Here is a 230,686-nt window from a genome sequence, read left to right on the forward strand (position 1 = left end):
ATCTCTCCCGGCTGATAGTGCCATCCCGGATTCCAGGAGATTACTTTTTTGCCTTTTGACCGTACGAAAGCAACCATTTCGGGAACGAATTGCGGGTTGGTGAATTTCACTTCGTCGGTTCCGATATGCAGGTACGGCACATCGAATGTCTCGCACACTTCTTCAATCAGCAGTTTCAGTATTTTCATGCCTTCCGGACTTTGCATGTCGTGGCGGAAGGTGCTGATGAAAGCGGCACTGTGTCCCGGCATATCAAATTCGGGAATGAGTAATACCTGATGTTGCTTACAGAACTCGACCAGTTCTTTGGCTTCTTCCAATGTGTAGTATTTGCCCGGCATACGAGTCGTATGGATACTGTCGTTGAGCATCGGGAAGATTTTACTTTCCAGGCGCCAGGACTGATTCTCCGTGAGGTGCCAGTGGAATACGTTGATCTTATATTGTGATAGTTTGGCTATTTCGCGTTTCAGTTCTTCCATCGAGATATACGAACGGCCTACGTCCTGCATAAATCCGCGGATACGGAAAGCGGGCCAGTCTGTAATGGTGCATCCTGTGATATAGGATTTGTCACCCTTTTTCTCCGTCAGCTGGCGGAGCGTTTGGATAGCCCAATACACTCCCTGTTCGGTGGTTGCTTCGATGGAGATTCCCTGCGATGAAACCTGTAGTTTGTAGGCTTCCTCCGGATTTATTTTTGCTTCCGGAAAGTTGTCGGTAAGAGTTACCCGAAACACTTTCCTGCTGGCAGGATTTATGCCGATATTGCTTTCCTGCAGCCAGTCGGTAACCATTTGTTCGGTGTTGCCGTCCAGCGAGAGGGAAATCTCCTTACCGGAGAAGGTCTGTTTCATCCAATCCACCTGCTGCGGCCGGGGAAGTAAGTTCAGGCTACCGTCAGCATAGACCGCCGGTAGCCATAAACATAGTATAAATGTTATGAACAGTTTTTGCTTCATCCTTCTTTATTTAATCAGGTCGGTTATCTTGATGGCCTGGAAAGTCATATGTGCAACACTTGACTCGTAGAAGATTCCTACCGTTTCCTTGTCGATCATAGACAAGCAACTGTAACCCCAGTTATCTGCTTCATCCAGCAATACCTGATGTTCGGCAGGCCATGTCAGACCGCCGTCCAGGCTGGCTTTGATCGTAATATGATTACGCCCCTTGGTTGTGTTCGGGTTGGAGAACAACAGCAGTTTCTTTCCGGTGATATTGTCTTTGGCATCCACTTTGATAAGGCTGGCCATACATACCGGCTCGGGAAGCGCACTGCGGCTGGAAGGATGTTCCGTCCATGTTTTTCCGAGGTCTTTGGTGGTTGCCACGGCACGGCTGCCTCCCCGGTTGTCACGCATATTCAGCATGAGTACACCCGGTTCGACTTCTGCCACCTGGGCTTCGGTCGTATTGGTACGTGCCAGGTTATGCAGATGCCAGGTTGCTCCGCGGTCTTTACTGTACATGATTCCGGCGTTCGGGACACGGGTAGCGTCGATGAACTGGATCGGGAAAACCAATGTACCGTCCTGCATGGTGATACCTCGACCGGGACCCTGCAACAGGAAGTACCAGGAAGGATCTTTTACCTGTGAGGTGATGTTGATCGGTTCGCTCCAGGTCTTGCCGTCGTCTTCACTCTTTACCAGCATTAATTGGGCGGTTTCATCGGGAGTCATGCCCGGCATGGAGTTCCACCAGGCGCGTCCGTTACCCATGCCATGCGTCCAGGCGGCAACGATCCAGACCGTGTTTGTCTTCTCATCGACCAGAATGGAAGGATCGCCCACACCGTTCTGTGCATGAGGCAAACCGCCGGTTTCACCGAAGGTCATGGCAACACGCATCGGTTCCCAGGTCTGTCCTTTGTCGGTACTGCGGCTTACACCTATGTCGACCATTTCCTGCAAGTCTACGCTGCTGTTGTAGCGGATATCATAAACACCCAGAAGAGTGCCGTTGTTTGTTGTCACCAACCCTGGGATACGGAATGCTGCAGAACCGTCATCACCTGCCTGGCGTACGCCTACACCTACGCGACGGGGAGCTTCTGCTTTGCCGCTCCAGGTGATTTCCATCGGTTTGTTGTTGATGATTGCTTCCGGCAGGGTGAAAGAAACTCTCGACAGCAGAGATGTTTCCGGTTTCATTTCAATACTTACCCAGTAATAGTTCGTACCTTTTACCATCGGTTGTTTGGATGCCAATGTGATGGTGTTTCCCGGAGTTGTTATTTCATCCTGTTTGACGGAATAGGAAAGATTGGCTGCCCGTGTTTTTCCGGGGGTGAAACTCGTAACGTAAGTCACCGGATTGAAATGGGTTCCTTCCCTGGCGGGTGCTTCCGTTCCGCTATAGAACAACCGGACTGCTTTTATGTCGGATGTATTTGTTTCATTACCGAATTGAAGAGTCAGTTTATTTAAGACATCCCCTTTCTGTGCAGGAATACGCATTTCCAACAGCACATTGTCTGTACGATCGATCAGAATCGGGATTTGCTGCTCCCTGACATACAGGCTGTCTGCAGCAATGGCGGTTTGCACGATGAATAGAAGACAGAGATAAAAGATGCTTTTTTTCATGATATTTGTTCTGTAAATTAGTTAATGCTGATTCCAAAGGTAATAAATTCAGGGCATGAATACGATTACCTTTGGAGCTTTTTATTGATATTCTTATTGTTAATCCGTCATATTTGCCACTTTCGGACGAAGGAAACATATCTGGATCAGCAAAGCAATGGCTACAAGACCTGCCAGCATGGCAAAATCATGTCCCAGATTTCCGGCATCCGTCGATCTGCCCAGTAGATCCGTGATGGCAGCTCCGGCAAATACTCCCGTCATGTTCATGATACCGTAAGCTGTGGCACGATAGCGGGGAGAAATGAACTGGCAGAGGATCGGCATGTTGTTTGCATCAAAGATACCGAAACCGACGCCGAAGCAAAGTCCGCCTCCTACAATCATTGGGAAGTTATGTCCGAAACCGAGCAATAATAGCGATGGAATGGTCAAAGCCAGTCCGATTGCTCCGGTATAGACACGACCACGTACATTCGTCTGTATCCATTTGTCTGACAGGATGCCACCGACGATAACACCGATAAACGATGACAAAGCGATCGTGATGGTCGACAGTGGTCCGGCTTCCGACATATCTATGGATAAGTTTTCCGAGAACAGGGTCGGCAGCCAGTTTTTCGTTGCCCAACCCGGCAAGCTGGGAGTTGCAAAATAAAGCAGGATGATCCAGAATGATATATTGGTAAACAGCATCCCCATCCCTTTGAGGGCTCCTTTGACCGGATTCTCGACGGCTGCACCGACTTCTTTGATCTTATGAACGATATGGTCTTTCTTGTCTTTCAGAAACAGGATCAGGATGACACTGTAGGCGATTCCGACAATACCGAACCAGTGGAAAGTCGTTTCCCAGGTGAAAGCGCTTGCTACCGTGGCTCCGAAGCCTCCGAGAGCCTGGCCGGTGTAAAGACCGGTCATGTGGATACCCACTGCCAGTGAACGGGTTTTTCCCTGGTGATAGTCGGTAATCAAAGATAATCCGGCAGGGATATACAAAGCTTCACTTACTCCCATCAAGGCACGCAGGAAATAAATCTGGTTGAATGTGGTACAGTAGCCCATCATCAGTGTAACAAACGACCAGACGAATAAACTACCAACGATCAGCCATTTGCGGTTTACCCTGTCGGCAATCATACCTGCTACAGGGCTCATGAATCCGTAAATCCAGAGGAATACGGCCATCAGACGACCGAAGTTGGCTGCCGATTCCAGTTCGGTGATGTCGATCATCATCGCATCTTTCATGGTGGAGAGCATCTGCCGGTCCATATAGTTCAGTAGAGCTACTCCCCATAACAGACCGACAACGACCCAGGGATATATCTTTTTATTATTCATTTCGTTCTATTTTATAAGGTGAAAACAAAGTTTGGTTAGGCTGTTCATATTATTTTGAAAGAATTTCTTGGCAAAGCAAGTTACATTTCAGAAGCATCCGGGGGATGTGGAACGGGCCTTTGTACATATTGCCTTTGGCTGGCTGGGAGAGAGTTCCGTCGTAGTGGAAATAGCCATACCATTCGCCATACTCCCTGTCCGGAAAGCGGGCATAGGTATATTCGTTGATCATCCGGTGCATTTCCAGATATTTACTGTCGCCGGTGGCTTCATAGGCATACAATGTGGCGATAATGGCTTCGCATTGGGGCCACCAGAATTTCATATCGTGCCAGTATTCCTGCTGAGGCAGGTTCTTGCAATCTTTGAAATAAGAGATTCCGCCATATGTTTTATCCCAGCCCCATTCCCACGCCCAGTTGAGGATGGTCAGTCCCATCTCTTTCAGTTCGGGATCCCAGTTCCGGTATTTGGCTTCTTCCAGAATGAACCAGGCTGTTTCGATGGAATGGCCCGGATTGATTGTACGGCCGGGGATCGAATCGATAAATTCACCGTTCGGCCCTACTGTTTCGAGGATGGTCTTGAACTCCGGTTTCATGAAATCCCGGCGTAGCTCGGCGATGGATTCGTCTATCTGTTTGGTGAGGATCTCATCATCGGTCGCCTCGCGGATACGGGCAGCCGTATCGATCAGGATCATGCAAATGGAATGTCCTTTGGCAACAAAGCCTTCACGGAACTTGGGTTCCAGTAATCCCGGTGTATTTTTATAATAAAGAACCTGCTTGAACAGTTTAACAGCTTTCTCTGCATAACTCTTATCACCCGAAGCGATCGCGTATTGAGCCATGGCAATGGCTGCAAATGTTTCGGAGAATACATATCTTCTTTTACGTACCGGGACACCGGTTGCCGTTACTTCATAAAACATACGTCCGTCTGTGTCAAAACAGTATTTCTCAATGAAGTCAATACCGTTTTTACAGGCCTGTAACCATTCTTCCCGTTTTTCAATGTTGTTGTAAGCGTATGCCAGTATAAAGGCGAATCGTCCCTGGAACCAAACCGATTTGTTTGAATCCATCAAGGAGCCGTCCCTGTCCAGACAGGTGAAATATCCGCCGTTTTCCTTATCGATGCCATATTTCAACCAGAAAGGTATGATATCGTTCAGGAAATCGTTTTTGTAGACGTTGCCCCAATAGCCGAGATAGTCGGTTGGCTGGGATATATTTGTCTTTGCGTCCATATTACATTAGAATTTGTTACATCTTTCGAAGAAGTTGATTGCTTCCAGTTCTGCTTTCATTGTAGCTTCTTCCGCATCTGTCATATTCTGGAACGGAGTACGGTTTTTACCAAGATCCAGACCGATCAGTTTCATGATGCGTTTACCCCCTACGATATTTCCACGGAAATGGCAGATCACGTTGATGACTTCCTGTGAGAAGTTTTGTTTTTCGCGGGCTGTTTCCAGGTCTCCGGCTTTCCATGCTTCGATAATGCCTACCAATTCTTTTCCATTGTAGTTGGTAGTTCCTCCGATACCGCCCTGGGCTCCCCCCATAGCCAGGCATGGCAGAATTGTTTCGTCCTGTCCGTGTAGCATGTCGAATTTACCGTCTTTATATAACCGGCACTGATTGTATTCGTACAAGCTTTCATACGTATATTTAATACCGGCGAAATTAGGAATCCGTCCGTCTACTGTTTTCAGGAAATCGACCATAGAAAGGAATGCACCGTTGAATGCCGGGATATGATAATAATAGAAAGGTAGTTCCGGTGCACCGCAGGCAATTTCTTCGCAATACTTTACCAGTTCTTCCACGCGATTCACTTTAGGGAAAGGAGAAGCCATTGCTCCGATACCCCACGCTCCAATCTTTTGGGCATGAGCAGCCAGGTTTCGGCTTGTCTTTACACAGGTGCTTCCGACATGTACGATTACTTTGAATCCTTCCGGGGCAACTTCCACCCATCTTTCGGCCAGCTTCATGCGTTCTTCTTCATTCAGCATATAGCCTTCGCCAGATGATCCGTTAATAAAAACTCCTTTTAATCCGTTATTAACAAGAAGTTTTGCATAAGCTTCGATGGGTTCGTAGTTCACTTCTCCATTTTCATAAAACGGAGTAAAAGGGGCATCGATCAGACCTTTAATTCTTTCCATGGGATGTAGTATTTTAGTAGTTATTATGTGTGATATTTTAAATATGCAGCAAATATAAATAAAATAATTTAATAATTGTGGTTTTCTTAAGGTTATTATTTATTAATATCTCAATGATAATATAAACAGCTTTATTGGTGTCTTTATCTGGAATTTAAGACTTTGTAAGTAGGATGTAATGAATAGTAAGGTTTTGGTCTCTCTTTTGACCGATAGTTAATATCGTATCATTCCTAAAATTTTACTTCTCGATAATAAACAGGCACCCAGTACACCGGCACGTTCACCCAGTTTGGAAATTTTAATTTCCGTATCCTGGCTTACCAGATTGAGTGAGTATTTGCGTATGGCGCTTTTTATAGGAAGGCTGAGATATTCGCCGGTTAAGGAGAGAGTTCCTCCTAATACGACCAGTTCCGGATTGAATATATTCATAAGACCTGCAATGCCTTGTCCCAGATTTACCCCCATTTCTTCAAGTATCTCGATACAGAGGACATCTTCTTTCTGGATAGCCTCAATCATATCTTCCATCGTGATATCTTCGTTCTTGTCTATTTTCTTGGCAAGAATGGTGCTGCTGCCCTCCCTGTATTTTTCCAGTAGCTTGCGATATAAGGCCGAACCGGATGCTTCGGTTTCGATACATCCTTTCTTCCCGCAATGGCACAATATCTCATTATTGAAGAAACAGAAATGACCGAATTCGCCTGAAAAACCGGATTTGCCGTAATATAGTTCACCATTAATAAATATGGCTAATCCCAATCCCCAGCTCATATTTATATAAAGGATGTTCTTTTCACCTTTTACAATCCCCTGCATATACTCACCATATAACATGGCACGGGTGTCGTTCTCGATATAGATTTTGATTTTTATGCGCTCTTCCAATATCAGGGAAAGCGGTTTTTCATCAAAATAGAATATACTGTAACTGTAACCGGATACTGGTTTTACCCGTCCCGATATATTGACACCGACAGCCAGTATCTTTTCTCTTTCTACCGGTAATGAATTGATAAAAACATTGATTTTCTCGCATAATGCTTCAAGTGCTGCCGGCGTATTCTCGAGTGAATAGGGAATATTCTCTTCTATCCTCAGTTTTTCACCTTTGAAATCTACGGCTGCCAGGTTGATTTTGTTTTTGTAGATGTCAACTCCTACGAAATAGCCGGAAGCCGGATTTAAACCGTAAATATTCGGTTTACGGCCACCGCTGGTATCCTGTTTACCGAAATCCAGAATATAGCCATCGTCTTGTAATTCGCCGATCAGTTTGGTGACAGTCGGAATACTTAAGTCCATTTCTTTACATAGTTCCGCAATTGTAGCATCCCCATTGGCAATATAGAAATGTATGATTTTCTTTTTAAGAAGTTCACTACGAGTACAATCATTTGTGATAAGAAATTTTGTATTCATGGCTGTATTATTATTGTATATGCTATTCTTCAACAAAAGTAAATAAATATATTTCAAATATGCCTATTTAACTGAAACAAATTGTCGTTGTTTGCACCGATTAAACATTAGTGTTTGTATATTTGCCGTCATGCTAACAAATCTGATCGACGAGGAACTATTAGTGAAGGAACTGACCCTGGGAAGCCAGAAAGCTTTTCAGGTACTATTCATGCGCTATTATCCCAAGATCCGTGGTTTTGTATACGGTTTGGTTAAATCTGAGCAGGATGCAGAGGATATTGCCCAGGAAGTTTTCTCTAAAGTATGGGGAAACCGGGATAAGTTTGCCGATGTGAAGAACTTTGGCGCTTATCTGTTCATCTTGTCCAAGAATACCACTTTCAATTTTTTGGAAGCTCAACAAATACGTATCGAAAGATTAAAAGAAAAACCATTTGAAGAAGAGACCAATGACTCTCCGGATGAAGATTTAATTGCCAAGGATTTGCAACTTTTGATCGATATGGTGGTAGAAAGCATGCCTCCACAACGTAAATTGATCTATCAGTTGAGCCGTGAGATCGGATTGTCCAACCAGGAGATTGCCGAAAAATTACAATTAAGTAAGAAAACAGTTGAAAATCACCTGAATTTGGCGTTAAAAGAATTGAGAAAAGTTTTATTATATCTATTGATACTTTATTTGTGTTAAAATATTGGGGGCGAAATGCCCAAAAGGAGTCTTTATAATATAATGTTAAGGACAGAATGAGTTATATAAAAAAAATAGTTGATTATTTCTTTCATCATGACTTCTCGGAAGAGACGATAAGGAAAGTACATCAACGGCTGACAAAGGGAGATGATAGGCCGGAGGTAGACGATGCGCTACTGTCGGTCTGGGATACTATTGGGTTTCCGGAGATGAACGAAAATCATTCAGAACAGGCTTTTTCTCAATTAAGCAGACAATTAGGTTTCTCAGAACAAAAGGAACCTGTGCGGAAATCTTTACGGCCGACGTCATTTGTGATGAAACTGGCGGCTATATGGCTCTTACCGTTGATCATGCTTTCTTCTTCCGTTTATTTTTATTGGCAGGCAAATATAGTTAAAGATGCCGTGGCGGATGTTTCGCTGATCGAGCATTTCGTTCCGGCAGGCAAACGTGAGCAGATCATTCTTCCGGACAGTAGTCGGGTTTGGTTGAATTCCGGTAGCGTATTGATTTATCCTTCTACCTTTATAGGACAGACACGTGATGTTTATCTGTCTGGTGAAGGTTATTTCGAGGTAGAGAAAAATGTGGAACAACCATTTATCGTGAAAGCCCGCACACTGAATGTGGAAGTATTGGGTACGCGCTTTAATATTCTTGCTTATCCGGAGGTAAAACAGATTGCCACGACACTTGAAGAAGGCTCCGTACGGGTATGTCTTCAGGATAACGATAAACAAGTATATCATCTGGTGCCCGATGAACAGTTGGTATATAATATCGACTCCGGAATAGCGGATATAAAACAGGTCGTCTCTGCCGATTATTCCGATTGGCGCGAAGGTGGTTTATTCTTTGACAACTACTCTTTTTCGGATATCATCCGTATTTTGCAACGTACATACGGAGTAAATGTGCATTTGCAAACATCTATTTATAATAATAATAAAATAACGGTACATTTTAATAAGGATGAATCGTTGGAAAATATATTCATGCTTTTGAAGGAGTTAATTCCCGGACTTGAATATCAGATTGACAATAAAGATATCTTCCTGAAATAGGCAAAAAGTATTTTTTTACGATGTAATTAAAAAAAGTTTTAGTTTCGATTGGGTGCAACGTTTTTTCCATCTGTCATTATAGATGAGTACGCACTTAAAATCGTGTTATTGTTTAACTTTTTTAATTACATATGAAGAATAAACACAAATCCAGACGAATTGGAACCTATTGTCTGTGTTTCCTGATCGCAGGTTGTCTGCAGATCAATGCACAAAAGGTCTCCTTTAATGAAGGAACAGTTTCGCTAAAGGAAGCGTTCCAGAAGATCGAAGCTTCATCCAAGTACAAAATTGCTTATAATGGTACGCAGTTGGATGTCAGCAAAAGGGTACAACTGAATCAAAAGAACGTAGAAGTATTGGATGTATTAAAGCAGATCTTGGCTGATACAGGTTATACTTATTCGATTAAAGGAGATTATGTTGTCATTTCCGCACCTGCTAAAAATGCAGTCGATCAGAAAGAAAAAACCGTAAAAGGTGTTATTATCGATGAAACGGGCCTGCCTGTTATCGGTGCCAATGTAGTTGTTTCAGGAACTACAAGCGGAACCGTGACCGACTTTGACGGAAACTTTACCTTGCAAGTTCCTGAAAACGGAACACTGGAAATCTCTTATATAGGTTTCCTGACACAGCAAATCTCTTTAAAAGGAAAGAACGATTTCCGCATTACCCTGAAAGAAGATAGCCAGAAGCTGGACGAAGTGGTGGTTGTCGGTTATGGAACCCGTTCACGTAAAAGTATCACCGGTTCGGTAGACCAGGTGAACAGTGAGATTTTTGAAAATCGTCCTGTAACCAATGCTACTCAGGCATTGCAGGGAGCGTCAGCCAACCTGGTTATTCAGAGCAAGAACATGAATCCGAATGACAACAGTATGAATATCAACATACGTGGTGTCAGTACAATGGGTAATAACGATCCGTTGATCGTTATCGACGGTTTGATCTCCAGCTCTTCTACACTGAATAATCTGAATCCGAACGATATCGAGAATGTCTCTATTCTGAAAGATGCCGGTAGTGCGGCTATCTACGGTTCACGTTCAGCGAATGGCGTTATCCTTGTCACAACCAAGAAAGGATCTAAGGGAGGTAAACCTCAAGTCACATTTAACGGACAGGTCGGTATGCAGGACCCGCGTATTTTGTTCTCTCCGGTAGAAGGTTGGCAGAATGCTATGTTGAGAAACCAGGCAAATGTGAATGTTGGGAATGCCCCTCAATTCACTCCGACCGCTATTCGCGACTTATATGACCACCGCGACGAAGAAGAATGGCTGTATGATCAGATCATCCTGACAGGCCTTCAGCAGAACTACAACATTAATGTATCGGGCGGTAGCGAGAATACAACTTATATGGTATCGGCCAGTTACTTTAATCAGGAAAGTAACTTCAAGGGTAATTTCGGCATGGAACGTTATAACTTCCGTACGAACTTAAGTACGGAATACGGACGCTTCAAACTTACTTCACTGATGGCATACAACCGCCGTAAGGACCGCACCGTAGCCGGCGGTACTGGTAATGCGATCATCAACTCTTCCCGTGTACCTTCTTATTACTATTATAAATTCATGGAAGGCGACAAATATCTGGTAAACGATATTGTAGGTGATGACAACCCGCTGGCATTGTTGCAGGATGGCGGTTATGAAAAGAAAGACGAGGATAACTTCATCGGTAGTATGAATCTCGACTTCAAGATTATGGAAGGATTAAAAGCCACCGGTTTGATCGGTTTGGACCTCACGCAACATCATCGTTACCGCCGTGATAAGAAAGTGCCTTTATATTCGTCTGCCGATCTGACAAATCCGGTATTGTATATGCATTCTAATACAATGACGGAAGACTATAATGAAAAACGGTATACGCTCAGTTCTCAGTTCCTGTTGAATTATGACCGTACATTTAAGGAAGCTCACCATGTAACAGCCTTGTTCGGTGCTTCTAACGAATCATATACGAAGCAGGCCAGCCGTATCGCCTGGGAATATACGGACGAAGATCTGGGTTTACCGACAACAGACGACTCCGTACAGAATAAAGAAAATAAGAACTCGAATAATGATACAGACCAAACGAGTATCACATCCGTATTCGGCCGTGTAGGTTATAGCTATATGGATAAATACTACGGAGATGTCTCTTTCCGTTATGACGGTTCTTCCAAGTTCGCTAAAGATCAGCGTTGGGGGTTCTTCCCTTCATTCTCTGCCGGCTGGCGTTTGTCGGAAGAAGCTTTTATGGATACTTATAAGAGCAATATCGGCGATTTGAAACTGCGTGCTTCTTATGGTGTATTGGGTAACCAGAATGTAGATAATTATTCCTACCAGACAGTTTATTTGATAGAGAACAATCAGTTCGTATTTAATAACACATCGATTGCCGGTACGAAGATTACGGATGGTAACGCCTTATTAACCTGGGAAAAGTCAGCCAACTTTAATATCGGTGTGGATGCTACCTTCCTGAATGGTAATTTGTATGTATCTGCCGATTATTTCAATAAAAAAACGACCAATATCCTGTTGACTCCCGAAGTATCCACCATTTATGGAGGAACTACTGCTAAGGAAAATGCGGGCGAAATGAAAAACCAAGGTTGGGAGTTGACAGTCAACTATAAGCTAAATCATGGTGATTTTCACCATAATTTTAACTTCAATATTTCAGACTCTAAGAATAAGGTCACTGATTTTGGCGGTCAGGAACGTATCGACGGACTCGATGAGTTATACAAGCTGATCCGTGAAGGCGAATCGTTGGGATCTTATTATGGTTATAAAACCGACGGTTTGTTCCAGAGCTATGAAGAAATTGCTAACAGCGCACTGCCTGTTGGTAGTTCCGTTCAGCCGGGAGATGTGAAATATGTCGATCAGAATGGCGATAAGGTTATTAATGAGAAAGACCGTGTCGTATTAGGAAATGCATTTCCTCGTTACACATTCGGTTTTACTTACAGTTTAGCCTGGAAAGGATTTGACTTGAACCTGATGTTGCAGGGTGTTGGAAAACGTTCTCAGTTCCTTCGCGGAGAGTTAATGGAGCCATTCCATAGCAACTATTCATATTGTATTTATGAACATCAATTGGACTTCTGGACGCCGACTAACCCGGACGCCCGCTGGCCGCGCCTGACAGCTCCTGGCTCTGCATCTGCTACTAACAATTGGAGCCTGGCTGGTGATAATCATATATTAAATGCGGCTTATCTGCGTGTAAAGAATATTCAGGTCGGATATACTTTGCCCAAATCGTTGACTCAGAAATTTGGTGTTCAGAAACTGCGTGTCAGTGTGAATACGGAAAACCCGTTGACTTTCTGTAAAAACTCATTTATCGATCCGGAATCTTCTGAATTTGGTAGTGATATGGGAGGTATCGGTGGTATCGGCGGTAATAGCGGTCGTAACTATCCGACGCTTACTTATTATGGGTTCGGTTTAGATATAGAATTTTAATACATCTGTTTATTATGAAAATGAATTTCTTAAAATATAGTACAGGTATTGCTTGTTTGGTACTTGCAACCTTTACATCATGTAATGATCTGGATTTGGCTCCAACCAATAAATTTACAGACTTGAACTATTGGACCTCCGAAGCAAAAGCCTCTGCCGTGTTGAGCAAGGCTTATGGACAAATGATGACGTCCGAATATTTCTTCAAAGATGAAAAGCTATCCGACAACTTATATGAAGGTCGTGGCAGCTCGGATGAAAAACTGATTACTTCGGGTCAGGCCAATGCCGCATTAGGTCGTTTCTCGGAAGACTGGAAAAAATGTTATGAAGGCATTAAAACCTGCCATACTTTCCTTGAAAATGTAGATCGCGTTCCGAATATGGATGAGACATTGAAGAACAGGATGAAATCAGAAGCCCGCTTTATCCGTGCTTACCTGTTCTTCCGTTTGACCAACCATTACGGTGATGTTCCTTTGTTCGATTATGGATTGTCAATTGAAGAGGCGAACACAATAGCCCGTTCACCGAGAAGCGAAGTGCTCGATTTTGTTCGTACGGAACTGAACGATATTGTAAAGATGTTGCCAACCAAACAGCAATATACAGCAGCCGATAATGGCCGTATAACCCAGGGAGCTGCCATGACGTTATTGGCTCGTACCTATCTGTATGAAAGCGACTGGGAGAATGTAGCCTCTGTTTGTGAGAAAATTATCAACGGAGAATACGGCGAATATACTTTGTTCCCCAGCTATGAAGGACTATTCCTGCCGGAAAATGAATACAACAGTGAAGTGATCCTGGATATGGGATATTTGCTGAACCTGAGAACATGGGCTGAAATGTACGATGCAATCCCGCTTTCCGTAGGCGGACGTATCAATGCATTTGCACCTACCCAGGAGCTGGTGGACGATTACCTGATGAAGAACGGTAAAGCGATCAATGAAGCCGGTTCAGGCTATAAGGAAGATGATCCTTATATAAACAGAGACCCTCGTTTTAAAGCTACAATCGTTTATCATGGTTATCAGTGGACAGACGGTAAAGGCGTAACCTCTACTATCTACATCAAACCGGGTTCTTCTGCGGATGCAGGTGTCGCTAACCTGGATGAATATGCAGGCCCCGGCCAGAACTCGACAGGAACCGGATACTATATCCGCAAATATTTCGACCCGACCGCTCCGGAAGGAATGGCAGCAGGCCTGAATATTATGCTGATGCGTTATGCAGATGTTTTATTGATGTATGCTGAGGCTAAAACAGAGTTAGGCCAGATGAACGAAGCTGTCTGGAACAAGACGATCAAACCTCTTCGTGAACGTGCCGGATTTACCGATGCATCTGCCCTGAATTATCCAGCTTCAGGTAATATGCAGTCGATCGTTCGCCGTGAACGTCGTTGCGAACTTGCCATCGAAGGCTTGCGGATATATGATATCCGTCGTTGGAAAACCATCGAAACCGTATTGAACGGCCGTCCTCATGGGGCTAAATTCGCAGCTGATAACACACAGTATATCGAGCTGGATGCCCGTAAGTTCAGTAAAGACAGAGATTACTTGTTCGCTATTCCGCAGTCGCAACGGGATATTAACAAGAACCTGACTCAGAATCCGGGATATTAATCTAATTATAAATCTAATTACTCAGAAAAAGATATGAAAGCAATATCTATAACATATGCGACGCTTTTTTCTTTCATCCTGGCTTTTACTGCCTGTAGCAGTGATGGTGAAGTGAGAGATCTGGGCGTGACCGCAGTAAAAACATTATACGAACCGGATAATGGTAAGGCAGTTGTTCTGCAACCATCAGCATCCGCTTCTTTATATTTCGAATGGGAACCCTCTTTAGCTGAAGACGGTGGAGTCGTGTTGTATGAAGTAGTATTCGATAAGGCAGACGGCGATTTCTCGGACCCTGTTTATATTTCTACGGCAGACAATAATGGTGGTAGTAACCATGCTACAATTACGCATAAACAATTAAACCAGATCGCCGCTTTGGCCGGTATCGAGTCTGCTGCCCAGGGAACATTGAAATGGACGGTATATGCCTCTAAAGGTATTAATCCCATAAGGGCAGAAGAGGAACGTACGCTGACCCTTACCCGCCTGGCTGGATTTGCCGAAGTGCCGAGTCAGTTGTATATCACCGGTGAAGCTACGGAAGTGGGAGCCGATCTGGATAAAGCTATGGTTATGAAGAAGGTTGCCGACGGTGAATTCGAAGTATTCATTAAACTTACAGAAGGCAAATCATTCAAGTTCGTCAGTGCCAATACAGGTACTCCGACCGAATATTCATTGAATGGTGAGAAATTGGTTGAAGGCGGTAGCATTACGGCTGCTAAGACAGGTATTTATAAATACTACATCGATTTCAATGCCGGTTCGTTTACTTCCAAAGAAGTAACCAAAGTAAAATGGTTCCTGAACTGGTCGCAGAAAGAGATCGAACTCGATTACCAGGGGCTTGGGGTCTGGGCTTTGAACGGTTACACGGTTACTGGTTTGACGGGCAGTGATAATACAGACGACCGGTATAAGTTCAGAATGGAAAGTTCCGACGGAGAAACCGAATGGAGAGCTGCCATCAATAACGACAGCAAGCCGACCGGAAACGATGAGTATTATTATATGGCGGAAAAGACGAATGTAGAACAGTGGACAAACAATGAAGTTTGGAAAACCCCGGCTACCGATGGTTGGAGCGATAAAACATACGATATTACATTCTCTTTGAATACGCAAGGTGAATATACTCATAATTTAGTAATCAAATAAAAAGGAAGAATTATGAAAGCGATATTAAAAAAACTGATGCTTGTTAGCTCTGTTGCGCTGGTATTCATGGGATGTAATGATAATATGGGAGACACTGACGGTCGTCTGGCAAGTGTGAATACATTGCTCGAACCTGCGGATGGCAAATCGGTTGTATTGGAAGCTTCTGCATCGGCAAGTGTCTATTTTGAATGGAAAGCAGCCAGTGTGGAAGAAGCCGGCACGGCTCTTTATCAGATTGCTTTTGATAAAGAGGACGGTGACTTTTCAAAACCTGTTTATGTGGTGTCTGCTAATAACAACGGGTACAATAATTTTGCAACCGTTACTCATAAACTGTTGAACCAGATTGCCGGTAAAGTAGGTATTAAACCTGCCGATACAGGTACTTTCAAATGGACTGTATTCTCTACCAAGGGAATGCAAAGCATGAAATCGAGTGTGGAAAACAAGATCACAGTTACCCGCCTGGCCGGATTTGAAGATGTTCCTATTGATGTATATGTAACCGGTGAGGCTTCCGAAGGCGGTGCCGACCTGGCAAAGGCACATAAAATGAAAGCGGTAGCAGGTGGTGAATTTGAAGTATATACAAAGTTGGCAGCCGGTAAATCATTCAACTTTACTGACGGCAAATCAGGAACGACAAGAGTATTCTATACAGCCGACGGCGTCATTAAGGAAAATGGAACGACAACAGTACCTAAGGACGGTGTCTACCGGATTACATTAGACTTTAACACCGGTGCTTGTACCTATACATTGGTAAATAAGATCGGTTTCTATTTCTGTCCGAATGATGAAATTCTGTTTGAACTGCCCTACGTCGGTTATGGTGTATTCCAGGCAAAGGCAACCGTGAACTTTAAGGAAGAAAGTTGGGGTAAAGACGAACGTTATAAGTTCAGAATGTTTATCCAGGAAAACAATGGTGCCGATGCAGAGAAAGAGGTCGACTGGGGAACATTGAACCAGACCGATTCACGTCCGACGGCATCCAGCCCGGAAACGTATTACTACCTGCAAATGTTTAACGAGACTTCTCAGTGGGAAAATAAATGGAAGCTGATGGGAGACTTTGATGGTGTTCCGGCAACTTATACTATTTATCTGACGGCTGATCAGCCTTATACACATACGATAGTTAAATAATCCAGAGTAAAAGACAAGAAGAACCGGGAATTTCTGGTACAATAAAAGAGGTTTACCTCATTTCCGGTTCTTCTTTTTTACTTGAGTAAAGATAACAACATGAAGAATATTCTCCTTTTCTTATTTTTCCCCCTTTTGTTTTGGGCATGTGGCGACGATGACAATAATCCGGTGAATCCGGATGGAAGTGAAGGCATCGACTGGTATGCCGCTGCCGATAGCAGTACCACAGCATTGGTCAACTCTTTCTGGAATACCGGAGGGAAGTATTTTAATTATGACAGTAACGGGAATGAGACTTTCCATTACTGGCCTCAGGCCCATGCATTGGATGTGTTGGTAGATGCCAGCCTGCGTACTGGGGATACGAAGTACAAGACCTATTTCGATCAATGGTTTGAAGGTGTAAAGGTAAAGAACGGTAACACTTTCAGGAATGACTTTTATGATGACATGGAGTGGAATGCACTGGCTATCCTTCGTGCCTATCAGGTCACTAAAGACCAGAAGTACAAAGAAGCAGCCTTGCAGATCTGGGAGTATATCAAAGTAGGCTGGAATACAAATGCCGGCGGAGGCATAACCTGGGTGAAAGGGCAGGAGTACAGTAAAAACGCCTGTTCGAACGGCCCGGCCTGTATCCTGGCAGCCCGGCTGTTTCAGGAATTCGGAAATGAAGCCGACAAGGAGTGGGCACTCAAGATCTATAACTGGGAGAAAAGTACCTTGTTCAACAGCAATAACGGAATGGTGTATGATAATATAAACAGCAATACCGGAGAGACACAGAAAAATTGGATATTTACCTATAACGAAGGTACATTTATTGGTTCGGCTGTAGAATTATATAAGATATTGGGAGAGAAGAGCTATCTGAACGATGCCGTCTTAGCAGCCGATTATACAATCAGTACATTAGTAAATAATTCTCTTCTGAAAGACGAAGGAAATGGAGACGGAGGATTGTTTAAAGGAATTTTTATTCGTTATTTTACGGAGTTGATCCAACAGGATCGTCTGGATGTTGGGGCTAAACGGCGTTATACGCAATTTCTGAACGTAAATGCAGAAGCGCTTTGGACGCGGGGGACAAATAAATCGAATGTTTTATTCGGCACCTATTGGGGGACGGCCCCAGGAGCGTCTACCGGGTTGACCGAGCAGTTAAGCGGTTGTATGCTGATCGAAGCAGCAGCATTATTAGAAGATTTGGATCTGTTATAAGTGTTTTTAATTTGATATAGATATATAGTTTTTAATTCTCGATTATTATTCATAAGTCTCTAATAATAAATAACATGAAAAACTATTTTTTAGCGGGTTTCCTGTCATTAGCCTTTATGGTAAGTTGCCAGCCCGATAAACGACTGACAAATTATGTGAATCCTTTCCTGGGGACGGCAACCCTTTGGGAAACGAAAGATTTAGGGTACGAACGTCACCTGAAGACGAGAACCTGGGGAGCGGAAGTCTTTCCTGGCTCTTCCGTCCCGAATGCGATGGTTCAGTTGAGTCCCGTCACCCAGTTTCGTAGCGGAGCCGGTTACCAGTATGAAGATACTGTTATCTATGGCTTCTCACATACCAACAAGGGGCATTGGAACCTGCTGCATCTTCCGATTTTGCCGGTGACGGGCGATATATCTTCCGACGACTATGCTTCAAAATACAGTCATGCCAACGAATCGGCCCGCCCCGGATATTATCAGGTATTCCTTGAAAGATACGGAGTCAATGCAGAGCTGACCTCTACGCTCCGTTGTGCTTATCATAAATATACTTTCCGTCCGGAAGACGATAAGAAAGTATTGGTCGATATCACACGTACGAACAACGGTGTGAGAGACTGGAGCATTCAGAAAGTGGACGATTATACCTTCTCCGGTAATCAGGATGCGGAAGGAAATATCCGTTTCTATGCCGTTTCTAACTATAAGATCGATGATATCGAACAGGTAAAGGACGGTGAACACGAGGTTTCGGTTGTCAACTTTGCCGACAGCAAAGGGAACAAGCCCCTGGAACTAAAGATCGGTTTCTCTTTCGTTAGCGTCGATAATGCAAAGATGAACCTGGAGAAGGAGATGATGGATAAAAGCTTTGCACAGGTTAGCGGAGAGGCTGATAAGACTTGGGAAGAGCTGTTGTCTAATATAGAAGTGACAGGCGGTACGGAACGCGAGAAGGGTATTTTTTATTCCTGCCTCTATCGTTCCTTCCTCTGGCCGGTGTTGCGTAGCGACGTGAACGGGGAATATACGGATGTGAAGGGCGATGTGGTAAATAATGGTTTCCGTTATTATACTGACCCGTCTTTCTGGGACGATTACCGCAATAAGCTGATCTTACTGGGGATGATCTCTCCGGATGTAACGGTAGACGTGATCAAATCGATTACCGATAAAGGGGAAAAGCGTGGTGGCTATATGCCGACCTTCTTCCACGGCGACCATGCTTCTGCTTTCGTAGCCGGTAACTATCTGCGCGGATTGAAAGACTTCGATCTGAACCGTGCCTATAAATTGTTGGTGAATAATGCAACTATTCCGGGAAAAGGCGGCCGGCCGTATCTAGACGAATATATCGCACAAGGCTGGATTGCAGAAAAAGATACCACCAATGTCCCTACCTGGGATGAATACAAAGCTGCGGTAACGAAAACCGTCGAGTATGCATACGACGATTATGCAACCGCGTTGTTAGCCAAAGAACTGGGCGACGAAAGTACTTATAATACTTTGATGGAGCGTACCGGTAACTATAAGAACCTGTTTGATCCGAGTACCGGTTTCTGGCGTGGAAAGATAGCCGATGGTAGCTGGATCAAAGATTTCGATCCTTACTATCCTTATTATGCCTATATGTATCGGGAAGCGAATGCCTGGCAGTCTTTGTTCTTCGCTCCCCATGATCCGGAAGGAATGATTGCTCTTTATCCCAGTAAAAAGGCTGTTGAGCAGAAGCTCGACTCACTCTTTACCGAGCCTTGGAGAAACTATGAAGCCCACAATTTGACCGGTTTCATCGGTAATTATTGCCAGGGTAACCAGCCCGGACATAGTATTCCTTATACTTATTACTTTATCGATAAGCAAGAAAAGGCACAGTGTATGCTGGATAGTATCATGAATCATTATTATGATATGGGTAAGGACAAACTGGCCTATTCAGGAATGGATGACGCCGGTGAGATGTCTTCCTGGTATGTCTTCAACGCAATCGGTTTATACACTTATTCGCCGGCAGATCCAGAATATATCGTAACCGTTCCTTTGTTTGACCAGGTGAAATTTACGCTGGGTGATAAAACCCAGTTCACAATCGTTAAAAAGGGCAACGGTCAAAAGATAACGGACATCTCTTACGACGGCCGGAAGATCGATGGTTGGTTTATCTCACACGATTTATTGAAGCAGGGAAAACAGTTAACGATCACTACCGAATAAAACCTGCTTCCCTATTATAGAAAAGCTACCGTCCTTTTTACGAAAAGCCCGGCAGCTTTTTTATTAAAAGCCCGGTGTTTTAAAAGCCCCATTATACTGTTTTACCTTTATTAGATTTTACTCTTCATTCCCTGTGAAACCTCAGGCTTCACAGCAACTTGTTGTTTATTAATAAGTTCACCTTCCTGTGAAAGGTGAAGCCTATCCCTGCGAATATTATATAGAACCTACGGCACAAGGCAAAGCCTTGTTGAAGAGAATGACACGAATAGGATCAAATTTGATAATAATTGAAACATCTAAACATGATAAGTAATGAATCAGGTTCAATGTCTTTTGATATTTAATTTTTTAGGCATATAAATATCTTTATATTTTTTACTTTTGTACAAAGTATCTAGAAGAAAATGGTCATGGGAAAAGGTATTTGGGAAGAAATAGAAGAATTGAGCCGGGAGTTTGTAAATCTCGGTATCGATCAATCGGTAGACTATGAAAAGTACTATCTCTACTCTCTTATAACTCATTCTACGGCTATTGAAGGTTCTACCCTTACCGAAATGGAAACACAACTTCTGTTTGATGAAGGTGTGACTGCGAAAGGGAAACCTTTAGTTTATCATTTGATGAATGAAGATCTGAAAAAAGCTTATGAGTTTGTAAAAGAAGCGGCTAAACAGAAAGTCGCTGTGACTCCTGCTTTTTTACAAAAACTGAATGGGTTATTAATGCGGACTACCGGAAGCGAACATAATATGATGGGAGGCTCTTTCGACTCCTCGAAAGGTGAATATCGTTTATGTGGTGTAACTGCGGGAGTAAGTGGACGTTCATATATGAATTATCAGAAGATACCTACAAAAGTGGAAGAACTTAGCGCAATATTGCAAACGAAGCAGCAATCGGTAGAAACAACCCGGGAGCAATACGAATTGAGTTTTAATGTACATCTAAATTTAGTTACCATCCATCCCTGGGTAGACGGTAACGGTAGAACAGCCCGTTTATTGATGAACTATTTGCAATTTTACTATGGGCTTTTCCCGACCAAAATCTTTGTGGAAGATAGAGCTGATTATATTCTCTCTTTACAGCATTCCCAAGAAGACAATACAAATCAGCCTTTTCTTGATTTCATGTCGCAGCAATTGAAAAAATCTCTTTTCCTTGAGATCGAAAAATATAATGCTTCGCGGAAGAACAGTTTTAGCTTTATGTTTTAAGATTGTTGTAAAGTATTTTCCGTATCAAATAAGTCCTTTTATCTGGTCGGCAGTCTGGTGCTCTATGGTGGAGTAGAGTAGTTGCTGGAGCATTCCGAATTGATCCTGGGAATAGCTGCGAGCTATTGTTCCGTTGTTGATGTGGTGGATATAGTCGCAACCGGATGTCAATGTCTCGAAAACATGTGAAGTAACCAGGACTGTTTTTCCTTTTTCCCGTAGCTGTTGCAGAATGAGTGTTAGTATATGGGCACTTTCCAGGTCCAATCCGTTGAAAGGCTCGTCCAGGATCAGGATAGGCTTATCCGGTTTGAGGACACCCAGCAAAGCCAGTTTCTTCTTCATTCCTGTGGAATAGTTCTCCGTGATATCATCCAATGGAATACAGAATAGTTTCTGCCAACTGTCCAGCTGAAAACCATTTTTCCCGGCCGGGAAAAGGTTGAGGTATTCGCGGCCTGTCATATAAGGGTAGAAATAGTTTTCTGCCTCCAGATAAGCAATATCCCGTCTTTGCAAAGGACTGTCATCGTAAAGGATATCACCTTTCACCGGACGGATGAAGCCATACAGCGTATTCAGCAAGGTGGTTTTACCCGCACCGTTCAGGCCGACCAGACCGTGTATTTTACCCGGTTCCATCGAAAGGTTGATCCCTTTCAGTATCAATGACTCCTTTTTATATTCAACTTCCAGGTTCCGGATTGTAAGCATATAAGTAAGTATTTAAATTCCGGCAGGCTGCCAGATAGTTTCTGATCAGAAAAAACAGGATAACAGGAGTGAGTATCGGCATAAATATGCTGAATATCGCTATGGCAATAGGTATCTGGCCTGCCGTTATCCTGCTATCCGGCCAGTAGTAAGCATATTTCGTTGTGACAAATAACAGGATATTCAGTGTAATCCCTATCAGGAAAGTAAGTATAAGCCACCAATGTGCCGGATATAAGCAGATATATACTACGCAGACCGGAACTATTGCATACAGCGGCAACCTTAGGTTTAAGAGCAGTTTCCGGTGCAGGAAACGCCTGGCTGGCTTTTCCATCGTAAATAGTATCTGTTGAGACTCCGAATAACGGAACATTTCAGAGATAAAGACCGTGAGAAACCAGAGCGAAGCCAACGAAGCAAAAGGTAATAACAATCCGATCCAGGCACTGATATAAAGAACCAATAATAAGCCACCGTATTGTCGTATCCCCGAACGTATTTCGAAGGCCTCTGCGGGGAGCCATCCGGGTACGGATATACCCTGTTTTGTACGATGAAACGGCTGTTTTATGAAACTGATACCTATACAACCTATCGGAATAATAAACGCGATATACCAATAAAAATGTAGTAGTAAAATGAAGATAACCGGCAGGGATAACAGTAAATAATCCATGCCGAACACCTTCCATGCTTTCTCTTCCGCATGTAAAATGAAATGATAATCTTTCCTCCGCAGCTGTAGCAACGACAAAAGAGCCAATAGGACTGCCGTTATGATCAAGGCTCCTTTCGGTTCTTTCGAAAGTTCAAACAATGCAATCCCGGCTATCAGTAAAATACCTGTTAATATAATCAGATAGATAACAGGTATTTCGCGGATAAACTTTTCGAACTGGCGAAGTCGGAAACGAAGGAATGCGCTGTTCATATATGGGTCTTTAAAATGTACCGGAACAAATGTAGGGAATTTTTATCTATTACCGTTTAGAAGTAAAAACGAATTCCCACATCGAACGTCAGGCGGAATATACCCGTTCGTTCGTCCTTCGACTTGTTGTAATTCGTATCCTGTTCGGGTAATGAACTTTCTTTTTGTTGTATCAGAAGGATATTATCCCTATATTTCATCCACTAAATCATACCTTTCATTATCAGGGATTATCCCATCCTTGCCTTACAAACAAACGGTACATTTTGGTTGCCGATAATTGTCGACAAGCCTGTTGATAATTATCGACAAGCTTGTTGACAATTGTGAGCAAGCCTGTCGACAATTATCGGCAGCCAATTACTTCGGCATGTCCTGTCCTGAAATAAGCAGGTAAATAACCAAAGTAAGCTTCTTTCAGAACAGGACAGTCGATGAAAATATTATTCTTGTTTAACCAGCTTGTAACCGATTTTGGGAATTGTGACAAGCTCCAACTGATTATCTTCTGATAAATACTTACGTAGCTTAGCTATATAGTTATTCAGGCTTTGTTCGCTACTATATCCATCTTCCCATAATTCCCGTTCTATTTGTTCGCGTGTAACTGGCTGATTCATGTTTAATGCCAGCAATTTTAGTAGTTTACATTCGAAGAGGCTCAACTTCTTGACGACTTCATCCTTTTTCATCAATAAGTTTTCTTCTGTATTCAGCGTAAAACATCATGCTTCAATTCCTTTCGAATGGAAAGATGCGGAATGCCTTTGGATGTAAGCCAGCAACTCCTCGATTTCAAAAGGTTTTTTCAGATAGGCAATTCCTCCGGCATTCAAGGCTTTCACAACTTTCTCACTGTCGATGTGTGAAGATACGAAAAGGATTGGTATTTCAGGTGCTATAGCTTTTATTTCAGGAGTGGCGTCGATGCCGTTTTTCTTTCCTATTTCAACGTCAAGTATAATAATATCCGGTTTCAGTTCTTGTATAACAGACCTGATTGCTGTCAAAGAAGTTTGGTAATACGCTTCATAACCAGAGGCGTTTAAGGCCATCATAACAATATTACCCAGTGTAATATCGTCATCAACAAATAACACTTTAATTTTATTCATAATTCATTGATTTAAGAAAGAGGTAGAGTAAATGTAAATACACAGCCTTTACTATTTTCGCCGCTTGTCATTTTTATTTCTCCACCGTGTTCGGTTATTATATATCTTGCCTGTGCTAGCCCTATGCCGTGCCCCTTTTGAGTTTGCTCTTCATTCCTGGGGACCTGATAGAATTGCGTAAATAGTTTTTTTCTATGTTGGGGTTCAATGCCCCAGCCGTTGTCCTTTACAGAGACTTGGAGCTTATTATTGGTTGCTGACATTACAACTTTCACAATTACGTTGTCATCCGAATATTTCAATGAATTCTCGATCAGGTTCCGAATAACGTTCTCTATATACATTGAGTCGGCAAATACAGTATTATCTGCTGATAATTCATTAATCATCTCGATGGTATGGGACTTACCCTGATAAAGAAGGTCAAGCTCTTCTTTTATTGTTTCTACTATAGCGGGAATATTTACTTTCGTTTTATTCAATATTATTTTTTGTCTGTCTTCTCTTGCCGAAATGAGTAAAGATTCTATGTTGTATACCAGATGTTTAACCCCCATTTGGCTATTTTCTATCACTTTCTTTTTATCAGGATTCATTTCGCTCATTTTAAACCAACTCAACATCGTAATAATGCTGTTTAGTGGAGCTTTAAGGTCATGTATCGTACCGTTTACACTTGCTTCACGTTTAAGAAGCAGGTCTGTTCTTTTTTTAATACCAACTAATTGAATGTATAAGCATAACAGGACGATCAACATCAAAGAAGCTGATAAAGATAATGTCAGGATTTGCTGCTTAATGAAATCAGACATTGGAATGTCAGCCTTTATTTGCAAATACTGTAAGCTTTGACTTCCTAAAGGGTAGAGTTCCGAACTATACACAGGATTATTATTATCCAGATTTCCTATAGAGTCGGTTAAAACCTTGTTTTGGTCATAAGTTAGGAACCGGTGATTAAAATCTGGTTTGGAAGACTCTATAAAGAGGCTATCCAATATCGTTAGATTTATAGGTTTACCTTTTTTTAAAGCAGCATCCTGTTGAAATAAGTCAAAGACATCGCCTGTTGTTTGTGCCAGACCTTCTTTTCTCATCTTTGTAATATCCAGAGTATCACCATCACTAATAGGTGATATTTTTAGAAGGCTATCTCTCTCTTCTGGAGTCATATCTGAAGCCATCTTTAGATAAAGATGTTCTTCTCCTTTTTGAAAGATTTTAAATGTCAATTTCAAATAACATTAGATGGGGATGAGAAACGACATAATAAGATTCGATTCTTTAAACACAGTGAGAAAGGTACCTATAAATTGGTTGTAAATAATATATATAGAATAGAAAAGCTTATTCCCCACTGTAAAACTTGGATTAGAATCAATTTTGATGATAAAACTCTTATGGGATTTCAGAAAATACTCGACGATTTATCTTTGCTTGATAGAACTAGAAATCATTTGATTTTAAGAAAAGTGTGGCAATTTCCTATGCGAAATATAAATAAGGATCTTATTCTTAATGCATTACAAATGGCTATGGATAGATGTTTTGCAATTGATTACTATACATTACCTATATATAATCTTTGTTTTGCTGATAGAGAGAATGAAGTTTTATTTAATTATGATGGAAAGGTTTTTAAGTGTTCTACTTTGGAGTCATTTGATGAAGAACACGTGGAGGGTAAGGTTAATGAGGAAACAGGAAAGGTCGAGTGGAATATAAATAAGATTTCAAAAAAGATGCTACAACGTTCCCCTGACAGATGTTTGAAATGCAAAATATTCCCTGTTTGTTTAGGGCCATGCAGTAAAAATTCGACTCAAGGAGATAATTTCAGTTGCATGGTTGATGAGATTGGATTATCAATGGATGAATTTATTTTCTTTTGTTTTAAACAAGAACAAAATCAAAAGAAAATATTTAAAGAAATAGAAGTATGACCATCTGTTAATATGCAACCTGACTCATTTTGTCTCGTCTTGTAAAGTAAAGGTTCTAAAAATAGAATATATATGAAAAAGATTATTTGCCTACTTTTTGGTCTGCTCTTTAGCTTTGCCTCTTATTGCCAACATGTGATTAATGGCTATGTATGCGATACAGAGGGAAATCCGTTGCCGGGTGTCAATGTTTTACTTTATGCGGAAAAAGACACGATGAAATATGAGAGAGGAGGAGCGACCACTGCGGAAGGTTTTTATCAATTATCAGATGTAAAAGACGGCAAATACCATTTGCAGGCTTCTATGCTGGGATTTGAACCAATGAAAAAAGCATTGGAAATATCCGGTAGTTCTGTTTTTTTAGACACCTTGAAAATGGAGGCTACCGTAGAGTCTTTGGAGGAAATTGTCGTTACTTCCAGTACGATTCATGTATTAGGTGATAAAAATGTAAAAATATTTACTATTGATGAGCGGAAAAGAGCTTCCTCTGCTTTAGATTTAATGAAAAATATTCCTCAAATATCTTTTGATAATGCTAATAATATGCTTGTAAATATCAAAGGAAAGCAAATTCTGATACTCTGTGATGGCGCAAAGGCCAACGAAGTGGATTTGATGGGATTACGTCCTGAAAATATACAGAAAGCGGAATATTATGCAAATCCGCCTCAAAAATATATGGATTCGGGATATGATGCGGTTCTGTTTGTGATCACCAAACCTTCTAGAGAAAAAGGTGGATATATTTCCGCTGATTTAAAGAACAGTTTTACAACCGGATTTGGAACGAATATCATACAAGGAAACTATAGTTCTGGTGATAACGATTATATGCTTCGTTACTTTATAGATTACCGCGATTTGAATAAAAATAAATATTCTCAATCGTACAGTTATCGTTTAAATACGGATGATGTATATGATCTGGAGAAGAAAGGGGAAAATGGAGACTATGTCGGGCAGTATCACATTGTCAGTGCATCCTATTCCAGAAGTAAAGCAGATAATTTTCTATTTAGGGCAATGACAAATTTATCTGTGAATCCAGGTAAAGAAGACTATCCCCAGCTTTTGTCAGGTATCCGTAACAATCAACCGATTGTGGACGAACTTTCTAATTTATATGTCAAAACAAACTATTTGTCGCCCAATTTGGATTTATACTTCTCAAAGAAAATGCGTTCTGATCAGGAGGTATCATTGAATGTGGTGAATACATATTACAACTCCAGTTCTGATCGTTTACTTGGCTTTGAGAAGGAAGGTATCTATACGAACCTGAGAAGTAAATCTTATTCATTGATTGCTGAAGGTGAATATCGAAAAAAATTCTCAGAAAATGAACTGAGTGCAGGGGCTAAATACTTTTATAAAACACTTGATGAGCGGTATCAGCAAGATGGCAACGGTTATTCGAAAGATAATTACTCGTATCATAATCTCTATATGTATGCAGACTTTACCGCACAACTAAATAAATTCTCCTATACGATAGGTTTCGGTGGTGAGCAGGATTGGCTGAGAACGAATACTTTTTTTGTTTGTAAACCCAATTTAAGAGTGTCTTATAAATTCGATGATTATTCATCCTTAAAGCTTCGATCCTCGATGCATTCATATATTCCTGATATATCCTTGTTAACCAATAATCCGGTCTATATTGATTCTTCATTTATCAGTATAGGAAATCCGGATTTGAAGCCCTATTATAAGTTGGAAAACAGTTTGCTTTACGCCTATAACAGATCTAATGTTTATGCTGAGGCAACAATAGGTTACAGTTATCTGCACAAGCCTTATTTCCCTGTTTTTGAAGTCGATCACGAAGTGGCTCAAAAAGTGTATAAAAACATCGATCATATGGATGTATATACTGCTGAGCTTTATTTGAGCTGGAAGTTGACGAGCTTTTTGAAAGCTTCTGCTTACTACCGGTTAGCTTATCGGAAGTCACAAATTGAGGGTAAAAAGTATGATCACTTGGATCATTTAATAAATCTGGATGTATCAGCCTATTATAAGGATTTTACGCTAAACGGATTGGTTATACTGAGAAATAAGGAATTAAATGGTATGGTTTTGGAAAAAACGCATAACTATTATTCTGTGGATTTGACATGGAAAAGGAATGATTTGGGTCTGTCGTTAGTGTGTTTATTTATGCATGATCCGTACATCATGCAAACGGCTAACGGTTCGCCTGTATTTTACAAGGAGACAAAAGCGTGGAATAATTATAAAGGCATGACATATATAAAGCTAACTTACACGCTTCCTTTCGGAAAGAAGGTGAAACGTTCGATGAAGCAACGTTTATATAACTCAGACAACGATTCCGGTATTTATATTGATAACAAAACGAAATTATGAAATTTACTCATATTCGACAACCTGACTCCATGGAATGCGGTGCTACTTGCCTTCGTATGATAGCTCAGTATTATGGCAAGAAGTACTCTGCTGAAACTATGCAACAGCTTTGCTTAGTAACACGAGAAGGGGTTTCGTTGTTGAGTATGAGTGATGCGGCTGAATATTTAGGGTTTCGTACAGCATGTGGACGTATGACATTAGAGAAAGTAGTGGAACAACGTCCTTTCCCTTGTATTCTTCATTGGAATCAAGAGCACTTTGTGGTGTTATACGACGTGAAGACAAAGCGCAACAATAATCGTATTTTCTATATTTCCAATCCGGGCAATAATCTGTTAAAGCTTACTGAAGAAACTGTTCGAAACGCTTGGATCAGCACTTGTACACGGGGTGAAGAAAAGGGTGTATTGATGGCTTTACAGCCTACGCCGGCTTTTTATAAAAAGGCAGACGAACAACAAAATATTGAAAGTCCATTCCGGTTTCTCTGGAATTATGTGAAGCCGTATAAACAGTTTTTTATACAATTGTTGCTGGGCTTGATTTTGGGTAGCGTGTTGCAACTTCTCTTTCCTTTCTTGACGCAGGCAATTGTCGATAAGGGTATTGCCGGAAAGAACCTAAATTTGATTTATCTGATCCTTGTAGGACAATTGATGCTTGTGTTGAGTCGGGCATCTGTCGATTTTATTCGTCGTTGGATTTTATTGCATATCAGTGCGCGAGTGAATATTTCGCTTCTTTCGGATTTTCTAATTAAATTGATGAAACTTCCAATGGTCTTCTTTGATACCAAAATGGTTGGTGATTTGTTGCAGCGAATTAGCGATCATGAACGGGTAGAACGATTTTTGACAGCGCAGACATTATCAGTACTCTTTTCTGTTTTCAGTTTTATTGTTTTTGGAGGAGTCCTATTGTATTATAATGGCATTATTTTTCTGATATTTTTGTTTGGAAGTATTTTATATGCAGCTTGGGTATTTCTTTTTTTGAAGAAACGACGGATATTGGATTATACTTATTTTGAACAACGGACACGAAATCAGAGTAAAACAATGCAGATGCTGAATGGAATGCAGGAAATTAAGTTGCAGAATTGTGAACGTCGCCGCCGGTGGGAGTGGGAGGATATTCAAGCTGATCTGTTTCAAACAAATATTGAAACAATGAAATTGCAACAGAGTCAGGAGGCAGGTAGTATTCTGATAAATGAAGTGAAGAATATTGTTATAACAATTGTAGCAGCAACATCTGTAATCAGTGGAAACCTATCGCTAGGTATGATGTTGGCTATCCAATATATTATCGGACAACTAAATGCACCAGTGGAACAGTTTGTTCAATTTATCTATGGTTGGCAGGATGTACAGATTAGTTTGGAGCGTATGAGCGAGATTCGACAGCGTGAAGAAGAGGAAACGTCGGAACGGATGATCACAGGATTTAGCGGAACTAAGCAGGATGTCGAATTTAAGCATGTTACGTTTCAATATGAAGGCGTACATTCTCCCAAAGTATTAGATGATGTGTGCTTGAAAATTCCGCAGGGAAAGATTACAGCAATTGTTGGGACGAGCGGTAGTGGAAAAACTACTTTGATAAAGCTTTTATTGGGTTATTACAAGCCAGTCAAGGGGACGATTACAGTTGGATGCAATGATTTACAGGAATTTAGTTTGCGATGGTGGCGTAATCAGTGCGGTGCGGTGATGCAGGATGGCTATATCTTTTCTGAATCAATTGCTCGCAATATCGCTGTTGATGATGAGGAAATAGATAAGGCGCGTTTATTACTAGCAGCTAGGATTGCGAATATTGAAGAATTTGTAGAGCGTTTGCCTTTAAAATATAATACGGTGATTGGTTCTGATGGTCAAGGTGTAAGTCAGGGACAACGACAACGTATTTTGATTGCCCGTGCTGTTTACAAAAATCCTTCGTTTTTATACTTTGATGAAGCGACTAATTCTCTGGATGCCAATAATGAACGGGCTATTGTGGAGAATCTGACAGAATTTTATCGGGGTAAGACGGTAATTATTGTAGCACATCGCTTGAGTACAGTTCGTAATGCAGATCAGATTGTTGTGCTTGAAAAAGGACGTATTCAGGAAGTGGGTACACATGAATTGCTGATTGCCCGGAAGGGTGCTTATTATAATTTAGTGCGTAATCAATTGGAACTTGGTTCTTAGTGTACGATTTAAATGTACTTTTTGTATGGATATTGTGAAATTAATGAAAGAGCAAAATGGAGTATGAGAGGATGAGACAACAAGCGACTGAAGAACAAGGACAGATCGAACTTCGCAGTGAGAAAGTGCGTAACTTGATTGGACAGATTCCTCCATTTTTAATTCGGTGGGGGAATTCGATATTGATTGTAATATTTATTATGTTACTGATCATCTACTGGTGGTTCTTATATTAGGGTTATGGTTGGTATGGAACATTTGTTATGGGCTAATTTATATAGGTTTGGATATCCCTGATAGTAATTTGTACTATCAGGGATAATTTTTATATACTGTCTATGGAATTGGGGAAATCATATTTGAATGACTTTTGCGGATAAAATCTATATGGTAGATAGTACTCTTTTCTGGTTATATCAAAAATCAAAAAATTATAGTCACTTTTGAAAATAGCCTGTTTAGAGTTAGCTTCTATTTTTGCATTATCAATTTTGGCTCCGTAAGAGTCCTATAAAAACAACCTAAATTCGTAATAGAGATGAAAGACCTGCTTAAAATAGTACTTATCTTATTTGCCTTTACCGGGGCAACACGAGCACAGATCTCTCCGGAGGCTTTTGCCGATCCGGAAAAACAGTACAGGCCCATTCCTCTTTGGTTCTGGAATAATACAACAGTAAATGAGACTGAACTGTTAGACCAGTTCCGCCAGATGGTAGAAAAGGATGGTTACGGAGGTTGTGCTATTCTTCCTTTCGGTAAAAATTTTACGCCGGAGTATTTATCTAAAGAATACTTTTCCCTTTACGGGGCGATCATCAAAGAGGCCCGGAAACTGGATGCCCATATGTCTTTATACGATGAATACGGCTTTCCGAGTGGAAGCATGGGAGCGATCAATGCAGACGGAACCCCACGTTTCATGAATAAATATCCGGATGCAACGGTTAAGAGACTGGATAAGATAGAATATAATGTACCTGCCGGTACACAGTTCAGGAAGCCGGTTCCCACCGGTAAATTGATGGCCGCTGTTGCGATGGATACCTTGTCGGGTAAACGTCTTTCTCTCACCTCTTATATCCGTTCGGGGGAACTGGACTGGCGTGCTCCGGCTGGTGCGTGGAAAGTATTTTTCTTTGTCTGTGTGAAAGATGGCGATCCCAATGTCGATTATCTCGATCCGGAAGCTGTAAAACTGTTTGTTAAAGAAACGCATCAGGCCTATTACGACCGTTTTTCCGGCGATTTCGGTCATGTGATTATCGAGACTTTCTTTGACGAACCGACCATGTACCGTGCAAAAGGACGTATGTGGACGGATAAGTTTAATGAGAAATTTACAGCCCGTTATGGATACTCTCCGGAGTTACTCTATCCTGCTTTATGGTATAATATCGGGGAAGAAACACAATCTGCCAGAAACCGGTTATTCGGATTGCGTGCCTCCCTGTATGCCGAAGGTTTTATGAAAACGATACAGGAATGGGCTTCTGCACATGGCATTTATTCTACCGGCCATCAAGATCAGGAGGAGATACTGAACCCGGTAAGTGTCGCTGGCGATCTGATGCTTTGCGGTAAATACATGGATATTCCGGGTATAGATAAGATTGGCGGAAACCGTCCGGCTGAGTTATTCTATAAGATTATCTCTTCTTCGGCTTATAACTGGGACAAGCGGCAGGTGATGTCTGAAACGTTCGGTGCAATGGGAAATCTGACGGTCAAAGAACTTTATCATATTGCGATGGAACAGTATGCAAAAGGGATAAATACATTGATCCCTCATGCTGTTTGGTATAACGACAAAGACGTTACTTTCCTGCCGGAACTATCCTGGCGAAACGAATTGTACAGAGACTCTTTGCCTGCATTCAATAAATTCCTAACCCGCCTGAATTATATTCTTCAGCAGGAGGGAAGGCATGTGGCCGATATAGCGATGCTCTATCCGATAGAGTCTTTACAAGGTGAACATGTATTGGATGGTTCGTTGGGATTTTATGAGGGTGGTATCCGTATCCCGAATACAGACTACGTACATGTTTCCGCTTTATTGACCGATACGCTCGGTCGGGATTTCACCTATCTTCATCCGGAAGTGCTGTCGACAAAATGTGACGTAAAAGACGGATTGCTACACCTGGATAATAAGATTAACAAAGAGGCATTCCGCTTAATTATTCTCCCGGGCATGAAGACGATCTCGTTAGCCAACTTACAGAAAATAGCGTCGTTTCATCAGGCCGGCGGTAGTGTTATATTCACCACACAGCTACCGGAAAAGTCGGTGGAACCGGGAAAAGATGGTGAAGTCAAGAAAATAATTAACCGTATGCTTTCGGAGAGTAAAAGGCAATCGTCTTCCGGCAAAGTCTTTTTCATCGAGAAACCGGCACCGGAGATACTGAAAGAAAAGCTGGCAGTATGTTATGAAGTACCCGATGTCGCTTTTCCTGACGGGCAGGAACTGAATTATATTCATAAAATGAACGGTGGCCAGGCGGTTTATTATTTTGCTAATCTGAAAGATTGCCCTTATCATGCAGAAGTTGTGTTACGGGGAAAAATAACTCCGGTATTACTGGATCCGCATACCGGACGGCAAACTGATGTCGTGTACAAACATCAGCTCTCTCACGGGACAGAAATAACCTCTGTCATACTATCCATTGAAAAGAATTCTTCTGTGTTCATCGTCGATGGAAGGTAAAACTTTCGGGGAATTCCGGTAAACGAAATCAGGAAGAATAGTATTTGTACTTCTCTCATTTTGAGGGAAGAAGGGATTTGTTTGTCTTAAAAACAGACTGTTTAAACGAATTAAAATGATATCAATATGTTAGTTATCAGTTTATTAAACTCGTCGTGAAGTACTATTTCACTTATGGATTTGTAATTGTCCGCAACGGGCATCGAATCCGGCTTTCAGAAGTTTCGACTGTTGACAAACAAGTGGTGGCCAACGAACGCCGTCATGAACTGGCCTTCGAAAACCACAGATGGTTCGACCTGGTGAGGACAGGAATGGCTGTCTCTGTCATGAACGAGTACGGAAAGAAAGCCAAGAAGCTTTATCCTTATTTGCAGGAACGAACCTATAATGTCACTCAGGAGCGTTTGATATTCCCAATTCCGTTTAAGGAGAGACAGGTGAATACACAGCTTACTCAAAACCCAGGATATTAATTCCCGGATATACTTTTATTTAGTATTTGTTTGTTGAGGGTTCCCTCTTTTCCTGAATTGGAAAGGAGGGATTCCTTCTTTTTTACGGAAGAAGGTGGAGAATTGTGCCACGCTTTCGAAATTCAAGGCATAAGCGATCTCCGATACAGTCATCTGGGTTGTGTTTAATAGCTCTTTGGCTCTGAGGTAGCGGAGTTGCAGTTGGTATTGGGCAGGTGAGACACCTGTATATTTCTTAAACATGCTTCTGAACCAGGAATAACCGACATTCAGGTTCTGAGCGATGGTTTCAATAGGAATAGGAGAGTCTATGGTCTTTTTCATGATGGCCCGGGCTTCATCGATCTTTTCTAGGGCGATGGATTGTCCGAGGGTGCTGTTTTTCTCTTTATAATAGACATTTCCCATAATATAGAGGACCATGCTCGATATTAATTGCTGGTACCCGACACGTTCTTCAGTAGCATAAGTGACAATGTCTTCATAAAGGCTGATGATCGTTGTATTCACGCCGATCTCATAAACCGGCTTTTCCTTGGAGAAGAATTTATTTTGGATCAGGCTTTCGATATAGTGTCCTTTAAAACCGACCCAGTGCTCATACCAGCCTTCTTCCTCTGGATAATAACTGTGCCATTCGTCGGGATAGAGTAAGATCATGGTTCCTGCTTTGATCTTTTGCTTCTTGCATGACGCGGATTGAAAATATCCCTTTCCTTCAGAAATATAGATCAATTGATATTCATTTAAGATACGACCATTCTGAGGGTTGAAGGCATAGGCTTTCGGATGCTGGGATAAAGGATAAGAACTATGGGGTGGAATGCACTGGTGTCCTGCGGTGGTAACAGTGATTCCCCATTTTTCATCGGTCACGCTTACATTCAGGTATCTTATGTTATTGTTTTTTTGTGTAGCCATATAACATTATCTTTTGTCCGGAAACGTTGAAATATTCTTTTGACAAAGATACTATTATCTATCATTTTACGAAAGATTAAAATCAAATACACAAAAAGTCGGGAGAGCGAACGAACTATATTTGTAATATATTTATATGCATTCGAATAAGATGGAAATCAAGTATATGTTATGGAAAATAAAAAGGTAAAAATCGGTTTTGTAGGACTGGGACTGGATACATACTGGGCACAGTTTGAAGGTCTTTATAAACGTTTGTGTGGATATCAGGAAGAGATTGGTAAAAAGATGTCTCATCCGGATGTAGAAGTTATCAATGCCGGAATAATCGATGATCCGGCGAAGGCAAAAGCAACGGCGGAGATGCTGCAAAAACAGGATATAAGTATTCTTTTTATCTATATATCGACCTATGCTTTATCTTCGACAGTGTTGCCTCTTGCCCAACAGCTGAAGGTCCCGGTTATTCTGTTGAATATTCAACCGGCGCCTCGGATAGACTACGATTATATCAATAATCTGGGGGACAGGGGAAAGATGACGGGGGAATGGCTGGCTCATTGCCAGGCTTGTTCCGTGCCGGAATTTGCGAATGTGTTCAATAAAGCGGGTATACCTTATGATATTGTTACCGGCTATCTGCAGGAAGACTTTGTGTGGGAGCAGATCAGAGGATGGGTTGATGCATCTCGAGTGGTAAAAGGCATGAAAAATAACCGGATGGGAGTATTGGGGCATTATTATTGCGGTATGCTGGATGTATACACGGATATGGCCCGGCAGGCTACGACATTCGGTACGCATGTCGAGATCGTGGAAATGTGCGAACTGAAAGCTTATAGGGATAGCGTTACTTCGGAGGAACTGGAAAGGAAGTTGCAGGAGTTTGGTTTATATTTTGAAATTGTGCCGCAATGTGATCCGGACGAACTGGAAAGGGCTGCCCGTACTTCCGTTGCACTGGATAAATTGGTTACGGCTCACCGCCTGGGTTCTATGGCCTATTATTATGAGGGCTATGCAGGAAATGAATATGAAAATATCGTTACATCTGTTATTGCTGGAAATACCCTTCTCACCGGAAGAAATATTCCTATTGCCGGAGAATGTGAAGTGAAGAATGTACAAGCAATGAAGATACTGTCGCTGTTGGAAGCCGGTGGTTCTTTTGCTGAGTTCTATGCGATGGATTTTGAGGATGATATTATTTTGTTAGGCCATGATGGACCGGCCCATTTTGCTATGGCAGAGGGTGCGGTTAAACTGGTTCCGCTCCCAGTTTATCACGGTAAACCGGGTAAAGGACTCTCTATTCAAATGACGGTCAGACATGGCCCTGTTACTTTGTTGTCGGTGTGTGAAGGCAAAGAAGGTGTCTTTCTGTTAGTGGCGGAAGGAGAGTCGGTTGACGGTCCGGTTTTGCAAATAGGTAATACCAATAGCCGTTATCGTTTTAACTGTGGTGCCCGCGATTTTATAAATGCATGGAGTAAGGCGGGGCCTTCGCATCATTGTGCCATCGGTATTGGTCACCAGGCCGATAAATTGGAAAAGTTCGCTTTCCTGTTGAATATTCCTATAGTAAAAATTGGATAATACTCTTTTCTTGTCTCAGTGACTGCCGGGGATAAAGTAAATATATTTATTATCTTTGCCAGTCAATGAGCAAGAATATGGAAGACGATTTTGATATAAGGGATACGCGTATGCCGGAGAATGAACGGGAGTATGAAAATGCACTCCGCCCGCTCTCTTTTCGCGATTTCAGCGGACAGGCCAAGGTGGTTGAGAACCTGAAGATTTTCGTGATGGCTGCCCGTATGCGTAAGGAAGCATTGGATCATGTGTTACTGCATGGTCCTCCCGGATTAGGTAAAACAACGTTGTCGAATATCATAGCTAATGAGTTGGGGGTAGGGTTTAAGGTGACTTCTGGCCCAGTATTGGATAAACCTGGCGATTTGGCGGGAGTGTTGACTTCGCTTGAAAAAGATGATGTGCTTTTTATCGATGAGATCCATCGTTTGAGTCCCATTGTGGAGGAGTATCTTTATTCGGCCATGGAAGATTACCGGATTGACATTATGATCGATAAAGGGCCTAGCGCCCGTTCTATCCAGATTGATCTGGCTCCGTTTACACTGGTTGGTGCAACTACCCGTAGTGGGTTATTGACCAGTCCGTTGCGTGCCCGTTTTGGGATCAATATGCACCTGGAATATTACGAGATGGAAACATTGACGAAGATCGTTCTTCGTAGTGCGGATATCCTGAATGTAAAATGTGAACTGAGTGCCGCCAAGGAAATAGCTTCCCGTAGCCGTGGAACGCCTCGTATTGCCAATGCATTACTGCGTCGTGTACGTGACTTCGCACAGGTAAAAGGCTCCGGTGAAATAGACAAGGCGATTGCCTGTTATGCACTGGAAGCATTAAATATCGACCGTTACGGTCTGGATCAGATTGATAATAAATTACTGACAACAATTATTGACAAATTCAGCGGTGGGCCAGTCGGTTTGACAACGATCGCTACGGCTTTGGGTGAAGATCCCGGGACACTGGAAGAAGTATACGAGCCTTTCCTGATCAAAGAGGGGTTTATCAAACGCACGCCGCGGGGACGTGAGGTTACAGAGCTTGCTTATACCCACCTGGGACGAACAAGAGGAAGCGAACAAGGGTTTTTATTTGACTGAAGAAAGTTATGGCTGGAGGAATGAAACGGCTCGCAGGAGAGACTGCGATTTATGGCGTTAGTAGTATTGTCGGAAAGTTCCTGAACTGGATGCTGGTTCCCATGTACACACGTGTACTGGCTACAGAAAGTGATTTCGGGATCGTTACGAATTTATATGCCTGGACGGCATTGTTGATGGTTATACTTACCTATGGGATGGAAACGGGATTTTTCCGTTTTATGAATAAGAAGGAAATAACGCTTCCGATGCGGGTATATGCTACTACTTTGTTTAGTATAGCTTCTACTTCTGTCCTGTTCTTGGTGATTATTTTTAATGCCCTGCATCCGATCAGCAGTTCTTTGGGATATGCTTCGAATCCGGAATTTGTCGGAATGATGGCGGCTATTGTTGCGATAGATGCCTTTTGCTGTATCCCGTTTGCTTTTCTGAGATATCAGGGAAAAGCGGTTCGTTTTGCCTCTATAAAACTGTTCAATATCTTTTTAAATATTATCCTGGTTCTTTTCTTTTTAATAGCTTGTCCGTGGTTATCCGATCATGTCCCGGCTTTGGTTAATTGGTTTTATATGCCCGATTATCAGGTCGGCTATATCTTTATTGCTAATGTGATAACTTCGGTGGTTACCTTTGTTTTGCTTATTCCGGATATGGTTCCGGGGTTGCGTGAGAAAGCGAGTTTCGTTTTGCTCCGGCAAATGCTCAAATACTCTTTCCCTATATTGATCTTGGGAATAGCCGGTATTTTTAACCAGACGGCGGATAAGATATTATTCCCTTTCCTGTTTGAAGATAAGGAGCTGGCAAATACACAGCTGGGAATATATGGTGCCTGCTTTAAAATTGCTGTTGTACTGGTGATGTTTACCCAGGCTTTCCGGTATGCTTATGAGCCATTCATTTTTGCGAAGAACAAAGATGATGACAGTAAAAAATCCTATTCGGAGGCAATGAAGTATTTTATTATTTTCGCATTGATCATATTCCTGGGGGTCATGTTCTATATCGATATATTGAAACATTTTGTGGCTGCTGCTTATTATCCAGGCCTACGTGTTGTTCCTATCGTTATGTTAGGTGAACTATTCTTCGGGATTTATTTTAACCTGTCATTCTGGTATAAATTGATCGATCAGACGCAGTGGGGGGCTTATTTCTCAACGATTGGATGTGCCGCTACCATCCTGATCATAATATTGTTCGCCCCGACATACGGATATATGGCTTGTGCATGGGCTTCTTTTGCAAGTAATTTGATAATGATGCTCCTTTCTTATATCATCGGTCAGAAGAAATTCCCTATTCAATACGATATCAAATCGGCTGCGATCTATTCGGTTCTGGCTACCGTGTTCTATCTGGCAGGTATGTTGCCGACGATAGAATCGGAGATTTTGCGTTTAGGCTATCGTACATTATTACTTTGCCTCTTCTTAGGTATCGTAATCAAACGCGATCTTCCGTTGCAGGAACTGCCTTATGTAGGACGTTACTTCGCTAAAAGGAAATAATTTATTCCGGCTTGATCGGGAGTGTAAGAATAATGCGTAGACCGGTTGTATAATCCGGATCTACGCAGATCTTTCCTTTCATGCGCAGGGCGATCTGGCGACAAAGATATAATCCCAAGCCTGAACCCGGAACAAAGTCGTCCGCTTTGGTAAACCGTTCGAATATCCATTCGCGTTTATCGTCCGAAATACCGCAGCCGGTATCCGTGATATTTATGATCATCCGGTTATTCTCATTATCCGCTTTGTATGAAAGAGTGATATTTCCTTTTTCCGTAAATTTGTTGGCATTGTTCAATAAATGCGCCAGGATAAGACTGAAATGGCTTGAGTTGGTATAAACCATATCCTCTTCGTTATTACCTTCTATCCGGTATTCTATTCCCGGTTTCATATGAAGCCGTTTGATCTGCTCCATTTCACAACAGCAAAGAAGGTGGATATTTACAGGAGATAACGACAGGTCGTCTTTATTACTGTCCAGTTGGGCGATTTCCAGTACACTATTCATCATAGAAGTGATATGATGGCAGTTTTCAAAGATGATTTTGCTGAATTCCTGTTTCTCTTCCTGCGTGATATCTTCTGTTGTAATAAGGTCGGAGAATCCGTTGATAGCATTCAATGGGGTACGGACTTCGTGGCACATATTTTTAATGAATGCATTTTTCATGCGTTCACTTTCCTGGGCTTTCTCGCTGGCAAAGATAACCTGGCGGTTCGACTCCTGTAATTTCTTATATAAGAGATTGATTTTCCATAAACGGAAAGCTACAAAAATAGCAAAACTAATAGCTAAAATAAATAACGCCAGAAACAGGTATAATTGGCTACGGCTCTTTTGTAAATTGACTTCCAAAGTCTTTTTCTCGATAACCAGTTCGTCCACTTGTTTCTTTATTTCAAGATCCTCCAGCTTTTCCTTCATATTTTTGAGTCGCGTGGAATCCAGTAAGACGACATATTCTTTGTGGGCCTCATAAGCTTCTTTATATAAATGAAGGCTATCCAGCAGGTCTATTTTCTCTTTTAACGTTGAAATCACATTGTCCGACAAATCCATCTTAAAGTCTCCATGGCGGAAATAGTGGATAACAGAGTCACAATAGAGGGTTGCTTTATGAAAATCACCGATTGACCTGAAGTAATTGAGAGAGGTATAATAGCGGTCATATTCGGCTGAAAAAGCGGCATCTTCGGGGTACATACTGTTTAACTCCATGAAATACTGGTAAAAATGAGTTGCCATATCTTTTCCCAGGGTAAGTGCAGAAAAAGCTAACATTGAATAAGCATTCAGTAAATGCCGCTTGGTTACATAGGGGCGTTTTTGCATTTCTTTTGTTGCGGCATATTCTTTTTGCATATCCAGGTAGCGGAGTGCATATTTTGCCTGCTCTGCAGGATTGGGAGTATAAAGTGTCAGGAGATTGAATGTATTCAGGCGGAACAGATAAGAATATTGCAATGGGATATTTTCAGACAGGTCGATCACAGCCTTAAACCGTTTCCCGAGGTTTCTCTGCATATCTTCCTCTTTTCCCGGTTCGATGCGGTTGCTGTAAGCCATTCCAAGGAGATAATTGATCGACATTTTTTCAAGCGTTGAAAGTTTCTTGTCTGTTTCCAGTTTGAGCTGGTATTGTTCTATTAATTTCTTCCTGTCTTCGCCTTCTGTGTAATAAACGATGCGTACATCGATGATCGTTTGCATATATGTCAGCAGGAAATCGCGTGCTTTGCCTTTCATGTCTTGCCTGGCTTTATCCATGTAGACGTTGGTGCTGTCCTTAATATCGTTGTTGATATAGAAACGGAGTATTTCGGTGAGGGCGATCTCTTTATAGTAATCGTCATTTTCGGCAAGTGCTTCCTTGTAGAGTTCTTTCGCATATTCAACCTGTTCTTGCTGCCGTGAAATATCCATCAGGTTGGTTAGTATTTCCAGTTTTTGCTGTGGGGAGGATGCAGACTTTAAACTTGTATTTAAAGCCTCTTTGACAGTAGCGTCATTAGCCATGGCAAAGAGTATATTTAGCAACATGTATGTCAGAATTAAGCAGCGTTTCATTTTTATATAAATATTTAGAAAAGCACCTTTTGGGGACCCTTTTGTCGATTGTTTGCAAAGTTAATGAAAATCAAGTGGTCTTTCGAATTTATTCAACTTATTCTTGTTCACACTTCTTATTTTTTATTTCGATATACAATTTCTATCTTTGCACGGTTAAGGTGAGGCTATTAGTCGGAGTATTTATCAATACAAGAGAGTGGGATGGAAAAAGGAGTGTTACACAAGCAAATAAGAGACTTCTTTGTTCGTAATTTTGATGTCCGTCAGGAAAAAGAAGATGAACTTGAAACGGTAGAATCCATAAAAAAAGGTATTGACTTTAAAGGTACCAATCTTTGGGTTTTAATATTTGCAACTTTCGTTGCGTCTTTGGGTTTGAACACGAACTCTACGGCGGTGATTATCGGTGCGATGTTAATCTCTCCACTGATGGGACCAATTATGGGATTCGGTCTTGGTTTGGGTATCTACGATTATGAACTGATCAAACGCTCTTTCCGTAATTTTGCTACGGCTACGGTGTTTAGTGTGATTACTTCCACTTTGTTTTTTCTTATCTCTCCGATAAGTGAGGCACAAAGCGAATTGTTGGCGCGTACGCAACCGACCGTGTATGATGTGTTGATCGCTTTTTTTGGAGGATTAGCCGGAATTGTAGCCAGCTCGACAAAAAGTAAGGGGAATGTTATTCCGGGTGTGGCTATTGCTACGGCTTTGATGCCACCGCTTTGTACGGCCGGTTTCGGATTGGCAAGCGGTAATCTGTATTATTTTTTCGGGGCTTTTTATCTCTATTTCATCAATACGGTATTTATTAGTCTGGCTACTTTCATGGTTGTCCGGCTTTTGAAATATCCTAAAAAGGTATTCCTAGATAAGCAACGGGAAAAAGTGGTGACACGGTATGTCGGTGTAATCGTCTTTTTTACCATTGTTCCCAGTCTTTTTCTGAGTTATAACCTGATCCGCTCCAGTTACTTCAATGACCGGGTCACCAATTTTGTGTCGGAAGAGTTAGCTTTCCCGAATACGCAGATATTGAGCAAAACGGTAACGGATACGAGTGAGAAGAAAGAGGTAAAGGTCGTATTGATCGGGGAAAATGTACCGGACCCGATGATTGAAATAGCCCGGAGCCGACTTCGTAAATATGGATTGAAAGACGTTTCGTTAGTCGTCCAGCAAGGTTTTGGCCAGGAGGCTACAGACATCAACGAATTGAAGAGTATGTTGATGCGGGATCTTTATAAAAATAGTGAAGAAGTGCTTCGCGTACAATCCATACAGATCGATTCGTTGAAACGGACAGTAGATAATTATAAAAGTGCTTCACGTATTACTTCTGAGTTAATTCCAGAAATGAAAGTGCTGTTCCCGACAGTTCTTGAAGCTTCCTGTTCGAATACCTATATTGTAACTACCGACAGCATGAGGCAGGATACGGTTATGTTGGTTTACCTGAAAAGTAAAGAGCGTATCAATGAAAAAGAACAACAAAAAATACGAGAATGGTTGGAGGCTCGTGTAAATGCAAAGAATATCAAATTACTAATAGAATAAATAAAAGAATGAATTTTATGAAGAAGGTGTGGGCAGTTTTACTGCTTCTGATTGCTGCAGGCCAGGTATATGCCGATGAGGGTATGTGGGTTCTGAAGGAATTGAACAAACAGAATCTGGCGAGAATGCAGGAACTGGGATTTGTCCCATCCTACAAGCAGCTTTACAGTGAAACTGACCCGTGTGTGGCCAACGCTGTTGTTATTTTTGGTGGTGGATGTACTGGTATTACCGTATCGGAAGAAGGGTTGGTCTTTACCAATCACCATTGTGGTTTCGGTTCGATCCAGCAGTTGAGTAGTGTTGAGCACGACTATTTGAAAGATGGTTTTGTTTCTCAGACTAAAGAAGAAGAATTGCCAGTCCCGGGCTTAAGTGTACGTTACCTGCGTGAAACAGTGGATGTAAGTGATCGTATCAACAGTGAAATCAATAATATCGAAGAAGAATATCTTCGTTTGGCCGCTGCCGACTCTATCGGACAAGTTATTTGCGATTCTATCGGAAACACTGAGTTTCAGGCTGCCGATGTAGTACCTTTCTATAATAATAATAAGTATTTTTTGGTTGTATACGATGTGTTTAACGACGTTCGTATGGTCTTTGCTCCGCCCAGCTCCGTAGGAAAGTTCGGTGGTGACACCGATAACTGGATGTGGCCGCGTCATACAGGCGATTTCTCTGTATTCCGCGTATATGCTGATGCTAATAATAAGCCGGCATCATATAACAAGGATAACAAACCTTATAGTCCTAAATATGTAGCTGAAGTTTCCCTGCAGGGATACCAGGATAAGGATTACGCCATGACGATCGGTTTTCCGGGAAGTACGGACCGTTATCTGTCATCTTGGGGTGTGAAACAACGTATTGAAGACAGTAACAAGCCCCGTATCGATGTACGTGGTGTTAAGCAGGCTATCTGGAAAGAAGCTATGTTGGCCAGTGACGAAGTACGTATCAAATATGCTTCGAAATATGCCGGTAGTTCCAATTACTGGAAGAATTCGATCGGAATGAACCGTGGTTTAGCAAACCTGAATGTATTGGAGCGTAAGAAGGAAGAAGAAGCTGCTTTTGCAAACTGGGTGAGTCAGACTCCGGAGCGTCAGGCTAAATATGGTGAAGTATTAGGTTTGTTGGAAAAAGGGTATACTTCAACCGACGAATATAAGAATGTATCGACTTACCTGATGGAAGCGTTTGTCAGCGGAACTGAAATTGTGCGTCTGGCACGTATGGTGCAGGGTGTAGATGTCAGCGGTTCTACTCCGGAGGAAATAGACGTTGTCCTGGAAGACAAGATCAAACCGTTCTTTAAGGATTACGATGCTACTCTCGACCAGAAAGTACTGGCCGCTATGATGAAGGTGGTGAAAGAGCGTGTTCCTGCCCAGTACCTTCCGGATATCTATCAGAAAGTCGATAAAAAGTATAAAGGTGACTATGCTAAATATGCGGCAGATGTCTTTAAAAAGACTTCACTTTTATCTTACGATAATATCGAAAAGATGCTGAAGAATCCGAAACTGTATGCAAAACTGAAGAAAGATCCGGCAGCGGAACTGAGCCTATCTACTTTGATTTCCCTGTTCGAATTACAGCAATTTATGGGTGATGCCCATTACGAAATTGAAAAAGGCGAACGTCTGTATTTTGCAGGTCTGAAAGAAATGTATCCTGATGAAGCTCTTTCTTCGGATGCAAACTTTACTATGCGTTTAAGTTATGGTTCTATCGGTGGATACCATCCGTATGATGCCGCCTGGTATGATTATTATTCTACGGAAAAAGGTATTCTGGAAAAAGAAAATCCGGAAGACGATGAATTCTGGGTACAGCCGGAAATTCTGGATATGATCCGTAGTAAGGATTTTGGCCAGTATGCTAATGAAAAAGGAGAACTACAGCTTTGCTTCTTATCGAACAACGATATTACAGGTGGAAACTCGGGAAGTCCGGTATTCGATAAAAATGCCCGCTTGATCGGTCTTGCTTTCGATGGAAACTGGGAAGCCATGAGCGGTGACATTGCTTTTGAACCGGATCTGCAACGTTGTATTGCAGTAGATATCCGTTATGTCCTTTATATGATCGACAAATGGGGAAAATGCCCGCGTCTGATCGGGGAATTGAAATTGGTCAGATAACCTTCGGTTTTTGATAAATCGCTGATTGGAAAGCGAGAAACAAAGGGGCTATTTATCGTCGGTGGATAGCCCCTTTGTTATCTTTTTTATTTTTATTCCGGACGGGGAACGACCATATAATCTTTCTCCCATTCCTCATACCGGGCTACCATCTCTTTTACCTTTTCCGGATACTGATCGGCCAGGTTATGCATCTCACTGCGATCTTCATTTAAGTTATAAAGTTCCCAGTCCTTTTTATTGTTCGGCCAGACGATCTTCCAGCCGGAGACATCGATCAGGGCTTTCTCGTTGAAATGCTCGAAGCATAATTCGTCGTGTCCCTGGCGCGTCCCTGTTTTAAAGATCGGGTCCAGACTTTTGCCGGCCAATGGAATGATCTTATTTCCATTGTATTCCGTCGGATAGTCGGTACCGGATATATCAAGGCAGGTTGCCATTATATCCATCACATGCCCCATTTGGGTATTAACACTTCCTTTCGGCTGCTTGATCCCTTTCGGCCAGTGGGCGATCATCGGAGTACAAATTCCTCCTTCATACGATTTTGCCTTCCAGAAACGGAACGGCGTATTGGCGGCATTCGCCCATCTGGCACCCACAGAGGCATAACTCGTTTCCGGGCCAGGCATTATCTCTTTCTCTTTTGGATAAACGATCTTACGGCCATCGCGTGTTTCGGCAGGACGGTCATTCTCTCCTTCCGAGTAATTCTGGCAATCTTCGTTACTACAACCGTTATCCGACATAAAGAGGATCAGGGTATTATCCAACTGTCCGTTCTTCTTTAGCGTCTCTATCACACGACCGATCTCCTGATCCATACGGTCTACCATAGCTGCATGGACTGCCATCGCACGGGCATCCCATTCCTTGGTCGGGTTCTCGTCCCATGAGTCGGTAAACTGGCGGGGAGATAGGAAATTGTCAGCATCACCGAACAGTTTCATTTCTTTCATCCGCTGGTAGCGGGCTTCCCGGATAGCCTGCCAACCGTCTTTGTAAGTATCTTTATACTTTTCTATATCTTCAGGTAGTGCATGCAACGGCCAATGTGGGCAGTGGAAAGCCAGATACATAAAGAACGGCTTATCCGTTTTTGCATATTTATTCACGTAGGCGACTGCCGTATCAGCCAGTGCAATCGTGCTGTAATAATCATCTGGAACAGAATTCACCGGCTTATCTCCACTGATCAGGCTGAACGGGTCGAAATAATCCACCACTCCATAGATCGTACCGTAACAATCCTGGAAACCACGGTTGATCGGATAGTTATCTTTGGGTGCAAATTCATCGTGTTGCACCTGGTGTGCCAGCCACTGACGCTGGTCAGGGCGTAATGGGGTTTCGGCAATATGCCATTTACCAACCCAAGCTGTTTGATAACCGTTCTCTTTCAGAGCTTCGGCAATGGTAACCCCGTTGTGTGTCATAGTTCCGCGGTAACCCGGTTGATGATCGTCGAAGGTCATACGACCGATACCTGCCTGGTGCTGGTAGAGCCCTGTCAACAACGATGCACGGGTAGGACAACTACGGCTTGTATTATAAAAATGGGTGAAGCGAAGACCTTCCGCTGCCAACTTATCCAGGTTGGGAGTATGGATCTCACCACCATAACACCCCAGGTCGGAAAATCCCATATCATCCGCTAGGATAACAAGGATATTGGGTCTGCTATTTTCTTTTTTTTCCTTATTCTCCTTGGCATTACATGCACTGGCCGAGAAGGCCAGTGCTGCAATGGGTAATGTTCTAAATATTAATGTCTTCATGATTAATTCCAACCATTATTTTGAGTTAAATTATTATTCAATTGTCTCTCGTTGTATGGAACAGGCCACAGATAATCTCTGGAAGTGAATTTTTTCTTGTAGTCGGTGGTAACCGTTACCAGTTTCCCCGTCTCTTTATCCACGTAACGCATTCCTTCTATTTTATCCATGTTACAAACGTTTTCAGCAATTTTCCAACGGCGGATATCGAAGAAACGATGGCCTTCCAGAGCCAGTTCGACCATTCTTTCATGTCGGACAGCTTCACGTAGGGCGGTTTGAGATGTGATACCGGACAAGGCTGGCATGTTTACATCCGAACGTTGGCGGATCTGGTTGATATATTGTAAAGCACGATCCATTTCCGTATTCAGCTCGATGCGGGATTCGGCAGCAATCAGCAGGATTTCGGCATAACGCATAATGATGAGGTTGATGCCGCAATTTGTACGGTTACTCTGACCGATATCTTCTGCATTGATATATTTCTTCGGAAGTAATCCGGTTTTAGATACCTGGTAACTGGCTCCGATTACATCTCCTGTCGTGCTCCAACCCGGGCGAGAGTCGTAAATGGCTCCATTAGGCAGCTCGTCCCCCGGTGTGTATAGTGTGTATTTGAGTCGGGGATCACGTCCTTCGTAAGGATTCATCGGGTCGTAAGAGCTGTCTTCTGTGATCTTTTTTCCGTTGACCGTTTCAAACTCATCGGCAAGCAGACCGGTCGGCGACATCATTGATCCGTTGTTTCCTAATGATACGGCACCGAAGTTGTTCATTACCGAATTGGCGTAGACATCCTTCATAAACTGTTTGTCGAATATCACTTCCTGGCTGTTCTCGTTTTCATACGTAAACAAATCTTTGTAATTGGGTAACAGTGAATAGTTACCCTGAGCGATTACAGCATCTGCAGCCTCTTTGGCTCTCTGGAAGTAGAGTGTCGATTGATCGTCTGTTCCTGTTACGTTACCTGCAGCAAACAACATTGTTCGTGCCAGTAATCCGAGAGCGGCACCTTTGGTTACACGGCCAGTTTCGCTGGCTTTTACCGGAAGATCATTGACAGATCCGGTAATTTCCTTATAGATGAAATCGTATATTTCCGAAACAGGAGTCCGTGTTAGTTCTTTCGATTCGCTGATGCCTATCGGTGTTGTAATCAGAGGAACATCTCCAAAATAGGCTACCAGACGGGAGTAGAAATAACAGCGTAGGGTGCGAACTTCAGCCGTATAGGTATTTACTTTAGCTTCGTTTTCGGGAGTTATCTTGTCTACGTTGGCCATGTAGTCGTTACAACGGCGGATACCCTTGTACAGATCATTCCAGGTGTTCTGGAAGAGGTTGGTCTGAGGGTCTGCGATACTGGCTTCTATCTTTGTCTCATCCGAGGTTTCGAAAGTTGCACGTGCAATATCCGACATCTCGTCACGGCTCAGTAAAGTTCCGTGATCTTCCAGGAAACGGTAGATGGCGTTGGATGCATATTCGGCATCCTTGTCGGTTGTCCAGAATATTTCAGAAGAAATACGGTCGGTCGGAATCGTATCGAGTACGTCGCATCCGAATACGATACATGGTAAAGCTAGATATATAAAAATCTTCTTCATAATGAATTATATTTCAACATTAATAGTATTTAGAATGTCAAGTTAACTCCGATTGTATATACCGAAGTCTGAGGATAATACAGAAAACGTCCTGATACGAATTCCGGGTCGAGTCCCCATTCTTTGAGTGGCGAGAATGTCAATAGGTTGCTTCCGGCCAGGTAAATACGTGCCTTTTCGAGGTAAGCTTTCTGACTCAATGTTTTTGGGAGCGTGTAACCTAACTGTACATTTTTCAGACGGATGTAACCGGCATCTATTACCCAGAAGTCAGACATCATAGAGTTGTAATCCACACTCTTACGTGGACGGGGGAAACGTGCATTCGTATTTTCCGGTGTCCAGTAATCCTTGAATATATCGAGGGTGAAACCTTCGAAGTTACCGCCTTCAGCCAATGCTCCCGATACGCGGGTCTGGGCATCCATTACTCCCTGGAACATGAAGGAGAAGTCGAAACCTTTATAAGCAAAGTTGGCAGAGAAGGCGAACGGGTAGCGTGGAAACTCGTTACCGATCACGGTCATATCTTCTGCATCGATCTTGCCATCCTTGTTGCGGTCTACGTATTTAACATCACCTAATGTCATTCTACTGTCGTAAACAGGGTACTTGTTGTCGAGATCTTCCTGTGTCAGGAATCCGTCTGTCTGATAACCCCAGTAAGAGTTGATCGGATAACCTTCCCTGACAGTTGTTATAACGTCGGCTGTTCCACCGTCGAGGGTCGGATTTGCACCACCCAGGCTGATCACTTTGTTCCAGTTGTTGGAGATGTTGAAGTTGACGCCATAATAGAAATCACCGATATTGTCTTTCCAGTCGAGAGCCAGTTCAAAACCTTTATTGTCGACAACAGCAGCATTCTGTACCGGAGCATCGAGGCCGATAGTTCCGGAGATCGGTAATTTCACCAGGATACCGTCCGTTTTCTTGTAATAATAGTCGGCTGTAAGTGTCAGGCGGTTGTTAAGGAAGCCTGCATCGATACCGACGTCGGTTTGTGTACTTGTTTCCCATTTCAGGTCTTTGTTGGCAAGTTCTTTCTGCATATAGCCTTGTACCAGGTTACCGCCAAAATTATAAGAGGTGGAGGTATAACTTTCGTAGAAGGCATATAGATCGGCAGTCTGGTTACCGGTCTTACCCCAGGAAGCTCTCAGTTTCAGGTCGGAAACGATATTACGCAGTTCGTCGCTCCAGAATGCTTCGTTGGAGATACGCCAACCGGCAGAGAAGGAGGGGAATGTTCCGTATTGATTATCTCCGGTGAAACGGGATGTACCGTCATAACGCAGATTCGCTTCGAGCAGGTAACGGTTGTCGTAATTATAGTTCAGACGGCCGAAATAAGAGCGCAGGGCGAATTCATTGTTGTATCCGTAGCTTTTCCAGGAGCTTTCGGAACCCATGTTGATGGAAGGAACGTCGTTGTTATAAAAGTCCCAGCGTTGTGCCTGGTTATGTGTCCATTCATTCTTTATCTGCGAGAAACCGGCCAGGGCCTGTAAGTTATGTTTGCCTAGTTGCTTTTCGTAGTTCAACAACAGGTTGAGTGTATATTCGTTGGTATCTTCCCGTTTGTCGTCCATGCTGTTACGTGAAATATTTCTGGTACGCTGGCGGTTACTGCTCGGATTATAGGGCTCGTCTTTTGCCGTAGCTGTCCNATCAGGGCGTAATGGGGTTTCGGCAATATGCCATTTACCAACCCAAGCTGTTTGATAACCGTTCTCTTTCAGAGCTTCGGCAATGGTAACCCCGTTGTGTGTCATCGTGCCGCGGTAACCCGGTTGATGATCGTCGAAGGTCATACGACCGATACCTGCCTGGTGCTGGTAGAGCCCTGTCAACAACGATGCACGGGTAGGACAACTACGGCTTGTATTATAAAAATGGGTGAAGCGAAGACCTTCCGCTGCCAACTTATCCAGGTTGGGAGTATGGATCTCACCACCATAACAACCCAGGTCGGAAAATCCCATATCATCCGCCAGGATAACAAGGATATTCGGACGGGTGTCCTGCTGGGCTGACAGGCTGGGAGCCAATACTGTCACTGCTCCCAGATAGCCTAATTTCAATATACTTTTATTCATACGACTGTTAATTATTAATTCTTGCTGTTCTCTTTCGTACGCACCTTCCTTTTCGTAAAGTACCAGTCAATCACTTTTTTACTTAGTTCTGAACAAAGCTCCGGATGTTTAGCTGAGAGATCCGTCGTTTCATGCGGGTCCAGTACTATATCGTAAAGTTCGATATTCTTTCCGTCCGAATCTACCAATAACTTCCAGTTGTCCCGACGGATACCAAGATGCGGACTACGTTGTTTTTTCTGAGGTTTATTGAAATATTTGTTACGTCCGAAATCCCACATCATATCTTTGCTTCGCTTCTGAGGTTTTATTCCTAACAAAGCCTGACTCATATCTTCACCGCTGTATTCAAAACCGTCGATCAACCTCGCTCCTCCGATACGGCACAAAGAGGGATAAAGGTCTACTGCGTTGATCACACTCTCGTTGTCTGTTACTCCACCTTTGATTGTTCCGGGCCAACAAACTATAAAAGGCATATTGACACCTCCTTCGTAGATACTGTTCTTGGAACCACGCAGGCCGTTGGTACGTGCGTTATCAAAAGTTGGAAGCGCACCATTGTCACTGGTGAAGATTACCAAGGTATTTTCACTGATTCCCAACCGTTCCAGTCCTTCCATTAAACGACCGATTTGTTTATCGTATTGGGTTAGCACGGCTACGAAGTTATTACGCGTTGCCCACGACTCCGATATCGGATAAAAACCGGATGAAGGAATCCACGGATCGTGCATATCGTCCGGCCAAAGGTTGACAAAACAGGGTTTATCTTTATGGCGGGCCAGGTAATCCAGGGTCTTGTCTACAAAATAGCCTGTACGGTCCCAACGCTGGATGCTGTCTTTTTCACTCCAGATCCAATTGGAGGCTGTGATAAGAGGATCGGGATCAGGACCTTCATAGGTCGTAACATATTCATCGAAACCATATTGGGGGATTTGCGGTGCATCGTCCACATCGCGGCCACCTCCCATATGCCATTTTCCAATATGCGCGGTTGCATAGCCGGCTGCCTTCAGTGATTTGGCTATCGTAGGGGCATTGCTGTCCAGATAGTCGCATTGTTCACAATCGGCATTCCCTCTCCGTTCATGCAGGAAAGTATTAATACCCCACTCCGTAGGGAACATCCCGGTGGTCAGCCCCACACGGGATGGCGAACTCACCGGCGACGAGGTGTAATAATGATTAAACTTCAAGCCTTCCGAGGCCAGTTTATCGATGTTAGGGGTGGCTACCCAGCCGCTGTTATAACATGATAAATCGCCTATTCCCATATCATCGGTATAAACAATGATTATATTAGGCTTTTGTTGCTGGGCTGCCGCATCCATTGTATGGACCAAACCACAGCTTGCTGCTACTAGTAAAACTGTTTTATTCATGGTAAATATTTTTATGGTAATTATATGGATTCTGTTTAAAAGGATACCGACTACGAGGAATAGGTAACGGATCCTGTAAGCGAATATTCCAAGTTATCATATCTTTCAATAAATCAACCTGTTCGGATAGATTCTTTTTATTATCAAACAGATTGTTTATCTCTGATGGGTCTGCTTTCAGATTATACAGTTCTCCTCGTCCGTTATTATCCATTACTAATTTCCAGTCGCCTTTCCGGATCATCCGCAAAGAACCGCTTTGTGTCCAGGGATTTAATCCGTCAAAACTACCTTCGACATCCGTCCGGCAACTTCCTGATTCTTCAAAAGTCAGAGGTTCTTCAAGAGTAAAATCTTCCCCACCATATCCTTGTTCAACAACAATACTGGAGAATTCTTCGCACGGATAGTCTTCTCCTTTTAAGATCGGCCAAAGACTACGTCCCTGAACTCCTACCGGGATTTCAGCTCCAACAACACTACAAAGCGTAGGGAATATATCGACAATAGATACACATGCATCCATTGGTTTACTTTGCGGTTTAATACCATAGCCAGCCCAGATCATAGGAATCCGTGTTAGCGATTCGGCAACTCCTGCTCCTTTACGGATCAATCCGTATTCGCCACAATAATCTCCATGATCAGAAAGGATGATGAACAACGTATTCTCATCTTGCCCACATGACTTTATTCCTTCCATCAATCGTTTGATCTGGTCGTCAATCATACGAACCATACCTAAATAGATACTTCTCAGTTGAGGAATTTGTTGTTGCAAATCTGGACATGCTTTATCTTCCAATGCAGCTAATGCCACATATTTATCTCCTTTCTTTTCCAGGTCTTTACGGGAAGTCAGAAGCGGAGGCAAATTTTCCGGAGGAAACATAGAGAAATAGGGATCACAGACTTGAGACGGAGTATGAGGTTCGGGAATGGATACTTGAATAAAGAAAGGAGAATCTTTTTGTTGTTGAATCCAATCCAATGCATAACTCACAATCTGATAAGGCTGTTGCTGTTCTACCGAAAAAGGAGCCGGCTTCAAGTAATGTCCCGGTACTTCCTTATTCAGGAACCGAGCAAATGCCTTTTCGTCATTTGTTTCGGGTTTATCCTTGCCGCGATGTCCATATCCGACAAAATAATCAAATTCAGTATTTCCCTTTCGATATGTATGGTTTTTTCCAACCAGAGCCGTACGATACCCACTCTCTTTGAACATATCCAACATATCTTTCTCATAATATACATCAGGAATATTATGATTTGTTCGCACATGAGTTGCACTGGGAAATCTTCCCGTTAATAAAGAACAACGAGCCGGAGCACTTGCCGGAGCTGCCGTATACGCCTTATTAAACCAGACATATTTGGAAGCTAACGAGTCAGCATAGGGAGTAACAGGTAAGGGGAACCCCTCTCGACCACAAAGATCAGCCCTTTGCTGGTCAGTGATAATCAATACAATATTAGGCTTCTGCTTTTGGGCTACGACCTCCGATGTATGAATAAAACCAGTGCAAGCTGTTAATAATAAGATTGCTTTATTCATGGGAAAAAGACATTTTAATTTTAATAACTTCAGATCTTTAGCGTATAACAATAGTTTGTTTAGTACAATTTTCCACAAATTATTGTCATACACAAAAGTCTTTACCAATTCTATGGTTTAGTTACTTTCCATTCTCTAGGAGCAACAAAGCCTGCTTTACCTTTTCCATAAGGAACTTCTGGTACAGAAGGAGTGATGGTATCATATTTCTGTATATAAACCTTCATTTTCTCTTTTATCTCGTCATTTCCAGGAAGAGCCTTTTGATCTTCTTCAAAAGGATTATTCGCATAGTCAACAAGGAAGTTCTCTTTTAGACCTAATCCAGGATTACGTCCAGCAAGAATGAATTTCCAGTCGTGATTTACAGCTGCACCAAGCCCCAAATACATATCACGATCAAAACTCTCCTGTTCACCTTTCAGTACGGAATAAACACTGAGACCATCATAAGGATGTTTCGGAGACTTATTTACTCCTATAATATCAGCAAGCGTAGGAAGAATATCGACAATACCTGTTACCTGGTCTAATTTGCGACCTCCTTGCTTAAAACCATTCTTCCAATAGATAGCAGCTGTCACTCTGACACCACCATCCCATTCGTCAAACTTATGTCCACGCAAAGGACCGCTGTTCGAATAAGGTTCCATATTAGGTACTCCTCCGTTATCGCTCATAAAAAGAATTATCGTATTATCCATTTGTCCGGAAGCCTCAATCGCTTCAAGGATATGTCCTATACCTTTATCCATACGGGTCACCATAGCCCGATAACGCCAACCATCTTTATCCTTTTTATTCTCAAGAGCATTAAATTCATTAAGAGGAATATGTTCTGCTATCTCATCTTCCGGTGCTTCATATGGAGTATGAGGAGCATTATATGCAACATAAAGGAAATAAGGACCTTCTTTAGAATATTTATCGATACATCTCACAGCTTCTTTTGTGATCAAATCCGTTGAATATCCTTTATCATAACACGACTCCCAATCATTATGCCAGTCGAGTTCTCCTTCACGGTTGTGAGTAAAATATTCGATAGCTCCATTAAGATGCCCATAAAAATGAGTAAAACCTCTATTGAGTGGATAATGAGCTTTTCTCGTATGACCAAGATGCCATTTACCTATAATCGCACGGTTTGAATAACCATTTTCACCAAGGACATCAGCTATCGTACATTCGTTCTCGTCAAGACCGTCCTCCCGCCATGGCGGGATAACGGCTTCACGAAAACCAAACCGACTCGGATACCGACCTGTCATTAGTCCGGCTCTTGAAGGGGAACTGATAGGAGCCGCGTAAAAACGGTCCATCTCAATTCCTTCACTAGCGAGGCGGTCTATATTAGGAGTCTTAATTGTACTACCATGAAAGCTAACATCTCCCCATCCCAGGTCATCTGCCAATATTATAACCACATTAGGTTTTTCAGAGGTAGCCTTAGAGCAAGCTACCAGTGTCAAACTTGCAAGACTAAGTACAATTAATCTGTTTTTCATTTCAATCAATAATTATATATTTAATATCCATCATTCTGCTTCAATAATGAACTAGCATCGATGGCAGACTGGGGTATCGGGAACCAAACATGGAAATCTTGTGCATTAGTAATACCGCGATCATGTGCACATTTGATAAATCGATTTGTACGGATTAAGTCTCTTCTTCGTTTTCCTTCGTTCCAGAATTCCCATTTTCTTTCATTTAATAGTTGATCTACAAATGCTTCTTTTGAATGAAAATCGGATAAAGTCACGTTACCTAAACCTGCTCTGTTTCTAATCTGGTTCAATAAATCAACAGACTCCTGATTCGGACCGTTCAATTCGTTCAAAGCCTCTGCTCTAGCCAATAATATTTCTGCATATCTGAAAAATGGAAAATCATTACCATGATTATTAGCTGAAGCATTCGGATCCGGTGGGTATTTCATACCACGGGTAGCATCCTTATAATCAACAAGTAAATCAATTACTTTCCCTTTCGAATCTTCATATTTGGTCAATATACGTCCTTTACGTTGGTCTTCAGGAGCAAAACTATAATAAAATTCATCATAGAAGCGATATTGCGAAGCAAAATTAGACCATTTTTCATTAATTACTCCTTCTATACCACCATCGAGTCCTTTATAAAAATCCCAAGGCAAATTTGTTGCAAGAATATTATTAGTCTGACCACTATTTGCCAAATAAGTCTTTACCCAAATAAATTCTTCATTCTTCTCATTTTCCAAAGCAAACATCTTGTTATAATCTGGACATAAAGCAAACTTATTACTTGACATTATTTCTTTTGCCATATCCGCACAATTCTGCCACTGATGTGTATTTAAGTACCATATACAAAGTAATGTCTGGGCTGCACCTTTATGAGCACGACCATAAGCCGGTTGTTTCCCTGTTTCATAAAGATCTGGAATAATGGCTTTTAACTCCGACTCGATAAACTCTTTAAACTCTTCATCCGTCGCACGCGGCAGCTCAAGAGGATCATCCAAGCTTTTCCGAATAGGAACCGGACCGAATTGATCCCACAACTGATAATAAGCCCATATTCTGATAAACCGAGCTTCAGCCAACAAACTGGTTCTTTCAGCTTCATTGGTAAAACCAGATGCACCAGGCGTATTAGCCAACACAATATTTGTATTCCTTATTTCCTGCCAATGGTTCATCCAGTTGAATGCCTCTAAAGTACTGGATGAATCCCAACGGAAATTAATCAATGGTACAGCGGTTCCATTCTCGCCCCCTCCTGTTTGCCACATGATATCAGTAGTCATTTCACCTCTTTTGATTACATCCCTGATTCCACCATCTTTGGCATAGGCATCTACTAACACTGATTCAATACCAGATTTTGTAGCCAACAAAGTACTTTCTGTGAATTGTGATTTTACTGGTTCATCGAGGATACCTTCACATCCCTGAAGTGATAACAACCCGCATAAAGAAAGCAGATAGACTGTTATTTTATTTCTTGATTTCATATATTTCTCTTTTATTTCGTTCATTAAAAATCAATCTTTGCACCGAAAATAAATGTTCTCGCACTTGGATAAGCATTAAAATCCATTCGGAAATTAGAGTTACTATTCGGATTAATAGCCGGGTCTAAACCGACATAATCAGTAATTGTAAATAAATTTTCTGCTGTTACATACAATTGCAACGATTGAATAAGACTTTTCAACTTAGGAAATGTATAACTCAAACGAATCGTTTTCAGTCTTACATACGAAGCATCAGATAATGTACGAGAGTTAACAACTTTACGACCTTGTTTTAGAGGATCCACAAAAGACGGATATTCATTTGTCGGATTTTCTGGAGTCCATCTATTTAGATAAGGTTCAGCAAACTTGTTTCGTCTAAAATTGATTGGGAAATAGCTATCAATCAAGTTGCCGTTCAGCATATCTACACCCTGTACTCCTTCAAAAAAGACATATAAATCAAAGTTCTTATAGGTAAATGTATTACCAAAAGACCATTGAAAATCGGGGAACGAATTGCCTAATACAACTCTATCTTCATTATTAATAACGCCATCATTATTTTGATCTACATATTTTAGATCACCAGGCTTATAATCTTCTTTCATTTTACTAAAATCATCGTTCTCCTGCCAAACACCTGCAACTTCCCATCCATAATAAGAATTTAACGGCAATCCTGGCTTACGGATGGCCACTTGTTCCACATGGGTATAGCCAGCACCAATAATAATTTCATCAATACCACCCAGATCTTTGACCTTATTTCTCATAGAAGTAAATGTGATATTTGACTCCCATTTAAAATTACGAGTATCGACATTTACTGTATTCAAGAAGAGTTCAATACCTTTATTATCAATTCTTCCGATATTTGATAAAATGCTATTATAACCTGTTGACTGTGGCACTGGTAACTGTAAAAGCATATCTGTTGTTTTTTTCCAGAAATAATCGAGACCGCCATTAATACGGTTATTAAATACACCGAAGTCAAGTCCTAAATTAATCTGGTCTGTTGTTTCCCATTTCAAATCCGGATTAGGTATTTTAGCGGGTCCAGTCCCAACCATTTGCTTTCCATCCCATATAGCAGAACCTGCTGACTCGTAAGTACTTAATGCAGGGTAATCTCCAATCTCCTGATTACCGGTTCTACCCCAACCCAAACGAAGCTTTAAAGAAGATATTTGATCTATATTTTTTAGAAAAGCTTCATTTGAGAGTCTCCATGCCAAAGCTGCCGACGGGAAATAACCGAATTTATTATTCTTACCAAAACGGGAAGAGCCGTCAGCTCTAAAAGTTACTGTTGCCAAATATCTATCGTCAAAAGAATAATTTACACGACCAATATAAGAGGCTAATCTGTTACCTGTTACAGAATTCTGCATCCTGAATGTTTCCTGATTTCCTAAATTCAAATTCTCTGCACCTAGTGATTCATTGGGAAAACCTGCAGCTCTATTATTTAAGTAACTAGTGACATAACGTTGGTAGGAAATACCAGCCAATGCTCCAAAACTATGTTGCTTTATTGTTTTACTATAATTTGCCGTACCTTCGACTATATAGTTGCTTTTCTCTGAATTCTGATTCGATCCGATTCCATTATTGAATTTACCTTGTTTAGTTAGACTTGATACAAAGTTTTTTCTACTTTCATTCATAAAGTCAGTACCTAAATTCAATCTCAGAAATAAATCTTTTGTGATATGATATTCACCAAATGCTGACGCCAGAATTCTATATGTATCAGAATAGGAAGTCATTCCTTCATTCAAAGCCATAGGGTTATCGAGTGTAAGAATAGGAGATAATGCATAATTTCCATCTGCATCTTTAACAGCGACAGTAGGATCATAATTATAAGCCGTATACATCACACCAGCATTCTCATTCACTCCAAATCCGTTTGCAACAAAATGGTCTTTCATATAAGTACCGGAAACATTCATACCAATTTGCAACTTGCTGTTAATATCGGACTTAAGGTTCAATCTGGCTCCTATTCTTTCAAAACTAGTATTTTTAACAATACCTTCCTGATTTACATAATTAAAAGATGTATAATAATATGTTTTACTATTTCCTCCGGAAAATGATAATTGATGTTCGTGAGTAATTGCATTTTGTCTGGTTACTTCATCCTGCCAGTCTGTACCAACACCTCCATTCGCTATATCTCCTACCCGGTTAGCTTCATTGTCACCGCCTGCATCAATAATTTCATTCAGCACTCTTTTGTAATCTGCAGCACTTAACAGATCTAGTTTGTTTGAAGGACTCTGAATTCCGATGGAACCCGAATAGCTAACCTTCATTTTTTCAGCTTTACCACTTTTCGTCGTAATCAAGATAACACCATTGGCACCTCTCGAACCGTAAATGGCTGTAGCAGATGCATCTTTCAGAATTTCAAGAGATTCAATATCCGATGGATTAATAGACGACATGGGGTTTCTAGGGCTCCTGTTATCACTAAACCCCACAATAGACCCTTGAGATACAGGACGGGAATTATCGATAGGCACACCATCAATTACATATAGGGGGGAAACTCCACCATTAATAGAACTCGCTCCACGAATATTTACAGAAAAACCTCCACCAGGTTCGCCACTGTTTTGTACAACATTTACACCAGCACTTTTTCCTAAAAGCATTTGATCGACAGAGGTGCTAGCACCTTCTTTTAAATCATCTAATCTAACGGATGCAACCGAACCGGTAATATCGCTTTTCTTCATTGTTCCGTAACCGACCACAACAACTTCATCCAATGTTTGTGTATCTTCCTTTAAAACGATGTGTAATGTCGTATTATTTCCAACCTTTACTTTCTGGTCCAGATAACCGATATACGAGATACGCAGTTCTGCTTTTTCGGGAACCTGTAAAGAGAAGTTACCGTCCAGATCGGTAATAGTACCATTTGTGGTTCCTTCAACAACGATATTGGCACCAATAACCGGCTGGTTACTTTCATCAACCACGGTACCTTTTATTTTCTGGTCACTAGCTGCCTGCTTCGGGGTAGTTGCTTTTAAAGTGAGGACTATCAGGTTGTTATTATCCTGTTTGTAAGAAATATCCGTACCTGCAAGGAGCTTGCTCATAACAGCCTCGATACTTTCATCTTTGGCAGACAGGGAGACTACTTTATCCAGGCTGGACAAATCATTATTGTAAAAGAACTTATAGTTACTTAAACGTTCGATTTCTTTTAAAGCCTGTCGTATAGACTGATTTTTAACCGTTATCGTTACCTGAGCTAATAACGATGGGGAGATTAACAATATAAGTAAGATTAATTTAATTGACTTAAATTGCCGTTTTTTAAGGGCATAATATGCCCTAGTTAATAAAATTCTCATAATTTTGTAGACTTAATGGTATTTATAATTGCACTTGTTATTTGCGAGATACCCAAGTGCGGTTTATGAACTACGGGATGGGATGATGCTTTGCATTGTCCCATTCTTTTTGAAATAAGTTTATTCTGTATTTTTCATATCGATAAAAGATTAAATATTAAACATAGTATTATTTGTTGTTATTTCAATGCTTTCTCATAATAAGCCTTCTCCTTCATATTCTCGCGTAAGACAATCACACTATCCTTTACCTCATATGTCAAAGGTGAAGTGAGGGATAATATCTGTAGAATACTTTCCAGGCTTGTATTGCCGGGAGTACCCGTAAACCGGTATTTCTTCAGCGATTCCGATTCGAATACAATCCGGGTATTATAATACCGTTCTAACGTATGGGCTATGCTCTCGAAGGTTTCACCGTTGAAAGTCAATTCATTGTACTTCCAGTTGATGTAATCGACTGCATTATCCACACCGCTTTTCTCCATGTGTCTTGTTTGTTTATTGAAAACGATCTTCTCGTTAGGATTTAAAACAAGACAATCTGAGTCGGTCGTTACTTCCACTTTTCCTGTCCGTAATACGGTCGAAGCATCTCTTTCCTCTTCATACGATTTCACATTAAAGCTGGTACCCAGGGCACGGACTGCCATTTCTTTCGTCTCCACAATAAAAGGACGATCTTTATCGGGTGTCACTTCAAAGTAGGCTTCTCCTTCCAGGGAAAGGACTCTTTCCTTTTGATTGAAGCGGCTACCATAAGATAGTTTGGAATCTGAATTCACCCATACCTTGGAACCGTCTGGCAATACCACATTCGCTTTCTGCCCTTTTTCCACCGAAACGATCATATCTTCCATGACCAGTTGGTTCATGGCATAATAATAGACAGACAGACCGGTCAACAACAATAATATGGCAACGGCAGCTACACGGGTAACCCATGAATAGAGGCTACGCTGTTTATTTTCTTTCGCGGATAACTCTTCTATCTTTTCACGACCGATCTTCTCCTTTATCTGTCCCAACAATTTTTGTTGTAAGCGGGCATCCATCGTAGAAGAAGCCTTGTCCCACTCTTCTTCCGCCCAATCCTGAAACGAACCTTCGCTTTTCAGCCATTGGATAAGTGTCTGCACTTCTTCCTGAGTAGCCTGCTTCTGCAGGAACTTATCGAATAATTGTATGTAATCTGTCTTTTCCATTTTATCGTGTCTATTAGGTATACAGGCGACGAAATAAAATCCGTTACCCACATTTATGGTTTTAACTTTTATTAATCAATAAATAAAAAAAGGAGCAAGGGGATAGAGATATTATAATGACGATCTATCTTGCTACGGAGGAAAGCGATCGCTTTGGTCAACTGCGACTCGACGGTATTTTCAGATAGATTGAGCTTTGCTGCGATTTCCTTATTTGTCAGCAACTTACGACGACTCAACACAAATATTTCTTTACGGGCAGGAGGTAGTTGTTCTATCAAAGATCCGATATATTCTTCCAATAAATGATAGTCGACCTCTTTCTCTGTTGTATTCTCTATGGGTTCAGATGTTTTTATTTTAGCTTGATAAACCTGTTCGAGCATCCGGTGTTGATAGATGTTGACCAGTTGATTTTTGGCGATAGTGCAGATGTAAGCACCGAACGACTTGTCGGCATCGACCTGGTCTCTACCTTCCCACACCTTAATAAATACGGACTGAACGATCTCTTCGGCCAGGTAAGTATCACCTTGAGATATACGCATTACAAAATTGTATAACTTGCCACTCCAACAATTATACAAGTATTCAAAAGATGCGATATCTCCCCTTTTAAGATTACAGATGTGATGTGATTCCTTATCCATAACGTATGTAGTTACTTTGCAAAGGTAAAAGAATTATTAAACGATAGCACAAAAAATAAAAAAGGTTGCACGCTTTTTGACAATAGCATGCAACCTTTTCCTGAAAAGCATATATACTTTTATTTATTTGCTGAAGTCCCTCGGTGCCGGAACCGGAGCCAACGGCTTACGGTTCTGAAGATCTTTCATCACTTCTTCGATCGCCTTGTTCAGCTGCTGGTCTTCGCCATTCCACTCCTTGATCGGATCGTTATCGATCAGGATATCCGGGTCGACACCGTGGTTTTCGATGATCCACTGGCCAGTCTTCGGATCATAGCTGGTGAAGAACGGTACACGAATATCGGTTCCGTCCATGTAAGGCAGCGGACCACTGATACCGACGATACCACCCCAGGTACGGGTTCCGATCAGTTTTCCTAAGCCCAGGGCACGGAAGCCCCACGGGAACAAGTCACCGTCCGAAGCAGAATATTTGTTGATAAGGCAAACTTTCGGGCCCACCTGTACTGCATCGGGAACAGTTCCGATATGGTTGGAGCCGCGACGCATTGTCAGACGGTACGGTTCACGTGACAAGCGTTCGAGGATCATCGGGGAAACATTACCACCACCGTTGGCACGGTCATCGATAATCAGACCTTCTTTATCCAACTGCGGATAGAAATAGCGGGAGAATTCGTTCAATCCTTCTACACCCATATCCGGAATATAGATATATCCGACACGGCCATTCGTCGCCTTATCCACCTTTTTGATATTGTCCTGTACCCAGTTATAATGATACAAAGAATATTCTTCGGCAAGCGGGCTGATCACGATCTTACGGGCTCCGGCCAACTGCGGTTTGCTGTTCAGGGAAAGTTCAGTTGGCACACCGGCTTTACCCACCAATAAGCTGTACATATCTTTCACACTATTCGTCGGAACACCATCGATGGCTACGATAAATTCGCCGGCTTTGGCTTCGATACCCGGCTCCGTAAGCGGAGAACGCAGATCTTTGCTCCAGGAAGCACCCGGCAGGATCTTTTCCAAACGGAAGAAACCACTCTTGTCACGGGATATTTCAGCTCCCAGTAAACCTGTCTGTATACGTTCCGGACGATCCAGTTCACCCGGGTTTACATAGGCATGGCCGCAATTCAGTTCGCCGATCATTTCACCGATCACATAGTTCAGATCCAAACGGGTCTTTACATACGGTAATAGGACTGCATATTTTTCTTTGATCGCCTTCCAGTCTACTCCATGCATATTCTCAACATAGAAACCATCCCGGTAGGCACGCCAGGCTTCATCGAAAATCTGGGCCCATTCCTTCGGATAATCGGTCGTGATCTTCATATTCGACAGGTTGACTGCTTCGCTAAGATCCGCCCTTCCGGAAGGGATATCGGTTACGTAAAGTTCTCCGCCTTTATAGAAAAGAGCTTTTTTACTTCCGGGCGTTACTGACATCGATGCACCATCGGCTACGACATCTTCTTTCTGTTTATCCAGGTCATATACCTTCGTGCCGCCCCGGCCGAAATAATATACCTTGTTTCCATCGCCATAGAAATTACCATAACGTGAACCTGCCAGCGGAAGCTGAACAATACGTTCGGAAATACCTTCCACGTCGATCTTTACAACAGGTGTTTCAGAAGCAGTTTCTTTTTTTGCCTCTTTCTTCGGTTCTTCTTTCTTTACTTTATCCTCTTTGACTGCAACCTGCGCATCCTTTTCCAGGAAAGGAGAAGGAGTTTCTTTAGATAACAGGGCCAGATAAACTCCTTCCATATTATTATACACATGGTTCCATTCCAATGAACCATAAGTCGGGTTGAAATCACGGGCGGAAGAGAATATCAGGTATTTGCCGTCGTTACTGAAGACTGGTGATCCGGAGTCGTACCACTTATCTGTTACCGGATATTCTTTCTTACCGGCAATATCGTAAACATAAATAATGCTATGTTCATTATTAGCCGGACGGGAATAAGTCAGCCATTTACTATCCGGAGAGAAAGTTACATCCCTTATTTCTGCCATCGGGTCTTGCACAGCTACAATTACCTGTTTTGTTGCTACATCCAACAAGTTGATACGATTCTTACGGTCTGTATAGACAATTGTCTTCGAATCCGGACTCCATTCGAAAGAGCGGATATACGTATCGTTGTTCTTTGTCAGTTGAACAGGTTCGCTGCCTGTTGCTTCCTGCAAATACAGTTCCGTCTCGCCGGTTCCATCAGAAATGTAAGCGATTTGCTTTCCATCGGGCGACCACTGAGCGTCACGATCATGCTGTCCCGGTGAGCGGGTGATATTCTTTGTTACCCCTTTATCGACTGGTAAGTTGAAAACTTCACCACGGGAGGTAATTACGATACGTTCGCCGTCGGGAGAAATACTGGCTTCCGTAATGTACTGTGAACCGTCTTTTATCTCACTGCGGGCGTATATATTATCCGAAGTCAGTTCGATATTTACCTTTTCGGGATTTTTAGAAATAGCATCCATTTTGTAGATATAACCGCCATTTTCAAATACGATCGTATTTCCGTTCGCACTGGGGAATTTCACATCGTATTCTGTGAAGTCAGTTACTTTGCTAGTCTGCTTCGTTTTTGTGTTATAAACAAAGATATTCATTGTCCGGTCACGATCGGAGAGATAGAATATTTCATCACCGATCCACATGGGGATAATATCCTGTGCTACGTTATCCGTAATATTTTCAACAGATTTCTTTTCAGGATCATAAATCCAGATATCGTCTGCCATACCACCTTTATAGTATTTCCAGGTACGAAACTCACGCATCACGCGATTGTATGCCAACCGTTTCCCATCCGGTGAGTAGCTACAAAAACCACCCTCGGGCAGTGCGATCACATCAGACAGGCCACCTTCCTTGTCCACAGTATAGAGTTTACCGGAAAAACCGTCGCTGATACGATTACGGTAGACAATACGGCTGCCATCGGGCGTCCAGGTCATTACGATGTTGTTCGGGCCCATACGGTCGCCCAGGTCGTCACGTTTGTTGGTTGCGGTGTAGGTCACGCGCAAAGGTTCGCCTCCGGTAGAAGGAATAGTAAACACTTCCGTATTTCCATCATATTGACCGGTAAACGCAATCGTTTTACCATCCGGCGAAAAACGAGGAAACATTTCATAACCGACATGTGAGGTCAGTCGCTGGGCTTCTCCACCCTTTGCAGGTACCTTATACAAATCGCCGGCATACGAAAAAACGATTTCGCTACCATTGGTAGCCGGGAAGCGCAACAGACGTGCATCGTCCGCTGCCATCATCAAGGCAGGAACACCGGCTAAAGCGAGCAAGGAAAGAATAAGTTTCTTGTTCATGTTAATATTAGTTTAGTCTACGGGCAAAGGTAAAAAAAGAGAATGACAAATTGCATGCTAAGTCAGGAATTCATTCGGTACCTGTACAACCGGGATAATAGATGCAATTTTCTTAGAGACGTCAAAGCCGGAAGGGCAATTCACCTGGCAAACATCGCAATCGGTACATATATCCTGCTTCAACCCAAGGCCGAGTAAGGTTTCTTTCGATTGTTGGGCATGCTTATAACCGTAGGCATACATATAAGCACGCATAATATCGGGTATAGGCAATTGTTCGGGACACTGTTCACGGCATTTACCGCATTGCTGGCAGTACAAAGACTCCTGGTCGCATAAAGCCAACAGGTAATCCTGTTCCTCCTGCGTCAACGCCATATCATGGGCGGCAGCCAGACATTCATCCAGATGGTCATAATTGGTCAGACCCGGGATAACTGTCGTTATATTCTTATTTTGCCAGATCCATTTCAGACAGGCGCGGCCGTTTATCTTTTTCTTTCCGTCGGCATCTTCGGTGCCTCCTGCCATCGTCTTCATAGCAATAAAGCCCATTCCTGCCTTTACCCCCCGCTCGATTGCTTCGTCCGTCTCTTTTATATTCTTCATTTTGAAATTATAACTGATCAGGGCAACATCATAAATACCGGTTTCGATGGCGACATCGATCAGTTCCGGTTTCTGGTCGTGGGAAGAGAAACCGATAAAGCGCGTTTTACCTTCGGCCTTGATCTTTTGTAAAACAGCGAGGATACGTTTGTCCTGTATCTTTTCTGCTGTACTGACGGAATGGGTATAGAAGAGATCGACATGATCCATTTTAAGACGCTTCAGGCTGACAGCCAGTTTATCGAGTAGGTCTTGTTCAAAATCGTCCCGCAACGGATAATCGAACATGACTTTAGTTGCGATAAAGCAGGAACTACGCGGTTTACCTTCGAAGAAATTACCGATCATCTCTTCATTCCGTCCGTTCTGGTACCGGTGGGCCGTATCGAAATGAATGATACCGGAATTAAAGGCAGCACGAAGTACATTATTGCTGTCAGGCCGGTCCACTCCCATGCTGAGGATGGGTAACTCCACTCCCGTTTTACCTAAAGGACGCATAGGGATTTTAGTTTCTTTTCCGGCTCCCGGAGTCGACGCCAAAGCGTCCGGAGCAAATAATAAACCGGCTCCCGCTACCGTGGAGAGCTTCAGGAAGTTTCTTCGATCGACACCTTTTTTTTCCATAATCCAGATCAGAATTAAGTAAACAGCGAATTAAACTGCTCAAATATAAAAAAAATCCCGGAAGTTATACTCCCAGGATTTAATTATATAATTTAGAAACAAAGGATTATGCTTCTTCCGTATCTATACCTTTCCATACCAAAGCAGCTATTGCGGCTCCCAGGAAAGGTGCAACGATGAACAACCATAATTGTGAGAGAGCTTCACCACCCTGGAACAAAGCCGGACCGATACTACGTGCCGGGTTCACCGATGTTCCGGTAACAGGGATACAAACAATATGGATCAACACCAGAGCCAAACCGATAGCGATACCGGCAAACTTGGTATTGGCCCCTTTGGATGTGGAACCTAAAACAACGAGCAGGAAGATAAATGTAAATACCGTTTCGGCAACAAAAGCCGGAACGAGATCATGATAGCCGTTGGCCCCGGTGAGCGTGGTAGTAGAACCGGAGTCTTTTGCCAGTATATAAAGGATAGATGATCCGATGATCGCACCGATCACCTGGAAGATCATATACATACCCGCATCTTTTCCGGAAATCTTTTTAGAAAGCAACATTCCCAGTGTGATGGCAGGATTGATATGACATCCCGAAATTTTACCGATCGTGTATACCATTGTAAGAACTGACAGCCCGAAGGCAAAAGCTACACCCAGCGTTCCAACCGCTGCAAAGGGCTGAGTGGTGCCTGCAAATACTGCGCTACCACAACCCATCAGGACAAGTACCATTGTCCCGATCATTTCTGCTAAATACTTTTTCATTAGTGATCAAAATTTGTTTTTAAATAGTATTTGTATAGGAATAAATTGTTAACTATCTCGCCTTATTGACTATACTTCTTTTAATAAAACAGACACTTCTCTCGCTTTGTTTTGACTTTTTTTAGTTTCGTATAAAAATAATCTTGTACTTTTACGGAAATTAATAAACGCATGAAAAAATTACTGATCTTAACATCGGCCCTTTTGTTGACAGGGTCCGTTTTTGCCGACAATGATCCGTTATGGATGCGTTACCCGGCAATTTCCCCGGACGGAGGAACAATAGCATTCACCTATAAAGGCGATATCTATACCGTACCGGCTACAGGTGGTAAAGCCACCCAGTTAACAACCCACCAGGCCCACGACACACGCCCCGTCTGGTCACCCGACGGAAAACGGATCGCTTTCGCTTCCGACCGTAACGGCAACTTCGACGTCTTCATTATGAATAAAGAAGGAGGTGCACCAACCCAGCTGACGACTCATTCGGCCAGCGAATATCCGCAAACATTCAGCGATAACGACCATGTTCTTTATACAGCCTCTATACAACAAGATGTAAAGGACAGTCAGTTCCCATCATCACTGTTTGCGCAGGTCTACCAGGTCAATACTACCGGAGGACGACCGACGTTATATTCGTCATTGGCGATGGAAAATATAGCGCTCAGCAAAGACGGAAGCCAGCTATTGTATAATGATTTCAAAGGATATGAAGATCCCTGGCGTAAACATCACCAGTCTTCCATTACGCGTGATATCTGGTTATGTTCGTTAGGCAACGACCGTTCTTTCAAGAAGATCACCACTTTCCGCGGTGAAGACCGTAACCCGGTATGGACAACTGACGGAAAGGCATTTTACTATCTAAGCGAAGAAAAAGGTAGTTTTAATATCTTCAAAAACGACCTGACCGGTAAAAACGGTAAGCAGATAACCAATCATACGACACATCCTGTCCGTTTCCTTACTTCCGATAACAACGGAATGCTCTGCTACGGATATGACGGTGAAATATATACAATTAAGGAAGGCGGACAACCGTCAAAAGTAAAAGTAAATATCATCTCCGATCAGACAGAGAACGATTTGATCCATCGCTTGATGTCGAACGGAGCAACCAGCATTGCTGTTTCTCCGAATGGAAAAGAAGTTGCCTTTATCGTAAGAGGTGATGTATATGTCACTTCCGTTGAATATGAAACAACCCGCCAGATCACTGATACACCGCAGCAGGAACGCAATATCGATTTCAGTCCCGACGGTCGTTCGCTGGTTTACTCGGCTGAACGAGGGGAAACATGGGGTATCTATCAGAGCAGCCTGGCTCGTAAAGACGATAAATATTTCACTTATGCACAGGAGATAAAAGAAGAACCGCTCGTAGTAACGGACAAGACTTCTTTCCAACCGGCTTATTCTCCTGACGGTAAAGAGGTGGCTTTCCTGGAAGACCGTACGACATTACGTGTAATCAATCTGAAAAGCAAACAGGTGCGCACGGTATTGGATGGCAAATACAATTATTCATACAGCGACGGAGACCAGACTTATCAATGGTCACCCGACAGTAAATGGTTCCTGGTAGAATATATCGCAATCGGCGGATGGAATAACAAAGACATCGCGCTGGTAAAAGCAGACGGTAGCGGAGATATTACCAATCTGACGGAAAGCGGTTATTCGGACGGAAACCCCAAATGGGTACTCGATGGAAAAGCAATGATCTGGTCGTCCGACCGGGCAGGTTACCGCAGTCATGGCAGTTGGGGGGCACAGGATGATACTTATATCATGTTCTTTGATGCCGAAGCATACGATAAATTCCGCCTGAGCAAAGAAGAACTCGCACTGATCGACGAAGACAAAGAGAAGGACGAGGACAAAAAGGATGATAAAAAAGAGTCCAAAGCGAAAAAAGATGACAAAAAGAAAGATGATAAAGACAAGAAAGACGACAAGGATAAACCGGTAGAACCGTTGAAGTTCGACCTGGAAAACCGCAAAGACCGTATCATCCGCCTGACAATCAATTCATCAAACCTGGGTGATGCCGTATTGACACCGAAAGGCGATAAACTGTATTATTGTGCTTCTTTTGAAAAAGGTTATGACCTGTGGGAGCGTAACTTCAAGGAGAATACGACCAAGTTATTGATCAAAGAAGTCGGCGGAGGCAGAATGTTTACCGATAAGAAAGGGGAAAACCTCTTCCTCGTATCGGGTGGCCAGCTGAAAAAGGTAGAGATCAAAGACAGCAAAACCAAGAATATCCCGTTCAAGGCTGAATTCTCTTATCGTCCGCCGCAGGAACGCGAATATATATTCAACCATGTATGGCGTCAGGTAGAAGACAAGTTCTACGATCCGACGCTTCATGGCATCGACTGGGATGGATACAAGAAAGCATACGCCCGTTATCTGCCGCATATCAACAATAATTATGACTTCCAGGAAATGTTATCCGAACTATTGGGAGAATTGAACGGTTCGCATACGGGTGCCCGTTTCCGTCCGTCTTCCTCTGCTCCGGCAACAGCCTGCCTGGGTGCATTCTACGACAATAGCTACAACGGCGACGGTTTGAAGATTGCCGAGATCATTGCAAAAGGTCCGTTGACACTGGCCGACACCAAGATCAAACCGGGTTGCATCATCGAGAAGATCAATGAGAAACCGATCAAGAATGGGGAAGATTATTATCCGTTGTTAAGCGGTAAAGCCGGAAAGAAAGTCTTATTGTCGGTTTACAATCCGGCAACGAAAGAACGTTTTGAAGAACAGGTTAAACCAATCTCTTACGGCGAACAATCCAACCTGCTGTACAAACGCTGGGTAGAGAACTGCCGTAAGAAAGTGGACGAACTCTCTGGCGGAAAAATCGGCTACGTACATGTCAAAGGTATGAACAGCGAAAGTTTCCGTGAAGTTTACTCTGAATTGCTGGGACGTTGCCGCAACAAGGAAGCGGTGATTGTCGATACCCGTCATAACGGTGGCGGCTGGTTGCATGACGACCTGGCTACATTGTTGAGCGGTAAAGAATACCAGCGTTTCATGCCACGCGGACAGTATATCGGTAGCGATCCGTTCAACAAATGGTTGAAACCGTCGTGTGTACTGGTTTGCGAAGATAACTATTCGAATGCGCATGGCTTCCCCTGGGTTTACAAAACGTTGGGGATCGGTAAGCTGATCGGTGCTCCGGTACCGGGAACTATGACTGCCGTTTGGTGGGAGTCGCAGATCGACCCGTCTATCGTATTCGGTATTCCGCAGGTAGGTGTCCAGGATATGCAAGGTAATTACCTGGAAAACCATGAACTGGAACCGGATATCGAAATCTACAACACACCGGAGTCGCAGTTGAAGGGTGAAGACCATCAACTGGAAGAAGCAGTGAAAGTGATGTTGCAGACGGTAAAGAAATAAGTACCTGATATATAAAAAAAGCGGATCAAGTCAGTAGCCTGTTTTATGGCTCTGATTTGATCCGCTTTTTTTATATCAGTTAAATAGTCGGATTACCGGATAGACAAACCTAACCGGCGTGCTTCTTCCAAAGCCGGATGTCCTTTGATATCTCCGATCTTCATAACGCCTCCGGCATATACCTCACCGGCATTTTTCCATTCCAGGTGTTTCAATAAAGCATGATAATAATGCTCTACCGGCTCAAAATTATCTTTGGTATCTCCTTCGGCTGCCATCAGCATGATACATTCTTTCTTCTGGTTCCTGTAATCGCCGTCTTTTTCGGCTACGGCAAACAGACGGTCGAATGCAGCTTTCAACTGGGCGGTAATGCTCCAGTAATACATCGGTGATGCCAGTACCACGATATCCGCTTCTTCATAAACAGGATAGATCTGGTCCATGTCGTCTCTCTGGGTACAAGGGCTGTCCGGATTTTTACCTCCTCCCAGACATCCCAGACAAGGATGGATATTCATCTTTTGCAGGTTAAAGGTTTTCACTGTATGCCCTGCCTGTTCTGCTCCCTGCACAAATGCGTCGATAAGTCCTGCCGTATTTCCTTTCATACGGGGACTGCCGTTCAGAATAATGATTTTCTTGCTCATAATCGCTGCTTTTACTATTAGTTGCATACAAAGTTAACGATAGACAAGTCTTCCGAAGTTTCCATCCGGCTCAAAGAATATGACTGTTTAGTTCAATATGCTTTTCTTATTCAATAATTCGGAAGGGGGCATCCCGTAGTGATCTTTGAAGATACGGGAGAAATGCGTAGGATTTTCAAAGCCTAACGAATAGCAGACTTCGGAAACAGACATCGCCGTATTTTGCAGCATCTCTTTCGCCCGGCTCAAACGGTGTTCACGTATCCATTGGCCAGGCGGCATATTATAAGTACTTTGGAAGTCACGTTTGAAACTCGACAGGCTGCGACCGGAAAGATAAGCCAGTTCGGGGAGGGTGATCGGCGAGGCATAATGTTGCTCCACCACCTGACGGATATCCGTCCGCACAGGCTGACGCAGTTGCAATATCTGGCGGAATATGTTCTTGCTGCATTCCGAGACATCATACAACATCTCCATAATCTTTAGTTTCAACAGTCCGGGATTGACGGAGGCCGGGTCATTGAAATAGGGTTTCAGGGAATGGGCAAAGGCAATCAGGCAGTCGCTCATAGGATTGACCGTGTTCCTGATCTCTTCTGTCATGCGGGGAATATTGACATGCTGCATCGTAAGGAACTCTTTCAGCAATTCGTCTTTCAGACAAAACATCTGACTGTCGAATATGTCAGCATTATCCGGGTTTCCCTCTTTCTCATAGCTGACTACCGTCGCCTTCCGCAACAAGATCATCTCATGCTTCCCCACGACATAGGTTTGTTTGCCGTAATGGAGGGTTATCGTCCCGTCAAGTACCATCATCAACATATGTTCCTCAAGGAACATCGTACCGGAAGATCCCATGCTATGAATGCAGGACTCAATAACAGTTCCCCCTTCCAACCGGAGTGAACTTTGCGTACAATCACCCGAGACAAGGGCTGTCGGAACTTTGATATACTTTATCATGACGGAGTTACCTTTTAGTGGATACTTTCCGCAAAGATAATGATTTAATATCGGATGGAAATAACTTTTCAGGTCATCACATCTTTCTATTTGGCTCAAACAACACAAACTCTATTCACGATAAACAACTGTTTTAATCGGGTATCGCTATGCGGGAAGATGAAAAGTCCAGCTTCTTATATTTATCTTTCATTCGATCATCGGCCTGTTCCTTATCATCGGTAAAATAAACGGGAGATTGCTCGAAATGCCAGGTACCGACATAATTCAGCGTATTCGGGGCAACGGTAAATTTAAACAGGACCAGTTCGTCCGGGCGTTGTTCCTTGTTCTTTATCTTCCGTTCTGTTTCCAGAATAGAGTCTTCCCCTTTATAGATAGGCTCCATATAGGATTTACCGCCATACCATTTGCTTTCCGTCCACCAATAATTCAGGATCGCATACGTTCCCGGCTCGATCAGGTAACAGAACGGATTTTCTTTGGAGGTCTTAAAGGTAGACTTTACCCTAAAAATAAATACTTCGTTCGTCTCAATATTGATTATCCGGATATCCTGGGGATAACCGCCACTTTTAAACTTTTTCAGGCGTTGGATGAAATCACCGTAAAATGCAGCCTGCCCGGCTGGGATCATTTCGTTATCTCCCAGCTTATCCAGTCTTCGTCCCGGCTGTCCGGCAGCACAGAACGAAACGAACAGTAATATAGCGATCAATAAGTTTCTCATACAGATTATTATATTATCTTTTATTGATTATCCTATTCACATTGAACAGAAAAAAGAGACAAAGAACGGTACCGTAAAATCAACCAGAATACCGTGGAAGATAGAAACGAATACCAGATCCTTTCCGGAATAACGGGTAATAATCGGTAATGTTGTATCCATCGTCGTCGCTCCTCCGGCACAGATAGGGGCCAGTCTTCCGAAATACTTGACAAACAAAGGTGCACCGAGTAAAGCCATAATCTCACGGATAATATTAGCCATCAACGCAATTGTCCCTAATTCCGTAGCCATTTGTACACCCAGTGAAGCTTCTTTCAACTCCGTTATCAAGATAGACGACAACGAATAATAAGCAAATCCGCTACCGACAGCCAGGCAGTCGAACACACTCCATTTGGTGATCACCAGACTGATCAAAGCGGAAGCCGTCAGCGTCCCGATAATAGTAGCCAAAGGCACCAGCAATAACTTCGGACGGATACTACATAATATCTCTTTCAGTTTCTTATCGCTACCAATGCTTAACCCAACTTGAAACATCAATAAATAAAGCACATATATAGTGATATCATTTTTTACAATTACCTCCGGCAGATAACCGCTACATCCCAGGATACACCCGAGTGCAAAGAAAGCAACAACGATCAGACTCCCTTTCATTCTCTCCCCCTTTCCTTAAAAAAGAAATGATACACGCCCCAGGCTGCCAATACACTTCCACCTGTTCCTGCCAGAGCGATCAGGAAAGCCTGCCCTCCTAGTGTTGTAAGATTATTTATTATAGCCTCATTGGCCCCCACCGAAATTCCCAACAGGAACAACAGAAGCAAAATCGTATAGGAAATAGGTCTACCTATTTTTTGTAAAAACTCCACTTTACGCAACAGATATCCTATAGCTATACCGCTGAACATAATTCCGATTACCGTAAACATAATTATAATTTTTCGGCAAAGGTAACAGAAAGAGCCTTGCAGTACAAGTCTGCAAGGCTCTACCGGTGTCATATATGATCTACATTTTTACTACTTCAAACGATATACGAAACCTGAATATACTAAACACAGCAATTTTCAATCATAAACGAAGAGGTCAGTATCAGAATAAACAAAAGGACAAAAATGAAGGTGATCAGGACCGAAAAAGAATAAAAAAGACGAAGGTGACGTTGTCTTTTTTCCCGGGCTATCCGCTGCAGTACCTTCAAGTCGAACTCTTTTCCCAACGGGGGAAGTGTCTCTGCTTCCGGAGTCAAAAACCACGCTTTGTAAGGACGTAACTCGGGCGGCAACGTTTCCGCCGAGAAAAAATGTCGTAGTTCGCGTTCTTCTTCAATAGTGGTAGCACATTCCCAATATTTATCCAACAAGATTTTAATACGGTTGTAATCCATATTTGTCGTGTATGTAGTTTATCTGACAGTGAAACTTTCCGTCCGCATCTTCTGCAAATTGATCGCTTCCAGTGCCAGGTTACGGGTTACCATCAGGCAGTAAGAAGGAATATCTTCTATTACAATCCAAGCCGCCCGCTCTCCCCAGACCTTCAGCATTACATCCTGAACGATCTGCTCGGAACGCTCAGCATTTCCGGTGATCCTGAAAGCAACCCGCAACAGGTTGTCTTTTAAAGGCAATATCCTTGTTATGAATTCGTCTGTTCTCATCTCTTTTATATTAGACGAGTACCCACCACAAAAGGTTGCAATTTTTTGTCACTTTTTTATCAGATTATAGAAAAAGGCCTCTATATGGTTCTTTTTCATTATATTTGTAGCTGTTCAAAATAAAACAGTAAATCCGCATATATTCAAACTAAATCAATAAATAAACAGTGAAAAAGACAATCTTATTCTTCCAGGCTGCTGTTCTTTGCCTGCTGGCAGGGTGTAAACCTGCTCCCGACAGTGGCTTACTAAGCGATGAAATCAAGTATGTTGACCCGTTCATCGGAACCGGGTTCCACGGACATACCTTCCCCGGTGCCACCCGCCCCTTCGCGATGGTACAGGTAAGTCCGGATACGCATATCATGGGCTGGGATGCCAGTAGCGGTTATCATTACGACGACAGGGAAATCTATGGCTTCAGCCACACACACCTCTCGGGAACAGGTATTGGTGATCTGGGAGATGTAGCTCTACTGCCTTTCTCGGGTAGCGACTCGATCAAACCGGTCGGCCTTTTCAATAAAGACACAGAAAAAGCGACTCCCGGATTCTATGCCGTACGTCTGGATAATTTCGGTGTGAATGTGGAGTTGACAAGTACAGACAAGGTTGGTTTCCACAAATATATTTACGATAACCCCAAAGACCGTCGCGTCATGCTGGATCTGGGACATATCCTGCAACCGAACTGGGGACATAAACTGGTCGATAACAACTATCTGTTCGTAAACGACTCAACTGTGGAGGGAACGGTCCGCACCCAGGGTTGGGCACATTTCCATTCGGTTTCATACCGGATCACCTTCTCCGAACCGATCGAAACAATCTACCAATATGTTGGCGGCAAGCTTCGCCAGGACTCTTTATTCCTGCGTATCAATACGGCCGAAGATTTGAAATTCCATTATAAATTCCCAGAAAAGGCTGAACCTCTATATGTAAAGGTTGCACTTTCTATGGTAGATACGGAAGGAGCTGAAAAGAACCTCGAAGCAGAACTTCCCGGCTGGGATTTCGAAGCAACCCGTATTAAATCGGCTGAAATATGGAACGACGCACTGAATGCGATCGAAATTCAGGCAGATCCTACTGTAATGGTAAATTTCTACACAGCTCTATATCATACTATGATCGCTCCGTTCGCTTATCAGGATGTAGACGGTCGTTATCTGGGTATGGATAAAAAGGTACATAAGGCAGAACCGGGTTATACGAACTATTCCGTATTCTCCTTATGGGACACCTTCCGTGCTTTACATCCGTTGATGACTATCATCAATCCGGATCTGGCTGCCGACTGGGGAAAAGTATTAGTACAGGGATATAAAGAAGGTGGTATTCTACCGAAATGGCCGCTGGCTTCCAGCTATACAGGTTGTATGGTGGGCTATCCTGCCGTATCTGTTCTGGCTGACCTGGTTAGTAAAGATATGGCTGACGGTGACTTGAAAACATGGGCGGAAGCCGGTGCACGTTCATCCGTTTACCGTGAAGATCTGGCAGAGAAGTTCAAAGGTACACGCGAACTCGATCTGATCACCCGCCATCCGTATTATAAAGAAAAATATGGATTCGTTCCGGCTGACTCCGTTCCCGAATCTGTTTCATGGGGATTGGAAATGGCTTACGAAGATTGGTGTATTTCACAGATCGCTGCTAAAGCAGGACTTGACTCACTGGCTAAAGCGTATGCAGCCAAAGGAGAATACTACAAACGTTATCTGGATCCGGAAACAAAGATGATGCGTCCGATCATGGGTGACGGCACTTTCCGTACTCCATTCAATCCGCGTTACTCCGCTCACATGAGAAGTGATTATACGGAAGGAAACGCCTTCCAGTGGAGTTTCTTTGCACCGCATGATATGGATAATTTCATTGCTACGATCGGTGGTAAAAATGAACTGGAAACACGCCTGGATACATTATTTACTACTTCCTCCCAAGTTGACGGCGAACATGCTTCCGGCGATATCACCGGATTGATCGGTCAGTATGCGCATGGTAACGAACCGAGCCACCACATGGCTTATCTCTATAACTGGACAGACTCTCCCTGGAAAGGACAGGAACGTCTGGATTATATCATGCGCGAATTCTATACAAATAAACCGGACGGTATCATTGGGAACGAAGATTGCGGACAGATGTCGGCATGGTACGTGATGAGCGCTCTGGGCTTCTATCAGGTTGCTCCGGGTATTCCGGTTTACACATTGGGCCGTCCGATGGTAGATCGTGCCTTAATTCACGTAAAAGGTGGCATATTTGAGATTCTGGTTAAGAATAACAGTCCGGAGAATAAATATATCAAAGAAGTGACATTAAACGGTAAGGTTCTCGATACCCCGTTCTTCTCACATACCGATATGGCGAAAGGTGGTAAGTTGGTATTCGAAATGACCAATACACATCCATAAAAACAATGTCTACCGGTTCGTATCCGGTAGGCATCGACAAAGAGACGGATAGACATCCGATTAACAACGGGCAGAGCTTCTATAAAAAATAGAGGCTCCGCCCGTTTTATTTATCCCAAACCGGACAAGATATCCAATGGAATAAATATATTTGTCGTCAACAATAAAAAAGAAAGCTATGTTATTAACAACAACAAACAACATCGAAGGGAAAAAGATCGCTCAATACTATGGGATCGTTTCCGGTGAAACAATTATAGGAGCAAACGTATTCAAAGATTTCTTTGCCGGAATACGCGATATAGTAGGAGGACGCGCGGGATCCTATGAGAGTGTATTACGTGAAGCCAAAGATACAGCCCTGCAAGAAATGAGCCAGCAGGCAGCACGCATGGGAGCCAATGCCGTTATTGCCGTCGATCTCGACTATGAAACAGTAGGAGGAAGCGGAAGTATGCTGATGGTTACGGCTGCCGGAACCGCAGTTCGTTTCGAATAATAAAACCTTGTTCTCGTGTTTCACACGGGAACAAGGTTTCTTTCCTTTTCAATGTTTTTCCAAAATCTTTTTCACATGATTCTTTAGTATATGAAAAGCCGGTGCAGCCATCGAACCGTGATCATAGCCATCCAACTCATAAATATATGTCTCTTTATGTCCGGCTACTTTCATCATTCTCCAGAAATAAGCATTCTCTTCATAACGCCCTAACATTTCCATTTCCCGATCTCCTGAAACGATAATTAAAGGAGGAGCATCCGGACGAACATAGTAAAGCGGTGCATATTCGTCGATGCTTGGCTGTGTCTCCTTCATCCCCAAAGACTCCCGATAAGCGAAATGGCTGATAGCATGCCCACTAAAAGGTATTAATGCAGCAATTGAGTCTGCATCCACACCATAGACCTGCAACCATTTTTTATCCAGGCCGATCATATTTGTCAGATAACCTCCTGCAGAATGTCCGGAAACAAAAATCCGGCCACGACTACCACCGTATTTCTCTATCGTTTTAAAAGTCCAGGCAACCGCAGCAGCTGCATCGTCAATACAATCCTTAATATTACATTTAGGCAACAACCGGTAGTTAACAGCCACGACAGCCAGACCACAATTCTTCAACTCATCCGGAATAAATTTACTTCCACCGGACAAACCACCTCCATGGAACCAAACAACTGTACCGAAGTCCTTCACATTTTCCGGATAATAAATATCCAGTTTACAACGTTCCAAGCCATAAGGATCGCCTGTGGTCCGATAAGGTATATCTTTTTCTACAGTATAACTAATATCCTTCTGAGCGGAAAGAATGGAAGATACGAAAAGGAAAACAAATAAAATATAAGACCTGATCATAAAGCATTGATTTTTGGACAAAGATAAAGGATTTATCTAAAACAAGAAAAGGAACCAACCTATCGATTGATTCCTTTCTACCTTTTCAGTCTTTCGACCTGACTAAAACGGCGGCTATCTACTCTCCCACTTTTACGCAGTACCATCGACGTGGTTGGGCTTAACTTCTCTGTTCGGAATGGGAAGAGGTGGATCCCCAACGCTATAACCACCTTAATTTCTTTTTAAGATGTTTGACCTTGGACAACGCTACTCTAATAGTAACCTTTCGCTATATGGCTTTGTTGTTACACTATACCACATCTGCTGATATATCAATCCTTCCTTCCGGAAAAAGAAAGTCTCGGGCTATTAGTACTACTCGGCTTCGACATTACTGCCCTTACACCTGTAGCCTATCAACGTCGTAGTCTACGACGACCCTTAAGGGATATCTTATCTTGAGGCTGGCTTCGTACTTAGATGCTTTCAGCACTTATCCAATCCAGACTTAGCTACCCGGCGGTGCACCTGGCGGTACAACCGGTAAACCAGTGGTCTGTCCAACACGGTCCTCTCGTACTAGTGTCAGAGCCTCTCAAATATCCTACGCCCACGATAGATAGAGACCGAACTGTCTCACGACGTTCTGAACCCAGCTCGCGTGCCACTTTAATGGGCGAACAGCCCAACCCTTGGGACCTTCTCCAGCCCCAGGATGTGACGAGCCGACATCGAGGTGCCAAACCGCTCCGTCGATATGAGCTCTTGGGAGCGATCAGCCTGTTATCCCCGGAGTACCTTTTATCCTTTGAGCGATGGCCCTTCCATACGGAACCACCGGATCACTATGCTCTAGTTTCCTACCTGATCGACTTGTATGTCTCCCAGTCAAGCACCCTTATGCCATTACACTCTACGACCGGTTACCAATCGGTCTGAGGGTACCTTTAGAAGCCTCCGTTACTCTTTTGGAGGCGACCACCCCAGTCAAACTACCCACCATACAGTGTCCCCACATTTCGCGGGTTAGAACTCAAACAACCAAAGGGCCGTATTTCAACGATGACTCCACAAATACTGGCGTACCCGCTTCATAGTCTCCGGCCTATCCTACACATTAGTTGCCCAAATTCAATGTAAAGCTATAGTAAAGGTTCACGGGGTCTTTTCGTCCCATCGCGGGTAATCGGCATCTTCACCGATACTACAATTTCACCGAGCTCACGGTTGAGACAGTGTCCAGATCATTACACCATTCGTGCAGGTCGGAACTTACCCGACAAGGAATTTCGCTACCTTAGGACCGTTATAGTTACGGCCGCCGTTTACTGGGGCTTCAATTCAATGCTTCTCTTGCGATGACATCTCCTCTTAACCTTCCAGCACCGGGCAGGTGTCAGGCTGTATACTTCATATTTCTATTTTGCACAGCCATGTGTTTTTGTTAAACAGTTGCCTGGACCTATTCTCTGCGCCCACCTTTGACAGTGGGACCCTTTATCCCGAAGTTACAGGGTCAATTTGCCTAGTTCCTTAACCGTGAATCACTCGAGCGCCTCAGTATTCTCAACCCAACTACGTGTGTCCGTTTACGGTACGGGTACTTTATTGATATGCTTAGCGGATTTTCTAGGGAGCCTGATTACGTCCATATTGCCTTGTACAAGTACTCGGCATACTGTCAGGTTCGACTCTCATGGCGGATTTGCCTACCACGATCGACGTCTACACCCTTTAACCATCTATTCCGTCAGATGGCAGGACTGTCACTTCTCCGTCTCCACATCGCTCAATAAAGTAGTATGGGAATATTAAACCATTCTTCCATCGGAATCGCCGTTCGGCTTATCCTTAGGTCCCGACTTACCCTGATCCGATTAACGTTGATCAGGAAACCTTAGTCTTTCGGCGAGGAAGTTTCTCACTTCCTTTATCGTTACTTATACCTACATTTGCTTTTCCAGTCGCTCCAACAAGGGTTATCCCTTACCTTCTACGCCACTGGAATGCTCCCCTACCATGTCTTACGACATCCATAGCTTCGGTAAACAGTTTATGCCCGAGTATTATCCACGCCAAACTCCTCGACTAGTGAGCTGTTACGCACTCTTTANACTGAGTGATGTGGAGAATAACGGATTCGAACCGTTGACCCTCTGCGTGCAAGGCAGATGCTCTAGCCAGCTGAGCTAATCCCCCAGGTTTCTCGTTTAGAGATTCTGTAGTCCCAGGCAGAGTTGAACTGCCGACCTCTACATTATCAGNTTGATGATCCACTACCGTATAGGCATTTTCGAATTTAACGGTCTTATTGAAGCCATAACGTTGTGCATACTGGGCTGTAAACTTCAGGCCGTCGATAATTTGTAATTCAGCCTTAATGTTTCCGATGAATAAATTGTTCCATTGCTTGTCTGTTCCACCCATTTCGGCCAGCATCAGCGGGTTGGCATTCTTATTTCCCAATCCGTAGCTACCGTCAGGATATTGCGGAACAACGAACTGTGTGGCATGATACATGGAGTAGAAAATACCCCCACCATTTTTATCGTATTCGTAGGCATCGAGAGGTGCTTTGGAATAACTGCTTCTGAAGTTGGCATCCGCCGATATCTTCAGCCGTTCGAAAGGTTTAAAGTCCGTGTTGACACGAATTTCTTTGATATCGGATTTATAGTTCGGAACAACACCGTCCTGATCGTAATAACGCAACGCCATCAAGCCTCTTGCTTTTTCGTTACCACCACTTACGGTAAGACTGTAATTCTGTTGCAGGGCAGAGCTGTAAACAGCATCCTGCCACTGGTTGGCTTTGCGGTATGTGATAGGGTCGCTTTTGTGATTAGCCTGCCATTCCTTGATAAAAGTGTCGGAATAGCGGGGAGCTTGTCCAGCATTCTGGAAAGCATAATTCTGCTGTTGCATATAAGTGACTGTTTCCATGTGTTCCGGTTTGTTGGTCACACTCTGGATACCCCAGTAAGTATTGAAATCTATTCTGATCTTACCTTCTTTTCCACGTTTGGTTGTTACGAGCACAACTCCGTTGGCGGCACGCGAACCGTAGATAGCTGTCGTAGAAGCGTCTTTCAGGATAGAAATACTTTCAATATCGTCCGGGTTGATATCGGAGATACGCTGTTCAACACCATCTACCAGCAATAAAGCCTCATTACGGTCAATATTTTTATCGTTGTTAATAGTAGTGATACCTCTGATACGAAGTGTAGTGCTGGCACGACCCGGTGATCCTCCCTTGTCCAGGATCGTTAAGCCCGGTGATACACCCTGCATAGAAGCTGTGGTACTATTGGCCAGGCGGTTGATGTTGTCGCTCTTGATATTACCGACAGCACCGGTTATGCTGACTTTCTTTTGCTGACCGTAACCGACAACCACGACTTCTTCCAATGCCTGTGTATCTTCTTTCAGCAGGATGGAAAAGTCAGACTGATTACCTGTAGCGATTTCTTGCGGTAGATAACCGATATAAGAGATTGATAAAGTAGCATTTACAGGCACTTCCAGAGTAAACTTTCCGTCTATATCGGTAATAGTACCATTGGTGGTTCCTTTCACCATGATATTAGCACCGATTACCGGATAGCCTGTGGGATCTTTTACGATACCGGTTACTTTCCTTCCTTCTTGACTGACGGTTACATTCTTGACCTTACTCAGCGAAATATATCCTTCGTTGAAGTTATATTTGATTTCACTGTCGCCCAAAGCCTCTTCAAGTACTTTTGATACAGGCTTGTTCTTAGCGTTTACATGCACCTGTTGTTGCATGTTGATTTCCTTTTCACTATACATAAATAAATAGTCTGTCTGCTTCTCGATCTCCTGGATAAACTCTTTGAGCGGCAGATCACTCTTACTGATGTTTACTTTGGCATTTTGTGAATGCAAAGTGGTCGCACTGATTTGGAAAACTGCGATTAATGTGAGAATTGTTGCGATTTTCATAATACGAATTATATGCTTTAATTCAAGATAAAAGGCACAATTGAATAATAGCAATAAGTTTTTTTTCATAACTTTGCTTGTACTTTTAAAGTTAATACTGTTTTTGACTTTTTGTGGATACATAAAAGAAAGGTATTGACTCCGGGGTAAGTGCTGGTAACACTTGCCCCATTTTTATACCATTCCTTCGGAAATGATTGTGTTTACTTCATAGGCATTCTCTTTTTTAATGAATATTATATTAGTATATTTTGATTTCTTCATTATTCTCTATTTTGTACCGGAAGTGATGCACTCCTTGTAATGCTTTAAGTATTCTTTCTATATCATCACTTTGCCTGAACTTACCGGATACATACTTGTCAATTTGGGCAGAGTCTTTCACTTCGAATTTTACCTTATACCATAAAGTGAGATAGTCCAGTATCTCGGAGAACTTTTTGTTGCTGAAATAGAATATTCCGCTTTTCAGGTATTCTTCATTATTGAATGCAGCGGTCGACTTTACGAGTACACCGTTTTTTACAGATACCATTTCGTCCGGTTTCAGGATTATCTGCTCTTCCGGTTGCTTGTTGTTGATTACCTGTACACTACCTTCCACGAGATTTGTCTCAAAACGTTTGCTCTTTGTGTAGGCAAAAACATTGAACCTTGTTCCGAGAACCTTGATGTTATAATCCTGTGTCTTTACGATAAACGGGCGTTTCACATCTTTTGTTACTGCAAAGAATCCTTCGCCATCCAGTTCAACTGAACGTTCGTCCTTGCTGAATTCACTCGGTATCCTGATGATAGAACGGGGACTCAGCCATGCTTCCGTTCCGTCTTGAAGAGTCATATAAATACGTTGTCCTGTCGGTACTTTTATCTGGGTATAAAGCGGTGCTTTTTCCTTTGGCGTGAACTTGTCGGTCAGTAACCAGGCGTTTACCAACAAGATTGCAGTGACAGCAGCATATTTAGCCAGATTGAGATAGAACCGACGGTTTTGTTTACGGTTGATCCGGTTCCCAAGCTCTTTCATCTTTCGTGAAGCCCATTCGTTGTCATTGCTCTGTTCGACCAACTTCGATATTGTAATCGTATTTTGCATACGGATAAATTCGGCTTTGCTGTCAGAGTCGGATTCTATCTGGTCAAGGAGTTCCTTCTTTTCCGTGTCTGAAAGTTCTCCGAGGAAGTATTTATCTAGTTGTTCGTTCATGCTTTTTAGTGCTCGTTCTGTTAATATGACGGATTGGTTCCAACCATCTACTAGTAGGAAACAGAAAAAAAATAGATTTTTTTTTGAGAAAGATTTTAGATGATGAAAATAAAGAGAGGAAGATAGTCTTTCAATTCGACTTTCAGTTTGCGTATGGCTGTTACGATGTGGTTTTGCACGGTGTGGACGGAAATATCCAGTTGTGTGGCTATCTCTTCATGTTTTAATCCGTTCATTCTGCTCAGAATGAACACCTGCCGGCATTTTTCCGGCAGGTGTTCGATCGCTTTAGCCAATAGGTTTTCTATTTCTTTTTCAGTGAAAATGTTTTCATCGAATTGCATCAATGCTTCCATCTTTAATTTCAACTCTCTTTCCTGGAGATTGTCCAGTGATTCTTTTTTGCTGTCGATGAATGTTTTGTGGCGGTAGAAGTCGATACATCTGTTTTTTGCCAGGGTGAAGAGGAAAGCATTGAGGTTGTTCAGAGAATCCAGCATATCCCGGTGTTCCCAGAGATACATGAAAATATCCTGAACGATATTCTCTGCATCTTCGGTGGATATGACATATTCCCGAGCGAAACGCACGAGCTTGGGGAAATATACCAGATATATTTTTGAGAATGTGTTCTTCTCTGTTCCTGAAAAGCTACTCATACCCTGTTTCCTTTAAGATTTGGATTTTCATATGATGCATATTTGCTCCTATGATAATTTCAATAAAAGGTTTATCTTTCTCCTGTATTGCATACAAATATACTTATATCCATTGAAAAGGGCTCTCCCAGACGGATAAATTTTTATTTAAGGAAGATCGGTGGTACAATTATCCATATCTTTGGTGGAAATAAAGACTTTGTTATAATTTGCAGGTATTATGAGAAACTTAGTAGCGGGTATTTTGATATTATTGTCTTTCATTGCATGTTCCGGTGGGAGTGATAAATATCTGTTAAGTGCAGGTGATATGAAAGAAGATATTCAATACTTCTTCCATTTGATAAGAGATATACATCCGGATCCGTATCAGCGTTATGATTCGATGACTTTTGTCGCATTGGAGGCAAAGATGATCGAATCTTGTTCGGAACCCATGACAAAAAAGGATTTTGGAAAGCGGTTGATGAAAATCAGAAAGTTCCTGGATGGGCATGTTGGTATTGAATTTCCTTCTTCTGATAAAAGGTATTATGATTTTCCGTATGTTGAATTTTGTGAAGATAAAATGCTCTTGGGAAGCGATACTTTATTGGCTGTAAAAGACTCTTTTGTTTCATTTACGGCTCTGGATATAGATTCGATGGTTCCATGGGATTTACCGGCCAGAATATCCAATGACAGTAAAAATATGTTATTGAATTTCTTGTTAAGTCCTGCGCTTACACGTACAAGGACGTATACAGGTGTTTTAAAAACGGCAAATGGTCTGCAGGATACGATTATCAGTGTTGAAGCTAACAGAAAAAAACAGGCCTCGGTTTACGATAAGCTTTATTCTTCTGTTTTTTATCCGGAAGATTCGATGGCAGTTCTTTATTATAATACATGTACGGTAGTGTATAATAAACAGAGTACGGAACAATACAAGTCCTTTGTTGACTCCTTTTTCAAAGAATTGGAAAGTAAGGGGATAAAAACGTTATTTATTGATGTTACGCATAATAATGGGGGAAGTGATGGCAGCAATGATATAGTAATGAATTATTTAAAAACAGATGTACATACTTTGAAAGCAAAGATGCTGGGGAAAAAGTCAGGAGTAAAAGCATTTCTTGATTCTGATCTGATGAAACATCTTTCTAGTGAGAATAAGGTAGAGGCTGATAAATGGGTACAATCATTCGGTTATCCAATTATGGAAAATGGGGTAGGGTATCGTGAAGAAACTATACCGGGCAATGACTCCGGTTATGATGGAAAAGTATTTGTAATAATGGGTAATGAAACGTATTCGTCGGGGGCTCATTTTTGTATGGCAATAAAGAGATCCAATGCAGGAATCTTAGTAGGAGAAATTGCAGGACAATATTATCCAATTTGTGGCAATGGGATCAAAGGATACCTGCCTAACTCAAAAATAATGTATCAAATGCCAACAACACAAACTATTTACGAACCAGCGACATTGTTTAAAGACGGATATATTTGTCCGGACATTCCCTATTCGTTGAAAGAGGAAATGGGGCCGGATGATTATAGGGAAATACTTACCCTTTCTTCTGTTTCTTGTACTCCCTAGGTGACATACCCATCACTTTACTGAATAACCGGGAGAAGTAGTAAGTATCTTCTATTCCTATTTTATAACAGATCTGGTTTATCTTCATATCTGTGAAGTCCAGCAGTTGGCAGGCCTGCTGTATTTTCAGTTGGTTGAAGTAAGTCAGTGGGGCATATCCGGTACGTTTACTGAACAGAACGGAGAAATGGGATGGTGAGTAACCGATATGAGTTGCCAGGTCGGCCAATGTCAGTTTCTTTTCCAGGTTCTCTTTCATATAATGGATGGCCGCTGTTACGATGTCGTTTGCATCCGATTCGTTGCGGGCCGCTTCGCGGTATTGTTGCAGGTAGCGTAAAGACCCCAGGTAATAATGGAAGGCGGAGCAGGCATAAAGAAGGTTCTCATGGCTGTATCCCATTTCCAGTGTGCGGAATATCTCTTCGAAAAGATCGTTCCGGTTACTGATGCGGGACTGGACACTCGGTTTGATTTCTATCGGACGACTGGCCTGCCCGGCAAAGTAAGAGGCTAGTTTCCCTTTGAAATGTATCCAGTAAATTGTCCAGGGATTATTCTCGTCCGAACCGTAAGCGTGAGGAACTCCCGCAGGCAGTATGAAATATTGATTTGCTTTTACCGTACATTCCTGTTCGCCGACGCGAAACCAGCCGGCTCCTTCTATACAATAAATAAAAACGAACTGGCTGACCGGTTCCGTACGTTCCCGGAAATGGTGCAAGGCTTTCGGATAATAACCTATGTCTGTAATATGCAGGATTGATGAAAGGGCATCTTTCTCCATCTCCTGCACAACCGATTGGGGAAGCACAAGTGCACGTTCGCCGCTAAAACCGTCTTTTAGTTTGATCATGGTACCAGATTTATAGATATTTGCAAAGATATGATTAAATCGGAATATTGTCCATCTATAAGCTGATTTTATCTATTTCGTTGTTGAAGAAAAGACTGTTTCTTTGCATTATAACTTTAATTCTATTGTCATGAAGCGAACAACAGCTTATTTATTACTTATCTGTCTCGTCTCAGCCATGGGAGGATTGCTATTCGGTTACGACTGGGTGGTGATCGGTGGTGCAAAGATATTTTATGAACCGTTCTTTGGGTTGGAAGGCTCCGCCGCTCTTCGCGGATGGGCTATGAGTAGTGCTTTGATCGGTTGCCTGGTGGGTGCATTGCTGTCCGGCGAATGGAGCGATAAATATGGACGGAAGAAGATGTTGATTATCGCTTCTTTCCTTTTTGTGTGGTCTGCCTACGGGACAGGGGCTGTCGACAGTTTTACCTGGTTTGTTATTTATCGTATAATCGGTGGATTCGGTATCGGTATTGCTTCGAACGTATCGCCGGTATACATCGCTGAGGTTGCTCCGGCTTCTGTCCGGGGAAAATTCGTTTCCCTCAATCAGCTGACGATCGTGTTAGGTATCCTGTTTGCACAGTTAGCAAACTGGCAGATCGGAGAATACTTTACACAAGGGGGCGAAACGCTGACGGCAAACAGTATCGAATGGGCGTGGCGGTGGATGTTCTGGGCGGAGCTGGTTCCGGCTGGTTTATTTTTTGTCCTTTCTTTTATTATTCCTGAAAGTCCGCGCTGGCTGGCAACCGTACAAAAGACCACACAGGCACGAGGCATTCTCCTGCGTATCGGTGGCGATGAGTATGCCGATCAGACTTTGAACGAATTAGCCCAATTGACCGATAAAAAGGAGGAAAAAGCAAACTGGAGTGCACTCTTGAAGCCGGGAGTCCGGAATGTATTGGTAATCGGGATCGTACTGGCCATCTTCCAGCAGTGGTGCGGTATCAATGTGATCTTCAATTATGCACATGAGATATTTTCAGAGGCAGGTTATGCCGTATCTGACGTCCTGATGAATATTGTAGTGACAGGTGTGACCAACGTAATCTTTACTTTCGTCGCTATCTATACGGTGGATAAATGGGGCAGACGTACCCTGATGTTTGTCGGTTCTGCCGGGTTGGCTATTATTTACGCGGTATTGGGTACCTGCTACTTCCTGGAAATGAGTGGTTGGCCGATGTTGCTGTTGGTAGTGATGGCAATTGCTTGTTATGCTATGTCGCTGGCACCGGTGGTTTGGGTGGTATTATCGGAGATATTCCCGGTACGGATACGCGGGATGGCAATGGCGATCTCTACCTTCTTCCTTTGGGTGGCCTGCTTCTTGTTGACCTATACCTTCCCGATACTGAATGAAGCGGTGGGCGCTTCGGGAACCTTCTGGCTGTATGGCCTTATCTGTCTGGGCGGATTCCTGTTTATCCGTGCAAAACTTCCTGAAACAAAAGGTAAAACTTTAGAGGAACTGGAAAAAGAATTAACGAAATAAATAGACTGAAATGACTGAAAATGTGAAAGTTTGGGAAGAAGATATCCTTCTTCCTACCTACGGTATTGGCAAAGCCGAAAAGAATCCGATGTTCTTGGAGAAGCGTGTTTACCAGGGAAGCAGCGGTGTGGTTTACCCTTATCCGGTGGTTGAAAAGATAGAAGATACCTGCGAGGAAAAGAGTTACCATGCTGTCTGGCTGGAAAACGAATATATAAAAGTGATGATTCTTCCCGAGCTGGGCGGACGGGTACAAATGGCGTACGATAAGATCAAAAACCGCCATTTCATCTATTATAACCATGTCATCAAGCCTGCTTTGGTCGGTTTGACCGGACCGTGGATCTCCGGTGGTATCGAGTTTAACTGGCCGCAACATCACCGTCCGAGTACGTTCCTGCCGATCGACTATACGATCGAACGTTGTGCCGATGGAAGTGCCATCGTTTGGGTAAGCGAACGCGAACGGATGTTCCATCAGAAAGGGATGGCAGGTTTTACCTTGCGTCCGGGACGTGCAGTATTGGAGATACAGGGAAAATTGTATAATCCGACTCCGGTTCCACAGACCTTCCTTTGGTGGGCCAACCCGGCAGTTGCCGTAAATGATGCCTATCAATCGGTATTTCCTGCCGATGTAAACGCCGTTTTCGATCATGGAAAACGGGATGTTTCGCGTTACCCGATTGCTACGGGCACTTACTATAAGATGGACTATTCGGCAGGCGTGGATATTTCCCGTTACAAGAATATCCCGGTTCCTACCTCTTATATGGCGATCCGTTCCAAATATAACTTTGTGGGAGGCTATGAGAACGATACCCGTGCCGGTGTCCTGCATGTGGCGAACCATCACATCTCACCGGGCAAAAAGCAGTGGACCTGGGGGAACGGCGATTTCGGACAAGCCTGGGACCGCAACCTGACGGATACCGACGGCCCTTATATCGAACTGATGACCGGTGTCTACACCGACAACCAGCCCGACTTCACCTGGCTGCAACCTTACGAAGAAAAAACATTCACCCAGTACTTCATGCCTTATCGCGAACTGGGTGTCGTGAAGAACGCCTCTTCCGATCTTCTGATGAACATAGAACCCGATGGAAAGGGCACTTTATTAAAAATATTTGCCACTTCGGTACAGAAGGATTTGCATATTACCATCGAAAAAGCAGGGGAGATCTGTCTCGATATTACCCGTGATATCACCCCCGAAAATGTACTGGAGGAGTTTGTCCCTGTCGACAGTCTGTGCGATGTGAAGGTTTGTATCTGTAATGCAAAAGGCAAACAGGTATTGACATGGGAACCTGAACCCGATGTGATCAAAGAAGTTCCCGAACCTGCGAAAGCAGCACTCGATCCGGCAGATGTACGGACTACCGAACAACTCTACCTGACCGGTCTGCATCTGGAACAGTATCGCCATGCCACCTATTCGGCTACGGATTATTATCGGGAGGCCATCCGCCGCGATCCGACCGATGTACGCAATAATAATGCAATGGGCTTGTGGCTGATCCGCAAAGGACAGTTTGCCCAGGCAGAACCTTATCTGCGTCAGGCGGTGAAGACATTGACCGAGCGGAATCCGAATCCGTATGACGGCGAACCGTTATACAACCTGGGTCTCTCCCTGAAATATCAGGGAAAGAATGAAGAAGCATACGACTTTTTCTATAAAGCTTGTTGGAATGCAGCCTGGCAGGATGCCGGTTATTATTCTCTCGCTCAATTATCAGCCGCAAAAGGAGAGTGGGAGGAAGCTCTTTATGAAATAGATAAATCCTTGCTCCGCAACTGGCATAACCTGCGGGGACGTCATTTGAAGGCTATTATTCTTCGTCACTTGGGACGAAACGATGAGGCGATTGCGTTGATCGACGAATCGTTGCGTATCGACCGTTTCAATTTTGGTTGCGGCTTTGAAAAGTCTCTGATAACCGGGAACGATTCCGATCTGAAAACATTGGTCGCTTTGATGCGTTCGGAAGGACATAATTATAGCGAGTTGGCACTCGATTATGCATCGGCAGGTTGCTGGGAAGAAGCATTGCAGGTGGCTGAGACGGCTATCGATTTACAGGTTGCCGATCAGACGATGTTACATTATTATAAGAGTTGGTTCCTGATCCGTCTGGATCGGAAAAAAGAGGCTTTGGCGGCAATCCGTGAGGCTGAACAGCAAATTCCCGACTGCTGTTTCCCGAATACGTTGGAAGCTATTCTGGCTCTCCAGGCCGTGATTGATTTTGCAGCCGAGGCTCCGAAAGCATTGTATTACCTGGGCAATTTGTGGTACGACAAACGTCAGTATCCGGAAGCGATTGCTTGTTGGGAAGCTTCGAAGAAACAGGATGAAACATTTCCGACCGTATTGCGTAACCTTTCGCTGGCTTATTTCAATAAACTGAATAAACAGGAAGAAGCAGTTGTTTTATTGGAGAAGGCTTTTGCCCTCGATCCGACCGACGCCCGTATTTTGATGGAGCTCGACCAACTGTATAAACGCTTGAACCGTCCGCATGCCGATCGGCTGGCTTTCCTGGATAAACACAAAGAAGTCGCTTTCGAGCGCGATGACCTGTATCTGGAATATGTAACCTTACTCAACCAGCTTGGACAGTATGAAGAAGCCATCCGAAGGATCGATACCCGCCAGTTCCATCCGTGGGAAGGGGGAGAAGGAAAAGTCCCTGCCCAATATCAGCTTGCCCGCGTAGAGTTGGTGAAGCAATTGTTGTCGGAAGAAAAATATCAGGATGCATTGAACCTGATAGAAGAATGTTTCGTCTATCCGCATAACTTTGGAGAAGGGAAACTGTACGGTGCCCAGGAGAATGATTTCAATTATTATAAAGCTTGTGCTTTGCAGGGATTGGGACGCAATGAAGAAGCAACCGAATTATTCCTCAAAGCCAGTGTCGGAAACAGTCAGCCTGCCGCCGCTATGTATTACAACGACCAGAAGCCGGATAAGATATTCTATCAAGGATTGGCATTGCGTAAACTGGGGCGTGAAGACGAGGCACGTGGTCGCTTCAACAATCTGATCTCCTATGGTGAAAAGCATGTATACGATGTCTTTAAGATGGATTACTTCGCCGTATCCCTGCCGGACCTGCAGATTTGGGAAGACGATATGAACAAAAAGAACCGTATCCACTGCAATTACCTGATGGCATTAGGTCATCTGGGCTTGGGAGATACCGAAAAAGCAATGAAGTATTTCGATATTGCTGCCGAAATGGATAATAACCATCAGGGAGTACAGATACATCGGGAAATGATTTAATTATAGAAAAAGATGAGTTTTTTTATGAGGTTCCGCCTCATGCCGCAGGCTCTCTTTTGCCGTCGGTTTTTAACCGACGGATAGATTAAATGTTCCGGCTTTGCCGGATTCCTCTGTGGGTTTTAACCCCATTGATACATAATGGTAGTCCCTGTTTTAAAGGGGCTTAAGCCCACATAGGAAGAGGCTTTGCCTCCTGATTATTAGTCCGTCAGCTGAAGCAGACGGCAAAAGAAAGCCTACGGCACAAGGCAAAGCCTTGTTGAAGACAATGACATGAATAGGCTCAAACCTGATAATAACTGTCACTTGTCAACTTCAGAAATGTTTCATTTCTGACAATAACCAAATTACTAAAATAATAAAATATGCTGAAGCAGTTTCTATTTGTATGTATATCTCTGATGGCATTTTCTGCTTGTAGGGAAACATCGCCGGTGATATCTTTAGCTGGAGAATGGCAGTTTGCGATGGATAGTACCGATGTTGGTGTATCGGAGAAATGGTTCGCTCGTTCGTTTGATGATAAAATCCAATTACCAGGAACGACAGATGAGGCAGGATATGGTGTTCCGAACGCCTTGCTGCCTTCTATCGGTAAGCCGCAGATACTTCATCTTACCCGTAAAAACAGTTATGTCGGTCCGGCATGGTATTCGCGTGAAGTGACGATTCCATCGGACTGGAAAGACAAATCCATCGAACTAAAGCTGGAACGTGTTATTTGGCAAACAAGGGTATGGGTAGATGGGAATCCCGTGTCCGGTAGCTGTGAGAGCCTGATCAGCCCTCATGTCTTCGATTTGACAGAGTACCTGACACCTGGAAAACATAAGTTAACTGTTCGCGTCGATAACCGGAAACAACACGATATCTCTGTCAACGACATGGCACATGCCTACACCAACGAAACACAGATCATGTGGAACGGCATCATCGGTGAAATTTCTCTTATGGCAAAAGAGGCCCTTTCCATCGAAGATTTACAAGTGTATCCGGACGTTTTCGGCAAACAAGTGCATGTGAAGGGTAAGATTAGTAATCGTGGAGAGACTACAAAAGGTATTTTGCAGGCAGTAGTGCAAAAACAGAAGAATAACCCTATTACAACCGTAACACGTGATATGGAATTCCCGTCGGGAGAAACATTATTGGATATCACCTGTCCGATGGGTGATTCGATGGAGGTTTGGAATGAGTTCACTCCGACATTATACCAATTGGATCTAAAGGTAGAAGCCGGTTCGGTGAAAGCCGGGCGAAGCACAAAGTTCGGTATGCGTGAATTCAGGCATAATCAATCGGATCTGTTGTTGAACGGCAATAAAGCCTTTTTGCGTGGAACACTCGAGTGTTGCATTTTCCCGCTTACCGGTCGTCCGCCAATGGAACCCGAGGGATGGAAGAAGGTCTTTTTGACGGCTCGCGAATGGGGGTTAAACCATCTGCGTTTCCACTCCTGGTGTCCGCCGGAAGCCGCTTTTCAGGTTGCCGACTCTTTAGGTTTTTATCTGCAGGTAGAACTTCCTCTCTGGTCGTTGAAAGTGGGACAGGATCAGAAAACAAATGAGTATCTGTATGCTGAAGCCGACCGTATCCTGTCGGAATACGGCAATCATCCCTCTTTCTGCTTCCTGAGTCTGGGGAATGAACTGCAACCGGATTTCAACTTCCTCTCTCAGTTGTTGAGTTATGTTAAAGAGAAAGATCCGCGTCATTTATATACAACCACCTCTTTCACTTTCGAACGTGGGCACGGAGACTGGCCTGAACCGAACGACGATTTCTTTATCACGCAATGGACTAAAAAAGGATGGGTACGTGGTCAGGGAGTATTCGATACGGAGTCCCCTTCATTCGACAAGGATTATGTAGCCTCTGTCGAGGGAATGACGGTTCCGTTGATCACCCATGAGGTCGGTCAATATTCGGTATATCCGAACCTGAAAGAGATCGAAAAATATACCGGCGTACTCGATCCTCTGAACTTTAAAGGAGTAAAACAGGAACTGGAAAAGAAAGGCCTGTTGGATAAAGCTGACGATTACTTGAAAGCTTCCGGTTACCTGGCAGCCATTCTATATAAAGAAGAGATCGAACGTGCGATGAAAACGGCCGGATGTAGTGGTTTCCAGCTTCTCGACCTACATGATTTCCCAGGGCAGAGTACGGCTTTGGTAGGGTTGTTGGATGCATTTTGGGATAGTAAAGGCGTAACCGATGCGGAAACATTCCGTCAGGCCAGTTCTCCTGTATCTCCTTTGGTACGTTTTCCGAAAGCTGTTTATACTACTAACGAGTCTTTTGTCGCGGCGGTAGAGATTGCTAATTTTACAGATAAAGAATTGAAAGATCAATCCGTATCTTGGTTGTTGAAAGATGATAAAGGAAAAGTGGTGAATAAAGGAATAATAACCTGTCCGTCACTTGCCATCGGATTGAACAAGCTGCCTGAAACGATCGATAGCCCACTGGATCAGTCTGCGGCAACCCGGTTAACCTTGTCCGTAGTTTTGGATAATACTCCTTACAAAAATGAATGGAGTATCTGGGTATATCCGGCCCGGTTGGACTTGGATAAGGGAGATATCGTCGTTACGCGTGACAAGAATGAAGCCGGGAAAGCATTAGCCGGAGGAAAGAAAGTCTTGTACAATCCGGACTATAAGAAAACGGTGGGATTGGAAGGAAAATTTGTTCCGGTATTCTGGAGCCCTGTACATTTCCCGAAGCAGGCCGGTTCAATGGGTATTTTGTGTGATGCCGGCCACCCTGCATTCGGAAATTTCCCGACAGGTAATTATACCGACTGGCAATGGTGGTCGTTACTGAAACAATCGAAGACAGTTGTTTTAGACAGCCTGCCTGCTGTCACTCCGCTGATCGAAGTAGTCGATAACTTCGCCAACAACCGTCGGTTATCCAACTTGTTTGAGACCAAAGTAGGAGAAGGCAAACTGATATTCTGCTCTATGGACTTGTTGTCCGACTGGGCACAACGTCCTGAAGCGCGACAGTTATATTTCAGCCTGCTTGAATACATGAAAAGCGATGCATTCAACCCTTCATCAGCGATGGAATCGAGTGTTTTATCTCGATTGCATACAGATAAAACGTATTCAGGTGCAATGAAACCGGAAGATATTTACTGATTTATTCATTGTTGCCGATTGCATTTCAAAATGTATAGCGTATATGGAGGTGATAATGTTGTTTTTTAAATAGATAGTCCATTTATGGAAAGTAAGAATTAAAAGATATAGTGGAAAAGGAGTAGTTAAAAGGCTTCTTTGTATATTGAATATTGGATATATTGTGCATATTTGTGCAATAAGCAATTCTATTGCGTAAGTTTGAGTGTGTGATGTGTGTGTTGTGAATGCATCATAATATAGTCCATCATATAATTATTTTATCTATTTGTTGCTTTAAGCTAATCGCGTTACTTTACGGTATCCTTAAGTCCGGATTTGATTAGAATTTTTGGAAGAAGAATGTTTGGGTTATCAGAGACTAGTATTAATTAAATCACTTTAGTATTATGAAAATTATTGAAATTAATGAGAGAGGGAAATATTTTCATTCCCTGTTTGGACATAAAGCTGTCCGACTGTTATTGGCAGCCTCTCTCCAATGCGGTTTATTTATTCCTTATGCTTTGGGGGATAATAATTTGCAGATTAGTATAATGAATCAAGATGGGAATGTGAGTGGTATAGTTCGTGATGCGACAGGAATGCCTTTAATCGGAGTTTCTGTTGTGGTAAAAGGAACGATGCAGGGAGTTGTTACCGATTTAGATGGGAAATTTAACCTGGAAGTTCCACGAGGTAGTGTTTTGGTTTTCTCTTATATAGGAATGCAATCGGTTGAGGTAAATGTGACCGGTCAAAAAGACTTGAATATTGTTATGAAAGAAAACTCGGAAGCGATAGATGAGGTTGTGGTAATTGGTTATGGCACGGTAAAGAAAAGTAATTTATCTGGTGCCGTATCTTCTGTGTCTTCCAAAGACCTGCAAAAACTACCGGCAGCCAATCTGAGCCAGGCTTTACAGGGGAATGCTCCGGGAGTATATACCTTGCAGAGCGATCGAAATCCGGGGGCCGGGGTTACAATGAATATTCGTGGTAACAACTCATTTTCCGGTGGTGACCCTCTTTTTATTGTCGATGGTTTTCCTATTGCCTCCGATGGTGGTGTAAATGCAATTAATCCTAATGATATTGAGTCGGTAAGTATTTTGAAAGATGCCTCTTCTACTGCTATCTATGGTGCACGTGCTGCTAACGGTGTAGTTCTGATTACAACAAAATCTGGAAAAGTAGGCAAACCGGTATTGGAAGTAAATGCTTTCTGTGGAATAAAATATTTTGACAATCCTATTGAAATGATGGATGCTCAGCAATTTGCCCAGTTGCGTCGCGATTCTTATATAATGGATGGCATTGAGATGCCGTCAAATGCTTTTCTCCCGGCAGAGCAACAAATGTTGGATAGTGGTCGTAGTACGAACTGGTGGAAAGAAGTTACAGGCCAGGCTCGTCTGACACAAAGCTATCAGGTATCTTACAGTTCCGGTACAGAAACGACAAAAGTGCATGTCGGAGCAGGTTTCTTTGACGAGCAAGGTATAGTCAATAACACTGGATTTAAACGAGGTAGCTTACGTTTTAATGCTTCCCAGAAATTTGGGGAACGCGTGACTATTTCGACTTATAACAATATTAGCCTGATGGCTAAAAAAGGAACGAATGGTACCAATGTCCTGTTCCCTGCTATGGTAGGAAACCCTATGTCGCCGGTGAAGAATGAGGAAGGAGAATATTATGCCATGATACAGAGTGCCTTGGGAACACCGCGTGCTAATCCGGCTGCGTTTTCTGAATTGCCGAAAATCAATGAGATAGAGCCTCTTATTAACACTTCTTTGGCTCTGGAAGTTAAATTAATAGATGGGATGACTTTGAAAACACAATTATCCGGTGAGTTAGACAGTTGGAGAAAGAATCTTTATAACCCGCGTTCAATTAGTGCGCAAGATGAAGCGAACGGGCGTATCAGCGACGGTTATGCTGAAATCACATCCTCTGTAAATTATAACTGGATAAGTGAAACGACATTGATGTATAATAAGACATTTAATGAAATACATAATATTGATGCCGTATTAGGGTTTTCTGCTCAACAAAATCGTTGGGAAACAGTGACGGCTTCGGCTTCCGGTTTTGCCAGTGATGTGTATGAAACTTATAACCTGGGGGCTGGTTCTGCTGCTGCACGCAAACCTTCTTCCGAATTGAAAGAATGGAGTATGGTTTCATATATCGGAAGAGTTGTGTATACATTGAGGGATAAATATATCCTGACAGGAAATATGCGTATTGACGGTTCATCCCGTTTCGGTGCCGATAATAAATATGGCTATTTTCCCAGTGGTGCCGTTGCATGGAAGATTTCGGAAGAAGATTTTATGAAGGATCTCGATTGGATATCCGATATGAAAGTCCGGGCTAGTTATGGATTATCCGGTAACGCAAATGCTCTTGCTCCTTATCAGACGTTATCGAAGCTGGACTATGGTAATTATAATTTTAACGGATCGGAAGCCTCCGGATATTACGAGTCGAAAATGCCTTCCTCTAATCTGAAGTGGGAAACGACCCGTCAATTGGACTTAGGTCTGGACGTTTCGGTTCTCAACCGGCGCCTGAACGTTACTTTGGATTATTATTCAAAGAATACAAAAGACCTGATACGTGAAATCGAAATTCCTGCCTTGGCCGGTTTCCCGAGTACCTTTGCCAATATGGGTAACCTGCAGAACAGAGGTTTTGAATTAGGCATCAACTCCATTAACCTGGATGGTGAATTTACTTGGAAGACATCGTTTATGATCGCAGCGAATAAGAATAAGCTGACTTCTCTAGGGGATGGCTCTGAAAAGATCGGTACAACACATTGGGTAGGAAAACCGCTTAGCATAGGTAATCGCTATATGATTCAGGCAGATGGTATCTGGCAAAAAGGCCAGGAGGAAGAGGCTGCTAAATATGGTTCGGTTCCTGGTGATGTAAGATATGTAGACCAGAATAAAGATGGCCAGATCAATGATGACGACCGTGTGTTTATCGGGTCTTATTATCCTAATTTTTACGGTTCGATGACAAATGATTTTGCGTATAAGAATTTCGACCTGAGTGTGTTTATGACTTTCGAACAGGGACGTGATATTTATAATGGAAACAATTATATCCTGTTGTCGGGCGCCGGTGCAGATAATAACCGTATAGAGATGCTGGATCGTTGGTCGCCCACCAATCCAAGTGCTAAGTATCCGAGAGCCTCGTCTACCGGTAAAAACAGATTAAGTACGACAACCAGTGAATTTCTGGAAGATGGAAGTTATTTGAAGATTAAAAATATTACTCTTGGATATACGGTTCCGACAAGTGCTATTTCCCATTTGGGTATGTCTTATTTGAGAGTATATGCTTCTGTTAGTAATCCGTTTACTTTTACGGGTTATACAGGTATGGATCCGGAAGATGGAGATATTGGGAATAATGACAGAAACAGCTCTTATCCTATTACAACTACTTATATGTTGGGTTTGCAACTGAAATTCTAACTTTAAATACTATACAGACATGAAAAAGATAATTAAATATATTCTCCCGGCCTGCGCATTGATACTTACTTCATGTGACAGCTTTTTAGAAGAGGAGCCACGTTCTTTCCTCTCACCGGATAATTTTTATCAGACAGCTGACGATCTTAATGCCGGTCTAAGTGCTGTATACCGTGCACCTCAGGATCGTTATTCCAGAAACTGGGCTGGACCTTGTTGGTTCGAGTGGGGGACAGATATTGAAGAAATAACAGAGAAATCAACTTGGGCTCATCATAATGAAATAGCTCGACTCCCGTCAACATTCAATGCTTCTTCGAGTATTCCAGATGATTTTTGGCAATCTATTTATAATCATATAAAAGATGACAATAATTTGTTAAAAGCAATTCCGAATGTTTCTATTAGCGAAGAAGAACAAAAATTCATAGAAGGGCAGGCGCGTGCTTTAAGAGCTTTCCTTTACTTTGATGCGGTAAGAGTTTTTAATGGAGTGCCTTTACTTTTAGAGTCCAGTACGGATATCAATTATTTGAAAACTGTATCTCGTGCTACTCCGGAAGAGGTATATGATGCTATTATTAAAGATCTCGAGTATGCAATGGAGGTTCTTCCTGTAAAATGGGAGAATGCATCGGATGGGGGACGTATAACGAGCGGTAGTGCAGCTGCTATGCTGGCTAAAGTCTACCTGACAATGGCTGGTTACCCGTTGAAGCAAACAGATAAATTAGAGAAAGCAAAAGCTATCTTGCAGGATTTCGTCGATAATAAGAAGTATGGGGCCCATTATCAGTTACTGCCCGAATACGCCCAGCTGTTTGATGAATCCACAGGACCCGGTAATGAAGGCGTTTGGATTATCAATTTTACCAGAGGTACTTATGGACAAGGTAGTCTATGGCATACAGAGTTTGCCCCATTGGAGTTATATTATGCTCAGGGAATAGGACTGACTTATGGTGGTGGATGGAGCAACGGTTTACCTACCGATCGTTTCTACAATAGTTATGATCAGGAAAATGATAAACGTTTCAAACATACCTATTGGAATTCCACAGCGGAGATTCCCGGAGAATATGATGCAATCGTTCCGAAAGATGCGAATGGAAATCCGCAGCATATCACGTTCTATCGTCCTCATATTAAGAAGTTCAGAGAAAAGACTCCGAATGATAACTCTCAGGGAACAGGATTGGATCATTCTATTATTCGTTATGCCGATGTCTTATTGATGTATGCCGAGGTATTAAATGAACTGGGTAGCTCAAAGTGTTACGATTATATTAACCAGGTTCGCGAAAGAGCCGGTTTGGAACCATTAAAGGCGATGAGTAAAGATGAGTTCAGAGAACATCTGAAGTTGGAGAGGGCTTGGGAACTTTGTTTTGAAGGCGATCGTAAATTCGATCTGCTTCGTTGGGGAGTTTATTGTACCCGTACGCCGGAATGGAATCCGCAGGTAAAAGGGAATATCCAGGAAGGAAAGCATGAGTTCTGGCCTATCCCTAAATCACAACGCGACATTAATACAAATCTGACACAGAACCCCGGTTGGTAATTTATGAGTAAAACAGATATATTTAGTAACTAGTAAAACGATCAGTATGAAGTGTATGAAAAAGTTGTTTATTGTACTATTTGTTTTTGCCGCAGGTATTATCCGGGCGCAAACAGAATCGATCACGGTAGGTGGTGACGGGAAATCCTGGACCCTGGAAACCAATTCATCCATCTATCGGATAGGCTCTTCGGAGCAGGGGACGGTAGGTATGTACTATTTTGGTAATAAGAGTCAGGATCCGGCTAAACTTCGTTATCCGCTGGGGGAAGAAGTGACGGTAAGGGGAGGATACTCAACCACCACTCCGATGTTGGAGATTGTTTTTAAAGATCGGGTGAGGGATGTCGAACTTACTTACGTCGGTTCGGAAATACAAACACTGGATGGATATAAAACACTGGTTATCCACCAGAAGGATAAATATTATCCGTTGACTGTTACTGAATATATCCGCGTTTTACCGGAATATGACCTGTTGGAAAAGTGGATGGAAATAAAGAATACCGGCAAGAAGGACGCGATCGAAATAGAGAACGCCCAGTCAGGCACCTTCTTTCTTCCGAAGAATGCTTATGAATTGACGCATCTGTCAGGTATATGGGGCTATGAGTATCAGCCGAATGTGACGAAGCTGACACAGGGTTTGAAAACTTTCCAGGTGAAAGACTTCCGTTCTTTCGGATCTTCTTTCTTTGCGGTTCGTCCTGAAGGGGAACAGATGGAAACCTGCGGGGAAGTATGGTTCGGTAGCCTTCAGTACAGCGGTAACTGGCGTATGGATCTCGAAAAATTCCCGCGTGGGGAAGTTCAGGTAACAGGAGGTATCAACTTCTGGGATCAGTCGCTGATGCTTAAACCGGGAAAGAGCTTTACGACTCCTAAAATGATAATCGGTTACACCCGTCGTGGAATGGAAGGTGTGTCACAGAATCTGGCATCCTATACGCGTGAAAAGGTACTTTATCCGTCCCATCGCTCGAAAGTACGTCCGGTACTGTATAACAGTTGGTATGCTACCACGTTCGACGTGAATGAAGAACATCAGCTGGCTCTGGCAAAGATCGCTAAGGAGTTGGGTGTTGAGGTTTTTGTAATCGATGACGGATGGTTTAAAGGCCGTATCAACGACAAAGGAGGCCTGGGCGACTGGACAGTCGATAAGAATAAGTTTCCTAACGGTTTGCAACCTATGATCGATAAGATCAATGCTATGGGGCTGGATTTCGGTATCTGGATAGAGCCCGAAATGGTCAATCCGAATAGCGACCTGTACCGTGCCCACCCGGACTGGGTATTCCATTATCCTAACCGAACACGGCATGAAGGACGCAATCAGTTGATGTTGAACCTGGCACGTGAAGATGTTTATGAGTATCTGTACGGCAGCTTCTCCAAACTGCTTCGCGAGAATAATATTAAGTTTATCAAATGGGATATGAACAAATCCCTGACCGATCCCGGTTTCCCTTCTGCTCCGACTGACGAACAACGGGCTGTACGTATTAAATATGTGGAGAACCTGTACCGTTTATTCGAAGCGTTGCGTACGGAATTCCCAGATGTATGGTTCGAGAATTGTGCCAGTGGAGGCGGCAGGGTCGATCTGGGTATGATGGCACGTACCGATTTCTCCTGGGCTAGCGATAATACCGATCCGGTGGAAAGGACGTTTATACAATATGCTTTCCTGAATGCTTTCCCGGCCAATTCGATGATCAGCTGGATAACGCATGAAGACTGGCATGGACAAAATCATCCGTTGGAGTTTAAGTTCGATGTATCGATGTGCGGTGTGTTGGGTGTCGGTTATGATATAACGAAATGGACAGATAAGGAAAAGTCGGTAGCCCGCGAGAAGATCGCCCGTTATAAGGAAATCCGGCAGACTGTTCATAATGGCGATCTTTACCGTTTGGTTTCACCTTACGAAAATAACCGGAGCGTACTCCAGTTCGTAAATAAACCGAAGTCGGAAGCTATCGTTTTTGTTTATAACCTGGCAGAATATCCTGATAACGCCATACCGGAGACGAAACGTCCCAAACAGGTGAAGTTGCGCGGTCTTTTACCGGACGCTTCCTACAAAGTGGAAGGAGTAGAAGGAACTTATAAAGGCGCTGAACTGATGGAGATAGGTGTTGTTTTCCCTGTTCATGGTGCTTTCAAGAGCGGTATATTTAAGATTGTAAAACAATAAGGATGTATTTTCAACTATGAAATTACTATCAGCATCAACCTTCAGCGGAGGAAGCCCGGCTTCTTCCGCTGAACTGGTTACATTAAGGAACCGTAATGGGCTTGTTGCCCAGTTTACCGATTATGGTGCCCGATGGGTAAGTATGTGGGTGCCCGACCGGGAGGATCGCTTGTCGGATATCGTGCTTGGGTTCGATACGATAGACGGTTACCGGACGGCAGGTGAAAAATATCACGGAGCCATCGTCGGTCGTGTCTGCGGACGGATCAGTAATGCCCGTTTCCGGATAGGAGGGCAGGAGTTTTTGCTAGCTTCCAACGATGTGTACGGTACACCTGTCCGTAACCATTTACACGGTGGAATCGATGCTTTTCACAACCGTTACTGGAAATTCCGTACATATATTTCTCCTTCCGGAGAGGAAGCTGTCGAGTTCACAAATAATTCACAAAGCGGTGAAGAGGGCTATCCCGGCAACCTGCAAGTAAAGGTTACTTACATGTTGAAAGCGGACAATACCCTGCGGATGGAATGCGAAGCAACGACCGATCATCCTACTCCCGTTAATATGACTAATCATGCTTTCTTCAACCTGCAATCTCCTTTCGATCCGTTAGAAAGGAAAAATGTCTTATCCCATAACCTGACACTGAACGCTTCTGCTATCATAGAATGCAACGGTGAATTAATTCCAACAGGCCGGCTATTACCGGTAGGCGGAACCTCGCTCGACTTTCGTTCTCCCCGTACCATTGCCTCGTCGTTGGTCGAGGAACATCCGCAGATACAAAAGGACAAAGGTTTCTCCTTGGCCTACGCCTTGGATACCGAAGAATCCGAAGCATCGGACGAATTGCATTTTGCCGCCCGTCTGTCTGATGCTCTTTCTGGAAGAATGTTGGAAATATATACCAACCAGCCCTCCGTTCAGGTATATAACGGCTATTTTATGGATGGTACGGACATTGGGAAGGACAATACCCCTTACTATGCCAGTGCAGGTATAGCCATTGAAACACAAGGCTATCCGGATGCGCCTAACCAACCGGCTTTCCCTTCTATCCTGATAGACGAGGCAAAGCAGTATCACCATATCACCGAATACTGCTTCACGAACATGAGTCGGTAGTCACAAGAAAATAACTTTCTACACAAAGTTTTTAGAAAAGTATCTGTCATCTGTCATTCGCTGATGTAACATGTAGTCATTCAGAGGATAAGAGCATGGCAGATACTTTTTTTATTTGCAATGGAGTTTGTCATCTGTCATCTATACCGCTAAAAGACTATCTGTTAAAAGGTAGACAACTACGTGTTAAATCCTGACAAACTACGTGTTAAGTCCTTATTTAGTAAAATTACCCTGTACAGGGTAGCCGATTAAGGTGTACAGGCTGCCCGCGCAGGGTGTACAGGGAAATATCCTATGGTGTACAGGGTAGCAACAAAATATAAGGATTTAACACATAGTTCCTCCTTTCTTAACAGGTAGTATCTCCCTTATCAACGATTAAAAGAGGTAGGGAGGGCTGTAATATTGGTTCATATCTGGTAATTTATGATCTCCATTGCTACATTGGCAAATTAGCACATTATTAATAAGATTATCCCTTATTATTTCTCGTTGTACATGAATATTATGTATATTTGTAGAGCTATTAACATAAAACACTTAATTATGAAAGAATTAGATTCGAAAGCTATGGCAGAGAATGAAAGACATGAGTTACAGGATCGATATATACGATTTGACTGGGCCATCAAGCGTCTGTTGCGTCAGAAGGCTAATTTTGGTGTGCTTAACGGTTTCCTGACCGTGATGCTGCGTGAAGAGGTCAGTATCCTCGAAATCCTTGAAAGCGAAGGCAACCAGGAAAGAGCCAGCGACAAGTACAACCGTGTCGACATCAAGGCGCTGAACAGTAAAGGTGAAATCATCATCGTTGAAATCCAGAACACCCGCGAGCTACATTATCTCGAACGCATCCTTTACGGTGTGGCCAAAGCCATCACCGAGCATATCTCGCTGGGCGAAAGCTATCAGAATGTGAAGAAAATCTATTCCATCAGCATCCTCTATTTTGACCTAGGCGTGGGAACAGACTACATCTATCATGGTCAGAACCATTTCACCGGCGTGCATACCGGCGACCGTCTGCATATCAATACGCGTGATCGTGATGCCCTCATCACCCGCCTGCCTGCCGAGATCTTTCCGGAGTACATCCTGATTCGCGTAAACGAGTTCGACAAAGTGGCCTCCACGCCGCTCGACGAATGGATTGCATACCTGAAAGACGGCACGATCCGTCCGGATACCACCGCCCCCGGTCTTCGTGAAGCCCGCGAGAAGTTGAAATATTACTCCATGTCGCCAAGTGAACGTCGTGCGTACGATGAACATGTGACTGATATCATAATTGAGAACGAAGCTCTCGATACCGCCAAATGGGAAGGTCGGCTCGAAGGGGTTGCCGAAGGAAAAGCTGAAGCTTTACGTCAGGCCGCAGCCAATATGAAACGTATGGGGATGGTAGCTGCCGACATTGCTAAATGTACAGGGGTATCGGTAGAAGAAATAGAGAAGTTATAGAAAGATATGAGTCTTTTTTATGAGGCTCCGTCTCATGCTGCAGGTTCTCTTTTGCCGTCTGCTTCAGCTGACGGATAGATTAATGCTCCGACTTTGCCGGATTCCTTTGTGGGTTTTAACCCCTTTGAGATATAATGGTAGTCCCTGCTTTAAAGCGGCTTAAGCCCACAGATGAAGAGGCTTTGCCTCCTGTCTTTTATATCCGTCGGTTAAAAACCGACGGCAAAATAGAGCCTGCGGCACAAGGCGTTGCCTTGTAATGAAAGATAGCTAACATCTGACAAAATATGAGTTTCCTATATGGAAACAACACGATTTATGCAACATATTCCCCGGTTTGGGCGATAAATAGAAATTATAATTTGTTGATTTCCTCTACGGATAGACCGGCGCACTTTTTTAATATTTACCCTGATTTTGTTCCATATTAGCTCTCTTTTTACCCTTGTTTTGTGATTTTGCGGATATGGTTTGACGTAAATAGGGAACAGGTGAATGCAAAAACACTTGTTGCATTCACCTGTTCCCCGTTTGATTTATAAGATGTGTGGTTACTAAATGAACCCAGTGAATGATATTTCCTTATAAACTTAATTTTGTCCGGATCGCTTTCGGGATTGCGTCCTTGTGCACCATTACATAAATGGTCTTGGCACGGACGAAGCTTTCCGACATATTCAGATAACCACCGAACTTATTGCGGTCTGTGCCCCAGGAATTTTTAGTGATGTAATATTTTGTACCGTTCTGGTCTTTGGCGATACCGGTCAGATGCATCAGATGGTCGTCGGTAGTGACGAATGCTTCGAAACCTTCTTGACGAATCTCGGGAGTTACTTTGATTTCGGGGTAAGGCTGCTCGAATTTATACACTTCTTCCAGACGTTCTTTTTCGTCCATCTTCTCGAAACGGGCACGGTCGGTATTGGAGAAGTCTTCCACCTTCTTTACTTCCGGGTTGATGGCTACGCCATTCTTGAAAGAGAATCCTTTTTCGCTTACGTCACCGTCCCAACATACGGTGAAACCGTTGTTTAAGGCATAATCTACCGTTTCGATCATCTCGTCGAGCGGCAGGTTGTACATCAGGGAATGCTCCCAGTTGTCCGGTACTTCCACATCGAACTTTTTATAATAAGGATGATGGGTGAAGCTTGTCAGTTCGATATAATCATCCATATTCAATCCTAATGATTCGGCAAACGATTTGGGAGTGTATTCTTTTCCTTTGTATGTGAATTTTGCCGGCAGCTCTCCCAGATAGGTATCGAACAGGTTCTTGATCAGTTTGTCGTATTCCGGACTACGTTTTTTATTTTTTACGGCAACATCGGCAATAGCTTTCATATATTGAACCATCTCACTGTGATTGTGGCGGTCGGAATCATAATTGATTCCTTTATAAACTTCTTCCGGAACGATACCGACCTGGCGGTAGGCGTTCATGAAAGTATGCGAAAGGCTACCCTGCCCGATATTCCCATCACCACGACGCAGGTAATTATCCTGTAACTGGTTCATGTATTTCTGGCGTACGATGAACATTTCGGAAAGGTCGTATTCTCCTTTTCCCATACGCATCAGTTCCGACTCCATAAATGAGGTTGTGGCGAAACACCAGCAAGTACCGGTAGCAGCCTGGTTCTTTACAGGAGTAGCCGGAACGGTTACTACTTCGGTAAACTGATAACCTTGTGCAAATGCGCTCAGAGCAGAAAGCAACAAGGCACAGGAAATAAATAATGCTTTCATAAGATATGATTTAATTGTTTGTTTTGTTGTTTAGAATCCTCGTGCGAACATCTTCCAGAACTCGTCGGCCATGTCTTCCCAGCGCTGCATGGTAGCTCCGGCAAAGTCGGAAGTATATCCGGTCAGGTAGGCTTTGGCTGCTTCGTCTCCTTCGGCTTGCTGTATTTGTTTGTACTGGCTTTCTACGAAGGGCAATTCTCGTTGTCCTTTATCTTCAAAATGTTTGATTCCGCTTTGCATCTTGTCTTTTGTCAATCCCCAACGTACTGTAGCCAACTTGTTTGCTTCGCGGAAAGACCAGATAGCCGCATCGTCGCGATGACGGTGTTGTCCGCAGATATAGAAGCTGGGAGGAAGTGTCGTGGTTCCGGCAAAGATAGGGAAACGCGGGCTTTGTCCCGGGTTGTCGAACGACATCCAGGCTATACCTCCGATGGCATCGGGCAACCAGCTGCGTAACTGGATCACATGCGAATAGGAGCATTGCGGAACAGATACCAGGCGGTTGCGGGTAACGACTCCGCTCTTCACTCCGTTCAACATATTGATCATGTCTGTTGTCATCCAGGGATTAGCTGAGGGGCTGACTATCGAATCTTCCGCTCCGCCGTCTTTCTTCTTAGCCGGTACTTTCAGGTTTTTGGTCATATCCCATTCGGTCCCTTCATAGGTTTCACGCAAAAGGGCCATCACATCGGTGACTGATACTTGTTTGTCCGGTTTTACGCTTAACGGTAGCTCTTCCGAATCATAAGACAGATGCAGGGAAGGAGCTAAGCTGTTTAGTATAAAGAACTCGCGGAGACTATAAGATTTCAATTCGCCGAAATAGTTCCCGCCGCTGTAAGCTTTCCAGAAACGGAACGGTTCTTTTCCATCCCAGAATCCCATCTTTTTGGCTACGTCGAATACATTGTCCGAAGCCATATAGTTATCTTTGTCTTTCAGGTTTAAGGTGGAGATACGGGAAACGTTGGCCGATACACTGACATGGTCGTCGGGAATACGGACGGCTGCCCATACGCCTCCGATCTTATCCGGCCCTTCGCCGAAGATCTCGAAGATCCATACTTCGTTCGGATCGGCGATAGTCAGGCATTCGCCGGAGTCACCGTAACCGTATTCTTTCACCAGTTTACCCATCAGGCGGATAGCGTCGCGGGCTGTGGTACAGCGTTGCAATGCAATCTTTTGGAGTTCTTCTATCATGAACATACCGTTTTTGTTCTCCATTTCTTTACGGCCGGAAATGGTCGTTTCACCGATACCCAGCTGTTTTTCGTTGAGACAAGGATAAGATGTGTTCAGAAACTGGTAAGTAGAACGAGCCTGGGGAATGGTTCCTTTTAGCTCGACGTTTGTTTCATCGGCCGGATATTCGGTATGCATCCGTCCGTTGTAGATGGCAACTGTGGTGTCCCGGTCGTAGTTCGCACCCGGAACGATATCCATCCAGGTACGGTAGTTGGAATCACAGGTGTGGCTGGTCATAACCGACCCGTCTGTCGATGCTTTTTTACCGACCATAATACTAGTGCAGCTTTCCGGGGAATTCACCGGTTGTGCATATTCGATTTCCTGCGCAGATGTGATCAGACAGTGGCAGATAAGTGTAAGAGTGAAGATAAACAGTCTGTTCATGTGTTCGTCATTTGATTTAATGCCTAAAGATACAAACTGTATCGGAATAATTACATATATTTGCTCAAATCTAAAGTGTGCACGATAACACAATAACAATAATCTCCATGAGAAAACTATTTTCAGTAGCTTTGCTGCTTATATTCCTTGGGTTGCCTGCTTTGGCACAGTTGACAATGTTTCCTACACCTGCCAGGGTTGTAGGGCAGAAAGGTTCTTTTACGATTGGAGCCACTCCAAAAATCAGCGGAAATGGCGGATATGCCGATGTGCTGGCAAAGAAATTGCAATCGGAGTTGAAAGCGACAGGTAAGCAATCGTCTGCCGGCGGGGGAGAGATCCGCCTGGTATTGGATGAAAAGCTAAAGATGGCCGATGAAGGTTATTCTTTGAATATTTCACCGGAGAGGGTGTTGCTGGAAGCCTCTTCCGAATCAGGTTTATTTTACGCCAAAGAAGCCTTGTTGCAACTGGTACGTTTCGGCAACGGCACTTTGGGTGCCTGTAAGATCGAAGACCACCCCCGTTATGACTGGCGGGGCTTCATGCTGGATGAAAGCCGTCATTTCTTCGGAAAAGAGAAGGTGAAACAGTATTTGGATATTATGGCTTCCCTCCGTATGAATGTCTTCCACTGGCATCTTACCGATGAACCGGGCTGGCGTATCGAGATCAAGAAATATCCGAAATTGACATCTGTCGGTGCAATCGGTAACTGGCATGAGCCGGAAGCACCGGCTCAGTTTTATACGCAGGATGATATCCGTGAGATCGTTGCTTATGCAGCTGACCGTCATATTATGGTCGTACCGGAGTTTGATATGCCCGGACATGCAACGGCCGTGAGTCGTGCTTATCCGGAGTTGTCGGGCGGTGGAGAAGGCAAATGGAATGGTTTCACTTTCCATCCCTGCAAGGAGACGACTTACCGGTTCATCAGCGATGTACTCGATGAAATTGTCGCTTTATTCCCTTCCCCTTATATTCATATCGGTGGTGACGAGGTGCATTATGGCAACCAGAGCTGGTTTACCGATCCTGAGATCCAGCAATTCATTAAAGACAAGAAGTTGCAGAACGAGACAGGGCTGGAGCATTACTTCGTAAAGCGTGCTGCCGATATCGTAGCTTCTAAAGGTAAAACAATGATCGGTTGGGACGAGATTATCGATGCCGGTGTTTCTCCTGATAAAGCGGTTATCATGTGGTGGCGTCATGACCGCAAACATCAGTTGGTGAAAGCGTTGGAGAATGGTTTCCGTGTGATTATGACTCCGCGTCGTCCGCTCTATGCCGACTTTGTACAATACGGTGCTCATAAGGTAGGGCGTCTGTGGAACGGTTACAATCCGGTGGAAGATATTTATCGTTTCCCCGATCCGATCATTCACCTGACGAAAGATTATGAAGACCAGGTGATGGGGATGCAATTCTCTTTGTGGACGGAGCGTGTGGCAGATACAAAGCGTCTGGACTATATGACCTTCCCCCGCTTGGCAGCCGTTGCCGAATCGGCCTGGACACCTGCAAAGGCAAAAGAAAGTAGCCTCTTTATGAAGAAGTTGCCATACTTCCTGCAATATCTCGATACATTCGGTATTTACTACTTTAATCCGTTTGATCCGGACTCTACTCCGGAACCGGGTGCTCCCGAGAAGGAGGATGTATTGCAAAACGGTTGATATCAAATAGAAAGGGCGGAGCTTAAAACTCCGCCCTTCAGGCATTTATATATAGTATAGATTAGTATCTTTTCTTGCGTGCGTTACGGTCGGATGTCTCGCGTCTCCAGGGTTTTTCACCGTTACGTCTGTCGGTTGTACTACCGCTGAAGCCTCCTTCGCGTTTGCCTTTATAGCCACCGCCACCTTTGTAGCCGCCTCTTGAATCGCTACCGCCGCGTGTGCTTCCACCGCTACGGCTAAATCCTCCGCCTCCGCGGCTGCCTCTGCCTTCGCTCTTGCCTTGGGCCGGTTCGACAGAGATACGGCGTCCATCTATTTCGAAGCCGTTCATACTATCCATTACGCGTTGTGCTTCTCCTTCCTCCACCTCGAAGAATGAGAAATTGTCGCGCAAATCGATTTTACCGATACGTACCTTTCCCGGAACACATTTGTTGACCAATTCGATCAACTGGTTCGGATACAAACCGTCTGCCTTTCCGAAGTTAAGGAAGAAACGTGAGTAACCTTCTTCGGCTGTGAAAGTACGGCGTTCTCCACGTTCACCACGTTCGCTACGAGCTGCACGTTCGTCTACTTCCTGTATTTCGTCTGCATCTTTATAATAGTCGATCATACGGTTGAATTCGAGGGAAACAACACGTTTGATGATATCTTCTTTGTCCAGCCATTCCAGTTTACGGTAGATCTGCGGCATCAGGGTCGCGATTTCTTCTTCGTTTACTTTCACCTTTTCGATCTGGTCGACGAGGTTGAAGAGCTGTTTTTCGCAGATATCGTGCCCGCTGGGCATTTCACCTTTCTCGAATTTCTTCTTGATGATATTCTCGATCAGGCGAATCTTTCCTTTTTCCTTTACGTGACAGATAGAGATAGAGATACCTGTCTTTCCGGCACGTCCCGTACGTCCGCGGCGGTGGGTATAGGATTCTACTTCATCGGGTAAGCCGTAGTTGATTACGTGTGTCAGGTCGTCCACATCCAGTCCGCGGGCAGCCACGTCGGTAGCAACCAGTAATTGGATGTTTTTTACACGGAACTTTTGCATCACATAGTCGCGCTGTGCCTGGCTTAATTCGCCATGCAGCGAGTCGGCATTGTAACCATCCTGTATCAGCTTGTCGGCAATTTCCTGTGTCTCTTTACGAGTACGACAGAAAACGATGCCGTAGATATTCGGATAGTAGTCGGCAATACGTTTCAGTGCCAGGTATTTATCCTGGGCACGAACCATATAGTAGATATCTTTGATGTTCTTGTTTCCTTCGTTCTTGTTCCCGATAACGATTTCTTTCGGGTTCTTCATGTACTTCTTCATGATGCTGGCGATACCCTGCGGCATAGTAGCGGAGAAGAGTAACATATTACGTGCAGGTGGTACTTCTGCAAGGATTGCGTTGATGCTGTCGGTAAATCCCATGTTCAGCATTTCGTCGGCTTCATCCATGATGACGCTCTTAACCGTACCCAGATTTACCGTTTTACGGTTCATCAGGTCTAACAGGCGTCCCGGTGTAGCTACAACTACGTGTACGCCACGTTTTAACGTCTTAATCTGACTTTCAATGCTTGATCCTCCATATACCGGCAGCACTTTCAGGTTGTCGATATATTTGGAGTACTCGTTCAGGTCGTCGGCAATTTGCAGACAAAGTTCCCTGGTGGGACAAAGTATAAGTGCTTGAGGCTGATATCTTGTCACATCAATCTTTTGCAGGATAGGCAGACCGAATGCGGCTGTTTTTCCTGTTCCTGTTTGTGCTAATGCGATTACGTCGTTGTCTTCTCCCAGCAAGAAAGGAATCACTTCTTCCTGTACCGGCATGGGTGATTCGTAACCCATTTCTTGAATTGCCTTCAGTATGGGGGCGGCAACTCCTAATTCTTCAAATGTTTTCAAAATGTGATATATGTGTATATAATAAATTCAGAGGGTACAAAGGTAGATAAATAATTCGGATTCACATTAATATAACAAAATATCTTTTAATGCTTCCCGTTTCTTATCGGTCAGGTGTAAGCCTTTTGACAGATATTTATCTACCGAACCGTAATCTTTCCGGATCCGTTTCAGAACTAGGTCGATCAACCCTTCGTTGACAGTGACCAAAGTAGTGATCGTTTCCTGTGCATTCGTACTCAGGTCGCGTGCCATATAAGCCAGATGTCCGATGTTGATATTCTCGTTGGAAGCCATATAGTCTTTAACTATTGTCTCTTCCGGTACTCCAAGGGCGAACAATAACATGGCAGTCAGATAGCCTGTACGATCTTTTCCCATCGAGCAGCTTATCAGGATCGGATAATTATCCTTTTCCAGAAAAACATCGAGCGCTTTGGCATACTGTTCGCTGTAATCGGTCACGTATTGTAAATAGGTGTCCTGCATAAACAGGATCCCGTCTCCTTTACGCATACGGTCTTCTTGTATACGGGTGACTACATTATCCATATTCTTAATGGGAATAGGGATACGAACAACATTTGCGTTGGAATAACGTAACGGGTTGACCGCTACTTCATCATTTCCACGCAGGTCTATAACCGTTTTAATATGCAGATTGTTCAAACGGATAGAATCCCATTCGCTCAGGGAGCTGAGTTGTCCGGAGCGATAGACCTGCCCCCAGCGGGTTGTTTTGTGATTATGAGCGGTTCCGTAACCTCCGATTTCGCGTACATTCTGTATACTGTCCATTCCTACGGAACGGGCTCCGACTGTTTTGAAGTATTTGTCGTTGAAAGACAACAGGAAGTATTTACGCGACATATTGTCGTTGGTAATGTAGGTGAAAACGCCGTCGTTGATGTTGGCGTATCCTGCCGGGAGAGATTTGTTGAACGATTCCGGATTGTCGGATACATACATTTTTAAGATCCCGTCTATCTGTGGGTCTGTCTCCCATTTGATGATATAATTTCCTATACCATCACGTAAGCAGATCGTCCGTATTTCAGGGTTGTTGGACGAACAGCCTACCAATAGTGTTACACAAGCGAACAGTGATAATAATCTTACAAACATTGTTTTTCTAGCATACATACATTACAAAGATAATAAATCCGGCTCTTTATGGTGCCAGAGTTAATGATATTTAAGACTACCGACTGTATGAGGCTGCGAATTCTTTAGAAATGTAATTGTCGTAGCTCTGGCATACTTCAGAGGCAAGATCCATACCGCAACGGATTACTTTTTCCCATGCTTCTTTACTCATCGTCGAAAGATCATGGTATCCGATGTTATATTTCAACAATCCATAGATGATACCGGCATTGAAATTATCTCCGGCTCCTATGGTGCTGACCGGTTGGATGGGAGTGGTATCGAAATGCTCTTCCTGTTTGCTTGTATAGAGGTTTACACCGCCGGCTCCATGAGTGGAGATAAAACGGTCGCAATAGAACTTGATATGATCCGTATAAATACGCTTTGCATCCGTTTTTCCGAAGATATTGAAGAAATCTTCATCCGATCCGCGTACGATATCTGCATATTCCAGATTATCCAGGATAGTAGGGGTGAGGTAGATCGCTTCATGTGCATGTGCCTTACGGAAGTTCGGGTCGTAATAAATGATGGCTTTCCGTTCTTTGGCATATTCCAGAAATTCAACCATCCGTTCCCGTAAAACCGGATTCAGCGAATAATAAGAACCGAAGATAAAGATATCGTCCTCATTAATAACCGGCAGTGGCACTTCCAGGCGTTGTTTGGGATAATCTTTGTAAAAAGTGTAATTGGCATTGTTCTCATTATCAAGGAAAGCCAGTGAAATAGGACTTTTCCCGTCGGGGAAGCGGTCTACAAACTCCGTAGAGATATGATTTTCCTCCATAAACTGACGGATAATATCGCCGACGTGGTCGTTTCCGACTTCGCTGATGAAAGAAACCGGAACACCCAGACGGCCTAACGATACCAGTCCGTTGAAGACTGAACCGCCCGGCACGGCTGTATGCGGCTGGTTATTCTTGAATATAATATCGAGAATAGTTTCCCCGATGCCAATAACTTTTCTCATATATAATGGTTTGTTTATTCTATTCGTTTTTGCTTTGCTCACGGCTTTTCGATCCGAGATAACCGCCGTGATGACGCTTGGCATAATCCTTATTGTTGAAATTGATCCTTTTCATTGTGCCGACTACCAGGATATCTCCGATCACTGTCATGACAGTCGTGGAAGTAGTGGGAGTGAGGCCTAACGGGCAAACTTCGGCAGGTGCGCCGGTAAGCAATTGCACCGTGGCTTCTTTAGCCAAAGGACTGTCGGGATTACTCGTGATAACAATGAATTTCATGTCGGGTACCAGTCCACGGGTAAGGTCAACCAATTCTACCAGTTCGCGTGTTTTCCCTGAATTGGAGATCAGTAGCATGATATCGTTGTTCCGTACGATTCCCAAGTCGCCGTGTTGTGCTTCGCTGGGGTGCAGGAAAGAAGTCGGCGTCCCGGTGGAACTGAAGGTCGTGGCGATGTTCATTGCAATTTGCCCGGCTTTCCCCATTCCGCTGGTGATTAGTTTCCCTCCCAGTTCATGGACATGTTTTACAATGAGGGTTACAGCTTCTTCATAGCCGGAGCTAACAGGAATATTAAGTACTGCTGCAGCTTCCTGCTGCAGGATGCAGGCGATTGCTTCGTTTGACATAGATACTTTATTAATTATACGATTATCTCTAATAGTTTGCAAAAATACGATTTTAATTGTTTTCTAACCTATACTCTCCTGGATAATCTGCATCGGGATATGATGAACCTTTTATTTTTATAGTATGAACCGATAAAGACAATAACTTATAGCTATGCATTTCGCTATTGAATGTATTTGTTGTACTTTTGCAGGTCATTAAAGTAAAAAGATACAATGCATTACTTCTCACATATTTTATCTAATGGTCTTCGTATGGTACACTTGCCGATGGAATCACCGGTTTCGTACTGTGGTTTTGCCGTGAATGCCGGAACGCGTGATGAAGAGGCGAACGAGTTCGGCCTGGCACATTTCGTGGAGCACATGATGTTTAAAGGTACAGAAAAACGGAAAGCCTGGCATATACTGAACCGGATGGAGAATGTAGGTGGCGAGTTGAATGCCTATACGACCAAAGAAGAGACATTTGTTTATTCCATCTTCATGGAAGAGCACTATCAGCGTGCCCTGGAATTGTTGACTGACCTGATCTTCCATTCTCAATTTCCGCAGCAGGAAATAGAGAAAGAAGTGGATGTCATTCTGGATGAAATCAATTCGTATGAGGATAGTCCATCTGAACTTATCTTCGATGAATTCGAGAATTTACTTTATGACGGACATGCTTTGGGGCATAATATTCTGGGGGATGAAGCCTCTCTTCTGACATTTAACTCTGAATCCGGCCGTTCTTTTATGCGTCGTTTTTATGCACCGGAGAATATGGTCTTCTTTTCAATGGGGCGGATTGATTTCAATAAGATCGTGAAGATGGCCGAAGGGTTTTTGTCGGATATTGCTTTTCCAGTAGCTCCGCGTAACCGTATTGTTCCCAATGCAATTGAACCTTGTGTTAGAAAGGTTCATAAAGATACACATCAGGCACATGTATTGATCGGTAGCCGTGCTTATAGCATGCACGATGAAAAACGAATACCTTTGTTCCTGCTTAATAATATGTTGGGCGGACCGGGTATGAACAACCGTTTGAATGTCTCACTCCGGGAGAAACATGGGTTAGTATATAATGTAGAATCGAATGTCACTTCTTATACGGATACCGGATTGGCCAGTATCTATTTCGGAACAGACCCGAAAAATATGGAGAAAGCTTTACGCCTGGTTCATAAAGAGCTGGATAAATTGCGGGATAATAGTTTATCTGCAACGCAGTTGGCAGCAGCCAAGAAACAGGTGATCGGGCAGTTAGGTGTTTCCGGTGATAATAAGGAAGGACTTTTCCTGGGATTGGGGAAGAGTTTCCTGCATTATAACCGTTATGACACGCTTCCGGAGGTTTTTGCCCGTATTGAAGCCCTTACCATAAAGGATATTCAGGAAGTCGCAAACGAGGTTTTTGCTCCGGAACGGTTGTTTAGTTTGATTTATCAATAACAGCTTTCGGGCTATGATGCTTTTACCAACATTCCGCTTTGTCGGTAAGTTCCGGGATACTGTTTTTATCGAAAACGGGACTTATTATTCCTTTTTGCTTCTGGGCAATATAATCCTTCAGTAAAAGGAATGCCTGGCGACTGAGCAGGGAGATGGCAATCAGGTTGCAAATAGTCATCAGTCCCATGGTTATATCAGCCAGGCTCCATGCCAGGTCAAGGCTTGCCAATGCACCAAACATCACCATTCCACCGACTAACAGGCGGTATGTAAACAATACGCTTTTCTTTTGAGTAACAAACCGTATGTTTGCTTCGCCATAATAATAGTTACCGATGATACTGCTGAAAGCAAACAACAGAATTGCTATGGCGACAAAGATACTTCCCACGCTTCCTACTTCATTGGTCAGTGCATGTTGCGTTAGCTGTACGCCGTTAACTGATCCGTCGAGCGGTGCACCACTAAAAAGGATAATGAAAGCTGTACAGGTACATATAATCAATGTATCGGTGAAAACGCCTAATGTCTGGATCAAACCCTGTTTTACCGGGTGAGAAACATCAGCCGTGGCTGCTACATTCGGAGCGGAACCCATACCGGCCTCATTGCTGAACAATCCTCGTTTAATACCCTGCATCAGGGCTGCGCCGATACTACCGCCAATGGCTTGTTCCCATCCGAAGGCATTATTAATGATCAACTCCAGTACGGCAGGAAGTTTCCCGATATTGAAAAGTACGATGCCCAATGCTAGTGCTACATATCCGAGAGCCATGACTGGAACAATGATACTACTTACTTTGGCGATCCGCTGAATGCCTCCGAAGATGATCAGAATGGTCAATACGGTCAATATCCCGCCAATAATCCTGTGATCGAATCCGAATGCCCCTTCCCACGCAGCACAAATCGTATTACTTTGTACGGAATTGAAAGCAAAACCGAAGGTGATAGAGATCAATACGGCAAAAAATACTCCCATCCACCGCAATCCAAGTCCCCGTTCCATGTAATAGGCAGGACCTCCGATAAAAGAGTCTTTCCCTCTTCTTTTATATAATTGCGCCAATGTGGATTCTACAAAGGCACTGGAAGCTCCCAGCAGAGCAATTATCCACATCCAGAATACAGCACCCGGGCCACCGACTGCAATGGCCGTAGCTACTCCGGCCAGATTACCTGTCCCTACGCGACTGGCTAATGATACGGCAAAAGCCTGAAAGGAGGAGATATGTTTTTCACCGTTTTTAGTTTTTTCGGTGGAGTCGCCAAGCAATTTTATCATTTCTTTAATCATACGGAACTGTACGAAGCGGGTTTTGAAGGTAAACCATATCGCACAACCCAATAGCATGATTATTAATATATAAGACCATAAAACATCGTTGATGGCGCTGATCCAGGAGTTTAATATATCCATGTGTTTTGTTCGTTTTGTTTCAAAGATACAGGTTTTCTTGAATTTTCGTGTGGGATATGTTTATAAACGAAAAAACGGAAAACTCGTTTTAAACGGGTTAGAGGTTCGTTTAAAACGAGATTTGGGCTCTCTGCCGAGTTTTTATTTTTTTGCTTTTTCTGTGTAACCTTTTTTCGAGTTGCTTCGTCTTACTAACAGAAACAAACAAGAAAGCGGGGAAGGCCACCCTGCAGATTAAAATAAACAATAGACTTATGAAACGGATAATATTCGGGATCATGCTGCTAGGCTGCATGATACAGGGAGTTTTTGCTCAAAATTTAGGGATAAAAGGTTTGGTGAAAGATAGTCGGAACAAAGAACCTCTTGAGTTTGCCAATGTCGTTCTGCAAACGGTGGATTCTACGTTTATTACTGGAACAACTACTGATGGAAAGGGGTATTTTGTTTTAGATAAAGTGAAATCCGGTGATTACCTGCTGGCTATCTCCAGTTTGGGATATGAGACGCAGTATGTTTCTTTAAAAGGATTTAATAAAAGTGTGACGCTAGGTGATATTCCGATGGAGGATGCTGCGGTCTCTTTGGATGGCGTTACAGTCAGTGCGTCCAATACGAGCAGCCGCTCCGATCGTAAACTGGTTTTTCCGTCCGATCGACAGGTAAAGGCTTCAACCAACGGTATGGATCTGTTGCAACAACTGATGCTGCCGAAGATACAGGTGAATCCGTTGTCAAGCGAAATTAAAGTGCCGGGAAACGGTGAAGTTCAACTTCGTATAAACGGGGTGAAAGTGGAACTGGATGAAATCAAATCATTGATACCTTCTGATATCATCCGTATTGAATATCATGATAATCCCGGATTACGTTACGGTAATGCGGAAGTGGTACTCGATTATATCGTTCGTCGTCCCGAGACGGGGGGAAGTTTCAGCGTGGATATGAGTCAGGGAGTAAATGCCCTATGGGGAGAACATCGGGTTTCCGGAAAGATCAATCATAAGAAATCAGAGTTCGGTGCTTCTTATCGGATCGGTCCGCGTGATTTTTATGGACTTTCCAGGGATAATGAAGAAATCTTTCATTTGGGTGACGGAACGGTTTTGCACCGGAAAGAGGAAGGTGAACCGGCTCATGGTCGCATGTTCATGCATAATCTGAACCTGAATTATAGCGTACAGGATCCCGAAAAGTATTTGTTCAATGCTACGTTCCGTTATTGGAATAACCATCAACCGCATTGGGATTACCGTGGTGTTTTATCCAATCAGGAAAATTTGTCGGACTATGTAAATATGGTAGACCTGAATAGTTCAGATAATCAGGTTCCTGCATTAGACTTATATTATCAGCGTAATTTGAAAAATGATCAGACGCTGGTCTTTAATGTGGTTGGAACCTATAACCGTACTTCTTCCCATCGTTTTTATCAGGAAAGTCGTGGTGAGGATTTACTGACGGATATCAATAACCGTGTTTCAGGAAATAAATATTCAGTGATCGGTGAAGGTATTTATGAGAAAAAGCTGGAGAATGGAAATCGTTTGAGTACAGGTATTCGCCATACACAGTCGTTTTCCAATAATGAATATCGCAATGGGCACGATTATAATACCCGTATGAATCAGTCGGAAAGTTTTCTTTATGGCGAGTTTAAAGGAAAAGCCCGGAAGCTGGATTATACGCTGGGAATCGGTGTGTCGCGTTCCTATTACAAACAGGATGGAACTGATGATTCTTACCAATATTATACGTTCAATCCGCGTTTTACATTGCAATATGCTTTACCCGGACAATCGTTTATCCGTTTGAGAGGTTTTGTTGGTAATTCTTCTCCTTCATTGGGGAATTTGAGTGCTATCGAGCAGGTGATCGATTCTTTGCAGCTGCAACGCGGTAATCCGCAACTGGAGGCTTATATGCGTTATCGTCTGGCGCTAACTTATGAATATCAGAAAGGTATCTTTTATACCAATTTGGACGGAGCCTATGAATATCTTCCCAATCCTATTATGGACGAGAAATATCAGGAAGGCAATAAGATCATCCAGACCTGGAATAACCAAAAGAACTGGCAACGCCTGACCGGTTCGGCTATGTTCCGTATCGGGCCGATCAAAGACATTCTACAGTTCTCGTTTACTGGTGGTGTAAATCATTATCTCAGTAACGGAAACACCTATTCCCACCGCTATACGAACTGGTATTGTGAAGCACAGGCATCTCTCACCTGGAAAAAGTTCATGCTGATGTATCAGATGAATACGAACTGGAACTGGTTCTGGGGTGAAACTTTGGAAGGCGGTGAGAATATTCAGATGTTAATGGTGCGCTACAGTCATAAGAATCTGTCGCTGGGAGTAGGGGCAATTAACCCGTTCTCTGATAATTATAAAGTGAAGACAGAAAATTGGAACCAGTATGCTTCTTATAAAAAAGCGATGTATATCAAAGAAAGCTCACGTCTGTTCGTTGTTTCATTGACTTATAATTTCTCATTCGGTCGTACGTATAAGGCTGGTCAGAAACGTCTGAACAATGCCGATAACGACTCCGGTGTAATGAGTACGGGTAAATGATATTCTTTGTACCTTTGAAAAAAATTAAAGCGTATAAAGTATGAAAGCAATTGAACCCAGTCTGATCAAGGACAACTTTATTGAAATTATCGGTAAAGAGTGGATGCTGGTAAGTGCCGGCGACAAAGAGAAGTTTAACATGATGACGGCCAGTTGGGGAGGCGTAGGTTTTCTTTGGAATAAACCGGTCGTATTCGTATTCATCCGTCCGGAACGATATACCCGTGAATTTGTCGATGAAAAGGGATGTTTTACCCTCTCTTTCCTGGGAGAAGAACACAAAGCGGTACATAAAATCTGTGGTTCTAAATCCGGACGTGATATTGACAAAGTTGCCGCAACCGGGTTGACTCCTTATTTTTCCGAACAAGGAAACCCTTGTTTTGAAGAGTCGCGGTTGACACTTGAGTGTAAGACGCTCTATGTGACAAAGATGGATAAAGATTGTTTCATTGATCCGGCCTTGTTTGAAAAATGGTATAGCGCTATGGCGGGCAACCCTCATAACGTCTATGTCGCAGAGATACTGAATGCCTGGGAAAAGTAATTGATCTATCCCAATAATTCTTTCAACATTTGCTCCGTATGGGTAAGAAAATACTTCGTTAATTGATAATGTTGTGTTTCCTCATACGGAGTAATATGTGCTCCATCTTCTTCTATGGAGTAAATATCCGCATCCGGATAAGCCATAATGATTGGCGAATGTGTCGAGATAATCAATTGACAACCTTGTGCCACCAATTCATGGATCCTGACCAATAGTGCCAGCTGTCGTTGAGGTGAAAGGGCGGCCTCCGGTTCATCGAGGATAAAGAGAGTATTTCTTCCTGCGTAATTCAGGAAAGTACTAAGAAAGCTTTCCCCGTGCGATTGTTCCAGTAAGCGATGTCCTCCGTAGGCTCCTAAAGAATAATCACGTCCATATTTTAATATGTCTTTCATCGATTTGGCATCGATTTCGGCTGCATGATCAAAAAAAGACTCGGCACGAAAGAAGAAATGGTCGAAAGGTTTCCGTTCTTCAATCAGACGAATGCATTGTGGCAGAACGTTCGAATATGATTTCCATGCTTCAACACCGTCATAAAGCATCCCTTGTTTGTCTTCGTCCCGTTCTTCATATTTGAACATGATGCCTTCCAACAGAGTCGATTTGCCGGCCCCATTTTCACCAACCAGGAAAGTAACCGGTTTACGGAAAACGATCGATTCCATGTGTCGTACGGCAGCAGCTTTAAACGGATATTTAAGATCTTCCAATGGACCTTCCACTTCTTTCGGGTTGATCAACCGGACTTGCTTGAGGTAAATCATAGTTATCTTTTCTTACAAATGTATATAAACTTCTTTTCTTATTCAAATGACAGGTAAGGAATAAGTCTTTCCTTGTCCGTCTCTGTGAACTCTTCCAGTAGTTGAAGGTTTTCCCAACCTGTGAGTATTCTTTTTTGCTTACGGAGTTGTCCGATAGCATGCGCTTGCCCATAATTCAGATAGGGATGTTTGCGAAGTGAGTCTGCGGGAAGATGATTGACAGATAAAAGATGTATCGCAGATATATCCACCGAAAACCACGATTTTATCGCATCATACTTTTCTTCATCGATACCATATACTTCCCGGAGCTGCTCTACTCTGTAGAAACCTCCTAATAAATCCCGGTATTTAATGATTCTGCGGGCAAATGTACTCCCTATTCCGGGTACTTTCTTTAGAGAAGTCGTATCGGAAGAGTTCAACTCGACCACTGTTCCGACCGGATATTTTTCCGTCTTCGGGAAAGTTTTTCTCCCGGGTATGTTTGGAGTTCCTTTCGGATGAAAATCTTTTTCCTTTCGAGAGAAATTCTTTTTTCTCCCGGATGGGGCTGTTTTCTCCTGTTCCGGCTTTGGCTTATTCGAAGCGATGGGTCGGGTTGTCTTTATGGATTCTATACGTTTATTATTCTCGTTGGAAATGTCTTCTGGTTTATTATCTGTCAGTAATAAAATGATCCAGGAAATAGAAATAAGACAGAGTAGGAGGGTTAAGGCCCTGCGTTCTCCTTTGGAGAAATAGAGTAAATCGCGCCAGTTCATAGTTCGGTCTTGTTAATGTTAAATATTCTGTTACAAAGATATAAGTTACCTGTGAATAAGCAAGTAACTTATACCGTTTATTTTCAGAATAGAGCGGTTATCTTTTTGATCAATCCCAGCTCATTCAGGAAGATTAGTCCGATAGCGGCCGGTGCGATATATTTGATGAAAAAGGCATAGGTGTTGAAGAAGTAGAAAGTGATAGTTCCTTTGTTAGTCAATTCTGCTTTTAATACTTTCTTTTCAATACGTAAGCCAACGAATACACAGATCATCATACCGCCGATAGGCATCATGATTTTAGCAGTCAGGTAGTCTAAGGCATCAAAGAGGATCAAGCCGCCGATGGTGTACTCTTTTAATAAGCCGAAAGAGAGCGAACAAAATGCTCCGATAACGGCTACACCGGCTGAAACAATCCAGGCGGCCTTCTTTCTTGTCGTATGATATTCTTCATGTACGTAAGCTGTTGCCACTTCATGCAAAGAGATCGTGGAGGTCAGTGCTGCCAATGCCAGCAGGATGAAGAATATGAATGACCACAGATTACCGAACGGCAATTGCTCGAAAATATTAGGGAGTGTGATAAATACCAGTTCCGGACCTGCTGTCGGTTCAATGCCGAAGCTGAAAACTGCCGGGAACACCATAATACCGGCTAGTAATGCCACCAGTGTATTCAATACGGTGACCTGTACAGCGGTTAATTGAAGATTGGTGTCTTTCCCAAAATAGGAAGAGTAGGTGATCAGACATCCCATACCGATACTTAATGAGAAGAATGTCTGCCCCATGGCACTTAAGATAACAGAAGAAGTTATCTTATCGAAATCCGGTTTGAACAGGAACGAGAGTCCTTCCTCCACGCCCGGAAGGGTGACAGAGCGGATACATAATATCAGCAGTATGATAAATAGTGCCGGCATCATAATTTTGGAAGCCCTTTCAATACCCTTTTCTACTCCGGATACTATAACGATGTGTGTCAATGCGATGAAAGCGATTGTCCAGCCTATCGGCCGGAGGGCACTGGATGAAAATGTTTCAAAGGCAGTTGTAAATTCGGCCGTTGTTTTTCCTGCTAGAGAGCCGGTCATAGCCTGCCAGATATATTCCAAGGTCCAGCCGGAAACCACGGAGTAGAAACCTAATATCAGAAAAGCTGCTAAAACGCCGTTATATCCGATCAGGGACCACTGAGTTCCGGGAGCCAGCTTTTTAAAAGCTCCGGCAGCGTTACTGCGTGAATGACGGCCGATGAAGAATTCTGTAATCATGATCGGAAGGCCGAGCAAAACCGTACATATCATAAATACCAACAGAAAAGCTGCACCTCCGTTCGCTCCGACCATATAAGGGAAGCGCCATATGCTACCCAGGCCGACGGCGCAACCTACTGTAGCTAATATCACTCCGATCTTACTGCCAAAAGTTACTCTATCTTTGTTTGCCATAAATAATTCTACTGAGTTTATACTTATTCTAAAACAACCCCGTCTTTTATATGAATTACACGGTCTGTGTTGGATGCCAGTTGTTCATCGTGAGTGACGATCACGAAGGTCTGGTGCATCTGGTCGCGTAATTCAAAGAAAAGGCTGTGTAATTCTTCTTTGTTCTTTGTATCGAGACTGCCTGACGGTTCATCGGCCAGGATAACGGATGGGTTGTTGATCAATGCGCGGGCGACGGCTACACGTTGTTTTTCACCTCCAGATAATTCAGCCGGCTTATGCGTCATACGATCCGATAGTTTCAGGAAATCGAGAATTTCCTTTGCCCTCTTTTCCGCATCAGAAGCCTTCTCGCGTGCAATTAGTGCCGGGATCATTACATTTTCCAGTGCGGTAAATTCAGGTAGTAGCTGGTGGAATTGAAATACAAAACCAATATTTTTATTACGGAAAGCCGCCAGTTCTTTTTCGGATAGTTTGCCGATCTCTGTCCCGTTGATATATAAACTGCCCGCATCCTGTGAATCAAGCGTTCCGATGATCTGCAATAAGGTTGTTTTTCCGGCTCCGCTAGGACCGACAATAGCAACTATTTCACCTTTATTGATCGTAAGGTCGATGCCTTTCAATACCTGTAAGTTTCCGAAACTTTTGGTAATTCCTTGTGTTTGTATCATCTGGTTATATATTTCTTATTACATACGATGCAAGATAGCAACCGAATATAGCGGGCATATAAGAGACCGTTCCGGTGGTTGTCCGTTTGCATTGTTCGTTTTCTACTTCCACTACGGCTTCTGAATCGGCCATTTCCGTAGAGAAGACAACCGGGATTCCTTTATTCAAGCCCATTCCACGTAACCGTTTACGTACGGCTTTAGCCAGTGCACAGTTGCAGGTTTTAGAGATATCGGCCAGTTTCACCTGCGACGGATCGATTTTTGCACCTGCTCCCATAGAGGAAACAATAGGAATTTCACGCCTGTTAGCATGATACAAGAGGTAAACTTTCGGACTGAGCGAATCGATAGCATCCACGATGAAATCGTATTTTGTGGCGGATAGAACTTCCTCTGTCCGTTCATCACGGAGAAATTCATTAAGCACGGTCAGTTTTAAACGTGGATTGATATCCAACAGACGCTGGCCTACAACTTCTGCTTTCTGCATCCCGATAGTGGAATGTAAAGCAGGTAACTGTCTGTTTATATTGCTGGCGTTCACCGTATCGGCATCAACGATTGTCATGTGCCCGATCCCGGCACGGCAAATCTGTTCGGCGGCATAAGCTCCCACGCCCCCTAATCCTACGACTAAAACATGGCAATGTGACAAGTACTCCATCCGGTCGGCCCCCAGTAATAGCTCCGTCCGTGTGTTCCAATTGTAACTCATTAATATGTTTTTGAACACAAAAGTAATAAATCATTCAGAAACCGCCTTTTAATTAGTCATCTTTTAACTATTCCTTCATTTTAAGCTTGTCCGGATGATTAAAAAGCAGTAATATTGTGCGCTTAAATTTAAAATACAATGAATATAAAACGCTATTTAATGCTGATTGTGGCATGCACACTTTTCGTGGGTAAAAGTTATGCTGCCAATAACGAAAAACCGTTTGTCATACCCGAATTGCAGGAATGGAGAGGGGGACAAGGTTTGTTTACTCCATCTCCCACTTCCCGTATTGTCTGTGTAGGAAAAGATCCTGCCATTAACAAAATTGCCAATCAGTTTGCCGAAGATTACGAAACGATGTTCGGTCGTAAGTTGGCTGTTGTAGAAGGAAGGGCTTTCGCTGGTGACTTTGTTTTCTCCTTGTCCGGTGACAAACAGTTGGGTGAAGAAGGGTATGCTGTGAAAATAGCAGACCGTGTGACTGTATCGGCCCCAAAGGCTAAAGGTTTATATTGGGCAACCCGTACAATCCTTCAGATGACCGAGCAAGACAATAACCAGGCATTGCCTAAAGGTTCGATGCGCGATTATCCCGACTATGCGATCCGTGGCTTTATGATGGATTGCGGACGAAAATTCATTCCGATGGATTTCCTGCGCGATTATGTAAAGATGATGGCTTATTATAAGATGAATACTTTGCAGGTTCACCTGAATGATAACGCTTTCAAACAATATTTCGAACATGACTGGAATAAAACCTATGCTGCATTCCGCCTGGAAAGTGAATTTTTCCCGGGACTGACTGCCCGTGACGGTTATTATACTAAAAAAGAATTTATTGATTTTCAGTTAATGGCCGATAGTCTCGGAGTTGAGATCATTCCGGAGATAGATGTTCCGGCTCATTCGCTGGCACTGACACAGTATCGTCCGGAGATCGGTAGTGAAGAATATGGAATGGATCACCTGGATTTGTTCAAACCGGAAACCTACCAGTTTGTCGATAGCCTGTTCCGTGAATATCTGGAAGGACGAAATCCTGTCTTTATCGGAAAACGAGTACATATCGGAACCGATGAATATTCAAATAAGAAGAAAGATGTAGTAGAGAAATTCCGCGAATTCACCGATCATTATATCCGTTTTGTAGAAGGCTTCGGTAAACAGGCTTGTGTCTGGGGAGCTTTGACCCATGCAAATGGAGATACTCCCGTTAAGTCTAAAAACGTACTGATGAATGCCTGGTACAATGGCTATGCAGATCCGAAAGAAATGATCAAACAGGGATACGACCTGGTCAGTGTTCCCGACGGTTATTTGTATATCGTTCCGGCTGCCGGTTATTACTACGACTATCTGAATACGGAAATGCTTTATAAGGAATGGACTCCCGCACATATCGGTAAAGAAGTTTTCCCTGAGAAACATAAACAGATTAAAGGAGGCATGTTTGCTGTTTGGAACGACCATGCAGGCAACGGTATCAGTACGAAAGATATCCATTACCGTGTTTTCCCCGCTTTGCAAACGTTGGCCGGGAAGATGTGGACAGGCAAAGATTGCAAGGTCCCTTATGAGACCTTTAATACGATGCGTACCGCACTGGGTGAAGGCCCTGGTGTAAATATTGCTGGACGCATGGGTAACAAGCCTCGTGCTGTTTACAATCAGGATGTTTTAAAACCGAATACAAAAACGGGCTTGAAAGAGATCGGTTATCATTATACAGTTTCGTTTGATGTCCAGTCTGTCAAAGAAGAACCAGGCACAGAACTATTCCGTTCTCCCGATGCCGTATTTTATTTGTCTGATCCTGTCAGCGGTAAATTAGGTTTTGCCCGTGACGGTTATCTGAATACATTTAATTATCAGTTTTATCCCGAAGAGGAAGCATCCGTAGCGATCAGTGGTGATGAAAAAGCTACACGTTTGTATATTAACGGAGACCTGAAAGAAGAATTGAATATTCAGAAACGTTTCTTTAATGGCGGAAAAGACTCTATGAGTTATGTACGGACACTGGTTTTCCCGTTAGAGAAGGCCGGCGATTTCAAAAGTACGATTAAGAATGTAGAGGTATTGAATTATTGCAAGTAAAGAACAGAAGAGCATATATATGTTATTATAAAAAAGAAAAGCAGGATGATTGTTCCTGCTTTTCTTTTTATCTTTATTCCGGTTGATAACCTTCACCGTTTTCCCATGCATCAGCATCGTTCCAGTTTTCCTTCAGGTGGTTTAACCAGATCTTACGGATTTCAGGATAGTCTCCTAAAGCTTTGATTTTACATCCGCTTTCAATACCATGGTCTGCATCTGTCTGATCGGCAGGGTGAGTTTCTGTCTGGTCGATATTGAATCCCAGATATTGTAATTTCAGACGCCAGCAATTATCTGATTGCGGAGTAGCCAGACTAGCGTCATCTCCGTCTTCCAGACCCCATAGGTCATTGTGAGCATGGTCACCGGCAATAGACATGAACGGAGCCAGGAATACATTGATGTCTTTCGGTTCCAGATTATTTGTTTTGCAGTAATCCATCAGTTTTGAATAAATACATTCAGGATTAGGAGTATCCAGAGGTTGCTCTGTCTTTTCATTTAACGGCCAGAATAACATTTTACCATAATCCACAGTACCTACAAATACATTTTTGCTGCTTGTTTTTGCTTGCATGGCAACTTCGATATCGGCATATTTCTGGTTGGCATTATAGCTGTCGTTCGGGTTTCCGTGACCCATCAGCAACAAGATATTATGCTTGTCAGCCAATGATGTTTTGTAATGACTATACAAAGCTTCTGCAACAGCTTCTGTATCCTCATCTTCAGCTAACAGGTTTGCACCTTTCAATACATTTACACTTGGATAATCACGGATCATGAAGTTTTTCTTTACAGTAGTATTCATAACAGAAAGATATTCTTCACCCGGAATAACGTGTAACGACTGTACGGCAACTCTCGTGTAACCAGCTTCAGCAAAGGCATTCAGCCATTGGTCTATATGATAGTAAGCTTCATCGCGTGTAGCTTCCAGTCGTCCGATACAAGTGTTTGATGAAAAAGACAGATAAACATCTGCTTCAGGAAAAGCTTCTTTGAATTCTTTGACAGTTTCATCATAAACGTGAGTTGCTTCGTGATAAGTACTTCCGAAAGAGCAAAGTAAAATGGCCGTATCTTTCGTCTTTGCGGCTTTTACTACCGGTTCTGCCGGATTGTCTGTTTTTTCTACGTCATCGTCGTCGCCGCAGGATGTAAATCCGACAGCTGTTACCGTCATAAGGGCGGCAGCCATAAGGCAATACTTAAATTTGTTCATAAATATAAATTTTAAAAGATGTTGATTTACTTGTTTCTATTATGGAACTTGGCTGTAATAGACAGGTAGAAATTACGTCCCGGACTTGTTGTTCCGTGATTGCGTCCGAACGGGGTGGTGTCTATATAGTTTAAAATATTATCAACCCCCACATTGCCTGTCAAATCCCAATGTTTGACCTTCAACAGCGAATGACTTGTGTTGATCCTCCAGATATTATATCCGTCCGCATTGTCGTCCGACATATAAAAGCGTTTGGATTGGTATTTCCCGTAAAGACCAACGCCTAACCGATAGCGTTTCCATGTATGTCCCCATGTCGCGTTGAGCGTTGCATTGTGATTAGAGGTAGCATCTATGGGGATATATTGCATGTAGCGTGGGTCAAATTCATCATCCACATAAAGGGCTTTTGCATCAGTATAACTGTATCCGCCTCCTAATGCGAGGTCTTTTGTTATCTTGTATGTAAATGAGAAATCCACGCCATACACTCTGGCTTTCGACAGGTTCTTATATTTTTTTGTTTCCTCTACTTCCAGCAGCTTGTTTTCTGCTGAAGTGGGAACTGTTGTCAAAGCGATCATATCATGGATACTGTTATAGTATCCGGTAACACTCGCCTGGAACTTATCTGAAATAAACTCTGCTCCAAGTGATACATATTGAGATGTCTGCGGTTTCAGATCGCTGTTCCCATAATAGGCCTTCAGCTTTCCCATCATGGTGCCGATATAATCGTAATAAAGTTCCTGAGTGGTTGGAGCTTTGAATCCGAGCGACCATGTACCGCGCAGGTTGAAATTGTTCAATTTATAAAGGGCGGATACTTTGGGAGTCACTCTTGCTGCGAATTCTTTATGATATACACCGCGTAGTCCGGCAGTGACGATAAACCGGTCCGCCAGTGTCCATTCATCCTGTGCATAAGCCGATAAGGTGTAAACGGATGCTGAAGTACGATTGTCCATGTGATGAGGCGATTCGAGATTCTCCCACAAATACTCCAAACCAGTGTTAAGCGTATGTGAATCTCCGAAATAGAAAACGCCTTTAGCTTGTCCTGTCAGTTGTTTCTGTATCTTTTGTTTGAGACGTTGACCGGCAAAAAAGGTGACACGTTTATTATCTATAAAGTAATCGGTATAGGCATCATGGGTGTAATCGTAAAAATATCCGAACCTGCCATAATCGATATCGAAAGTAAGATAATTCCTGCCTTCTAGTTTCCACTTTGCGCCACCTGCCAATGTATAATTGCGATAATAGTAATTATACGGATAATACTTATAAGCTCCGAATGTACGATATAACCAACGTTCGTAATGCGAACCTTCGGCGGTCAGTTCCAGTTTATCATTTACTTTATAGGAGAGAAATTCGTTGATCGTATAATTGTCCGATCGGTTGATAGTTTTGCTGACAGAGCCGGGTTTCAACTGGTGCTGGTCCCATTCCATATCCGTGTTTCTCCAACCATCCGTATGTTTGTAATTGAAAGAAGTTGTAGAGTTCAGTTTTCCTATTTGAATGCCGACCGTGTTGCTTTGGCGTATATCACCATATTCTCCCACGCGGGTCGTATTAGTGACGTTGATTTTTTCCCTGTTCCTTTTGGTGATGATATTAATAACACCGGCGATAGCGTCGCTACCATATAAAGAAGAGGAGGCTCCTTTTACGATTTCGACTCTCTCGATATCGGCTATATTAATTCGGTTGAGATCGCTTTGTCCACCCACATCCCCGTTCATACGTTTGCCGTTTATTAGAATCAGGATATAGTCATTATCCAGGCCATTCATTTGCAGATGTCCGCCCATGTCGCCTTCATGAAAGGTTAATGAAGGGCAAAGTCCTCCCAAAAGGTCCTCCATGCTACGAGCCTGATATTGTTCCAGCGCTTTGCTGGTAATGACTTCTGTCTGTACGGGAGCGTCTTTCAGATAATGTTCGGTACCGGTTCCGGTTATTACTACTTCATCTAATTGTACCGTCAGTTCTTTCCCGTCTTTGCTCAGGATACTTTGCGCATAGGCATATTGCATGCTACATAGTAGAATGAAAGCCAATAGCAGATACTTCATATTCTGTTTTATTTAGTTTGATAAATAAAACATCAAGTTTCTCTTCTTAAAAGGAATGTCGCAAGGGCTTTTACGTAGGTAAACGTATAATCGAATGGACACAGACTTCTGAACCTGGAAGCTTGGTGTTTATTATAAAATAAATTTAGCAGGTATTCTGGCTTTCCTCTGGTTAGAAACCTTCCCATTTCGACTATTGAAACAGTGGCATTAGAACTTCTAACCAACATAATGAGGATTTACAGCTGCAGGTACAGCTCCGGATTTACACCGGATTCCCTTGAATCAGTCTGCGAAACAAACTGATTACTAAATCGTGGGTGCAAAGATACTACATTATTTTATTATATGATTCTTTTACTAAAAAAATGTAGTATCTATGTCTTTGATTTCTATCTGTTTTACTTTTTGAATTTCACAGCCAGACTAATGTAAACGGCCCGTCCGGGGTTTATCGTGGAGAAATTACTGTTCCAGGGGCGGTCGTCGCGGTTGTTAAATAAGTTTTCGATACCGATTCCCGGTTCCAGGATAAATGCGTCTAGGTTGAATGAGTGGCGGGTGTTCAAATCCCATTGCTGGTATTTCGGGGCGTAGCCGTATGTGCTGGAATAGCGTTCGCCCTGGATATGTCCGCTCAGGTTTACATTCAGGTGGTAGTTGTTCCAGTCATGATCCCAACGTGCATGTACATTGGCTGCATTCTTTACGCTCTTATCGACAGGAGTAATTACGACAATATCAGTTCCGGTTTTGCTGTCGTGTTCCAGTGTCTTAGCTTCGCTGTCTGTGTAGATGTAACCTCCGCCTACGGTGAATCCGGCTCCTGCATAAATATTTGCGTTTACACTGATCCCTTTGATTTTAGCCCGGTTCACATTGTCGCGCTGACGGATGGTAGAGAATTTCTCATGAAGCTCATCCAGTCCCATCTGGTGAATCTCTTCATCGCTTAATACGCGGTAATCGATCATGTCTTTAATATCGTTGTAGAATCCGGTGGCCGATATTGAAAAACGTGAGCATGTATATTCGCCGTTCAGTGAAAAGAAATTACTCTTTTCCGGTTTCAGGTCGGGGTTTCCAATCGTATAACGGCTTGAAGTTTTCGATTCGTCCGTTGCGTATAGTTGGGACAATGTGGGCGAACGGAAGCCTGTTGCGTACGATGCCCGGAAATTAAATCCTTTGAGTTTGTACATAAGGGCAACATTTGGAGTGGCATAGTTTTTAAAATTCTCATTGTAGAGATAGCGCACGCCTAATACGGCCTGTAGGTTTCTTAGTATCGTAATTTCATCCTGTGCAAAAAGTGCAATCGTATACATGCTCTTGAAGCTGATGTTATCCGATTGGCTTCTGAAGTTTTCATTGATATACTCGATACCTGTGGATACTTTATTCCACGTATTAGGTTTGAAAATACCTTTTACGGTTGCATCGTAATAAGTCGTTTCTTTACGGGTTTCTTTATCGCCGCGTTCGAAATCTCCGGTTTTGAGGAAATAGTCATATTTTGAGGTGTAATTGTCGGCAAAGAAGTCAGCATCGATGTAAGCGGATTTGTTGATCATATATTTGGCACCGGCACCATAGGTGTAGGTTTCATGCGCCATGTTATAGGTATAAGCCTGTGTCTCTTCATAGATCGGGTTGCCGTTTTCATCTTTCTTCTTTCCTTTCTTAAAGTAAGTGGCTGTTTCCGGTCGGCGGGTGTTATAGTCATAGTAATTACCACGTACGTAGAAAGATAAGCGGTCGGTTGCATTGTAAGCAAAACGTTGGCTGATATTGTCGGAGAGGAATCCGGTAGACATCGGGCGGCCTGTTTTATAGCCGTTTTCGTCGAGATCATTCACTTGCCAGTTATCCGCTTCCCTGCGCTGGTATGAAGTATAAGATGAAAATTTACCGGCATTTACGTCTGCATTTATATTTTCGCTGAACCGTCCTTTACTGGTATAATGGGTGTAGTTGGATACATTCACCGCATTCTTGGTATCATCTGTAATAATATTGATAACGCCGCCGATTGCATCGCTGCCGTAAAGGGCGGAAGCTGCCCCGCTCAGGATTTCGATACGCTTTATATTGGCGATATTGATACGTGTATAACGGTCGTCACCGGTCAGGCGTTTACCGTTTTCCAGCAGTAGCATATAGTCTTCGTTCATGCCGTTCAGGCTCAGTGTCGTTCCCATTCCGTTTGTCATGGTTGTTACATTCGGAGTCAGTTTGACCAGGGCATCTTCCAGGTTGGTTACGTTGGCATTTCCCAGGTCTTTGGCTGTGATCACCTGTATGGGGACAGGAGAGTTGGTCATGCGGCGGTGGGTTCCCGTACCGGTTATAACGACTTGTCCCAGGTTGATATAGCTTTCGCTCATCTTGATCAGGATATTTTCATCCTGGCTGTCTGCGGTATATTTCTGGGGAAGGAAACTAACATGTGTTACACTCAGCGTATGTTCACCTTCCGGCAGGTTGCTGATATTGAATTCTCCTTTACCATTGGTTGTGCATCCTGCCAGGCTATGGTCTATGCGGATATTGGCTCCTACGACAGGTTCGTTGGTTTCAGCGTTTACGACTTTCCCTTTCAGGGCGGTTTGAGCGAACATAGATACTACTATCCAACTGATAGCAGCTGTGAGTAAACATTTCTTTTTCATCGAAATTGTTTGTATAAGAATTAATAATTCACTTTCCTGGCCCGGGAGAGCTTGATTATTTGTCTGATCTGGCAGGTTTCCTGGCTTAACCCTGAAAAGCACCTTCCCATTTCTTGTAAACGAAACAGTGGTATAAGAAACTTTTCTTCGGATACGGGTATTACAGTAGCGGGCACTGCTTCGGATTGTCACCGAATTCCCTTTTATGCCGGTACAGAATGAACCGGCATCACCAAATCGGGCGCAAAAGTAGTTTTTTATTTAATAGCTTATGCTTACTTAGGCGATAAAAAAGTGTACAAACGTTAGATTTTGGGGAGTCGCCGGTTGTTATGTTGATAAAATGATGGATAATTCGCCGGATACTTGTCTTTACAGGCATATACCCTTCACGTGTCACACCTCTCATCACGTCATGAATATTAATTATTATCGGGTGAAGGCTCGTGTGAAACGTGGAAATGGAATTTTTTTATCTGGTATATCCCTGTCAATGACTAATAGAAATCCATATACCTTTTGATTGTTAGGGTATGAATGGCTACATGTTAAGTCATGGCCTTAAGTTTCTACCCTGTACAGGGTGATTTTTATGGGTCGGGACTTTACTCATGGTTGTAGGGACTTAACATTTAGTGGCCTGTCTTTTAACACATAGTATTTTCCCGGTATGGCATGCAGGGCAAGCCGAAGTCGGATAGAAGGTGGTGAAACGTTAGCCTTCACACGCTGATTATTGATATTCATAGTATGATGGGGGGTGAAAGGTGAAGGCTGAAGTGATGAAACTCTTTGTAAGCGTATAAAAAAGTGTTCCTTTACAGTGTAGGCACTGTAAAGGAACGTAAAACAGGTTAATTAACCAATACTATTCCGCCATCCGGTAAAATTTCCAGTTGATATTCGCCATTCTGTTTGACGGTAGCATCCGACATTCTTGGTGAACGATCTTTGTTGTCATCGTATTTCGTTACCTTTTGTCCGGCAAGCATGGGGAGAGAAACTTTCAGTTTCAAAGTTTCTTTACCTGCATTTATGCCTGTGATATACCATTTGTCTGCATGGCGACGGGCTAAAACACAATATTTGCCGGGATAACCATCGATAAAACGTGTCTCGTCCCAGGTTGTCGGTATCTGCTTCATAAAGTCGATCTCGAAGGACGGAACATCGGTCAGGTTGTTGGGCGTAAGTGCAAAGTTCTGTACCGGGCTTTGAAAAAGTACCGCCGTTGCAAGCTGGAAAATGTCGGTCGTTTTACGGATCGTGCCTCCATCGTTTGTACGGTTGTAACGTTTGTTCAGTAACGTACCTCCGAAGTCCATGCTCCCTACTGCATTACGGATGAACGGATGCAGGCAGGCGTTGTATGATTCCCTGTCGGCCCAGTATTGGTCGAATATCAGGTTTTCGGAAGCCAATACAGCTTCGCTGCCTACATAGTTCGGGTACATGCGTTCCCAGCCACGCGGAAGTGTACAGCCGTGGAAGATGATCATCAATCCATGTTCGTTGGCATCCGTCAGGATATCTTCATACAATTGCATGGTTTCTTGCTTATCACCACCGAAAAAGTCCACTTTCAAACCTTTCACTCCCTGTTCCTGTAGCCATTTCATTTCTTTTTTCCGGGCGGGAGAGGTACACATACGCTGTTTAGGCCCCTGAGGAGCATCGCTCCAGTAACCATTGGAGTTGTACCAGAGGAATATGCCCACATTTTTAGATTTGGCATATTTGATCAGTTCCGCCATCCGTTCATGGCCGATCTTTGTGTCCCACCAGTTGTCGATCAGTACATATTCGTATCCCATAGCGGATGCCAGGTCGATGTACTTTATCTGATCGTCATAGTTGATACTACCGTCTTGCCACACGATCCAACTCCAGGTGGAACGGCCGAACTTATAGTCCTGAGATGCATCGTACAACGGTTTTACCACATCGAAAGGAATTGTTGTTTCGACGATCGGCTGTAAATTGTCACCGACAGTGATGGTACGCCAGGGTGTTTCGCCCGGTAAAGCCAGGCCGGGTGCTGCGCTGCCGTTACCGTTGTTCTCTCCCGGATGAGGGAAAGCGATCGTATATAGCCCCTCTTTACTGCCATCGCTCAGATGGGATGCACAATATCGGCTGCTTACGCCTGTTTCCGACACCAATACCCAATTGTTATCGATATGGAACAGGCATGGGAAAGTATGACCTACTTTGTGTTTGGATATCATTCCGACAGGTTCATCGGGTGTATATTCCTCTTCGTAACTTGGCTTGGTACGTTCCCAGCCGGTCATAGGAGCGGCCTGAGGGCACATGAATGTCGTTGTCTGTTGTGGAAAGTCAAATCCGGTTGCCTCTTTTTCTATTACCAGACAGGCGGTATGTCCATATTGAGGAAATGCATATCGGAAGGCAATATCGTTATTACTTACCTGGAAGATTACATCCATCTTTTTCTGATCCGCATTTTCGAAGGTACAAACCAATTTGTTGGCAACATAATGGACATCCGCTGTTTTACAACGATTTAATGTGTACTGTTCATCCACATTACCCGTTTTGTGTTCGACCAACTTCATCCTTTTGCTGAAATCGCCGATATCGGTAAGTACTCCTAAAGGAGATTCTTCGATCACTGTTTTATCTTTATATGTGACCTGGTAGACCGGTTCGCCTCCTCTTTTTAAAGAGACTGTTACTTTTAGATTATTATCCGGTCCGCTGACCGTTCTCTCCTGTGCAAATAGAGGAGAGACGGCAAGCAGAACTGATAAACTGATTAATAATTTCTTCATGTAGTTCTATTGTATGTGAATAAAAAATTAGTATCCCGGATTTTGTACGAGATTCGGGTTTTTATCGATTTCCGACTTCATGATCGGTAACCAATACATCTTTTCATCGAACAGGCGGTCGCCGCCTACGTCGCTTCTTAACGGACTGACTGCATAGGTCTTATGTCCGTCGGGATATTTCTTGATGGTAACGGCATGTACCGTACGCCCCAGGTATTTAGGACCTTCTTTCCAACGGCGTACATCGAAATAGCGATGTTCTTCGAAGGCCAGTTCGATACGGCGTTCATGCTTGATATCCTCCAGTAATTGTGTACATGAAGAGGTGATGTCCGGCATATTTACTCGTTCGCGGATCGTATTTACCGCTTCACGTGCTCCGGCCTCATTGCCTATATGATATAAAGCTTCTGCCAGGTTCAGATATTGTTCACCCAGGCGTAACCAAATCCAGTTCTTTTTGTTGGTGAAATTCCAGGAGTTGCCGACATAGGTTTCGTCGATGAACTTTTTCAGGTTATAACCCGTCATAGAAGTGTTCCAGTTCTCTACTCCGAACTTGGAGTCTTTGCCTCCTGTACCGGCTTCGTTACCACTGGCATCTACATCCCAGTAAGTTTCCAATGTACGTTCTTTAAATGGTGCGCCATCGTACAAAATAGAGGCGTAAAAGCGTGGATCGCGGTTTTCGTAAGGTGCAGCGGCATGTTGAGGATTGTTCCAGTCGAAGTCTGTTCCGTCCTGGAATTCGTAATCGTCGACCAGTTCCTGAAGCGGACAGTTGCCACCCCAACCGCCGAAACCATTCGGGAAATTATATTGTTCGAGACTGGACAGGTTTTCTCCTAAACTACTGGTAGTTCCCATACGGGCAAACAAGACCTCTTTATTGGAAGATGTCGCATCGAGGAATATATTCTGATAGTTTTCAGACAGGTCGGAATAATTATTGAATAATGCATAACCTCCGGCTAAAGCTGCATCGATAGCAGCCTGGGCTGCGTCTGCTGCTTTTTTCCAACGGTCGGGATCAGGTGAGGTATATCCGACTTGCTCCAGTTTTACATTTTCGTTCATTAGCGGGCTGGCAGCATATAATAGAATACGTGATTTGAGAGCCAGGGCGGCAACACTGGTTGCACGTCCGTAATTGTCCCCGCTATAAGAAGCCGGTAGTTCTTCTGCCGCCTGAGTCAGTTCGTCGATCATAAAGTCGACACACTCTTTATAAGTAGCACGTTTGAGAGTCAGGATCTCATCTACATCATTCAGTGTGAAACTTTTGGTGATAAGTGGCATAGCCCCCCAGCGGGTTACCAGGTCATTGTATTCCAATGCGCGGATGAAACGTACTTCACCTTTCAGGCGGTCGCGTACTTCCTCATCAGTGAAGGGTACTTCTTCTATACGTTCAAAAAAGATATTACAATTGGAGATATTAGCCCATTTGGTAGCCCATGCCCGGTTATCCCAGCCCCACCAGGCGCCGTTCATACGTCCGAGGTCGGTTGGGCTTACACGTGCGAAGTTGATTACTTCGCAACCACGCAACCAGGTTAGTTCTGTTTCGTCTACGGCTGAACTCTGCATCGATTCGGTCCATCCGTGTCCAACCTGGTTGTAACGCGAATTAACGAAACCTTCCACCAGGGCCGGGTCGCTCCATAAGTCGTTCTCTGAAATCTCTGTCAATGGTTTTTTATCCAGAATGTCTGTACAGGAAGGGAATAAAGAGGTACAGAATAATCCTGCTATGATATATTTTATATATGTTTTCATAATACTTAGTTATTAAAATGTTACGTTCACGCCGAAATTAAATACCTTAGACTGTGGAGTGTTCCAGGCTGCCCAACCTTGATCGTTATCTTCTGTTTCCGGGTCGATATTCTTAATGCCTGTGATGGTCAGAAGATTGTAACCGCTCAGAGAGAAACGTACGTTACTTAGCGGAGTTTTGTTCAGCAGTTGCCGTGGCAATGTATAAGATAATTCAACACTTTTCAGACGCAGGTAAGATGCGTTATTCAACCAGAATGAGTTACGGAAGTTACCACCGCCTGTTACTGTTGCGTCTCTATTATAAGTACGAGGGTATTTAGCTGCGATGTTATCTTCTGTCCAGCGGTTGTCATAGAAATCTTTTGTGAAGTTTCCGATCGTACCGGCTTCCATAAAGGTATATTGCCAAACCTGTGCAGCTCCCTGGAATAACATATTCAGGCTCCAGTCTTTGTAATTTACGCCTAGGTTGATACCGTACATGATACGGGGTACCGACGGTTTATCCTGACGAACCTTGTCGGAGCCATCTATCACGCCATCGTCGTTTATATCGACGAAGCGTACATCGCCTACACGTGCATTCGACAGGTGAGGATAAGCATCCAGTTCTTCCTGCGTACGGAAAATACCGTCTGCCTGATACATCAGATAACGATCTCCGTTCGTTCCGATCGATAATCCGGTACGACGTTGCCATTCGAGAGTGGTAGACGGTTCATCGATGAAATCGATCTTGCTGCGGTTGTATGTGAAGTTTCCGCTCAGGTTCAGGTGCCAGTCTTTATTCAATTGCTTGGTGTAGCCTAGCATTAATTCCGTACCGATATTAGAGCATTCTCCGATATTTTCGTCCGGCAATGTCAAACCTGCATAATCGGGGATAGCTGCATTACGGGTGGCCAGAATGTTGTTACGTTTCGTTTTGAAGAAGTCCATTTCGAAGTTGAAGTTATTCAGGAACTTCGCCTCGATTCCGATATTGTAAGTGTTGGCAACTTCCCAGGTGATGTTCGGGTTTGCCGTACGATTCAGCCATACACCATTTTGAATGCCGTTACCGAAGATACCGGGGTTGTCGAAAATGTAAGCAGTCATATACTGGAACGGATCTACTTTATCGTTACCCATCTGTCCCCAGGAAGCACGAACCTTGAAATAATCCATCCAGGATATGTTGTTTTTCCAGAAATCTTCTTCAGAGATTCTCCAACCTACCGATACACCTGGGAAGAAACCGAAACGATTGCCGGAAGGGAAGTTTTCAGAACCATCATAGCGCCAGTTGAACTGGAACAGATAACGATCCATCAAACCATAGTCGACACGTCCGAAATAGTTCATGCGGGCTGTCTCGGAAGCGGTACCGTTATTGGTCTGGCTGTTGCTGTCGCCGGCAAATAATTCATCGATAGAGGTTGAGATAAAATCCTGCCTGCGTCCTTCCATCTTGTCGTAACGGCTCTTGTATTGTTCGTATGCTACAAAAACATTCAGGTTGTGGATATCGTTAAATACACGTGCGTAGTTCAACCGGGCATTCAGGGTGATACCTAATGTTTGTGTCATGTTCTGGTTCAGGATATTCGAGCCTTGTTGTACGGCTGTATATTCGTTCGTGGCCTGGTCATAATTATACAGGTCGTACTTATGCTGGAACTGTTTCCAGAAAGTATCGCTACGGTCGATATATGCACCGGCATCGATGGATAAACCTTCTGTGATCCAAGGCAGATCCAGGTGGAGGGTAATGTCACTGTTCAGATATGAATTTTTATCCTTCGTGTATCCCATTGAATTGTCGAGGCCTGTTGCCGGAGCGAAGTTATCCTGTTTGGAAGCGTTATTACCGTAATCGGTTCCCGGCCACCAGATATTGACCATCGGGTTGTATTTGATCATGTAACGCCAGATGTCTTGCGAACCGTAAATAGGTGAGTTACGGTCTTCCTGGCGGAATGCGACGTTCAATCCGATTTTTACATTCTTGTGCGGTGTTATATCCAGGTTTGAACGCAGATTATACTGGTTGTAATTACTTGCACTGTTTTTGTAATAGTTATCCTGATACTGATAACCTAAAGAAGCGTAGAAGTTTACGATTTTGCTGCCACCCGAAATAGACACATTGTGTTGTGTCTGTAATGCCTGGCGTGTCAATAGATCGAATGCATTGATGTTCGGATAATTGATCGGGTCGCTACCATCCCTGAACTTCTGGATCTGTTCGGCTGAATAGGTATTCGGATTGATCTCGTTCAGTAATTCGGCATATTCGGCGGATGAAGCCATTTTCGGAAGAATAGTCGGTGAGCTTATACCTACATTTCCATTGTAGTTAATAGTTACTTTTTCTTCTTTACCGCGTTTGGTGGTTACCAGAATTACACCGTTTGCTGCCCGTGATCCGTAAATGGCAGCCGAAGCATCTTTCAGGATCGTGATGCTTTCGATGTCGTTCGGGTCGATACGGTTGAAACCTCCGGCACGGTCGGCTACTCCGTCTACAACAACCAGGGGAGAAGAATCGCCGGTTGTGCTGGCACCCCTGATCAGTAACTTGGCATCGTCGTAACCCGGCTCACCGCTACGATTGTAGGAAACAAGTCCCGGCATACGTCCGGCCAGTGTGTTTGTGACGTTCGGTGTTGGAACTTTGGCCAGGTCGCTACCGGCTGTCGTAGCCAATGATCCTGTAACAGATACTTTTTTCTGTACACCGTATCCTACGACGACTACTTCATCCAATGCTTCTGTATCTTCTTCCAGTTGTATGTTAAAGGTGGAAGAGCCTTTTACCGGGATGAACTGTGAGTTGTAGCCGATATAACTGATTTGTATAGTCGCATTCTCCGACAATTCCAGTGAGAAATTCCCTTCGAAGTCAGTAACAGTTCCGTTAGAAGTGCCATTTTCTACAACATTAGCTCCGATGATAGGCATACCGGTTTGATCGACAACAGTTCCTGTTATTCTCTTCTTGGATTGTTGTTGTTGCTGCTGAATATTACTTCTTTTGATGATGTTGATATTCCGGTCGTTAATAACATAAGTAAGTCCGGTACCTTTTAGAGCGTTCGAGAGGATTTCCTCTATCGGCTTATTGGATGCTTTCACATTTACGTTGATATTGTTTACCTCTTTATCGACGTAAAAGAACAGAAATTCACTTTGCTTCTCTATTTGTGCGAAAAGATCGGTGAGCGACATTTGATTGGCTTTTACCGACAATTTAGCCGATTGTGAATAGGCTGCCTCTGCAGCTATCACCTGAAGCATAACTGTAAACAACAAAAGGACAGTGATTCTCATAATTGCAAAGATTTTTTTTAAGTCTTTGGAAAGGAAAGACTTGTAATACGAAACATTTTCCATATTTTTGTATTGATTGAAGATTAATAATATGCATTGCCACAATGTTTGGTCGCGGAGTAGTAATGCAATGTTAATTTTGAAAATAGAACCGGTTATACTTTGTATGGCCGGTTTTTTTAGGTTAACTATGTTCTTTCTTTTGTTCCATAGGCATTATTTTTAAGGTTGAAAACTTATTTGATAATATATTTATCGTCTTTCTTTTCCCAACGGAATGGCAGGCTTTTCGAGATCACCGTCAGTATTTCTCCGATATTCTGATTTTCGCTGAAAGTTCCTGAAACAACAATATCCGGATTGGTCAGGCGCTTATTGCTGATGTTGATCTCTACCTGGTATTTCGTTTTTAATTCGGATATAAGTTTTACGAATGGGATCGATTTATATTTCAGCAATCCGGTGGTCCAGGATGTAAATATGTCTGTATCGACCTGCTCTACACTAATATGATTCGAATTCTGGAGGAATGTTAGTTGTTGTCCCGGTTTCAGAATGAGATTTTGTTCCGCCGCATGAAATTGGATGGAACCTTTTATTAAAGTTGCTGTGATTTTATTGGACGATTCTTCCGCCTTGATATTGAAAGTTGTTCCTAAAACAGTAACAGAGGCATTTCCTATTTCTATCTTGAAAGGTTTTATAGAATCCTTTTCTACATCGAAAAAAGCTTCTCCGATAAGTTTGACGGAACGGTTTTCTATTCCATATTCACTGGAATAGGTCAGGCGGCTGTTTTTATTCAAGGTAATTTTTGTTCCATCATCCATTGTCAGGTTGGCGGTACTTTCGCTGGTCAGATATGTGTAGTATTCACAAGGTTGCTTCCGTTCTTTTATTAACCATAGATTTATTGCAAGAGCTACAAATAATGTTATTGCGGCAGCTATCGGGAGCATATATTTTAATGTCTGTCTTTTCTGAGGGTGTTTGGTTTGGTTATTGATTTTTTGTTGTAGTTTGTCTACTGATAAGATAGGGGATATTTCATTCCGGATATTTACATCCGCATTCCAGTAACTTCTCAGTTCACAGAATTCTTTCTGGTTTTTCTCATCTTCATTCAGCCATTGGCTCAGATACAGAATATCTTCTGAAGATGCTTCGTCATTCAGAACTTTAGCAATAATATGATCTGTTTTATTCTCCATGCTATCATTGATTCTATAATTATAGTCGCAGCATGTAAGAAAAACCCCTAGAAAGAGTGCAAAAAATATAAGGGAATAATGAGTTAGAACCGAACCTGTAACCGCAGTTGCATCATGTTAATCCCACATTTTCCTAATGCCGAGATCTGAAGCAGGGTTGTTACGTGTCTTATGAAAAAAGTGTTCCTTTACAGTGTTAACACCGTAAAGGAACGAAAAAAATGGAAAAATCGAAGTGATATTGTAAAGATATTGGTTAGAAACTTAAATTGCATCTTTACTAATAAGACAGAAGATTTATAAATACCCCTACTGGTGAGAAGAAAAAATATGACTTTATGGAAGATATAAAAAACAACGAAAGGGAAAGTCTGGATTTGACTCCAGGCATTTCCCTCTCTTACTTAACCGACCCCCTTATTTCCCAATAAGTTTTCAGAAACAAATGTATACTATTTGCCAGTATGATTTGTTTCATAAACCAATCAATTTTTGCCGACAATCAGGCAAATTTCATTTCAAATTTTGATACATTTCTCTTTGATCGGTAAAGTTACGTATTGCATGTTCTGCTGTTTTGAAATAAGCTACACCACGATACGGGGTGTTTCGCAATACGAGAGTCCGGATGCTTTGTATAAGTTTTTGTTTATTGTTCCGAAGTCAGGGATTCACGTAGTTTTTTTATCGCATTTGCCAGATGCGCTTCGAGTGTTTTTACAGAAATATCCAGTATGGTTGCAACTTCTTTATATTTAAGTTTATCTTCCCGTACCAGTTTAAATGCCATTTTACACTTAGCGGGAAGGGCGTCGATGGCTTTATTTAGTTGGTTGATCCTTTCTTTCGAGATCAAATCGTCTTCCGGGGTTGTTTCTGTGTGGATAAAAAGATCTACTGAAATTTCATTCAACTCTATTTGCTCCATGTGCCTGGAACGATAGTAACTGATGGCTTTATGTCTGGCAATAGAATAAATGTATGCCTCGAAGTTGGTTATCTTTAATAAAGATTTTCTGTTATTCCAGATAACCAAAAAAGTATCGGATACAATTTCTTCAGCATCAGCAGTAGAGGATACATAAAGCTTTGTAAATCGCATCAGCCTTTGAAAATAGACTAGATATAACGATTTAAGTGCTGTCTGCGAATCGGTTAATGCCATCTCACAGATCCATTGTAGTATATCTTCTTTATGATCGTTCAATAGGTGTAAAGTTAACAATTCTATTAATATAGTCGCAGCCGGAAAGAAAAACCCTTAGTGGGATAACTTTATTTTCTTAAGCTTGTTTTAATATTAAGGGCGATTTAACAGTTGTAACATGTTTGTAACATCCGTGTAACACATGTGAAATATTTGTTTCAGACCTTTGTAGTCGAATATGTAACAATCAATTATGGAAACATTCTATCTGTTCCTCGTAATTTTTCTTTTTGTACTGGCGGTATTTGACCTGTCGGTGGGAGTCAGTAATGACGCAGTAAACTTTCTTAATTCTGCAATCGGTTCGAGGGCCGCTTCTTTTAAAGTTATTATGGTAATTGCCGCGATAGGTATATTTGTCGGCGCCTCCTTGTCAAACGGTATGATGGATATTGCCCGGCATGGGATTTATCAACCGCAACATTTCTTTTTCTCCGAGATTATGTGTATCCTGCTGGCCGTTATGCTAACGGATGTCGTGTTATTGGATATATTCAATTCACTGGGGATGCCGACATCCACTACGGTATCATTGGTCTTTGAATTACTGGGAGGAACAGTCGCTATTGCACTGGTTAAGATCGCTCATTCCGACGGAGCTTTACAATTGGGAGACTTGTTGAATACAGATAAAGCATTTACCGTGATCCTGGCTATATTCCTTTCGGTGGCCATTGCTTTTTTCTTCGGATCGGTGGTGCAGTATCTGTCGCGTTTGATCTTTACCTTTAATTATAAGAAACATACGAAATACTTTATTGCATTGTTCGGTGGTCTTGCAGCTACTTCAATCATTTATTTTATGTTGATAAAAGGATTGAAAGAGAGTTCCTTTATGGACGGCGAACTGAAAACACTTATATATAGTAATACCGATAAAGTGGTATGGGGGGCATTTATCTTTTTCACGATCCTGATGCAGGTACTTCACTGGTTGAAGGTGAATGTCTTTAAAGTAATTGTCCTGATGGGTACGTTTGCCCTGGCTTTGGCTTTTGCCGGTAACGACCTCGTGAACTTTATCGGCGTGCCGCTCGTAGGTTATTCCTCTTATATAGATTTGATGGCACAAGGTGGAACCACCACCACGGATACCTTCCTGATGGGATCGTTGTTGGCTCCGGCGCAGACACCCTGGTATTTCCTGGTAGGCTCCGGTTTGGTGATGGTAATAGCATTAGCCACATCCAAGAAGGCTCATAGCGTAGTGAAAACTTCACTGGACCTGTCGCGCCAGTCGGATGGGAATGAGAATTTCGGTACTTCTCCGGTAGCACGAATGTTGGTACGTACCTGCAACAATGCATCCAGTACAATTCTGAGTGTAGTTCCTCCCCGGGTAAAGGATTGGATCGACAGTCGTTTTAATAATGATGAGATTATACTTGAAGATAGAGCAAGTTTCGACCTGGTACGTGCTTCGGTCAATGTGGTTCTTTCGGGTCTGTTGATTGCCCTTGGTACTTCATTGAAGTTGCCGCTTTCCACTACTTATGTCGCTTTCATGGTCGCAATGGGTAGTTCGTTGGCCGACCGTGCCTGGGGACGTGAAAGCGCAGTTTATCGTATCACAGGTGTATTGTCCGTTATCGGTGGATGGTTTATTACTGCCGGTGCTGCGTTTACTATCTGTTTCCTGGTCGCTATGGTTATTTATTTCGGAGGCATTGCAGCGATGGCTGCCATGGTCGGGCTGGCTGTTTATATGTTGATCCGCAGTCAGATGGCTTATAAGAAGAAATTAAAGAAAGAGGCGTTGAAAGAAGAAGTGAATACTACTGTGGCTAAATTGCGCGATACGACAGACAGCCATGAAGCACTCTCTTTGTTCCGCGAACATAGCCGTGATGAATTGACCTCTGTATTAACTTTTGCAGCAGACTCGCTGGATAGATCGGTTCATGGTTTTATGAACGAGAACCTTCGCGAATTGCGCAAAGTATTGAATGAAGTAGAGGAGAAGAAGATCCATCTGAAACAGGTAAAACGTGTCGGAACGTTGGGGGTTACTCACCTGGAACATGATATTGCGGTAGAAAAGGGATTGTATTATTATCAGGGTAACGATTTCGCCAGTGAGATTATATTCAGTATCCGTCGTCTGACAGAACCGAGCAAGGAGCATGTCGACAACAACTTCAGTCCGTTGAGCGATGTGCAGAAAGAAGATTTCGGCAAGATGACGACAAGTATCGTGGCTTACCTCAACCGTTGTGCTTCTATGATCGAAAAGAACGATTATCATCGCCTGGACGATGTGGTGGCCGAATCCGTGGCACTGACTTCCCAGCTTACAGCCCTGAAGAAAGGTGAATTGAAACGTATCCAGGGACAAAGCGGCAGCACGAAGGTCAGCATGGTCTATCTGAATATGGTGCAGGAAGCGCAGAATGTGGTTTCGTTTACTGCTAACCTGATCAAGGTGAGTCGTAAGTTTCAGAAAGAATAATTGGGTGAAACAAAAGTTTCTTGCAGATGGAACAAAAGTTTCTCCTAAGTGAAATAAAAGTTTCTTCCGGGTGAAACTAATTTTAGATGAAGAGAAGATACCGGCTAAAGTGCCAGCATCTTCTTTTCTTTTATGAGGTCGCTTTCATCCATACGGAGGGAAGGGACTGTGCACATTTTTATGTAATCGCCTGTCTGGCATGTGTAGTCGTAATAGGTTTGTTGTTCAGGCGTGAAATCCTCTTTGGCGACCAGACAGCCTTTCATCGTCAGAAAATCTTCGGTGGATGTGCTTTCCGATTCTTTTATCAGGACGATGCGGCGAGCTACCGGATTCCGGTTATAATCCAGTCCGAGGTATAATCCGCGTAATTGTCCGGGATTCCTGAACATGGGGATTTGCAGGTAAACGGTGACCAGAATCAACGGCGGAACGGGGCTTTCGCTGAACAGGCAGTAAAAGTTCTGCGGATCGCCATTTACACCGATTCCCCATTGTACTTCCCCGTATGCATTGAGCCGGCCTATGCGGATATACTCTTTATCTTCGGATAGCGCGATGATGAACGGCTCACATTTTAAACAATCGGAAGAAGAAGACAGGCTATAACTATTGTACAGTCCACATATATTGGATAATCTCCGTGCGGAAAGCGATAGTTCTTCATTCAACGACTCGATAAAGGAATTTCCCTTTTGTGTCTGTTGCTGGTTCGGTTCCAACTCATCCAGGCGGATCAGGGTTTCTTCCAACCCGGTAAGCAAACGTCTTTTAGATACATTATTGACTAGTGATAGTGCCTGGTCGAGTGCTTCGTTCTGCGGCATTGTCTTAGCTGCATCGAAATAGGCCGGTAAGACGGTTGTGTAAAGTGACGAGAGTACGCTGGGAGCCATGCCGACCCAATCGGCTATTTCTTTCATTTTTACGCCGCTGTTCCTTAGATATTCAATCCGTTTATAGAGTTCCGAAAAGTCGTTCATATTTATATTGTCATCTGTTATTTTCTACAAAATAACGTCTTGTGTGTTGCGTTCCCGTTACATGAATGTTACATAAATGTTTCTTTATAATTTATTGATATTCCATTATATATTAATAATATAGATTCATGTATTCAGTAATACTCCTGTAATATCGGAGGGATACTTTTGCTGCCGAAAACAAAATGACAGCATGAATATGAACTACTTTTTGCAGATAAACGAAACTACCCGGAAGCGTCTTTCCGATTTCCTGTTCATCCTTTGGGCCGGAGGAGCCGCTTTATTATCCTATTCACTGGTTTATGCACTTCGCAAACCTTTTACTGCGGCCTCTTTTGAGAATGCGGAGTTTTTCGATATGGATTACAAGGTAGTGGTGACGATCTCCCAGATACTGGGTTATGTGATCTCCAAGTTTATCGGTATCAAGTTGATCTCCGAGTTGAAACCGGAAGAACGTTTCAAGTTTATCCTGACTTCTGTTTTATTGGCTGAGGCTTCTCTGATCCTGTTCGGCTTACTTTCTACTCCGTTTAATGTGGCGGCCATGTTCCTCAACGGTTTGTCGCTGGGTTGTATGTGGGGAGTGATATTCAGTTTTATTGAAGGACGGCGGGTGACGGATATCCTGGCAAGCCTGTTGGGAGTCAGTATGGTTATCAGTTCCGGCACGGCCAAGTCTGTCGGATTGTATGTCATGACTCATTTTCAGGTGAGTGAATTCTGGATGCCGGCATTGATCGGTACGGTGGCGCTTCCCCTTCTGTTGTTGCTCGGCTGGGCATTAAACAAGCTACCGGAACCGAACAAAGAAGATATAGCGATGAAGTCTGAGCGCGAAACTCTCAACGGTAAACAGCGCTGGGAACTGTTCAAAAGTTTTATGCCATTTCTGAGTATGCTTTTTGTGGCTAATATCGCGATTGTTGTTTTGCGTGATATAAAGGAAGACTTTCTGGTGAATATCATCGATGTAACGGCCTATTCTCCCTGGCTTTTCGCCCAGATCGACAGTGTGGTGACTTTGATTATCCTAGGAATATTTGGTCTGATGGTGTTGGTGAAAGATAACCTGAAGGCTCTCTCGGTATTGTTCGGTTTGATTATAACGGGAATGATCGTGATGACAGTCGTCTCTTTCGGGCAGCAGCAGTTGCAGCTTTCGCCTGTCGTATGGCTGTTTATCCAGAGTCTGTGCCTGTATATTGCCTACCTGACCTTCCAGACTATTTTTTTCGATCGGTTCATCGCCTGTTTCAGGATTCGTGGCAATGTCGGTTTCTTTATTGTGACGACAGATTTCCTCGGATATACCGGAACGGTATTGGTGCTTGTCCTGAAAGAATTCTGTAACCCCGATATCGACTGGGCTGTGTTTTATAACCGGTTGGCGGGTTATGTAGGTATCTTTTGCTGTGTCACATTTGTCTGTTCCTTCGTATATTTGCACCAGCGTTTCCGGAAGGAAACAGGTGTGACAGCCGCCCGGGAAGAGACGATAGAAGCTACTCCGCAGAATGCCATCACTGTTGCCTGACAGAGATAGACTAGTAGTAATATAATAATGTAAATAATATATAAGTAGTTATGAAGAAGATTTCGTGTGTTATTATGGACTGGGCCGGAACGGCTGTCGATTTCGGATGTTTCGCCCCGTTGAACGCCTTCCTGAAGGTGTTTTCCGAAGAAAAAGGAATAGATATTACCTATCGTCAGGCACGTGAGCCGATGGGACTTCTTAAGATCGATCATATCAAAGCTATTTTGAATATGCCGGAGGTGAACGATAAATTCCGTGCACGTTATGGCCGCGACTGGAATATGGATGATGTGAATGAGATGTACCAGAGCTTCGAAAAGCACCTGTTTGCTTCGCTAACGAACTTCACGACCCCTATACCAGGCGTATTGGATACGATAAAAGAATTGCGTGAAAACGGTGTAAAGATCGGTTCGACTACCGGTTATACGCAAGCAATGATGGACGTTGTACGTCCCGGTGCCGCAGCCAAAGGTTATGTGGTAGATAATTTGGTCACACCCGACAATCTTCCTGCCGGTCGTCCTGCTCCTTATATGATCTATAAGAATATGATCGACCTTGCTATCCCTTCTGTCGATAATGTCGTTAAAGTGGGGGATACGATCGCCGACATCAAGGAAGGTGTCAATGCCAAGGTATGGAGTATCGGTGTCATCACCGGAAGTAATGAGATGGGGATTACGGAAGAAGAGTATAACCATCGTACCCCCGATGAACTGGCTGCGCTGAAACACGAAGTTCGCGAACGGATGATGGCTGCCGGTGCCCATTTCGTACTCGATAATATCACCGAACTTCCGGCTTGCATAGAGAAAATTAACCGATAAGACAAAGACATAATATATTTACTGAAAATGAGAAACTATCTATTATTGACACCCGGCCCGTTGAGTACTTCACAAACCGTACGCGAAGCCATGTTGCAGGATTGGTGTACCTGGGATAAAGATTACAACGAAGGAATTGTAACCCCGATCCGTAAAGGCCTGTTGGCTATCGCCGGACTGGATGAGAACGAATATACCACTGTGCTGTTGCAGGGAAGCGGAACGTATTGTGTGGAAGCAACCATTGGAGCGGCAGTGAAACCCACCGATAAATTACTTATCCTGGCCAACGGTGCTTATGGTAAACGTATGGCGCAGATTGCCGAGTATTATCATATCGACCATGTATTGGTCTCTCTGCACGAAACGGAACTGATAACGGGCGAAGTAGCCCGCCGTGCATTAGAAGAAAATCCTGGTATTACTCATCTGTCGATGGTACATAGCGAAACGACTACCGGTTTATTGAATCCGATCGAAGAAGTTGCAGAAGTGATTCGTGGTAAGGGTATTACATTTATTGTAGATGCCATGAGTAGCTTCGGCGGCGTTCCTATCGATATGAAGAAACTGGATATCGACTTCCTGGTGAGCAGTGCCAATAAGTGTATCCAGGGTGTTCCCGGCTTTGGCTTTATCATTGCAAAGAAAGAGAAACTGATGGCTTGCAAAGGAGTGGCCCGTTCGCTTTCTCTCGATATTTATGCACAATGGGAAGCGATGGAGAAAGGTGGCGGCAAATGGCGTTTTACCTCTCCTACACATGTGGTTCATGCTTTCTTTCAGGCTATGAAAGAACTGAATGAAGAAGGAGGCATTGCAGCCCGTTATGAACGCTACAAGAAAAATCACCGTACTTTGGTGGAAGGCATGCGTGCTCTGGGATTTAAGACTTTATTACCAGATGCCTCACAAGGCCCTATCATTACCTCTTTCCTGTATCCCCATGCCGATTTCGACTTTCAGGCATTCTATGAATCCTTGAAACAGAAAGGTTTTGTTATCTATCCCGGAAAGATTTCGGATGCCGACACCTTCCGTATCGGTAATATCGGGGATGTTTTCCCTCAGGATATGGAGAAATTACTGGAAGCGATCAGGTTGACGCCGATCAGCTAACAGGATCGTCTGTTTCACAAGGATGAATAAAAACAAAGCGTGCGCCGGAAGTATAGGAAGTATCCAGAAATATATTATCCGGCCCGCTTAAGTGTTCGGCAATGTAGCTGCATATAGATAGTCCCAGCCCTGTTCCTGATTTGTAATCGTCTAATTTTTCAAAGCGTTTGAATATCTCAGCCTGTTTTTCCGGTGGAACCCCTGTTCCGGTATCGGTCACTGCTATACGCACGTGCTTCCTGTCGTCTTCCAGTGTGTAGGCGAGGTTGATTTCTCCCTTTTCGGTAAACTTAATCGCATTAGTCAGGAAGTTTGTAACTAGTTGTTGCAGGCGCATGGCATCCGTATTGACCAGGATGCGTTCCGGAGCCGGAGTAAATGTCAGTGCCACTCCTTCACGAACACCTTGACGGATACTGTCGAGTGCTTTTCGGCAACAATCTTCCAACGATATTATCTGTAGGTGGAAACTCATATCTCCTGTTTTCATTTTCGATAAATCGAGTACGTCGTTTATCAAGGTCAGCATCAGATCCGTATTATTTTGGATAATAGCCGAATATTCCTTTTTTTCTTTGGGGTCGGTCGTTTCATCTATTAACAATTCAGAGAAACCGGCAATAGCGTTTAGAGGTGTACGTATTTCATGGCTCATATCGGCGATGAATGAACTTTTCATGTGGCTGGCTTCGTCGGCACGCATTGTCTCGAGTATCAGTTTCTCTTTTGATTTCAACAATGTGTTTTTTTCTTTCAGCAAGTCGTTCTTTAAACGCTGTGTCCGGCGGATGTAAATATATAAGATGTATAGGATTGCTATTAATATGATAATCAGTAAAATGAAGAATAATAACTGAAATTGTTTTTGCGTAATCTGCTTCTGTGTGTTCTTCATTTTATCTTTCAGCGTGAGCTCATAATTCTTATCATGTAATGTGCGCAACTCGTTTATCTGACGAAGGAACATTTCATCATTCCTTTTGGAATTATATGTATTTATTTCATCGTAGAGTGCCAGTATTTCATCCTGTTTACCTTGTTTTTTCAGGATATCGGCTTTCAGTTGTAATACTTCCGGCAAACGTTCTTCTTTCAACAGTTCATCGATATGGGATAAGGCTGATGAAAGATCGCCGGTTTGGGCATAGTAGCGGGATTTTACAGCCTGATATACTCTGCCGGCATAATCTCCTTCAACGAACTCGCTCCCTTCAAAACGGGTAGCCATGTCAATCGCTTCTTTGGCTTTATCCATTTTATTCTCTTGCAGATACAGGTCGGTATAAAAAGAATAGAGTAGCCAGTATTCGCGATTGACGACATACAAACTGTCTTGTGTGCGATTCAATTCATCTAAGCGGTCAATCAGTTTTTTATATGCTGTGAGCATTCTGGTCGTTTCTTCATGCATGTCGGTTCGCAGGCTCGATTCTATCTGATAAGAGAGCAGGCGTAATTCGGTTTCTTCATCTCCTCCTAGTTGCTTTAAGCGATTAAGCCCTTCCTGAAAAGCCATAACGGCATCGCTGTCCCGGCGGATAGCCTGATAAATCTGTCCGAGGCATTCTGAAGAGCGCATTAGCCCATAATTTTGTTTTTTGTCTACAGCCAGCTGATAGAGATCGTTTATATTGTTCATTGCTTTCTCATAGTGGCCTGTCCATAGCAAATCCTGACAATATAACGATTTGGTCCTGAATAACACGTTAGGATATTCGTTGCGTTTTTGGGTGATGGAGTCGATCACCCGTGTCCAATAGGCTAAACTGTCGCTTCCGTTTTTTGAATTGTAATAATAAACGGATATCTCGGATAAAGCGTCATAGACGGCCTGGATGGAGTCGATCTTCTCTGCTTCCTGCAATTGCTTTTTCAGATAGATGATTTGCTCCGGTTTTTGCTCATGTAGTTTGGCAAGACGGGATAAGACCGGAATTGACTTTTGCGGACACGGATTTTCCGACAAAATATATTTAAGGCTGTCGATCTCAGCATTGTGTTGTTTAATTGCCGGAACCGATATCGGAAAGAGTAATATGAACACTCCTATTTTCCATATTGGGAAGTCATATTTTAAGGAGGAAAACCGCATCTTCATACTTGTTGTTTGTTAGTAAGTTCAACCGGATGGACAAAAACGAAACGGGCGCCTTTGGTGTAAGTAGGGTCTATAAATAGATTTCCTTTCAGTAGTTGGGAGATCCGTTGGCAGATAGCCAGTCCAAGGCCTGCTCCCTGAACAAATTCATTTATCTTTTCAAACCGATCGAAGATATGTACTTGCTTTTCAATCGGTATCCCACATCCGGTATCTGTTACCGACAACCGGACTTGACGATTATCTTCCTCTATTTCGAATGTGAGGGTGATTTCTCCCTCCTGAGTGAATTTGAATGCATTTCCTAATAGATTTTTTAGGACTTGTTTGAAACGATGTTTGTCTGTTTCTATAATATATTGCCCGACAGGCGGAGTAAATATGAGTTTCACTCCGGAAGGTACCAGATGCTTTGTTTCTTCTATAACTTCCCGGCAACAGGCTATTGCATCATAAGTACTTATGTTGGGTTTGAGTCTGCCGGCTTCCAGAAGGGAAAGATCGAGTATGTTGTTTACTATATTCATCAACAACTCGAAGTTACTTTTGATTAAGCCGGCAAATCCCTTCTTTTCTTCTTCCGAATAAAAATCATCATCTTCACTTAATAAGAGGGAGAAACCGACAATTGCGTTTAACGGAGTACGTATTTCATGGCTGACCTTTGCGATAAAGGCTGTCTTATGGCGATTTGCCTCTTCTGCATTCTCTTTGGCTATCCGTAGTTGTTTCTCTAACTTTACTAATGAATCTTTTTCACGTTGTAAGGCATTTTTCAATTTGTTGGAATGCAGAGAATAGCAGACCAGTAAAGTGATGAGTATCAGTAATAAGAGAGAGATTCCCATCCCCATCTTTACTAGTTGTTGTTTTATTATCAGTTTATCATTCTGGCGTTGTAACTCCAACGTTTGTTGTTTCTGATCATTCAGGTCGTTTAACAGGCGAAGTTGGTCGATCTGGCGGTTAAAAGCGTCATTTCTAATCTGAGTATCCAAAGAAAACAAATTCTCGTATGTTGCTATGGCTTTTGTTTTTTGCCCGTCGGCCCGCAAGATATCTATTTTTAGTTTCAGGTAATTGGGTTGAACTTCGACAGCTAATCCTTGATCGATTGCTTTGAGTGCGCTTTTGTAATCTTTACTTTTAAAACAATACAAGGCTTTTATGCGGTAATATGGGTATTTCATATTTTCTACTGTTGAGTTAGCTGCATATTTATCCGCTTTTTCGATATACTTTCCGGCTTTATCGAGTTGCCCCATTTTCATGTATAGTTCAGCATAATAACTGTTGACCAGCCAAAGGTGCCATACTGACCGATAAGGAATCCCTCTGGCTTTATACAGTTTACTTACTGTCTGATACAAATCGCTGTAACTGTCCAGAAGTTGTTTGGATTCTATAAGTAAATTTTCGTCCAGAAATGACGGGAGCATTTCTGATATGTACTGTATTTCATAAGTAGGATTATTCTTCAGCAGATGTAAATATTCCAGTCCTTCCCGGTATGCAATTACTGCATCTTTGTTGCGGCCTATCGCTTGATAAGCAAATCCTATACTTTGTTTTGCCATCATCAGGCCATAATTATCCTGTGCTTTTTTGGCATCGTTCAATAGCTTGAAAGCCTCGCTGATAGCTAGCTCATAGTTTAATATTCCCTGATAATACTTACATAATAGAATTCTGGCCTGGAAATAGACCGGTGGTGTTACTGCATGTTGTCGACAGAGAGAATCTAATTGATTTTTTACGAAGATCAGGCTATCCAATTGAGAATCGTTATAATAGTAACGGCATAATGCGGAATATCCTTCGTAAGCATAGTTTAAAGAATCAAGTTGCAGAGATAAGTCGATCAGTTCTTTCAGGTAAGAGACCTCTTCCGGTTTCTGCCAGAAGAGTTTGGATAAGTGGATCAATACAGGCAGTTTTTCGGATGGCTCAATTGTATTTAGCAGGACATTAGACAAGCTATCTATCTGGTTGCGGTGTGTTTCCGCCCGAAGGTAAACACCAGAGAATAGTTCTGCTATTATTATTAACAATATTGTTGAGATCCTTTTTATCATAAACTGTCACTGAAGATGAATTCCTAGCCGTCTTGAAAAACAATATTACAAAGATAGTGTTTTTAATGGAAAAGGGCTGTTTACGATGCTAAAAGCGTTAATTTAGACCGGGTTCGGGCGTTTTTCTATTGTATCTTGCTGAGTAAGATTGCTTTTTATGGCTTGGCTGAAAAAATAAATATATAAAACGATGTATACCTAATATTTTTTGATTACGTTTGTATCCATTAATATTCAACTAATCCTGGTTTTTTTCACCAAAGAAATAGTTTTCTTAAAAAAAGGTTGTACTTTAATTTATAAAAGCAAATGAAACGATCAGATTTAATTGCTGCCATAGCTGCAGAAAGTGGTTGTAACAAGAAAGATGTTAACGCTATGTTGGATGCCTTTTGTTCAGTAGCCACTGAAGCTCTTCGCCAGAGAGATCCGATAGTGTTGAAGGGCTTTGGAACTCTTTCTCCAAGAGAACAAAGTAGCCGTCCGGCACGTAATCCGAAAACAGGTGAAGTGGTTGTAATACCAAAACGTCTGAGTGTGAAATTCAGCGTTGGTAAGTTCCTGTTTGAAGACTTGAACAAGTAATTACTGTGGATGGCGGATGGAATCGCGTAAGATCAGAATTCCTTCCGGTCCCATATTGAAAAGTAAGTCTACGATACTTAAGTTGGGGAGGAATCCGAATTTATCCCGGAATACCTGGTAATAGGGTTTCGGGAGAAAGGCGGGATCTTCCCCTTCGTGTTTCGGACGGATGATCTCACGATAATCGTTAGGCACTTCCGGGCTGTATTCTTCCGTATATATAATATCTGCCTGCAGATCCAACAGGCGGCAAACCAATTCCCTTAATTCCTCATTAAAGTCGAAGAGGTATTCAAATTTCTTTTCGTAGAACGGAGCAAAATCTTCTTCATAATATTCAAAGAACGGGCTCATATTATAGGCCGATACCAATGCGTTCCAGTGCAGATGGCGCCAGTTGCCGTGATCGGATATACGAATATCCTTCGTGAGGCATTTCAATGTATCGGGCTTAACGATTGGGACGGACAATGATAAAGGCCCGTTGGCTGCAGCTATCGTACACCGATTACGATACGTTTGCTTCAGATAGTTTTCGCCCGTTTCGATCCGGACTTCTTTGAATTGGAGGAGCTTACAATATTGTTGTACGGGGCCCAGATAGGCCGAAGAAATATATACTGGTTGCATGTTAGTTTATAGGTTTAAAAATTCGTTGCCGGTCTTTGCTGTACCAGCAGAGCCATGCGTTTCCTATGATATGGTCACGGGGAATAAATCCGAGATGACGGGAGTCCACTGCTTCATTGGCATTGTCTGAAAGCATCCAGTAATAATCCTGATCGAAGAAGAAGAAAGCGGCTTCACGTCCGTCGAGGAATAGTTTACCATCACGAAAAACAGCTTTTTCACCGGCTTCTGTCTGGATCGCTTCGCGGCAGGCGGTGAGAGCGGCGTCATCCAGGCGGTGAGCTCTTCCTTTTTGCGGAACGATCAGTTCGTAGCTTTCCATCGGCTTCTTAAGGAAACGAACACTTGCATTTTCCGACAATTCTTCACGTAACTGATATTCTTCGAAAGAGGTCAGACTGAAGGAAATACCGAATGGCTCTTCTTTCAGGTTTCTGAGTGGAATATTTAGTTTTTTCAGTGTAGTCAGAACTTCATCCATTGCCTCCTGCGTTACGATATACGTATTGAGTGATCGGGGAGAATGGGGTATCAGCTTCCCGTTTACCCGGTATCCGTCATTACTGATCCGGATCGTATCACCGGGCATTCCGATGCAACGGCTGAGGAATAACGGTTTCAATACCGTGTCTTTTAGCAATGGACTGCAGAACAACGCTACCCGGTTACGTCCCGGATTATCTTTTAGGGGAAGTTTATTGACAAGGATATAATCTCCTTTGTGCAAAGCCACTTCCATCGAGTCGGTGGATACATGGAAAGATTCCATGCAGAAATGCCGGACTGCCATTACGATCCCCACCAGCAACACAATTGTTGCCAGCCATCCCATTACAGATATGAAGGAACGTTTTGCCATAGATCCGATTCTTTTGTTCTTGTCTGTTTGCGCAGGCACCGCATCTTACCAAGTGCGATCGATGCGCACGGTAATGCGCGACAACCACACGCGGTAAGGTGCGGCACTGCACTTAATCGGGGTGCACCATCCGGAACAAACGGTTCCAGCGGATACCACCGTCGAACAGGCTGCGGTCTTTATCCAGCGACAACCAGATCAGGATCGGTTTTCCTACGATATGATCTTCCGGAACAAATCCCCACGAACGGCTGTCGGCACTGTTATGACGGTTATCGCCCATCATCCAGTAATAGTCGTATTTGAAGGTATATTTTGTTTCCGGCTGGCCGTTGATATAGACTTTGCCGTCTTTGACTTCCAGTGTATTGTTCTCGTAGTTTTTGATGCAACGGCCATATAAAGCCAGGTTACGTTCTGTAAGAGGAATGGTCGCTCCTTTTTTCGGTATCCACAGCGGGCCGAAATTATCGCGCGTCCAACCTGTTTCATACCAGGCAGGATAAGTGGTTCCGCCCAGTGCATCCGGCTCGATAACGATCTTCTTTACGGAAGGCAGTTTCTCTGCGATGGCGAGGGCTTTCGGAGTTAAAGGCATCCGGTAAACCATATTGTATTGTCCGTTGGCATTCGGGGTGAAACCCAGGAAAGACAGGTAATCCTGATAATATCCGCTATTGTTTGCGATCATCCGATCGTCTTTGCTTACGTCCAGAAGGCGGAACTGTTCTTCTGTGAGCGGTGAACCATCGGTTTCAACATAGTAGTTGAACTGTATGTTTTCCGGGTTTTTAAGGGCTTTCCCATCGATATAAACCTGGTTGTCGCGAATCTGGATCGTGTCGCCGGGCATACCGATACAACGTTTCACATAGTTCTCGCGTTTGTCTACCGGACGGTATATCACATCACCGAATGTATTTTTATCCATCCAGATACGGTCGCGTCCCGACATGGCGACCAGTTCGTCGTAACTCGGGTTTTGCACTTTCAGGGCAACTGTGTCGCCTGCAGGGAAGTTGAACACTACGATATCGTTGCGTTTTACATGACCGAAACCTTTTACGCGTTTGTATCCCCATTCAGGCCAGTCTAGATAAGATTTACAGTTGAAGAACGGCAAGGTATTTTGTACCAGCGGGAACGACAACGGGGTGTTCGGAACACGTGGGCCGTAGCTCAGTTTACTTACGAACAGATAATCGCCTACCAACAATGACTTCTCAAGCGAAGAACTCGGTATTTGATAGTTCTGGAAAATGAACAGGTTAATGAAATAGACAGCGATCAAGGCAAACAGGATATCGTCCACCCATTCCAATGCATTGCGCACAGCCGGGTTCTTCGACCGCTTCCATGCTCCCCAGGGAATGTATTGTGTCAGGAAAATATCTACCAGTACGATCAACCCCAGCAGCAACCAAAGGTTCTGCATCCAGATTGAAAAGAGTATATACAATACGGCAGAAATGCCGAACTTGATCCATTGTTTCTTGGAAAACTTTTTCATTTGTAGACTTCTGTGGAATTAAAATTTAAGCATATCATCCATACCGAGGAAACCTTTCTTCCCGGCAGTAAATTCGGCTGCAACCACTGCTCCGAGGGCGAAACCGGCACGGCTCTTTGCATCATGTTTAATGCTGATATAGTCGACGTCCGATTCGTAAGTGACTTCATGTATACCCGGAACTTCTCCTTCACGGATAGCATGGATAGGCAGATCGGTCGGTTGTTCGGCTGTTTCCAGTGTCCAGCGTTCTTTCCGGTCAACGTTTTCAATGATACCTTCTGCCAGCGTGATGGCTGTTCCGCTGGGGGCATCCAATTTGTGAATATGGTGTGTTTCCGTCATACTGATAGCGTACGAAGGAAAATTGTTCATGATCTTTGCCAAGTGTTTGTTGAGGGCGAAAAAAATATTTACGCCAATGCTGAAGTTGGATGCATAAAAGAATGTATTGCCTTCCTTTGCACATTTCTCCTTTATTTCGTCGATACGGTCGAGCCAGCCGGTGGTACCGGAAACGACCGGAACGCCTGCCGCAAAACTCTTCATATAATTGTCGAAAGCTGTTGCCGGAGTAGTAAACTCGATGGCTACGTCTGCGCTCTTGAAATTGTCTGACTGAAATTCTTCCGGGTTGTTTATATCTACGATAGAGACGATCTGGTGCCCTCTATTTAATGCAATCTGTTCGATGGTTTTTCCCATCTTGCCGTAGCCGATAAGTGCAATCTTCATATCTTTTCAGAATAAAATGAATAAATAGGGCTAATAACTTAGCCATCAAGGGTGCAAATATAAAGAAAATGAATTAGATTTGTGGCATAAATCTTAACTCTGAAAATAATATGGAACGTTTATTACATTATGTTTGGAAATACAGACTGTATTCGACAACTCCGCTTTTTACCACTGACGGTTATTCAGTATCCGTAATCGATCCGGGAATACCAAACACCGATGCCGGTCCGGACTTCTTCAATGCAAAGGTTAAAATTGATAACACATTATGGGTCGGAGGTATTGAAATCCATACAAAAGCTTCCGATTGGCTACTTCATCGCCATGATAAAGATAAAGCCTATGATGCCGTTATACTTCATATTGTGGAGGTTTCCGACTGCATAGTCTTTCGGACAAACGGGGAGCTTATTCCGCAAATGCAACTGGCAGTGCCGGAGTCGGTTATACAGAATATCGACTGGTTGTTATATCGTGATGTGTCTTTGCCTTGTGCAGGCTATATTCCTCAGATAGAATCTTTTCATATAACGTCCTGGCTGGGTGCCCTGCTGAGTGAACGGCTGGAACGGAAAACGGCCGATGTATTTCGTTTGCTGGATCAGTATGATAATGACTGGAACGAAGTCTTTTATATTACTTTAACCCGTAATTTCGGCTTTGGAGTGAATAACGATATTTTCGAGCGTCTGGCCAAAAGCTTACCGCTTCGGTATATCCAAAAGCAGCGTAGCAGCCATTCACAGATTGAAGCGTTGTTGTTCGGGCAGGCCGGTATGCTGGAAGAGCCGGGAGATTGTCATTATTACCGGTTGCTTCAGAGGGAATACCGCTTTCTGCGGCATAAGTTCGGATTGACGCCTTTGGATAGTTCGCAGTTTAAGAGCCTACGTACCCGTCCGGTCAATTTCCCATATCTGAAATTGGCTCAACTGGCTTCCATTTGGGTACAATACGATACGCTGTTCTCTGTGATCCTGGATGCCGGAAATGTCGGACAGATTAAGCAGTGTTTTCGGGTTCGTCCTTCCGGTTATTGGGAGACGCATTACCATTTCCGAAGCGTTTCGGCGAAGAAGGATAAGCCGGTAGGTGAGAATTCTTTATGTATCCTCTTGATAAATACAGTCGTTCCGGTGATGTTTGCTTACGGAGTGAGAAACAAATATCCAGAATATTGCGAGCGTGCCATTCGTATCCTCGAAACACTTCCACCGGAAAAGAATACAGTTGTAACCGGATTCGCTTCGGCAGGAATCAAAGTCTGCCATGCCGGCGATAGCCAGGCACTTATTCAATTGAAGCGGGAGTATTGCGAAAAAAAGAAATGTTTGTATTGTCGGATCGGGTTTCGTTATCTGAAACATTAAACACTATGAAAACACACGAACTTTCTGATTAATAATGATGTTTTGGGGCTTGTATAATGAGATTAATTTGCTATATTCGCCACAAGTCATTCAAGTGGTGGCGTATAGCTTTGTTTAATCTGATAAATGTCGCGTTATGAAACAGATTGTTCTTTTTCTCATCTGCATTTTTTGCCTGATAGGCTGTGACGATACCATAGAAGCCCCCGGAAGACTATCTGTGATTAACTTAGAACAGCACAGTGTGAATGTCAGCCCCTCTAGTAACAGTGTGACTGTCGGGGTGGGAGCCGATAAGATAACTTGGTATGTGTTGCGGAGTCAGACGCAGGCTAACGGCAAAAGTTCGACTTTGTATAATACTACTTATAAATATTCGGATGACCGGGTGAAAGATGTTATCCTTTATAAGGATACCTTGGCAGGAGACTGGTTTAAAATTCTAAAGAATAAAGAGGGGAACCTCCAGGTCGACATCGTGAAAAACGAACATCCTTACAATAGAACCCTTATCATCGATGTCGGAGGCTTTTTAGGTCAAACGGAAAGCTTGGTCATTACACAAAAAGAAGCCGGAAAATAGAATCAGAGCATACGTGTACCTTTACGCTTTTTCGATAGGGTAATTCCGAAGAAAATGCAAAGATTTCTTATTTAGCGTAATATCACGATTAGTCACGGGATTTTTCCCTATTTTTGCCATCTGATTAAAAAGCAATTGAATGGGAAATAGATATATAAGAGATTTACTGCTGGCTGTTTGTGGGATATTTCTGTTGGTCACGATGTATTCGTGCGCGAATATGGCATCTCCGAACGGAGGTCCTTACGACGAGACCCCGCCTAAATATGTCAGCAGCCTTCCTGCACCGAACCAAACGAATTATAAGGGAAAACGGATCGAGATCCTGTTCGATGAGTTGGTGCAGTTGGATAAGCCCTCCGAGAATGTGATCATCACACCACCGCAGATGCAACTGCCGGTGATCCGTGCTGCGGGAAAAAAGGTGATTGTCGAATTGAAAGATACGCTGAAAGAGAATACAACTTATACGATCGACTTTACAAACTCGATCTCCGACAATAATGAGAAGAATGTATTCGAGAACTTCTCTTTTGCTTTCTCGACCGGAGATAAGATCGATACCCTGGAAGTGTCGGGTATTCTGTTGAATGCCGAGAATCTGGAACCGATGCCCGGTATCACAATCGGTCTGCATCAGAACCTGGAAGATTCGGCTTTCGTGAAGCTACCGTTCGACCGTACTTCCCGTACGAATGATAAGGGAGAGTTTACGATCCGTAATATCTCCCCCGGCAGTTATCGTATATTCGGTCTGAATGACGTGAACCGCGACTATAAGTTCGACCAGCCGGGCGAAGAAATAGCTTTCAACGATTCGATCATTATCCCTTCCTTCGAACTGACCAGCCGTCAGGATACGCTTTGGAAGGATAGCTTGACGATCGATACGATCAAGACGGTAGCTTATACCCGTTATTTCCCGGATAATATCGAGTTGCGTCTGTTTAAAGAGGATTTTGTCCGCCAGTATCTGTTAAAACCGGAACGTCAGCAGGAAAATCTCTTGGTAGTACGTTTTAACTCTCCGTTGGATACGGTGCCGCTTCCCCGTCCGCTTAATTTTACTCCGGAGAATCCCGATTGGTATTTTATGCAGGAAACGGAAGGTGGAGCGACTGTTAATTACTGGTTGACCGATCCGCAAGTCTGGCAGCAGGATACATTGAAAGTCGAGTTGTCTTATCCGAAGAGCGATTCGCTGAATATACTGCGTCCGCAAACCGATACGCTCCAGTTTGTGATGCGCCGTCGTCCGGAAAAGAAGAAAAAGAAGAAAGATGACGAACCCGAACCAATCGTGTTCCTGGGTATGCAGGTAGATGCACCGACGTCGATGGATCTGTTCGATACGATATCCGTTACGTTCAGCGAGCCGGTTCTCGATTTGCAAAAAGAACTGTTCTATCTCGATCAGAAGGTCGACACGGTATGGACTCCGGTCGAGTTCCAATTATTCCCGGACTCAACAAATAGTTTGAATTACTTTATCCGCCGTCCGTGGAAATACGGGGAGGAATATCGCTTGCAAGTAGATTCGGCGACAATCTTCAGTATTTACGATAAATGGAACGAACCTTTCTCCGGTGAATTCAAGATCAAGAAAGAAGATGAATACGGGCATTTATATATCAATATTGTAGGTGTCGATACTACTGCTTATGTCGAACTATTGAACAGTAGTGATGCCCCTATACGTAAATCGAAGGTGAAAAACGGTGGCGCCCTTTTTATGGATCTGAAACCGGATAAATATTATGCCCGTCTGGTAGTCGACCTTAACGGGAACGGCAAGTGGGATACCGGTAATTATGCAGAAAAGCGTCAACCGGAAGAGGTTTATTATTCACCTAAAAAATATGAGGTGATGCAGAACTGGAGAGTCGAAGAAACATGGAATGTGAAAGAAACTCCGTGGGCTAAACAGAAACCGCTCGAGATAACAAAGAATAAGCCTAAAGAGGCAACCAAGAAGAAAAGAAATTATAAAGATGAATCGCAGCAGAAATCTTCTTCGAGCAGCAATAGCGGCCGTAGCAGCATGCCGTTCTAAGGCGGTGGCCCTGTTGGTGGTCACCTTATTGCTGTTACTTCCGGGAATAGTCGACGCACAGGTGATTCCGGTAAAAGAACGGTTCAAAGCCGGAGAAGAGGTACAATATGAGTTGTATTTCAAATGGGGGCTATTGATGCCCCGTGCCGGACAGGCTATTTTGTCGGTGCACGATGCCCACTATGAAGGGAAGAAGGCTTATCATTATAACCTGCTGTTCCGTACATCGGGCATGTTTGAAAAGGTGTTTCCGATGCGTGATACGATCGATTGTTATTTTTCTCCCGAGATGGTGTTGCTCAGGAGCGAGAAGCGTGTGAATGAGAATGATTATTATCTGATAGATGATCTGACGTTTTCATACGATAACGGACGGACATCTGTCCATTCCCACCGTTATACACCCAGCCGGACCAAGATCGATACGATGCTCGTTTCCGAACAGTATATGTTTGATATGTTGGGAGCTACCATGTATCTTCGTTCGCTGGATTGGGAAAAGATGAAGCAAGGAGATGAATTCCCCTTTCATGTGGCGATCGGGCGCGACCGTATTAATATCAGTTTCCGGTATACCGGGCAAGCGATTGTAGAACGTAATGAAACATTGAAGTATCGTACCCGCCATTTCTTTATAGATATCTATGATGATGCATTTACCCAAAGTAAAGCGGCTGCCGAGCTATGGATCGGTGATGACGAAAACCATATCCCTGTGAAGATACGGGCTAAACTGAAGATCGGGGCTGCGGAGGTCTATTATAAATCATCCAAGGGGTTGCGCTATCCGCTTACTTCACGTGTGGAAATTCCCAGGCGTTAGTGGCAGGGAAATTGTGAACAATGTTTCGAAATAGGGGCGGGAACTTACCTGCAACTCGCCGCCATGCATTCGTATAATCTGTCGTGAGAGGCTGAGGCCGATGCCTGTTCCTGTCTCTTTGGTTGTAAAGAAAGGTACGAAAATATCTTCCAATATGTCGTGAGGAATACCCGGGCCGTTGTCTTTTACTTCAATATAGGTCGTTGTTCGTAGCTGTTTCACGCTCAATGATATTTCTCCGTTTTCTTGTCCTTCCAGAGCCTGCATGGCATTCTTCAACAGATTTATAAGTACCTGTGAAAGTAGTTCTTCATCGGCGTTGACCTCTATTTCTTCGCGGAAAAGGTCGATCGAGAATTGTATCTGTAAGCGGTGCAGGTCCGAATGAAACAGCATTTCGATGTTTCTTATCAGGTGAGGCAGCGAGAAAGGTTTGGGTTTGGGTTGTTGCAGCCGGGCAAGTTGTCTGTACGAGTCGGTAAAGTTCATCAGGCTTTGCCCCTGGCTTTTGATCGTATCCAGTCCACGGATGGTCTTGCGGATGGTTGCGTCGCTGATCTCATCGCTGTTTTTGGCATTTCCTTTCGTTTGGAAATAGGAGAGAAGCGTACCGGAAAGGGATACGATCGGGGCGATCGAATTCATGATCTCATGTGTCAGTACGTGCATCAGCTTGTCGTACGACTCGTATTCTTTCCGGTAAAGTTCGCGGTCGAATTCCCGTTGTTTATTTTCCGTCATTAGGTGGTGGATCCGGTTGAAGGCTGCGTGAAGACGGCGTTGCTCTTCGCTACCGGTATTCTCGGGGAAATAAAGCATCGATTCATTGTCTTCAATGGCATCCAGAAAGAGTTGTATCCGACGGTTGGAGGTATTGAGAAAATAGACGAGTAGTCCGGCCAGCCATGCCGCGATAAATACAGCTACCGTACCCAGAATGATCGCTTTTCCACTGATGATACCTGCAACACCTATCCCGGCCACAATGAGAATGAGTGTAACCTGTAAGATAATGCGTATATAAATACGTATGCTGAACATGCGTTTCACAGGTTAAATCGTTTCAGTTTGTTGTAGAGGGTTTGCCGGCTTACTCCCAGTTGTTCGGCTGCCGCAGTCAGATTGCCGTCATTCTGGGTGATGGCAGTTTCGATCGCTTTGCGTTCTACCTCGCTGAGATTGGGTACTTCAGTAAAAGATATTGCTTTTCCGGGACGGATGAACAGGTCGCTGGCGCGGATTATGTTCTTCTCAGCCAGGATAACGGCTTTTTCGATCGTGTGTTGTAATTCGCGGATGTTTCCCGGCCAGTCGTATGCTTCGAGTTTACTTGCCGCTTGTGGATGAAGAGTCAGTCCGGTCCGCTTATAAAGAACGGTGTATTTTTTCAGGAAATAATCGATAAAAAGGGGAATGTCTTCCCGGCGGTTTCGGAGAGGAGGAATTTCTATCTGTATGGTGTTGATACGGTAAAACAGGTCTTCGCGGAATGAAGATTGTTCGACCATTTCCGGCAAATTCCGGTTGGTAGCTGCTATCAGGCGTATGTCGACAGGGATTTTCCGGTTACTTCCCAGACGGGTGATTTCCCTGTTCTGGAGGACTGCCAGTAATTTAGCCTGTAAACCGATCGGAAGGTTGCCTATTTCATCCAGAAACAAAGTACTGCCGTTGGCCGCTTCAAATTTCCCCGGACGACTTTCCCGGGCATCGGTAAAGGCGCCTTTCTCATGTCCGAACAACTCGCTTTCAAACAATGATTCGCTGACAGCACCCATATCGACATTGATCATTTCCCCGCGGCTGCGGAGGGACAGGCGATGTATTTCGCGAGCCAGCATTTCTTTTCCTGTTCCATTTTCGCCGGTGATTAGTACGTTGGCATCTGTTTTTGCTACTTTGGTCACTACTTTGATCAGTTTCATCATAATAGGAGAGTGACCGATGATCATAGCCGGTTCGGATGGGCGGGAGGTACGGGGAGGAAGGGAAGCAGCTTGCAATGCCGTATGTATCTTTTCCAGTAGTACGTCATTGTCCCACGGTTTGAGAACAAAGTCTGTTGCTCCGCTTTTAAGTGCTTTTACTGCTAGCTCCACGTCTCCGTAAGCTGTTAGCATGATAACAGGCAGGCCGGGTACGATCTCCTGTATGCGACGAAGCCAGAACAGGCCTTCGTTGCCGGTATTGACACCCGCAGAGAAATTCATGTCAAGGATAACGAGATCGACAGGCATAGTATCGAGTACTGAAAGTATCTTATTGGGGTTCGATGCGGTTTCGACCCGTTCGAATTCGTCTTCCAGCAATAATTCGAGTGACGTCAGTACACTTTTATTATCATCTACTATAAGAACTGTTCCTGCTTGCATACGATCTATTTTTTCGTAAAGGTATCCGCTTCCGGAATACTTTGCAAGCGAGCGTCAAAATATTTGACACTTATTTATTCAGATCTTTCAGTAGTTTTAATCCGGCACGGAACTTAACCGATGTACGTGGGGCTAACATGACTGGTTCTCCGGTTTTAGGATTCCTGGCCGGACGGCTGGTTTGTTTCCAGGGGTGGAATGTTCCGAAACCGATCATTGTGACAGGTTCGTCTTTTTGCAATGCTTTTGTAGATGCCTGAAGTATTGATTGCAATACAGCTCTCACGTCTTTTTTCTTTAATCCTGTGTATTCTGTTACGTATTGGATCAATTCGTTTTTATTCATATTCCAGTCTTTTTTTAAATGTCTATTTTACTAATAAACTTCCATCCTTTTTGCGGTAGAAGCAGAGTGCAATTTGGGTATGTAAAGAGCCTAAAATTGAATGTATTATACGGAGTACACTCTCTTTATTATTGGATAATGTATCCTCCTGTGTATCTCAGGAGGCTTTTGGAGTATGTCCTATCAATTTAAATGAGTTCGTTCAGAACTCTAGTACCTTTATTGATTATTAAGCTACGTATAGCTTCAATCTGTTTGGAACTCTGGCAGTTTGCTCCTTATCACATGTATTTTCTTTTGAATACTTTTGTGATGATATACCAGTACGGTACTCTTCTGAGGACTAAATGATGTTTTTTTTAATGTTTTATTTTATTCTATTCTTTGATAACTTTGATGTTAGATTGTTTTTAATTGCCAATATTTATTACCTTTACCGCCGTAAATAACCAAGTTCTGAACGAACTACGTCTTTTCTTATGTGTTTCTAACAGACCGTCAAAATATTTGACAATCGGGCGTCAAATATTTTGACACTTGAAAATCCTTTTCTTTTTATATCCATTGAAAATCTGTCTGTTATAAATGTGGCACGCCTTTTGCTTCCTTCATTTACATGATGAAAACACAAATAACAACAAAATATGGATTAAGGCTTGCCTGTCTGTTGCTTGCAAGCTATGTGTCGGAGATGCATGCCCAGGCTGTCTGGACGGTCGATTCCTGTATGCAATATGCCATAGAGAGGAATGTCAGCCTGAAAAACAGCAGGCTCGATACCCGCATTGCCCGTGAAGATTTTACAGCTGCTATTGGCGACTTTCTGCCTTCAGTGAGTACGACGGGCGCTTTGGGAAAACGTTTGGGACGCTCCGTCGATCCTAAGACAAATATGTACACCTCTTCCTCTTTTCTTGAAAGCACGATGGGACTGGATATCTCTTTGCCGGTATTCGATGGTTTCACCCGTGTAAACCGTGCACAGTTTACCCGCCTGAACCAGCAGATCAGCGGCCTGACGGAGAAAGTGGAAGAAAACCGGATCGCGTTTGAAGTGATGGATGCCTATTATCTCCTTCTTTTTGAAAAGAAGATGTATGAACTGGCCTCCGAACAGCGTAGACTAAGTGAACGATATCATGAGCAGATGCTGGAATTTGTTGAATTGGGTCTACGTGCCCCTTCCGATTTGCAAGAAGTGAAAGCCCGGTTGCAGTCTGATATCTATCAGGAAACGGTGAAAGAGAATAGCTGTCGTTTATCGTTACTGGCTCTTAAAGAGTTGTTGCAGATGAGAGGGACGGACACGCTGGCGATCAGTGGGGATGAAATTACTGCCCGGGAAATACCCCTTATACAGGATTTTTCGGCAGAAGATGTTTATCTGCAATCGGAGGAGGCTTTGCCCCAGTTCCGTATAATGGATTTGCGGGAAAAGGCCTCCCGTAAGTCGTTGGCAATTGCTTCGGGGGCTTTTTCTCCTTCCATCCGGGCCGAGTTCAGCCTTTATTCCGGCTATTATGATACGGAGAAGGATGCGCAAGGGCATATCACCTCTTTTGGCGATCAGATGAAGAATAATCTGAATAAATATATTGGAGTCCGTGTTTCTATTCCGATATTCAGCGGACTGTCACGCCTCACTTCGGTACGGAAAGAACGTTTCCGTCTTCGTAAAATAAGGAACGATAACGATCAGCAACGTATCTCCTTATATAAGGAAATAGAAGATGCTTGTCTGTCTTTACAGGCTGCTGCACAGGAACACTGGCAGGCAGAACTGCAACTTCGTACCGCCACCACTACCTTAAAGGAGAATGAGGAACGATGGGAGGAAGGCCTGATCTCCGTATTCGAACTGATGGAAAAGCGAAATCTTTATATCTTGGCAAAAGCAGAGCTGATGCGGACACAATTGCAATATGACCTGAAAGACCGGATGGTGCGATTCTATCAGTCAGGATCATTTTTAGGAATAAAATAAACACAATAATATACTATGAACAACAACATGGATACCCCGGTCGAACGGAAATCCCGTTTGAAGAAGAAACATATTTACGCAATGACAGGAGGAATATTCCTCGTTATCTGTATTCTCTATTTTATCTTTCGCGATACCTCTTCTTCCATGAAGGTGGATAAAGAGCGGTTGACCATTTCTTCTGTCACTTTAGGAGAATTTAATGACTATATTCGCGTAATCGGCCAGGTGATTCCTGATCGTATCATTTATCTGGATGCTATCGAGGGAGGACGCGTGGAAGAGCGCCTGATTGAAGAGGGTGCACAGGTGAAAGCCGGAGATGTAATTCTCCGACTGAGTAATCCATTATTGAATATCGGTATCCTGCAAAGTGAAGCTGACCTGGCTTATCAGGAAAACGAACTTCGTAATACACGCCTGAGTATGGAACAGGAACATCTTCGTCTGAAACAGGATCGAATCGGTCTTAGTAAAGAATTAGTCCAAAAGGAACGCCGCTATAAGCAGTACGAGCGTCTTTACAACAAACAATTGTTAGCCCGTGAAGATTATCTGCAGGCGAAAGAGGATTATGATGCAGCACGTGACCAGCTGGATGTAGTAGACCAGCGCATCAAACAGGACGACCTGTTCCGTAGTAGCCAGTTGGAAAGTCTGGATGAGAATATCCGTAATATGAAACGCAGCCTGGCATTGGTACGTGAACGTTTGGAAAACCTGAAAGTGAAAGCTCCGGTGAGTGGTCAGTTAGGAAACCTGGAAGCCCAGATCGGACAGTCTATCGCTCAGGGAGAACGGATCGGTCAGGTCATTACTCCGGAACTGAAAGTGGAAGCCAAGATAGATGAACATTATGTGGAACGTGTCATGCCGGGCCTGCCTGCCAGCTTTGAACGCGAAGGTAAATTGTTCAATATGGAAGTGACTAAAGTATACCCGGAAGTGCGCGAAGGCCAGTTCCGTACAGACCTGCATTTTACAGCAGACCGTCCTGAGAATATACGTGCCGGACAGACCTATCACCTTAATTTGCAACTGGGTGATCCGGTACAGGCTATCCTGGTTCCCCGTGGTAGTTTTTACCAGGCAAGCGGTGGCCAGTATGTGTATGTGGTGGATGAAGATGAAACGACTGCCCGTCGTCGTCCGGTGAAGATCGGCCGTCAGAACCCGCAGTATTATGAAGTAACCGAAGGGTTGAAGCCTGGTGAGAAGGTGATTATCTCCGGCTATGAATTGTTCGGTGAGAATGAACGTTTGATAATCAGATAATAAACAAATAAAAGTATGGATTACCTGTCGCAAGTCATAAAAAGCCAGCGGGCCCGAAAGTCACTTTCTGTGGTTAACATATTGGGCTTATCCGTTTGTATCTCCGCTGCCCTGTTGATTCTGCTCTATGTCCGTTTCGAACTGAGCTATGATACATTTCACGACGGGGATCGCATCTACCGGGTGGAAAGTCGCCTGTACGATGGGGAAACACTGACCAACAACTGGGCGACGACCTCCTTCGGGCATGCTCCGGCCATGAGCCGGGAAATTCCAGGCATTGAGAAGTTTGTACGGTTGACGGCACAAGACCGGGAACAGGTAGTCACTTATCAGGATAAACAGTTTGCTGAGGACCGGTATTGTTATGCCGAACCTTCTTTCTTTGAACTGTTCAATTTTCCGGTGATAAAAGGGGAGAAGGAAGGCCAGTTGGAACGTCCCAACACGGTTGTCTTGACAAAGAGTGCCGCCCATCGTTATTTCGGAGGGGGGGAGCCATTGGGTAAAATTCTGACTTTCCGTACGGCTACGGCAGAGCAGAACTTTGAGGTCACAGGCATAATTGAAGATATGCCCGCCAATTCGCATCTGCATTATGATTTCCTGCTTTCGTACGCTACCATTCCTAAAGAACGACAGGATATCTGGTATATTCATGGCGTTTATACGTATGTCCGCCTGGAACCGGGAAAAAGTCCGGAAGAAATTGAAACAGCTTTCCGTGCGATCTCCGATAAATATAAGACTTCAGCATTGAAACATAAGACTTGGCGGGTCGAGTTGATCCCATTGAAAGATATCCACCTGACTCCGCAGAAGTCGTATGAGAAAGAAGCGAAAGGCAGTCGTACAGCTGTATATATTCTTTCTGTAATGGCTGTTGCCTTGCTTTTGATCGGTTGGGTGAATGCACTGAATCTGATGGTTGCCCGTTTCCTTGAACGTGGAAAAGAGTTCGGTGTCCGAAAGGCGTTTGGTGCTTCCCGCAAACAGATGCTTTTCCAGGGATTGATAGAAGCCGGGATTGTGAATTTACTGGCAGCTCTGATCGCCCTCGGATGGTTGGAGGTTCTGCTTCCTTTCGTTTATACATGGGCCGGGCAGGATTTTGGAGCGAACACCTTGTTGCAACCGGGTTTCTGGGGTATTGTGGGAACGGTCGTTGCGGCAGGAACATTATTTATCGGGATATATCCGTCTTGTCTGTTGATAGGTATTCGCCCTTCGGATATTATGCGTGGAAAATTGTTGCATAGCCGGAAAGGAAATGCGATACGGAAAGCTTTGATCGTTGTACAATTCGTAGCTTCGTTTATCCTGATAACGGGAACGTTTGTAGTTGTCAGCCAAGTACGTTATATGCAAAATGAAACGGCTTCTGCTTCTTTTAAACAGATACTGGTATTGAAATATCCATCTTTTACCGATGAAATGTCGGTAAAGATGGAGAGTTTTAAGAAGCAACTGAAACAGAAACCATATATGCGACAAGTGACCGTTTCCGGTGCTGTACCGGGTGTGGAGGTGGCCAACTACTTCACTAATCGTCCGTATGGGAGCGATCCGACCGATGTGAAGCTTATTCAGATGTTTGCCGTCGATTACGATTATCTGCCGACCTATTCGCCTGAAATGGTTTGTGGAAGAGGTTTCTCTGAAGAATACGGGGATGAACTTAATAAAGTCGTCCTGAATGAAGAAGCTGTCCGTCTGCTTGGATTCCCGTCCAGCGAAGCTGCTTTGGGGAAACAACTCACTATGGAAGTAGTGGAGGAGCCACTGCTGATAATTGGGGTGGCAAAAAATTATCACCAGCAATCGCTGGCAGTTCCTTATAAACCGATCATCTTCTTTATTAAAGAACGGGTGCCGTTTATCGGGACACCTTATATCTCTCTTCAGATGGATGGGAAGATCGATGCCACACGATTGGCGGAGATCGAACAAACATATCGTGATTTTTTCCCGACTTCGTTGTTCTCTTATTTCTTCCTCGATGATTTTAACAATCACCAGTATAAAGATGACAGGAACTTTGGTTGGATGTTTGCCTGTTCCGCCCTGTTGGCTGTATTTGTAGCTTGTTTGGGATTATGGGTAGTGACGTTCTTCTCCACAATGGCGAGGGTGAAAGAAATCGGTATCCGGAAAGTGTTGGGAGCCGGGAAAGCAAATCTTTTTGTAGTTTTGACGCGTGAATTATTACTCCTTACGGTACTGGCCTCCGTGATTGGTATTCCTGTTTCCGCGTTTTTAATGAACAGTTGGCTGGAAGGTTATGCGTTTCATATCTTGCAGCCCTGGTGGGTGTATGCCGTTGCTTTTGCTTTACTGATGTTTATTGCTTTCTTGACGGTGGTTCGCCAGGTGTGGCGTATCATTCGCCTGAAACCGATGTATATATTAAGGAGTGAATAATTTATAAAACAGAAAACTATATGATTAGAACAGAGAACCTGTCTATGCTCTTCACAACTGAAGATGTACAGACCAAAGCATTGAATGAAGTCAGCCTCGAGATAAAGCAAGGCGAATTTGTAGCTATCATGGGGCCTTCGGGTTGTGGTAAATCCACTTTGCTGAATATCCTGGGTACATTAGACTCGCCCACTTCCGGTAAATATTACTTCAATGATAAGGAGATCGATAAGATGGGCGAAAGCCAGCTTACTTCTTTCCGCAAGGGGAATATCGGCTTTGTCTTCCAGAATTTTAATCTGATAGATGAACTGAGTGTTTTTGAGAATGTGGAGCTGCCGCTTGTTTATCTGAATGGAAAGAAGAGCGAGCGTAAAAAGAAAGTGATGGAAGTATTAGAACGCATGAATATCGCCCATCGTGCCGGTCATTTCCCGCAGCAGTTGTCGGGTGGTCAGCAGCAGCGTGTGGCTATTGCCCGTGCCGTGGTGACGGACTGTAACCTGATCCTGGCGGATGAGCCGACCGGCAACCTGGATTCGACCAACGGTGTTGAAGTAATGGAGTTGCTTAGCGAACTGAACCGGCAGGGGACGACGATCGTGATCGTTACCCACTCGCAGCGGGATGCGAAATATGCCCACCGGGTGATTCATTTATTGGATGGAAAGATCGTATCGGAAGAGAGACATTAAATCAGACAATAACGAATATGATCTTATCAAACTATTGGAACAGCGCCTTACGCAGCCTGACAAAGAAAAAAGGCTTCAGTGCGATCAATATCGCAGGTCTGGCAATCGGTATGGCGGCGGCCCTATTGATCCTGACTTATGTAGCTTTCGAATATAGCTACGATAATATGCACAGCCGTGCCGACCGTATTTTCCGTGTAGAGGCTCGCTTTTACGAAAATGGTGAACTGACCGATAACTGGGCTTCCAGTTCCGCCGGCTATGCCACTGCCATGAAACGTAATCTGGCTGCTGTGGAAGACTATACCCGTGTTGGCAGCCAGTATTATCCGGAACAGATCGTCAAATATAACGAACTCTTGTATCGTGAAACAAACATCGGATATGCGGAAAAGAACTACTTCGACTTCTTTGACTTCGAACTGCTGAAGGGTGACAAAAACACCTGCCTGGCCGGACCGAATAAGGTCGTGATTACTGAACGTATCGCCCGTAAATATTTCAAAGGAGCCGATCCGATTGGAAAAATACTGATCTTCCGGAGTAATATCGGTGAAGAGGCCTGCGAAGTGACCGGCATAATGAAAGACATGCCTATTAATTCGCATGTGCGTTACAGTATGCTGATTTCATATGAAACGCTTCCGAAGTGGATGGATGAATACTGGTATCGTCACGAAGTCTATTCATACGTCTTACTGAAATCGGCTGACCTGAAGAAGCAGGTGGAAGAGGCCTTTCCTGCTATGGCGGAGAAATATAAAACGGAGGAGGCGTTGAAAAATAAAACGTGGGCAATCGAATTGACCAACCTCCGCGATATCCACCTGACACCTCAAAAAGCGTATGAACCGGAGACAAAAGGTAATAGTTCTTCTATGTTGGTATTGATCTGTACGGCATTGGCTATCCTGTGCATTGCCTGGATCAATTATATCAATATGACGGTGGCCCGTTCGATGGAACGTGCGAAAGAGATCGGCATACGCCGCGCTTCGGGAGCCGGACGCCGGCAAATTGTGGCACAATTCCTTTTCGAGTCGCTGGTGACGAATGGGATTGCCTTTATCCTGGCTATCGGGCTGATGGAAGCATTGATGCCTGCTTTTAATAATCTGACCGGTCGTGATCTGGGTTTCTCCGTATGGGTAACTACATCGCTGGGATGGATGCTGTTACTTATTTTTGCGCTGGGAGTGTTTTTGTCTGGCTTCTATCCGGCCACAATCCTTTCCGGCATTAAACCGATCCGGATGTTGAAAGGAAAGTTTACCCATACGAAGAATGCAACGATTACACGCAAGGTACTGGTTGTATTGCAGTATACGGCATCGCTGACCTTGCTTTGCGGAACGCTGATTGTGTATGCACAGCTGCAGTTTATGCGGGATGCTTCGCTGGGGGTTCGTGTGGATCAAACATTGGTGTTAAAGTTTCCGGCCCATTGTGAGGAGTTGTCTACAAAACTGGAGGCAATGAAAAGAGAGTTGAGGTCTTTGCCATCTGTGAAAAATGTAACTGTCTCCGGAGCTGTTCCGGGAACGGAGGTCACCGATTTCCTCTCTATCGTTCGCCTGAGTGATGCCACGAAGCAAACCCGGTTGTTGGAAATGCTTAACTGCGATGTGTATTACCTGGATGCGTATGATTTGAAGTTTGTTGCCGGCCGTGGTTTTGCCGAAGATTTCGGAGGAGATGTTTATAATATCGTCTTGAATGAAGCTGCCGTCCGTACGTTGGGTTTTGCTTCTGCCGATGCTGCCATCGGGGAACGTCTTTCTGTAGAGACTGTCGACCAGCCGATGCAGATTATCGGTGTGGTGAAAGATTATCATCAGCAATCCCTGAATAAGGATTACACGCCTATCTTGTTTGCCTTGCATGATAAGTTGAGTTGGATGAAGCAACGCTACATCTCTGTGGTAATGGAAAACGGTAATCCCCGTGAATTGGTGAAACAGGCGGAGTCTGCCTGGAACCGTTATTTCCCCGACTCCAGTTACGATTACTTCTTCCTCGACCAATTCTTCGACCAGCAATATCGTCAGGATGAAGTGTTCGGCTTGATCGTTGCCCTCTTTGCCATACTGGCCATCTTTATTTCCTGTATGGGACTTTGGGTCTTGGTGATGTTCTCTTGCTCGACCCGTGTCCGTGAAATGGGCATTCGTAAAGTGTTGGGTGCATCAAAAATACAGCTGTTCTACGAGTTGGGACGCGAGTTCTTTATCCTGATCGGCATTGCGATAGTCATCGCCCTTCCTTTGTCGTGGTGGGTAATGGATGGCTGGCTGAGTCATTTCACTTTCCGTACCGACTGGAAAACCTGGTTCTTCCTGGTTCCGGTAATTTTGTTGTGTGTGATTTCCTTGTTGACCATAGGCTGGCAGACTGCTAAAACAATCCTTAGCAAACCTGCACGGTCGTTGCGGTATGAATAATTCTCAAAGAAAAAGTCCCGGTTGTATGCCGGGACTTTTTGTATTTATATAGAAACTCTTTTTTATTCTATCGGCTCAAACGGCAACTCCGTATCCTTCCGGTATCCGGAGCCGCTGAATGTAGCGATCAGGTCGCCTGCTTCATTCGTAATATTGACCTCACAATTGGCAAGCCTTTTGTGGCTGAACACTTCTTTTGCTTCGGCATAGAGGAATCCTTTGCTTTCCGCTTTGAAGAAGTTAATATTGGAGGTGATGGATAACGTAAGGCGTGCATGGCTGTTAGTAGCCGCGGCAAAGGCCAGATCGGCCAGTGTAAAAATAGCTCCACCCTGGCAGACGCCACCTCCATTCAGATGCATCGGCTTTATTTCCATGCGGGCTTTGGCATAACCATTGCCCGTTTCTAATAATTCAACTCCGGCAAATAATGCAAATTTGTCGCCCTGAAGAAATTCGTTGATCGTCATATCCTGCTTATTTACTTAACTTCCATTCTGCTCCGTCCTTGGTATCCTTTATCTCAAATCCCATAGCTGTTAACTCATTACGGATTTTATCGGAAGTCGCCCAGTCTTTGTTCGCTTTTGCCTGTTGGCGGATCGTAAGTAATAAGTCTACCGCTTTACCGAATGTTTCATAACTATCGCCTCCGGCAGATGCTGCTTCGTCCTTCATTCCTAAGATATCGAAAAGGAACGTATGGAATACTTCCTGGAGTTCTTTCAAGTCTTCGGCAGAAATAGTTTCCTTACCATCTTTTACCGAGTTGATAGCACGGGCGGCATCAAACAGATGAGAGATAACGATCGGAGAGTTCAGGTCGTCATTCAGTGCATCGTAGCATTTCTTACGAAGGTCTTTTACATCTACTGTCGAAGTCTCCGAAGCGGTCAGTTTTTGTAAATGATTATAAGCGTCCATCAAACGGCTCAATCCTTTTTCGGCAGCTTGCAGTGCTTCGTTGCTGAAATCTACCGTGCTGCGATAGTGGGCCTGCAGGATAAAGAAACGGATCGTCATGGCCGAATAGGCCTGGCTGAGCGTCTTGTGATCGCCTGAGAAGAATTCATCCAGCGTGATGAAGTTCCCCAACGATTTACCCATCTTCTGGCCGTTGATCGTGATCATATTATTATGCATCCAGTAATGAACCATATCGTCACCCTGTGAAGCCACAGCCTGCGCGATTTCGCATTCGTGATGCGGGAAAATCAGGTCCATACCGCCTCCATGGATATCGAAATGCTCTCCGAGGTATTTCTTACCCATGGCTGTACATTCACAATGCCATCCCGGGAAACCATTACTCCACGGAGAAGGCCAGCGCATGATATGCTCCGGTTGTGCACATTTCCAAAGAGCAAAATCGATCGGATTACGCTTTTCTTCCTGTCCGTCCAGTGTACGGGTCGTGTTCAGCATATCCTCGATATTACGGCCGGAAAGAACACCGTAATTATGATCTTTATTATATTTCTCGACATCGAAATAAACCGAGCCTTCGCTTTCGTAAGCATATCCGTTGTCGAGAATCTTCTTTACCAGCTCGATCTGTTCGATGATATGACCGGAAGCATGTGGTTCGATGCTGGGAGGAAGGACGTTAAGAGCTTCCATCGCCTTGTGGTAACGGTTTACATAAAACTGTACCACCTCCATCGGTTCCAATTGTTCCAGGCGGGCCTTTTTCGCTACTTTGTCTTCGCCATCATCGGAGTCATGTTCCAGATGACCAACGTCGGTTATGTTGCGTACATAGCGTACTTTATATCCTATATGAGTAAGATAACGGAACAACAGGTCGAATGTGATGGCCGGACGGGCATGTCCCAGATGCGCATCTCCGTAAACCGTCGGTCCACAGACATACATGCCTACGTGGGGTTCATGCAACGGAATAAACTGTTCCTTCTTTCTTGTGAGCGTGTTGTAAATACTTAATGGATGTTCCATATCTGTTTTATACTTTAATGGTTGCTTTGTCTTCACCTGTATTTTCGTAATATTCGGGAAGACAGACCGCAAAGATAATGTCTTTGTCTATTTTGAGCAATCTTCGCAGCAACCTTTTAACACGTAGTTGATACTTTCCAGGGTGAAATTACGTGGTAGCTGTACGGTTGGGACGGGAATATTCCGCAGACAGAAGGTCCTGTGACATTTCTGGCAATAAAAGTGCGCATGCAGTTCTTCTATCGAACAATTACAATCTTCGCCACATACCGAGTATTTCAACGAGCCTGATCCGTCGTCGATACAATGAATCAGATGGTGATCGAGAAAAAGGTTGATAGTTCTCGACACGGTCGATTTATCTACCGTATCCAGATAATTCTCCAGGTCGAGCAGGCTAAAGGCCCGTTCAAACTCCATCATTGCTTTTAATACAAGCAGGCGGATAGCCGTCGGTTTGATCTCTCTCTTGTTCAATATGTCTAAATAAGCATCCATATCAATCCTGTTTATTAGTCTTTAAAATTCTTACGGCATTAAGGATGGCCAATAGAGCGACACCGACATCTGCAAAAACAGCCTCCCACATGGTTGCTACACCTCCGGCTCCCAGGATCAATACAATCAGTTTGACGCCGAATGCCAACGCAATGTTCTGCCATACGATATTACGTGTGAACTGACCGATACGGATCGCCGTAGCTACTTTGCTGGGCTGGTCGGTTTGTATCACTACGTCTGCCGTCTCTATTGCCGCATCGCTTCCCAATCCACCCATTGCAATGCCTATGTCGCTCAGGGCAAGCACCGGAGCGTCGTTGATTCCGTCGCCCACAAAGGCTATCCGGTTCTCCGGATTCCGTTTCAGTTCTTCCAGGTGAGCGACTTTGCCTTCCGGAAGAAGATCGCCGTATGCATGCGGGATCCCCAAACGGCTAGCTAATTTAGAAACAATTATTTGTTTATCTCCGGATAATATCTCCAGGTTATTAATATTTAATTCTTTTAATCGTTTGATAGCTGTTGCGGCATCCTCTTTGGGTGTATCGGCCAGGAGGATGTAACCGGCATACTGTCCGTCGATGGCACAAACTACGACTGTTTCGGGAATTTCGTTCAACCGGGAGAAAAGTAAGTTTCTCTCGGAAGAAATTTCATTTTCATTCGAATGAAATATAATTTCTTCCGAATCCAGCAAGCGGGTGTTGCCTACTAGCACTTCTTTTCCGTCAATTACGGCTTTTAACCCGTAGCCCGCCAGTTCGGTTGTATCGATGTTTGTGTCGATTCCCGTTTGTTGTTCCCGGGCATAAGCCAGGATCGCCTTGGCGATCGGATGATTGCTACGGCTTTCGACGGAGGCGACGACGCGGAGCAGTTCCTTTTCCGATATATGATCGGCGGCAGATAAGGATTGTACCTCGAATATCCCTTTGGTCAATGTCCCGGTCTTATCGAATACGACTGTATTGATTTTGGTGATGGCATCCAGATAGTTGCCCCCTTTAAATAAGATTCCTTGCCGTGAAGCAGCCCCGATCCCACCGAAGTAGCCCAATGGGATACTGATAACCAGTGCACAAGGGCAGGAAATAACCAAAAATACGAGTGCCCGGTACAACCAGTCGTTGAAAATGAACAGGAAATCTGGTTGTATCAATGAATATAAATAAGGAAGTAAGACGATCAGGAAAGCCAGTCCGGTTACGATCGGCGTATAAATACGTGCAAATTTCCGGATGAACAGTTCCGCCGGAGCTTTTCGTTCCGATGCATTCTGTACCAGTTCGAGAATGCGTGCCAACGCACTTTGGTTATACGGTTTTGTCACTTCTATCCGAATCACTTTGTCAGTTACGATCATACCAGCCAAAACCTCTTCATCCCGGTGAATATTACGCGGCATACTTTCTCCGGTAAGGGCGGCTGTATTGAATGCGGCAACCTCACTTAATAACTTCCCGTCAAGAGGAACTCTTTCTCCCGCTTTCACTTCAATGATTTCTCCGGGAAGAACTTCTGTAGGAGCAAGGGTAATCTGTTTGTTATTGCGGATGACCGTTGCCGTTTCAGGCCTTACATCGAGCAGGGCACTGATATTTTTGCGGGCTTTAGCTACCGCATTATCCTGGAAGATCTCGCCGATGGAGTAGAATAGCATAACGGCAACCCCTTCCGGATATTCACCGATATAGAAAGCTCCGAGTGTGGCAATACACATAAGTGTGAATTCACTGAAAACATCTTTTTCCCGCATACTCTCTATCGCTTCCTTCATTACGGGTAGTCCGACTGGCAGATAAGCCAATAGATACCAGATGAACCTTACCAATTCTTTCCTGAACATTTCCGCTTCAGTTTGCTGCATATAGATCCCGGCCAATAACATGACGAAAGAAATAGCCGGAAGCAGGTAGGGGGAAATGTGATGTTTCTCCTGAGAATGAGCGTGGCAATTAGAATTACAACTACAAGAATGTCCCATATCTTTACCTGTTTTATTCGTTTACTGATACAAAGGTAGACAGAATGGAGTGCAACTAGGTTGCAAAGAATTTGTATATTTGTCCGGTTAATAACTAGATAATAAATAATATGAAAAACTCAATTGCTGTTTTTAGTACTTTACTTTGTTTTGTGCTGTTGTGTTCCTGTGCACAAACAAAGAATCCGTACGATTTATCGAATTTCGGTCTTGTTCCTGATACTAAGGAGAATGCTTCCCCGCTTATGGCAAAAGCATTGGAACAGATCGCCGCTTCTCACACATCGGATGATACGATCCGGATCGTTTTACCCAAAGGACGTTATGATTTCTATCCAGAAGGAGCTGCACAAAAAGAGTATTTTATCTCCAACCACGATCAGGATAATCCGAAATTGGTAGGACTTCCTTTCGAGAACATGAAGAATATTGTCTTCGACGGACAAGGCTCGGAATTGATATTCCATGGCCGTATGTTGCCTGTTTCGCTGATAAGTTCGGAAAACTGTACACTGAAGAACTTCAGTATCGACTTCGAAAACCCGCATATCAGCCAGGTGAAAGTGCTGGAAAACGATACGGTAGCCGGAGCGATTACTTACGAAGTGGCTCCCTGGGTTCAGTATGAAATACGCGACAGTGCATTTGTAGCTAAGGGTGAAGGTTGGGAACACTCACCCCGGTGGGGAATTGCCTTTGAAGGCGATACCAAACGTCTGGTTTATACCACCAGTGATATCAGTGTAGGAGCTCAGGGTGTAACAGAGTTGTCTCCCCGTGTGATCAAGTCTACTAAATGGAAAAATAAGAAATTGATCCCCGGAACAGTTGTTGCTATGCGTGGTTACGGCCGTCCTACACCGGGCATTTTTGTTTCTTACGATACGAATACGACACTGGATAATATCCAGGTACACTATGCAGAAGGCATGGGTCTGTTGGCTCAGATGAGTGAAAATATTACGTTGAATAAATTCTCCGTATGTCTTCGTGGCGACAGTGATCCGCGTTACTTCACCACTCAGGCAGATGCAACTCACTTCTCCGGTTGTAAAGGAAAGATCATTTCTGTGGGTGGTCTGTATGAGGGGATGATGGACGATGCGATCAACGTACATGGCACTTATTTAAAAATCCAGAAACGTGTGGACGACAAAACGCTGGTCGGCGAATATATGCATTCGCAAAGTTATGGCTTTGAATGGGGCTTCCCGGGTGATGCCGTACAGTTTATCGATTCAAAGACAATGGAAATTATCGGTAACCAGAATAAAGTAGCCTCTATTAAAGCGATCGATAAACCGAGTGCACATGGAGCAAAACAGTTTGAGATCGTTTTTGAAGAAAGTATCGATCCTGCAATCAGCGAAGCAGGAACATTTGGTATCGAGAACCTGGAATGGACACCTGAAGTGTACTTTGCCGACAACGTGATCCGTAATAACCGTGCCCGCGGTTCCCTGTTCAGTACTCCGAAAAAGACAGTTGTTGAAAACAATGTATTCGATCATACTTCTGGTACGGCAATCCTACTGTGTGGCGATTGTAACGGTTGGTTTGAAACAGGTGCCTGCCACGATGTATTGATCCGTAACAACAAGTTCATCAACTCATTGACGAATATGTTCCAGTTTACGAATGCCGTTATCTCAATCTACCCCGAAATACCAAACCTGAAAGATCAGAAGAAATATTTCCATAGCGACATCGTGATCGAGAATAATGAGTTTGAAACATTCGATGCTCCGATCCTGTATGCCAAGTCGGTAGACGGACTGATTTTCCGGAATAATACAATCAAACAGAACAACCAGTATCCGGCTTTCCACTGGAACAAACATCGTTTCTTCTTCCAGCGTGTAATCAACTCTGAAATCAAAGATAATCAGTTTGATGGTGGATTTGATGAGAAACGGGATGTGAGAACTGAAAATTGATATTTTGCGATATCTCTACCTGTGGTTTTTTAGAGAAAAACCTTTCACCCTTCACTTTTTGATGGTCAATATTTTGATTTAGATAGTATTAGCGATCAATATGTAGGGTGAATGGTTTTGCAAAAAGGTGAATGGTTTGAATGCTATTTTAGCCTGCTTTCTTACTACTTTTTGACCAGTTTGATACTGTAATTCAGCTCCGATTCGGCTTTCGTAAAGTCTTCACCCAGAAGTGTTAACGTAGAATCGTTTTCGCAGAGGAAGTTCATCACTTCATCCCCATTGTCAGAGACCAGTTGCCATACGGTTGCATTATCGTCACCAGGTATCCCTTTTAGAGTAAGACGTTTACCGTTGGTTGCGAATGTGGCATCTTTACCGTCTTCCGCTTCCAGGTACGTTTGTGAAAGGGTGAAAGTGCCGTCTCCACTATGTTCTCTGCTACGGATAGTCAGGTCGTAACGGATACCCGGACAATCGGCACAGGGAAGTAAACCTTCGTAAGTAAGAGTTTGCACGGCTCCTAACGAGCTGTCTGCTTCCGTCTTATTCTGGCGGTAGATTTCTGTTCCGCGTTGGCTGATAGTCCATACGCCATCGATGGAACGTACATTTTTTGTATCGTCGTCTTCTACATTCCAGGCGTAGCCTCCGGCAGGCAGTGAACGGCGGTCGAGTACTTCGCTCGGTTCTCCGGTTGAAAAGAACAGTTCGGCTTTTAATGAGTCCGGGCTGAATACGAGGTAAGCGGACGATTTACCATCGATTGCTTCCAAACGTGTACCTGATTCGAAAAGACGGATACAGTTTTGCTGTACTTCCGACCATGTATAACCTGCTGAACCAATACATCCGTGTTCGTCTTTATCGTTGCCGACTAATTCGGCAGTTACCTGTTCTTCCTGGGGTTCTTGTTGAGTTTTCTTTTGTCCGCAGGCGGAAAGTAGTCCTGCACATAAAATAAAGGCAGCCAGCATGGGCCTGTTGTTTGCTCTTTTCATCGGAATGAATGTCTTTAATTTGTTTATAAACGGAGATCAATACGATCTATAATGAAACAAAGGTAAGTTATTTTTTGTTTCTTTGTGGTTTGAATAAAAAAGATTAAGCCTGTAAGGAATGAGAATATCCATACTTATCGTTGCCCTTCTGATGATTATCCGTTTGTCGCCTGTGGAGGCACAGAACGAGGCGGTATCCGATAGCCTGCCGCAGAAGATGTCGGTTATCGAGTACAAATTCAATCCTAAGCATCTGATCCTTCCTGCGTCTCTGATCACTGTCGGAGCGGTGGGGACGGCCATCGACGGTATGAACGATTTTCACCTTTTCTCCCGGAAAAGCGATGTGAAGAAAATCCGGGTGGACGATTATCTGGAGTGGGGAATGCTGGGCTGGGTTTTCGTTTGCGATCTGATGGGAAAGGAGAAACATAATTGGGTGGATCAGCTCTTCCTGGTGACAATGGCTGAGGGAATGAATGCAGTGATGACCCGTGCCCTGAAGTATTCGGTAAATGAAACCCGTCCTGACGGAGGTCCCTATTCGTTTCCTTCCGGCCATACGGCCAATGCATTCCTGGGGGCACATATAGCTTATAAAGAGTTTAAAGACAGTAGTCCCGTATTGGCTTATTCAGGATATGCAATAGCGTTGTTCGTAGCCGGCTCACGGCTGTATAACAACCGGCATTGGGTGGCCGATGTGGTAGCGGGAGCCGGTTTTGGTATCCTTTCTGTCGAATTAGCTTATCTTACTTATTTCCCTATCCGTAATGCCATTGCGCGCAAGGTAAACCGTAAAGCGGCTAAGAACATGGTTATTGCTCCAACATTCAATGAACGGGGAGGGGGACTTTATTTCTCTTATTCGTTTTAAGATAACCGCTCGTTAATAGCCAATAACTCCTCTATGTGTGTCCGGTCGTTGCTTAGGCGCGGTATTTTGTGTTGACCACCCAGCTTACCCTTCTGTTTAAGCCATTCGTAGAAAGCGCCTTCGTGGGCTACCGTTATTTCGAGGGGTTGAAGAGATATTTCTTTATAACGCTTGGCTTCATAATCGGAATTCAGTTCTTGCAAGGTCTTGTCCAACAGTGATGCGAATTCTTCCAGCGAAGGCGGCATGGTTTCAAACTCGATAAACCATTGGTGACGGCCTTTGGCTTTATCCAGCATAAAGAGCGGAGCAGCGGTATATTCTTTTACTTTAGCTCCGGTTCGGATACTTACCCGGCTGATTGCTTTGTCGGCATTATCTACCATCAACTCTTCTCCGAAGGCATTGATATAATGCTTGGTTCTTCCCGAAATAACGAATTTATGCGGGAAAAGGGAGGTAAAACGAACCGTATCGCCGATCTGATAACGCCATAATCCACCGGAAGTACTTATCACCATTGCATAATTTTTCCCCGTTTCTACAGCTTCCAACGGCAGGATGGTCGGGTTGGAAGTCCCTACCTCCGACATAGGAATGAACTCGTAGAAAACCCCATAATCCTGCATCATCAACAGGCTCTGGTCTGCCGGGTCATCCTGTATGCCGAAGAAACCTTCCGATGCGTTGTAGGTCTCCATATAATGCATCTTATTCGAAGGGATCAACGATTTATATTGCTCCCGGTAAGGTTCGAAACTGATGCCGCCATGGAAGAATATTTCCAGGTTGGGCCATACATCACTCAGGTATTCCCGTCCGGTCTTTTTCAGAACCGATTTAATCAGGACCAGCATCCAGGAAGGAACGCCGGAAAGACTGTTCACATCTTTATTCCATGTACTGTCGACGATTGCTTTTATTTTGCTTTCCCATTCGTCCATGAGGATGATCCGTTTGGCTGGAACACGCATGAGGTTGACCAGCGGGTTCAGGTTCTGTAACAGAACAGCCGACAGGTCGCCGCAATGAGAATTTTGATTGAGAGGGGAGGGGCTGTGGCTTCCTCCGAGTATCAGTCCTTTTTTAGAGAAGAAGTGGCTTTCGGGATTATTCCGGAGATAGAGTGAAACGGTGTCGAAACCACCTTGATAGTGACAACCGTGAAGTACCTCGCGGGTGACAGGTAGGAATTTACTTTTGTCGTTCGTGGTACCGCTGCTTTTAGCGTACCACTTGACGACCGAAGGCCAGAGAATATTCCTTTCTCCATTGATCATCCGTGTCACATAAGGCTTGATATCATCGTAGGTCTGAAGCGGGACACGCTCACAGAAATCGCTGTAATTGCGGATACTTTTGTAATCGTATGTCAGACCCCATTCGGTATTGCGTGCGGTCGACAACAGAGAACGCAATTGCTTGCGTTGGAGCAAGTCGGTGTCTTGCCCGTATTTCTCTATTTCTTTCTGCCGATGCCGGAAGAGTAGTGATATCGTATTTGTTAAAATATCCATGCTCCTTTTATTTGTATAGGTTGCAAATGTAGGCATTCTCTTTTTATTTATATCTTTGTCGTATACATAATTAACAAAACAATGAAAATAGGTATCCTTTCTTCCGGGGGTGATTGTCCCGGTATAAACGCTACGATTCGCGGTGTAGGTAAAACTGCCATCATGCATTACGGCATGGAAGTAATAGGTATCCATAGTGGTTTTGTTGGGCTGCTGAACAAAGATATTCAATCGTTCGACGAACGTAGTCTTTCCGGCATTCTGAATCTGGGCGGGACAATCCTGGGTACTTCCCGCGAGAAACCATTCCGTAAACTGCTAGCTTCGGGCGAAAGTGAAAAGCCTCAGGTTATTATACAGAATTATGAAGAATTAGGATTAGATTGTCTCGTCTGTATTGGTGGAAACGGTACGCAGAAAACAGCAGGAATGTTGTCTGCCCTGGGACTGAATATAATAGGTGTTCCGAAGACGATCGATAATGACGTGTGGGGTACGGATATCACTTTCGGTTTCGATACGGCCGTTAATATTGCGACGGATGCGATCGACCGTCTGCATTCGACTGCCAGTTCACATAAACGTGTGATGGTGGTAGAGGTGATGGGACATCATGCCGGATGGATCGCCCTCTATGCCGGGATGGCAGGGGGAGCGGATGTGATCCTGCTTCCTGAACTCGGATATGATATGGACAGGGTAAACGAAACGATCCTCGACCGTGCCCATCGGGGTAAACCTTATTCTATCGTTGTTGTCGCCGAAGGGGTAGAAACGCCCGACAAGAAACGTCCGTCCGATTATATCACCCGCACGATCGAAGCGGCTACCGGTATCGAATGCCGCGATACGGTTTTAGGCTATATCCAGCGCGGCGGCAACCCTTCTCCGTTCGACCGTAACCTGGCTACCCGTCTGGGTGGACATGCTACAGAACTGATCGCAAACCGCCAATTCGGACAGATGGTATGTATGAAAGGGGACAAAGTGGAATCGATTGCCTTGTCGGAAGTGGCAGGCAAGCTAAAACTGGTCACTCCGGAAAATGACCTGATTATTCAGGGAGAAAGAATGGGAATTTCGTTCGGTAAGTAATTACCGGACTTCTTCATTGATGGTGGCATCAATGCATTCCGTTTTTTTGTTTGTCGGCAGTTCTACGGAAGTCTGCTCGGATGAAGGCTCTTCTTCCGGTAGATCCTCAAATTCATGCTCGGCAGTATTTTCCCCTGTCTGTTTCTTTTTCAGTTCGGAGATGAACTGCTGAAAGGCTTTATCGGTACGCAGTTTCTTGATGGCCATCTTGGCGGCATTCTGTTGCGACTCTTTTTTGGAATAACCGATACCGACGCCGATCTGCATGTCGGATAAGGTTACACCTGTCTGGAATACAGGGTTACCGTCATTGTCGGAAAACGATTCTATCAGGTCGAATGTTACCTCCAGTTTATTCTTCTGGCTCCATTCTATCAGGCTCGATTTGAAGTTCACCTCTTTGCGGGCTATATTATCCAGATCGATGTATCGTTTGATGATCACATGGTCGATAAACCGGTAACAGGCGCGATATCCCTGATCCAGGTAGATAGCTCCGATCAGTGCTTCCAGTGCATTACCATACATGTGATTGTTGTGTGAGCTTAGTTTAGCCGAATAAACGACCATTTTGTCGAGTCCCAGCTCAACAGCCACGCGGTTGAGTGTCTCGCGTTGTACGATCTTTGAACGGGTATTGGTCAGGAAACCTTCCCGTTTGTTTTGAAAATGTTTATATACAATGTCTGCTACGATGGCATCCAATATGGCATCACCCAAGAACTCCAGACGTTCGTTATTCAGCCATTTGCCGTCGCTGTCTTCGATAGAGGAAGATTTATGCAGGAAGGCTTGCTCATAAACGTGGATGTTATCGGGGTAAAATCCCAGTATCTTATATAAAGAAGAATAAGGCTCCTTATTTTTATGTTTTAGGAGCCTTATCTTTTTGTATAATTGTGTAAACACGTTACTTCACAAATTTTTTAACAATAGCACAAGCATTGTGGCCACCGAATCCAAATGTATTGGATAATGCAGCCCGTATTTCTCTTTTTTGAGCTTTATTGAATGTGAAATTCAGTTTATAATCTATTTCAGGATCATCGTCGCCATCAGCGTGGTTGATCGTCGGAGGAATGATACCGTCTTTTATTGCCATGATGCATAACATGGCTTCGATAGCTCCTGCTGCACCTAATAAATGACCGGTCATTGACTTCGTTGAACTGATATTCAGTTTGTAAGCATGATCTCCGAACACATCTTTAATCGCTTTTACTTCTGATATATCTCCTACCGGAGTAGATGTTCCGTGAACATTGATATAATCGATCTCTTCCGGAGTCATTTCTGCATCTTCCAGTGCATTACGCATCACTAACTTTGCTCCTAATCCATCAGGATGAGAGGCAGTCAAATGGTATGCATCGGCAGACATTCCTGTTCCGGCGATTTCAGCATATATTTTAGCTCCACGTGCCAAAGCGTGTTCCATCTCTTCCAAGATCAAACATGCTCCACCTTCTCCCATGACGAAACCGTCGCGACTTGCGCTGAATGGACGAGAAGCTGTTTCGGGTGAATCGTTACGGGTTGACAGCGCATTCATTGAGTTGAACCCACCGACACCAGAATCTGCAATAGCTGCTTCCGCACCACCTGTCACGATTACATTAGCTTTACCCAAACGGATATAGTTGTATGCATCGCTGATTGCATTGGTAGAAGAGGCACAAGCCGACACTGTTGCAAAGTTAGGACCACGGAATCCATAAAGCATGGAGATATGTCCGGCTGCGATATCCGAAATCATCTTTGGGATGAAAAACGGGTTGAATTTCGGTCCGATCGTATCTTTTATCTTCGCATATCCTAATACTTCTTCGTCAAATGTCTTGATACCGCCGATACCTGAAGCAAAAATAACGCCGATACGGTCCTTGTCCTCTTTGTCCAAGTCCATAGCAGCATCTTCGATTGCTTGTTTTGCGGCACTTATTGCAAATAAACTATAACGGTCACATTTACGGGCTTCCTTACGATCCATTACTGATAACGGATCGAAGCCTTTAACTTCGCATGCAAATTGTGTCTTGAATTTGGATGCATCAAACTGCGTAATAGGACCGGCTCCACTCTTCCCATTGATAATACCCTCCCATGTTTCTGCGAGGGTATTACCAAGAGGAGTAATGGCACCAAGACCTGTTACTACAACTCTTTTTAATTCCATACCTTTAATTAAAAGGATTGATTACTTCGCGTTAGCTTCGATATAAGCAACTGCGTCGCCTACTGTTGTAATCTTTTCTGCCTGATCATCAGGAATTGAAATACCGAATTCCTTTTCGAATTCCATAATCAACTCTACAGTGTCAAGAGAGTCTGCTCCTAAATCATTAGTAAAGCTTGCTTCGTTTGTAACTTCTGTTTCTTCAACACTTAATTTATCAACGATGATAGCCTTTACTCTAGATGCAACTTCAGACATAACTTTTTCAATTTAGATTAATAAATACGAATATACTTTTTAAATTTGCAGTGCAAAGAAAAGAATTTTTTATGTTACAAAACAAATTTAATGCACTAAAAATGCGGAAAACTGCACATTTTTTCTTTTCGTGTGCACTAAAACATAGGAAAATATGAAAAACGTAGCAATTTTTGCCTCCGGCTCGGGTACAAATGCCGAGAATATCGCCCGATATTTCTCTAAAAGTGAAACCGTTAAAGTGGCGGTTGTTTTGTCGAATAACAAAAAAGTGGGCGTGCATGCCCGTGTCAATAATCTCGGAATTCCTTCTTTCGTGTTTTCCCGTGAGGAATTTGTGGAAGGTTCTCCGATTCTGGCGAAATTGGCGGAATATCAGGTTGATCTGATCGTTTTAGCTGGTTTTATGAACAAGATATCGGATGCCTTATTGAAAGCCTATCCGGGAAAGATCATCAATATACATCCTGCCCTGTTGCCGAAACATGGTGGAAAAGGTATGTATGGTATGCATGTACATGAAGCTGTAGTGGCGGAAGGTGACAAAGAATCGGGTATCACCATACATTATATTAATGAGAATTATGATGAAGGGGATATTATTTTCCAGGCTAAATGTGAAGTGTTGCCTACCGACACTCCCGAAGAAGTGGCTGCAAAAGTGCATGCGCTGGAATATGCACATTATCCGCATGTGATAGAGGATATATTAAAATAACAGGAAAAGAATTTAAAAAATTAAGCCCTACTGAACATTGTGTCAGTAGGGCTTTTCGATTCATCGTGGTTTGGTCAAAAATTCATATTTAGTTGCATTACATACGTACGCGGTGCAGATACCAGCATCGGACGTGTGCAGTATTCTTTATTGAACAGGTTGTTGATCATGAACTGGAAAGAAACATCTTTCGTGATCTTCACACCAGCACGCAGGTCGACTACGCAATAGTCGGTATTCTTTTCTTTCCAGTAAGAATTAAGCGTCTGGCCGTCTACGTTACCATAAAGAAGCTGGCGGATATATTCCATTACATCCGGTTGATCCTTTTCGCGCTCGTCGACCATCAGGTAATCCACGGCCAGCATTTTACTCTTCCAGGTTACATTCATTCCGAGATTCAAACGTTTCCACTGGAAATCGAGCACTCCTTTAACGGTATGTTTCTGGCGGTATTTCAGATATTTGGAGTCGTTAGATTTTTCTTTGGCCCGGAGCGGATCGTTATACTGTGCTTCGAGTTCGTTCTTCTCCTTATAGTCTGCATCTTCCGGTTCGATGTATACGTAACCGAGGTTATAAGAAAGACGGGTATCCGGGTTAAAGTCATAGAAACCGTTGGTACTGATCTCGGCTCCGTAGATACGGGCTTTCGATACGTTATAGAACTGTGCTCCGATACCCGGCATCTGTCCTTGGGCAAGGATTCCGAGTATATCTTTTGTACTATTGGCGTATGCAAATGAATTAGGGTCAAAGAATCCGAAACGGAATTCGATCATATCTGTATACTGCGTATAGAAACCGGCAACGTCGAAGAATCCCATCAGATTGCCGAATTTATATCCTTGTTTGATACCCAGTTCAGCGTTTACTCCCTTTTCTGCTTTTACTTCATTATTCGGGAATACACCGACACCACCGATGTCTTTACGGGCATATTTCTCTGTCAGGGACGGATAACGGTAGCCTTGTCCGAAGCTGGCGCGGATGAAGCTGTAGTCTGCCAGCTGATAATTCAGTCCGGCACGGAAGATCGGTTTTACAGGTACTTTGGCTCCGAATATCTTTGTGTCGGATTCACGTAGGAAGTCATCGACGCGATAGTATTCCGCACGCATGCCGGCCGATACGCTCAGACGATCGAAAAAGCGTTGGTCGTACTGGAAGAACAGGGCGGCATTGTCGCTGTCATGGTTACCGGTGGTAACTGATGTACTGCGCATATGTTCGTAAGTAGCACCGGCCGTGATTTGCGTACCGTTATCCCATTTCTTATTGAATTGGTAATCCAGATAATAAGTATAGTTCTTGTCGATGCTGACCGGATCTGACTTCGGATCGATTGCGTTCGATAACCAGGGCACCAGGTCGGATGTGCTGCTGGGGATACCGCGTTTCATCACCCATGAAAGCAGGTCGCAGTAATCGGCGGTGGTTGCTGTCGGGAAGATTCCGTTCAATAGATTGGTCGTGCCGTTTACCAGTCCGTTGATATCACCTTGAAGAGCCGGCTGTATCAAGGGGTAGAACATGCTGTAATCACCGTTCTGTACATTCTGGACGATCCCGGCGATGGCACTGGCGTCTGTTCCCATATTACCCAGGATATCGGTGATCGACTTGCCGTTGTTCGAGCCGTCTGCAATATTATCTCCACGATAATAAAAACGTCCTTTTATCTTATGCGATGTGTTGTTGGATGGGTTTGTGAAGTTAAAGAACGGGTCGATATAGAATGTATTGGCTTCGCGTCCCATGTTCGCAATAGGAGAGGGCTGGTAAGCCTCCTTCGGAGAACGCCACAGGAAGAAGTCGGCGTATTTGTCGCTCATATAGTTTACGTTGAAACCGTAATTTACCAGATTGCCGTCTGTCATCGGCTGATGGTAAGTCAGATTACCTCCGGCCCGGAAACGTTTGTTGTAACCTTGTTCTTTATAACCTTCATCGGTGAACATATTTAATCCGGCCGACACATCGAAGTTGCCGATACGACGGGCATGTGAAAAGTCTATCCCTTCATACATCGGGTTTCTGATCCCTGAAAATACATTTTTGCGAAGGAAAGGCTCTACTTCATATTTACCTTCTTTCCAGAACGATTTGTCACTCCATTGATAGTCTTCATTGGCCGGATCGCCATAAATACCTATATATGTACGCAAGGTACTTACCGGAGTGAGGCTAGGACGTTTGGTGCGGATATTGATTACCCCGTTTAAAGCCGACGAACCGTAAAGTACTGACGAAGCACCTTTCATCACTTCCACCTGTTCGATGTTTTCAAGGGGAACGATGTTCCAGTTGATAATACCTGTCCCGGAAGTCAGGGCACTCATTCCGTCTATCAATACGAGGCTTCGGGAACCTACACCATAGGTCCAGCCGTTACCTCCACGAATGGAAGGCTGTTTGTCGTTGATATCGACTCCGGGCATTGTGTTCAGCGTAGAACTCAGGTCGGTAGGAGCCTGTTTGGCTATATCGTCCGCTTTCAGTAGATCCATTGAGACTGTTACGTTACTCAGTTTCTGTTCGAAACGTCCGGCACTGACTACTACGTCACCCAGCAAGTTCGCTTTGATACGCATCCGTACGTCGCGGGTCTTTGTCTCGTTCCGGTTGATTACTACCGGGAGCATTTCGTTTTCGTATCCTATATAGCTGAATAGTAAATCTACGCCACCTTCCGGCAGGCTGATCTGATAAAAACCGTCGGCATTTGAGACTGTTCCGTCTGTTTCTCCGCTCAGTCTTTTATAAGTAATATTGACACCGGCCAGCGGTTCGTTCGTTTCCTGATCGTAAATGTACCCTTTCATTATTTGCCCGAAAGCAGGCCCTGTTAAAAAGGTTAGTAGGAATGCTATTACATATAACTTTTTCATTTCTATCATTTTTATTTGTTATAGTGTCTGTTTTTCTTTGGTCAGCATCATACCCAGTTCGAGTGTTTGTGCCTGTTGCAGGCTTCCGCTCAACATGTCGAGTATGGTTCCGATCATCGGGCCCATCGGTCCGTTCAGGATATCTTCGGGAAGAAGTCCTTTTACTAAAGAAAGGAGGGGAATGAATGCTGCTATTTCTTCCTTATCGAGGAACATGAAAATATCACCTTTGTAAGCGATCAGACTGCCCATATTATTGTAAGGGACTTCTGAGTTTTTACGGATAGTCATTTTAATACCAGTGGTGCTCCATTTATTGAGCTGCTGGTAAACGGCTGCAAGAACAGCCGGGTCCAGACTGCTATCTGCTTTGGTTTTATTTTGCTGGATCTGGTAAAGGATCATATCTACATTGGGAACGATATAAAGTTCGGAATCGTCTTTTACATAATAAGAAGCCAGATTGATAGGGGAAGAGATCCAGTCGCTTTCTTTTCTGTCGGGAGCAGCATTCAGCAGGTCGGCAAGTGCCTTACCTTCAGGCATGGTTCCATAGCTGGCTGTAATATTGCCGTCTGGATTGAATGTTACATTGTTTATGAACCAGGTGATCAGATTTCCTACCATACCTTCGAGCATGGGGGCAGCCTGTGCCAGTATCAGGTTGTCTGTTACCAGGTGGAAGGCATAATGCCGGCATGTGTAGGGGCCTTGAACCGGATCGGTCTCTTCGGTAACTCCGGTTTGTACCGGATACCAGGTTTTATTCGCTGTCAACTGGTTCGATGCGATCTTCACATCGGTTAGGGCCAGGGTCATTTTCCCTTTTTCAACTTTACCGGTATAAGCGAAGGTGGTCCCATTGGTTCCGGTTCCGTTTCCGGCAAAAGAATAACCGTTGGTTTCAGTGGTCAGGGTTACATTTTCCAGTGGAGTGGCGGTTTCTCCGGGAAGAACGCCTTGTAGGGTAATGTTTGCTGTATTGTCGTTAATCATCTTGAAAGCGACATCCTTACCGATAAACTCTCGTCCACTGTAAGTCAGGATCAGTGCGTCGCCACCCTCGGGTGCGCTCAACTTGTTGGAATAGGTTCCGTTCATTTCGAAACCGGCATCATCATCATTATCATCGCAGGCGGTTAGTAAAGCGACCATGCAGATGGCATAAAGAAAGTTGCGCAATAAATACTTGTTCATTTACTTTTCTTTTTATTGTTTAATTTTGATGTTACAAAGTACCGATATAACTTTATACCAAACAATAGCTATATTTCAGAATCAATATTCTATTCTTAAGAATTGAATGTTTTAGGATGTATAACTAGCTGTGAGCTAATATGTGGCAATGTAATATTATTAATAATGGAATATCGAATGTGAAAAATAGACATTGACGGATATGTTTATATGTACGTTCTTTGTTCTCATTATGTTAATGAGTCTATTATTAGGTTTTTTAGCCTTTTTGGTGCGGATGCTTTTTAAACGGAAAGCAGAAAGTAAAAAGGTGGAAGAAGGATATGAAGTCGAAGAACAGTGTGTCCTGAATGACAGTGAAGACAGGGAGATCTGAGCTGTCGTGGAAAAACTACGTGATAAAATATTGAATCGATGAAAATACTGCTTGTAACAAGAGGATCACAGGGTGATGTATTACCCTACCTGGCTATTGCCCGCGAACTGGTTGAACGGGGGCATGAAGTGACAATGAATTTACCCCATGTTTTTGAGGAGATGGCTAAAAAATATCCTGTAAAAGTAGTTTTGCAGGATTTCGATAATATTGGCGGGATGATGGCGGATGCAGCCGAGAATAAACAAAGTTTCAAAAGGATCGTGGAATGGACACGCGATGCGATTGACAAACAGTTTGTACAGGTGATACCGCTGTTGGAACAGAATGATGTCCTTGTCGCTGCCAATACTGAATTTGCTGCGACAGGAATAGCGGAATATTGTAAGAAACCGTTTGTCCGGACTGCTTTTGCTCCTTTCCTTCCCGGTGAGAAAATGCCGCCTCCAGCTTTCCCGTATCCGAAGCCTAATCCGATATTTACCCCGAAATTGCTTTGGTTGATGATGAACCGTGTCTCTAACTATATGGTGAAAGATACGATTAATAAAAACCGCGCAAAATACGGTCTGGCTCCGATCCGGAATTTCGGCCAGGATGCCGGAAAAAACAGTGATAATTTTTTGTTGTACAGTCAGTACCTGGGACATACCGATCCGGTTTGGGATGAACGTTTCCGTTGGAATATCGGCGGATATTGTTTTAATGATACTTTCGAATATGACGAAGAGGCCTATCGTGAACTGATGGCATTTATCAATAAAGACCAGACCCCGGTTCTCTTTTTCACCCTGGGAAGTTGTACGACAAAAGACCGCGAACGTTTTTGCGGAATGTTGGCCCGGATTTGCGAACGAAAACAATACCGGCTGGTTGTCGGTTCCGGTTGGGCAAAGACCGGCGCTTCTTTACAGGGAAACGAGCAGTTGTTCCTGATGCATAAACCGATCCCTCATCACCTGATCTTCCCGCATTGCGATGCTGTTATCCATCACGGAGGAAGCGGGACGACGCATAGTGTAGCGCGTGCAGGAGTCCCTCAACTGATCACTCCTTTGCTTCTCGACCAGCCTTATTGGGCGTATCGGGTACAAGTCCTGGGATTGGGACCGGCAAGAGTGAAGATCGCTAAAGTTTCGGAAGATGAACTGGAAGAAAAGATGGCTGATCTTGTAAATAACCCTGATTATAAGAAGAATGCAGTGGCAGTTGCTGAAAAGATAAAAAGTGAGAAAGGGATAGAGAAGTTGTGTGACTATATAGAACAACTGAGAAAAGACTGACGCGATTTTACCGCAGTTTGTTTCTGTTGAAATGCGGTCCTCCTTTTGCCATAAAGAAGATCGTAGACAACACCGTGAGGCAAGCCCCGAAAAGATAAGCGTGATTGAATCCGCCGAAGCTTTGCGCTATACTTCCCCCTATCATCAATCCGATACCGATACCGACATCCCAGCTGGTGAGGTAAGTCGATGTGGCCGTTCCCCGCTGGCTATTGGGAGCAAGATTGACAAACAGTGTGTTGAAGGCCGGAAACATCGTGCCGAAAGCGACTCCCTGTGACAAGGCGATCCCAATAAATAGATAGGAAGTGAATACCGGATTCCATTTCATCAGCGTCTCGAGTGATGCGAGAGCGAAGAAACTGGCGCATGCCAGAAACATTCCCAATATGATAACCAGCGTGATACGCCCTTTGTCTACCTGTCGCCCGGAGAACAGGCGCGATACGGCCAGTCCGACTGCCATAAAGGTAAAGTAAAGTCCGGAATGTACCGAAATGCCGATCTCGTCGGCATACATGGCAACATAGGTTGTCGTCATCCCATAAGGAATGGAAAGGAGCAATAAAGATATTCCGGCCCAAAGACCTTTTACCAGGAAAAAGCGGTCGAGGGATATAGGTTCTTTCTTAACCGGTTGCTTGTAAGGTGTTTTCACCAGGTAAGCCATTATAAATCCGAGGAAACAGGAGATCAGCGAACAGGAAAAGATTACCTCATAATTGAAACTTTCATGCATAAACAGCCCGATCATCGGTCCGAAACTCATTGCCAGGTTATTCGCCATCCCGTAATATCCGAGTCCTTCACCACGTCGGGAAGAAGGCAGGATATCGATCACGATCGTATTACCGGAAACCGTCACCATGCCGAAAGCAAACCCATGGAGGATGCGCAATACGATAAATATACTCAGTAGGCTGGCAACCATATATCCTGCAAAAATAACCATAAAGATACCATAAGCCAGCAGGTATAACGGCCGCCGGGCAAAAGTGTCCAGTAGATATCCCGAAAACGGTCGGATGCAAAGGCAAGCGATCGTATAGCAGGACAGGATGAATCCGATCATCGATTTATCCGTCATAAACCGTTCCTGCAAGTAAAAAGGCAGGATAGGTAATATCAGGTAAAATGCAAAGAACAGCAAAAAGTTTGCTGTTAATATATAGCAGAAACCGGGAGATAATAACTTGTCTTTTGCCATTGCTGTGAGTTGTTGGATTTGTTACTGTTTTTATTAGAATAAAATGCTTATGTCCAGTGCTTTTTATCGTTATATGTTGTGTGATCGATACTAAAGTTTTTGCCTGTCGATAATTGTCGACAGGCTTGCTCACAATTGTCGGCAAGCTTGCTCATAATTATCGACAGGCTTGTTGACAATTATCGACAGGCAGTTACATCGACAAGAAGTTTCATCATGTTCATATACGAAAAGCGAAGAGATCATCATCTTTTCCTTTCTATTTACCGGAAACCCAGTTTGTTCAGGAGTATTCTTTCTTCCTTTGTCGTATTCCAGACCGTATAGGCTGCAAACTCTCTTGGATGATTGTAATTTGCCCGGAGCCATTCAAATTTATCGGGATTTTCCCGTAATGACTTGTCTACAATAAGCGGATCGAAACTTTTTAAGATCGCATATTCGATACGATGCTCCGTCACACCAGCCAGATCGATAGCCGAATCGATGGGCGCAGGAGGCATCACTTCTTTTAATTTCTCTATTTTTACATTGAAAAATCGTTCGATATTTTCCAGGCAGGTACGTGTCCCGTTTGCTTTACCATCGGCAGAAAAACCGGCAATATGCGGGGTGGCGATGGTTACCCGGTCAAGTAGTTCGCGGTCGATGGCAGGTTCATTCTCCCAACAGTCTATAACAGCCTCGCCGATCTTTCCCGATCTCAACGCGTTAAGAAGTGCCGGTGTATCGTGCACAGCTCCTCTGGATGCATTGACGAACCAGGGCTTTTTTCGGGTTTTATTAAAGAAATCATCATTGGCCAGATGACGTGTCATGAAGCGTCCTTCTTTTGTAAGAGGAGTATGGAAAGTGATGATGTCCGACTCTTTTGCAATCGTGTCTAAAGAGACGAATCCTTCGTCTCCTTCTGTCTCAGCACGGGGAGGGTCATTGCGTAGAACATGTAATCCATAAGCTGTACAAAGTTTCTCCAATTCTTTTCCAACATGGCCTACACCGACTATTCCGATCGTTTTACCCAGAAGTGTTTCTTTTCTGCGAAGCGCAATGGTGATCAGTGACGCCAGCACATATTGGGCAACCGAGATTGCATTACAGCCCGGGGCATTTTTCCAGGTAATACCGGCTTCGTCGCAATATTTTGTATCGATATGGTCGAAACCGATGGTTGCGGTGGTGATAAGCCGGACGCGGCTACCTTCCAATAGTTCGCGTGTACATTTATCTATACTGCGGACGATCAGGGCATCTGCATCTTGAATAGCTGTAGGAGTGAATTCTTTTGAGTTGAGGTATTTCACCTCTGCGATCGGTTCCGCTATTCCCTTCAGATAGGGGACGGTATTATCTATTACAATTTTCATTTTGCCTTTTAATTTAAGTCGAAAGAGGGTATTTCCTCCTGTATTCTACGTGTTTGCAAAGGTAGTGCTTTCCGTTTCATTATTGCTGTTTTCTTACTGTTTTGTGGACTGTGTGAATAAATGTTCTTATTTGTGGGGATATTGTATTAAATTAATGAAATACGAATAAAGTAAGAGTTCTGGTAGGACTCTTTCATATATTATGAAATATAATTAGTGTCAGTCTTTTCGGTCTTTTCGTTTTCCTTATTGTAGAATTACGGTAGCTTTCGATTGATTAATTTGCAGGCCTCATAAATTATGGTTTCAAATAAAATTGTATACAGATGTGATTTTTTGATATAAATTATAGCATATAAATATAAAATTAATATATTTGCCATTAAAGAATGTATGATGACATAGTCCTACCAGAACTAATGCTATTTATATCGATTGTTTTTTGACTGTCAGTTGCGAATTGATTTGAAATTAGGCACTGCCATGTGTTTGTGAGAGTAATGAGAAGCGTTGATTTTAATAAATATGGTTATGAAAAAAATTTTTTCAGTTCTTTTTGCCATTTTGTTGTGTACTCAACTGGTGGTAGCGCAGAATAAGCTGGTGACAGGTGTGGTTACATCTGTTGAAGACGGCTTGCCGATGATTGGAGTAGCGATCGTGGATAAACAAACCATGAACGGAGTGACAACGAACGAAAACGGAGAGTTTTCCATTGAAGTTTCTGCCCGGACAAAGGTTCTCCATGTCTCTTATCTAGGTTATAAAACGGTAGAAGCTCCTATCGTTGGAAATAATCTGAATATTAAAATGGAACCGGATGTCGTAGCTATCGATGAGGTAATGGTGGTAGCGTATGGAACCGGGAAAAAATCAACTTTTACGGGATCGGCTACGGTAATTAAAAAAGAATCCCTTGAAAAAATACGTGCGTCTAATGTGACTCAGGCTTTGCAGGGACAAAGTTCTGGAGTGCAGGTTATAAATAATAGTGGTGAACCAGGAGAAGATGCAAAGATTATGATCCGTGGTATTGGTTCAATGAATGCATCCAGCGACCCATTATATGTTGTAGATGGAACAGCTTATAATGGTTATTTGAACGCGATAAATCCTTCAGATATAGAATCGATGACGGTATTGAAAGATGCATCGGCTACTGCGTTGTATGGTTCTCGTGCCGCAAATGGCGTCGTGATGATTACGACCCGTAAAGGTACCTCGGAGAAAGGACAAATTAACTTTCGTTCTACCTGGGGATTTGCTAGTTTGGCAGTCGATTTACCAAGGGAATTAACACCGGATGAGTTTTCTGTTTTAACCTGGCGTTCTTTGTATAATGGATATAAAGATTGGGGATATACGGAAGACGAGTCGAAATCGTGGGCTTCGGCATATTTGACAGGTGAGTTTGGCTGTAATCCTTATAATGTAGCATCTCCTGTCGGAACAGATGGTAAGATGGACCCTAACGCAAAATTGTTGTATTCCGGAAACTGGAGAGACGAGTTGTTTAAATCGGGTTTACGCCAAGAATATACGATAGATTTTAGCGGTAAGTCAAAGAGAGCCGATTATTATTTGTCTGCAGGGTATCTGAATGATAAAGGTGTATTTTCTATTCAACGGTTTGAACGTTATTCAACACGTGCCAGCTTTAATTATAGTGTCAATAAATGGCTGCAGGTCGGAACAAATATCAATTTGTCACATAGTGTGAGGGAAGGTTCGGCTGATTCCGGAACTGTATGGTTTCTTCGAACTATGCCTGGCGTTTACCCTATTTATGAAACAAATCAGACAACGGGTGAATACATCCTGGATAAGAAAGGGAATAGAATTTATGATTATGGAGATTATCGTAAGGCCTGGCAGGGATGGAATCCATTAGCCGATTATGAGTATAATAACGCTCCATGGTCTCATGATGATGCTTCCAGCCGAAGTTATTTTGAGATCACTTTCATGCCCGGTTTAAAATGGCGTACGAATTTGAGTGTTGATTTCTATCAATATAATTATGATGGCTATACCAATAGCGAATATGGTTATGGAGCTGGCTATAAAGGAGAAGCTTATAAAGAAAGCGATCGGAATTTTGCATATACAATTAATAATTTGTTGACGTTTGAGAAGACATTTGGTGACCATTCTCTTTCCGTATTATTAGGGCAAGAAGCATATTCGATGCAGTACAAAAAACTCTCTGCATCGAAACGAGGTTTCCCTTTCCCGGGTGTAGAAGAGATTGGTTCGGCTGCAGTAATGAATAGTATGGATTCTTATCAGGATAAATATCGCCTGTTAAGTTGGTTAAGTCGTGTAGAATATGATTTTAAAGATCGTTATTATATTTCGGGAAGTTTTCGTACCGATGGATCTTCACGTTTCCATCCGGATAATCGCTGGGGTAGTTTCTGGTCGGTAGGTGCATCCTGGAGATTGTCGAATGAAGAGTTTTTAAAACCATATAATACCTGGTTAGACAACCTGAAATTGAAGGTTAGTTATGGTGCCGTAGGAAATGATAATCTATATAGTGGCTCTAATCCGATCTATTATGCTTATCAGGGATTGTATCAGACGGGTATGAATAACTATACCGATCCGGGTGTTATGATCAGTCGTTTGGCTACAAAAGATTTGAAATGGGAAAGTAATATGCAATTCAATGTTGGGGTGGATTTTGCCATATTCAATAAATTGAGTGGTAGTGTGGAATGGTTTAATCGTAAATCGAAGGATTTGTTATTTACTTTGCCAATGGCTCCTTCTACTGGTTTTAGCGGTATTTTTCGTAATATAGGAGATGTGAAAAATCAAGGAGTGGAGTTCTCTCTGAACTATGCTGCCATTTCAAATAAAAATTTTAAATGGTCGATCGATTTGAATGGGACATCTTATAAAAACCGTATCACAAAGTTACCACAGCCCGAGATCAATTCGGGTGTATTTAAATGGCGTGAAGGAGAATCTCGTTATAATTTTTGGGGAACAGAATATGCCGGTGTAAATAAGGAAACCGGTAATGACCAATATTGGAAAAACATTTATGAAACAAATGACAAAGGGGAGAAGGTTGTAAAAGAACGAGTTCTAACGGAAGACTATAATGAGGTAACGAGTGATAGTCAGAAAAAATATTTAGGAGATGCTATCCCTGCACTATTTGGCGGATTTACCAATAATTTTTCATATAAGGGAATTGATTTGTCCTTTATGATCTATTATAGTATAGGAGGTAAATTGTACGATAGCGATTATGCTCAAATGATGTCTTATCGTACTGGTTATAGTATGCATCCCGATATGCTCGATTCATGGACTCCTGAAAATCCGAATGCTAAGTTCCCGCGTTTGTCTAATGCTTATGCGAATTATTTAGGAACTTATACATCTAAATTTATATTTAATAATTCATTTGCACGTTTGAGAAATGTAACATTAGGTTATACTCTTCCAAAGTCTTTTACTTCGAAGTTTAGTATAAACACATTGCGTCTTTTTGTCCAGGGAGATAACCTTATAACCATAGGTAGTGCGGCTCGTCGTGGTACAGATCCGGAACAGAGTATTTCCGGAACAACAGATAACCGGTTCCCTACGACTAAATCTTTTTCTTTCGGATTGCAGTTGAATTTATAAGTACAGTCAAATTAATTAATGATAAGTTATGAGAACAATTAAATATATTTTATCCGTATTTGTTGCAGGACTTTTTTCCGGAGGATTAATGTCTTGTAGTGATTTCCTAGAAACTAAACCATCTACAGCTGTTGCAGATGACGATGTTTTTACTACCACAGCCGGTGCTCAATCAGCATTGAATGGTTGTTATTATCAAATGCGTGCCCGTAACAGTGGAGGAGCTGACCGTGATGATGATTATGGGATTCCTTCTATACAAATGATTGCTGATATGTGTGGAGAAGATATGATGAATAACGGTAGAGCTTGGTATGTATGGAATTATAATTATTGGGGAGAAACACAGGCCAATATATTTCGTGCACCACAACTTTGGACATTCCATTATCGCTTGATCAACAATCTGAATTCTGTTATTGCTTATGTTGATGGCACCGAAGGTGACGATCTTGATAAACAATATATCAAAGGACAGGCCTTGGCAATGCGTGGGTGGGCTTATTTTAGTTTAACACGTCTATTTCAACAAACCTATGCAATAGCCAAAGATATGCCGGGACTTCCTTTATATACCGAACCGACAACTGAAAAGACAGAAGGGCAACCTCGTGGAACATTAGAACAAACTTATACGCAGATAGTTTCTGACCTGACTACAGCTGAACCGATGTTGGAAGGATTTGTTCGTAGTGCCAATTACCCAAATGTTTTTAATCAGGCTATTGTACAGGGAATTTTATCAGAAGTTTATCAGGTGATGAATAATTGGTCAAAATCGGAGGAATATGCGAAAAAAGTATTGGCCCAGTATCCGTTATCAACAGTCGATGATTATACAAATGGTTTTAATAATCATTCAACGGCATCATGGATTTGGTCGATCAAACAAACAGAAGAGCAGAATATGGGTGACTATTCTCCATTTGCCATGTGGTATAACGGTACTCGTAAATGCTGGACTTTTGGAGGCTTTATTTTAGCAGATGATTTTGTTAGTTTATTTGACGAAGATGACATTCGTTTTAAGCAGTTGGAACGTTGGTCGGAGGGAGAAGGTGATAATAAGAAAGAATTTTGGGTTTCATTTAAATTTCGTGATAACGAAGATTGCCGTGGTTCTATGGTTGTCATGCGTTCGGATGAAATGTTACTGAATGCAGCAGAAGCGATGGCTCGCCAAGGAAGGGATGCAGATGCTAAAGAATTGTTGTGGCAACTTCAGGATTTGAGAAATGCAAAGCGTTCAGAATCAACAGGTGATCAGTTGATTGAAGACATATTAAAAGAGAGACGGAAAGAACTATATGGAGAAGGTTTCGCTGTGTTCGATTTGATTCGTAATCAGAAACCCTTGTTACGTACAGGTAACCATGTCGTTTATGGTGGCGCAACGCCGTTACCGGCCCGTTCATGGCGTTTTATTTATCAGATACCAGGAACAGAAATAAAAAACAATAAAGCTTTAGTTGATGAAACCTGGCCTGCCGGTGACCAAAATCCCTATAGTGGAACATATGAGCCATAACACACTTTTTTAACGAATAGCTTTTTTGACGGGTCCGGGCAATCAATATTTGTTCGGGCCTGTCGTTTGTTATAGCTATATAGCTAAAAATGATTTATATTTGTATCATATAATATCTGGAGCGTATAATAAACGGTATCTTCCGGTTTGGTGTGAAGGAGAAGAATATTATTAATATAAGAAATTGGATTATGAAACAAGTATTTTGGAGTCTGTTACTTTTAATGTTAACCTTTGGTCTGTCTGTCCATGGCGAAGGTAAATATATGAATCCCCTACCTGTGAAATTTGGTGACCCCTATGTGCTGTTGGCTTCCGATGGCCGTTATTATATGTATGGCACGGGGGCAGGTGCCGTAGATGGCTTTTGTGTCTATTCATCGGATAATTTGATAGACTGGAAAGCGGAAGGCCAGGTGTATCGTGGTAATGTTCCCGGTTCCTGGGCTGTTGCTAACTTCTGGGCTCCGGAAGTATATGAACGGAATGGTAAGTATTATATGTTTTTCAGTGCAGACTGGAAAGAAAATCCGACGAATGAGTTGGAGAATTTCCGGATAGGTATTGCCGTATCCGATAAACCGACCGGCCCTTTTAAGGAAATGAGTGACCGTCCCCTTTTTGATCCCGGTTATCCGGCTATCGATGGAAATCTGCTGGAAGATTCCGATGGACGCCTTTATCTGTATTATTCACGGTGTTGTTATAAGCATCCGGTAGAAAGTGAAGTAGCTGATTGGGCGCGTGGGAAAGGAATGTTTAAAGAAATAGAAGAAAGCTGGATCTATGGTGTCGAACTGAAACCGGATTTGAGTGGTATTATCGGTGAGCCGGTTCTGGTTCTTCGTCCCCCTGTGACAAATGAAGATCCGCAGGCAGAATGGGAGAGTCGTTCTGTTACCTCCGGCGAAGTAAACCGCCGATGGACGGAGGGTTCTTATATCTTCAAAAAAGGAGATGTATTTTATATGATGTATTCTGCCAATTATTTTGGAGGCAAGAACTATGCTGTCGGTTATGCCACCTCTAAATCCCCGCTCGGTCCGTTTGTGAAGTCTGCGAACAACCCGGTATTGCAGAAGAATGTGGAAAAAGGAGGAATTGTAACCGGAACCGGTCATAACAGTGTGACTTATTCGAAAGATGGAAAGCAGATGTATTGTGTCTATCATGGACGTACGGAGGCGACCGGTGAAGAACGTGTTGTTTTTATCGATAAGATGGGAGTAGACCAGGAGGGCAACTTGTATGTTGAAGGACCTACTACTTCTTTGCAGCAGATGCGTTGAAAGTTTCACTTTGCCTAACTGAAAAGATTTTCTACCTTTGTGAACAGTATTTACAGAAAGAAAAAACAGTAGTAATATGAATTTCAGTGAACAGTGTTACCGGATATTTGAACAGGCTACGAAAGCGTATCATGTTTCTGATAATGTGGATGCAACTATGCACAACCCGTATGAGGTAAAAAGTATAGAGTTTTATCTCTATTTAAAAAACTGGATTGATGCAGTGCAATGGCATCTGGAAGATATAATCCGTAACCCGGCTATCGATCCGGTGGAGGCATTGGCTATCAAACGGCGTATTGACAAATCGAATCAGGATCGTACCGATTTGGTCGAACTGATCGATAGTTTCTTTCTGGATAAATACAAAGAAGTAAAAATCCTGCCTGATGCGACGATCAATACGGAAAGTCCGGCATGGGCGGTAGACCGTTTGTCTATCCTGACACTTAAAATCTATCATATGGCTGAAGAAGCAGCCCGTCCCGATGCGACTCCGGAACATAAGGCTAAGTGTGAAGAGAAGCTGAATGTGTTGTTGGAACAGAAGGCGGACCTGTCGACTGCCTTGGATCAGTTGTTGGCAGATATCAAAGCCGGTCGTAAATATATGAAAGTATACAAACAGATGAAGATGTATAATGATCCGGCATTAAATCCTGTACTATACGGTAAAAAATAATGGCAAAAATATTAGTTATACGACTTTCAGCCATCGGCGATGTTGCTATGACGGTTCCGGTAATTTATTCCGCCGCCAAAGCAAATCCGCAGGATACGTTTACTGTTCTTACCCAAGCTTTCCTGATACCCGTATTTATGAATCGTCCCTCCAATGTGGACGTGATCGGTATCAATACGAAAGCGGCGGAAAAGACATTAGGCGGATTACTTCGGTTTGCCTCTGCTTTGGTGAGATTTGATTATGATATCGTACTCGATCTGCATGATGTGATACGTACCATGATCATTCGTAATTCATTCCGGTTGAAGGGGAAAAAGATCTATGTGGTGGATAAGGCACGTAAAGAACGGAAACGTCTGACGGCCCGCAACCATAAAGACCTGAAACCTCTACGTCCTGTCATCGAACGTTATGCCGATGTATTCCGGGCTGCAGGTCTTAACTATACAGAAACGTTTACTTCCCTTTACGAGTCGCATCCGGCCGATTTATCCGCAATGGAAGCTGTGGCCGGAACGAAAAACGGCAAATGGATCGGAATCGCTCCTTTTGCTAAACATCGTGGAAAGATCTATCCGATCGATGAAATGGAGCAAGTGGTTGCCCGTCTGTCAGAACAGGAGGACTATACCATATTCCTGTTGGGAGGACGAGGTTACGAAGAAGCAGTCCTCGAGCAGTGGGCGTTCCAGTATCCGCGAGTAAAAAGCCTAGTCGGACGTTATTCGCTGGATAACGAACTGGCCTTGATCAGCCAGCTAGATGTTTTGCTTTGTATGGACTCGGCCAATATGCATTTTGCTTCCCTTGTCGGAACAAGAGTTGTTTCTATCTGGGGGGCAACCCATCCTTATGCCGGATTCTATGGTTATCATCAGGACCCAAAGAATGCGATTCAACTCGATTTGCCATGCCGCCCTTGTTCCGTGTTCGGACAGAAACCCTGTTTCCGAGGTGATTGGGCTTGCATGACACAGATCAAACCGGAGATGATTGTTGCAAAGGTGAATGAATTGTTTCGCTAAGCCATCCCAATGAAAGCGAACGATATGAAGATTGTAATAAACCCGGAATATTCTTTTCTAACGGACTTTATAAATGATCTGCCGGAGAATTTCTCTTCCGAAGGTGAGATTATCTATAACGAGAGAAATGTACTGAAGCGGTATCAGGTTCAGGGTGTTGATATGATAGTGAAGAGTTTTAAAGTACCGATCCTTGTCAATAGGATAGCCTATGCTTTTTTGCGTAAATCTAAAGCTTGTCGCTCTTATGAATATGCGCTTGAGATATTGAAACGGGGAGGGAATACACCGGCACCGATCGCTTATATTGAGGAATATAAGAATGGTCTGTTAAACCGAAGCTATTATATTTCGATTTTTGATGCGAGAGCTACGACGATACGTGAATATATGGATGGGTCTATTCTGGACGCAGAAGTTATGTGGCGTAGTTTTGTCCGTTTTACTATAAATATTCATCGTTCCGGCATATTGCATATTGATTATTCTCCAGGGAATGTGTTGATGGAAACGAAACCGGATAACAGTTTCCGGTTTTCGCTGATCGATATTAACCGTTTGCGTTTTAAGGAAGTTTCCCAGGAAGAAGCATTATCCAATTTCGATCGTTTGGCTCTATCTGTGGAGGTCTCTACGCGTTTGGCAGAGATTTATGCCGAAGAATGTTCTCTGGATAAGAAGGAAACGGTGCGGAAGATTAATAAATACAGCGATCGTTTTTTCCTGAAAAGAACAATTAAAGAAAGTACCAAACAGATAAAACGGGAAAAAGGAAAATGGGCTGCTTTCTTTGGTCCGTTAGAACACTATTTTTTCCTTCGTTGGATCAGAATGTTATTTCTGAACGGACATAAGAACAACTGCCTTTACAAAAAAGAACGTGAATTGTACTTTTCCTATATCAAGTCTAAAGATGAACGTCAGGTGTTGAACCGCCGTTACCATTATGAGCCTTAAGCCTTGGAGCCTCGTATAAGGCCGGGGCGTAACCGGTGCATTACATACATATAACCTTTGCGTGTACTGTAAGTGCATGGATAATTATCCAGGAACGCAGATATATCTCTTGCATCATTTTTCCTGTGATAGGTACAAATGGCGAAATCCAGATTTATAGCTTTCGTAAATAAGTCTTTGGCACCGGCCAGGGCGCTGCATTCGGCTCCTTCGATATCCATTTTGAAGAATAGATCGTTTACCGGTTTGTCTGCAAAGAAAGAGTCTATAGTCTGTTGAGTATCGTCGTTGGTGTTTGAAATGTATTTTTTTATTATTTTGACCTTATCTTTCCAGGGTTCGAAGGTGGCATTTAAGGCTTTTATCCATTTGGGATCGTATTCAAAGAGATAGATCATACGAGCTTTTTCGATGGCACTTAAAGAGAATATTCCTTCTGCCGCACCGATGTCAAGGATTGTTTTGTCTGTTATTTCTTTCGGAGAATCGATATAATGGTGTGGATGTTCGGGGTGTTGCTCTATGAGTAGGCATCGGTATGCTTTTTGTATTCTTTCTTTTGAAAAATCTTCCGGAAAATATAGTTTTTTGTCTTTTTCATGCATTACATAACGTAATCCTTTTTCTTTATCTTCCATAACGTCTACCTTCATGTTGATGTAGGCTGGTGCAAAATCGTAGATATGACGTGTATAGTTGTGCTCTTTAATGTATTTGTAGTATCTGAGCTTAGGAGAATCGGGATCGAATATTTTTGTATAGATATATGGGATTGTTCCATATATGAATTTCTTGATACTTTTTATAATAGATTCTGACATGGTATATACTGTTGTTCATTGGAACTACAAATATCAGATTATTTTATGAATAAACAAAGTCAATAAAAGCTACTTATTCAGAACATTTCTATATACGTTCATCAGATCGTTTGCAATTTGTTGATCTGTAAAACGTTTTACATATTCTTTTCCCGCTTTTTTCATTAACTCGGCTTGTGCAGGAGTTGAAAGAATCCAGTCTATTTTCTCGCTCAGGTCGTTTACATCATTCGGTTCGACATAAAGGGAATCCGGTCCCCCTGCTTCTTCCAGACAGGAACCTGTTGCTGCAATTACCGGAACGTTGGAATGAAGTGCCTCTATTATCGGAATGCCGAATCCTTCAAAGAAAGAAGGATAAATGAATAAGTCGGCCATCTGGTAAAAGCCGGGAAGATCATCGAATGGAACATTACTTAGGATAGAAACTTGTTGTTGCATGTTATTTTCTTTAATATATGCCTCAACAATATCTGTATATGGAGTACGTTTCCCGATTGCAATCAGATGAATGTCTTTGTTCAACTGTTGGAGAGCACGAACGATTAGTAAAAGATTTTTTCTCTCTTCTATACTTCCTACATATAATATATAATGAGAGGGAATATGGTACCTTTTTTGAATATCATTCATCTTTTCTTGTGTTATAGTTTGCTGAAAAGACTCATCACATCCCTGATAAACGACGTCAATTTTTTCTTCGTTGATCTTATATGTTCTTATGATATCCTGTTTTGTCATCTCACTGATCGCTATAATCCTGTTTGCAACCTGGCAGGCTTTTTGAAATTTGTAGTTATAAATATTTCTGTCGATATATTTATAAAATTGAGGGTAGCGAATAAAGATAAGGTCGTGAATTGTCACGATCGAAGGGATACCGGACCGGGATATTGATAAAGGTAATTCGTTACTTAAACCATGAAATAGTTCGACTTGATCTTTCCTTAGGTCACGAACGATTCCATTTGAGCGCCATAAAGAAGGAAATAGTCTGGATATGAATCTTTCGGGATACCGGAAGGAGACCGATGGTACCGGATTGATTTGACTATGCAAACTCTCTATTCCTTTTCCCGGAGAATATAGTTTATATTCATTGTCTGGAAAATGAGTAGATAAGCTATTTACAACGAAACGGCTGTAATTACCTAATCCGGTTCTGTTATATAAAATGCGTTTTGCGTCAAAACCAATTTTCATAACGTGTCGATTTTATTTAGTTGTGGAATAAATGGCTTCCAAAAATTTAATTTATCTCCTTTATACCAGGCATGTGCTTTTTCTGTTCGAAAATAAAGCGGTAAAGATAAATCTTTTTGTTGTAAATGAATGATTCTTATAATGAATTCTTTATAGTTGTATGTGAACGTTTGTTCTTGTATTTCAGTTATTTATAGTCTACTCTCTATCGGTGCATAATTTCTTCGGCACATCTCGTATGATAACTTCAACCATATCAGCATACAAGGTAAGGCTTTAAGAGCATACGGATATACATAATGTACACGAATGTATTTCGGAAATAAATCCGAAGGAGACATGCTTGTCAATATGAATGCAAAGATCATCAAAGCGATATCCGTTTTTGATCGTTTCCAGGGGGCTACAACGTACCAGATTGCAACGCCCATTAATGCGATAATGTAACTGCTGGATTCACTGCCGGTACTGAAAAGTACTACGAATAATAGGACAGAAGCCAGTAATGTTTGTCGGAATGCAGCGAACTTATATTGTCCGATCCGTAAATAGGGTAGGGCAAATAGTATGAGTCCACTTATTATCAGGTAAATATCCGGGTAAGATGTTGATCCGGATATTTTGCGGACCATTCCCAGAAATGATACATTTTGCATCAAAGAAAATGCATTTTTATCGTTTTTGCCACTTAGTTCGGCAAACCACTCCACATATTGGTTGATCGTGTAGTCGATACCAAAGAATAACATAGGAGCTCCAAACATGACGACTGCCCAGAATACACAGGATAAGCTGAACTTGATCTTGTGACGTGAGAAAAAGAAGAAAGCTAGTCCTACGATACCGTATAATTTGACAAATGTCCCGAACAAGATGAAAAAGGCAGCCCAAAAATCCTTTTCTTTTTCAATACACACAAATGAAAGAATGATAATGGCAGCAATTGCTATATTGAATTGCGACATAAAAAGCCCTGTCAATAACTCATGTGCACAGAACCAATAGATGAAGATATGCTGTCGTCGCTCCAATGGCAGACTACGTGTTGCTATATAGAGGAAGACAGATAAGCTAACCGACCAGGTTAATAACCCCATCCATAACGGAGTCACAGCAAATGGGGCAACGAACAGGCTGAAAAACGGTCCGTAGAGAAATACGTCGTTATATTGTGCCGGATATCCTCCGTATAATGAAACTTGCTGGATGGCATGCCAAAATGATTCCCGGAAAATAAGGAAGTTATTATATTTCCCCGGAAAGTATTTGGTTAACCAGGCTATAATAGCCAGGAGTACCCATAACCCACATACCGTACTGTATTTGTGGAAGAACGGTTTTGCGATAAAAGCTCTGAAACTTTCTGTTATTTTCATACCTTCTTTTGTTTTTGGGCTTCAATACAATGTTTGAATTCCGTATAAGTAGCAAAAGTATAATGCTTCTTCTTTAAGAAAGCAATCAGGTCGTCGAGCCGCTTGATCATTCCTTCTCCGGAGTGATTGGTCATAATGAATGGTAACTTCCATTCCTCTTTATGTGCCTTTAGGTTTGTAAACTCCCAGGGATGAAAATAAGTAACAACATATCCGTCATGTTTCAATGTCCGGTGAAACAGCCAGCGGTAGACTTTGGCCGGCAGGTTGTGATAAGCCAGCCAGAACAAAGGAAAACGGAATACCGGAGTTACGGATGCCGGAAGTTGCAGGACATCCTCTTTGTAAAACCATGTACGTGGTTTGTCCAGATGGTTATATCTTCCCGGAATGCAAGTCGGGTTTAGAGACGAATTATAAGTATAGCCGGCGTTTTTTATCTCTTTTTCATCGACAGGCATCATTCGTGCCATGCGAAATCCTTCTATGGGTTGTCCGGTCTGCTGTTCAAGAAACTCACGGGAACTCTTCAGGTCTGCTATTTCAAAAGAAGAATGATAATACCCGTGTGAGGCGATCTCGTGACCATTCTGACGGATGCTTTTAATCACCTCAGGTGCATGAGCCGCGAAATTGGCTGTACAGAAAAAGGTGGCGTGTACCTGGTATTTTTGCAGGCAGGCCAATATCTTTCGGGTTCCTTCGATAGATATGGCCATTTGTTGCTCAAAAGGTAAATCTATCCCATGCTCCAATGGAACATCGAATTCTTCAATATCGAAACTTAGTAAGATCATTTGTTGAATAAGATTGAAAAAAAGTTTGCCATCTCACGTTTCAAAACTTTGAAACCCATGTCAGAGACGGTTAAGCCGTCTCTGATACGTGACTGCACGGCTTGTATGTTCAGTTTTTTTCTTTGTGCTTTATAAATAAATTCTGTATCGAACAGAAAACTATTAACTTTTGTTGATAAAAAAACCGTTTTTCCTGTTTGGTTGAAACCTTTTAATCCCCCTTGCGTATCGCGTATTTTTAAGCGCAGAAAAATAGCATTACATAAATGGGATGATTCGGAAAGGAATCGCCGGAAAGGAGGAAGATTTTTTTGATAATTTCTGTCCCGTATCGCTACTACGAGATCTGCTCCACCCAGTAATGTGCTGATAACCCTATCGAAAGAGTCGTCGGTATAGGGGAAATCATAATCGGTATAGATGATGTATTCTGACTGGCAATGTCGTACCGCTTCGCGTAAAGCATATCCTTTTCCTCTATTGGGACGATAATCTACTATCTGTATTCCGGGAATCTCCTGTTTCAGTGTGGCTACCGTTTCCGGTTCATATCCACGTGTCGAACCGTCACTCACAATCAGTAAGTGAAAATTGATGGAAGTAAACAAAGATTGTACCTCTTTGAATTTTCCGATAACCTTTAACTCCCAACCTGGAGGCGGGTTGTAACAAGGCAAAATAAGGTCTAAGTCAGTTATACGATTCATCCTCTATTTCTTTGTCAACATAACTAGGTAAACAGATGTTGCCTGTAAATATCTGATGCAAAGATATGATAATTAATTCTTTGTATCCCGCTTTAAACTAATTTGTACGCATATTGACAGATGTTTACAGTGTTGGACTGTAAATAAATATGAAGAATAAGTTGTATCTTTGCCAGTCATTATAGAATGGAAAAGAAGAATGGAGTAAATGGAAAAAATAAAGGTTGCAATTATAGGCTTGGGGTATGTCGGGTTGCCATTGGCACATTTGTTCGCAACCAAATATCCGGTTGTCGGCTTTGATGTCAAGCAGAGCCGGGTGGATGCCTTAAGGAAAGGGGAGGACATTACGAGAGAGATGTCTGCCGAAAAACTGAATTCCGTTTTGTTGTCTCATTTACCGGAATTTGATGAGACAGGGCTCTATTTTACATCTGAACCTTCCGATCTTCAATCATGTAATTATTATATTGTGGCAGTTCCTACTCCGGTAGACACACATCATAGTCCAGATCTGACGCCTTTGTATAAAGCGAGCGAGACGGTGGGGCATGCTTTGTCGAAAGGCGATATCGTGATTTATGAATCTACGGTTTGTCCCGGGATAACGGAAGAAGAATGTGTCCCTATCCTGGCAAACACATCCGGTCTGGTTTTTAATCAGGATTTCTTTGCAGGTTATTCACCGGAACGTATCAATCCGGGGGACAAGAAACATACGGTAGAGAAAATCATAAAGGTGACATCAGGGTCAACGCCGGAAACAGCCAGGAAAGTCGATGCTTTGTACCGGTCGGTTATCACAGCGGGAACATTCCCGGTGTCCAGTATCCGTGTGGCTGAAGCATCCAAAGTAATCGAAAATACACAGCGGGATATAAATATCGCTTTTGTAAATGAATTGGCTAAAATATTTCATCTGCTGGATATAGATACGAATGAAGTATTGGCAGCAGCCGGAACAAAATGGAACTTCCTGCCGTTTAAGCCGGGCCTGGTCGGTGGTCATTGTATAGGTGTCGATCCTTATTATCTGATCCGGAAAGCCCAGGATTACGGATATCATCCCGGGCTGATTTTGTATGGTCGTCGTATCAATGATACAATGGGGGAATATATTGCCGGACGTGTGGTGAAATGTATGATCAAAAAGGACGTACCTGTGAAACATGCAGAAGTCCTGGTGCTTGGTTTTACCTTTAAAGAGAATTGCCCGGACGTAAGAAATACGAGAGTCGGTGACGTAGTCCGTGTGTTAAAGGATTATGGGGTGAGAGTTTCTGTATATGATCCTTGGGCACGTGTAGAAGAGGTTCGGAGTGAATATGGGCTTGAACTGACAGCCTCTTTGTCCGGAGAAAAGAAATATGATGCAGTCGTACTGGCTGTAGCACATAATGAGTTTCTTGAACTCGATATACCATCGCTTGTGAAAGAAAACCATGTAGTATATGATGTAAAAGGCTGCCTGAACCCGGAATGGGTGGACGACCGTCTCTAACGATATAACAAACAGAACGTATAGGATGAAAACAAAGACGCTCTTTTCTCTTTTTATTTGTTGTTTATTATCATTATCTTCCGTACAAGCGGAAAACTGGTGGGATAAAGTCCCCTTGCTGGTATACACTCCTCGTTATTTTGGAGCCAACGCTTTTCCGATGCCGGAATTATTGGGAGGAAAACTCTCATCCCGCTGGGAAGTAGAACTCAGAGGAGAATACCATACGATGCCCGGAGATAAGACGAAGGATGTTTATGCCCGCTTATATATTCCTATTGCAAAGGGACGTGCGGGAGTAACGGTTCAAGGAGTAATTCAGGAGTGGTATGAGACTTCACCGGAGGTACGCGATGAGCGTCATGCCGTAGAAGTAAAACAGCCGATCCCTTGTCACGGCGATGCTATCTTCGGTTTTCATTATCAGGTACTATCTAATGAGAAATGGATGGATGTCATTGTCAGCGCCAACCTGAAAACAGCTAGCGGCGGACGTTTGTGCGATGCTCGTTATACGGATGCTGCTTCTTACTGGTTCGATTGCAACGTGGGGCGTACCTTATGGAAAAACCCGGAAGAGACTTTGTCGGTTCGTGCCCAGGGTATGATCGGTTTTTATTGCTGGATGACCAATAATTATCAGAATCGGCAGAATGATGCATTTTGTTATGGGCTTGGCTTGCAGGGTACTTGCCATAACTTTACGTTGGATGTCGACTATTCCGGTTTTCGCGGTTACAGGGGAGAAGGAGATAAGCCAATGATCTTTCGTTCGAAACTGAACTATGAGATAAAGAAAAATATCGTCTCATTCAGATACAAACACGGCCTGCAGGATATTCTGTACGACACTTTCTCATTGGCTTATATCCGTTGTTTTTAACCCGGTAATTGGCCGGTCTTTTCAAAATATTTCTGAAGAACCAACAGGTTGATCAGGTCTTCCCGTTGTTTGTCTTTAAAGAAAGCTACATATTCGTGGGCATGTTTAATGATTTCCAGGGCTTCGTCTTCATGCTCGATATAATAATTCAGCCGTTCTTCCAGGTCGGACAGGTCGTCTTTGATCTCGATGTAATGGTAATTGGGGATCAATGTGCCTTCCATGAACCATGTTTCGCAGGTAGGCCGAGGCATCACGGCTATCGAATTGGATGACATGACCCATTTCAGGTTGCTGGCAACATCGTTTCCTTCCATAGAGAGGATAAATTTAAAATCCAGATGTTCCTTAAGCGTCATTTTGGCTGTTTGCCATTCCTGTGGGTCATCGGTATGCTTGCTTACGTCGCCCAGGTCGCACATCGGATGGTTGAAATACATTTGCATGAGTACACGGCGGCTGGGTTTGCCTTTTACTTTTCCGCGGAAGATAACCCGGTTCATTTTTTCGTGAAAAGGTTTGGTGTCGTTGACAAATACAAAGTGACGGTCTTTTTCCAATTTCATAACAATGGAATTGGTGTTGTCTATAGACAACCTTTGGTCACCGGTGACCAAAGGTCTACTTTTTACAATAGAAGGATAATCGGGTACGATTATAATATCGCCCGGCAGATATCCCCAGTGCAATTCTTTTGGAAACCATCGGGTATATTCGAATGAGTCGAAGAAATATACTTTTTTCTTTTTAGGCATTTTATGGTCGGCCAGTATCGGGGCATCGGCCGGCAACTGTACCGGAGCATTCAGCTTGTTGTAGTAATTGACCCTGCTTTCAATGTAATCCATGTCGGAGCGCGAAGCGATCAGTTTGGCAATCTTTCTTTTTCTTCTCATCCTGAAAAAAGCAGAAGGAATTAACTGACGTAGCAGATTGATTCCGTAATAAACGAATTTCGGATTTTTTCCGCTGGAGAAAATGTAAGTGATCTTGTTCTTCATACAATCAGATATCATTTGTTAGTACTTTATTTCCGTCCGAAGTCAGCCGGGATCTCTCCCCATACTGCAGTCTCCCATTTCAGGATCGTAGTGGTATAGGTATTCGTATTCAGCCATTTCTCGGCTCGTTCTATCAGGTCGAAGATCGGCTCGTTGACAGGCTCGCGTTCCAGCAATGTTTTGCATTTCTTCTTTTTGACCCAGATGATGGCATTACGGCTATCTGAATAAATAGGCAAGTCGCTACCTTTCTGTTTCAGTAGGGCCAGGCCGTGTACGAGGGCGAGAAATTCTCCGATATTATTAGTCCCTTTCTTTAAAGGACCGATATGAAAAATCTCCTGTCCGGTCGCAGTGTAGACACCTCGGTACTCCATATCACCCGGGTTGCCGCTACATGCAGCATCGACCGCCAGACTTTCGTTGATAGGTTTCCCGATCGGGGCCTGCGGTGCCAGGTTAGAAGCTGCTTTGGCAGACGATGCAGCTTTCAGGTAAAAGGAATACCCTTTTTCGAAGGCGTCAGCTGCCTCTTCACGGGTTTCGAAAGACTTGTATTTCGCTCCATCCTGTCCTTCCACCTGCATCTTACACTCCGCCCAGTTGTCGTAAACACCCGGGTTCAGTCCTTTCCATACTACATAATATTTACTCTTCGCCATTGTCTGCTATTATTCAGATACGAATACAAAGGTAATACATCGAAACGACTTTTTCAGATACCAACTATAATTTAAGGAAATCATAGTTATGAGGAAAAAAAACTTTACATTTGCGGTAAACAATCATATACGAGATGAAGCGTATTTTTTTGATAGGTTATATGGGTGCCGGAAAAACGACGGTCGGAAAAGATCTGGCGGAACGGATGGGACTCTCTTTTATTGACCTGGACTGTTACATCGAAGCCCGTTATCATAAAACTGTCGGGCAGATATTTGCTGAAAGAGGAGAAGAGGCCTTCCGGGATATCGAACGCCGGATGCTTCATGAAGTCTCGATGTTCGAGGATGTATTGATATCCACCGGTGGCGGTGCTCCGTGCTTTTTTGATAACATGGAGTTTATGAACGAAAACGGGACGACCGTCTACCTGAAAGTTTCGGTGGAAGAACTGGCAAAACGCTTGGATACCTGTAAGACAACCCGTCCGGTATTGAAAGGCCGTTCCGGAGACGAACTGGTAGCGTTTATCGCCGAGAGTCTGGAAAAAAGAACTCCTTTTTATACGAAAGCTTCAATCGTGTTTGATGCGGAAGTGATGTTGACAGAGACTGATGTACACAAAATTACAGAAGCATTAGAGAAAATATTATAATATAATAAGGTAAAGGCAATTGTAGGAGTTGCCGACAGGAGTCGTATTATGGAAGCAACAGGAGGCAAGCAGGTGCAGGGAGCATACATCCCTCAGGAACTGTTGAAGGAATTGAGTAAGGTGAACAATCGTTTGCTGATAGGTATTCCCCGGGAACGGAAAGAAGGGGAAAAACGTTTGGTGCTTACCCCCGAAGCCGTTGATATGTTGACCGACCGTGGACATCATGTATTGGTTGAAACCGGGGCTGGGCTGGGAATAAACTATTCCGATAACCATTACTCTGAAGCCGGAGCTGAAATTGTTTCTACTCCTGCAGAAGTATTTCAAGCCGATATTATCCTAAAAATCCTTCCACCGTTACCGGAAGAGATCCTATTGATGAAACCTCGCTCGACGCTCTTTTCGATGGTGCAACTCAACCTGTTTGCCGCCGAGGCATTCGAACTGATGATGGCCAAACGGATTACGGCGATTGCCTACGAGCTGCTGTCGGACGACCAACGGAGATGTCCGGTGTTGAATGTGATCTCCGAGATAGAAGGAACGGCCGCTATTACCATCGCTTCCGAATTGTTAAGCAATGTACAGGGAGGAAAAGGTATCCTTCTGGGAGGAATACCTGGTGTATCGCCAACCGAAGTAGTTATTGTCGGAGCCGGAAATGCCGGTACCGTTGCTGCACGGGCTGCCCTGGCACTGGGAGCATCGGTTAAAGTCTTCGACGATGATATAAACAAGCTGCGCACTATTCAGCAGGTATTGGGGCAGGGACTTTTCACTTCCAACTTCCATCCTAATGTATTACACAATGCTTTCCGTACTGCCGATGTGGTGATCGGAGCCATGCGTTATATCAATACCCGTTACCGTTATGTGATCGCAGAAGAGTTGGTTCGCACTATGAAACGTGGTTCACTGGTGATCGACCTGCGTATCAGCCAGGGTGGTTGCTTCGAAACGACCTGCTGTTTGGGTAAAACAGATCCAACCGTGTTCGAACAATACGGCGTATTGCATTATTGCAAACCCAATATAAGTAACCGGGTGGCGCGTACAACTTCAATGGCTTTCAGTAATATATTCGTCCCGATCTTCCTCTCTTTGGGAGATGCCGGGTCGGTCCAGAATATGATAAAGTCAGATGACGGCTTTCGCTCAGGTGTTTATATGTATTGTGGAAAACCTGTAAGCAGTTATGTCTCTAATCATTTTAATTTATCGTCGAATAATCTGGATCTATATCTCTCTGCTTTTTAAGCCTCAAAAGTTTTGAACTAGCCAAGTTTATTCTTTACTTTGCGGAAATCTAACTACAAACAAGCGATTAAAGCTAATATAAGTAATTATGGCAGAACAGACAAAAGTAACAACTTTGGAACAGGTTGTAGTTCGTTTCTCCGGGGACTCCGGAGACGGTATGCAGTTGACCGGAACAATCTTTTCAAATCTGTCGGCTATCCTCGGAAATGAGATCTCTACGTTTCCCGACTACCCGGCAGAAATTCGTGCTCCACAAGGAACACTTAGTGGTGTATCAGGATTTCAGGTTCATCTGGGATCACGTAAAATCTTCACTCCTGGCGATAAGGCGGATGTATTGGTAGCAATGAACCCGGCCGCGCTGAAAGTGAATGTAAAGAATATCAAACAGAACTCGATTGTTATCATCGATACCGACTCTTTCAAGAAGTCGGATCTCGACAAAGCATTGTTTACTACAGACGATCCTTTTAAAGAATTAGGTTTGGGTGGTGTGCAGGTTGTAGCCGCTCCGATCTCGACAATGGTGAAAGACGGTCTGGCTGAATTTGGCCTGGATAATAAGTCTGCTCTACGTTGTAAGAATATGTTCGCATTAGGACTTGTTTGCTGGTTGTTCGACCGTCCTCTGGAAGAGGCGATGAATATGCTTCAAAATAAGTTTGCCAAAAAACCGGCTATCGCGAAAGCTAATATCAAAGCGTTGACCGATGGTTATAATTACGGACATAATATCCACGCATCGGTTTCCACCTATCGTATCGAAAGCGAAAAGGCAGCACCGGGTTTCTATACCGATGTAAATGGAAACAAGGCTACTTCTTACGGGCTGATCGCTGCTGCAGAAAAGTCTGGCCTTCAATTATTCCTGGGAAGCTATCCTATTACTCCGGCAACGGATATCCTGCATGAATTGTCAAAACGTAAAGACCTGGGGGTTGTTACCGTACAGGCAGAAGACGAAATTGCCGGTATCTGTACGGCTATCGGTGCCAGTTTTGCCGGCAGCCTGGCTGCTACATCTACTTCCGGTCCGGGTCTGGCCCTGAAGAGTGAAGCGATCGGTCTGGCTGTAATAGCTGAAATACCTTTGGTTATTATCGACGTGCAACGTGGTGGTCCTTCAACCGGTATGCCTACCAAGAGTGAGCAAACCGACCTGATGCAGGCTCTTCACGGACGTAACGGTGAAAGCCCGCTGGTTGTTATTGCCGCTTCAACTCCGACAGACTGTTTCGATGCTGCTTTCTGGGCAGCTAAACTGGCTGTTGAGCATATGACTCCGGTTATCCTGTTGACAGATGCTTTCATTGCAAACGGTTCGTCTGCCTGGAAGTTGCCTGACCTGGATAAGTATCCGGAAATCAAACCGAATTACGTATCTAACTATACAGAAGAAAAGGTATGGAAAGCCTACCGTCGCGATAAGGAAAGCTTGGTTCGTTACTGGGCTATCCCGGGTATGGAAGGTTTCGCACATCGTCTGGGTGGTTTGGAAAAAGACTATGAGACAAGTGCTATCTCGACTGATCCGATCAATCACCAGAAGATGGTTTCCACCCGTCAGGCTAAGATCGACAAGATTGCCGACTATATCCCTGAACTGGAAGTGATCGGTGATCCTGATGCCGACCTGCTGTTGATTGGCTGGGGTGGAACTTACGGCCACTTGTATGAAGCGATGGAAACCATGCAGAAACAAGGAAAGAAAGTCGCAATGGCTCACTTCAAATTCATCAGCCCGCTGCCGAAGAATACAATTGAAGTACTTTCTAAGTTCAAAAAAGCTGTGGTTGCTGAACAGAATAACGGACAGTTTGCAAACTACTTGCGTGCTAAAGTACCCGGATTTAATCCGTATAAATTCAATCGCGTAAAGGGACAGCCTTTCGTTGTTGCGAGATTAGTTGAGGAATTCACTAAAATATTGGAGGCTTAAAAAATGACAGATATAAAATTCGAACCGAAAGATTATAAGAGCGACCAGTATGTTCGTTGGTGTCCGGGTTGTGGAGACCATGCCGTATTGAACTGTTTGCACAAAGCAATGGCTGAAGTAGGAGTGGCTCCTCACAATATGGCCGTTATCTCTGGTATCGGGTGTTCTTCCCGCTTACCTTATTATATGAATACATACGGTTTCCATACGATCCACGGGCGTGGTGCTGCTATTGCAACAGGTGTAAAAACCGCCCGTCCCGACCTGAGTGTATGGCTGATTACAGGTGATGGCGACTGTCTGGCTATTGGTGGTAACCATTTTATCCATGCCATACGTCGTAATATCGATTTGAATATTGTACTTTTCAATAATAAAATCTATGGTCTGACCAAAGGGCAATACTCTCCGACATCCGAACGTGGTTTCGTATCAAAGAGTTCTCCCTACGGTACGGTAGAAGACCCGTTTATCCCGGCTGAACTGGCTTTGGGCGCACGTGGAAACTTCTTTGCCCGTGTGATCGACGTAGACCTGAAAAATACAACTGAAGTCCTGGCTGCTTCTGCCCGCCATAAAGGAGCTTCTGTAACGGAAGTGCTTGTAAATTGTGTTATCTTTAATGACGGTATCCATAAGAGCATTGTCGATAAGGAATTCCGTGCAGACCGTACTATCTTCCTGCGTCATGGCGAAAAGATGATCTTCGGAAAAGACGGTAACAAAGGTATTGTTCTGGATGGCCTGAAACTGAAAGTTGTGACAATCGGTGAAGATGGTTATACATTGGACGATATCCTGGTTCATGATGCACATGAAAAAGATACGACCCTTCACATGATGCTGGCCATGATGAAAGACGATATGCCTATTGCTCTGGGTATTATCCGCGATGTGGATGCTCCCGTATACGATCAGGCCGTTCATCAGCAGATCGAAGAAGTGCAAGCCAAAAATCCTACCCGTAAACTGAAAGATTTCTTGATGCAGGGTGAGATTTGGGAAGTAAAATAACATGCAAATGGAAAAGTAATATAGAGAGGGGCCGGTTGTTAGATCGCCCCTCTTTTTTGTGAGTGGATACCCGGTCTGACATTTTTATTACTAATTGTAAGGTCTGGTTTGCAAATAGACTAGTGTATTTGTTAATTGCATGGAAAAGAGCAATTATTACTGAAAAATTTCCTTAATAGAGTGTCAGCTATAAAAAAAAATATTACTTTTGTACCGGTCTTAACAAGGCGGGGTAACAGCAAGTTACAAGTAGGTATTAGAGCCCTGTTATTTTTAATTCGAGAGAGAGAAAAGTTATATAAAGTCAATCATTTAAATTATTATCAAGAATGGCTAATTTAGATTTAAGCAAGTACGGGATTACAGGTGTAACAGAAATCTTACACAATCCGTCTTATGATGTTCTGTTCGCAGAAGAAACAAAACCGTCTTTGGAAGGTTTTGAAAAAGGTCAGGTAACAGAACTGGGTGCTGTAAACGTAATGACTGGTGTTTACACAGGTCGTTCACCTAAGGATAAATTCTTTGTAAAGAACGAAGCCAGCGAAGACTCTGTATGGTGGACTTCTGAAGAATATAAAAACGATAACAAGCCTTGTACTGAAGAAGCATGGGCTGATCTGAAAGCTAAAGCTGTAAAAGAATTGTCAGGCAAACGTCTGTTCGTTGTCGATACATTCTGCGGTGCAAACGAAGCAACTCGTATGAAAGTTCGTTTCATCATGGAAGTAGCTTGGCAGGCACATTTCGTAACTAACATGTTCATCCGTCCGACAGCTGAAGAACTGGCTAACTACGGTGAACCTGATTTCGTTTGCTTCAACGCTTCTAAAGCTAAAGTTGACAACTACAAAGAACTGGGTCTGAACTCTGAAACTGCTACAGTTTTCAACCTGAAGACTAAAGAACAGGTTATCCTGAACACTTGGTACGGTGGTGAAATGAAGAAAGGTATGTTCTCTATCATGAACTACATGAACCCGCTTCGTGGTATCGCTTCTATGCACTGCTCTGCTAACACAGATAAAGAAGGAACTAGCTCAGCTATCTTCTTCGGTCTGTCTGGTACAGGTAAGACTACTTTGTCAACTGACCCGAAACGTCTGTTGATCGGTGATGACGAACACGGATGGGATAACGAAGGTGTATTCAACTACGAAGGTGGTTGCTATGCTAAGGTTATCAACCTGGACAAGGAAAGCGAACCGGATATCTACAACGCTATCAAACGCGACGCTCTGTTGGAAAACGTAACAGTTGCTGCTGACGGTACAATCGATTTCGCAGATAAGAGCGTAACAGAAAACACTCGTGTTTCTTATCCGATCTATCATATCGAAAACATCGTTAAGCCGGTATCTAAAGGCCCGCACGCAAAACAGGTTATCTTCCTGTCTGCTGATGCATTCGGTGTATTGCCTCCGGTATCTATCCTGAACCCGGAACAGACTCAGTATTACTTCCTGTCTGGTTTCACAGCTAAATTGGCTGGTACAGAACGTGGTATCACTGAACCGACTCCTACATTCTCTGCTTGTTTCGGTGCTGCTTTCTTGTCATTGCACCCGACTAAATACGGCGAAGAATTGGTTAAGAAAATGGAAATGACCGGTGCTAAGGCTTATCTGGTTAACACTGGATGGAATGGCTCAGGCAAACGTATCTCTATCAAAGATACAAGAGGTATCATCGACGCTATCCTGGATGGTTCTATCGACAAAGCTCCGACTAAGGTTATTCCTTACTTCGACTTCGTTGTTCCGACAGAATTGCCGAACGTTGATCCGAAGATCCTTGATCCTCGCGACACTTACGCTGACGCTGCTCAGTGGGATGAAAAAGCAAAAGACCTGGCAGGTCGTTTCATCAAGAACTTTGCTAAGTTCACTGGAAACGAAGCTGGTAAAGCTTTGGTTGCTGCTGGTCCGAAATTGTAATTTTCCTACCGAAGGTAATTTTTTATCAACGGTTAAGAATAAAGCTATCGAAAAGCGTAGAACATTTGTTCTACGCTTTTTTTATATATCTGAATTAATTTTATCATAAATGTTAGCATAATTTAAATTCTATTGTTATCTTTACCGCAAATTATCTGTTAATGTGGGGTTTTAAGGTATAATGATTAAACGTTTATTACTGTTTTTCGGAGTCGTATTGTTCTTGTCATCATGTGGCGGGGGCGTTCCTTACCGGATTGAAGGCAAATTGTCTAATCTGGAAGATGAGGCGCTATATGCCGTTTTTGAGAATGACAGTTATAAAGTAGTCGACACCATTACCTGCGAAAAACCCGGACAGTTCTCCTTAAAGCGGAGTGAAGGTGACTTCAATACCGTTACTATCTTTTTCGATCATAAGAAACGCTGGACTACTGCTTACCTGATACCCGGTGAGAAAGTGACCATTACCGGCGACGCTCTTTATCCTTCTCTGTTGCAGGTGAAAGGTGGACGTATCAACGACCAGCTGACGAATTTCCGCAAGGGGGTTGCTCCTTTATTGAAGGAACAGGCCGACCTGGTCAATATCCTGAATAATAAAAGTAGTCATACGAATACAATCGAAGAGACGGATCTTCCTTCCCGCCTGACGAATGTAAGTCATTCGTTGAGCGAACGTGCACAGGCCTATATTCAGGAACATCCCGATGAAGAAGCTTCCGCAGTATTGTTGCAGTATTTCTTTATGAACCCGGACGATACCCGTAAGATGGATGAACTGCTGGCGGTGTTGAGTCCTAAGCTGAACGATTTTTATTTGATCCGTAAACTACAGGAATACAGTGCTAAGGCGCAACGTACTTCGCTGGGTGCCGAAGCTCCGGGATTTAGTGTAAAGAATATTTATGGTCAGACCGTAAGCTTGGACTCTTTCCCGAAACGTTATCTGTTATTGGCTTTTACAGCTCCGTGGTGCGATATGTGCCAGACGGAAGATTTGTTTTTGGATAAGGTAGCGGTGAAATATCCGAAAGATAAAGTTGAAATGCTGCTGGTCAGCCTGGATGATGATCCCCGGGAAGTCCGTAAACTGCTGGCAAAAGACAGTATCGACTGGAACCTGGTAACTGACTCTGCAGGCCAAGCCACTATGCTGGTCGATCTGTATAATGTAAATGCACTTCCCCGTTGTTTCCTGATCGATGAAGAAGGTAAGATCATCTTGAAGACGGACAATGGGCTGGAAATAGAACAAACACTAGAAAAACTGGTAGAATGATAAGATAAACGAATTTAAATTTCCAATCAAAACCTTTTAATTATGTTAGTAAAATCTTATGCTGCTGCCGTGCAGGGCATTTCTGCAACCATCGTAACCATTGAGGTGAATTGTACAAAAGGTATCCAGTTCTTTCTGGTAGGCCTTCCCGATGTCGCTGTACGCGAAAGTCACGAACGTATTATTTCTGCCCTCCAGGTGAGCGGATACAAATTTCCCCGTAACCGTATCGTTGTTAATATGGCACCGGCCGATATCCGCAAGGAAGGTTCGTCGTACGACCTGCCATTAGCTATCAGTATATTGGCTGCGGCCGAGGAGTTGGATGTTTCACGGCTGGATCGCTTTCTGTTGATGGGGGAATTGTCACTGGACGGTAGCCTCCAACCGGTAAAAGGGGTTCTCCCCATAGCGATTAAGGCGAGGGAAGAAGGGTTTAAAGGGTTTATCCTTCCAAAACAGAATGCCCGTGAGGCGGCTGTGGTCAACGACCTGGATGTTTATGGGGCTTTGAATATCAAAGAGGTAATCGAATTTATTGCAGGTAAACGGGATTTGCAGCCGACTGTCGTTAATACGCGGGAAGAGTTTTACGCCCGTCAGCAACAGTTTGAATTCGATTTCTCCGATGTACGGGGGCAGGAAAATGTGAAGCGTGCGTTGGAAGTAGCCGCAGCCGGTGGACATAATTTGATTATGATCGGGCCTCCGGGTAGTGGAAAGTCGATGCTGGCAAAACGCCTGTCTACTATTCTTCCGCCTTTTTCCTTGCATGAGTCTCTCGAAACGACAAAGATCCATTCCGTTGCCGGGAAGATAGGGGTGGAGACTTCCTTGATGGTGCAACGTCCGTTCCGTTCACCGCATCATACTATTTCGAATGTGGCCATGGTGGGAGGCGGAGCTTATCCGCAGCCGGGAGAAGTGAGTCTAGCACATAACGGTGTGCTTTTCCTGGATGAGTTGCCGGAGTTTAACCGGAGTGTCCTGGAGGTAATGCGCCAGCCGTTGGAAGACCGGAAGATTACGGTTTCGCGTGCCCGTTTTTCGGTCGATTATCCGGCCAGCTTTATGTTGGTAGCTTCTATGAACCCGTGCCCGTGCGGCTACTATAATCATCCCGATCGCCCCTGCCTTTGTCCTCCGGGTGCAGTTCAGAAGTATATGAACCGTGTTTCCGGCCCACTGCTGGACCGGATAGATATACAGGTAGAGATCGTCCCTGTTCCTTTTGAAAAGATCTCCGAACAACGTCCTTCCGAGCCGAGTGCTGATGTACGGGAACGGGTGATCAAAGCGCGTTCTGTCCAGGAGAAACGTTTTGCCGGTCATGAAGGGATTTATTGCAATGCCCAGATGAGTACCCAGCTCTTGCATACTTATGCCGTTCCCGATGCTGCCGGACTGGCTCTGCTTAAGACGGCCATGCAGCGCCTGAGCCTATCCGCACGTGCCTACGACCGTATCCTGAAAGTCTCCCGTACCATCGCCGATCTCGACGACTCCGAAAAGATAGAAGCCCGCCACCTGGCAGAAGCTATCAATTATCGTAATCTCGACAGAGAGAGCTGGGGATTGTAGAAATGCTTCGTGACCGCCGGAAGGAGTTAAAACTAACCCAGAAAGAGTTGGCGGACAGAGTAGGGAAAGAACGTTCATATATCGCAAAGATAGAGAAAGGGGAAACGGATATGCAGTTGTCCAGCTTTATTCGTATTGTGTCGGCTTTGGGATTGGCTTTCGATTTACAGCCTATACCGGACAATCAATAGACGTTTTCCGGGAAATATCATTCATAAGGTTCATGTTGGGTATTAATATTCTTGCAATCAGCGGGTTGTATTATGAACCCGGTTGTACGAACCGGGTTCATTTCCACTAAATATCATTCATTTATGCCTTCATTACGTACCATATATTTCCTTTTGCGGTATGTTTTTTAGCAATCCCGTTCTTTTGCAGGATACGTCCGAAGATGGCCATGTTTGTTTTGCTGATATGCATGCCGCTCTGCTTTTGTATATCGAGTAGGATTTCGATGGCCGGAAGCCACTGTCCTTTTTCTCCCTCCTCCGGCTGGCGATAGTACTGGAAGAAAAACTGCTCCTCCGGGGTCGACTGCTGGAAACTCCGGTTGTCCTGCATGATACGGATCTCTTCCTCATGCGTAAACCAATACCGTTCGCCATTATTCAATGCCGTCATTGCCTGTGCATATAACTGCTCGTAGCAGATGGATTGCCGGTTGTCGATCCGCCCGTCCATTTCTACACAGATAAAACGGCGGCTGCCGGTCGGGTCGGTCAGCAAATCGGTGTTGTTGCAGGTCGCGATGAAAGTGCCGTAACGTTGTTGCGTACAGATACTTTGCCCGTAAGGACGACGTATTTTCACTTCCGGTTTTTGCAACAAATGTTTCAGGAAAGCCTGCTGGTTGCTGTTGATCGAGTCGAACTCATCCAGGTTAATCAATGCAAAGCGTCCCAGTGCCAGTTCCGCCTCTCTCTTGCTGCTGAAGTCGAGGCTCTCGGCATAATATTCGCGTAGCTCCGGTGGAAGAATAGCCCGTGCCCAGGTCGATTTACCGCATCCCTGCGGGCCTACCAGTAGCGGAACCACACTGTTTCCGTGCATCCGGTCCATCTGTCTCCATTGGGCCACCATTCCCAGAAACCAGACATAAAACCGATCCCGCCAGTTCTCGTTTCGGGTAGGCAGCGTACCGGCAAGTGCGTGTATCCTGTCTGTCCCATCCCATTCCGGCAGATTGCCGAGATAAGCCTCCAACGGATTGAAATGCGGTGTTCGTGTGGAAAAAATAAACCGTTTCACATCCCTGTCCCATAATTCTATCCCTTCTTTTTGTGCCTGTATGCTGATCGTGTTGACCACTTCGTCGGTGACCGGGCGGAAATGGAAACAGAACGAACACTGCTCCCTGTATTCCATCCCCCCTTTCAGTTTGTTGCGCCGGAACTCATAGCGGCGGTGCATGAAGTCGTCCAGTTGTGCCATCAGGATCTGTCCGTTCGACAATCCCGGCCTGTTGCCGAAATTCTTCCCCAGCAGATAACAAGTGCGCAAGGTATCCCTCAGTTCCGGTTCGAACCCCCGCAACCCCGTATGCAGCAACGTCCAGCGTACGGCATCCTCTTCCGGTATCCCGCAACGGAAGCAATGCTCGCCCAGATTCACCAGAAACGGCTGCTTGTCGGCCTTTGCATCGGGAACAGGTGTTGTGTGCAACGTGTTTTTGAGTGCCACATTATACAGGCGGGCGATAACCTGATAACGTTCGTATCCCGGCATCAGGCGGTGGAGCGGATCGGGTTTGTTTTCCGGCTTCTCCTTCATGGCAGATTCGTCCGGTTCCTGCTGTGGCTGCGGCATACGGATAGCGAGTGCGTCAGGGTTGTAATAAAGGTCGGGATCGAGCGTGTAGCGCATCCCTTTCGATGGCAACGGCGAGGTCGGGGTAATGCTCCTCTGTAATTGTTCCCCATAGAAAATGGCAGCCCGGCGATACGCATGGGCATGAAATAAGCGGATTGACTCTTCTTCCTGTGGCAATGAACCATCGGGCAGCGTGAAACGAGTCAGTATTTTTACGCTTTTGCCGCTTGAACCGATAATCGCTGCCATTGTTTGCAATATTTCCGTTGCTTGCTTCCGTAATCCGTCTGCTTCCGGGCGACTTGCCAGCCCATTTATTTCTACCAAGATGATACCGTTATACTTCCGGATGGCTGCACTGCCGGATTCCTCCCGGTAAACACCGCTGAAAATGGCCACCGGAAGTTTCTCCGCATAGGTCGGCTGACTTTCCGGCATGCAATAATTCAGACTGTTGCGGAAAGCAGTTACCGGAATCTGTTTTTGCTCCGTACGCATCCCCTCCAACAAGGCGGTTAACGCGATCTTTTTCATTTTCTTGCCGGTTGTTTTGTAGATAGTAGCTTCCATATATCATGTTTTTTAGATGTTCTGAGACAAATATACATGCCTATGTGCTTGTTTTAAAAGCATTTTGGCCGATACTTACCCACTATTTACTCTGTCCGCGTCTAAGAAATAAGTCGTTGTATTTTATGGTTTATATGCTTACTTTTTATATCTTAGATGCCGACTTCTTATTCGTTCGCTAACAGGCAAAAGATCTTTCGACAGCTGGCAAATAATCTTTTGACAATAGTCGAATATTCTTTTGCCAACTGCCGAAAGAATAAGAAGTGCCGACATAAACAATAATATCTAGTGAGTTAACCTGTAAATAGTAGTAGTATGGAAGCCAGATACAGAATGGAAGAAAATCCGGATCCGAAGGGAAGTGGTGGGAAGAAGCTGCTCCATCCGCGTCTCATCCCGTATAAAACGTATAGTATCAGAGATTTGATGCGGTATGGGAAAGATCGTTCCACCTTTTCGGAAGCGGATATTTCGGGTGCTTTGAAATTGATAACCGATCTGGTAGCGGAAAACCTGCAGGGAGGAAATAATGTGGAGATCGAGGGATTGGGCTTTTTCAGCGTTTCGCTCAAGTCGCGTCCGGTGATGGATAAGAAGGAGCTGCGTAGCGAGTCGGTGCACTTCAAAAATGTGAACTTCCGTTGTTGCCAGGCCTTGAAAGACAGACTGAAAACGATGCCTCTCTCCCGTATCCGGGAGGAGAAATGCCGGACTTTCAGCGACGAAGAAAAATACCGTCGCCTGCAATGGTACATGGATCGGCATCCTTACATCACCGTTCTCAAATACCGCAGCCTGAACGGTTGCTCGGATTATACGGCTCGGAAAGAGCTGGCCGGTTTTGTGGAAGAAGGCACGCTCGAAGAAGGTGGCACGCGTCACATGTCGATCTATACCCGCCCGGTCAGGAAGGATGAACCTGAAACGGGCCCTTTGGTAATCGAGTCGAATATCGACCCGGAATAACTTTCGGATGAAGGCATAATGAACCCATGTATGAATGCATTTTTCCGAAGTGCATTCATATTATAAATCGTTATGTGTGAATGTTATATGCTCTTTTGTGAATGCATGAATGCAATTCCGTCAAAAAAAACAAAAAGGAGTGAGTTCTTGCAGAACTTCAGCTATTTCTATACTCCAGTGGCCCTACGCCGACATGCCGTTTGAAGTATTTTCCGAAAAAAGACATATTCGTAAAATTCAGCGAGTAGGCAATATTTTGAATGCTGGTGTTTGTCGACTTCAATTGTGCTTTGGCATCCATGATAACCATCGAGGCGATGATCTCCAGGCAAGTCTTTCCGGTAACCTGGCGGACAGTCGTGCTCAGGTGGGCTTGTGTGATACCTAACTCGTTGGCATAGAAAGCGACACTGCGCTCTGTTGCGTAATGTTGCATGACGAGTTTTGAGAAGTCGTTTGCTATTCTTTCGCTTTTCCCTGTGATAGTTTTTGTTATTTTGATATCCTTATATAGTTCTCCCAGCCCGTGAACCAGTGTGAAGAGCATGTGTTTAATAATTTCCTTGTTGATCTTTCCATAGTAGGTCAGATAGGTTTTTGCCAGGAGTGCAAAATGTTCGCTGAAGAGTTGGGCGATCTCTTCTTTCAGTGAAATCACCGGGTTAGTCTTTATTGTGTAAAAGATATCGAGAGTCGGTTTAACGATATTGGCATAGGTGATAAACTGTGATGAATAGCCGATAAAATAGATCTTCAAGTCGCCTTCCACCCTGTGTATCTGGAGGATACTGCCGGGGAGGATAATCACGAAGTCGTTTGCTTTGACCTGGTAGCCGGTCGTATCGATCGAAGCCTCAATTTCTCCCTGCATACAAAGCACAAAGATACCGGCCTTCAACCGGCAAGGGAAATTGGTATACATACTTAGTATTTCCTTGCTGATATCCGTCCCCACAATCCAGTCTTCCGGAATGTCTAATTTGGGTAGCTCCTTGGGTATATTTGTGTCCATCTCTCTCTGTTTTTCTCTTTGCAAATGTATGTATTATTTTTCAATGGCTGACCTGTATTCTTATAAATAGAACACCTTGGCATGCCTCTTTCTCCACTGATTTAACATATAAATAACTAAATAGGTGAATACGATTAGGTGCATATCTAAAAAAAAGAACACATAATCGCATAAATAGACCTTGCGGGATCTTGGATTTCAATGTTACTTTGCATCCGGTTAAAAGTGCGTATAAATAGCTAGTATTAAATAAGGTTGAACAAATAACCATAAAATAGGTAGATGAGAGGGATGGAAATAAAGAAAAGACATGGTTCTGCAAGAACTATGGCATTATTTGCATATATTTCTGTATTAATAATAGGTTCGTTTGCTTGTGATGACCAGAAAGACGGTTCTTCCGCCCATTCGGGAAAGCTCCGTTTAAGTTTGACTGCCGATACAACCTCCCTGAAGAAAGGAGTGAACTCGAATCTGACAAAGGCTGTTTCGGATGAGTTTGAGAAATTCCTGACCGTAGAGGATTACCAGATCCGTATCGTCACCGATAAAGACACAGTAAAATCATACGACCGCTTTGACAAAATGCCCTCCGAGATCGAACTCCCCGAAGGTGCCTACACAATAGTTGCCTCCAAAGGCAATAACCTTCCTGCTGAATTCGAGAATCCTTATTTTGAGGGGAGTACTGCCTTTACCGTAAAAGAGGGGATGAGTACACCGCTGGAGGTGACGGCGACATTGGGGAATGCACGGATCACGGCTGAATATACCGACGATTTTAAGGAAGCGTATTCAGAGTATACGGTTTTGCTGAGTTCTTCGTATACGACTGCCGATTTGGAGATTACCAGAGGCGAAACGCGTCCGGCATATATGCAGGTGGACAAGGACGGAACGGATATCGCTATCGGTATCAAACTGAAGAAAATAACTGAAGAGACGGAGAAAACATATTACGTACCGACTGCATTGAAGCTGGAACGCCGACAGAATGTCCGTCTGGTGTTTAAGACGGACGGGGAGGCGCTGGATGGAATCGGGCTGGATATTGTATTGGATGATACGATGGAGGAAGTGACGATGACGACGGAGATTCCGGATTTTATGTGGAAGCCGTTTAAGGAGCCGACGCTGATTCCTGCTAAGTTTAAAAATGGAGATGAATTGACGGTTAAGACAAGCACATTTACAACCGATTTATCCATCGGTTTTGGTATGCCTGGTGGTATAGGTCATTTGTATATTAAATATTGGCCGGATACAATGGATGAAGAAGATGCAACTATTTTTGATTTAACAACAATCGAAGGTGTAGAAGCCGCATTGGAAGCTCACTTTAATTGGGATGTAGAAGGTATTGAAAATTCGAATCTTTCAAAGATTAGAAAAACAGGAGCCTTGAATTTGAAAGATGCTATTCGCAACTTGAAAGCTCCGTTAGAGGGAACAACTCTGTACACATTCCATTTCTATGGGACGGATGCCACAGGAAAAGAGCAACAGACAGATCCGTATCCATTAGTGTTGAAAGTAAATGTACAAGCAAGCTCCTTGCCTATTGTTGATTTTGAGGGTTTCCCGGAAATGGAAATAGTGGAAGGTGAACCTCTGTCTAAAGAGTGTGTAGCATCAGTCTCTATGGAAGGTGGCATTAATGTGAATGAAACAAAGTTTGTTGTTCTCCATGATGCTGTCACTCAGGAGTATATATTTACGGATGAAGGTGTCTCTAAACTTGAGGCAGATTATGGTATCAAACTGGATGTACAAAATACGTCTGCAACAGTTACATTCCCCAAACAATTTACGGAAGGTTTGACTGCTGAA

The 230,686-nt window shown here is 43.4% G+C and carries 161 protein-coding genes, 1 tRNA gene, 1 rRNA gene, 3 pseudogenes, 2 riboswitches and 2 other annotated features (2 of these 170 cut by a window edge); of the genes and pseudogenes, 74 read left to right on the forward strand and 92 right to left on the reverse strand.

The genetic code is table 11. The annotated features are described in order from the left end of the window. From BQ7394_RS24015 to BQ7394_RS24040, 6 genes are all read right to left on the reverse strand, one after another. Window positions 1-962: the 5' portion of a family 20 glycosylhydrolase gene (locus BQ7394_RS24015; protein ID WP_075559699.1), read on the reverse strand. The gene continues 1,048 nt to the left of window position 1, outside the view; only the first 962 of its 2,010 coding nucleotides appear in the window; the start codon lies at window positions 960-962; the stop codon falls past the left edge of the window. A gap of 6 nt (window positions 963-968) precedes the next feature. Continuing rightward, window positions 969-2,591: a sialidase family protein gene (locus BQ7394_RS24020; protein WP_075559700.1), complete on the reverse strand. Its 1,623-nt coding sequence runs from the start codon at window positions 2,589-2,591 to the stop codon at window positions 969-971. Between the two features lie 99 nt (window positions 2,592-2,690). Beyond that, on the reverse strand, window positions 2,691-3,935 hold the full coding sequence (locus BQ7394_RS24025; protein ID WP_075559701.1) for an MFS transporter: 1,245 nt from the start codon (window positions 3,933-3,935) through the stop codon (window positions 2,691-2,693). Between the two features lie 49 nt (window positions 3,936-3,984). Next, window positions 3,985-5,187: an AGE family epimerase/isomerase gene (locus BQ7394_RS24030; protein ID WP_075559702.1), complete on the reverse strand. Its 1,203-nt coding sequence runs from the start codon at window positions 5,185-5,187 to the stop codon at window positions 3,985-3,987. Between the two features lie 6 nt (window positions 5,188-5,193). Next, window positions 5,194-6,111 (reverse strand): dihydrodipicolinate synthase family protein, encoded by a 918-nt coding sequence (locus tag BQ7394_RS24035; RefSeq protein ID WP_075559703.1) that lies wholly within the window; start codon window positions 6,109-6,111, stop codon window positions 5,194-5,196. Between the two features lie 216 nt (window positions 6,112-6,327). Then, the gene (locus tag BQ7394_RS24040) at window positions 6,328-7,539 is read right to left on the reverse strand and encodes an ROK family transcriptional regulator (RefSeq protein ID WP_075560226.1); all 1,212 of its coding nucleotides are present in this window, start codon (window positions 7,537-7,539) and stop codon (window positions 6,328-6,330) included. Between the two features lie 130 nt (window positions 7,540-7,669). Between BQ7394_RS24040 and BQ7394_RS24045 the strand changes: the two genes are divergently transcribed. From BQ7394_RS24045 to BQ7394_RS24085, 9 genes are all read left to right on the forward strand, one after another. Further along, complete coding sequence (locus BQ7394_RS24045) at window positions 7,670-8,233, forward strand: RNA polymerase sigma-70 factor (RefSeq protein WP_075559704.1); 564 nt, start codon at window positions 7,670-7,672, stop codon at window positions 8,231-8,233. Window positions 8,234-8,289: 56 nt separating this feature from the next. Then, complete coding sequence (locus BQ7394_RS24050) at window positions 8,290-9,303, forward strand: FecR family protein (RefSeq protein WP_075559705.1); 1,014 nt, start codon at window positions 8,290-8,292, stop codon at window positions 9,301-9,303. 131 nt (window positions 9,304-9,434) lie between these two features. Beyond that, on the forward strand, window positions 9,435-12,782 hold the full coding sequence (locus BQ7394_RS24055) for a TonB-dependent receptor (RefSeq protein WP_075559706.1): 3,348 nt from the start codon (window positions 9,435-9,437) through the stop codon (window positions 12,780-12,782). Window positions 12,783-12,796: 14 nt separating this feature from the next. Further along, on the forward strand, window positions 12,797-14,419 hold the full coding sequence (locus BQ7394_RS24060; protein WP_075559707.1) for a RagB/SusD family nutrient uptake outer membrane protein: 1,623 nt from the start codon (window positions 12,797-12,799) through the stop codon (window positions 14,417-14,419). 33 nt (window positions 14,420-14,452) lie between these two features. After that, on the forward strand, window positions 14,453-15,580 hold the full coding sequence (locus tag BQ7394_RS24065; RefSeq protein ID WP_075559708.1) for a SusE domain-containing protein: 1,128 nt from the start codon (window positions 14,453-14,455) through the stop codon (window positions 15,578-15,580). Window positions 15,581-15,592: 12 nt separating this feature from the next. Further along, complete coding sequence (locus tag BQ7394_RS24070; protein WP_075559709.1) at window positions 15,593-16,732, forward strand: SusE domain-containing protein; 1,140 nt, start codon at window positions 15,593-15,595, stop codon at window positions 16,730-16,732. A 99-nt stretch (window positions 16,733-16,831) separates the two neighbouring features. Further along, window positions 16,832-17,956 (forward strand): glycoside hydrolase family 76 protein, encoded by a 1,125-nt coding sequence (locus BQ7394_RS24075; RefSeq protein ID WP_075559710.1) that lies wholly within the window; start codon window positions 16,832-16,834, stop codon window positions 17,954-17,956. Window positions 17,957-18,030: 74 nt separating this feature from the next. After that, window positions 18,031-20,178 (forward strand): GH92 family glycosyl hydrolase, encoded by a 2,148-nt coding sequence (locus tag BQ7394_RS24080; protein WP_075559711.1) that lies wholly within the window; start codon window positions 18,031-18,033, stop codon window positions 20,176-20,178. A gap of 413 nt (window positions 20,179-20,591) precedes the next feature. After that, entirely contained in the window at window positions 20,592-21,401 is an 810-nt protein-coding gene (locus BQ7394_RS24085) for a Fic family protein (RefSeq protein ID WP_075559712.1), read from the forward strand. A 24-nt stretch (window positions 21,402-21,425) separates the two neighbouring features. On the opposite strand, the gene BQ7394_RS24090 is transcribed toward BQ7394_RS24085, so the two are convergent. The 5 genes and pseudogenes from BQ7394_RS24090 to BQ7394_RS24105 all read right to left on the reverse strand — a co-directional run bounded on the left by BQ7394_RS24090 (window position 21,426) and on the right by BQ7394_RS24105 (window position 25,336). After that, the gene (locus tag BQ7394_RS24090; RefSeq protein ID WP_075559713.1) at window positions 21,426-22,115 is read right to left on the reverse strand and encodes an ABC transporter ATP-binding protein; all 690 of its coding nucleotides are present in this window, start codon (window positions 22,113-22,115) and stop codon (window positions 21,426-21,428) included. After that, window positions 22,087-23,049 carry a hypothetical protein gene (locus BQ7394_RS24095; protein WP_075559714.1) on the reverse strand — a complete coding sequence of 321 codons (963 nt, stop codon included), beginning with the start codon at window positions 23,047-23,049 and terminating at the stop codon, window positions 22,087-22,089. Before BQ7394_RS24095 ends, BQ7394_RS24090 begins: the two co-directional genes overlap by 29 nt. A gap of 56 nt (window positions 23,050-23,105) precedes the next feature. After that, entirely contained in the window at window positions 23,106-23,249 is a 144-nt protein-coding gene (locus BQ7394_RS25860; protein ID WP_154674752.1) for a hypothetical protein, read from the reverse strand. A gap of 243 nt (window positions 23,250-23,492) precedes the next feature. Then, window positions 23,493-24,164: pseudogene (locus BQ7394_RS24100) on the reverse strand (response regulator transcription factor). An 11-nt stretch (window positions 24,165-24,175) separates the two neighbouring features. Next, the gene (locus BQ7394_RS24105; protein ID WP_161951813.1) at window positions 24,176-25,336 is read right to left on the reverse strand and encodes a sensor histidine kinase; all 1,161 of its coding nucleotides are present in this window, start codon (window positions 25,334-25,336) and stop codon (window positions 24,176-24,178) included. Window positions 25,337-25,375: 39 nt separating this feature from the next. Between BQ7394_RS24105 and BQ7394_RS24110 the strand changes: the two genes are divergently transcribed. From BQ7394_RS24110 to BQ7394_RS24135, 5 genes are all read left to right on the forward strand, one after another. Then, a complete protein-coding gene (locus BQ7394_RS24110) occupies window positions 25,376-26,107 on the forward strand; it encodes an SPASM domain-containing protein (RefSeq protein ID WP_161951814.1) in 732 nt (243 codons plus the stop codon). A 72-nt stretch (window positions 26,108-26,179) separates the two neighbouring features. Then, the gene (locus BQ7394_RS24115) at window positions 26,180-28,483 is read left to right on the forward strand and encodes a TonB-dependent receptor (protein WP_075559717.1); all 2,304 of its coding nucleotides are present in this window, start codon (window positions 26,180-26,182) and stop codon (window positions 28,481-28,483) included. Then, window positions 28,480-30,684 carry a peptidase domain-containing ABC transporter gene (locus tag BQ7394_RS24120; RefSeq protein WP_075559718.1) on the forward strand — a complete coding sequence of 735 codons (2,205 nt, stop codon included), beginning with the start codon at window positions 28,480-28,482 and terminating at the stop codon, window positions 30,682-30,684. Before BQ7394_RS24115 ends, BQ7394_RS24120 begins: the two co-directional genes overlap by 4 nt. A gap of 538 nt (window positions 30,685-31,222) precedes the next feature. Beyond that, window positions 31,223-33,400 (forward strand): glycosyl hydrolase, encoded by a 2,178-nt coding sequence (locus tag BQ7394_RS24130; RefSeq protein ID WP_075559720.1) that lies wholly within the window; start codon window positions 31,223-31,225, stop codon window positions 33,398-33,400. Between the two features lie 155 nt (window positions 33,401-33,555). Continuing rightward, window positions 33,556-33,876: a RagB/SusD family nutrient uptake outer membrane protein gene (locus tag BQ7394_RS24135; RefSeq protein WP_235848812.1), complete on the forward strand. Its 321-nt coding sequence runs from the start codon at window positions 33,556-33,558 to the stop codon at window positions 33,874-33,876. A 15-nt stretch (window positions 33,877-33,891) separates the two neighbouring features. Here the strand turns inward: BQ7394_RS24135 and BQ7394_RS24140 are convergent, their stop codons facing one another. Further along, a complete protein-coding gene (locus BQ7394_RS24140) occupies window positions 33,892-34,797 on the reverse strand; it encodes an AraC family transcriptional regulator (RefSeq protein WP_075559722.1) in 906 nt (301 codons plus the stop codon). 171 nt (window positions 34,798-34,968) lie between these two features. Between BQ7394_RS24140 and BQ7394_RS24145 the strand changes: the two genes are divergently transcribed. The 3 genes from BQ7394_RS24145 (at window position 34,969) to BQ7394_RS24155 (ending at window position 39,010) form a co-directional block, all read left to right on the forward strand. After that, on the forward strand, window positions 34,969-36,393 hold the full coding sequence (locus tag BQ7394_RS24145; protein ID WP_075559723.1) for an L-fucose/L-arabinose isomerase family protein: 1,425 nt from the start codon (window positions 34,969-34,971) through the stop codon (window positions 36,391-36,393). Window positions 36,394-36,470: 77 nt separating this feature from the next. Continuing rightward, window positions 36,471-37,496 (forward strand): Holliday junction branch migration DNA helicase RuvB, encoded by a 1,026-nt coding sequence (ruvB, locus tag BQ7394_RS24150; RefSeq protein WP_075559724.1) that lies wholly within the window; start codon window positions 36,471-36,473, stop codon window positions 37,494-37,496. Window positions 37,497-37,504: 8 nt separating this feature from the next. Further along, window positions 37,505-39,010 (forward strand): lipopolysaccharide biosynthesis protein, encoded by a 1,506-nt coding sequence (locus BQ7394_RS24155; protein WP_075559725.1) that lies wholly within the window; start codon window positions 37,505-37,507, stop codon window positions 39,008-39,010. 1 nt (window position 39,011) lies between these two features. On the opposite strand, the gene BQ7394_RS24160 is transcribed toward BQ7394_RS24155, so the two are convergent. Next, a complete protein-coding gene (locus BQ7394_RS24160) occupies window positions 39,012-41,081 on the reverse strand; it encodes an ATP-binding protein (RefSeq protein WP_075559726.1) in 2,070 nt (689 codons plus the stop codon). A gap of 204 nt (window positions 41,082-41,285) precedes the next feature. On the opposite strand from BQ7394_RS24160, the gene BQ7394_RS24165 reads away from it, so the two are divergent. Both BQ7394_RS24165 and BQ7394_RS24170 read left to right on the forward strand, forming a co-directional pair. Then, complete coding sequence (locus tag BQ7394_RS24165; protein WP_075559727.1) at window positions 41,286-42,644, forward strand: TIGR00341 family protein; 1,359 nt, start codon at window positions 41,286-41,288, stop codon at window positions 42,642-42,644. 17 nt (window positions 42,645-42,661) lie between these two features. Beyond that, complete coding sequence (locus BQ7394_RS24170) at window positions 42,662-44,794, forward strand: dipeptidyl-peptidase Dpp7 (protein ID WP_353884949.1); 2,133 nt, start codon at window positions 42,662-42,664, stop codon at window positions 44,792-44,794. Between the two features lie 92 nt (window positions 44,795-44,886). Here the strand turns inward: BQ7394_RS24170 and BQ7394_RS24175 are convergent, their stop codons facing one another. The 13 genes from BQ7394_RS24175 to BQ7394_RS24235 all read right to left on the reverse strand — a co-directional run bounded on the left by BQ7394_RS24175 (window position 44,887) and on the right by BQ7394_RS24235 (window position 66,837). Continuing rightward, window positions 44,887-46,572, reverse strand: coding sequence for an arylsulfatase (locus BQ7394_RS24175; RefSeq protein ID WP_075559729.1), 1,686 nt, complete (start codon window positions 46,570-46,572; stop codon window positions 44,887-44,889). Between the two features lie 2 nt (window positions 46,573-46,574). Next, window positions 46,575-48,185 (reverse strand): RagB/SusD family nutrient uptake outer membrane protein, encoded by a 1,611-nt coding sequence (locus tag BQ7394_RS24180; RefSeq protein ID WP_075559730.1) that lies wholly within the window; start codon window positions 48,183-48,185, stop codon window positions 46,575-46,577. A gap of 29 nt (window positions 48,186-48,214) precedes the next feature. Next, a complete protein-coding gene (locus tag BQ7394_RS24185; protein ID WP_075559731.1) occupies window positions 48,215-50,284 on the reverse strand; it encodes a SusC/RagA family TonB-linked outer membrane protein in 2,070 nt (689 codons plus the stop codon). A 14-nt stretch (window positions 50,285-50,298) separates the two neighbouring features. Then, window positions 50,299-51,672, reverse strand: a complete 1,374-nt coding sequence (locus tag BQ7394_RS24190) for a sulfatase family protein (RefSeq protein WP_075559732.1) — start codon at window positions 51,670-51,672, stop codon at window positions 50,299-50,301. Further along, entirely contained in the window at window positions 51,665-53,230 is a 1,566-nt protein-coding gene (locus BQ7394_RS24195) for a sulfatase family protein (protein WP_075560227.1), read from the reverse strand. Before BQ7394_RS24195 ends, BQ7394_RS24190 begins: the two co-directional genes overlap by 8 nt. A gap of 110 nt (window positions 53,231-53,340) precedes the next feature. Further along, complete coding sequence (locus BQ7394_RS24200; protein WP_075559733.1) at window positions 53,341-54,738, reverse strand: arylsulfatase B; 1,398 nt, start codon at window positions 54,736-54,738, stop codon at window positions 53,341-53,343. 20 nt (window positions 54,739-54,758) lie between these two features. Beyond that, a complete protein-coding gene (locus tag BQ7394_RS24205) occupies window positions 54,759-56,231 on the reverse strand; it encodes a RagB/SusD family nutrient uptake outer membrane protein (protein WP_075560228.1) in 1,473 nt (490 codons plus the stop codon). Between the two features lie 23 nt (window positions 56,232-56,254). Beyond that, window positions 56,255-59,614 carry a TonB-dependent receptor gene (locus tag BQ7394_RS24210; RefSeq protein WP_082212163.1) on the reverse strand — a complete coding sequence of 1,120 codons (3,360 nt, stop codon included), beginning with the start codon at window positions 59,612-59,614 and terminating at the stop codon, window positions 56,255-56,257. A 179-nt stretch (window positions 59,615-59,793) separates the two neighbouring features. Further along, window positions 59,794-60,819, reverse strand: coding sequence for a FecR family protein (locus BQ7394_RS24215; RefSeq protein ID WP_075559735.1), 1,026 nt, complete (start codon window positions 60,817-60,819; stop codon window positions 59,794-59,796). A 71-nt stretch (window positions 60,820-60,890) separates the two neighbouring features. Beyond that, window positions 60,891-61,469 carry an RNA polymerase sigma-70 factor gene (locus tag BQ7394_RS24220; RefSeq protein ID WP_075559736.1) on the reverse strand — a complete coding sequence of 193 codons (579 nt, stop codon included), beginning with the start codon at window positions 61,467-61,469 and terminating at the stop codon, window positions 60,891-60,893. A 123-nt stretch (window positions 61,470-61,592) separates the two neighbouring features. Beyond that, window positions 61,593-64,829, reverse strand: a complete 3,237-nt coding sequence (locus BQ7394_RS24225; RefSeq protein WP_075559737.1) for a S41 family peptidase — start codon at window positions 64,827-64,829, stop codon at window positions 61,593-61,595. Between the two features lie 57 nt (window positions 64,830-64,886). Beyond that, complete coding sequence (locus BQ7394_RS24230) at window positions 64,887-66,065, reverse strand: aldo/keto reductase (RefSeq protein WP_075559738.1); 1,179 nt, start codon at window positions 66,063-66,065, stop codon at window positions 64,887-64,889. A 106-nt stretch (window positions 66,066-66,171) separates the two neighbouring features. Beyond that, entirely contained in the window at window positions 66,172-66,837 is a 666-nt protein-coding gene (locus BQ7394_RS24235) for an MIP family channel protein (protein ID WP_075559739.1), read from the reverse strand. A 171-nt stretch (window positions 66,838-67,008) separates the two neighbouring features. Here BQ7394_RS24235 and BQ7394_RS24240 point away from each other — a divergent pair, with 171 nt between their 5' ends. Beyond that, on the forward strand, window positions 67,009-70,272 hold the full coding sequence (locus BQ7394_RS24240; RefSeq protein WP_075559740.1) for a S41 family peptidase: 3,264 nt from the start codon (window positions 67,009-67,011) through the stop codon (window positions 70,270-70,272). A gap of 92 nt (window positions 70,273-70,364) precedes the next feature. On the opposite strand, the gene BQ7394_RS24245 is transcribed toward BQ7394_RS24240, so the two are convergent. The 7 genes from BQ7394_RS24245 to BQ7394_RS24275 all read right to left on the reverse strand — a co-directional run bounded on the left by BQ7394_RS24245 (window position 70,365) and on the right by BQ7394_RS24275 (window position 74,290). Then, a complete protein-coding gene (locus BQ7394_RS24245) occupies window positions 70,365-70,922 on the reverse strand; it encodes a flavodoxin family protein (protein ID WP_075559741.1) in 558 nt (185 codons plus the stop codon). A gap of 87 nt (window positions 70,923-71,009) precedes the next feature. Next, window positions 71,010-71,891, reverse strand: coding sequence for an AraC family transcriptional regulator (locus BQ7394_RS24250; RefSeq protein WP_075559742.1), 882 nt, complete (start codon window positions 71,889-71,891; stop codon window positions 71,010-71,012). 133 nt (window positions 71,892-72,024) lie between these two features. Then, the gene (locus tag BQ7394_RS24255) at window positions 72,025-72,621 is read right to left on the reverse strand and encodes a hypothetical protein (protein WP_075559743.1); all 597 of its coding nucleotides are present in this window, start codon (window positions 72,619-72,621) and stop codon (window positions 72,025-72,027) included. Between the two features lie 36 nt (window positions 72,622-72,657). Next, a complete protein-coding gene (locus BQ7394_RS24260; protein WP_075559744.1) occupies window positions 72,658-73,284 on the reverse strand; it encodes a LysO family transporter in 627 nt (208 codons plus the stop codon). Further along, the gene (locus BQ7394_RS24265) at window positions 73,281-73,559 is read right to left on the reverse strand and encodes a LysO family transporter (RefSeq protein ID WP_075559745.1); all 279 of its coding nucleotides are present in this window, start codon (window positions 73,557-73,559) and stop codon (window positions 73,281-73,283) included. Before BQ7394_RS24265 ends, BQ7394_RS24260 begins: the two co-directional genes overlap by 4 nt. 122 nt (window positions 73,560-73,681) lie before the next feature. Then, window positions 73,682-74,017, reverse strand: a complete 336-nt coding sequence (locus tag BQ7394_RS24270) for a hypothetical protein (RefSeq protein WP_075559746.1) — start codon at window positions 74,015-74,017, stop codon at window positions 73,682-73,684. An 18-nt stretch (window positions 74,018-74,035) separates the two neighbouring features. Next, the gene (locus BQ7394_RS24275; protein WP_075559747.1) at window positions 74,036-74,290 is read right to left on the reverse strand and encodes a sigma factor; all 255 of its coding nucleotides are present in this window, start codon (window positions 74,288-74,290) and stop codon (window positions 74,036-74,038) included. Window positions 74,291-74,457: 167 nt separating this feature from the next. On the opposite strand from BQ7394_RS24275, the gene BQ7394_RS24280 reads away from it, so the two are divergent. Then, window positions 74,458-76,713, forward strand: coding sequence for a GH92 family glycosyl hydrolase (locus tag BQ7394_RS24280; protein WP_075559748.1), 2,256 nt, complete (start codon window positions 74,458-74,460; stop codon window positions 76,711-76,713). A gap of 178 nt (window positions 76,714-76,891) precedes the next feature. Beyond that, complete coding sequence (locus tag BQ7394_RS24285; RefSeq protein ID WP_075559749.1) at window positions 76,892-77,212, forward strand: YbjQ family protein; 321 nt, start codon at window positions 76,892-76,894, stop codon at window positions 77,210-77,212. Window positions 77,213-77,260: 48 nt separating this feature from the next. Here BQ7394_RS24285 and BQ7394_RS24290 read toward each other — a convergent pair whose 3' ends face one another. The 6 genes and pseudogenes from BQ7394_RS24290 to BQ7394_RS24315 all read right to left on the reverse strand — a co-directional run bounded on the left by BQ7394_RS24290 (window position 77,261) and on the right by BQ7394_RS24315 (window position 83,890). Continuing rightward, window positions 77,261-78,073, reverse strand: a complete 813-nt coding sequence (locus BQ7394_RS24290; protein ID WP_075559750.1) for an alpha/beta hydrolase — start codon at window positions 78,071-78,073, stop codon at window positions 77,261-77,263. A 105-nt stretch (window positions 78,074-78,178) separates the two neighbouring features. Further along, a 5S ribosomal RNA gene (gene rrf / locus BQ7394_RS24295) occupies window positions 78,179-78,289 on the reverse strand. Between the two features lie 127 nt (window positions 78,290-78,416). Beyond that, window positions 78,417-79,262, reverse strand: a sequence feature (23S ribosomal RNA rRNA prediction is too short). 1 nt (window position 79,263) lies between these two features. Next, window positions 79,264-79,999: a sequence feature (23S ribosomal RNA rRNA prediction is too short), on the reverse strand. Between the two features lie 181 nt (window positions 80,000-80,180). Beyond that, window positions 80,181-80,254: transfer RNA gene (locus tag BQ7394_RS24300), tRNA-Ala, on the reverse strand. 138 nt (window positions 80,255-80,392) lie between these two features. Continuing rightward, window positions 80,393-82,147 (reverse strand): annotated as a pseudogene (locus BQ7394_RS26665) (SusC/RagA family TonB-linked outer membrane protein); the annotation flags it as partial. Window positions 82,148-82,265: 118 nt separating this feature from the next. Then, on the reverse strand, window positions 82,266-83,231 hold the full coding sequence (locus tag BQ7394_RS24310) for a FecR family protein (protein WP_075559751.1): 966 nt from the start codon (window positions 83,229-83,231) through the stop codon (window positions 82,266-82,268). Between the two features lie 95 nt (window positions 83,232-83,326). Further along, on the reverse strand, window positions 83,327-83,890 hold the full coding sequence (locus BQ7394_RS24315) for an RNA polymerase sigma-70 factor (protein WP_075559752.1): 564 nt from the start codon (window positions 83,888-83,890) through the stop codon (window positions 83,327-83,329). Between the two features lie 220 nt (window positions 83,891-84,110). Between BQ7394_RS24315 and BQ7394_RS24320 the strand changes: the two genes are divergently transcribed. After that, window positions 84,111-85,472, forward strand: coding sequence for a S41 family peptidase (locus tag BQ7394_RS24320; protein WP_075559753.1), 1,362 nt, complete (start codon window positions 84,111-84,113; stop codon window positions 85,470-85,472). Here BQ7394_RS24320 and BQ7394_RS24325 read toward each other — a convergent pair. Next, the gene (locus tag BQ7394_RS24325; RefSeq protein WP_075559754.1) at window positions 85,441-86,328 is read right to left on the reverse strand and encodes an AraC family transcriptional regulator; all 888 of its coding nucleotides are present in this window, start codon (window positions 86,326-86,328) and stop codon (window positions 85,441-85,443) included. The two genes, BQ7394_RS24320 and BQ7394_RS24325, sit on opposite strands and share 32 nt — an antisense overlap. 130 nt (window positions 86,329-86,458) lie before the next feature. On the opposite strand from BQ7394_RS24325, the gene BQ7394_RS24330 reads away from it, so the two are divergent. From BQ7394_RS24330 to BQ7394_RS24365, 8 genes are all read left to right on the forward strand, one after another. Continuing rightward, the gene (locus tag BQ7394_RS24330) at window positions 86,459-87,832 is read left to right on the forward strand and encodes a sugar porter family MFS transporter (protein ID WP_075559755.1); all 1,374 of its coding nucleotides are present in this window, start codon (window positions 86,459-86,461) and stop codon (window positions 87,830-87,832) included. Between the two features lie 10 nt (window positions 87,833-87,842). Next, window positions 87,843-91,130: a DUF5107 domain-containing protein gene (locus tag BQ7394_RS24335; protein ID WP_075559756.1), complete on the forward strand. Its 3,288-nt coding sequence runs from the start codon at window positions 87,843-87,845 to the stop codon at window positions 91,128-91,130. Window positions 91,131-91,498: 368 nt separating this feature from the next. Then, window positions 91,499-94,282, forward strand: a complete 2,784-nt coding sequence (locus tag BQ7394_RS24340; protein ID WP_075559757.1) for a sugar-binding domain-containing protein — start codon at window positions 91,499-91,501, stop codon at window positions 94,280-94,282. A 389-nt stretch (window positions 94,283-94,671) separates the two neighbouring features. Continuing rightward, window positions 94,672-97,761 (forward strand): SusC/RagA family TonB-linked outer membrane protein, encoded by a 3,090-nt coding sequence (locus BQ7394_RS24345; protein ID WP_075559758.1) that lies wholly within the window; start codon window positions 94,672-94,674, stop codon window positions 97,759-97,761. Between the two features lie 19 nt (window positions 97,762-97,780). Further along, complete coding sequence (locus tag BQ7394_RS24350; RefSeq protein WP_075559759.1) at window positions 97,781-99,322, forward strand: RagB/SusD family nutrient uptake outer membrane protein; 1,542 nt, start codon at window positions 97,781-97,783, stop codon at window positions 99,320-99,322. Window positions 99,323-99,368: 46 nt separating this feature from the next. Beyond that, on the forward strand, window positions 99,369-101,522 hold the full coding sequence (locus BQ7394_RS24355; RefSeq protein WP_235848815.1) for an alpha-galactosidase: 2,154 nt from the start codon (window positions 99,369-99,371) through the stop codon (window positions 101,520-101,522). A 16-nt stretch (window positions 101,523-101,538) separates the two neighbouring features. Next, window positions 101,539-102,651, forward strand: a complete 1,113-nt coding sequence (locus BQ7394_RS24360; RefSeq protein ID WP_075559760.1) for an aldose epimerase family protein — start codon at window positions 101,539-101,541, stop codon at window positions 102,649-102,651. A gap of 549 nt (window positions 102,652-103,200) precedes the next feature. Next, a complete protein-coding gene (locus BQ7394_RS24365) occupies window positions 103,201-104,115 on the forward strand; it encodes an Rpn family recombination-promoting nuclease/putative transposase (RefSeq protein ID WP_075559761.1) in 915 nt (304 codons plus the stop codon). A 582-nt stretch (window positions 104,116-104,697) separates the two neighbouring features. Here BQ7394_RS24365 and BQ7394_RS24370 read toward each other — a convergent pair. Then, window positions 104,698-105,867, reverse strand: coding sequence for a C1 family peptidase (locus BQ7394_RS24370; RefSeq protein ID WP_075559762.1), 1,170 nt, complete (start codon window positions 105,865-105,867; stop codon window positions 104,698-104,700). A 30-nt stretch (window positions 105,868-105,897) separates the two neighbouring features. Further along, window positions 105,898-107,508 carry a dipeptidase gene (locus BQ7394_RS24375; RefSeq protein ID WP_075559763.1) on the reverse strand — a complete coding sequence of 537 codons (1,611 nt, stop codon included), beginning with the start codon at window positions 107,506-107,508 and terminating at the stop codon, window positions 105,898-105,900. Window positions 107,509-107,615: 107 nt separating this feature from the next. Between BQ7394_RS24375 and BQ7394_RS24380 the strand changes: the two genes are divergently transcribed. Then, window positions 107,616-109,190: a beta-N-acetylhexosaminidase gene (locus BQ7394_RS24380; RefSeq protein WP_075559764.1), complete on the forward strand. Its 1,575-nt coding sequence runs from the start codon at window positions 107,616-107,618 to the stop codon at window positions 109,188-109,190. A 61-nt stretch (window positions 109,191-109,251) separates the two neighbouring features. Here BQ7394_RS24380 and BQ7394_RS24385 read toward each other — a convergent pair whose 3' ends face one another. The 4 genes from BQ7394_RS24385 to BQ7394_RS24400 form a co-directional block, all read right to left on the reverse strand. Next, the gene (locus BQ7394_RS24385; RefSeq protein ID WP_075559765.1) at window positions 109,252-111,036 is read right to left on the reverse strand and encodes a DEAD/DEAH box helicase; all 1,785 of its coding nucleotides are present in this window, start codon (window positions 111,034-111,036) and stop codon (window positions 109,252-109,254) included. Between the two features lie 123 nt (window positions 111,037-111,159). After that, window positions 111,160-112,218 carry a tyrosine-protein phosphatase gene (locus BQ7394_RS24390; RefSeq protein ID WP_075559766.1) on the reverse strand — a complete coding sequence of 353 codons (1,059 nt, stop codon included), beginning with the start codon at window positions 112,216-112,218 and terminating at the stop codon, window positions 111,160-111,162. A gap of 76 nt (window positions 112,219-112,294) precedes the next feature. Continuing rightward, a complete protein-coding gene (locus BQ7394_RS24395; RefSeq protein ID WP_075559767.1) occupies window positions 112,295-113,218 on the reverse strand; it encodes a carbohydrate kinase family protein in 924 nt (307 codons plus the stop codon). A gap of 19 nt (window positions 113,219-113,237) precedes the next feature. Then, on the reverse strand, window positions 113,238-113,849 hold the full coding sequence (locus BQ7394_RS24400; RefSeq protein WP_075559768.1) for an SIS domain-containing protein: 612 nt from the start codon (window positions 113,847-113,849) through the stop codon (window positions 113,238-113,240). A gap of 216 nt (window positions 113,850-114,065) precedes the next feature. On the opposite strand from BQ7394_RS24400, the gene BQ7394_RS24405 reads away from it, so the two are divergent. After that, window positions 114,066-115,286, forward strand: a complete 1,221-nt coding sequence (locus tag BQ7394_RS24405; protein WP_075559769.1) for a M16 family metallopeptidase — start codon at window positions 114,066-114,068, stop codon at window positions 115,284-115,286. 22 nt (window positions 115,287-115,308) lie between these two features. Here the strand turns inward: BQ7394_RS24405 and BQ7394_RS24410 are convergent, their stop codons facing one another. Next, the gene (locus BQ7394_RS24410) at window positions 115,309-116,709 is read right to left on the reverse strand and encodes an alanine/glycine:cation symporter family protein (protein WP_075559770.1); all 1,401 of its coding nucleotides are present in this window, start codon (window positions 116,707-116,709) and stop codon (window positions 115,309-115,311) included. A 254-nt stretch (window positions 116,710-116,963) separates the two neighbouring features. Here BQ7394_RS24410 and BQ7394_RS24415 point away from each other — a divergent pair, with 254 nt between their 5' ends. Both BQ7394_RS24415 and BQ7394_RS24420 read left to right on the forward strand, forming a co-directional pair. Further along, window positions 116,964-119,291: a TonB-dependent receptor gene (locus BQ7394_RS24415; RefSeq protein ID WP_075559771.1), complete on the forward strand. Its 2,328-nt coding sequence runs from the start codon at window positions 116,964-116,966 to the stop codon at window positions 119,289-119,291. 40 nt (window positions 119,292-119,331) lie between these two features. After that, window positions 119,332-119,838, forward strand: a complete 507-nt coding sequence (locus BQ7394_RS24420) for a flavin reductase family protein (RefSeq protein WP_075559772.1) — start codon at window positions 119,332-119,334, stop codon at window positions 119,836-119,838. A 5-nt stretch (window positions 119,839-119,843) separates the two neighbouring features. On the opposite strand, the gene BQ7394_RS24425 is transcribed toward BQ7394_RS24420, so the two are convergent. From BQ7394_RS24425 to BQ7394_RS24445, 5 genes are all read right to left on the reverse strand, one after another. Further along, window positions 119,844-120,608 (reverse strand): AAA family ATPase, encoded by a 765-nt coding sequence (locus BQ7394_RS24425; RefSeq protein WP_075559773.1) that lies wholly within the window; start codon window positions 120,606-120,608, stop codon window positions 119,844-119,846. A 38-nt stretch (window positions 120,609-120,646) separates the two neighbouring features. Then, entirely contained in the window at window positions 120,647-121,372 is a 726-nt protein-coding gene (locus BQ7394_RS24430) for a ComEA family DNA-binding protein (protein WP_075559774.1), read from the reverse strand. Between the two features lie 83 nt (window positions 121,373-121,455). After that, a complete protein-coding gene (locus BQ7394_RS24435) occupies window positions 121,456-122,826 on the reverse strand; it encodes a sodium-dependent transporter (RefSeq protein WP_075559775.1) in 1,371 nt (456 codons plus the stop codon). A gap of 23 nt (window positions 122,827-122,849) precedes the next feature. Beyond that, on the reverse strand, window positions 122,850-123,503 hold the full coding sequence (locus tag BQ7394_RS24440) for an ABC transporter ATP-binding protein (protein WP_075559776.1): 654 nt from the start codon (window positions 123,501-123,503) through the stop codon (window positions 122,850-122,852). A 4-nt stretch (window positions 123,504-123,507) separates the two neighbouring features. After that, window positions 123,508-124,221, reverse strand: coding sequence for a tRNA threonylcarbamoyladenosine dehydratase (locus BQ7394_RS24445; protein ID WP_075559777.1), 714 nt, complete (start codon window positions 124,219-124,221; stop codon window positions 123,508-123,510). Window positions 124,222-124,359: 138 nt separating this feature from the next. Between BQ7394_RS24445 and BQ7394_RS24450 the strand changes: the two genes are divergently transcribed. Then, window positions 124,360-126,324 carry a family 20 glycosylhydrolase gene (locus BQ7394_RS24450; RefSeq protein WP_075559778.1) on the forward strand — a complete coding sequence of 655 codons (1,965 nt, stop codon included), beginning with the start codon at window positions 124,360-124,362 and terminating at the stop codon, window positions 126,322-126,324. Window positions 126,325-126,397: 73 nt separating this feature from the next. Here BQ7394_RS24450 and BQ7394_RS24455 read toward each other — a convergent pair whose 3' ends face one another. The 8 genes from BQ7394_RS24455 to BQ7394_RS24490 form a co-directional block, all read right to left on the reverse strand. After that, complete coding sequence (locus BQ7394_RS24455) at window positions 126,398-127,552, reverse strand: sirohydrochlorin cobaltochelatase (protein WP_075559779.1); 1,155 nt, start codon at window positions 127,550-127,552, stop codon at window positions 126,398-126,400. Window positions 127,553-127,578: 26 nt separating this feature from the next. Further along, window positions 127,579-129,639 (reverse strand): TonB-dependent receptor plug domain-containing protein, encoded by a 2,061-nt coding sequence (locus tag BQ7394_RS24460; protein ID WP_075559780.1) that lies wholly within the window; start codon window positions 129,637-129,639, stop codon window positions 127,579-127,581. Window positions 129,640-129,769: 130 nt separating this feature from the next. After that, a riboswitch (cobalamin riboswitch) is annotated at window positions 129,770-129,968 on the reverse strand. Window positions 129,969-130,040: 72 nt separating this feature from the next. Beyond that, complete coding sequence (locus tag BQ7394_RS24465; RefSeq protein WP_075559781.1) at window positions 130,041-132,311, reverse strand: TonB-dependent receptor; 2,271 nt, start codon at window positions 132,309-132,311, stop codon at window positions 130,041-130,043. A gap of 53 nt (window positions 132,312-132,364) precedes the next feature. Further along, window positions 132,365-132,563, reverse strand: a riboswitch (cobalamin riboswitch). 602 nt (window positions 132,564-133,165) lie between these two features. Then, window positions 133,166-135,106: a glycoside hydrolase family 97 protein gene (locus tag BQ7394_RS24470; RefSeq protein ID WP_075559782.1), complete on the reverse strand. Its 1,941-nt coding sequence runs from the start codon at window positions 135,104-135,106 to the stop codon at window positions 133,166-133,168. A gap of 27 nt (window positions 135,107-135,133) precedes the next feature. Further along, the gene (locus tag BQ7394_RS24475; protein WP_075559783.1) at window positions 135,134-136,885 is read right to left on the reverse strand and encodes a RagB/SusD family nutrient uptake outer membrane protein; all 1,752 of its coding nucleotides are present in this window, start codon (window positions 136,883-136,885) and stop codon (window positions 135,134-135,136) included. 12 nt (window positions 136,886-136,897) lie between these two features. Next, on the reverse strand, window positions 136,898-140,200 hold the full coding sequence (locus tag BQ7394_RS24480; RefSeq protein ID WP_075560230.1) for a SusC/RagA family TonB-linked outer membrane protein: 3,303 nt from the start codon (window positions 140,198-140,200) through the stop codon (window positions 136,898-136,900). 236 nt (window positions 140,201-140,436) lie between these two features. Beyond that, window positions 140,437-141,411, reverse strand: a complete 975-nt coding sequence (locus BQ7394_RS24485) for a FecR family protein (protein WP_075559784.1) — start codon at window positions 141,409-141,411, stop codon at window positions 140,437-140,439. A gap of 649 nt (window positions 141,412-142,060) precedes the next feature. Beyond that, window positions 142,061-142,576, reverse strand: coding sequence for an RNA polymerase sigma-70 factor (locus BQ7394_RS24490; RefSeq protein WP_394333720.1), 516 nt, complete (start codon window positions 142,574-142,576; stop codon window positions 142,061-142,063). 235 nt (window positions 142,577-142,811) lie between these two features. Here BQ7394_RS24490 and BQ7394_RS24495 point away from each other — a divergent pair, with 235 nt between their 5' ends. Beyond that, window positions 142,812-145,067, forward strand: a complete 2,256-nt coding sequence (locus tag BQ7394_RS24495) for an inorganic phosphate transporter (RefSeq protein WP_075559786.1) — start codon at window positions 142,812-142,814, stop codon at window positions 145,065-145,067. A 104-nt stretch (window positions 145,068-145,171) separates the two neighbouring features. Here the strand turns inward: BQ7394_RS24495 and BQ7394_RS24500 are convergent, their stop codons facing one another. Continuing rightward, on the reverse strand, window positions 145,172-146,050 hold the full coding sequence (locus tag BQ7394_RS24500; protein WP_075559787.1) for a hypothetical protein: 879 nt from the start codon (window positions 146,048-146,050) through the stop codon (window positions 145,172-145,174). Between the two features lie 199 nt (window positions 146,051-146,249). Between BQ7394_RS24500 and BQ7394_RS24505 the strand changes: the two genes are divergently transcribed. The 3 genes from BQ7394_RS24505 to phnW are packed head-to-tail and all read left to right on the forward strand — an operon-like array spanning window position 146,250 to window position 149,542. Continuing rightward, window positions 146,250-147,590 carry a DUF5690 family protein gene (locus BQ7394_RS24505; protein WP_075560231.1) on the forward strand — a complete coding sequence of 447 codons (1,341 nt, stop codon included), beginning with the start codon at window positions 146,250-146,252 and terminating at the stop codon, window positions 147,588-147,590. 50 nt (window positions 147,591-147,640) lie between these two features. Further along, complete coding sequence (phnX, locus tag BQ7394_RS24510; RefSeq protein WP_075559788.1) at window positions 147,641-148,423, forward strand: phosphonoacetaldehyde hydrolase; 783 nt, start codon at window positions 147,641-147,643, stop codon at window positions 148,421-148,423. Window positions 148,424-148,450: 27 nt separating this feature from the next. Then, entirely contained in the window at window positions 148,451-149,542 is a 1,092-nt protein-coding gene (gene phnW, locus BQ7394_RS24515; RefSeq protein ID WP_075559789.1) for a 2-aminoethylphosphonate--pyruvate transaminase, read from the forward strand. On the opposite strand, the gene BQ7394_RS24520 is transcribed toward phnW, so the two are convergent. Further along, the gene (locus tag BQ7394_RS24520) at window positions 149,535-151,640 is read right to left on the reverse strand and encodes a sensor histidine kinase (protein ID WP_087880621.1); all 2,106 of its coding nucleotides are present in this window, start codon (window positions 151,638-151,640) and stop codon (window positions 149,535-149,537) included. The genes phnW and BQ7394_RS24520 overlap by 8 nt on opposite strands. Further along, on the reverse strand, window positions 151,637-153,691 hold the full coding sequence (locus tag BQ7394_RS24525) for a sensor histidine kinase (protein ID WP_161951815.1): 2,055 nt from the start codon (window positions 153,689-153,691) through the stop codon (window positions 151,637-151,639). The genes BQ7394_RS24520 and BQ7394_RS24525 overlap by 4 nt, the downstream gene beginning before the upstream one ends. 333 nt (window positions 153,692-154,024) lie before the next feature. Between BQ7394_RS24525 and BQ7394_RS24530 the strand changes: the two genes are divergently transcribed. Next, window positions 154,025-154,300, forward strand: coding sequence for an HU family DNA-binding protein (locus BQ7394_RS24530; protein WP_075559790.1), 276 nt, complete (start codon window positions 154,025-154,027; stop codon window positions 154,298-154,300). On the opposite strand, the gene BQ7394_RS24535 is transcribed toward BQ7394_RS24530, so the two are convergent. The 4 genes from BQ7394_RS24535 to dapB form a co-directional block, all read right to left on the reverse strand. After that, window positions 154,301-154,930 (reverse strand): WbqC family protein, encoded by a 630-nt coding sequence (locus BQ7394_RS24535; protein WP_075559791.1) that lies wholly within the window; start codon window positions 154,928-154,930, stop codon window positions 154,301-154,303. It abuts the gene before it with no gap. A gap of 1 nt (window position 154,931) precedes the next feature. Continuing rightward, window positions 154,932-155,789 (reverse strand): signal peptidase I, encoded by an 858-nt coding sequence (gene lepB, locus BQ7394_RS24540; protein WP_075559792.1) that lies wholly within the window; start codon window positions 155,787-155,789, stop codon window positions 154,932-154,934. Between the two features lie 112 nt (window positions 155,790-155,901). Next, entirely contained in the window at window positions 155,902-157,299 is a 1,398-nt protein-coding gene (gene lepB / locus BQ7394_RS24545; protein WP_075559793.1) for a signal peptidase I, read from the reverse strand. Window positions 157,300-157,317: 18 nt separating this feature from the next. Then, window positions 157,318-158,034, reverse strand: a complete 717-nt coding sequence (gene dapB, locus BQ7394_RS24550) for a 4-hydroxy-tetrahydrodipicolinate reductase (protein WP_075559794.1) — start codon at window positions 158,032-158,034, stop codon at window positions 157,318-157,320. Between the two features lie 110 nt (window positions 158,035-158,144). On the opposite strand from dapB, the gene BQ7394_RS24555 reads away from it, so the two are divergent. The 4 genes from BQ7394_RS24555 to BQ7394_RS24570 all read left to right on the forward strand — a co-directional run bounded on the left by BQ7394_RS24555 (window position 158,145) and on the right by BQ7394_RS24570 (window position 162,866). Beyond that, entirely contained in the window at window positions 158,145-159,407 is a 1,263-nt protein-coding gene (locus BQ7394_RS24555) for a DUF2851 family protein (protein WP_075559795.1), read from the forward strand. 136 nt (window positions 159,408-159,543) lie between these two features. Next, entirely contained in the window at window positions 159,544-159,990 is a 447-nt protein-coding gene (locus BQ7394_RS24560; protein ID WP_075559796.1) for a hypothetical protein, read from the forward strand. Window positions 159,991-160,129: 139 nt separating this feature from the next. Continuing rightward, entirely contained in the window at window positions 160,130-162,043 is a 1,914-nt protein-coding gene (locus BQ7394_RS24565) for an Ig-like domain-containing protein (protein WP_075559797.1), read from the forward strand. Beyond that, entirely contained in the window at window positions 161,982-162,866 is an 885-nt protein-coding gene (locus BQ7394_RS24570) for a DUF3108 domain-containing protein (RefSeq protein WP_087880622.1), read from the forward strand. The genes BQ7394_RS24565 and BQ7394_RS24570 overlap by 62 nt, the downstream gene beginning before the upstream one ends. Here BQ7394_RS24570 and BQ7394_RS24575 read toward each other — a convergent pair. The 3 genes from BQ7394_RS24575 to BQ7394_RS24585 form a co-directional block, all read right to left on the reverse strand. Then, on the reverse strand, window positions 162,840-163,907 hold the full coding sequence (locus BQ7394_RS24575) for a sensor histidine kinase (RefSeq protein ID WP_075559799.1): 1,068 nt from the start codon (window positions 163,905-163,907) through the stop codon (window positions 162,840-162,842). The two genes, BQ7394_RS24570 and BQ7394_RS24575, sit on opposite strands and share 27 nt — an antisense overlap. Before the next feature lie 5 nt (window positions 163,908-163,912). Then, complete coding sequence (locus BQ7394_RS24580; protein ID WP_075559800.1) at window positions 163,913-165,238, reverse strand: sigma-54-dependent transcriptional regulator; 1,326 nt, start codon at window positions 165,236-165,238, stop codon at window positions 163,913-163,915. 70 nt (window positions 165,239-165,308) lie between these two features. Further along, entirely contained in the window at window positions 165,309-165,584 is a 276-nt protein-coding gene (locus tag BQ7394_RS24585) for an HU family DNA-binding protein (protein ID WP_075559801.1), read from the reverse strand. Between the two features lie 616 nt (window positions 165,585-166,200). Between BQ7394_RS24585 and BQ7394_RS24590 the strand changes: the two genes are divergently transcribed. Genes BQ7394_RS24590 through BQ7394_RS24610 form a run of 5 tightly spaced genes read left to right on the forward strand, consistent with a single transcriptional unit; the run spans window position 166,201 to window position 174,400 of the window. Further along, on the forward strand, window positions 166,201-167,568 hold the full coding sequence (locus tag BQ7394_RS24590) for a TolC family protein (RefSeq protein WP_075559802.1): 1,368 nt from the start codon (window positions 166,201-166,203) through the stop codon (window positions 167,566-167,568). A 27-nt stretch (window positions 167,569-167,595) separates the two neighbouring features. After that, entirely contained in the window at window positions 167,596-168,843 is a 1,248-nt protein-coding gene (locus BQ7394_RS24595; protein ID WP_075560234.1) for an efflux RND transporter periplasmic adaptor subunit, read from the forward strand. A gap of 15 nt (window positions 168,844-168,858) precedes the next feature. Beyond that, a complete protein-coding gene (locus tag BQ7394_RS24600; RefSeq protein WP_075559803.1) occupies window positions 168,859-171,264 on the forward strand; it encodes an ABC transporter permease in 2,406 nt (801 codons plus the stop codon). Between the two features lie 20 nt (window positions 171,265-171,284). Beyond that, window positions 171,285-171,959 carry an ABC transporter ATP-binding protein gene (locus tag BQ7394_RS24605; RefSeq protein ID WP_075559804.1) on the forward strand — a complete coding sequence of 225 codons (675 nt, stop codon included), beginning with the start codon at window positions 171,285-171,287 and terminating at the stop codon, window positions 171,957-171,959. A 17-nt stretch (window positions 171,960-171,976) separates the two neighbouring features. Next, the gene (locus BQ7394_RS24610) at window positions 171,977-174,400 is read left to right on the forward strand and encodes an ABC transporter permease (protein WP_075559805.1); all 2,424 of its coding nucleotides are present in this window, start codon (window positions 171,977-171,979) and stop codon (window positions 174,398-174,400) included. Window positions 174,401-174,462: 62 nt separating this feature from the next. Here the strand turns inward: BQ7394_RS24610 and BQ7394_RS24615 are convergent, their stop codons facing one another. From BQ7394_RS24615 to BQ7394_RS24630, 4 genes are all read right to left on the reverse strand, one after another. Further along, window positions 174,463-174,870, reverse strand: coding sequence for a PaaI family thioesterase (locus BQ7394_RS24615; protein ID WP_075559806.1), 408 nt, complete (start codon window positions 174,868-174,870; stop codon window positions 174,463-174,465). Window positions 174,871-174,877: 7 nt separating this feature from the next. Beyond that, entirely contained in the window at window positions 174,878-176,356 is a 1,479-nt protein-coding gene (cysS, locus tag BQ7394_RS24620; protein ID WP_075559807.1) for a cysteine--tRNA ligase, read from the reverse strand. Between the two features lie 87 nt (window positions 176,357-176,443). Then, complete coding sequence (locus BQ7394_RS24625; RefSeq protein ID WP_082212172.1) at window positions 176,444-176,854, reverse strand: Fur family transcriptional regulator; 411 nt, start codon at window positions 176,852-176,854, stop codon at window positions 176,444-176,446. Between the two features lies 1 nt (window position 176,855). After that, window positions 176,856-178,841: a heavy metal translocating P-type ATPase gene (locus tag BQ7394_RS24630; protein WP_075559809.1), complete on the reverse strand. Its 1,986-nt coding sequence runs from the start codon at window positions 178,839-178,841 to the stop codon at window positions 176,856-176,858. A gap of 110 nt (window positions 178,842-178,951) precedes the next feature. On the opposite strand from BQ7394_RS24630, the gene BQ7394_RS24635 reads away from it, so the two are divergent. Further along, on the forward strand, window positions 178,952-180,778 hold the full coding sequence (locus BQ7394_RS24635) for an alpha-1,3-galactosidase-related protein (RefSeq protein WP_075559810.1): 1,827 nt from the start codon (window positions 178,952-178,954) through the stop codon (window positions 180,776-180,778). A 164-nt stretch (window positions 180,779-180,942) separates the two neighbouring features. Here BQ7394_RS24635 and BQ7394_RS24640 read toward each other — a convergent pair whose 3' ends face one another. Further along, a complete protein-coding gene (locus BQ7394_RS24640; RefSeq protein WP_075559811.1) occupies window positions 180,943-181,779 on the reverse strand; it encodes a copper resistance protein NlpE in 837 nt (278 codons plus the stop codon). A gap of 151 nt (window positions 181,780-181,930) precedes the next feature. On the opposite strand from BQ7394_RS24640, the gene BQ7394_RS24645 reads away from it, so the two are divergent. Next, window positions 181,931-182,656: a phosphatase PAP2 family protein gene (locus tag BQ7394_RS24645; RefSeq protein WP_235848851.1), complete on the forward strand. Its 726-nt coding sequence runs from the start codon at window positions 181,931-181,933 to the stop codon at window positions 182,654-182,656. Here the strand turns inward: BQ7394_RS24645 and BQ7394_RS24650 are convergent. After that, window positions 182,653-184,173 carry a GH3 auxin-responsive promoter family protein gene (locus tag BQ7394_RS24650; protein WP_075560235.1) on the reverse strand — a complete coding sequence of 507 codons (1,521 nt, stop codon included), beginning with the start codon at window positions 184,171-184,173 and terminating at the stop codon, window positions 182,653-182,655. The two genes, BQ7394_RS24645 and BQ7394_RS24650, sit on opposite strands and share 4 nt — an antisense overlap. Window positions 184,174-184,254: 81 nt before the next feature. On the opposite strand from BQ7394_RS24650, the gene BQ7394_RS24655 reads away from it, so the two are divergent. Continuing rightward, window positions 184,255-185,268, forward strand: a complete 1,014-nt coding sequence (locus BQ7394_RS24655; protein WP_075559813.1) for an ATP-dependent 6-phosphofructokinase — start codon at window positions 184,255-184,257, stop codon at window positions 185,266-185,268. Here the strand turns inward: BQ7394_RS24655 and rnc are convergent, their stop codons facing one another. Genes rnc through BQ7394_RS24670 form a run of 3 tightly spaced genes read right to left on the reverse strand, consistent with a single transcriptional unit; the run spans window position 185,269 to window position 187,702 of the window. Beyond that, window positions 185,269-186,177 carry a ribonuclease III gene (gene rnc, locus BQ7394_RS24660; RefSeq protein WP_075559814.1) on the reverse strand — a complete coding sequence of 303 codons (909 nt, stop codon included), beginning with the start codon at window positions 186,175-186,177 and terminating at the stop codon, window positions 185,269-185,271. A gap of 1 nt (window position 186,178) precedes the next feature. Further along, a complete protein-coding gene (fabF, locus tag BQ7394_RS24665; RefSeq protein ID WP_075559815.1) occupies window positions 186,179-187,444 on the reverse strand; it encodes a beta-ketoacyl-ACP synthase II in 1,266 nt (421 codons plus the stop codon). A gap of 21 nt (window positions 187,445-187,465) precedes the next feature. Continuing rightward, a complete protein-coding gene (locus BQ7394_RS24670; RefSeq protein WP_009860668.1) occupies window positions 187,466-187,702 on the reverse strand; it encodes an acyl carrier protein in 237 nt (78 codons plus the stop codon). Window positions 187,703-187,856: 154 nt separating this feature from the next. Here BQ7394_RS24670 and purN point away from each other — a divergent pair, with 154 nt between their 5' ends. Then, a complete protein-coding gene (gene purN, locus BQ7394_RS24675; RefSeq protein ID WP_075559816.1) occupies window positions 187,857-188,420 on the forward strand; it encodes a phosphoribosylglycinamide formyltransferase in 564 nt (187 codons plus the stop codon). 74 nt (window positions 188,421-188,494) lie between these two features. On the opposite strand, the gene BQ7394_RS24680 is transcribed toward purN, so the two are convergent. After that, entirely contained in the window at window positions 188,495-191,311 is a 2,817-nt protein-coding gene (locus tag BQ7394_RS24680; protein WP_075560236.1) for a TonB-dependent receptor, read from the reverse strand. A gap of 18 nt (window positions 191,312-191,329) precedes the next feature. Next, window positions 191,330-192,508, reverse strand: coding sequence for a DUF4925 domain-containing protein (locus tag BQ7394_RS24685; protein ID WP_075559817.1), 1,179 nt, complete (start codon window positions 192,506-192,508; stop codon window positions 191,330-191,332). A gap of 238 nt (window positions 192,509-192,746) precedes the next feature. Here BQ7394_RS24685 and BQ7394_RS26045 point away from each other — a divergent pair, with 238 nt between their 5' ends. Further along, window positions 192,747-192,884, forward strand: coding sequence for a hypothetical protein (locus BQ7394_RS26045; protein WP_167369469.1), 138 nt, complete (start codon window positions 192,747-192,749; stop codon window positions 192,882-192,884). Window positions 192,885-192,922: 38 nt separating this feature from the next. Continuing rightward, a complete protein-coding gene (locus tag BQ7394_RS24690; protein ID WP_075559818.1) occupies window positions 192,923-194,167 on the forward strand; it encodes a glycosyltransferase in 1,245 nt (414 codons plus the stop codon). A 7-nt stretch (window positions 194,168-194,174) separates the two neighbouring features. On the opposite strand, the gene BQ7394_RS24695 is transcribed toward BQ7394_RS24690, so the two are convergent. Further along, the gene (locus BQ7394_RS24695; RefSeq protein WP_075559819.1) at window positions 194,175-195,374 is read right to left on the reverse strand and encodes an MFS transporter; all 1,200 of its coding nucleotides are present in this window, start codon (window positions 195,372-195,374) and stop codon (window positions 194,175-194,177) included. A 263-nt stretch (window positions 195,375-195,637) separates the two neighbouring features. Beyond that, window positions 195,638-196,741 (reverse strand): 4-phosphoerythronate dehydrogenase PdxB, encoded by a 1,104-nt coding sequence (gene pdxB / locus BQ7394_RS24700; RefSeq protein WP_075559820.1) that lies wholly within the window; start codon window positions 196,739-196,741, stop codon window positions 195,638-195,640. A gap of 531 nt (window positions 196,742-197,272) precedes the next feature. Here pdxB and BQ7394_RS24705 point away from each other — a divergent pair. The 6 genes from BQ7394_RS24705 to BQ7394_RS24730 all read left to right on the forward strand — a co-directional run bounded on the left by BQ7394_RS24705 (window position 197,273) and on the right by BQ7394_RS24730 (window position 205,870). Next, window positions 197,273-200,386 (forward strand): SusC/RagA family TonB-linked outer membrane protein, encoded by a 3,114-nt coding sequence (locus BQ7394_RS24705; RefSeq protein ID WP_075560237.1) that lies wholly within the window; start codon window positions 197,273-197,275, stop codon window positions 200,384-200,386. A 28-nt stretch (window positions 200,387-200,414) separates the two neighbouring features. After that, window positions 200,415-201,914, forward strand: a complete 1,500-nt coding sequence (locus BQ7394_RS24710) for a RagB/SusD family nutrient uptake outer membrane protein (RefSeq protein WP_075559821.1) — start codon at window positions 200,415-200,417, stop codon at window positions 201,912-201,914. A gap of 224 nt (window positions 201,915-202,138) precedes the next feature. After that, window positions 202,139-203,203, forward strand: a complete 1,065-nt coding sequence (locus BQ7394_RS24715; protein ID WP_235848852.1) for a glycoside hydrolase family 43 protein — start codon at window positions 202,139-202,141, stop codon at window positions 203,201-203,203. 76 nt (window positions 203,204-203,279) lie between these two features. Then, on the forward strand, window positions 203,280-203,885 hold the full coding sequence (locus BQ7394_RS24720) for a DUF4254 domain-containing protein (RefSeq protein ID WP_075559823.1): 606 nt from the start codon (window positions 203,280-203,282) through the stop codon (window positions 203,883-203,885). Beyond that, window positions 203,885-204,913, forward strand: coding sequence for a glycosyltransferase family 9 protein (locus BQ7394_RS24725; protein ID WP_075559824.1), 1,029 nt, complete (start codon window positions 203,885-203,887; stop codon window positions 204,911-204,913). Before BQ7394_RS24720 ends, BQ7394_RS24725 begins: the two co-directional genes overlap by 1 nt. 24 nt (window positions 204,914-204,937) lie before the next feature. Then, window positions 204,938-205,870 carry a lipopolysaccharide kinase InaA family protein gene (locus BQ7394_RS24730; protein WP_075560238.1) on the forward strand — a complete coding sequence of 311 codons (933 nt, stop codon included), beginning with the start codon at window positions 204,938-204,940 and terminating at the stop codon, window positions 205,868-205,870. Here the strand turns inward: BQ7394_RS24730 and BQ7394_RS24735 are convergent. From BQ7394_RS24735 to BQ7394_RS24755, 5 genes are all read right to left on the reverse strand, one after another. Next, window positions 205,867-206,691, reverse strand: coding sequence for an FkbM family methyltransferase (locus BQ7394_RS24735; protein ID WP_075559825.1), 825 nt, complete (start codon window positions 206,689-206,691; stop codon window positions 205,867-205,869). The two genes, BQ7394_RS24730 and BQ7394_RS24735, sit on opposite strands and share 4 nt — an antisense overlap. Before the next feature lie 69 nt (window positions 206,692-206,760). Next, entirely contained in the window at window positions 206,761-207,894 is a 1,134-nt protein-coding gene (locus tag BQ7394_RS24740) for a glycosyltransferase family 4 protein (protein ID WP_075559826.1), read from the reverse strand. A 191-nt stretch (window positions 207,895-208,085) separates the two neighbouring features. Next, window positions 208,086-209,270, reverse strand: a complete 1,185-nt coding sequence (locus BQ7394_RS24745; RefSeq protein WP_075559827.1) for a glycosyltransferase family 87 protein — start codon at window positions 209,268-209,270, stop codon at window positions 208,086-208,088. After that, window positions 209,267-210,067, reverse strand: a complete 801-nt coding sequence (locus tag BQ7394_RS24750; protein ID WP_075559828.1) for a polysaccharide deacetylase family protein — start codon at window positions 210,065-210,067, stop codon at window positions 209,267-209,269. The genes BQ7394_RS24745 and BQ7394_RS24750 overlap by 4 nt, the downstream gene beginning before the upstream one ends. Beyond that, window positions 210,064-210,774: a glycosyltransferase gene (locus BQ7394_RS24755; RefSeq protein WP_075559829.1), complete on the reverse strand. Its 711-nt coding sequence runs from the start codon at window positions 210,772-210,774 to the stop codon at window positions 210,064-210,066. The genes BQ7394_RS24750 and BQ7394_RS24755 overlap by 4 nt, the downstream gene beginning before the upstream one ends. Before the next feature lie 208 nt (window positions 210,775-210,982). On the opposite strand from BQ7394_RS24755, the gene BQ7394_RS24760 reads away from it, so the two are divergent. Continuing rightward, complete coding sequence (locus BQ7394_RS24760; RefSeq protein ID WP_075559830.1) at window positions 210,983-212,275, forward strand: nucleotide sugar dehydrogenase; 1,293 nt, start codon at window positions 210,983-210,985, stop codon at window positions 212,273-212,275. 25 nt (window positions 212,276-212,300) lie between these two features. Then, window positions 212,301-213,158: a hypothetical protein gene (locus BQ7394_RS24765; protein WP_075559831.1), complete on the forward strand. Its 858-nt coding sequence runs from the start codon at window positions 212,301-212,303 to the stop codon at window positions 213,156-213,158. Here the strand turns inward: BQ7394_RS24765 and BQ7394_RS24770 are convergent. Further along, window positions 213,155-214,159 carry a glycosyl transferase family 90 gene (locus BQ7394_RS24770; protein WP_075560239.1) on the reverse strand — a complete coding sequence of 335 codons (1,005 nt, stop codon included), beginning with the start codon at window positions 214,157-214,159 and terminating at the stop codon, window positions 213,155-213,157. The two genes, BQ7394_RS24765 and BQ7394_RS24770, sit on opposite strands and share 4 nt — an antisense overlap. Before the next feature lie 26 nt (window positions 214,160-214,185). Then, window positions 214,186-214,821 carry a ribonuclease H1 domain-containing protein gene (locus BQ7394_RS24775; RefSeq protein ID WP_075559832.1) on the reverse strand — a complete coding sequence of 212 codons (636 nt, stop codon included), beginning with the start codon at window positions 214,819-214,821 and terminating at the stop codon, window positions 214,186-214,188. A gap of 134 nt (window positions 214,822-214,955) precedes the next feature. On the opposite strand from BQ7394_RS24775, the gene BQ7394_RS24780 reads away from it, so the two are divergent. From BQ7394_RS24780 to BQ7394_RS24815, 8 genes and pseudogenes are all read left to right on the forward strand, one after another. Beyond that, on the forward strand, window positions 214,956-215,477 hold the full coding sequence (locus BQ7394_RS24780; protein ID WP_075559833.1) for a shikimate kinase: 522 nt from the start codon (window positions 214,956-214,958) through the stop codon (window positions 215,475-215,477). A gap of 48 nt (window positions 215,478-215,525) precedes the next feature. Beyond that, complete coding sequence (locus BQ7394_RS24785) at window positions 215,526-216,737, forward strand: alanine dehydrogenase (RefSeq protein ID WP_075559834.1); 1,212 nt, start codon at window positions 215,526-215,528, stop codon at window positions 216,735-216,737. 88 nt (window positions 216,738-216,825) lie between these two features. Further along, window positions 216,826-218,679, forward strand: coding sequence for a 2-oxoacid:acceptor oxidoreductase subunit alpha (locus tag BQ7394_RS24790; protein WP_075559835.1), 1,854 nt, complete (start codon window positions 216,826-216,828; stop codon window positions 218,677-218,679). A 3-nt stretch (window positions 218,680-218,682) separates the two neighbouring features. Further along, complete coding sequence (locus BQ7394_RS24795; protein WP_075559836.1) at window positions 218,683-219,693, forward strand: 2-oxoacid:ferredoxin oxidoreductase subunit beta; 1,011 nt, start codon at window positions 218,683-218,685, stop codon at window positions 219,691-219,693. Between the two features lie 329 nt (window positions 219,694-220,022). Beyond that, the gene (gene pckA / locus BQ7394_RS24800; protein WP_075559837.1) at window positions 220,023-221,630 is read left to right on the forward strand and encodes a phosphoenolpyruvate carboxykinase (ATP); all 1,608 of its coding nucleotides are present in this window, start codon (window positions 220,023-220,025) and stop codon (window positions 221,628-221,630) included. Window positions 221,631-221,811: 181 nt separating this feature from the next. Next, window positions 221,812-222,912 carry a TlpA disulfide reductase family protein gene (locus BQ7394_RS24805; RefSeq protein ID WP_075559838.1) on the forward strand — a complete coding sequence of 367 codons (1,101 nt, stop codon included), beginning with the start codon at window positions 221,812-221,814 and terminating at the stop codon, window positions 222,910-222,912. A 42-nt stretch (window positions 222,913-222,954) separates the two neighbouring features. Next, the gene (locus tag BQ7394_RS24810) at window positions 222,955-224,493 is read left to right on the forward strand and encodes a YifB family Mg chelatase-like AAA ATPase (protein ID WP_075559839.1); all 1,539 of its coding nucleotides are present in this window, start codon (window positions 222,955-222,957) and stop codon (window positions 224,491-224,493) included. After that, a pseudogene (locus tag BQ7394_RS24815) lies at window positions 224,493-224,684 on the forward strand (helix-turn-helix transcriptional regulator); the annotation flags it as partial. The gene BQ7394_RS24810 and the pseudogene BQ7394_RS24815, both read left to right, overlap by 1 nt. 121 nt (window positions 224,685-224,805) lie before the next feature. On the opposite strand, the gene BQ7394_RS24820 reads toward BQ7394_RS24815, so the two are convergent. Then, window positions 224,806-226,875, reverse strand: coding sequence for a VapE domain-containing protein (locus tag BQ7394_RS24820; protein WP_075559840.1), 2,070 nt, complete (start codon window positions 226,873-226,875; stop codon window positions 224,806-224,808). 318 nt (window positions 226,876-227,193) lie between these two features. On the opposite strand from BQ7394_RS24820, the gene BQ7394_RS24825 reads away from it, so the two are divergent. Beyond that, complete coding sequence (locus tag BQ7394_RS24825) at window positions 227,194-227,844, forward strand: HU family DNA-binding protein (protein WP_075559841.1); 651 nt, start codon at window positions 227,194-227,196, stop codon at window positions 227,842-227,844. Window positions 227,845-228,001: 157 nt separating this feature from the next. Here BQ7394_RS24825 and BQ7394_RS24830 read toward each other — a convergent pair whose 3' ends face one another. Next, window positions 228,002-228,844, reverse strand: a complete 843-nt coding sequence (locus BQ7394_RS24830; protein WP_075560240.1) for a helix-turn-helix domain-containing protein — start codon at window positions 228,842-228,844, stop codon at window positions 228,002-228,004. A 303-nt stretch (window positions 228,845-229,147) separates the two neighbouring features. Here BQ7394_RS24830 and BQ7394_RS24835 point away from each other — a divergent pair, with 303 nt between their 5' ends. Continuing rightward, window positions 229,148-230,686 carry the 5' portion of a DUF4493 domain-containing protein gene (locus BQ7394_RS24835; RefSeq protein WP_161951816.1) on the forward strand. It continues 1,161 nt past the right edge of the window, so 1,539 of the gene's 2,700 nt are visible here — the first part of the coding sequence; its start codon is at window positions 229,148-229,150; its stop codon lies off the right edge, out of view.

The organism is Parabacteroides timonensis, assembly GCF_900128505.1.
Classification (GTDB): domain Bacteria; phylum Bacteroidota; class Bacteroidia; order Bacteroidales; family Tannerellaceae; genus Parabacteroides; species Parabacteroides timonensis.

Excerpts from the sequence above, each read along its gene's own strand:
- BQ7394_RS24435 (WP_075559775.1), bottom strand. The coding sequence starts at position 122,826 with ATGGCAAACAAAGATAGAGTAACTTTTGGCAGTAAGATCGGAGTGATA.
- BQ7394_RS24220 (WP_075559736.1), bottom strand. The coding sequence starts at position 61,469 with ATGGATAAGGAATCACATCACATCTGTAATCTTAAAAGGGGAGATATC.
- BQ7394_RS24445 (WP_075559777.1), bottom strand. The coding sequence starts at position 124,221 with ATGAGTTACAATTGGAACACACGGACGGAGCTATTACTGGGGGCCGAC.
- BQ7394_RS24560 (WP_075559796.1), top strand. The coding sequence starts at position 159,544 with ATGAAACAGATTGTTCTTTTTCTCATCTGCATTTTTTGCCTGATAGGC.
- BQ7394_RS24190 (WP_075559732.1), bottom strand. The coding sequence starts at position 51,672 with ATGAATAAAACAGTTTTACTAGTAGCAGCAAGCTGTGGTTTGGTCCAT.
- dapB (WP_075559794.1), bottom strand. The coding sequence starts at position 158,034 with ATGAAGATTGCACTTATCGGCTACGGCAAGATGGGAAAAACCATCGAA.
- BQ7394_RS24170 (WP_353884949.1), top strand. The coding sequence starts at position 42,662 with ATGAAGAAGGTGTGGGCAGTTTTACTGCTTCTGATTGCTGCAGGCCAG.
- BQ7394_RS24420 (WP_075559772.1), top strand. The coding sequence starts at position 119,332 with ATGAAAGCAATTGAACCCAGTCTGATCAAGGACAACTTTATTGAAATT.
- BQ7394_RS24765 (WP_075559831.1), top strand. The coding sequence starts at position 212,301 with ATGAAAACAAAGACGCTCTTTTCTCTTTTTATTTGTTGTTTATTATCA.
- BQ7394_RS24725 (WP_075559824.1), top strand. The coding sequence starts at position 203,885 with ATGGCAAAAATATTAGTTATACGACTTTCAGCCATCGGCGATGTTGCT.
- BQ7394_RS24690 (WP_075559818.1), top strand. The coding sequence starts at position 192,923 with ATGAAAATACTGCTTGTAACAAGAGGATCACAGGGTGATGTATTACCC.
- BQ7394_RS24120 (WP_075559718.1), top strand. The coding sequence starts at position 28,480 with ATGAAATTTACTCATATTCGACAACCTGACTCCATGGAATGCGGTGCT.
- BQ7394_RS24140 (WP_075559722.1), bottom strand. The coding sequence starts at position 34,797 with ATGGCTACACAAAAAAACAATAACATAAGATACCTGAATGTAAGCGTG.
- phnW (WP_075559789.1), top strand. The coding sequence starts at position 148,451 with ATGAGAAACTATCTATTATTGACACCCGGCCCGTTGAGTACTTCACAA.
- BQ7394_RS24050 (WP_075559705.1), top strand. The coding sequence starts at position 8,290 with ATGAGTTATATAAAAAAAATAGTTGATTATTTCTTTCATCATGACTTC.
- BQ7394_RS24075 (WP_075559710.1), top strand. The coding sequence starts at position 16,832 with ATGAAGAATATTCTCCTTTTCTTATTTTTCCCCCTTTTGTTTTGGGCA.
- BQ7394_RS24070 (WP_075559709.1), top strand. The coding sequence starts at position 15,593 with ATGAAAGCGATATTAAAAAAACTGATGCTTGTTAGCTCTGTTGCGCTG.
- BQ7394_RS24440 (WP_075559776.1), bottom strand. The coding sequence starts at position 123,503 with ATGATACAAACACAAGGAATTACCAAAAGTTTCGGAAACTTACAGGTA.
- BQ7394_RS24365 (WP_075559761.1), top strand. The coding sequence starts at position 103,201 with ATGAAAGAATTAGATTCGAAAGCTATGGCAGAGAATGAAAGACATGAG.
- BQ7394_RS24405 (WP_075559769.1), top strand. The coding sequence starts at position 114,066 with ATGCATTACTTCTCACATATTTTATCTAATGGTCTTCGTATGGTACAC.
- BQ7394_RS24165 (WP_075559727.1), top strand. The coding sequence starts at position 41,286 with ATGGAAAAAGGAGTGTTACACAAGCAAATAAGAGACTTCTTTGTTCGT.
- BQ7394_RS24710 (WP_075559821.1), top strand. The coding sequence starts at position 200,415 with ATGAGAACAATTAAATATATTTTATCCGTATTTGTTGCAGGACTTTTT.
- BQ7394_RS24790 (WP_075559835.1), top strand. The coding sequence starts at position 216,826 with ATGGCAGAACAGACAAAAGTAACAACTTTGGAACAGGTTGTAGTTCGT.
- BQ7394_RS24195 (WP_075560227.1), bottom strand. The coding sequence starts at position 53,230 with ATGAATAAAGCAATCTTATTATTAACAGCTTGCACTGGTTTTATTCAT.
- cysS (WP_075559807.1), bottom strand. The coding sequence starts at position 176,356 with ATGGAACATCCATTAAGTATTTACAACACGCTCACAAGAAAGAAGGAA.
- BQ7394_RS24625 (WP_082212172.1), bottom strand. The coding sequence starts at position 176,854 with ATGGATGCTTATTTAGACATATTGAACAAGAGAGAGATCAAACCGACG.
- lepB (WP_075559793.1), bottom strand. The coding sequence starts at position 157,299 with ATGAAAAAGTTTTCCAAGAAACAATGGATCAAGTTCGGCATTTCTGCC.
- BQ7394_RS24580 (WP_075559800.1), bottom strand. The coding sequence starts at position 165,238 with ATGCAAGCAGGAACAGTTCTTATAGTAGATGATAATAAAAGTGTACTG.
- BQ7394_RS24410 (WP_075559770.1), bottom strand. The coding sequence starts at position 116,709 with ATGGATATATTAAACTCCTGGATCAGCGCCATCAACGATGTTTTATGG.
- BQ7394_RS24640 (WP_075559811.1), bottom strand. The coding sequence starts at position 181,779 with ATGAAAAGAGCAAACAACAGGCCCATGCTGGCTGCCTTTATTTTATGT.
- BQ7394_RS24245 (WP_075559741.1), bottom strand. The coding sequence starts at position 70,922 with ATGAGCAAGAAAATCATTATTCTGAACGGCAGTCCCCGTATGAAAGGA.
- BQ7394_RS24240 (WP_075559740.1), top strand. The coding sequence starts at position 67,009 with ATGAAAAAATTACTGATCTTAACATCGGCCCTTTTGTTGACAGGGTCC.
- BQ7394_RS24105 (WP_161951813.1), bottom strand. The coding sequence starts at position 25,336 with ATGACTCCAGAAGAGAGAGATAGCCTTCTAAAAATATCACCTATTAGT.
- BQ7394_RS24650 (WP_075560235.1), bottom strand. The coding sequence starts at position 184,173 with ATGGATATTTTAACAAATACGATATCACTACTCTTCCGGCATCGGCAG.
- BQ7394_RS24430 (WP_075559774.1), bottom strand. The coding sequence starts at position 121,372 with ATGAACTGGCGCGATTTACTCTATTTCTCCAAAGGAGAACGCAGGGCC.
- BQ7394_RS24235 (WP_075559739.1), bottom strand. The coding sequence starts at position 66,837 with ATGAAAAAGTATTTAGCAGAAATGATCGGGACAATGGTACTTGTCCTG.
- BQ7394_RS24330 (WP_075559755.1), top strand. The coding sequence starts at position 86,459 with ATGAAGCGAACAACAGCTTATTTATTACTTATCTGTCTCGTCTCAGCC.
- BQ7394_RS24025 (WP_075559701.1), bottom strand. The coding sequence starts at position 3,935 with ATGAATAATAAAAAGATATATCCCTGGGTCGTTGTCGGTCTGTTATGG.
- BQ7394_RS24335 (WP_075559756.1), top strand. The coding sequence starts at position 87,843 with ATGACTGAAAATGTGAAAGTTTGGGAAGAAGATATCCTTCTTCCTACC.
- BQ7394_RS24375 (WP_075559763.1), bottom strand. The coding sequence starts at position 107,508 with ATGAACAGACTGTTTATCTTCACTCTTACACTTATCTGCCACTGTCTG.
- BQ7394_RS24745 (WP_075559827.1), bottom strand. The coding sequence starts at position 209,270 with ATGAAAATAACAGAAAGTTTCAGAGCTTTTATCGCAAAACCGTTCTTC.
- BQ7394_RS24585 (WP_075559801.1), bottom strand. The coding sequence starts at position 165,584 with ATGAATAAAAACGAATTGATCCAATACGTAACAGAATACACAGGATTA.
- BQ7394_RS24720 (WP_075559823.1), top strand. The coding sequence starts at position 203,280 with ATGAATTTCAGTGAACAGTGTTACCGGATATTTGAACAGGCTACGAAA.
- BQ7394_RS24175 (WP_075559729.1), bottom strand. The coding sequence starts at position 46,572 with ATGAAGACATTAATATTTAGAACATTACCCATTGCAGCACTGGCCTTC.
- BQ7394_RS24795 (WP_075559836.1), top strand. The coding sequence starts at position 218,683 with ATGACAGATATAAAATTCGAACCGAAAGATTATAAGAGCGACCAGTAT.
- BQ7394_RS24290 (WP_075559750.1), bottom strand. The coding sequence starts at position 78,073 with ATGATCAGGTCTTATATTTTATTTGTTTTCCTTTTCGTATCTTCCATT.
- BQ7394_RS24495 (WP_075559786.1), top strand. The coding sequence starts at position 142,812 with ATGGAAACATTCTATCTGTTCCTCGTAATTTTTCTTTTTGTACTGGCG.
- BQ7394_RS24145 (WP_075559723.1), top strand. The coding sequence starts at position 34,969 with ATGGAAAATAAAAAGGTAAAAATCGGTTTTGTAGGACTGGGACTGGAT.
- BQ7394_RS24205 (WP_075560228.1), bottom strand. The coding sequence starts at position 56,231 with ATGAAATCAAGAAATAAAATAACAGTCTATCTGCTTTCTTTATGCGGG.
- BQ7394_RS24655 (WP_075559813.1), top strand. The coding sequence starts at position 184,255 with ATGAAAATAGGTATCCTTTCTTCCGGGGGTGATTGTCCCGGTATAAAC.
- BQ7394_RS24770 (WP_075560239.1), bottom strand. The coding sequence starts at position 214,159 with ATGAAGAACAAGATCACTTACATTTTCTCCAGCGGAAAAAATCCGAAA.
- BQ7394_RS24360 (WP_075559760.1), top strand. The coding sequence starts at position 101,539 with ATGAAATTACTATCAGCATCAACCTTCAGCGGAGGAAGCCCGGCTTCT.
- BQ7394_RS24130 (WP_075559720.1), top strand. The coding sequence starts at position 31,223 with ATGAAAGACCTGCTTAAAATAGTACTTATCTTATTTGCCTTTACCGGG.
- BQ7394_RS24020 (WP_075559700.1), bottom strand. The coding sequence starts at position 2,591 with ATGAAAAAAAGCATCTTTTATCTCTGTCTTCTATTCATCGTGCAAACC.
- BQ7394_RS24480 (WP_075560230.1), bottom strand. The coding sequence starts at position 140,200 with ATGAGAATCACTGTCCTTTTGTTGTTTACAGTTATGCTTCAGGTGATA.
- BQ7394_RS24370 (WP_075559762.1), bottom strand. The coding sequence starts at position 105,867 with ATGAAAGCATTATTTATTTCCTGTGCCTTGTTGCTTTCTGCTCTGAGC.
- BQ7394_RS24265 (WP_075559745.1), bottom strand. The coding sequence starts at position 73,559 with ATGTTTACGGTAATCGGAATTATGTTCAGCGGTATAGCTATAGGATAT.
- BQ7394_RS24030 (WP_075559702.1), bottom strand. The coding sequence starts at position 5,187 with ATGGACGCAAAGACAAATATATCCCAGCCAACCGACTATCTCGGCTAT.
- fabF (WP_075559815.1), bottom strand. The coding sequence starts at position 187,444 with ATGGAATTAAAAAGAGTTGTAGTAACAGGTCTTGGTGCCATTACTCCT.
- BQ7394_RS24750 (WP_075559828.1), bottom strand. The coding sequence starts at position 210,067 with ATGATCTTACTAAGTTTCGATATTGAAGAATTCGATGTTCCATTGGAG.
- BQ7394_RS24460 (WP_075559780.1), bottom strand. The coding sequence starts at position 129,639 with ATGAAGTATCTGCTATTGGCTTTCATTCTACTATGTAGCATGCAATAT.
- BQ7394_RS24615 (WP_075559806.1), bottom strand. The coding sequence starts at position 174,870 with ATGACGATCAACGAATTTCTTCAGGGCGACAAATTTGCATTATTTGCC.
- BQ7394_RS24680 (WP_075560236.1), bottom strand. The coding sequence starts at position 191,311 with ATGAAAAAGTTATATGTAATAGCATTCCTACTAACCTTTTTAACAGGG.
- BQ7394_RS24555 (WP_075559795.1), top strand. The coding sequence starts at position 158,145 with ATGGAACGTTTATTACATTATGTTTGGAAATACAGACTGTATTCGACA.
- BQ7394_RS24310 (WP_075559751.1), bottom strand. The coding sequence starts at position 83,231 with ATGAACGAACAACTAGATAAATACTTCCTCGGAGAACTTTCAGACACG.
- BQ7394_RS24250 (WP_075559742.1), bottom strand. The coding sequence starts at position 71,891 with ATGATAAAGTATATCAAAGTTCCGACAGCCCTTGTCTCGGGTGATTGT.
- BQ7394_RS24155 (WP_075559725.1), top strand. The coding sequence starts at position 37,505 with ATGGCTGGAGGAATGAAACGGCTCGCAGGAGAGACTGCGATTTATGGC.
- BQ7394_RS24470 (WP_075559782.1), bottom strand. The coding sequence starts at position 135,106 with ATGAAGAAATTATTAATCAGTTTATCAGTTCTGCTTGCCGTCTCTCCT.
- BQ7394_RS24285 (WP_075559749.1), top strand. The coding sequence starts at position 76,892 with ATGTTATTAACAACAACAAACAACATCGAAGGGAAAAAGATCGCTCAA.
- lepB (WP_075559792.1), bottom strand. The coding sequence starts at position 155,789 with ATGGCAAAACGTTCCTTCATATCTGTAATGGGATGGCTGGCAACAATT.
- BQ7394_RS24810 (WP_075559839.1), top strand. The coding sequence starts at position 222,955 with ATGTTAGTAAAATCTTATGCTGCTGCCGTGCAGGGCATTTCTGCAACC.
- BQ7394_RS24485 (WP_075559784.1), bottom strand. The coding sequence starts at position 141,411 with ATGGAGAATAAAACAGATCATATTATTGCTAAAGTTCTGAATGACGAA.
- BQ7394_RS24595 (WP_075560234.1), top strand. The coding sequence starts at position 167,596 with ATGGATACCCCGGTCGAACGGAAATCCCGTTTGAAGAAGAAACATATT.
- BQ7394_RS24500 (WP_075559787.1), bottom strand. The coding sequence starts at position 146,050 with ATGAACGACTTTTCGGAACTCTATAAACGGATTGAATATCTAAGGAAC.
- BQ7394_RS24715 (WP_235848852.1), top strand. The coding sequence starts at position 202,139 with ATGTTAACCTTTGGTCTGTCTGTCCATGGCGAAGGTAAATATATGAAT.
- BQ7394_RS24455 (WP_075559779.1), bottom strand. The coding sequence starts at position 127,552 with ATGAACAAATTTAAGTATTGCCTTATGGCTGCCGCCCTTATGACGGTA.
- BQ7394_RS24755 (WP_075559829.1), bottom strand. The coding sequence starts at position 210,774 with ATGAATCGTATAACTGACTTAGACCTTATTTTGCCTTGTTACAACCCG.
- BQ7394_RS24465 (WP_075559781.1), bottom strand. The coding sequence starts at position 132,311 with ATGAAAAAGAAATGTTTACTCACAGCTGCTATCAGTTGGATAGTAGTA.
- BQ7394_RS24450 (WP_075559778.1), top strand. The coding sequence starts at position 124,360 with ATGAATATAAAACGCTATTTAATGCTGATTGTGGCATGCACACTTTTC.
- BQ7394_RS24040 (WP_075560226.1), bottom strand. The coding sequence starts at position 7,539 with ATGAATACAAAATTTCTTATCACAAATGATTGTACTCGTAGTGAACTT.
- BQ7394_RS24635 (WP_075559810.1), top strand. The coding sequence starts at position 178,952 with ATGAAAAACTCAATTGCTGTTTTTAGTACTTTACTTTGTTTTGTGCTG.
- BQ7394_RS24775 (WP_075559832.1), bottom strand. The coding sequence starts at position 214,821 with ATGGCGAAGAGTAAATATTATGTAGTATGGAAAGGACTGAACCCGGGT.
- BQ7394_RS24315 (WP_075559752.1), bottom strand. The coding sequence starts at position 83,890 with ATGAGTAGCTTTTCAGGAACAGAGAAGAACACATTCTCAAAAATATAT.
- BQ7394_RS24630 (WP_075559809.1), bottom strand. The coding sequence starts at position 178,841 with ATGGGACATTCTTGTAGTTGTAATTCTAATTGCCACGCTCATTCTCAG.
- BQ7394_RS24385 (WP_075559765.1), bottom strand. The coding sequence starts at position 111,036 with ATGGGTTACGAATCACCCATGCCGGTACAGGAAGAAGTGATTCCTTTC.
- phnX (WP_075559788.1), top strand. The coding sequence starts at position 147,641 with ATGAAGAAGATTTCGTGTGTTATTATGGACTGGGCCGGAACGGCTGTC.
- BQ7394_RS24780 (WP_075559833.1), top strand. The coding sequence starts at position 214,956 with ATGAAGCGTATTTTTTTGATAGGTTATATGGGTGCCGGAAAAACGACG.
- BQ7394_RS24325 (WP_075559754.1), bottom strand. The coding sequence starts at position 86,328 with ATGATCAAACTAAAAGACGGTTTTAGCGGCGAACGTGCACTTGTGCTT.
- BQ7394_RS24530 (WP_075559790.1), top strand. The coding sequence starts at position 154,025 with ATGAAACGATCAGATTTAATTGCTGCCATAGCTGCAGAAAGTGGTTGT.
- BQ7394_RS24080 (WP_075559711.1), top strand. The coding sequence starts at position 18,031 with ATGAAAAACTATTTTTTAGCGGGTTTCCTGTCATTAGCCTTTATGGTA.
- BQ7394_RS24200 (WP_075559733.1), bottom strand. The coding sequence starts at position 54,738 with ATGAAAAACAGATTAATTGTACTTAGTCTTGCAAGTTTGACACTGGTA.
- BQ7394_RS24695 (WP_075559819.1), bottom strand. The coding sequence starts at position 195,374 with ATGGCAAAAGACAAGTTATTATCTCCCGGTTTCTGCTATATATTAACA.
- BQ7394_RS24225 (WP_075559737.1), bottom strand. The coding sequence starts at position 64,829 with ATGAACAAGAAACTTATTCTTTCCTTGCTCGCTTTAGCCGGTGTTCCT.
- BQ7394_RS26045 (WP_167369469.1), top strand. The coding sequence starts at position 192,747 with ATGAGTCTATTATTAGGTTTTTTAGCCTTTTTGGTGCGGATGCTTTTT.
- BQ7394_RS24270 (WP_075559746.1), bottom strand. The coding sequence starts at position 74,017 with ATGGATTACAACCGTATTAAAATCTTGTTGGATAAATATTGGGAATGT.
- BQ7394_RS24590 (WP_075559802.1), top strand. The coding sequence starts at position 166,201 with ATGATGAAAACACAAATAACAACAAAATATGGATTAAGGCTTGCCTGT.
- BQ7394_RS24490 (WP_394333720.1), bottom strand. The coding sequence starts at position 142,576 with ATGGCATTAACCGATTCGCAGACAGCACTTAAATCGTTATATCTAGTC.
- BQ7394_RS24350 (WP_075559759.1), top strand. The coding sequence starts at position 97,781 with ATGAAAAAGATAATTAAATATATTCTCCCGGCCTGCGCATTGATACTT.
- BQ7394_RS24610 (WP_075559805.1), top strand. The coding sequence starts at position 171,977 with ATGATCTTATCAAACTATTGGAACAGCGCCTTACGCAGCCTGACAAAG.
- BQ7394_RS24390 (WP_075559766.1), bottom strand. The coding sequence starts at position 112,218 with ATGTTTGTAAGATTATTATCACTGTTCGCTTGTGTAACACTATTGGTA.
- BQ7394_RS24740 (WP_075559826.1), bottom strand. The coding sequence starts at position 207,894 with ATGAAAATTGGTTTTGACGCAAAACGCATTTTATATAACAGAACCGGA.
- BQ7394_RS24260 (WP_075559744.1), bottom strand. The coding sequence starts at position 73,284 with ATGAAAGGGAGTCTGATCGTTGTTGCTTTCTTTGCACTCGGGTGTATC.
- BQ7394_RS24095 (WP_075559714.1), bottom strand. The coding sequence starts at position 23,049 with ATGAACAGCGCATTCCTTCGTTTCCGACTTCGCCAGTTCGAAAAGTTT.
- BQ7394_RS24760 (WP_075559830.1), top strand. The coding sequence starts at position 210,983 with ATGGAAAAAATAAAGGTTGCAATTATAGGCTTGGGGTATGTCGGGTTG.
- BQ7394_RS24785 (WP_075559834.1), top strand. The coding sequence starts at position 215,526 with ATGGAAGCAACAGGAGGCAAGCAGGTGCAGGGAGCATACATCCCTCAG.
- BQ7394_RS24115 (WP_075559717.1), top strand. The coding sequence starts at position 26,180 with ATGAAAAAGATTATTTGCCTACTTTTTGGTCTGCTCTTTAGCTTTGCC.
- pdxB (WP_075559820.1), bottom strand. The coding sequence starts at position 196,741 with ATGAAAATTGTAATAGATAATACCGTCCCCTATCTGAAGGGAATAGCG.
- BQ7394_RS24255 (WP_075559743.1), bottom strand. The coding sequence starts at position 72,621 with ATGAGAAACTTATTGATCGCTATATTACTGTTCGTTTCGTTCTGTGCT.
- BQ7394_RS24425 (WP_075559773.1), bottom strand. The coding sequence starts at position 120,608 with ATGATTTACCTCAAGCAAGTCCGGTTGATCAACCCGAAAGAAGTGGAA.
- BQ7394_RS24230 (WP_075559738.1), bottom strand. The coding sequence starts at position 66,065 with ATGGAAAAAAAAGGTGTCGATCGAAGAAACTTCCTGAAGCTCTCCACG.
- BQ7394_RS24805 (WP_075559838.1), top strand. The coding sequence starts at position 221,812 with ATGATTAAACGTTTATTACTGTTTTTCGGAGTCGTATTGTTCTTGTCA.
- BQ7394_RS24055 (WP_075559706.1), top strand. The coding sequence starts at position 9,435 with ATGAAGAATAAACACAAATCCAGACGAATTGGAACCTATTGTCTGTGT.
- BQ7394_RS24520 (WP_087880621.1), bottom strand. The coding sequence starts at position 151,640 with ATGAAGATGCGGTTTTCCTCCTTAAAATATGACTTCCCAATATGGAAA.
- ruvB (WP_075559724.1), top strand. The coding sequence starts at position 36,471 with ATGGAAGACGATTTTGATATAAGGGATACGCGTATGCCGGAGAATGAA.
- BQ7394_RS24160 (WP_075559726.1), bottom strand. The coding sequence starts at position 41,081 with ATGAAACGCTGCTTAATTCTGACATACATGTTGCTAAATATACTCTTT.
- BQ7394_RS24820 (WP_075559840.1), bottom strand. The coding sequence starts at position 226,875 with ATGGAAGCTACTATCTACAAAACAACCGGCAAGAAAATGAAAAAGATC.
- BQ7394_RS24045 (WP_075559704.1), top strand. The coding sequence starts at position 7,670 with ATGCTAACAAATCTGATCGACGAGGAACTATTAGTGAAGGAACTGACC.
- BQ7394_RS24060 (WP_075559707.1), top strand. The coding sequence starts at position 12,797 with ATGAAAATGAATTTCTTAAAATATAGTACAGGTATTGCTTGTTTGGTA.
- BQ7394_RS24345 (WP_075559758.1), top strand. The coding sequence starts at position 94,672 with ATGAAAATTATTGAAATTAATGAGAGAGGGAAATATTTTCATTCCCTG.
- BQ7394_RS24090 (WP_075559713.1), bottom strand. The coding sequence starts at position 22,115 with ATGCTTACAATCCGGAACCTGGAAGTTGAATATAAAAAGGAGTCATTG.
- purN (WP_075559816.1), top strand. The coding sequence starts at position 187,857 with ATGAAAAACGTAGCAATTTTTGCCTCCGGCTCGGGTACAAATGCCGAG.
- BQ7394_RS24320 (WP_075559753.1), top strand. The coding sequence starts at position 84,111 with ATGAGAAACTTAGTAGCGGGTATTTTGATATTATTGTCTTTCATTGCA.
- BQ7394_RS24415 (WP_075559771.1), top strand. The coding sequence starts at position 116,964 with ATGAAACGGATAATATTCGGGATCATGCTGCTAGGCTGCATGATACAG.
- BQ7394_RS24400 (WP_075559768.1), bottom strand. The coding sequence starts at position 113,849 with ATGTCAAACGAAGCAATCGCCTGCATCCTGCAGCAGGAAGCTGCAGCA.
- BQ7394_RS24645 (WP_235848851.1), top strand. The coding sequence starts at position 181,931 with ATGATTATCCGTTTGTCGCCTGTGGAGGCACAGAACGAGGCGGTATCC.
- BQ7394_RS24210 (WP_082212163.1), bottom strand. The coding sequence starts at position 59,614 with ATGAGAATTTTATTAACTAGGGCATATTATGCCCTTAAAAAACGGCAA.
- BQ7394_RS24575 (WP_075559799.1), bottom strand. The coding sequence starts at position 163,907 with ATGTTCAGCATACGTATTTATATACGCATTATCTTACAGGTTACACTC.
- BQ7394_RS24215 (WP_075559735.1), bottom strand. The coding sequence starts at position 60,819 with ATGGAAAAGACAGATTACATACAATTATTCGATAAGTTCCTGCAGAAG.
- pckA (WP_075559837.1), top strand. The coding sequence starts at position 220,023 with ATGGCTAATTTAGATTTAAGCAAGTACGGGATTACAGGTGTAACAGAA.
- BQ7394_RS24825 (WP_075559841.1), top strand. The coding sequence starts at position 227,194 with ATGGAAGCCAGATACAGAATGGAAGAAAATCCGGATCCGAAGGGAAGT.
- BQ7394_RS24600 (WP_075559803.1), top strand. The coding sequence starts at position 168,859 with ATGGATTACCTGTCGCAAGTCATAAAAAGCCAGCGGGCCCGAAAGTCA.
- BQ7394_RS24275 (WP_075559747.1), bottom strand. The coding sequence starts at position 74,290 with ATGAGAACAGACGAATTCATAACAAGGATATTGCCTTTAAAAGACAAC.
- BQ7394_RS24180 (WP_075559730.1), bottom strand. The coding sequence starts at position 48,185 with ATGAAGAAGATTTTTATATATCTAGCTTTACCATGTATCGTATTCGGA.
- BQ7394_RS24735 (WP_075559825.1), bottom strand. The coding sequence starts at position 206,691 with ATGTCAGAATCTATTATAAAAAGTATCAAGAAATTCATATATGGAACA.
- BQ7394_RS24380 (WP_075559764.1), top strand. The coding sequence starts at position 107,616 with ATGAGAAAACTATTTTCAGTAGCTTTGCTGCTTATATTCCTTGGGTTG.
- BQ7394_RS24340 (WP_075559757.1), top strand. The coding sequence starts at position 91,499 with ATGCTGAAGCAGTTTCTATTTGTATGTATATCTCTGATGGCATTTTCT.
- BQ7394_RS24685 (WP_075559817.1), bottom strand. The coding sequence starts at position 192,508 with ATGAACAAGTATTTATTGCGCAACTTTCTTTATGCCATCTGCATGGTC.
- BQ7394_RS24065 (WP_075559708.1), top strand. The coding sequence starts at position 14,453 with ATGAAAGCAATATCTATAACATATGCGACGCTTTTTTCTTTCATCCTG.
- BQ7394_RS24035 (WP_075559703.1), bottom strand. The coding sequence starts at position 6,111 with ATGGAAAGAATTAAAGGTCTGATCGATGCCCCTTTTACTCCGTTTTAT.
- BQ7394_RS24705 (WP_075560237.1), top strand. The coding sequence starts at position 197,273 with ATGAAAAAAATTTTTTCAGTTCTTTTTGCCATTTTGTTGTGTACTCAA.
- BQ7394_RS25860 (WP_154674752.1), bottom strand. The coding sequence starts at position 23,249 with ATGAAATATAGGGATAATATCCTTCTGATACAACAAAAAGAAAGTTCA.
- BQ7394_RS24395 (WP_075559767.1), bottom strand. The coding sequence starts at position 113,218 with ATGAGAAAAGTTATTGGCATCGGGGAAACTATTCTCGATATTATATTC.
- BQ7394_RS24730 (WP_075560238.1), top strand. The coding sequence starts at position 204,938 with ATGAAGATTGTAATAAACCCGGAATATTCTTTTCTAACGGACTTTATA.
- BQ7394_RS24670 (WP_009860668.1), bottom strand. The coding sequence starts at position 187,702 with ATGTCTGAAGTTGCATCTAGAGTAAAGGCTATCATCGTTGATAAATTA.
- BQ7394_RS24475 (WP_075559783.1), bottom strand. The coding sequence starts at position 136,885 with ATGAAAACATATATAAAATATATCATAGCAGGATTATTCTGTACCTCT.
- BQ7394_RS24605 (WP_075559804.1), top strand. The coding sequence starts at position 171,285 with ATGATTAGAACAGAGAACCTGTCTATGCTCTTCACAACTGAAGATGTA.
- BQ7394_RS24570 (WP_087880622.1), top strand. The coding sequence starts at position 161,982 with ATGAATCGCAGCAGAAATCTTCTTCGAGCAGCAATAGCGGCCGTAGCA.
- BQ7394_RS24355 (WP_235848815.1), top strand. The coding sequence starts at position 99,369 with ATGAAGTGTATGAAAAAGTTGTTTATTGTACTATTTGTTTTTGCCGCA.
- BQ7394_RS24535 (WP_075559791.1), bottom strand. The coding sequence starts at position 154,930 with ATGCAACCAGTATATATTTCTTCGGCCTATCTGGGCCCCGTACAACAA.
- BQ7394_RS24085 (WP_075559712.1), top strand. The coding sequence starts at position 20,592 with ATGGGAAAAGGTATTTGGGAAGAAATAGAAGAATTGAGCCGGGAGTTT.
- BQ7394_RS24565 (WP_075559797.1), top strand. The coding sequence starts at position 160,130 with ATGGGAAATAGATATATAAGAGATTTACTGCTGGCTGTTTGTGGGATA.
- BQ7394_RS24505 (WP_075560231.1), top strand. The coding sequence starts at position 146,250 with ATGAACTACTTTTTGCAGATAAACGAAACTACCCGGAAGCGTCTTTCC.